221 protein-coding genes, 2 tRNA genes and 4 pseudogenes are annotated in these 223,918 nt (G+C 62.2%); 108 read left to right on the top strand and 119 right to left on the bottom strand.

The genetic code is table 11. The features are described from left to right. Positions 1–39 precede the first annotated feature (39 nt). A complete protein-coding gene (locus NKJ11_RS12245) occupies positions 40–867 on the bottom strand; it encodes a ferredoxin--NADP reductase (protein ID WP_127294708.1) in 828 nt (275 codons plus the stop codon). A 220-nt stretch (positions 868–1,087) separates the two neighbouring features. Between NKJ11_RS12245 and NKJ11_RS12240 the strand changes: the two genes are divergently transcribed. From NKJ11_RS12240 to NKJ11_RS12225, 4 genes are all read left to right on the top strand, one after another. Next, positions 1,088–3,172, top strand: coding sequence for a hydantoinase/oxoprolinase family protein (locus tag NKJ11_RS12240; protein ID WP_352793416.1), 2,085 nt, complete (start codon positions 1,088–1,090; stop codon positions 3,170–3,172). A 16-nt stretch (positions 3,173–3,188) separates the two neighbouring features. Beyond that, entirely contained in the window at positions 3,189–4,931 is a 1,743-nt protein-coding gene (locus NKJ11_RS12235; protein WP_352793442.1) for a hydantoinase B/oxoprolinase family protein, read from the top strand. Positions 4,932–5,055: 124 nt separating this feature from the next. Beyond that, positions 5,056–5,832, top strand: coding sequence for an ABC transporter substrate-binding protein (locus NKJ11_RS12230; RefSeq protein ID WP_352793415.1), 777 nt, complete (start codon positions 5,056–5,058; stop codon positions 5,830–5,832). A gap of 52 nt (positions 5,833–5,884) precedes the next feature. Further along, positions 5,885–7,015 carry an aminomethyl transferase family protein gene (locus tag NKJ11_RS12225; protein ID WP_352793413.1) on the top strand — a complete coding sequence of 377 codons (1,131 nt, stop codon included), beginning with the start codon at positions 5,885–5,887 and terminating at the stop codon, positions 7,013–7,015. Positions 7,016–7,103: 88 nt separating this feature from the next. On the opposite strand, the gene hpaR is transcribed toward NKJ11_RS12225, so the two are convergent. Continuing rightward, positions 7,104–7,499 carry a homoprotocatechuate degradation operon regulator HpaR gene (gene hpaR, locus NKJ11_RS12220; protein ID WP_127276380.1) on the bottom strand — a complete coding sequence of 132 codons (396 nt, stop codon included), beginning with the start codon at positions 7,497–7,499 and terminating at the stop codon, positions 7,104–7,106. Between the two features lie 215 nt (positions 7,500–7,714). Here hpaR and NKJ11_RS12215 point away from each other — a divergent pair, with 215 nt between their 5' ends. Genes NKJ11_RS12215 through hpaH form a run of 5 tightly spaced genes read left to right on the top strand, consistent with a single transcriptional unit; the run spans position 7,715 to position 12,324 of the window. Beyond that, complete coding sequence (locus NKJ11_RS12215; protein ID WP_023810846.1) at positions 7,715–8,101, top strand: 5-carboxymethyl-2-hydroxymuconate Delta-isomerase; 387 nt, start codon at positions 7,715–7,717, stop codon at positions 8,099–8,101. A gap of 11 nt (positions 8,102–8,112) precedes the next feature. After that, positions 8,113–9,630, top strand: coding sequence for a 5-carboxymethyl-2-hydroxymuconate semialdehyde dehydrogenase (hpaE, locus tag NKJ11_RS12210; RefSeq protein WP_352751996.1), 1,518 nt, complete (start codon positions 8,113–8,115; stop codon positions 9,628–9,630). Positions 9,631–9,644: 14 nt separating this feature from the next. Continuing rightward, positions 9,645–10,625, top strand: a complete 981-nt coding sequence (gene hpaD, locus NKJ11_RS12205) for a 3,4-dihydroxyphenylacetate 2,3-dioxygenase (RefSeq protein ID WP_352751994.1) — start codon at positions 9,645–9,647, stop codon at positions 10,623–10,625. A 20-nt stretch (positions 10,626–10,645) separates the two neighbouring features. Then, on the top strand, positions 10,646–11,521 hold the full coding sequence (locus NKJ11_RS12200; RefSeq protein ID WP_352793411.1) for a fumarylacetoacetate hydrolase family protein: 876 nt from the start codon (positions 10,646–10,648) through the stop codon (positions 11,519–11,521). Further along, positions 11,518–12,324 carry a 2-oxo-hept-4-ene-1,7-dioate hydratase gene (gene hpaH, locus NKJ11_RS12195; RefSeq protein ID WP_352793409.1) on the top strand — a complete coding sequence of 269 codons (807 nt, stop codon included), beginning with the start codon at positions 11,518–11,520 and terminating at the stop codon, positions 12,322–12,324. The genes NKJ11_RS12200 and hpaH overlap by 4 nt, the downstream gene beginning before the upstream one ends. Before the next feature lie 28 nt (positions 12,325–12,352). On the opposite strand, the gene NKJ11_RS12190 is transcribed toward hpaH, so the two are convergent. Genes NKJ11_RS12190 through NKJ11_RS12165 form a run of 6 tightly spaced genes read right to left on the bottom strand, consistent with a single transcriptional unit; the run spans position 12,353 to position 18,784 of the window. After that, positions 12,353–13,375, bottom strand: a complete 1,023-nt coding sequence (locus NKJ11_RS12190; RefSeq protein ID WP_352793407.1) for a phosphotransferase enzyme family protein — start codon at positions 13,373–13,375, stop codon at positions 12,353–12,355. Continuing rightward, a complete protein-coding gene (locus NKJ11_RS12185) occupies positions 13,372–14,664 on the bottom strand; it encodes an aminotransferase class III-fold pyridoxal phosphate-dependent enzyme (protein WP_352793405.1) in 1,293 nt (430 codons plus the stop codon). The genes NKJ11_RS12190 and NKJ11_RS12185 overlap by 4 nt, the downstream gene beginning before the upstream one ends. 34 nt (positions 14,665–14,698) lie before the next feature. Next, positions 14,699–16,048: an aminotransferase class III-fold pyridoxal phosphate-dependent enzyme gene (locus NKJ11_RS12180; RefSeq protein ID WP_352793403.1), complete on the bottom strand. Its 1,350-nt coding sequence runs from the start codon at positions 16,046–16,048 to the stop codon at positions 14,699–14,701. Positions 16,049–16,068: 20 nt separating this feature from the next. After that, positions 16,069–16,737, bottom strand: coding sequence for an HAD family hydrolase (locus NKJ11_RS12175; RefSeq protein ID WP_352793401.1), 669 nt, complete (start codon positions 16,735–16,737; stop codon positions 16,069–16,071). Further along, positions 16,734–18,014 carry a Tm-1-like ATP-binding domain-containing protein gene (locus tag NKJ11_RS12170; RefSeq protein WP_352793399.1) on the bottom strand — a complete coding sequence of 427 codons (1,281 nt, stop codon included), beginning with the start codon at positions 18,012–18,014 and terminating at the stop codon, positions 16,734–16,736. Before NKJ11_RS12170 ends, NKJ11_RS12175 begins: the two co-directional genes overlap by 4 nt. Further along, positions 18,014–18,784: an IclR family transcriptional regulator gene (locus tag NKJ11_RS12165; RefSeq protein ID WP_352628951.1), complete on the bottom strand. Its 771-nt coding sequence runs from the start codon at positions 18,782–18,784 to the stop codon at positions 18,014–18,016. Before NKJ11_RS12165 ends, NKJ11_RS12170 begins: the two co-directional genes overlap by 1 nt. A 173-nt stretch (positions 18,785–18,957) precedes the next feature. On the opposite strand from NKJ11_RS12165, the gene NKJ11_RS12160 reads away from it, so the two are divergent. The 6 genes from NKJ11_RS12160 to NKJ11_RS12135 all read left to right on the top strand — a co-directional run bounded on the left by NKJ11_RS12160 (position 18,958) and on the right by NKJ11_RS12135 (position 26,075). After that, complete coding sequence (locus NKJ11_RS12160; protein ID WP_352628953.1) at positions 18,958–20,406, top strand: APC family permease; 1,449 nt, start codon at positions 18,958–18,960, stop codon at positions 20,404–20,406. 58 nt (positions 20,407–20,464) lie between these two features. Beyond that, entirely contained in the window at positions 20,465–21,658 is a 1,194-nt protein-coding gene (locus NKJ11_RS12155; RefSeq protein ID WP_352793397.1) for a cytochrome P450, read from the top strand. Next, positions 21,655–23,142, top strand: coding sequence for an aldehyde dehydrogenase (locus tag NKJ11_RS12150; protein ID WP_352793395.1), 1,488 nt, complete (start codon positions 21,655–21,657; stop codon positions 23,140–23,142). The genes NKJ11_RS12155 and NKJ11_RS12150 overlap by 4 nt, the downstream gene beginning before the upstream one ends. Positions 23,143–23,393: 251 nt before the next feature. After that, positions 23,394–24,248: a MetQ/NlpA family lipoprotein gene (locus NKJ11_RS12145; RefSeq protein ID WP_352553230.1), complete on the top strand. Its 855-nt coding sequence runs from the start codon at positions 23,394–23,396 to the stop codon at positions 24,246–24,248. A 92-nt stretch (positions 24,249–24,340) separates the two neighbouring features. Further along, positions 24,341–25,438, top strand: a complete 1,098-nt coding sequence (locus NKJ11_RS12140; RefSeq protein WP_352793393.1) for a methionine ABC transporter ATP-binding protein — start codon at positions 24,341–24,343, stop codon at positions 25,436–25,438. After that, positions 25,419–26,075: a methionine ABC transporter permease gene (locus tag NKJ11_RS12135; protein WP_352793391.1), complete on the top strand. Its 657-nt coding sequence runs from the start codon at positions 25,419–25,421 to the stop codon at positions 26,073–26,075. Before NKJ11_RS12140 ends, NKJ11_RS12135 begins: the two co-directional genes overlap by 20 nt. Positions 26,076–26,150: 75 nt before the next feature. Here the strand turns inward: NKJ11_RS12135 and NKJ11_RS12130 are convergent, their stop codons facing one another. After that, positions 26,151–26,660 (bottom strand): flavin reductase, encoded by a 510-nt coding sequence (locus NKJ11_RS12130; protein WP_352673099.1) that lies wholly within the window; start codon positions 26,658–26,660, stop codon positions 26,151–26,153. Positions 26,661–26,666: 6 nt separating this feature from the next. Beyond that, positions 26,667–28,211 carry a 4-hydroxyphenylacetate 3-hydroxylase N-terminal domain-containing protein gene (locus NKJ11_RS12125; RefSeq protein WP_023810827.1) on the bottom strand — a complete coding sequence of 515 codons (1,545 nt, stop codon included), beginning with the start codon at positions 28,209–28,211 and terminating at the stop codon, positions 26,667–26,669. 92 nt (positions 28,212–28,303) lie between these two features. Here NKJ11_RS12125 and NKJ11_RS12120 point away from each other — a divergent pair, with 92 nt between their 5' ends. The 15 genes from NKJ11_RS12120 to NKJ11_RS12050 all read left to right on the top strand — a co-directional run bounded on the left by NKJ11_RS12120 (position 28,304) and on the right by NKJ11_RS12050 (position 44,078). Next, positions 28,304–29,173 (top strand): helix-turn-helix domain-containing protein, encoded by an 870-nt coding sequence (locus NKJ11_RS12120; RefSeq protein ID WP_023810826.1) that lies wholly within the window; start codon positions 28,304–28,306, stop codon positions 29,171–29,173. 252 nt (positions 29,174–29,425) lie between these two features. Then, entirely contained in the window at positions 29,426–29,833 is a 408-nt protein-coding gene (locus NKJ11_RS12115) for a hypothetical protein (protein WP_245273201.1), read from the top strand. 152 nt (positions 29,834–29,985) lie between these two features. Continuing rightward, positions 29,986–31,080 carry a transporter substrate-binding protein gene (locus NKJ11_RS12110; RefSeq protein WP_023810824.1) on the top strand — a complete coding sequence of 365 codons (1,095 nt, stop codon included), beginning with the start codon at positions 29,986–29,988 and terminating at the stop codon, positions 31,078–31,080. Further along, positions 31,077–31,694, top strand: coding sequence for an ANTAR domain-containing response regulator (locus NKJ11_RS12105; RefSeq protein WP_023810823.1), 618 nt, complete (start codon positions 31,077–31,079; stop codon positions 31,692–31,694). Before NKJ11_RS12110 ends, NKJ11_RS12105 begins: the two co-directional genes overlap by 4 nt. 19 nt (positions 31,695–31,713) lie before the next feature. After that, a complete protein-coding gene (locus tag NKJ11_RS12100) occupies positions 31,714–32,580 on the top strand; it encodes an ABC transporter permease (RefSeq protein WP_196815320.1) in 867 nt (288 codons plus the stop codon). After that, on the top strand, positions 32,577–33,497 hold the full coding sequence (locus tag NKJ11_RS12095; RefSeq protein ID WP_023810821.1) for an ABC transporter permease: 921 nt from the start codon (positions 32,577–32,579) through the stop codon (positions 33,495–33,497). Before NKJ11_RS12100 ends, NKJ11_RS12095 begins: the two co-directional genes overlap by 4 nt. Before the next feature lie 82 nt (positions 33,498–33,579). Then, positions 33,580–35,175 carry an ABC transporter substrate-binding protein gene (locus NKJ11_RS12090; RefSeq protein ID WP_502905793.1) on the top strand — a complete coding sequence of 532 codons (1,596 nt, stop codon included), beginning with the start codon at positions 33,580–33,582 and terminating at the stop codon, positions 35,173–35,175. Further along, positions 35,165–36,109 (top strand): acetamidase/formamidase family protein, encoded by a 945-nt coding sequence (locus NKJ11_RS12085; RefSeq protein WP_352611507.1) that lies wholly within the window; start codon positions 35,165–35,167, stop codon positions 36,107–36,109. Before NKJ11_RS12090 ends, NKJ11_RS12085 begins: the two co-directional genes overlap by 11 nt. 208 nt (positions 36,110–36,317) lie before the next feature. Next, complete coding sequence (locus NKJ11_RS12080; RefSeq protein WP_352793388.1) at positions 36,318–38,081, top strand: ABC transporter ATP-binding protein; 1,764 nt, start codon at positions 36,318–36,320, stop codon at positions 38,079–38,081. A gap of 209 nt (positions 38,082–38,290) precedes the next feature. Beyond that, positions 38,291–39,499 (top strand): ABC transporter substrate-binding protein, encoded by a 1,209-nt coding sequence (locus tag NKJ11_RS12075; RefSeq protein ID WP_352793387.1) that lies wholly within the window; start codon positions 38,291–38,293, stop codon positions 39,497–39,499. A 12-nt stretch (positions 39,500–39,511) separates the two neighbouring features. Further along, positions 39,512–40,291 carry an ABC transporter ATP-binding protein gene (locus NKJ11_RS12070; protein ID WP_023810815.1) on the top strand — a complete coding sequence of 260 codons (780 nt, stop codon included), beginning with the start codon at positions 39,512–39,514 and terminating at the stop codon, positions 40,289–40,291. Beyond that, complete coding sequence (locus NKJ11_RS12065) at positions 40,284–40,994, top strand: ABC transporter ATP-binding protein (protein WP_023810814.1); 711 nt, start codon at positions 40,284–40,286, stop codon at positions 40,992–40,994. The genes NKJ11_RS12070 and NKJ11_RS12065 overlap by 8 nt, the downstream gene beginning before the upstream one ends. Before the next feature lie 7 nt (positions 40,995–41,001). Next, a complete protein-coding gene (locus NKJ11_RS12060; RefSeq protein WP_023810813.1) occupies positions 41,002–41,889 on the top strand; it encodes a branched-chain amino acid ABC transporter permease in 888 nt (295 codons plus the stop codon). A 1-nt stretch (position 41,890) separates the two neighbouring features. After that, positions 41,891–42,862: a branched-chain amino acid ABC transporter permease gene (locus NKJ11_RS12055; protein WP_023810812.1), complete on the top strand. Its 972-nt coding sequence runs from the start codon at positions 41,891–41,893 to the stop codon at positions 42,860–42,862. A gap of 154 nt (positions 42,863–43,016) precedes the next feature. Then, complete coding sequence (locus tag NKJ11_RS12050) at positions 43,017–44,078, top strand: aminopeptidase (RefSeq protein WP_352793386.1); 1,062 nt, start codon at positions 43,017–43,019, stop codon at positions 44,076–44,078. 1 nt (position 44,079) lies between these two features. On the opposite strand, the gene NKJ11_RS12045 is transcribed toward NKJ11_RS12050, so the two are convergent. From NKJ11_RS12045 to NKJ11_RS12000, 10 genes are all read right to left on the bottom strand, one after another. Then, the gene (locus tag NKJ11_RS12045) at positions 44,080–45,066 is read right to left on the bottom strand and encodes a methyltransferase (RefSeq protein ID WP_352793385.1); all 987 of its coding nucleotides are present in this window, start codon (positions 45,064–45,066) and stop codon (positions 44,080–44,082) included. A gap of 131 nt (positions 45,067–45,197) precedes the next feature. Then, positions 45,198–45,431, bottom strand: a complete 234-nt coding sequence (locus tag NKJ11_RS12040; RefSeq protein ID WP_352793384.1) for a hypothetical protein — start codon at positions 45,429–45,431, stop codon at positions 45,198–45,200. Positions 45,432–45,535: 104 nt separating this feature from the next. Further along, entirely contained in the window at positions 45,536–45,919 is a 384-nt protein-coding gene (gene gloA2, locus NKJ11_RS12035) for an SMU1112c/YaeR family gloxylase I-like metalloprotein (protein ID WP_352553201.1), read from the bottom strand. Positions 45,920–46,014: 95 nt separating this feature from the next. Further along, positions 46,015–46,995 (bottom strand): 2-dehydropantoate 2-reductase, encoded by a 981-nt coding sequence (locus NKJ11_RS12030; protein ID WP_352793382.1) that lies wholly within the window; start codon positions 46,993–46,995, stop codon positions 46,015–46,017. Between the two features lie 2 nt (positions 46,996–46,997). Then, positions 46,998–48,524 carry an acyl--CoA ligase gene (locus NKJ11_RS12025; RefSeq protein WP_352793381.1) on the bottom strand — a complete coding sequence of 509 codons (1,527 nt, stop codon included), beginning with the start codon at positions 48,522–48,524 and terminating at the stop codon, positions 46,998–47,000. Between the two features lie 90 nt (positions 48,525–48,614). Then, a complete protein-coding gene (gene ggt, locus NKJ11_RS12020; protein WP_352793380.1) occupies positions 48,615–50,201 on the bottom strand; it encodes a gamma-glutamyltransferase in 1,587 nt (528 codons plus the stop codon). Between the two features lie 64 nt (positions 50,202–50,265). Further along, positions 50,266–51,066: an ABC transporter permease gene (locus NKJ11_RS12015; RefSeq protein WP_128304157.1), complete on the bottom strand. Its 801-nt coding sequence runs from the start codon at positions 51,064–51,066 to the stop codon at positions 50,266–50,268. Continuing rightward, the gene (locus NKJ11_RS12010; RefSeq protein WP_128304158.1) at positions 51,063–51,989 is read right to left on the bottom strand and encodes an ABC transporter permease; all 927 of its coding nucleotides are present in this window, start codon (positions 51,987–51,989) and stop codon (positions 51,063–51,065) included. Before NKJ11_RS12010 ends, NKJ11_RS12015 begins: the two co-directional genes overlap by 4 nt. Further along, positions 51,989–53,071: an ABC transporter ATP-binding protein gene (locus NKJ11_RS12005; protein WP_352628983.1), complete on the bottom strand. Its 1,083-nt coding sequence runs from the start codon at positions 53,069–53,071 to the stop codon at positions 51,989–51,991. The genes NKJ11_RS12010 and NKJ11_RS12005 overlap by 1 nt, the downstream gene beginning before the upstream one ends. Before the next feature lie 79 nt (positions 53,072–53,150). Next, positions 53,151–54,191, bottom strand: coding sequence for an ABC transporter substrate-binding protein (locus NKJ11_RS12000; protein WP_352440619.1), 1,041 nt, complete (start codon positions 54,189–54,191; stop codon positions 53,151–53,153). Positions 54,192–54,430: 239 nt separating this feature from the next. On the opposite strand from NKJ11_RS12000, the gene NKJ11_RS11995 reads away from it, so the two are divergent. Beyond that, a complete protein-coding gene (locus tag NKJ11_RS11995) occupies positions 54,431–55,132 on the top strand; it encodes a GntR family transcriptional regulator (RefSeq protein ID WP_352440618.1) in 702 nt (233 codons plus the stop codon). A gap of 62 nt (positions 55,133–55,194) precedes the next feature. On the opposite strand, the gene NKJ11_RS11990 is transcribed toward NKJ11_RS11995, so the two are convergent. Then, positions 55,195–55,959: an SDR family NAD(P)-dependent oxidoreductase gene (locus NKJ11_RS11990; RefSeq protein WP_352440617.1), complete on the bottom strand. Its 765-nt coding sequence runs from the start codon at positions 55,957–55,959 to the stop codon at positions 55,195–55,197. A 168-nt stretch (positions 55,960–56,127) separates the two neighbouring features. Here NKJ11_RS11990 and NKJ11_RS11985 point away from each other — a divergent pair, with 168 nt between their 5' ends. After that, positions 56,128–56,982 (top strand): alpha/beta fold hydrolase, encoded by an 855-nt coding sequence (locus NKJ11_RS11985; protein ID WP_352611492.1) that lies wholly within the window; start codon positions 56,128–56,130, stop codon positions 56,980–56,982. Positions 56,983–57,121: 139 nt separating this feature from the next. On the opposite strand, the gene NKJ11_RS11980 is transcribed toward NKJ11_RS11985, so the two are convergent. Then, the gene (locus NKJ11_RS11980; RefSeq protein WP_352440615.1) at positions 57,122–58,312 is read right to left on the bottom strand and encodes a glycerate kinase family protein; all 1,191 of its coding nucleotides are present in this window, start codon (positions 58,310–58,312) and stop codon (positions 57,122–57,124) included. 1 nt (position 58,313) lies between these two features. Further along, entirely contained in the window at positions 58,314–59,840 is a 1,527-nt protein-coding gene (locus NKJ11_RS11975) for an SLC13 family permease (RefSeq protein WP_352628986.1), read from the bottom strand. Positions 59,841–59,953: 113 nt separating this feature from the next. On the opposite strand from NKJ11_RS11975, the gene NKJ11_RS11970 reads away from it, so the two are divergent. Next, the gene (locus NKJ11_RS11970; protein WP_352793378.1) at positions 59,954–61,558 is read left to right on the top strand and encodes a sensor histidine kinase; all 1,605 of its coding nucleotides are present in this window, start codon (positions 59,954–59,956) and stop codon (positions 61,556–61,558) included. Beyond that, the gene (locus tag NKJ11_RS11965) at positions 61,536–62,216 is read left to right on the top strand and encodes a response regulator transcription factor (RefSeq protein ID WP_352440593.1); all 681 of its coding nucleotides are present in this window, start codon (positions 61,536–61,538) and stop codon (positions 62,214–62,216) included. Before NKJ11_RS11970 ends, NKJ11_RS11965 begins: the two co-directional genes overlap by 23 nt. A 147-nt stretch (positions 62,217–62,363) precedes the next feature. On the opposite strand, the gene NKJ11_RS11960 is transcribed toward NKJ11_RS11965, so the two are convergent. Next, positions 62,364–62,440: transfer RNA gene (locus NKJ11_RS11960), tRNA-Arg, on the bottom strand. A gap of 277 nt (positions 62,441–62,717) precedes the next feature. After that, entirely contained in the window at positions 62,718–64,220 is a 1,503-nt protein-coding gene (locus tag NKJ11_RS11955) for an ATP-binding protein (protein WP_352440594.1), read from the bottom strand. A gap of 278 nt (positions 64,221–64,498) precedes the next feature. Here NKJ11_RS11955 and rpmH point away from each other — a divergent pair, with 278 nt between their 5' ends. From rpmH to NKJ11_RS11935, 4 genes are all read left to right on the top strand, one after another. Then, positions 64,499–64,633: a 50S ribosomal protein L34 gene (rpmH, locus tag NKJ11_RS11950; RefSeq protein ID WP_008833937.1), complete on the top strand. Its 135-nt coding sequence runs from the start codon at positions 64,499–64,501 to the stop codon at positions 64,631–64,633. Between the two features lie 16 nt (positions 64,634–64,649). After that, on the top strand, positions 64,650–65,003 hold the full coding sequence (rnpA, locus tag NKJ11_RS11945; protein ID WP_013528505.1) for a ribonuclease P protein component: 354 nt from the start codon (positions 64,650–64,652) through the stop codon (positions 65,001–65,003). Between the two features lie 14 nt (positions 65,004–65,017). Beyond that, on the top strand, positions 65,018–66,829 hold the full coding sequence (gene yidC, locus NKJ11_RS11940) for a membrane protein insertase YidC (protein ID WP_352440595.1): 1,812 nt from the start codon (positions 65,018–65,020) through the stop codon (positions 66,827–66,829). Positions 66,830–67,005: 176 nt separating this feature from the next. Then, positions 67,006–67,566: a fasciclin domain-containing protein gene (locus tag NKJ11_RS11935; RefSeq protein WP_023810789.1), complete on the top strand. Its 561-nt coding sequence runs from the start codon at positions 67,006–67,008 to the stop codon at positions 67,564–67,566. A gap of 185 nt (positions 67,567–67,751) precedes the next feature. Here the strand turns inward: NKJ11_RS11935 and NKJ11_RS11930 are convergent. The 3 genes and pseudogenes from NKJ11_RS11930 to NKJ11_RS11920 all read right to left on the bottom strand — a co-directional run. Further along, positions 67,752–69,292, bottom strand: a pseudogene (locus tag NKJ11_RS11930) (DHA2 family efflux MFS transporter permease subunit). Continuing rightward, on the bottom strand, positions 69,289–70,581 hold the full coding sequence (locus NKJ11_RS11925; protein ID WP_352793441.1) for an HlyD family secretion protein: 1,293 nt from the start codon (positions 70,579–70,581) through the stop codon (positions 69,289–69,291). The pseudogene NKJ11_RS11930 and the gene NKJ11_RS11925 overlap by 4 nt, the downstream one beginning before the upstream one ends. Before the next feature lie 258 nt (positions 70,582–70,839). Further along, positions 70,840–71,037 (bottom strand): annotated as a pseudogene (locus tag NKJ11_RS11920) (MarR family winged helix-turn-helix transcriptional regulator); the annotation flags it as partial. A 179-nt stretch (positions 71,038–71,216) separates the two neighbouring features. Between NKJ11_RS11920 and NKJ11_RS11915 the strand changes: the two are divergent. From NKJ11_RS11915 to yihA, 3 genes are all read left to right on the top strand, one after another. Beyond that, positions 71,217–71,531, top strand: coding sequence for a hypothetical protein (locus tag NKJ11_RS11915; protein ID WP_023810786.1), 315 nt, complete (start codon positions 71,217–71,219; stop codon positions 71,529–71,531). Between the two features lie 124 nt (positions 71,532–71,655). After that, on the top strand, positions 71,656–72,294 hold the full coding sequence (locus tag NKJ11_RS11910) for a CatB-related O-acetyltransferase (protein ID WP_023810785.1): 639 nt from the start codon (positions 71,656–71,658) through the stop codon (positions 72,292–72,294). Continuing rightward, complete coding sequence (yihA, locus tag NKJ11_RS11905; RefSeq protein WP_032909086.1) at positions 72,291–72,950, top strand: ribosome biogenesis GTP-binding protein YihA/YsxC; 660 nt, start codon at positions 72,291–72,293, stop codon at positions 72,948–72,950. The genes NKJ11_RS11910 and yihA overlap by 4 nt, the downstream gene beginning before the upstream one ends. Positions 72,951–73,102: 152 nt before the next feature. Here the strand turns inward: yihA and NKJ11_RS11900 are convergent, their stop codons facing one another. Next, positions 73,103–73,837, bottom strand: coding sequence for a TetR/AcrR family transcriptional regulator (locus NKJ11_RS11900; protein WP_023810783.1), 735 nt, complete (start codon positions 73,835–73,837; stop codon positions 73,103–73,105). Between the two features lie 132 nt (positions 73,838–73,969). Between NKJ11_RS11900 and NKJ11_RS11895 the strand changes: the two genes are divergently transcribed. Both NKJ11_RS11895 and NKJ11_RS11890 read left to right on the top strand, forming a co-directional pair. Then, positions 73,970–75,169 carry an HlyD family secretion protein gene (locus tag NKJ11_RS11895; protein WP_352553168.1) on the top strand — a complete coding sequence of 400 codons (1,200 nt, stop codon included), beginning with the start codon at positions 73,970–73,972 and terminating at the stop codon, positions 75,167–75,169. A gap of 22 nt (positions 75,170–75,191) precedes the next feature. Beyond that, positions 75,192–76,787, top strand: a complete 1,596-nt coding sequence (locus tag NKJ11_RS11890; RefSeq protein ID WP_023810781.1) for a DHA2 family efflux MFS transporter permease subunit — start codon at positions 75,192–75,194, stop codon at positions 76,785–76,787. Between the two features lie 113 nt (positions 76,788–76,900). On the opposite strand, the gene msrB is transcribed toward NKJ11_RS11890, so the two are convergent. From msrB to NKJ11_RS11870, 4 genes are all read right to left on the bottom strand, one after another. Continuing rightward, positions 76,901–77,404 carry a peptide-methionine (R)-S-oxide reductase MsrB gene (msrB, locus tag NKJ11_RS11885; RefSeq protein WP_352553164.1) on the bottom strand — a complete coding sequence of 168 codons (504 nt, stop codon included), beginning with the start codon at positions 77,402–77,404 and terminating at the stop codon, positions 76,901–76,903. A gap of 211 nt (positions 77,405–77,615) precedes the next feature. Then, positions 77,616–78,173 carry a fasciclin domain-containing protein gene (locus NKJ11_RS11880; RefSeq protein WP_352793377.1) on the bottom strand — a complete coding sequence of 186 codons (558 nt, stop codon included), beginning with the start codon at positions 78,171–78,173 and terminating at the stop codon, positions 77,616–77,618. Positions 78,174–78,395: 222 nt separating this feature from the next. Then, a complete protein-coding gene (locus NKJ11_RS11875) occupies positions 78,396–79,124 on the bottom strand; it encodes an anti-sigma factor (RefSeq protein WP_352793440.1) in 729 nt (242 codons plus the stop codon). Further along, on the bottom strand, positions 79,121–79,660 hold the full coding sequence (locus NKJ11_RS11870; protein WP_352793438.1) for a sigma-70 family RNA polymerase sigma factor: 540 nt from the start codon (positions 79,658–79,660) through the stop codon (positions 79,121–79,123). The genes NKJ11_RS11875 and NKJ11_RS11870 overlap by 4 nt, the downstream gene beginning before the upstream one ends. Before the next feature lie 151 nt (positions 79,661–79,811). Between NKJ11_RS11870 and NKJ11_RS11865 the strand changes: the two genes are divergently transcribed. Both NKJ11_RS11865 and argB read left to right on the top strand, forming a co-directional pair. Further along, complete coding sequence (locus tag NKJ11_RS11865; protein ID WP_352793376.1) at positions 79,812–81,311, top strand: amidase; 1,500 nt, start codon at positions 79,812–79,814, stop codon at positions 81,309–81,311. 159 nt (positions 81,312–81,470) lie between these two features. Further along, entirely contained in the window at positions 81,471–82,364 is an 894-nt protein-coding gene (gene argB, locus NKJ11_RS11860; protein WP_128304177.1) for an acetylglutamate kinase, read from the top strand. Positions 82,365–82,372: 8 nt separating this feature from the next. On the opposite strand, the gene bchE is transcribed toward argB, so the two are convergent. Continuing rightward, positions 82,373–83,941, bottom strand: coding sequence for a magnesium-protoporphyrin IX monomethyl ester anaerobic oxidative cyclase (bchE, locus tag NKJ11_RS11855; RefSeq protein WP_352751942.1), 1,569 nt, complete (start codon positions 83,939–83,941; stop codon positions 82,373–82,375). A 116-nt stretch (positions 83,942–84,057) separates the two neighbouring features. After that, positions 84,058–84,534, bottom strand: a complete 477-nt coding sequence (locus NKJ11_RS11850) for an Lrp/AsnC family transcriptional regulator (RefSeq protein ID WP_023810775.1) — start codon at positions 84,532–84,534, stop codon at positions 84,058–84,060. 138 nt (positions 84,535–84,672) lie between these two features. Between NKJ11_RS11850 and phhA the strand changes: the two genes are divergently transcribed. Continuing rightward, positions 84,673–85,509, top strand: coding sequence for a phenylalanine 4-monooxygenase (gene phhA, locus NKJ11_RS11845; protein WP_352793375.1), 837 nt, complete (start codon positions 84,673–84,675; stop codon positions 85,507–85,509). Positions 85,510–85,531: 22 nt separating this feature from the next. Here phhA and NKJ11_RS11840 read toward each other — a convergent pair whose 3' ends face one another. From NKJ11_RS11840 to NKJ11_RS11830, 3 genes are all read right to left on the bottom strand, one after another. Beyond that, entirely contained in the window at positions 85,532–86,971 is a 1,440-nt protein-coding gene (locus tag NKJ11_RS11840; RefSeq protein WP_352793374.1) for a GMC oxidoreductase, read from the bottom strand. Beyond that, positions 86,968–87,144 (bottom strand): hypothetical protein, encoded by a 177-nt coding sequence (locus NKJ11_RS11835; RefSeq protein WP_023810772.1) that lies wholly within the window; start codon positions 87,142–87,144, stop codon positions 86,968–86,970. Before NKJ11_RS11835 ends, NKJ11_RS11840 begins: the two co-directional genes overlap by 4 nt. 195 nt (positions 87,145–87,339) lie before the next feature. After that, positions 87,340–88,101: a GGDEF domain-containing protein gene (locus NKJ11_RS11830; protein ID WP_127296470.1), complete on the bottom strand. Its 762-nt coding sequence runs from the start codon at positions 88,099–88,101 to the stop codon at positions 87,340–87,342. Between the two features lie 160 nt (positions 88,102–88,261). On the opposite strand from NKJ11_RS11830, the gene NKJ11_RS11825 reads away from it, so the two are divergent. Beyond that, the gene (locus NKJ11_RS11825; RefSeq protein WP_127272323.1) at positions 88,262–88,987 is read left to right on the top strand and encodes a pyrimidine 5'-nucleotidase; all 726 of its coding nucleotides are present in this window, start codon (positions 88,262–88,264) and stop codon (positions 88,985–88,987) included. A gap of 97 nt (positions 88,988–89,084) precedes the next feature. On the opposite strand, the gene NKJ11_RS11820 is transcribed toward NKJ11_RS11825, so the two are convergent. Beyond that, the gene (locus tag NKJ11_RS11820) at positions 89,085–89,930 is read right to left on the bottom strand and encodes an LOG family protein (RefSeq protein ID WP_013528481.1); all 846 of its coding nucleotides are present in this window, start codon (positions 89,928–89,930) and stop codon (positions 89,085–89,087) included. 226 nt (positions 89,931–90,156) lie between these two features. On the opposite strand from NKJ11_RS11820, the gene dapD reads away from it, so the two are divergent. The 4 genes from dapD (at position 90,157) to NKJ11_RS11800 (ending at position 92,603) form a co-directional block, all read left to right on the top strand. Further along, a complete protein-coding gene (gene dapD, locus NKJ11_RS11815; protein ID WP_352793373.1) occupies positions 90,157–91,011 on the top strand; it encodes a 2,3,4,5-tetrahydropyridine-2,6-dicarboxylate N-succinyltransferase in 855 nt (284 codons plus the stop codon). A gap of 72 nt (positions 91,012–91,083) precedes the next feature. Further along, positions 91,084–91,446, top strand: coding sequence for a DUF805 domain-containing protein (locus NKJ11_RS11810; RefSeq protein WP_128304182.1), 363 nt, complete (start codon positions 91,084–91,086; stop codon positions 91,444–91,446). Continuing rightward, entirely contained in the window at positions 91,439–91,816 is a 378-nt protein-coding gene (locus NKJ11_RS11805) for a DUF805 domain-containing protein (RefSeq protein WP_164892941.1), read from the top strand. The genes NKJ11_RS11810 and NKJ11_RS11805 overlap by 8 nt, the downstream gene beginning before the upstream one ends. A gap of 13 nt (positions 91,817–91,829) precedes the next feature. Beyond that, positions 91,830–92,603 carry a hypothetical protein gene (locus tag NKJ11_RS11800; RefSeq protein ID WP_128304184.1) on the top strand — a complete coding sequence of 258 codons (774 nt, stop codon included), beginning with the start codon at positions 91,830–91,832 and terminating at the stop codon, positions 92,601–92,603. Here the strand turns inward: NKJ11_RS11800 and NKJ11_RS11795 are convergent. After that, a complete protein-coding gene (locus NKJ11_RS11795) occupies positions 92,506–93,546 on the bottom strand; it encodes a 2-dehydropantoate 2-reductase (protein WP_352793371.1) in 1,041 nt (346 codons plus the stop codon). The two genes, NKJ11_RS11800 and NKJ11_RS11795, sit on opposite strands and share 98 nt — an antisense overlap. 127 nt (positions 93,547–93,673) lie before the next feature. Here NKJ11_RS11795 and dapE point away from each other — a divergent pair, with 127 nt between their 5' ends. Further along, positions 93,674–94,867 carry a succinyl-diaminopimelate desuccinylase gene (dapE, locus tag NKJ11_RS11790; protein WP_352440610.1) on the top strand — a complete coding sequence of 398 codons (1,194 nt, stop codon included), beginning with the start codon at positions 93,674–93,676 and terminating at the stop codon, positions 94,865–94,867. 5 nt (positions 94,868–94,872) lie between these two features. Continuing rightward, entirely contained in the window at positions 94,873–95,508 is a 636-nt protein-coding gene (locus NKJ11_RS11785) for a hypothetical protein (protein ID WP_023810762.1), read from the top strand. Here NKJ11_RS11785 and truA read toward each other — a convergent pair. From truA to def, 6 genes are all read right to left on the bottom strand, one after another. Then, positions 95,475–96,245 (bottom strand): tRNA pseudouridine(38-40) synthase TruA, encoded by a 771-nt coding sequence (gene truA / locus NKJ11_RS11780; protein ID WP_023810761.1) that lies wholly within the window; start codon positions 96,243–96,245, stop codon positions 95,475–95,477. The two genes, NKJ11_RS11785 and truA, sit on opposite strands and share 34 nt — an antisense overlap. 121 nt (positions 96,246–96,366) lie before the next feature. Next, a complete protein-coding gene (locus NKJ11_RS11775) occupies positions 96,367–96,873 on the bottom strand; it encodes a GNAT family N-acetyltransferase (RefSeq protein ID WP_023810760.1) in 507 nt (168 codons plus the stop codon). Next, positions 96,870–97,823 carry a methionyl-tRNA formyltransferase gene (gene fmt / locus NKJ11_RS11770; protein WP_023810759.1) on the bottom strand — a complete coding sequence of 318 codons (954 nt, stop codon included), beginning with the start codon at positions 97,821–97,823 and terminating at the stop codon, positions 96,870–96,872. The genes NKJ11_RS11775 and fmt overlap by 4 nt, the downstream gene beginning before the upstream one ends. Before the next feature lie 43 nt (positions 97,824–97,866). Further along, complete coding sequence (locus tag NKJ11_RS11765) at positions 97,867–98,283, bottom strand: type II toxin-antitoxin system VapC family toxin (RefSeq protein ID WP_023810758.1); 417 nt, start codon at positions 98,281–98,283, stop codon at positions 97,867–97,869. A 5-nt stretch (positions 98,284–98,288) separates the two neighbouring features. Continuing rightward, on the bottom strand, positions 98,289–98,549 hold the full coding sequence (locus NKJ11_RS11760; protein ID WP_023810757.1) for a hypothetical protein: 261 nt from the start codon (positions 98,547–98,549) through the stop codon (positions 98,289–98,291). Positions 98,550–98,665: 116 nt separating this feature from the next. After that, positions 98,666–99,196 (bottom strand): peptide deformylase, encoded by a 531-nt coding sequence (gene def / locus NKJ11_RS11755; RefSeq protein ID WP_023810756.1) that lies wholly within the window; start codon positions 99,194–99,196, stop codon positions 98,666–98,668. A 103-nt stretch (positions 99,197–99,299) separates the two neighbouring features. Here def and NKJ11_RS11750 point away from each other — a divergent pair, with 103 nt between their 5' ends. Beyond that, positions 99,300–100,571 carry a DNA recombination protein RmuC gene (locus NKJ11_RS11750; RefSeq protein ID WP_128304190.1) on the top strand — a complete coding sequence of 424 codons (1,272 nt, stop codon included), beginning with the start codon at positions 99,300–99,302 and terminating at the stop codon, positions 100,569–100,571. A 20-nt stretch (positions 100,572–100,591) separates the two neighbouring features. Here the strand turns inward: NKJ11_RS11750 and NKJ11_RS11745 are convergent, their stop codons facing one another. The 3 genes from NKJ11_RS11745 to NKJ11_RS11735 all read right to left on the bottom strand — a co-directional run bounded on the left by NKJ11_RS11745 (position 100,592) and on the right by NKJ11_RS11735 (position 102,977). After that, the gene (locus NKJ11_RS11745) at positions 100,592–100,996 is read right to left on the bottom strand and encodes a GFA family protein (protein WP_023810754.1); all 405 of its coding nucleotides are present in this window, start codon (positions 100,994–100,996) and stop codon (positions 100,592–100,594) included. A 62-nt stretch (positions 100,997–101,058) separates the two neighbouring features. Then, a complete protein-coding gene (locus tag NKJ11_RS11740) occupies positions 101,059–102,024 on the bottom strand; it encodes a cation diffusion facilitator family transporter (protein WP_352793370.1) in 966 nt (321 codons plus the stop codon). A 143-nt stretch (positions 102,025–102,167) separates the two neighbouring features. Then, positions 102,168–102,977 carry a transglutaminase-like domain-containing protein gene (locus NKJ11_RS11735; RefSeq protein WP_352793368.1) on the bottom strand — a complete coding sequence of 270 codons (810 nt, stop codon included), beginning with the start codon at positions 102,975–102,977 and terminating at the stop codon, positions 102,168–102,170. A gap of 211 nt (positions 102,978–103,188) precedes the next feature. On the opposite strand from NKJ11_RS11735, the gene NKJ11_RS11730 reads away from it, so the two are divergent. Together NKJ11_RS11730 and sugE are read left to right on the top strand one after the other, a co-directional pair. Next, a complete protein-coding gene (locus tag NKJ11_RS11730; protein ID WP_013528464.1) occupies positions 103,189–103,314 on the top strand; it encodes a hypothetical protein in 126 nt (41 codons plus the stop codon). Positions 103,315–103,521: 207 nt separating this feature from the next. After that, positions 103,522–103,836 carry a quaternary ammonium compound efflux SMR transporter SugE gene (gene sugE / locus NKJ11_RS11725; protein WP_013528463.1) on the top strand — a complete coding sequence of 105 codons (315 nt, stop codon included), beginning with the start codon at positions 103,522–103,524 and terminating at the stop codon, positions 103,834–103,836. Positions 103,837–103,975: 139 nt separating this feature from the next. On the opposite strand, the gene NKJ11_RS11720 is transcribed toward sugE, so the two are convergent. Continuing rightward, entirely contained in the window at positions 103,976–104,404 is a 429-nt protein-coding gene (locus NKJ11_RS11720) for a DUF6481 family protein (protein WP_023761392.1), read from the bottom strand. A 301-nt stretch (positions 104,405–104,705) separates the two neighbouring features. Here NKJ11_RS11720 and NKJ11_RS11715 point away from each other — a divergent pair, with 301 nt between their 5' ends. The 3 genes from NKJ11_RS11715 (at position 104,706) to NKJ11_RS11705 (ending at position 108,118) form a co-directional block, all read left to right on the top strand. Continuing rightward, the gene (locus NKJ11_RS11715; protein ID WP_352793367.1) at positions 104,706–105,761 is read left to right on the top strand and encodes an LLM class flavin-dependent oxidoreductase; all 1,056 of its coding nucleotides are present in this window, start codon (positions 104,706–104,708) and stop codon (positions 105,759–105,761) included. Between the two features lie 117 nt (positions 105,762–105,878). Beyond that, entirely contained in the window at positions 105,879–107,048 is a 1,170-nt protein-coding gene (locus NKJ11_RS11710) for an AI-2E family transporter (protein WP_352610961.1), read from the top strand. Between the two features lie 68 nt (positions 107,049–107,116). Next, the gene (locus NKJ11_RS11705) at positions 107,117–108,118 is read left to right on the top strand and encodes an LLM class flavin-dependent oxidoreductase (protein ID WP_023810748.1); all 1,002 of its coding nucleotides are present in this window, start codon (positions 107,117–107,119) and stop codon (positions 108,116–108,118) included. Positions 108,119–108,150: 32 nt separating this feature from the next. On the opposite strand, the gene NKJ11_RS11700 is transcribed toward NKJ11_RS11705, so the two are convergent. Then, positions 108,151–109,170, bottom strand: a complete 1,020-nt coding sequence (locus NKJ11_RS11700; protein ID WP_023810747.1) for a LacI family DNA-binding transcriptional regulator — start codon at positions 109,168–109,170, stop codon at positions 108,151–108,153. A 221-nt stretch (positions 109,171–109,391) separates the two neighbouring features. Here NKJ11_RS11700 and NKJ11_RS11695 point away from each other — a divergent pair, with 221 nt between their 5' ends. The 4 genes from NKJ11_RS11695 to NKJ11_RS11680 all read left to right on the top strand — a co-directional run bounded on the left by NKJ11_RS11695 (position 109,392) and on the right by NKJ11_RS11680 (position 114,162). Then, positions 109,392–110,975 (top strand): sugar ABC transporter ATP-binding protein, encoded by a 1,584-nt coding sequence (locus NKJ11_RS11695; protein ID WP_352610962.1) that lies wholly within the window; start codon positions 109,392–109,394, stop codon positions 110,973–110,975. Next, positions 110,972–112,288 (top strand): ABC transporter permease, encoded by a 1,317-nt coding sequence (locus tag NKJ11_RS11690; RefSeq protein WP_352610963.1) that lies wholly within the window; start codon positions 110,972–110,974, stop codon positions 112,286–112,288. The genes NKJ11_RS11695 and NKJ11_RS11690 overlap by 4 nt, the downstream gene beginning before the upstream one ends. Further along, on the top strand, positions 112,285–113,253 hold the full coding sequence (locus NKJ11_RS11685) for a substrate-binding domain-containing protein (RefSeq protein WP_023810744.1): 969 nt from the start codon (positions 112,285–112,287) through the stop codon (positions 113,251–113,253). Before NKJ11_RS11690 ends, NKJ11_RS11685 begins: the two co-directional genes overlap by 4 nt. Before the next feature lie 156 nt (positions 113,254–113,409). Beyond that, positions 113,410–114,162 (top strand): DUF5131 family protein, encoded by a 753-nt coding sequence (locus NKJ11_RS11680; RefSeq protein ID WP_023810743.1) that lies wholly within the window; start codon positions 113,410–113,412, stop codon positions 114,160–114,162. On the opposite strand, the gene NKJ11_RS11675 is transcribed toward NKJ11_RS11680, so the two are convergent. The 7 genes from NKJ11_RS11675 to NKJ11_RS11645 form a co-directional block, all read right to left on the bottom strand. Continuing rightward, positions 114,159–115,010, bottom strand: a complete 852-nt coding sequence (locus NKJ11_RS11675; RefSeq protein WP_031213061.1) for a three-Cys-motif partner protein TcmP — start codon at positions 115,008–115,010, stop codon at positions 114,159–114,161. The two genes, NKJ11_RS11680 and NKJ11_RS11675, sit on opposite strands and share 4 nt — an antisense overlap. Before the next feature lie 116 nt (positions 115,011–115,126). Then, the gene (locus NKJ11_RS11670; protein WP_023810741.1) at positions 115,127–115,588 is read right to left on the bottom strand and encodes a MarR family winged helix-turn-helix transcriptional regulator; all 462 of its coding nucleotides are present in this window, start codon (positions 115,586–115,588) and stop codon (positions 115,127–115,129) included. After that, a complete protein-coding gene (locus NKJ11_RS11665) occupies positions 115,585–116,169 on the bottom strand; it encodes an amino acid synthesis family protein (RefSeq protein ID WP_128304197.1) in 585 nt (194 codons plus the stop codon). The genes NKJ11_RS11670 and NKJ11_RS11665 overlap by 4 nt, the downstream gene beginning before the upstream one ends. Continuing rightward, positions 116,162–117,046, bottom strand: coding sequence for a UPF0280 family protein (locus tag NKJ11_RS11660; RefSeq protein ID WP_352793365.1), 885 nt, complete (start codon positions 117,044–117,046; stop codon positions 116,162–116,164). Before NKJ11_RS11660 ends, NKJ11_RS11665 begins: the two co-directional genes overlap by 8 nt. Then, positions 117,046–118,587 (bottom strand): 6-hydroxynicotinate reductase, encoded by a 1,542-nt coding sequence (locus NKJ11_RS11655; protein WP_352440582.1) that lies wholly within the window; start codon positions 118,585–118,587, stop codon positions 117,046–117,048. Before NKJ11_RS11655 ends, NKJ11_RS11660 begins: the two co-directional genes overlap by 1 nt. After that, on the bottom strand, positions 118,584–121,418 hold the full coding sequence (locus NKJ11_RS11650) for a molybdopterin-dependent oxidoreductase (RefSeq protein ID WP_352610969.1): 2,835 nt from the start codon (positions 121,416–121,418) through the stop codon (positions 118,584–118,586). Before NKJ11_RS11650 ends, NKJ11_RS11655 begins: the two co-directional genes overlap by 4 nt. Continuing rightward, positions 121,415–122,275 carry an FAD binding domain-containing protein gene (locus tag NKJ11_RS11645; RefSeq protein ID WP_128304201.1) on the bottom strand — a complete coding sequence of 287 codons (861 nt, stop codon included), beginning with the start codon at positions 122,273–122,275 and terminating at the stop codon, positions 121,415–121,417. Before NKJ11_RS11645 ends, NKJ11_RS11650 begins: the two co-directional genes overlap by 4 nt. 246 nt (positions 122,276–122,521) lie before the next feature. Between NKJ11_RS11645 and pncA the strand changes: the two genes are divergently transcribed. Beyond that, positions 122,522–123,136: a bifunctional nicotinamidase/pyrazinamidase gene (gene pncA / locus NKJ11_RS11640; protein ID WP_352793364.1), complete on the top strand. Its 615-nt coding sequence runs from the start codon at positions 122,522–122,524 to the stop codon at positions 123,134–123,136. 205 nt (positions 123,137–123,341) lie between these two features. Beyond that, positions 123,342–124,787 (top strand): sodium:proton antiporter, encoded by a 1,446-nt coding sequence (locus NKJ11_RS11635; RefSeq protein WP_352793363.1) that lies wholly within the window; start codon positions 123,342–123,344, stop codon positions 124,785–124,787. Here the strand turns inward: NKJ11_RS11635 and NKJ11_RS11630 are convergent, their stop codons facing one another. The 8 genes from NKJ11_RS11630 to gcvA (NKJ11_RS11595) all read right to left on the bottom strand — a co-directional run bounded on the left by NKJ11_RS11630 (position 124,788) and on the right by gcvA (NKJ11_RS11595) (position 133,818). After that, positions 124,788–125,522, bottom strand: a complete 735-nt coding sequence (locus tag NKJ11_RS11630) for an ABC transporter ATP-binding protein (protein WP_352793362.1) — start codon at positions 125,520–125,522, stop codon at positions 124,788–124,790. It lies immediately after the preceding gene. Further along, positions 125,519–126,247, bottom strand: a complete 729-nt coding sequence (locus tag NKJ11_RS11625; RefSeq protein ID WP_352440577.1) for an ABC transporter ATP-binding protein — start codon at positions 126,245–126,247, stop codon at positions 125,519–125,521. Before NKJ11_RS11625 ends, NKJ11_RS11630 begins: the two co-directional genes overlap by 4 nt. After that, positions 126,244–127,206: a branched-chain amino acid ABC transporter permease gene (locus NKJ11_RS11620; RefSeq protein WP_352793361.1), complete on the bottom strand. Its 963-nt coding sequence runs from the start codon at positions 127,204–127,206 to the stop codon at positions 126,244–126,246. Before NKJ11_RS11620 ends, NKJ11_RS11625 begins: the two co-directional genes overlap by 4 nt. Continuing rightward, the gene (locus tag NKJ11_RS11615) at positions 127,203–128,084 is read right to left on the bottom strand and encodes a branched-chain amino acid ABC transporter permease (protein ID WP_128304206.1); all 882 of its coding nucleotides are present in this window, start codon (positions 128,082–128,084) and stop codon (positions 127,203–127,205) included. Before NKJ11_RS11615 ends, NKJ11_RS11620 begins: the two co-directional genes overlap by 4 nt. A 215-nt stretch (positions 128,085–128,299) precedes the next feature. Continuing rightward, complete coding sequence (locus NKJ11_RS11610) at positions 128,300–129,604, bottom strand: ABC transporter substrate-binding protein (RefSeq protein ID WP_352610972.1); 1,305 nt, start codon at positions 129,602–129,604, stop codon at positions 128,300–128,302. Between the two features lie 152 nt (positions 129,605–129,756). Further along, the gene (locus NKJ11_RS11605) at positions 129,757–131,205 is read right to left on the bottom strand and encodes a hypothetical protein (RefSeq protein WP_352793360.1); all 1,449 of its coding nucleotides are present in this window, start codon (positions 131,203–131,205) and stop codon (positions 129,757–129,759) included. Positions 131,206–131,402: 197 nt separating this feature from the next. Then, positions 131,403–132,707, bottom strand: coding sequence for a nicotinate phosphoribosyltransferase (pncB, locus tag NKJ11_RS11600; protein WP_352610974.1), 1,305 nt, complete (start codon positions 132,705–132,707; stop codon positions 131,403–131,405). Between the two features lie 136 nt (positions 132,708–132,843). Further along, positions 132,844–133,818, bottom strand: a complete 975-nt coding sequence (gcvA, locus tag NKJ11_RS11595) for a transcriptional regulator GcvA (protein ID WP_352629025.1) — start codon at positions 133,816–133,818, stop codon at positions 132,844–132,846. A 206-nt stretch (positions 133,819–134,024) separates the two neighbouring features. On the opposite strand from gcvA (NKJ11_RS11595), the gene speB reads away from it, so the two are divergent. The 4 genes from speB (at position 134,025) to NKJ11_RS11575 (ending at position 137,282) form a co-directional block, all read left to right on the top strand. Continuing rightward, positions 134,025–135,086: an agmatinase gene (gene speB / locus NKJ11_RS11590; RefSeq protein ID WP_127260884.1), complete on the top strand. Its 1,062-nt coding sequence runs from the start codon at positions 134,025–134,027 to the stop codon at positions 135,084–135,086. 82 nt (positions 135,087–135,168) lie between these two features. Next, positions 135,169–135,975 carry a transporter substrate-binding domain-containing protein gene (locus tag NKJ11_RS11585; RefSeq protein WP_128304211.1) on the top strand — a complete coding sequence of 269 codons (807 nt, stop codon included), beginning with the start codon at positions 135,169–135,171 and terminating at the stop codon, positions 135,973–135,975. A 6-nt stretch (positions 135,976–135,981) separates the two neighbouring features. Further along, positions 135,982–136,638, top strand: coding sequence for an amino acid ABC transporter permease (locus NKJ11_RS11580; RefSeq protein WP_128304212.1), 657 nt, complete (start codon positions 135,982–135,984; stop codon positions 136,636–136,638). After that, positions 136,635–137,282 (top strand): amino acid ABC transporter permease, encoded by a 648-nt coding sequence (locus NKJ11_RS11575; protein ID WP_128304213.1) that lies wholly within the window; start codon positions 136,635–136,637, stop codon positions 137,280–137,282. The genes NKJ11_RS11580 and NKJ11_RS11575 overlap by 4 nt, the downstream gene beginning before the upstream one ends. Before the next feature lie 38 nt (positions 137,283–137,320). On the opposite strand, the gene NKJ11_RS11570 is transcribed toward NKJ11_RS11575, so the two are convergent. From NKJ11_RS11570 to NKJ11_RS11560, 3 genes are all read right to left on the bottom strand, one after another. Further along, complete coding sequence (locus tag NKJ11_RS11570) at positions 137,321–138,136, bottom strand: oxidoreductase (protein WP_128304236.1); 816 nt, start codon at positions 138,134–138,136, stop codon at positions 137,321–137,323. A 106-nt stretch (positions 138,137–138,242) separates the two neighbouring features. Next, positions 138,243–139,508 carry a beta-ketoacyl-ACP synthase II gene (gene fabF, locus NKJ11_RS11565; protein ID WP_128304214.1) on the bottom strand — a complete coding sequence of 422 codons (1,266 nt, stop codon included), beginning with the start codon at positions 139,506–139,508 and terminating at the stop codon, positions 138,243–138,245. A 44-nt stretch (positions 139,509–139,552) separates the two neighbouring features. Then, positions 139,553–140,131 carry a TetR/AcrR family transcriptional regulator gene (locus NKJ11_RS11560; RefSeq protein ID WP_127297537.1) on the bottom strand — a complete coding sequence of 193 codons (579 nt, stop codon included), beginning with the start codon at positions 140,129–140,131 and terminating at the stop codon, positions 139,553–139,555. 80 nt (positions 140,132–140,211) lie between these two features. On the opposite strand from NKJ11_RS11560, the gene NKJ11_RS11555 reads away from it, so the two are divergent. The 10 genes from NKJ11_RS11555 to NKJ11_RS11510 all read left to right on the top strand — a co-directional run bounded on the left by NKJ11_RS11555 (position 140,212) and on the right by NKJ11_RS11510 (position 148,717). Beyond that, the gene (locus NKJ11_RS11555) at positions 140,212–140,571 is read left to right on the top strand and encodes a hypothetical protein (RefSeq protein WP_023810720.1); all 360 of its coding nucleotides are present in this window, start codon (positions 140,212–140,214) and stop codon (positions 140,569–140,571) included. Positions 140,572–140,655: 84 nt separating this feature from the next. Continuing rightward, positions 140,656–141,114, top strand: a complete 459-nt coding sequence (locus NKJ11_RS11550) for a nuclear transport factor 2 family protein (protein WP_128304215.1) — start codon at positions 140,656–140,658, stop codon at positions 141,112–141,114. A 334-nt stretch (positions 141,115–141,448) separates the two neighbouring features. Continuing rightward, positions 141,449–142,207: an ABC transporter ATP-binding protein gene (locus tag NKJ11_RS11545; protein WP_245486190.1), complete on the top strand. Its 759-nt coding sequence runs from the start codon at positions 141,449–141,451 to the stop codon at positions 142,205–142,207. Then, complete coding sequence (locus tag NKJ11_RS11540; protein WP_352610978.1) at positions 142,194–142,925, top strand: ABC transporter ATP-binding protein; 732 nt, start codon at positions 142,194–142,196, stop codon at positions 142,923–142,925. Before NKJ11_RS11545 ends, NKJ11_RS11540 begins: the two co-directional genes overlap by 14 nt. Continuing rightward, a complete protein-coding gene (locus tag NKJ11_RS11535; protein WP_352610979.1) occupies positions 142,922–143,824 on the top strand; it encodes a branched-chain amino acid ABC transporter permease in 903 nt (300 codons plus the stop codon). The genes NKJ11_RS11540 and NKJ11_RS11535 overlap by 4 nt, the downstream gene beginning before the upstream one ends. Next, on the top strand, positions 143,821–144,870 hold the full coding sequence (locus tag NKJ11_RS11530) for a branched-chain amino acid ABC transporter permease (protein ID WP_023810716.1): 1,050 nt from the start codon (positions 143,821–143,823) through the stop codon (positions 144,868–144,870). Before NKJ11_RS11535 ends, NKJ11_RS11530 begins: the two co-directional genes overlap by 4 nt. Next, positions 144,867–146,045: an ABC transporter substrate-binding protein gene (locus tag NKJ11_RS11525; RefSeq protein ID WP_023810715.1), complete on the top strand. Its 1,179-nt coding sequence runs from the start codon at positions 144,867–144,869 to the stop codon at positions 146,043–146,045. The genes NKJ11_RS11530 and NKJ11_RS11525 overlap by 4 nt, the downstream gene beginning before the upstream one ends. Positions 146,046–146,047: 2 nt before the next feature. Beyond that, a complete protein-coding gene (locus NKJ11_RS11520) occupies positions 146,048–146,806 on the top strand; it encodes a cyclase family protein (protein ID WP_023810714.1) in 759 nt (252 codons plus the stop codon). Between the two features lie 71 nt (positions 146,807–146,877). Next, positions 146,878–148,134 (top strand): cysteine desulfurase-like protein, encoded by a 1,257-nt coding sequence (locus tag NKJ11_RS11515; RefSeq protein ID WP_128304220.1) that lies wholly within the window; start codon positions 146,878–146,880, stop codon positions 148,132–148,134. Between the two features lies 1 nt (position 148,135). Then, positions 148,136–148,717 (top strand): cupin domain-containing protein, encoded by a 582-nt coding sequence (locus NKJ11_RS11510; protein ID WP_352610981.1) that lies wholly within the window; start codon positions 148,136–148,138, stop codon positions 148,715–148,717. A gap of 86 nt (positions 148,718–148,803) precedes the next feature. Here the strand turns inward: NKJ11_RS11510 and NKJ11_RS11505 are convergent, their stop codons facing one another. From NKJ11_RS11505 to gcvA (NKJ11_RS11460), 10 genes are all read right to left on the bottom strand, one after another. Beyond that, the gene (locus NKJ11_RS11505; RefSeq protein WP_023810711.1) at positions 148,804–150,207 is read right to left on the bottom strand and encodes an MATE family efflux transporter; all 1,404 of its coding nucleotides are present in this window, start codon (positions 150,205–150,207) and stop codon (positions 148,804–148,806) included. 166 nt (positions 150,208–150,373) lie between these two features. Further along, a complete protein-coding gene (locus NKJ11_RS11500; RefSeq protein WP_023810709.1) occupies positions 150,374–151,960 on the bottom strand; it encodes an FGGY-family carbohydrate kinase in 1,587 nt (528 codons plus the stop codon). Beyond that, positions 151,957–152,640: an HAD family hydrolase gene (locus tag NKJ11_RS11495; protein ID WP_023810708.1), complete on the bottom strand. Its 684-nt coding sequence runs from the start codon at positions 152,638–152,640 to the stop codon at positions 151,957–151,959. Before NKJ11_RS11495 ends, NKJ11_RS11500 begins: the two co-directional genes overlap by 4 nt. A gap of 15 nt (positions 152,641–152,655) precedes the next feature. Further along, on the bottom strand, positions 152,656–154,134 hold the full coding sequence (locus NKJ11_RS11490; RefSeq protein WP_352793359.1) for a mannitol dehydrogenase family protein: 1,479 nt from the start codon (positions 154,132–154,134) through the stop codon (positions 152,656–152,658). Between the two features lie 146 nt (positions 154,135–154,280). Continuing rightward, positions 154,281–155,051, bottom strand: a complete 771-nt coding sequence (locus NKJ11_RS11485; RefSeq protein WP_128304237.1) for an L-iditol 2-dehydrogenase — start codon at positions 155,049–155,051, stop codon at positions 154,281–154,283. 2 nt (positions 155,052–155,053) lie between these two features. Beyond that, positions 155,054–156,052 carry an ABC transporter ATP-binding protein gene (locus NKJ11_RS11480; protein ID WP_023810706.1) on the bottom strand — a complete coding sequence of 333 codons (999 nt, stop codon included), beginning with the start codon at positions 156,050–156,052 and terminating at the stop codon, positions 155,054–155,056. 69 nt (positions 156,053–156,121) lie between these two features. After that, positions 156,122–156,946 (bottom strand): carbohydrate ABC transporter permease, encoded by an 825-nt coding sequence (locus NKJ11_RS11475; RefSeq protein WP_352553102.1) that lies wholly within the window; start codon positions 156,944–156,946, stop codon positions 156,122–156,124. 11 nt (positions 156,947–156,957) lie between these two features. Further along, positions 156,958–157,830: a carbohydrate ABC transporter permease gene (locus NKJ11_RS11470; RefSeq protein ID WP_013528414.1), complete on the bottom strand. Its 873-nt coding sequence runs from the start codon at positions 157,828–157,830 to the stop codon at positions 156,958–156,960. 123 nt (positions 157,831–157,953) lie between these two features. Next, complete coding sequence (locus NKJ11_RS11465) at positions 157,954–159,264, bottom strand: ABC transporter substrate-binding protein (RefSeq protein ID WP_128304222.1); 1,311 nt, start codon at positions 159,262–159,264, stop codon at positions 157,954–157,956. A gap of 223 nt (positions 159,265–159,487) precedes the next feature. Further along, the gene (gene gcvA, locus NKJ11_RS11460; RefSeq protein WP_023810703.1) at positions 159,488–160,393 is read right to left on the bottom strand and encodes a transcriptional regulator GcvA; all 906 of its coding nucleotides are present in this window, start codon (positions 160,391–160,393) and stop codon (positions 159,488–159,490) included. Between the two features lie 110 nt (positions 160,394–160,503). Here gcvA (NKJ11_RS11460) and NKJ11_RS11455 point away from each other — a divergent pair, with 110 nt between their 5' ends. Then, entirely contained in the window at positions 160,504–160,689 is a 186-nt protein-coding gene (locus NKJ11_RS11455; protein WP_023810702.1) for a hypothetical protein, read from the top strand. Between the two features lie 38 nt (positions 160,690–160,727). On the opposite strand, the gene NKJ11_RS11450 is transcribed toward NKJ11_RS11455, so the two are convergent. Continuing rightward, the gene (locus NKJ11_RS11450) at positions 160,728–161,687 is read right to left on the bottom strand and encodes a sugar-binding transcriptional regulator (protein WP_352793357.1); all 960 of its coding nucleotides are present in this window, start codon (positions 161,685–161,687) and stop codon (positions 160,728–160,730) included. Between the two features lie 259 nt (positions 161,688–161,946). Here NKJ11_RS11450 and NKJ11_RS11445 point away from each other — a divergent pair, with 259 nt between their 5' ends. Continuing rightward, positions 161,947–162,579, top strand: coding sequence for an HAD family hydrolase (locus NKJ11_RS11445; protein ID WP_352440557.1), 633 nt, complete (start codon positions 161,947–161,949; stop codon positions 162,577–162,579). A gap of 5 nt (positions 162,580–162,584) precedes the next feature. Here NKJ11_RS11445 and NKJ11_RS11440 read toward each other — a convergent pair whose 3' ends face one another. From NKJ11_RS11440 to ureC, 8 genes and pseudogenes are all read right to left on the bottom strand, one after another. Further along, positions 162,585–163,352, bottom strand: a complete 768-nt coding sequence (locus NKJ11_RS11440; RefSeq protein ID WP_292338211.1) for a class II aldolase and adducin N-terminal domain-containing protein — start codon at positions 163,350–163,352, stop codon at positions 162,585–162,587. A gap of 82 nt (positions 163,353–163,434) precedes the next feature. Beyond that, the gene (gene ureG / locus NKJ11_RS11435; RefSeq protein WP_013528407.1) at positions 163,435–164,079 is read right to left on the bottom strand and encodes an urease accessory protein UreG; all 645 of its coding nucleotides are present in this window, start codon (positions 164,077–164,079) and stop codon (positions 163,435–163,437) included. Continuing rightward, positions 164,076–164,515: pseudogene (locus tag NKJ11_RS11430) on the bottom strand (DUF3995 domain-containing protein). Before NKJ11_RS11430 ends, ureG begins: the two are co-directional and overlap by 4 nt. Further along, positions 164,512–165,183, bottom strand: a complete 672-nt coding sequence (locus NKJ11_RS11425) for an urease accessory protein UreF (RefSeq protein WP_023810697.1) — start codon at positions 165,181–165,183, stop codon at positions 164,512–164,514. The pseudogene NKJ11_RS11430 and the gene NKJ11_RS11425 overlap by 4 nt, the downstream one beginning before the upstream one ends. Beyond that, entirely contained in the window at positions 165,176–165,769 is a 594-nt protein-coding gene (gene ureE / locus NKJ11_RS11420; RefSeq protein WP_023810696.1) for an urease accessory protein UreE, read from the bottom strand. Before ureE ends, NKJ11_RS11425 begins: the two co-directional genes overlap by 8 nt. After that, a complete protein-coding gene (locus NKJ11_RS11415; RefSeq protein ID WP_023810695.1) occupies positions 165,766–166,371 on the bottom strand; it encodes a glutathione S-transferase family protein in 606 nt (201 codons plus the stop codon). The genes ureE and NKJ11_RS11415 overlap by 4 nt, the downstream gene beginning before the upstream one ends. Positions 166,372–166,415: 44 nt before the next feature. Further along, positions 166,416–167,009, bottom strand: coding sequence for a hypothetical protein (locus NKJ11_RS11410; RefSeq protein ID WP_352610983.1), 594 nt, complete (start codon positions 167,007–167,009; stop codon positions 166,416–166,418). A 92-nt stretch (positions 167,010–167,101) separates the two neighbouring features. After that, positions 167,102–168,814, bottom strand: coding sequence for an urease subunit alpha (gene ureC / locus NKJ11_RS11405; RefSeq protein ID WP_502905792.1), 1,713 nt, complete (start codon positions 168,812–168,814; stop codon positions 167,102–167,104). Positions 168,815–168,996: 182 nt separating this feature from the next. Here ureC and NKJ11_RS11400 point away from each other — a divergent pair, with 182 nt between their 5' ends. After that, positions 168,997–169,380: a hypothetical protein gene (locus NKJ11_RS11400; protein ID WP_127289442.1), complete on the top strand. Its 384-nt coding sequence runs from the start codon at positions 168,997–168,999 to the stop codon at positions 169,378–169,380. 129 nt (positions 169,381–169,509) lie between these two features. Beyond that, positions 169,510–169,998 carry a hypothetical protein gene (locus NKJ11_RS11395; protein WP_352610984.1) on the top strand — a complete coding sequence of 163 codons (489 nt, stop codon included), beginning with the start codon at positions 169,510–169,512 and terminating at the stop codon, positions 169,996–169,998. A gap of 20 nt (positions 169,999–170,018) precedes the next feature. On the opposite strand, the gene NKJ11_RS11390 is transcribed toward NKJ11_RS11395, so the two are convergent. The 5 genes from NKJ11_RS11390 to NKJ11_RS11370 are packed head-to-tail and all read right to left on the bottom strand — an operon-like array spanning position 170,019 to position 172,382. Then, positions 170,019–170,324, bottom strand: coding sequence for an urease subunit beta (locus NKJ11_RS11390; protein WP_352440554.1), 306 nt, complete (start codon positions 170,322–170,324; stop codon positions 170,019–170,021). An 8-nt stretch (positions 170,325–170,332) separates the two neighbouring features. Continuing rightward, a complete protein-coding gene (locus NKJ11_RS11385; RefSeq protein WP_128304229.1) occupies positions 170,333–170,920 on the bottom strand; it encodes a HupE/UreJ family protein in 588 nt (195 codons plus the stop codon). A 32-nt stretch (positions 170,921–170,952) separates the two neighbouring features. Beyond that, on the bottom strand, positions 170,953–171,207 hold the full coding sequence (locus NKJ11_RS11380; RefSeq protein ID WP_027161066.1) for a DUF1272 domain-containing protein: 255 nt from the start codon (positions 171,205–171,207) through the stop codon (positions 170,953–170,955). 10 nt (positions 171,208–171,217) lie between these two features. Then, a complete protein-coding gene (locus NKJ11_RS11375; protein WP_015314510.1) occupies positions 171,218–171,520 on the bottom strand; it encodes an urease subunit gamma in 303 nt (100 codons plus the stop codon). Positions 171,521–171,548: 28 nt separating this feature from the next. Next, positions 171,549–172,382 carry an urease accessory protein UreD gene (locus tag NKJ11_RS11370; RefSeq protein WP_502897880.1) on the bottom strand — a complete coding sequence of 278 codons (834 nt, stop codon included), beginning with the start codon at positions 172,380–172,382 and terminating at the stop codon, positions 171,549–171,551. 216 nt (positions 172,383–172,598) lie between these two features. Between NKJ11_RS11370 and NKJ11_RS11365 the strand changes: the two genes are divergently transcribed. The 3 genes from NKJ11_RS11365 (at position 172,599) to NKJ11_RS11355 (ending at position 174,937) form a co-directional block, all read left to right on the top strand. Further along, a complete protein-coding gene (locus NKJ11_RS11365) occupies positions 172,599–172,853 on the top strand; it encodes an acyl carrier protein (protein ID WP_013528393.1) in 255 nt (84 codons plus the stop codon). Between the two features lie 5 nt (positions 172,854–172,858). Further along, on the top strand, positions 172,859–174,067 hold the full coding sequence (locus NKJ11_RS11360; RefSeq protein WP_128304230.1) for a beta-ketoacyl-[acyl-carrier-protein] synthase family protein: 1,209 nt from the start codon (positions 172,859–172,861) through the stop codon (positions 174,065–174,067). Positions 174,068–174,232: 165 nt separating this feature from the next. Next, positions 174,233–174,937, top strand: coding sequence for a glutathione S-transferase family protein (locus tag NKJ11_RS11355; protein ID WP_352793356.1), 705 nt, complete (start codon positions 174,233–174,235; stop codon positions 174,935–174,937). Positions 174,938–174,960: 23 nt separating this feature from the next. Here the strand turns inward: NKJ11_RS11355 and NKJ11_RS11350 are convergent, their stop codons facing one another. The 4 genes from NKJ11_RS11350 to NKJ11_RS11335 all read right to left on the bottom strand — a co-directional run bounded on the left by NKJ11_RS11350 (position 174,961) and on the right by NKJ11_RS11335 (position 179,385). Then, the gene (locus NKJ11_RS11350) at positions 174,961–175,308 is read right to left on the bottom strand and encodes a hypothetical protein (protein WP_352553299.1); all 348 of its coding nucleotides are present in this window, start codon (positions 175,306–175,308) and stop codon (positions 174,961–174,963) included. An 85-nt stretch (positions 175,309–175,393) separates the two neighbouring features. After that, positions 175,394–176,014: a nucleoside triphosphate hydrolase gene (locus NKJ11_RS11345; RefSeq protein ID WP_352720804.1), complete on the bottom strand. Its 621-nt coding sequence runs from the start codon at positions 176,012–176,014 to the stop codon at positions 175,394–175,396. Positions 176,015–176,124: 110 nt separating this feature from the next. Then, positions 176,125–177,225 carry a hypothetical protein gene (locus tag NKJ11_RS11340; protein ID WP_352793355.1) on the bottom strand — a complete coding sequence of 367 codons (1,101 nt, stop codon included), beginning with the start codon at positions 177,223–177,225 and terminating at the stop codon, positions 176,125–176,127. A gap of 345 nt (positions 177,226–177,570) precedes the next feature. After that, positions 177,571–179,385, bottom strand: coding sequence for a methyl-accepting chemotaxis protein (locus NKJ11_RS11335; protein WP_352793353.1), 1,815 nt, complete (start codon positions 179,383–179,385; stop codon positions 177,571–177,573). A 406-nt stretch (positions 179,386–179,791) separates the two neighbouring features. Here NKJ11_RS11335 and NKJ11_RS11330 point away from each other — a divergent pair, with 406 nt between their 5' ends. The 9 genes from NKJ11_RS11330 to NKJ11_RS11290 all read left to right on the top strand — a co-directional run bounded on the left by NKJ11_RS11330 (position 179,792) and on the right by NKJ11_RS11290 (position 188,453). Then, a complete protein-coding gene (locus NKJ11_RS11330; RefSeq protein ID WP_352793351.1) occupies positions 179,792–180,673 on the top strand; it encodes a D-alanyl-D-alanine carboxypeptidase family protein in 882 nt (293 codons plus the stop codon). Between the two features lie 627 nt (positions 180,674–181,300). After that, a complete protein-coding gene (locus NKJ11_RS11325) occupies positions 181,301–182,221 on the top strand; it encodes a DUF1003 domain-containing protein (RefSeq protein ID WP_128306092.1) in 921 nt (306 codons plus the stop codon). Positions 182,222–182,449: 228 nt separating this feature from the next. Beyond that, positions 182,450–182,526, top strand: a tRNA-Arg gene (locus NKJ11_RS11320). 557 nt (positions 182,527–183,083) lie between these two features. Further along, positions 183,084–183,644: a hypothetical protein gene (locus NKJ11_RS11315; RefSeq protein WP_352793349.1), complete on the top strand. Its 561-nt coding sequence runs from the start codon at positions 183,084–183,086 to the stop codon at positions 183,642–183,644. Next, entirely contained in the window at positions 183,641–185,755 is a 2,115-nt protein-coding gene (locus NKJ11_RS11310) for a phage/plasmid primase, P4 family (RefSeq protein WP_352793348.1), read from the top strand. Before NKJ11_RS11315 ends, NKJ11_RS11310 begins: the two co-directional genes overlap by 4 nt. Before the next feature lie 438 nt (positions 185,756–186,193). Next, positions 186,194–186,673 (top strand): hypothetical protein, encoded by a 480-nt coding sequence (locus NKJ11_RS11305; protein ID WP_352793347.1) that lies wholly within the window; start codon positions 186,194–186,196, stop codon positions 186,671–186,673. Positions 186,674–187,111: 438 nt separating this feature from the next. Further along, positions 187,112–187,717, top strand: coding sequence for a hypothetical protein (locus NKJ11_RS11300; RefSeq protein WP_352793346.1), 606 nt, complete (start codon positions 187,112–187,114; stop codon positions 187,715–187,717). A 56-nt stretch (positions 187,718–187,773) separates the two neighbouring features. Next, positions 187,774–188,103 (top strand): DUF3768 domain-containing protein, encoded by a 330-nt coding sequence (locus NKJ11_RS11295; protein WP_352793345.1) that lies wholly within the window; start codon positions 187,774–187,776, stop codon positions 188,101–188,103. A 122-nt stretch (positions 188,104–188,225) separates the two neighbouring features. After that, complete coding sequence (locus NKJ11_RS11290) at positions 188,226–188,453, top strand: hypothetical protein (protein ID WP_352793344.1); 228 nt, start codon at positions 188,226–188,228, stop codon at positions 188,451–188,453. 67 nt (positions 188,454–188,520) lie between these two features. Here NKJ11_RS11290 and NKJ11_RS11285 read toward each other — a convergent pair whose 3' ends face one another. After that, complete coding sequence (locus NKJ11_RS11285) at positions 188,521–188,799, bottom strand: helix-turn-helix domain-containing protein (protein ID WP_352793343.1); 279 nt, start codon at positions 188,797–188,799, stop codon at positions 188,521–188,523. 105 nt (positions 188,800–188,904) lie between these two features. On the opposite strand from NKJ11_RS11285, the gene NKJ11_RS11280 reads away from it, so the two are divergent. The 3 genes from NKJ11_RS11280 (at position 188,905) to NKJ11_RS11270 (ending at position 190,163) form a co-directional block, all read left to right on the top strand. After that, positions 188,905–189,051 (top strand): DUF4339 domain-containing protein, encoded by a 147-nt coding sequence (locus tag NKJ11_RS11280; RefSeq protein ID WP_352793342.1) that lies wholly within the window; start codon positions 188,905–188,907, stop codon positions 189,049–189,051. A gap of 174 nt (positions 189,052–189,225) precedes the next feature. Beyond that, complete coding sequence (locus tag NKJ11_RS11275) at positions 189,226–189,561, top strand: hypothetical protein (RefSeq protein WP_352793340.1); 336 nt, start codon at positions 189,226–189,228, stop codon at positions 189,559–189,561. A gap of 35 nt (positions 189,562–189,596) precedes the next feature. Next, on the top strand, positions 189,597–190,163 hold the full coding sequence (locus NKJ11_RS11270) for a superinfection immunity protein (RefSeq protein WP_352793339.1): 567 nt from the start codon (positions 189,597–189,599) through the stop codon (positions 190,161–190,163). 139 nt (positions 190,164–190,302) lie between these two features. On the opposite strand, the gene NKJ11_RS11265 is transcribed toward NKJ11_RS11270, so the two are convergent. Next, positions 190,303–193,191, bottom strand: a complete 2,889-nt coding sequence (locus tag NKJ11_RS11265) for a hypothetical protein (RefSeq protein WP_352793338.1) — start codon at positions 193,189–193,191, stop codon at positions 190,303–190,305. Positions 193,192–193,437: 246 nt separating this feature from the next. Here NKJ11_RS11265 and NKJ11_RS11260 point away from each other — a divergent pair, with 246 nt between their 5' ends. After that, on the top strand, positions 193,438–193,893 hold the full coding sequence (locus NKJ11_RS11260; RefSeq protein WP_352793337.1) for a Ros/MucR family transcriptional regulator: 456 nt from the start codon (positions 193,438–193,440) through the stop codon (positions 193,891–193,893). A gap of 317 nt (positions 193,894–194,210) precedes the next feature. Next, positions 194,211–195,911: a recombinase family protein gene (locus tag NKJ11_RS11255; protein WP_352793336.1), complete on the top strand. Its 1,701-nt coding sequence runs from the start codon at positions 194,211–194,213 to the stop codon at positions 195,909–195,911. Between the two features lie 547 nt (positions 195,912–196,458). Here NKJ11_RS11255 and NKJ11_RS11250 read toward each other — a convergent pair. Continuing rightward, positions 196,459–197,113: pseudogene (locus tag NKJ11_RS11250) on the bottom strand (SOS response-associated peptidase). 73 nt (positions 197,114–197,186) lie between these two features. Here NKJ11_RS11250 and NKJ11_RS11245 point away from each other — a divergent pair. Further along, complete coding sequence (locus tag NKJ11_RS11245) at positions 197,187–197,495, top strand: hypothetical protein (protein WP_352793335.1); 309 nt, start codon at positions 197,187–197,189, stop codon at positions 197,493–197,495. Positions 197,496–197,941: 446 nt separating this feature from the next. On the opposite strand, the gene NKJ11_RS11240 is transcribed toward NKJ11_RS11245, so the two are convergent. Together NKJ11_RS11240 and NKJ11_RS11235 are read right to left on the bottom strand one after the other, a co-directional pair. Further along, positions 197,942–198,697: a glycosyltransferase family protein gene (locus NKJ11_RS11240; RefSeq protein WP_352793334.1), complete on the bottom strand. Its 756-nt coding sequence runs from the start codon at positions 198,695–198,697 to the stop codon at positions 197,942–197,944. Further along, positions 198,694–200,109, bottom strand: coding sequence for a glycosyltransferase family 2 protein (locus NKJ11_RS11235; RefSeq protein WP_352793333.1), 1,416 nt, complete (start codon positions 200,107–200,109; stop codon positions 198,694–198,696). Before NKJ11_RS11235 ends, NKJ11_RS11240 begins: the two co-directional genes overlap by 4 nt. Here NKJ11_RS11235 and NKJ11_RS11230 point away from each other — a divergent pair. Beyond that, positions 200,102–201,301: a fructosamine kinase family protein gene (locus tag NKJ11_RS11230; RefSeq protein ID WP_352793331.1), complete on the top strand. Its 1,200-nt coding sequence runs from the start codon at positions 200,102–200,104 to the stop codon at positions 201,299–201,301. The two genes, NKJ11_RS11235 and NKJ11_RS11230, sit on opposite strands and share 8 nt — an antisense overlap. Before the next feature lie 92 nt (positions 201,302–201,393). Here the strand turns inward: NKJ11_RS11230 and NKJ11_RS11225 are convergent, their stop codons facing one another. Then, entirely contained in the window at positions 201,394–201,783 is a 390-nt protein-coding gene (locus tag NKJ11_RS11225) for a hypothetical protein (RefSeq protein ID WP_352793329.1), read from the bottom strand. Between the two features lie 662 nt (positions 201,784–202,445). On the opposite strand from NKJ11_RS11225, the gene NKJ11_RS11220 reads away from it, so the two are divergent. Then, on the top strand, positions 202,446–203,333 hold the full coding sequence (locus tag NKJ11_RS11220; protein WP_352793328.1) for a phosphotransferase family protein: 888 nt from the start codon (positions 202,446–202,448) through the stop codon (positions 203,331–203,333). Between the two features lie 185 nt (positions 203,334–203,518). Then, positions 203,519–203,890 (top strand): hypothetical protein, encoded by a 372-nt coding sequence (locus NKJ11_RS11215; protein ID WP_352793327.1) that lies wholly within the window; start codon positions 203,519–203,521, stop codon positions 203,888–203,890. A 136-nt stretch (positions 203,891–204,026) separates the two neighbouring features. Here the strand turns inward: NKJ11_RS11215 and NKJ11_RS11210 are convergent, their stop codons facing one another. The 8 genes from NKJ11_RS11210 to NKJ11_RS11175 form a co-directional block, all read right to left on the bottom strand. Beyond that, on the bottom strand, positions 204,027–204,977 hold the full coding sequence (locus NKJ11_RS11210) for a nucleotidyltransferase domain-containing protein (RefSeq protein ID WP_352793326.1): 951 nt from the start codon (positions 204,975–204,977) through the stop codon (positions 204,027–204,029). A gap of 15 nt (positions 204,978–204,992) precedes the next feature. Further along, the gene (locus tag NKJ11_RS11205) at positions 204,993–205,295 is read right to left on the bottom strand and encodes a hypothetical protein (RefSeq protein WP_352793325.1); all 303 of its coding nucleotides are present in this window, start codon (positions 205,293–205,295) and stop codon (positions 204,993–204,995) included. 140 nt (positions 205,296–205,435) lie between these two features. After that, positions 205,436–206,005, bottom strand: coding sequence for a recombinase family protein (locus NKJ11_RS11200; protein ID WP_352793324.1), 570 nt, complete (start codon positions 206,003–206,005; stop codon positions 205,436–205,438). A 152-nt stretch (positions 206,006–206,157) separates the two neighbouring features. After that, positions 206,158–207,720, bottom strand: coding sequence for an ATP-binding protein (locus tag NKJ11_RS11195; RefSeq protein WP_352793323.1), 1,563 nt, complete (start codon positions 207,718–207,720; stop codon positions 206,158–206,160). Beyond that, complete coding sequence (locus NKJ11_RS11190; protein WP_352793322.1) at positions 207,720–209,549, bottom strand: PIN-like domain-containing protein; 1,830 nt, start codon at positions 209,547–209,549, stop codon at positions 207,720–207,722. Before NKJ11_RS11190 ends, NKJ11_RS11195 begins: the two co-directional genes overlap by 1 nt. A 512-nt stretch (positions 209,550–210,061) precedes the next feature. Beyond that, complete coding sequence (locus tag NKJ11_RS11185) at positions 210,062–211,639, bottom strand: molecular chaperone Hsp90 (protein WP_352793321.1); 1,578 nt, start codon at positions 211,637–211,639, stop codon at positions 210,062–210,064. After that, the gene (locus NKJ11_RS11180; RefSeq protein WP_352793320.1) at positions 211,636–213,264 is read right to left on the bottom strand and encodes a radical SAM protein; all 1,629 of its coding nucleotides are present in this window, start codon (positions 213,262–213,264) and stop codon (positions 211,636–211,638) included. The genes NKJ11_RS11185 and NKJ11_RS11180 overlap by 4 nt, the downstream gene beginning before the upstream one ends. Beyond that, positions 213,257–214,480, bottom strand: coding sequence for a DGQHR domain-containing protein (locus NKJ11_RS11175; protein ID WP_352793318.1), 1,224 nt, complete (start codon positions 214,478–214,480; stop codon positions 213,257–213,259). Before NKJ11_RS11175 ends, NKJ11_RS11180 begins: the two co-directional genes overlap by 8 nt. 44 nt (positions 214,481–214,524) lie before the next feature. Here NKJ11_RS11175 and NKJ11_RS11170 point away from each other — a divergent pair, with 44 nt between their 5' ends. Further along, a complete protein-coding gene (locus tag NKJ11_RS11170) occupies positions 214,525–215,565 on the top strand; it encodes a hypothetical protein (RefSeq protein WP_352793316.1) in 1,041 nt (346 codons plus the stop codon). On the opposite strand, the gene NKJ11_RS11165 is transcribed toward NKJ11_RS11170, so the two are convergent. From NKJ11_RS11165 to NKJ11_RS11130, 8 genes are all read right to left on the bottom strand, one after another. Then, positions 215,467–215,877: a nucleoside 2-deoxyribosyltransferase gene (locus tag NKJ11_RS11165; RefSeq protein ID WP_352793436.1), complete on the bottom strand. Its 411-nt coding sequence runs from the start codon at positions 215,875–215,877 to the stop codon at positions 215,467–215,469. The two genes, NKJ11_RS11170 and NKJ11_RS11165, sit on opposite strands and share 99 nt — an antisense overlap. 133 nt (positions 215,878–216,010) lie before the next feature. Further along, positions 216,011–217,021, bottom strand: coding sequence for a ParB/RepB/Spo0J family partition protein (locus tag NKJ11_RS11160; protein WP_352793315.1), 1,011 nt, complete (start codon positions 217,019–217,021; stop codon positions 216,011–216,013). Further along, complete coding sequence (locus NKJ11_RS11155; RefSeq protein WP_352793314.1) at positions 217,018–218,499, bottom strand: DEAD/DEAH box helicase; 1,482 nt, start codon at positions 218,497–218,499, stop codon at positions 217,018–217,020. The genes NKJ11_RS11160 and NKJ11_RS11155 overlap by 4 nt, the downstream gene beginning before the upstream one ends. 10 nt (positions 218,500–218,509) lie before the next feature. Beyond that, entirely contained in the window at positions 218,510–218,929 is a 420-nt protein-coding gene (locus NKJ11_RS11150; RefSeq protein ID WP_352793313.1) for a hypothetical protein, read from the bottom strand. 1 nt (position 218,930) lies between these two features. Beyond that, positions 218,931–219,950, bottom strand: a complete 1,020-nt coding sequence (locus NKJ11_RS11145) for a hypothetical protein (protein WP_352793312.1) — start codon at positions 219,948–219,950, stop codon at positions 218,931–218,933. 362 nt (positions 219,951–220,312) lie between these two features. Then, positions 220,313–221,587, bottom strand: a complete 1,275-nt coding sequence (locus NKJ11_RS11140) for a tyrosine-type recombinase/integrase (protein WP_352793311.1) — start codon at positions 221,585–221,587, stop codon at positions 220,313–220,315. 280 nt (positions 221,588–221,867) lie between these two features. Then, the gene (locus tag NKJ11_RS11135; RefSeq protein ID WP_352793310.1) at positions 221,868–222,251 is read right to left on the bottom strand and encodes a hypothetical protein; all 384 of its coding nucleotides are present in this window, start codon (positions 222,249–222,251) and stop codon (positions 221,868–221,870) included. Further along, positions 222,233–222,334 carry an excalibur calcium-binding domain-containing protein gene (locus tag NKJ11_RS11130; protein WP_352793435.1) on the bottom strand — a complete coding sequence of 34 codons (102 nt, stop codon included), beginning with the start codon at positions 222,332–222,334 and terminating at the stop codon, positions 222,233–222,235. The genes NKJ11_RS11135 and NKJ11_RS11130 overlap by 19 nt, the downstream gene beginning before the upstream one ends. 101 nt (positions 222,335–222,435) lie before the next feature. Here NKJ11_RS11130 and NKJ11_RS11125 point away from each other — a divergent pair, with 101 nt between their 5' ends. The 3 genes from NKJ11_RS11125 (at position 222,436) to NKJ11_RS11115 (ending at position 223,753) form a co-directional block, all read left to right on the top strand. Continuing rightward, positions 222,436–222,630, top strand: a complete 195-nt coding sequence (locus NKJ11_RS11125; protein WP_352793309.1) for a KTSC domain-containing protein — start codon at positions 222,436–222,438, stop codon at positions 222,628–222,630. Between the two features lie 20 nt (positions 222,631–222,650). Beyond that, positions 222,651–222,800 (top strand): hypothetical protein, encoded by a 150-nt coding sequence (locus tag NKJ11_RS11120; protein WP_164893101.1) that lies wholly within the window; start codon positions 222,651–222,653, stop codon positions 222,798–222,800. Positions 222,801–222,892: 92 nt separating this feature from the next. Then, positions 222,893–223,753 carry an ATP-dependent DNA ligase gene (locus NKJ11_RS11115; RefSeq protein ID WP_352793306.1) on the top strand — a complete coding sequence of 287 codons (861 nt, stop codon included), beginning with the start codon at positions 222,893–222,895 and terminating at the stop codon, positions 223,751–223,753. The last annotated feature ends 165 nt before the right edge of the window (positions 223,754–223,918 follow it).

Raw genomic sequence — 223,918 nt, 5'->3', positions numbered from 1 at the left:
CGCGGTCAAAAACGCAGACTTCGAGATGTTAGGTGCGGCTCAGCCGACGAAAGCGCGCTCGACCACGAAGGTCGCCGGGTGGCTCAGCGAACCTTCCTCGAAGCCGAGGCTTTCGGCCAGTTCCTTGACGTCCTTCAGCATATGCATCGAGCCGCAGATCATGATGCGGTCGGTTTCCGGGCTGAGCTTGTCGATGCCGAGATCGCTGTAGAACTTGCCGGAGCCGATCAGCGCGGTGATGCGGCCCATGCGTGCCGACTCTTCGCGGGTCGTCGAATTGTAGAGCGTGACGCGCCCAGTGGTCAGTTCACCGATCAGCGGGTCGCTTTCCAACGCCGCGACCAGCTCCTGGCCGTAGGTGAGTTCCGCATTGTCGCGGCAGGTATGGGTCAGGACCAGCTGATCGAATTTGTCGTAGGTGTCAGGGTCGCGCAGCAGGCTGGCGAAAGGCGCGATGCCGGTGCCGGTCGAGATCATGAACAGCCGCTTGGCCGGGGTCAGCGCGTCGACCACCAGCGTGCCGGTCGACTTCTGGCGCATGATGACGGTGTCGCCGACCTGGATCTTCTGCAGCTCCGAGGTCAGCGGGCCGTCCGGCACCTTGATCGAGAAGAATTCCAGCTCTTCGTCCCAGGCCGGACTTGCCACCGAATAGGCGCGGTACACCGGCTTCTCGGCATTGGGCAGGCCGATCATGACGAACTCGCCGGAGCGGAAGCGCAGCGACTGCGGACGGGTGATGCGGAACGAGAACAGCCGATCGGTATAGTGCTTCACCGAGACGACGGTTTCGGCATAGACGTTGGCCGGAATCGGGAACTGCAGCGGTCGGGCGCCGACGGTGTTGAGAGCGGATGTGGTGTTCATCAAATCCAACCTTCTGGCCCAACCGTGGAGGCGGGCGCCAAACTTTCACCTGCACGCCCGGACCATTCAGATCCCGGCGGGCTGTTCGCACACTGCAAAGCGGCAAGCTCTTGTGTCCGGAATTTATTAGTATACAAACGATATTTGCGTCAAGATGCTCCCTTAAAACAGCTTTCCAAACTGGCGCATATCCGTAGTCCGCGCATTTCGGGTTTCGACGATGGAAGAGAATATTTCGGCGCAAGCGAGCAATTCCCGGGGAAATGTCGTCGCCGGTATCGATGTCGGTGGCACCTTCACCGACCTGCTCCTGATCGACGGAAGCGACGGCGGCCGGGTGTATCTGGCCAAGACGCCGACCACGGTGGACAACCAGGCTTTCGGTGTCGTTTCGGCACTCGGCGCCACCGGATTTGCCATCGATAGCATCGACCTCATCGTGCATGGCACGACCACCACCACCAATGCGGTGCTGGAACGCCGGCTGGCGAAAACCGGCATGATCACCACGCGCGGTTTTCGCGACGTGATCGAACTGGGTCGGCGCACGCGGCCGCAGGCCTATGGCATGACCGGCAGCTTCGTGCCGATCATTCCGCGCAATCTCAGGCTCGAAGTCTCGGAGCGCGTCGAAGCATCGGGCGCGGTGCGCACGCCGCTCGACGAGACCGAGATGCGCGACGCCGTGCAGACGCTGATCGCGGCCGGTTGCGAATCCCTCGTCATCCATTTCCTGCATTCCTACGCCAACCCGGCACATGAGCGGCGCGCCGCCGAAATCGCCGCCGAGCTCTGGCCGAACGGCTACATCACGGCAGGCCACGCGCTGCTGTCGGAGGCGCGCGAGTTCGAGCGCGGCGTCACCGCGTCGGTCAACGCCTCCGTGCAGCCGATCCTCGAGCGCTATGTCGAGCGGCTGCGCAAGGAATTGGGCGCAAAAGGCTATGCCCGCGACTTCCTGATCATGAACGGCAATGGCGGCATGATCTCGGCCCGCTTCGTCACACGTGAATCGGCCAAGACGGTCATGTCCGGCCCGGCCTCCGGCGTCATCGCCGCCGCCTATACCGGAAAACGCGCCGGCTTCGAAAACCTCGTCACCTATGACATGGGCGGCACCTCGACCGACGTGGCGCTGATCCGCAATGCCGAGCCGGCAGTCTCGAACGAGATCGAGATCGAATATGCGATGCCGATCCATGTGCCGATGGTGGCGGTGCACACGGTCGGCGCCGGCGGCGGCTCGATCGCCCGCGTCGATGCGGCCGGCCTGATCCAGATCGGTCCGGAAAGTGCCGGCGCCAATCCCGGCCCGATCTGCTACGGACGTGGCGGCCTCGAGCCAACCATTACCGACGCCAATCTGGTGCTCGGCCGGCTGGCGCCGAAGAAGCTGCTGGCGGTCCAAAATCCCGTCACATCAGAGCGCGTCACCAGCATTTTCGAGGACAAGATCGGCAAGGCGACCGGCCTGTCCGGCGTCGAGGCGGCGGGCGCGGTGCTGCGGCTCGGCAACATGAAGATGGCCGGCGCCATCCGCATGGTCTCGGTGTCGCGCGGCCATGACCCTCGTGATTTCGCGCTGTTCGCCTTTGGCGGCGCCGGCCCGCTGCATGCGACCGCCCTGGCGCGCGAACTCGGCCTGCCCAAGGTGCTGGTGCCGGCGCGTCCGGGCATCACCAACGCACTCGGCTGCGTCGTCGCCGACCTGCGCCATGACTTCGTCAACACCATCAACCAGCCGGTGGCGGTGCTCGACGAAAAACAGCTTCATACTGTATTGGAACGCCACCGAAACGAAGGTGAAGAGCTGATCGGCAAGGAAGCGGTGAAGCCGGAGACGATCCGCGTTACCCACTCCGCCGACATGCAGTTCGTCGGCCAGACCCACATCATCAACGTGCCGCTGCCGTCCTCATCGGTGACGCGGGCAACACTGCAGCAGCTTTTCGAAAAGGCGTATTTCGCCCGCTTCAAGGTCGAACTGCCGGAAATCCGCGCCAACCTCGTCAATCTCAACACGTCGGTGACCGGCGTGCGTCCGGCGATCGATCTGTCGCGGCTGATCGATCCGGCGGGGCGCGCAACAACGCTGGATGAGGCAAGGCGCGAAATCCGGCCGGTCTGGTATGGCGGGCGTTGGCACGATACGCCGGTATATGCACGCGAAAAACTGCCGCTTGACGCTGAAATCGAAGGGCCGGCGATCCTCGAACAGATGGACGCCACCACCGTGCTCGAGCCCGGCGACCGCGCACGCTGCGACGCCGACGGCAACATCATCATCGACATCGGCGAGGCCTGAGATGCCTGACATTGATATGGCAAAACTCGACGCCATCACCCTTTCGGTCCTCCAGGCGGCCCTGCAACAGGTCTGCGACGAGATGGACCTTACGTTCTCTCGCGCCGCTTTCTCGCCTGTCATCGCCGAAGCCAACGACCGCTCCGACGGCATCTATTCGGCTGTCGATGGTTCGCTGATCGCGCAGGGAAGCCAAGGCCTGCCGGTGTTCGTCGGCGTCATGCAATATTCGACCAGGACGGTGATCGAGATGATCGCCGACGGCCGTTGCCTGCCGCCGGAACCAGGCGACATCTACATCGTTAACGACCCCTATCTCGGCGGCACCCATCTGATGGATGTGCGCTTCGCCATGCCGGTCTACCGGGCGGGAAAAATCTTCTGCTGGCTGTCCAACACCGGCCACTGGCCAGACATTGGCGGCTCGGTGCCGGGCGGGTTTTCGGCCTCCGCGACCGCAGTCGAGCAGGAAGGTCTGCGGCTGCCGCCGGTAAAACTGTTCAAGAAGGGCGTGCTCGATCCGGAGATCTACGCCATCATCTGCTCCAACATCCGTGTCGCCGACCAGCGCATCGGCGACATCAGGGCCCAGGCCGCCGCACTGCTGATCGGCCAGGACCGGCTTAACGGAATCCTGGATCGTTACGGTGACGAAACCGTTGTCGAGGCGATCGCCGAACTGTGCCGCCGCGCGGCCGAGCAGATGCGCGCCAACATCTCAGCCATTCCCGACGGCACTTACCATTCCAAGGCGTTTGTCGATTCCGACGGGGTGGTCAACGAGCCGCTGACCATTGCGCTCGCCGTCGAGAAAAAAGGCAATACGCTGACCTTCGATTTCACCGGCTCGTCCAAGCCGTGCGCCGGGCCGATGAACAGCGTGCTGGCGACGACTTTGTCCTCGGTCTATCTCGCCATGCGCCACATTTTCCCTGATGTGCCGATCAGCGCCGGTGCCTTCGAACCGCTTGAAGTTAAGCGGCCGGAAGGCACTTTCCTCGACGCCAAATATCCACGCCCGGTCTCGGGTTGCGCGGCCGAAGTGTCGCAGCGCATCGCCGAGGCGGTGTTCGCGGCGATGGTGCAGGCGCTGCCCGACAAGGTGACGGCGGCGCCCGCCGGCTCCAGCGGCAATTTCGCGCTCGGCGGCAATGACCCGGCGCGCGGCCGCGATTACGTCATGTACCAGATCTCCGGCGGCGGTTACGGCGGAAATTCAGGCCATGACGGGCTGACCAATGGCTGCTCGACCATCGGCATTTCCAAATCGCCGCCGGTCGAGATCATGGAACAGGCATTCCCGGTGCTTTACCGCCACTACGCCTTGCGTGAAGGCTCCGGCGGCGCAGGCAAGCATCGCGGCGGTTTCGGCCTCGCCTATGAGGTTGAAATCCTGCGCGGCGACGCCCGTGCTTCTTTCGTCATGGATCACGGCCGTTTCGGCCCCCAAGGCGCACTCGGCGGCAAGGACGGCGCGGTCAACATGGTGACCGTCTTCCGCAATGGCGAGGAACATGTGCCGCTGCACCTTTCGAAGGAGCAGGACATTGCGCTCAAGGCCGGCGACCGCGTGCGCGTCGGCACGCCGGGCGGCGGCGGCTACGGCGATCCGCTGCAGCGCGATCCGGATCTGGTGCTGCGCGACGTGGCGCTGGGGTACTACACATCAGAGGAAGCCACCGAAAAGTTTGGCGTTGTCCTCTCGGCCGGGGAGTTGGCCATCGACCGGGCGGCGACCAACAAGCAGCGCGCCGGGTAACGCACCACCGATCGCCTGGCCTGGATCGCCCGCCGCGCCGCGATCGCCGCAGCGCATGTCGTTTCCGTCTCCGTCACACGCCTGGAAGACCGTAGACTTCCCGCTTTCAACGGGGAACTCGAACATGCGTCTTTCCGGTCGTTTCGTGCTTGCCGCTTCCGTCGCTCTCACCCTTGCCACGGGCGCCGCCTCCGCCCAGGACAAAAAACTCAGGATCGGTACCGAGGGCGCCTATCCGCCCTTCAATTACGCCAGTGCCGACGGCACGCTGGGTGGCTTCGACATCGACTTGGGGAAGGCGCTGTGCGCCGAGATGAAGGCCGAGTGTGAGTTCAGCGTGCAGGATTTCGATGGTTCCATACCGGCGCTGCAGGCCGGCAAGTTCGACGCCATCATCAACATCACCATCACGCCCGAGCGGGCCGAGAAGGTCGAGTTCACCCACAAATACTACCAGACACCGCCGGCCATCGCCGTACCGAAGGACTCAACCGTCGCGGGCACCTCGCCGGACGACCTGAAAGGCAAGGCGCTCGGCGTGCAGACCGCGACCATCCACCAGAAATTCGCCGAGCAGAAATATTCAGGCTCCACCGTCAAGGCCTATCCGACCGGCGACGACGCCCGCACCGACATGGCCAATGGCCGCCTCGACGCGATGATGGACGGCTCGATCATCTTGACCGAATGGCTGAAGAAGCCCGACGGCGCCTGCTGCAAGCTGCTCGGCACTCTGACGGCCGATCCGGCCATTCACGGCCCCGGCGTCGGCATCGCGCTGCAGAAGGGCAAAAAGGAACTGGCCGACAAGCTCAATACGGCCATCGACGCGCTGCGCGCCAACGGAAAATACAAGGAAATCAACGACAAATATTTCTCGTTCGACGTCTACGGCGGCTGATCCTGACGCAATCACCTTCGGCAGCGCCGCCTGGCGCTGCCGTTTTTCTTGGATGATGGAGACTTCCTTGGCTGAGCGGCGTTCCCCTTTCTACAGCAGCATCGTCGGGCTGGGCGCGACCATGGGTCGTGTCGGGGGCGATTTCATCTCGGCCAAAACTTATTCCGACATTGCCGACGAGCACCTGAACACCCGCAAAAATGTCGGCGTGCAGGATCTCAGCACGATGGGCAAGATGGACGTCAAGGGGCCGGACGCCGAGGCGCTGGTCAACCATGTCATCGTCAATGACGCCGCCGCGATGAAGCCGGGGCAGGTGCGCTATTCCACCGTCTGTCGCGACGATGGCGGCATCATGGACGACCTCACCGTGTTTCGGTTGGGCCCGGAGCACTTCATGCTGGTGACCGGCTCGGTCAACCGCCTGAAGATGCTGCCCTGGCTGCATCATCACGCCCAGGGCCGCAAGGCCTATGTCACCGACATCACGGCGGCCATCGCCTTCCCGACCATCCAGGGTCCGCGCTCGCGCGAACTGCTGAAAGCGTTGATTGCGGATGCCGATCTGGATGAACTGAAGCGCTGGTCGTTCACGTCGGGCCATATCAACGGCACGCGGGTGCTGATCTCGCGCACCGGCGTGACCGGCGAACTCGGCTTCGAATTGTTCGTGCCGGCCGACGAGGCGGCCTCGCTCTGGGACGCGCTGATGCGCACCGGCCGTGACTTTGGCCTGAAACCCTATGGCGTGCTGGCGATGTTCACGCTGGGCCTGGAAAAGGCCTACCCGGCGCACGGCATCGACATGGACGAGAGCCGCACCCCGTTCCATGTCGGCCTCGACCGCTGGATCAAGTTCGACAAGGGCGATTTCGTCGGCCGCGAGGCGCTTCTCAAGGTCCGCGACACCGGCCTCGACGAGCAATGGGTCGGACTGATCCTCGACGGCGACAAGCCGGCCGCGACCGATGCCAAGGTTCTGGCCGATGGCGAGGACGCCGGCATCGTCACCTACAGCGACCACGGCTATTCCCTCGGCAAGGTGCTGGCCACCGCGCATCTGCGGCTGCCCTTCACGGCTGTCGGCACCGAATTGAACATTGATATCGGTGGTCAGCCGACGCGTGCGGTCGTGGCGCCGATACCGTTCTTCGATCCGGAAGGGATGAGGTTGCGAGGTTAGCTGACCCCCATCGGGCGTTTCGGCCTTTCCAAGGTATGCGGTCCGTCAACCCGAGCGACCGTCGAAACTTCTGCGGTAGCCGGAACGATCAGCTTTCGCCATCGATCAGCGTCTCCAGCAAATCGAGCAACTGCTCGAGCTTTTCGTGGCCGAAGCGCTGTTCGATGTCGTCATAAATGACGCGACGCTCGGGCGACAGGGCGTCGATCAAGGCGGAACCCGCGGGCGCAATGGTTAGAACGACGCGGCGGCCGTCGCCTTCGGCCTTGTTGCGGGTGATGAATTTGCGTCCCTCGAGCGCCTTGATGATGCGCGTCAGGCTGGGCGGCAAAACCGAGGCGCGGTCGGCGAGTTCCGTCGCCTCGACCGGGCCGGCTTCGCTCAGCACGCGCAGCACGCGCCATTGCTGTTCGGTCACGTCATGCGCGGCAAGCATCGGCCGAAACCGCGCCATCACCGCTTCGCGGGCATGAAGCAGCGCCATCGGCAGAGAACGACGGGTATTTTCCGGCAGCAAGAAAAGAGCCTCCCACGCTTGCGATCGAAACAGGCCCTCCCTCGGCCGAATCCGCCTGCCAGGGCCCGTTCCCGCCTTCCCGTATCGTTGCGCCAAGGCCGATGCAAGGCTTGACTTCGCGCATGCTGCATGTAATTAACGCGTTAACTACAACAAGGCAATAACCCAGGGAACGAAACGCCGTGCCTCACTTCTCCATCGAGTATTCGGCCAATCTCGATGCCAAGGTCGATATGGGCGAATTGTGCGCTCTGGTGTTGCGCACAGTGCTGGACACCGGGCTGTTCGAAACCGGCGCCGTGCGGGTGCGGGCGTTTCGCGCCGAGGCCTACGCGATGGCCGACAGGCTGCCGGAAAACGCCTTTCTCGACATGTCGTTTCGCATCGGCACCGGCCGCAGCGCCGACGACAAGAAGCGGACTGGCGAGGCTGTCTTCGCGGCGGTGAGCGAATACCTTGGCACGCTGTTCGAGACCCCGCATTTCGCCCTGTCGCTCGAAATCCGGGAAATCGACCCGGTGCTCAGCTGGAAGAGAAACGCAATCCACCCGCGACTGCGCGGCAAGTGACGGAACCCGACATGTCCGACCTGCAAGGCAATCTGAATAAGGCCGAGGCCTATCTGGCCCGCTTCAAGCACGATGGCGTGTTGAACCAGATCGGCGGCGAGGCGGTGCCGGCGCTCGACGGCACGACGTTCGAAACGCTGTCGCCGGTCAACCTGAAGCCGCTGGCAAGCGTCGCGCGCGGCGGGGCTGCCGACATCGACCGCGCCGCCAGGGCGGCGAAGGCGGCTTTCCCGGCCTGGGCCGCCATGCCTGGCGAGGCACGCAAGAAGCTGCTGCACAGAATCGCCGACGCGATCGAGGCGCGTGCCGAGGAGATCGCCTTCGTCGAATGCATGGATACCGGCCAGGCGCTGAAATTTATGGCCAAGGCGGCGTTGCGGGGTGCCGAGAATTTCCGCTTCTTCGCCGACCGTGCGCCCGAAGCGCGCGACGGCGAAACGCTGCGGACCACGGGCCAGGTCAACCTCACCACGCGGGTGCCAATCGGCCCGGTAGGCATCATCACGCCGTGGAACACGCCGTTCATGCTGTCGACCTGGAAGATCGCGCCAGCGCTGGCGGCCGGTTGCACCGTGGTTCATAAGCCGGCTGAATTTTCGCCGCTGACCGCCCGCCTGCTCGTCGAGATCGCCGAGGAGGCTGGCCTGCCGAAGGGTGTCTGGAACCTGGTCAACGGCCTGGGTGAAGATGCCGGCAAGGCGTTGACCGAGCATCCCGACATCAAGGCGATCGGCTTTGTCGGCGAAAGCCGTACCGGCTCGATGATCATGAAACAAGGCGCCGACACGCTGAAGCGCGTGCATTTCGAGCTTGGCGGCAAGAACCCGGTGATCGTCTTTGCCGACGCCGATCTCGAACGCGCCGCCGACGCCGTCGTATTCATGATCTATTCGCTGAATGGCGAACGCTGCACCTCGTCGTCGCGGCTGCTGGTTGAAGCCTCGGTCTATGAGAGCTTCACCGCCAAAGTCGCGGAGAGGGCGAAGCGCATCGTCGTCGGCCACCCGCTCGATCCGAAAACGGTGGTCGGGCCGCTGATCCATCCGGTGCATGAAAAGAAGGTGCTGTCCTATATCGAGATCGGCAGGTCGGAGGGGGCCACGCTCGCCGTCGGCGGCGGCAAGGTCGATGGGCCGGGCGGCGGCTGTTATGTCGGCCCGACCCTGTTCACCAACGTCTCCAACGGCATGCGCATCGCGCAGGAGGAGATTTTCGGGCCGGTGCTGAGCGCTATTCCCTTCAAGGACGAGGCTGAAGCGCTCGCGCTGGCCAACGACACCCAATACGGTCTGACCGGTTATCTCTGGACGTCCGACGTCACCCGCGCCTTCCGCTTCACCGATGCGTTGGATGCCGGCATGATCTGGGTCAATTCCGAGAATGTGCGCCATTTGCCGACACCGTTCGGCGGCGTCAAGAGTTCCGGCATCGGCCGCGACGGCGGGGACCATTCCTTCGACTTCTACATGGAGACGAAGAACGTAGCCTTCGCGACGACCGCGCACGCGATCCAGAAACTCGGCGGCTGACCGGAGGAAATCAGATGTCCTTGCCCAAGCCCAATCTCTATCCCGCCTTCAACATTCTGCGCCTCAGCCATGTCGAGCTGGCCGTCACCGACCTCGCCAAATCCCGTGCGTTCTATGTCGATACGCTCGGCCTCCAAGTCACCGACGAGACTTCGGACACCATCTATCTCAGGGCGCTGGAGGAGCGCGGGCACCATTGTATCGTGCTGAAGAAGGGGGCCACGGCCGAAGCCCGCGACCTCGGCTTCAAGGTCTTCTCGGACGAGGATCTCGACAAAGCGGTGCATTTCTTCAAGGGAAAAGGCCTGCCGGTGGAATGGGTCGAGCGACCTTACCAGTCGCGAACCTTCCGCACCCGCGATCCGCACGGCATTCCGCTCGAATTCTACGCTGAGATGGAGCGGCTGCCGCCGATCCACCAGAAATACGTGCTCTATCACGGCGTGAAGCCGCTGCGCATCGACCACTTCAACTGCTTCTCGCCCAATGTCGACGAATCCGTCGCCTTCTACAACGAGCTCGGCTTCCGCGTCACCGAATACACCGAGGACGCCAGCAGCGGAAGACTGTGGGCGGCGTGGACGCACCGCAAGGGCGGCGTGCACGACATCGCCTTCACCAACGGCATCGGCCCGCGCCTGCACCACGTCGCCTTCTGGGTGCCGACGCCGCTCAACATCATCGACCTGCTCGACCTGATGGCGACGACGGGCTATCTGCCGAACATCGAACGCGGCCCTGGCCGGCACGGCATCTCCAACGCCTTCTTTCTCTATGTCCGCGATCCCGACAACCACCGCATCGAGATCTACTGTTCGGACTACCAGACGGTCGATCCGGACCTCGAGCCGATAAAATGGGACCTCAAGGACCCGCAGCGCCAGACGCTGTGGGGCGCGCCGGCGCCGAAAAGCTGGTTTGAGGAGGGTAGTGTGTTTGCCGGGGCGAAGGCACGCCAGCCGGATCTGACGGCGTCGCCGATCATTGCGCCGTGACGATGGACGAGGAGACCCGGATGACTGGACATGGGCGGCTCGCCACCTTCACCGTCGGCGGCAAGGCGCGCTATGGCGCGATCACGGGCAAGGGCGTCGTCGACCTGTCGGCGCGCCACAGAGAATGGCCGACGCTGCGCGAAGTGATCGAGGCCGGCGCCTTGCGCCGGCTGGCGGAAGGGGCTGAGGCCTTCGCCGCCGATTTCCCGCTCGGCGCCATCGCCTACGAAATCCCGATCCCGTCGCCGGAAAAGATCATCTGCGTTGGCGTCAACTATTCGGACCGCAACGAGGAGTACAAGGACGGCCAGGCTGCGCCCTCCAACCCGTCGCTGTTCATCCGCTTTCCCCGTTCATTCGTCGGCCATGGCGCGCCGCTGGTGCGGCCGCCGGAATCACCCCAGCTCGACTATGAGGGCGAAATCGTCATCGTCATCGGCAAGGCAGGCCGGCGCATCGCGGAAGCCGACGCGCTCGGCCATATTGCGGCGCTGTCGCTGTGCAACGAGGGCACCATCCGCGACTGGGTGCGCCATGCCAAGTTCAACGTGACGCAAGGTAAGAATTTCGACCGCACGGGTTCGATCGGCCCCTGGCTGGTGCCGTTCACCGACGAGGCGCAGATTGCCGACATTGCGCTGACCACCCGCGTCAATGGCGAGCTGCGCCAGCAGGACCGCACCAGCCGGATGATCTTCTCGTTTCGCAAGATCATCAACTACGTCTCGACCTTCACCACGCTGGTGCCGGGCGATATCATCGTCACCGGCACGCCGACGGGCGCCGGCGCCCGCTCCGAGCCGCCGATCTGGCTGAAGCCCGGCGACGTGATCGAGGTGGAGGCCGAAGGCATCGGCGTGCTCAGAAACGGTGTCGTTGACGAGGCAGCGCAATGACCCCGGAGCAAGTGGAAGACGCCGCGGCACGGCTGTTCGAGGCCGAGCGGTCGCGCCGTCAGATCCGTCTGCTCAGCCTCGATTTTCCCGAGGCAACGATGGAGGACGCCTATCGCGTGCAGGCGGCGCTGGTGACGCGCAAGATCGATGCCGGGCTGAAGCCGAAGGGCTGGAAGATCGGGCTGACCTCGAAGGCGATGCAATATGCGCTCGCCATCGACACGCCGGATTCGGGCATGCTGTTCGACGACATGTTCTTCCATGACGGCGCGACGGTGCCGGCCGACCGCTTCATCCAGCCGCGCGTCGAGGCCGAGATCGCCTTCGTCATGAAGGCGCCGCTGAAAGGTCCCGGCGTGACCATCTCCGACGTGCTCAACGCCACCGACTACATCACGCCGGCGCTGGAAATCCTCGACACCCGCATCGAGCGCGTCAATGCCGAGACGAAGAAGGCGCGCACCTTCTTCGACACGATTTCCGACAACGCCGCCAATGCCGGCATCGTCATCGGCGGCCGGCCGCAACGTCCTGATGAGGCCGACATGCGCTGGATCGGCGCCATCGTTTCGCGCAACGCCGAGGTCGAGGAAACCGGGCTCGGTGCCGGCGTGCTCAACCATCCGGCGATGGGCATCGCCTGGCTGGCGGACAGGCTCGCCCGCTACGGCATGTCGATCGCGGCAGGTGAGGTGGTGCTCTCGGGATCGTTCGTGCGCCCGGTCGAGGCGCGGCCCGGCGACATGATCGTTGCCGATTTCGGCAGCTCGGGCACGGTCAGCATCCATTTCGCGAAGGGCTGATGACCCGCCAGTTCTTATCGATCGGGCCCTATTCCCCACGCAGATAGGCAATCACCACATCGGCCGCGATGGCCGACATGCGCAGGCCGACCTCCCTGGTGATGTCGCCTTCGACGCGGCTCTGCACCCAGCCAAGAAAGGCGAAGGCGCGCAAGGCGGAAAAAAGCGGCAACGCGGCGATGTCCTGCGCCGTCAGCTCGCGCTCCTGCCGGTAGCCGTCGAGCAGAGCGGCCTCGATCAACGGATAGATCGCCTCCTCGCGGTTCTGGTATAGCGCGACGGCAAGGTCGTACATGTGCCAGCCATGGCCGCAATCGTCGAAGTCGATGATGCGGATCGCGCCGTCATGGACGAGCACATTCTCGCGCACCAGGTCGGCGTGGATGATGCCGAAATTGCGGGCGCTGCGTTCATGCTCCGACAGCGCCTCCACGGCCTTTTCCCGCGCCTGGAAAACCAGCTCGCGACGAGGGCCGTCGAGGAAGGGCGAGGTCTCGAAACGGCCCCAAATCGGGTTCGCACCGAAGAAGCCGTCGAAATCCCAGGCATGGCGGGCAAAGCCGGCGGGCGGCGTCCAGGCAGACGTGACATTGTGCATGTGGGCGATGGTTCGGCCCATCGCGGTAAAGACCTGTCTTGCCTGCTCGGGCGTAAAATCCAGCGGCACGCCTCGCGCGCCGACGGCGCGGCCTTCCAGCCAGCTCAAGCAATCGACTTGACGGGGTTGCACTGAGGCGTTGGCGCTGACAAGCACGAACAGATCGCCGGCCGGCGTGGCGACCGGCGAGGGTGTGGCGATGCCGGCCGATTGCAGAAAGCCCATCCATTGCAGTTCCGAGCGCAGGGCGGCGTCCGTGTGATAGCCAAGCCGATGAATGCGCATGGCGGCCGGCTGGCCTGTTGGCAAGATGACGCGAAACACCGCGTTCTCGCGGAATTTCAGCAGCTCCGGCTCACCCTCACGAATGCCCCAATGTTCGAGCGCGCGCCTGGCGAGCGCCGTGACGTCCGCTGCCGTCTCGGGCTCGGATTGCGTGGAAACAGCGTTCACGCCTTCACTCCGCCGACTTCACCAAGCACCTCGTCGAGCACGCCGATCAGGACGTCGGCATTGTCGCGCGAAAAAGGCATCGGCGGGCGGATTTTCAGCACATTGCCATGGATGCCGGTCTTGCCCATCAGCACGCCACGGTGGCGCATGCGGTTGGCGACCTGCTCGGCAATGTCGGGCGCCGGCTCGCGGCTCTCGCGGTCATGAACCAACTCGGCGCCGAAGAACAGCCCGGCGCCCCTGACCTCGCCGATGCATTCATGGCGCTCGGCCAGCGGGCGCAGCAGGCCGAGCGCATAGGCGCCGACATCGCGCGCGTTGGCGACAAGATTTTCCTGCTCGATGACGTCGAGGACGGCATTCGCCACCGCGCAGGAGACCGGGTTGCCGCCAAAGGTGTTGAAGTAGCGGAAAGCGTTGCGGAAGGTCGCCAGGATCTCCCTCGAGGTGACCACGGCGGCGACCGGATGGCCGTTGCCCATCGGCTTGCCCATGGTGACGATGTCGGGAACGAAGCCGGCGCGCTGATGACCCCAGAAATGGCTGCCGGTGCGCCCGAAACCCGGCTGCACCTCATCGGCGATGACCAGCCCTCCCGCTTCGCGCACCGCCGCCAAGGCGTCGTCGAAGAAGCCGGCAGGAAGCGCCGGAAAGCCTTCATTGGCAAGCAGCGGACACAGGATCATGCCGGACAGGCCGATGCCGTCCTTTGCCAGCGAGGCGATGGCTTCACGCACCGCATCGCCAAAAGCCTTGCCGTTCTCCATCGCATCCGGGTGGCGAAAACTGTCGGGCGCCGGCACCAGCCTGACATTGCGAGCGCGGCCGCCGACCGGCGGCATGCGGGTGCTGAGCTGCGAAACCGCCGTGGTGTTGCCGTGATAGGTGGCGTCGGTGGCGATGATGCCCATCTGCCCCGATGCCGCCTGCGCCATGCGCAGCGCAATGTCGTTGGCCTCGCTGCCGGTGCAGGTCAGGATGGCTGTGGAGAGGCTCGCATCGAACGTCGCCGTCAGCCGTTCGACATAATCGAGGATGGCGGTGTGCAGATAGCGCGTGTGGGTGTTGAGCAGGCTCGCCTGCCGGCACAGCGCCTCGACCACATGCGGATGGCAGTGACCGACATGGGCGACATTGTTGTAGGCATCGAGATATTTGCGGCCATCGGCATCGTAGAGCCAGACGCCTTCGCCGCGCACCAGATGTACGGGCTCGTCATAGAACAATTGCGATTTCGCGCCGAGCAGGCGGGAGCGCCGGCTAACCAGCGCCTCTTGCGATTGACTCATTGTGTCTCGAAACTCCGTTCCATTCACTAAACCGTCAGACCTTCGACAGGCCGGCATCCAGCGCCTCACCGATCTTCGTCACGTCGGCGGCGGTGATGATGAGCGGCGGCGACAGGATGATGGCGTTGCCGGAGACACGCAGCATGACGCCAGCCTCATAGGCCGCCTCCGAAACCACCGCCATGGTCTTCTTGTCGGTAGGCTTCTTGGTGGTCCGATCCGAGACCAGTTCTAGCGCCGCCATCAGGCCCTTGTACCTGACATCACCGACGATCGCATGCCTGGCTTTCAGCTCTTCCAGCACGGCTGCGAGTTCGATACCACGCGCGGCGGCGTTCTCGTTCAGACGAAGGCGCCTGGTTTCGGCAAGCGCCGCCAGCCCCGCCGCGCAGCCGACCGGGTGGCCGGAATAGGTATAGCCGTGACCGATCGCGCCGAAGCTGGTTTTATCCGCCTCGAAGATCTCGGCCACCTTGGCGCCGATCAAGGTCGCGCCGAGCGGGAAATAGCCTGAGGTGATCGCCTTGGCGATGGTCATGAAATCCGGCTTCACGCCGGACAGCCGCGAGCCCGACCAGGCGCCGGTGCGGCCAAAGCCCGTCACCACCTCGTCGGCGATCAGCAGGATTTCGTGGCGGTCGCAGATCTCGCGCACCAGCGGCATGAAACTCTCATGCGGAACGATGACGCCGCCGGCGCCGAGGACCGGCTCCATGATGAAAGCGGCGATGGTGTCGCCACCCTGGAAGGCGATCTCATCCTCCAGCGCCTTGGCGCAGAGTTTTGCCAGCCGCACCGGGTCGGTCTCGTCGAACGGGTTGCGGAAGGTCCAGGGTGCCGGAATGTGGAAGACGCCGGGCAGCAGTGGCTCGTAGTTACGGCGGAAATTGGCGTTACCGTTGACCGACGCGCCGCCGAAATGTGTGCCGTGATAGCCCTTCTTCAGGGCGAGGAATTTGGTGCGGTCGGCCTGGCCGCGGATCTTCCAGTATTGCCGGGCCAGCCGAAGCGCTGTTTCGACCGAATCCGAACCGCCCGAGGTGAAGAAGGTCCGCACCATGCCTTCCGGCTCGAACCATTCGCAGAGTTCGTAGGCGAGCTCGATCGACGGTCCGGTCGAGGTGCCGCGAAAACCGGAATAATAGGGCAGCGCACCGAGCTGGTCGGCGATCGCCTTCTTGATCGGGTCGCAGCTGTAGCCGAGATTGACGTTCCACAGGCCGCCGACGGCATCGAGCACGGTGTTGCCGGCGATGTCGGTGACCATCACCCCCTCGCCCTTCATGATGACTTTCGGCGGGTTGGCCCGCATCTCGGCCGGATGCGCCATCGGGTGCCAGATCGGCTTGGCGTTTGTCTCGGTGAGGAAATTGATGTCGCGCATGGCAGGCTCCGCAAATGGTCTCAGGCAACAGGAACGAGGTCGAAATGGCCGAGTGCTTCGGCATAGGATTGGGCCGGGCGGGCGACGTCGAAATGAACCGTGCGCATGCCGGCGGCGATGCCGCCATCGACATTGCGCTGCTGGTCATCGACGAAGACGCAAGCCCCGGCAGGCAGGCCGAGCGCCTCGGTGACGAAGGCATAGGCGCGCGGATCGGGCTTGAGGATGCCGGTATATGTCGCGTCGACGATCACGTCGAACAGGCCGAGCAACGGCAGCCGCCGGCGAAAGTCGGCGCCGTAGAAAAGGTCGAGTTCGTTGGACAGGATCGCCAATCGAAATCCGGCCGCATAAACGGCACGGATGGCGCTGTCGGCTTCGGGCCGCACCACCTTTTCCGGCTCGGCGCCACGCGCACGCTGGACGAAGGTTTCCATCGCCTGCCAGTCTTCGCCGACCAGACGGCCAACCTCGCTTGTGCGGGTGCGCCAATAGTCGCGCTCGCTGATCTCATCGGCCTGCATCGCGCGCCACAGCGGATCGCTGTCCGGATCGAACGGCCCGCGCCATTGCAGCGTTCCAGGCGCAAGGCCGAGCGCCTGTTCGGTCAAAGCATGCGTTTCGAACAGGGTCCGGGTGACGACGCCGCCGAAATCAAGGACAAGCGCCTGGGCGGGAACAGCACTCACGCGGCCACTCCCTTGGCCGGCTTGCCGCGCGGGACGATGCCTTCCTCGACCCAGCGGTCGAAGATCTCGAGCGCCTTGCCGACGAAGTCGTCGCTGTTGATGTGGGCGTCGATCTCATGGAACTCCACGCTGGCGGGCATGGCCTTGCGCATTTCATCGGCGAAGGCGGCCAGGGCTTCGGGCTCATAGAGTGGCTCACCCTGCGTATCCCACTCCTGGATGCCGCTGGTAGGCAGGATGAAGGCGGAGCGGCCTTTCGCGGCGCCGAGCTTGGCGGCGATGGCCCTGGCAACCTGGCGGCGGTCGTCGGCATCGACGGTGACCGAACCGATCAACCGGTTGTGGGCGTGAAACGGCCGCCCCAAGAATTTAGCCGGCAAATCCTGCCAGGTCGGCAGATCGACCATGTCGACGGCGCCGGGCGCTGCGATCTGGGGAATGCCGCGGGCGCCGGCATTCTCCAGCCGGTCGGCGCCGGAGCTGACGACGGAGCCGGCCAGATGATTGGTGATTTCCTGCAGGCTGAAATCGAACACCGCGCAGAAATGCCCCTGTCCGGCGATCGATTCGAAGGCGCGACCGCCCATTCCGGTGGTGTGGAAGACGGCAACGTCATAGCCGCGCTGTTCCAGCGCCGGCTTCAGCGTCTTCATGTAGCGCAGGCAGCTGCTGCCGAGCGAGGTCATGCCGATGGTCGGCCCCGGTGCCTGCGCCGACGCGCGAGACGCCAGTACGATTTTAGCCGCGCCGACGACCGCACCGCAGGCCTGCGACAGCACCAGCCTGCAGATGTTGTTGAGGCCGTACAGTCCGCCCGCCCACAGGATCATCATCAGGTCGGGGGCGACGCGCTCGGGCGGGATGAGATGCGAATAGGCGATGGTCGAGACGACGAATTTCGGCACGCCGAGCGGCAGGCAAAGCGCCACGTCGAGCGCCAGATCGGTTCCCATGGAGCCGCCTATGGCAATGAAGGCGTCGATCTCGCCACTTTGATGGAGCTTGCGCACCAGCTGCACGGCGCCGCCGGCCATCAGCGTCATGGCGGTGTTCTCATCACCGCTCGAAACGATCTCGGCGATCGTCACATCTACAGCCCGGGCCACGGCGTGCTTGTCGTGGTCCGGGCTGTAGGGCGGGTCGCCCAGCACGCTGACATCCATCATCACGGCGCTGCCGCCCGACGCATCGATGCACTGTTTCATGAACAGCAGCTCTTCGGCCTTTGTGTCGCCGGTGCCGATGACCAGGATGCGGGGCGCTGTCTCCAAGGGCATCAGGCCTGCCTCCTCAAGATTTGCAGGTTTTCGCCGTTGAGGCGCATGGAAATCTCCCGTGCCGCCTCCCTCACGGCAAGTCCCCGTTCGGCGATCGCGGCTGCCGTCGTTCTGGCCTTTGGCGCCGCCACCGCGATGGTGCCGAGCGCAAAGCCATCCGGCCCGCGGATTGCCGCCGCGACGCTGATCACACCTTCCTCATAGCCCTGGTCGCAGATCGAATAGCCGCGCTCGCGCGCCTCGCTCATGGATCTTGAGATTGCGGCCGGCTCGATCAGCGTATGGGCCGTGAAAGCGTCGAGCGAACCCGTCAGGCACGCCTTGACGGTCTCGTCGCGTGCAAAGGCCAGATAGGCGATGCCCGACGCGGTCGAATGCAGGGGCAGCAACTGACCGATGTCGATGTTGACCCGGTTCGCCCATGCCGGATGCTCGACATGGACGGTGACCAGCCTGTCGACGCCGAATTCCGACAAATGCACGGTCTCGGCCGTCGATGCCGCCAGATCCCGCACCAGCGGAACAGCTGTCTGCAGGAAGGGAAAGCGCGCCTCGCGGATGCGAGCCAGCCGCGACAGGCCGGCGCCGAGGCGATAGTGCCGCGTGCCCGCATCCTGCTCGACAAAACCATGGCCGGCCAGCGCAACCAGCAGCCGCCTTGTCGTCGCCTTGTCGAAGCCCGAGCGGCGCGCCAGATCGGACAGGCCGAGCTCGGGCTCGTCGACGCTGAACAGCTCCAGAAGCGAGATCGCTTTTCCGACCGTACTCAAATTTGCCTCCCGGTTCGGGACAATCATTTAACGTGTGAATTAACTTGACAGGCATCGGCATTGTTTGCAAGTCTATATTCAAAATAACGGTTCGAATAATGAACCGACCACCAGAGTGCATGGGACAGGCCATTCGGCCGGCGAGCCTGAGGGTTTGCAAACAGGAGGGATCAATGACGGCAGTTGCAGAACAGGCGCCGGCCAACAGGCTGCGCAAGAACAGTCTTGGCGTCGGCGCCATCACCTTCATGGTGATTTCGGCGGCCGCCCCGCTCACGGCCGTCGCCGGCGGCACGCCGCTCGGCATGCTGATGGGCAATGGCGCCGGCTTTGCCGGCACCTATCTGATCGTGACGGTGCTGCTGCTTTTGTTCGCGGTTGGCTATGTCGCCATGTCACGCCATGTCGGCAATGCCGGCGCCTTCTATGCCTATGCCGCGCGCGGCCTCGGCAGCATGGCCGGCGGCGCCACGGCGCTGATCGCCATCCTGTCCTACAATGCCATGCAGATCGGGGTCATGGGCCTGCTCGGTGCCGCGACATCAGGCCTGTTCGCCGGCTGGGGCATCAATTTGCCCTGGTGGGTGTGGAGCTTCATCGCCATCGCGCTGGTGGCCGTGCTCGGCTACCGACAGGTCGACCTCTCCGCCAAGATCCTGACGGTGCTGGTGCTGTGCGAATATCTTGTGGTGCTGGTCCTCGACATCGCCATCCTCAAGACCGGCGGCGACAGCGGCCTGTCGGCGGCGCCATTCAGCTGGAGCCAGATCGTCAGCGGCTCGCCGGCCATCGCCATCCTGTTCTGCTTTGCCGCCTTCATCGGTTTCGAGGCGACGACGATCTATGCCGAGGAGGCACGCGATCCAAAGATCACCATTCCGCGCGCCACCTATTTTTCGGTCGTGCTGATCGGTGTCTTCTACATGCTCACGGCATGGCTGATGGCGGTCGGCGCCGGTGTCGACAAGCTGCTGCCGACGCTGCAGGGGCTGCAGGATCCGACGACCTTCCTGTTCGGCCTGTCGGATCGTTACGCCGGCACGATGCTGTCGCAGGCGATGAGCATCCTGTTCGTGTCGAGCCTGTTTGCCGGCGTGCTGGCGTTCCACAATGCGGTTGCGCGCTATATCTATGTCTCGGGCCGCGAAAAACTGTTGCCGCAGACGATCGGCGTGACGCATGCGGTGCACCAGAGCCCGCATGTCGCCTCGGTCATCCAGAGCGTGCTCGCCGCGGTCGTCGTCGGCCTCTTCGCCGTGCTCGGCCTCGATCCGGTGCTGGCGCTGTTTTCGTGGCTGACCAATGTCGCGACGCTCGGCGTCATCGTCATGATGGCGGTGGCCTCGCTTGCCGTGGTGATGTTCTTCCGCGCCAATCCATCGACGCAGGAGAACGCGATGAAGACCACCATCCTGCCCGGGCTGACCTTCATCGCCTTCGTCATCATCATCTACCTGATCGTCATCAATTTCGGCAGCCTGTCCGGGGCCGGCGGTTTCCTTGGCGTGTTCCTGCCGGGGCTGGTGCTGATCGCCGCGATCGTCGGCCTGCTGCTGGCCAGCGCGCTGAAGAGCCGCGATCCGGTCGCGTTCAAAAACCTCGGCCAGCCGCTGAAAGATTGAGGAAAGCAAAGGGGCGGCGTGCCACGCCGCCCCTTACACCACAAAGGGAGTGGCGGATTTGAGCTTTGCCGAAAATATCACCGTCGAGGCATTGGAAGCAGATCCCTACCCGATCTATGCAGAGCTCAGGCGCAGTGCGCCGGTCACCTTCGTGCCGGCGGTCAATCTGTGGTTCGTCACCCGCTGGAAGGATGTCGAGAGCGTCGCCAAGTCTCCCGACATCTTCTCCGCCGTCGTCGGCTCATCGCCGGTCGAGCGCTCCTTCGGCAAGCCGACCATCCTGACCACCGATGGCGAGACGCACAAGCAACTGCGCCAGGGCGTAGACCCGAAATACCGGCCGCGCACCGTCGCTTCCTATGCCGGCGACCTCGTGCGGTCGATCGCCGAACCTTTTCTCGACCAAATTGCGGAGCGCGGCTCGGCCGAGCTGATGGCCGACTATTTCGAGCCGGTGTCGACGCTCAGCCTGGCGCGCTCGCTCGGCCTTGCCGACATCGACATGCCGACGCTGCGCCGCTGGTTCTACGGCCTTGCCCAGGGCGCCATCAATTTCGAGAACGACGCGAAGCGGCAGCAAATAGCCGACGCGATCAGCGCCGAGGTCGGCGACGCCATCCTGCCGACGCTGGAGAGGCTTGCGCGTGCGCCTGACGACTCCGCGCTGTCGCATATGCTGCATGACGGCATGCCGGACGGCACGACACGGCCGATCGACTTCCTGATGCCGAGCATCAAGGTCATCCTGCTCGGCGGCATGCAGGAGCCCGGACATGGCGCCGGCTCGATCGTCGCCGGCCTGCTGGCCCATCCCGAACAGATGCGGCAGGTGCTCGCCGATCCCGAGACCTTCGTGCCCAAAGCGGTTGACGAGGGCTTGCGCTGGGTCGCGCCGATCGGCACCCAGACACGGCAGACGACGCGGGCGGTCGAGCTTGGCGGCGTGACGATCCCGGCCGGTGCAGCGGTGGCCGCCCTCGTCTCTTCGGCAAGCCGCGACGAGAGCCGCTTTGCCGATCCCGACCGCTTCGACATCAACCGCAACGAAGGCAACCATGCCGCCTTCGGCTTCGGCCATCATTTCTGCTCGGGCCGGTTTTTCGCACGCGAGCAGATGTGCCTTGCGGTAAGGCTGTTGCTCCAACGCTTCCCCGATCTCAGCCTTGTGCAGGGCAAGGAACCGGTGTTTCGCGGCTGGGAATTCCGCGCGCCAACCACATTGCATGTTTCCCTTGGAGTCCGTCACCCATGATCAGTCAGAGTGCCATCGACACGCTGCGCAGGACGGAGATCGGCGCGCGGGGCCTGTTCATCGATGGCGTGCAGATCGAGGCAACAAGCGGCGCAAGCCTGCCGGTGACGTCGCCGATCGACGGCCGACCTTTCGCCAGCATCGCCGACGGCAACGCCGCCGATATCGACCGCGCCGTGAAGTCGGCGCGCAAGGCGTTCGAGAAGGGCTCGTGGTCGCGATCAGCGCCGGCCTTTCGCAAGAAGGTGCTGACGAAATTCGCCGAGCTGGTCGAAAAGCATGCCGACGAGCTCGCCGTGCTCGGCGTGCGCGACAATGGCACCGAGATCGGCATGGCCTACAAGGCCGAACCGCTCTCGGCGGCAGGCACCCTCCGCTACTATGCCGAGGCGATCGACAAGGTCTATGGCGAGATCGCGCCGACCGCCGACAATGTGCTGGGACTGATCCACAAGGAGCCGCTCGGCGTCGTCGGCGTTATCGTGCCGTGGAACTTTCCGCTGATGATCGGCGCCTGGAAAATCGCGCCGGCGCTGGCCGCCGGCAATTGCGTGGTGGTCAAGCCGCCGGAAATCGCTTCGCTCACGCTGCTGCGGCTGGCCGAACTGGCAAGCGAGGCCGGACTTCCCGCCGGTGTGCTCAATGTCGTCACCGGCCGTGGTTCGGTTACCGGCGAGGCGCTCGGCCTGCATATGGATGTCGACGCCATCGCCTTCACCGGTTCCGGCCCGGTCGGCCGGCGGCTGCTCGAATATTCCGCTCGCTCCAACCTGAAACGCGTCTTCCTCGAACTCGGCGGCAAGTCGCCCAACATCGTCTTTGCCGATGCTCCCGACCTAAAACAGGCGGCGGGCGTCTCGGCCAACGGCATTTTTCGCAATTCCGGCCAGGTCTGCGTCGCCGGCTCGCGCCTGCTCGTCCAGGCGTCGGTCTATGACCGTTTCATGGACGAGCTTCTCTTGGCAACGACCCGGCTGAAAGTCGGCGACCCGCTCGATCTCTCCAGCGACATCGGTGCGGTGTCGAGCGCCGAACAGCTGGACAAGAACCTCGGTTTCGTCGCCAGGGCCACGGAAGAAGGTGCCCGTCTCGTCACCGGCGGCGAACGGATCCTGACCGAGACCGGCGGCAGCTACATGGCGCCGACGATCTTCGAGAACGTCACGCAAGACATGCAGCTTGCGCGTGAGGAGGTGTTCGGGCCCGTACTCGGCGTCATGCGCTTCGAAACCGAGGAGGAGGCGGTTCGGCTTGCCAATTCGACCGTCTACGGGCTTGCCTCCGCGGTGTGGACCGCCAACCTCTCCACCGCGCATCGCATGGTGCGCGCCATCAATGCCGGCGTCGTCCACGTCAACACCTATGGCGGCGCCGACATCACCGTGCCGCTCGGCGGCGTCAAGCAGTCGGGCTTCGGCCGCGACAAGTCGCTGCACGCGCTGGAGAAATATCTGGAACTCAAGACCGCGTGGATCGCGCTTTGAGACCAACCGTGGCGCTGGCCTGCCTCCGAATCTGACCTTCCCACGGAGATGCCCAGGATCGCCTTAGATCCGGCGGCGGTCGGCCGAGCGCCATCTTGTTCTCTCTTCGTTGGAATTTTTGAGAGAATATTCCTGGCTTTGGCGAGAACGGCGAAACGCGTTCTTTGATTAAATCAATAGAATTCCTGACGATGTGATCAAGGCTAGGCAGTCCGCTTGGCCGCATGACTTCACAACCGCAGAGATCAATCATGTCCGACTTTAAAAACACTTTGCCATCTTCCTCAGGGTCAACCATCAACCGGCGCAGCGGCCTGGCTCTGCTGTTCGCATCGGCCGTCGCGGTCGGCAGCCTGATGGCACCGCATGCATCGTTCGCCGAGGACAAGAAGGCGATCAAGGTCGGCATCATCAGCGGCGAGGACGAGGATGTCTGGCGCGTCGTCGTCGCCCAGGCGGCCGAAAAGGGCCTCGCCATCGAGACCGTGGTGTTCAACGACTACACCCAGCCCAACGAGGCGCTGGAGCGCGGCGAGATCGACGCCAACGCCTTCCAGCACCAGCCCTATCTCGACAACCAGATCAAGACACAGGGCTACCACATCGTGCGTGTCGGCTATACCGGCGTCTGGCCGATCGGCCTCTACTCGAAGAAGTACAAAGCAGTCGCCGACCTGCCCGAGGGCGCGGTCGTCGGCGTGCCGAACGACCCATCCAACGAAGGCCGGGCGCTGCGCGTGCTGCAGAACGAGGGCGTGATCAAGCTGAAAGACGGCACCGGCATTCTGGCCACCACCGCCGACATCGCCGAGAATGCGAAGAAGGTGGTGATCAAGGAACTCGACGCCGGCATCGTCGGCCGCTCGGTCGAGGATCTCGACGCGGCCGTGGTCAACACCGACTGGGCGCTGAAAAGCGGCCTGACGCCGGAAAACCGCATCGCGCAGGAGCCCATCGCCGACAATCCCTACCGCAACTTCATCGCGGTGAAGGCCGGCAACGAGAACGAGGCCTGGGTGAAGACGCTGGTGGCCTCCTATCAGAACGAGGCGGTGAAGGCCGAGTTCGACAAGGTCTACAAGGGCACCGGCCTCAGCGCCTATTGATCCGATCGTCGACCGGAAACCCGGTTCGAGAGCAACAGCGGTCCGCGCTCAGGCGCGGGCCGCGATTGCGTTTTCGGAGAACAGGAACATTCATGAACCAGCATATCACGGCATCCGGAGAAACCGCCGATCCGACGCATGCCCGGCCCGACGCGTCTCAGGACGTCGTGCGCCTCGTCGACCTGAAGCGCCGCTTCGGTGTGACAGCGGCGCTCGACGGCATCTCGCTGACCGTGCGCAAGGGCGAGATCCTCGGCATCATCGGTCGCAGCGGCGCCGGCAAATCGACGTTGATCCGCTGCCTGAACGGGTTGGAACGGCCTGACTCCGGCGAGGTGTTCATCGAGGGCCGCGAGATCAGCCGGCTAGGCGAGCGCGACCTGCAGCCGTTGCGGCGACGCATCGGCATGATCTTCCAGCATTTCAACCTGCTGTGGGCCAAGACCGTCGAGGACAATGTGGCGCTACCGCTCAAGATCGAGGGGCGCCCGAAGGCCGAGAGGCTGAAGCGCGCCGCCGAACTGCTCGATCTCGTCGGCCTGTCGGAGAAAGCAAAAGCCTATCCGGCGTCGCTGTCGGGTGGCCAGAAGCAGCGCGTCGGCATCGCCAGGGCGCTGGCAGCACGGCCGGCGCTGCTTTTGTCGGATGAAGCCACTTCGGCGCTCGATCCGGAGACGACGCGCTCGATCCTTGCGCTGCTCAGGGATATCAACCGGCAGCTCGGCCTGACCATCCTGCTGATCACCCATGAGATGGAGGTGATCCGCTCGATCGCCGACCGCGTGACGGTGATCGATGCCGGGCGCATCGTCGAGCAAGGCCCGGTCTGGTCGGTATTCGCCGACCCGCGCTCGGACATCACCAGGAGCCTGCTCGGCGCCATCCGGCCGCAGCTGCCAGCCGAACTGGCGGCCCGGCTGCTGCCGGGGGCCAGCGCGGAGACGATCCTGCGCGTGGATGTGGCCGGCGAAGCGGCAAGCGGGCCATTGCTGTCCGACCTTGCCACGGCTGTTCCAGGCACCTTCCGCCTCGTCCATGGCGGCATCGACCATATCCAGCAGCAGCCGGTCGGCACGCTGTTCCTTTCGGTTCCCGGCAGCGATGCAAATCATCTCGCTGACATCATCACATTCCTGAAGGCCCGCCAGGCGCGGGTGGAGGTGCTTGGCCATGTCGCCGATCCTGTTTGAACTTCTGCTGCGTTCGATCTGGGAGACGGTGCTGATGACGGCCGCCTCCGGCCTCATCTCGCTGGTCTTCGGCCTGCCGCTCGGCCTGGCCTTGATCGCCACCGAACGCGGCGGGATTGCCGAAAGCCTGTGGGTGAACCGGTCGCTTGGCGCCGTCATCAACGGCTTCCGTTCGGTGCCCTTCATCATTCTTCTGGTCGCGCTCATCCCGGTGACGCGGCTGATCGTCGGCACCTCGATCGGCACATGGGCGGCCATCGTGCCGCTGTCGATCGCCGCCACGCCCTACTATGCGCGCATCGCCGAAGTGTCGCTGCGCGAAGTCGATCGCGGGCTGATCGAGGCGGCGCGCGCCATGGGCGGCAACCGCTGGACGATCATCCGCGAGGTGCTGGTGCCGGAAGCCCTGCCCGGCATTGTCGCCGGCTTCACGGTGACGCTGGTGACGCTGATCGGTGCCTCGGCCATGGCCGGCGCCATCGGTGCCGGCGGCCTCGGCGACCTCGCCATCCGCTACGGCTATCAACGATTTGAGACGTCCATCATGATCGCGGTGGTCCTCGTGCTGATCGTCCTGGTCTGCGGCATCCAGTGGGCGGGGGACCGGCTGGTGGCGAGGCTGGATCGGCGGGGGTGAAAGACTGGCTGGTGGCACGGCCGCGTACGGGATAGGCGGAGGCATCCCCGCCACCAAACCGTCTGACACCCGGCTTCACCCGCCAAAGCTGCCAAGCCGCGTCGGCTGCGTGTAGTTGCGGTCGACATAGAGCAGGGCCGAACCGCCGCTGCCGTGCCGGACATCGATGACGCGGCCGATCATGACATTGTGCGTGCCGACGATATGCACAGTCTCGATCTCGCAATCGAAATTGACGATCGCATCCGACAGCGCCGGCGTACCGGAGGTCAGCGTCTGCCAGCGTGCGGCGGAGTAGCGCGCTTCCATGTCCCTGGTCGCGCCGGCGAACTTTCCCGCCAGATGCATGTGGTCATGCGTCAGCACGTTGACGCAGAAGCGCTGGTTGGACAGGAACATGGCGGCCTGCGTCGAGCGCCCGTTCATGCACACCAGCAGCGTCGGCGGCTCGTCGGAGACGCTGCACATGGCGGTGGCGGTGAAGCCGCCGCGCCCTGCCGGGCCATCGGTGGTGACGATGTTGACCGGCGCGCAGACCCTCGCCATGGCGTCGCGGAAATCGGTTTTCGAAATCTGCGTGGCCATCTGGTTTCACTCGGCCGTTGAGACAAGCGGATTGAACCAGGTATCGCCCGTCCAGCCATTCTCGTCATAGTCGGCCATGCAGGTGTCGACGAGCTCTTCCATCGCCTTCAGCCGCCCGCCGCGTTCAGCTCCTTTCAGCACCTGCAGCCGCACCTCTTCCGGCGCGCCGGCATAGTTGAGCTCGTAGAGCGCGTGACGGCCGCCGAACTCGGTGCCGGTCGCGTCCCACAAAAGCTTCATGATCTTGATGCGCTCGATGTGGCCCATGTCGTTGGAGCCGCGCACATATTGCGCCAGATACTTGTCGATCTCGGGGTTGTTGAAGTCGCGCACCGACGACGGCAGGTAGATCAGCCCGGACGCGATCACCCGGCGCACGGTGTCGATGACGCGCGGATAGGCTTCCGACATGAAGGTGCGGTAGGCGAGCGCGGCTTCCAGATTGGGCAGCACCGCACCATTCGCCCACGGGATCGGGTTGTAGGCCATGGCGTTGGAAAAGCTCCAGAACATGTGCCGCAGTGCAATGACCTCGCCCAGTGCCGCCTGGTTGCCGCGGAAAGCATCGCCGCCCGTGGCGCGCAGCGCCTTGGCCAGCAGGCCGGCGAGGAAATCGAGCTTGACGGCGAAACGCGTGCAGCCCTGGAAGCAGTAGCCATGCATGAAGCCGGACGCCGGGTGGAAGGACAGGATCTTCTGCGCATCGCGCAGCACCAGCACGTCCTCCCAGGGGATGAAGACATTGTCGAGCACCAGGATCGCGTCGTTCTCGTCGAAGCGTGACGACAGCGGATAGTCGAACGGCGCCGCCACCGTGTTGGCCGTCTGCTCGTAGGAGACGCGGCAGAACATCTTTATCCCCGGCGCATTCATCGGCACGATGAACATCACCGACAGCGACGGATCCTCGGTGACCGTCGCCGATCCCTGCGCCAGGAAGTTATAGTGCGTCAGCGCCGAGGACGTCGCCACCACCTTGGCGCCGGAGACGTAGATGCCGGCATCCGTCTCCTTGGTGATGTGGACGAAGACGTCCTTCACCTGTTCGGCCGGCTTGTGGCGGTCAATCGGCGGGTTGACGATGGCATGGTTCATGAACAGCACGGCTTCCTGGGCACGCCTGTGCCAGGACAGGGCATTGTCCCTGAACGGCCCGTACCAGTCTGCGTTGGCGCCGAGCGTATTCATCAGCGCCGCCTTGTAGTCGGGCGTGCGCCCCATCCAGCCATAGGACATGCGTGACCACTCGGCGATCGCCGTCTGCTGGGCGGCGAGTTCGCCAGAGGATTTGGCGACGCGGAAATATTTGTGGGTGTAGCCGCCCGAGCCGGTGTCGGTCGGCGAAGTCAGCGTGTCCCGTCGCAGGGGATCATGCAGCGCATCGTAGAGGCGCGCCAGCGACCGCGCCGAATTGCGCATCGACGGGTGCGTGGTGACATCGGCAATGCGTTCGCCATTGATATAGACCTCGCGGCCGTCGCGCAGGCTCTCCAGATACTCGGCCCCGGTGAACGGCCGTGCCTTGTCGGCGCGGAAGTCTTCTGATCGCATGATGGTCCTCCTCTTGAGTCGCAACACTAGCGCCTTGGGCATGCATCGGTTATGGACGGAACGGCAAAACCGATTGGACTTTTTCAGGCGCCATGAGCCAGAATTCCATCCCCGACTTCTTCGTCTATGGCGAGCCTGTGCGGCCGCTCGATGTCGGGTTCCTGCATGTCGAGACGGTGCTTGCGCGCAGCAATATCCATCTTGGTCAGGTTGCGGCGCACAAGCATCCGCAGATGGGCCAGATCACCTACTGGACCAGCGGCTCCGGCACCTACCGTATCGAAGACCGATCCTGGGACTTTTCGGCGCCTGCCGTCAGCTTCGTGCCGAGCGCTGTCGTGCATGGCTTCTCGATCGGACCCGGCACCGATGCCATCGTCGTCTCGGTCGCCGACGGCGCGCTCGCGGCCATCGCCGCTCACAGCCTGCTGCCGCTGGACAGGCCGGTCTTTGCCGACGGTCTGCCACGACACGCAGCGTGGGCGAGACTGGCGGCGGTGCTGGAGATGATCGCCGCCGAATATGCCGAGGCGCAAGCCGGCAATGACAGGGTCCTGCCGGCGCTGATCGCCGTCGCACTCTCCCACATTGCGCGCCTCAGCCCCGGCGTGACCGCCTCCGCCGCCTCTTCCGATGCTTCGCTGGCGCGGGGCCTGCGTCGGCTCGCCGACACGCATTTCCGCGACAACTGGCCGGTCGATCGCTACGTCGAGGCGCTGGCCACCACGCCGCATCTTCTCGACAAGGCTGCCCATGCGGTTCTGGGCGCCGGCGTCAAGCGGGTCGTCAGCGAAAGGCGGCTGCTGGAGGCCAAGCGCCTGCTGCTGTTCACCGTACGCACGGTGGAGGACATCGCCTACGAGATCGGCTTCGACGACCCGGCGTATTTTTCACGGTTCTTTCGCGCGCGAGTCGGCGAAGCGCCCGCCGCCTGGCGCCGGAAGCACTTGCAGGGCCATTGATCCTGCGTGAAATGCAGACCCCGTGACGCGCAATCCTCGATGTTGCAGCCACAGCCACTTTTTCGTGAAGCTGAACGGGTTGATCCCTTCGCCTGCCTGCCTAGGTAGAAAGGAGCGGCGGGTGCCACGCAAATCTGACATCGGACCAATCTGACGGTCGGCATGATATTTTCCTGCATTCAAAAGCTTGCCCTTCCTATTCTCTTCGTTGGCATCCAGTCTTCCTGCGTCGTTCCCGACGATACGTCGCGCGTGGCCAAGGTTGACCCCACCGCGGCGGCGGCTCGCAAGGAGATGGTCGGCCTCAGCGAAGCCGACGTCCGCATGTGCGCGGGGTTTCCGACCGCCACCGCGGACGCCGGCCGATCGGGCCAGATCTGGTCCTATAAGCGCGTCGTTCAGCGCGGCAATCTCAGCATCGTCGTCCCAACCATGGCATTGGGCGCGATCCCGGCGGTCGGTGGCTCCGTCAATGTCGCTCCCGGCGGTTATTGCGATACGCAAATTCGCATGGTCGACGGTCGCGTCGCCGAAGTTGCCTACGCCGGCGACAACAATATGCCGAACAGGCGCGACGCGCTTTGTGTCAGCACGGTGGACGCCTGCGTGACCTATGCGCGTCAACACGGTCAGAGGCCAGTGGCAGCGAAACGGCGATGACGGTCACGCAAATATCGTTGAGGGCTTGACTGACCCGCCGGACAGAATACGCTAGCGCAAAATACCGGCTCTGATCGCCGGGCGGCAAGAATGCCTCGTATGCCTCGCCCTCCCGGCGCTGGCTGCGAGGCATTGTCATTTTGGGGATCTGTTTGAAACGGCGTATCGAGATCGGCATCCTATATTCCCGCTCGGGGAGCTATCAGCTCGTCTCCGATGCGTGCCGCATCGGCGCCATGCGCGCCATCGCCGACATCAACGCCGATCGCAGCTCAGGTATCGAACTGGTGCCGGTCGAGCGCGATCCGCAAAGCAATGCCGACCGCTACGCAACGCTGTGCGAGGATATTTTCAGGACCAGCAGCGCGCGCCATGTCGTCGGGTGCGTCACCTCGTGGAGCCGCAAGGAAACCATTCCGGTGCTCGAGAAGGCGGGCGGCATGCTGTGGTACGCCTGCCCCTATGAGGGCTTCGAGGCCAACGAGCACGTCGTCTACATGCACGCCTGCCCCAACCAGCATCTGGTGCCGTTGATGGCGCATGTCGTGCCGCGTTTCGGCGCCAACGGTTTCCTGCTTGGCTCGAACTATATCTGGGGCTGGGAGATGAACCGCGTCGCCCGCGACCTGATCGCCGATGCCGGCGGCAAGGTTCTGGGCGAACGCTATCTGCGCATCGGCGAGACCGACGTGTCGCGTCTGATCGCGGAAATCCGCGCCACGCGGCCGAACTTCATCCTCAACAACCTGATCGGCACCTCGTCCTACGCCTTCCTCGCGGCCTATCGCGACCTAGGTCACGAGGATGCCGCCTTCAGTCCCGAGACTTGTCCCGTCATCTCCTGCAACCTCACCGAAGGTGAGCTGCCGGCGATCGGTGAATCCGGCAAGGGACATCTATCGGTCGGGCCGTACTTCGCGCCGCGGCCGGCCGCCTTCGCCTCGTCTTTCGAGGCCTCCGCCTATGCCTCCGTGCAGGTGATGGCCGACGTGCTCTCCAGCAATCCCGAAGCCGGTCCGGCGGAATTTTCCAGAGCCTTCGCAGAACGCCGCTTCTCCACCCGGCTCGGGCCGATCGCCATCGACGCGCACTCGCAGCACGCCACATTGCCGGTGATCATCGGGCGGATCGCGGACGGCTTCTTCGAGGTCGTCAGCCGCGAAGACGAAGTCGCGCCGGATCCCTATCTGTCGCGCTACGACCCGGCAAAAACATTCGGCCGCCCACGCCTGAGGGTGGTGTCGTGACGAGAGCCCCACGCATCCCCAATCTCGGCGGCGCCAAGGCGTTTATCCTGCATCGCCCGCATCCGACGGTGCAGGCGATCACCAGGCAATTGTCGGCCATCGGCCTGATCACGCTGGACTGCTGGCCGGAACTGCCGCCCGAGGCGCTGGCGGCCGATTTCGTGTTCTTCGACGCCGATCTCGGTTTCGACGAGCAGTTCCCCTGGAAGCCGGGCGAGGCGCCGATGCCGCTGGTGGCGCTGATCGGCTCCGAGGCGCCGGGCCGCATCGAATGGGCGCTGTCGCACAAGGCCGATGCCCAGCTCCTGAAGCCGGTCGGCAATGCCGGCGTCTACAGCGCGCTGCTGATCGCGCGCCAGAGTTTCGAGGCGCGAAAACACCTGGCCAGTGAGATTGCCTCGCTTCGCCAGCGCGTCGCCGAGCGCCAGACCATCGTGCGCGCGGTCACCGCACTGGCGAAAGGCACCGATGACGGCCGCGCCTATGCGCAGCTTCGCTCGCTGGCTATGAGCTGGCAGATCAGCGTCGAGGATGCCGCGCGGCGGATCGTGGCAATGACAAGTGAAGAAGCAACAGGGGAAGAAGGCGGCGATGACCAGTCCCATCGCGCCTGATCTCACCGCGCCAGGGCGCATGCCGGTCAAACCACGCGCCGGCGTCTGGCGCCGGCTGGTCAGGCGCCGTCTCGCACTGCTTGGGCTGATGATCGTCGCCATTGTCGTTGCCGGCGCCGTGCTGGCGCCATGGCTGACTGGCTATGATCCCAACGAGCAGATGTTCGACGGCCTGACCATCGAGGGCTCGCCCTTGCCGCCGGATGCAAAATTCTGGCTGGGCACCGACCTGCTCGGCCGTGACCTGTTGACCCGCATCCTCTACGGCGCCCGCACCTCGCTGATCATCGGCATCGTCGCCAATGGCGTGGCGCTGTTCATCGGCACGCTGGTCGGTGTTGTCGCCGGCTATTTCCGTGGCTGGATCGGCAGCGCGCTGATGCGCTTCACGGATTTGATGATGGCGTTTCCGGCACTGCTGCTCGCCATTTGCCTGGCGGCGGTGTTCGAGCCCAGCCTGTGGATCGTCGCCATGGTCATCGCGCTGGTCAACTGGGTGCAGACCGCCCGCGTCATCTACACCGAAACCTCTTCGCTGGCCGAGCGCGAATTCATCGACGCCGAACGCACCATAGGGGCGAGTGCACCGCGCATCCTGTTTCGCCATATCCTGCCGCATCTGCTGCCGACCATCATCGTCTGGGGCACGCTCGGCATCTCGACCACGGTGCTGCTCGAGGCGACACTCTCCTTCCTCGGCATCGGCGTGCAGCCGCCGACGGCGTCGTGGGGCAACATCATCTTCGAGAACCAGACCTATTTCCAGGCCGCACCCTGGCTGGTGTTCTTCCCCGGTGCCGCGATCCTGGCGCTGGCGCTGGCCTTCAACCTGATCGGCGACGCACTGCGCGACATCCTCGATCCGACACAGAGGGGCCGGGCATGATCGCCTATCTCGGCCGCCGCCTGATCCAGTCGCTGCTGATCCTGCTCGGCGTCTCGCTGATCACTTTCGCGCTGCTCTATCTCCTGCCCGCCGATCCGGTGCGCCAGATCGCCGGTCGCAGCGCCACGCCGCAGACGGTCGAGAACATCCGCCAGCAGCTCGGCCTCGACCAGCCCTTCATCGTCCAGTACTGGCGCTATCTCACGAAGCTCATCAGCGGCGATCTCGGCCGCTCCTACATCCAGCGCTCCGAAGTCACCGAGCTGATCGTCTCACGGCTGCCGGCCAGCTTGTTGCTGATGGTCGGCGCCATCCTGTGCGAGCTGCTGCTCGGCCTGAGCATGGGCCTGATCGCTGCCGTCAAGCGCGGTACCGCCACCGACCAGACGCTGATGGTCGCCTCCTTCGTCGGCGTTTCGGCGCCGCAATTCGTCGTCGGCCTGCTGCTGCTCTACGTCTTTGCCGTGCGGCTCAGCTGGTTCCCGATCGGCGGCTATGGCACCTGGCGTCATCTCGTGCTGCCGTCGCTGACCATGGGCATACTCGGCGCCGGCTGGTACGCCCGCATGATGCGCTCGTCGATGATCGATGTTCTGCGCCAGGATTATGTCCGCACCGCCCGCGCCAAGGGCCTGGCGCGGCGAGCCATCCTGTTCCGCCATGCACTGCCCAACGCCATCCTGCCGGTCATCGCCATGATCGGCATCGACATCGGCATCTTCATGGGTGGCATTGTCGTCGTCGAAAGCGTGTTCGGCTGGCCTGGCATTGGCCAGCTGGCGTGGCAGGCCATCCAGCGCGTGGACATCCCGATCATTATGGGCGTCACCCTGATCTCGGCCTTCGCCATCGTGCTCGGTAATCTGCTGGCCGACGTCATCGCGCCCTTCATCGACCCCCGCATCAAGCTCAGATGAAAATGAAAACCAGACAGAGAAAGGGAACATAAAAATGAAAAAGTTTCTCGCATCCACGGTAGCGGTATCGGCGCTGGCGCTGATGCTCGGCATGACAAGTGTTCGCGCCGAAGACGCCGTCGACCCGAACGCCAAGCAGGGCGGCGCCATCACCATCACCTACAAGGACGATGTCGCCACGCTCGATCCGGCGATCGGTTATGACTGGCAGAACTGGTCGATGATCAAGAGCCTGTTCGACGGGCTGATGGACTACGAGCCGGGCACCACCAATTTGAAACCCGACCTCGCCGAAAGCTACGAGATCTCGCCCGACGGCAAGACCTTCACCTTCAAGCTGCGCCATGGCGTGAAATTTCACAATGGCTGCGAAATGACCGCCGACGACGTGAAATATTCGCTCGACCGCGTCACCAATCCAAAGACCCAGAGCCCCGGCGCCGGCTTTTTCGGCTCGATCAAGGGCTATGACGATGTCGCCGCCGGCAAGGCCGAGAGCCTCTCCGGCGTCACCGTCGTCGACCCCTACACGGTCAAGTTCGAACTGACCCGCCCCGACGCAACCTTCCTGCATGTCATGGCCATCAACTTCTCGCATGTCGTGCCGAAGGAAGAGGTCGAGAAATACGGCGCCGATTTCGGCAAGCATCCGGTCGGCACCGGCGCCTTCAAGCTCGCCGAGTGGACACTCGGCCAGCGCATCGTCTTCGAGCGCAATGCGGACTATTGGCACAAGGGCCTGCCGCATCTGGACAAGATCACCTTCGAGATCGGCCAGGAGCCGATCGTTGCGCTGCTGCGCCTGCAGAAGGGCGAGATCGACGTGCCCGGCGACGGCATTCCGCCGGCAAAATTCCAGGAGGTGATGGCTGATCCCGAGCAGAAGGCGCGCGTCGTCGAAGGCGGCCAGCTGCACACCGGCTATGTCACCATGAACACCACCATGGCGCCGTTCGATAATGTGAAGGTGCGCCAGGCGGTCAACATGGCGATCAACAAGGCGCGCGTGATCCAGATCATCAACGGCCGCGCCGTGCCGGCCAATCAGCCGCTGCCGCCGTCGATGCCGGGCTACGACAAGGAATACAAGGGCTATCCCTATGACGTCGCCAAGGCCAAGGCCCTGCTTGCCGAGGCCGGCCATCCCGATGGTTTCGAGACGCAATTGTTCGCCATGAACACCGATCCCAACCCGCGCATCGCCCAGGCGATCCAGCAGGACCTGGCGGCCATTGGCATCAAGGCCAGCATCCAGTCGCTGGCGCAGGCCAATGTCATTGCCGCCGGCGGCGACAAGGCCGGCGCACCGATGATCTGGTCCGGCGGCATGGCCTGGATCGCCGACTTCCCCGATCCGTCGAACTTCTACGGCCCGATCCTCGGCTGCGCCGGTGCGGTGCCGGGCGGCTGGAACTGGTCGTGGTACTGCAACAAGGATCTCGACGCCAAGGCGGCCGAGGCCGACTCGGTGGTCGATCCCGCCAAGGCTGGCGAACGCGACAAGATGTGGAGCGCCATCTACGACAAGGTGATGGAGGACGCGCCTTGGGCGCCGGTCTTCAACGAGCAGCGCTTCACCATGAAATCGGCGCGCATGGGCGGCGCCGACAACCTCTATGTCGACCCGGTCCATATCCCGATCAACTACGACAATGTGTACGTAAAAGATGTGCAATAACTGCGACTACACCATCCACGGGCGCCAACATCATTTCGGCTGGGACAATTCGTTTGCCCCGGCCGAGCGGGTGGCGCCCGGCTCGACCATCGAGTTCCAGTGCCTGGATTCCTCTGGTGGCCAGTTGAAGGCCGACAGCACGGTCGCCGACGTCGCCAAGCTCGACTTCGCCACCGTCAATCCGGTGACCGGGCCGATCTTCGTCGAGGGCGCCGAGCCGGGTGACGCACTGAAGGTGACGATCGAGATGTTCAAACCGTCCGGCTTCGGCTGGACGGCCAACATTCCGGGCTTCGGGCTGCTCGCCGACGACTTCAAGGAGCCGGCGCTGAACATCTGGAAGTACGACGCTGCCTCGCTCGAGCCGGCGCTGTTCGGCAAAAATGCGAGGGTGCCGCTGAAACCCTTCGCCGGCACCATCGGCAACGCCCTGGCGGAAAAGGGTCACCACTCGGTGGTCCCGCCAAGACGCGTCGGCGGCAATCTCGACATTCGCGATCTCGCCGCCGGCACCACGCTGTACCTGCCGGTGGAAGTGGCGGGCGCGCTGTTTTCGGTCGGCGACACCCATGCCGCGCAAGGCGACGGCGAGGTCTGCGGCACGGCAATAGAGAGCCCGATGGACGTCGTGCTCAAGCTCGACCTGGTCAAGGATGCCAGGCTGAAGACGCCGCGCTTCACCACGCCAGGCCCGGTGACGCGCCATCTCGACGCCAAGGGCTATGAGGTGACGACGGGAGTTGGGCCGGACCTGATGACGGGTGCAAAGGAGGCGGTTGCCCAGATGGTCGACCTGCTTTCCACCCGCTACAGAATAGACCCCGTCGAGGCCTACATGCTGGCCTCGGTCTGCGGCGATCTCCGCATCAGCGAGATCGTCGACATGCCGAACTGGGTGGTGTCGTTCTACTTCCCGCGCTGCGTGTTTGAATGAGGTTGGGCCGGCGCTGCACCCCCCTCTGTCCTGCCGGACATCTCCCCCGCAAGGGGGGAGATCGGATGTCACGACGGGCTTCGCCACTTTTCAACGGTGACGAATGGACGCCGCGGCAAAGCCGCCAATCTCCCCCCTTGCGGGGGAGATGTCCGGCAGGACAGAGGGGGGTGTGCCGGAGTAAATCCCCCTCCGGGTCACACGCGCAATGATCGCCGCCAGCAAACCCATCCTCCACATCGCCAACCTCTGCGTCAGCGTGCGCGGCGAAGATGGCGAGCGCGAGGTCGTCTCCGACCTGTCGCTGACTTTGGCGCGTGGCGAGACGCTCTGCATTGCCGGTGAATCCGGCTCCGGCAAATCGATGACCGCACTGGCCATCATGCAATTGCTGCCGCAGCCCGCAGCCCGCATATCGTCTGGGAAAATCCATCTCGGCGATACAGATCTGACAACTCTGGACGAGCGCCGGATGCGGCGCATCCGCGGCGACCGCATCGCCATGATCTTCCAGGAGCCGATGACCTCGCTCAACCCCGTGCTGTCGATAGGCCGGCAGCTCACCGAATCCATCGAGGCACACACCAGCCTGTCGCAGGGCGAAGTCCGCCGGCGCGCCATCGAGGCTCTGAAAGCGGTGCGCATTTCGGAAGCCGAAAGCCGGCTAAAGCAGTTTCCGCACGAACTGTCCGGCGGCATGCGCCAGCGGGTGATGATCGCCATGGCGCTGGCGCTCGAGCCGGACGTGCTGATCGCCGACGAGCCGACGACGGCACTTGACGTCACCGTGCAAGGCGAGGTGCTGGAGCTGCTGCGCGACCTGCAGCGCCAGCACGGCACCAGTGTCATCCTGATCACCCACGACATGGGCGTCGTCGCCGAAATGGCCGACCGCGTCATCATCATGCGGCATGGCCGCATGGTCGAAGAGGGAAAAACCGCTGACATTTTTGCCAGGCCCCAAGCCGACTATACGCGCGAGCTGCTGGCCGCCGTGCCGCGCATTGGCAGCGGTGTCGGGCGCCAGAAATCCAGGAATGCCGAGACGGCAAGGCCGGCCAATATCGCCGAGGTCAACGACCTGCATGTCCGCTTCGACCAGCATGGCGGCTTCTTCGGCCGGGTCACCCGTCGCGTCCACGCCGTCGAAGGCGTTAGCTTTTCGATCGCGCCCAACGAGACGCTGGCGCTGGTCGGCGAATCCGGTTGCGGCAAGTCGACCACCGCCAAGGCGCTGGCCGGACTGGTGCCCTACAGCGGAGGCGTCGTCATCGGCGGCCGCAATTTGTCTGGCCTTGGCCGCGACGAGCGTAAGGCGGTGCGCCGCGACGTGCAGATGATTTTTCAGGATCCCTACGCCTCGCTCGACCCGCGCATGCGCGTCGGCGAACTCGTCGCCGAGCCGCTGCTGATCCATGGCATCGCCTCGAAGCAAGAGCGCAGCGACCGTGTGGCCGCGCTGTTCGAGCGCGTCGGCCTGTCGGCCGATCAGATGGAACTCTATCCGCATGAATTCTCCGGCGGCCAGCGCCAGCGCGTCTGTATTGCGCGTGCCCTTGCGCTGCGGCCGAAGCTGATCATCGCCGACGAAAGCGTCTCGGCGCTCGACGTCTCGGTGCAGGCGCGCGTGCTCGATCTGTTGAAGGAATTGCAGCGCGAATTCGGCGTCGCCTATCTCTTCATCTCGCATGACATGGCTGTGGTCGAGAACATCTCCGACCGCGTCGCCGTCATGTATCTCGGCCAGATCGTCGAGATGGGCACGCGCGACCAGGTCTTTTCCAACCCGCGTCATCCCTACACCAGGCGGCTGATCGAAGCCGTGCCCGTGCCCGATCCGGCTAAGCGGCGAAGCCGCTTCGCCCGCCTCGACCAGGAGATCCCGAGCGCCACCCGCAGGATCGGCGAGGCGCCGTTGAAACTGGCGCTGAGGGATGTCGGCAACGGCCACCTCGTCGCCGCCGAGGGCTGAGGCAAGTACCGCCGCGGGTCGCGGTTCACGTGTTTGTGTTTCTATCCCGGGCTCAACGCCGGCATTCTGTCCCCAAAGCGCATCGCTTCGAACACGAAATCCGGGACGGCCTCTTGCCCTCTGTCCCTATCTTCCTCATGTTCAATACCATTGCGATGATCGATCGTAGGAGGGTCGGTCGGATTCATCGCTTTGGGAGGAAGTCAACCATGAAGGTAAGCCTTTTCGTTTCCGCAGCACTTCTCGCCGCATCCGCGATCCCCGCCTCGGCCGCCGAAATTTCGGACGGCAAGGTCAAGATCGGCATCCTCAACGACCAGTCGGGCGTCTATGCCGATTTCGGCGGCAAGTGGTCGGTCGAGGCGGCCAAGATGGCGGTCGAGGATTTCGGCGGCAAGGTGCAGGGAGCGCCGATAGAAATCATCAGCGCCGACCACCAGAACAAGCCGGACATCGCCTCCAACATCGCCCGGAAGTGGTATGACACCGAACAGGTCGATGCCATCATGGAACTGACGACCTCTTCGGTGGCGCTCGCCGTCCAGGGGATTTCCAAGGAAAAGAAGAAGATCGACATCGTCACCGGCGCGGCAACCACCGAGCTGACCGGCAAACAATGCTCGCCCTATGGCTTCCACTGGGCCTATGACACTCATTCGCAAGCGGTGGGCACCGGCGGCTCTCTCGTGCAGCAGGGCGGCGACAGCTGGTTCTTCGTCACCGTCGACTATGCATTCGGCTATTCGCTGAAGGATCAGACCACCAAGTTCGTCGAGAGCCATGGCGGCAAGGTGCTGGGCGAGGTGCGTTATCCCCTGGGATCGACCGATTATTCGTCCTTCCTGCTGCAGGCGCAATCGTCGGGCGCCAAGGTCATCGGCTTGGCCAATGCCGGCCTCGATACCTCCAACTCGATCAAGCAGGCGGCCGAATTCGGCATCGTGCAGGGCGGTCAGCGTCTTGCCGCACTCCTGTTCACGCTGGCCGAGGTGCATGGGCTTGGCCTTCAAGCGGCGCAGGGCGTTGTGCTGACCGAAGGCTATTATTGGGATCGCGACGACAAGAGCCGCGAATTCGGGCAGCGCTTTTTCAAGCGCACCAACCGCATGCCGAACATGATCCAGGCCTCGACCTATTCGGCGGTGACGCAGTACCTGAAAGCGATCGACAAGGCCGGCACGGACGAGACCGAAGCGGTCGCCAAGCAACTGCATTCGATGCCCGTGGACGACGCCGCGATAACCAACGGCAAAGTGCAGGCGGACGGCAACATGGTCCATGACATGTACCTCTATCAGGTCAAGTCGCCAGCCGAGAGCACCCAGGAGTGGGACTACTACAAATATCTCGCCACCATTCCTGGCAACGAGGCCTTCCTTAGCGAAAAGGAAAGCGGCTGTCCGACGGCCGGCCAGTGATCGGCGCGGCCGATGGCGCCGACTGACCTGAGCGCGAACGAGCCGCCTGTGGTGCTTTCCGCCCGCGGGTTGCGGCGCGACTTTGCCGGCTTCATCGCCGTCAAAAACGTCGATCTCGATGTCCGCCATGGCAACATCCATGCCCTGATCGGACCCAACGGCGCCGGCAAGACGACCGTCTTCAACCTGCTCACCAAGTTCCTGGCGCCGACCAGCGGCAGGATCGAGCTGCTCGGCCACGACATCACCCGCACCTCGCCGGCCAGGGTCGCGCGGATGGGCCTGGTGCGCTCGTTCCAGATATCGGCGATTTTTCCGCACCTCAGCGTGCTCGACAATGTGCGCGTCGCGCTGCAGCGGCCGGGCGGGCTCAGCGTTCAGTTCTGGCGCTCGCTGGCGGCGCTCGACCGGCTGACGCCGCGCGCCGAGGAATTGCTGCGCTCGGTCGGTCTCGACGACGCCAGGAACAGGCTCGCCGGCGACCTTTCCTATGGCAGGAAACGCGTGCTCGAGATCGCTACGACCCTGGCGCTCGATCCGAAAGTGCTGCTGCTGGACGAGCCGATGGCCGGCATGGGGCATGAGGACGTGGCCACGGTTTCCAGCCTCATCCGTTCGGTGGCCAGGGATCGCGCCGTGCTGATGGTCGAGCACAATCTGACCGTCGTGGCCGACCTTTGCGACTGGATAACGGTCATGCAGCGCGGCGAGGTGCTGGCCGCCGGCGACTACGCCACCGTCAGCCGCGACGAGCGCGTCAAGATCGCCTATATGGGCACCGCCGATGACTAGTGCCGCACCTCTGCTTGCAGTCAGCGGCCTCAACGCCTGGTATGGCGAGGGCCATGCGTTGCACGGCGTCGATCTGGAGGTGTTTGCCGGCGAGACGGTCACGCTGCTCGGCCGCAACGGCGTCGGCAAGACGACGACGCTGCGCGCCATCATGGGGCTGATCCGCAAGCGAACCGGCCGGATCGCTTTCGACGGCCAGGATCTGATGCGGCTGCCGCTGCACCGGACCGCGCATCAAGGCATCGGCTTCGTGCCGGAGGAGCGCGGTATCTTCGCGACGCTGACCGTCGACGAGAACCTGGTTCTGCCGCCGGTCGTCGCGCAGGGCGGCATGAGCGTCGAGGAGATTTTCGACCTGTTCCCCAATCTGAAGGAGCGGCGCAACAGTCCAGGCACGAGGCTGTCGGGCGGCGAACAGCAGATGCTGGCGATCGCGCGCATGTTGAGAACCGGTGTGAAAATGCTGCTTCTCGACGAGCCGACGGAGGGTTTGGCCCCCGTCATCGTGCAGCGCATTGGCGCGTTGCTGGCGACGTTGAAAAAGCGCGGCATGACGATCCTACTGGTGGAGCAGAACTTCCGCTTCGCCAGCCGTGTCGCCGATCGTTTCTATCTGATGGAGCACGGCAAGGTGGTGGCGGGGTTTCCGGTCGGCGAGCTGCCGGACCGCATGACGCAGCTCCACGAAGTCCTGGGTGTATGATGGCGCCATGACGATGATCTTCGGCATCCCCGTTCAGGCTTTCCTCGGCCAGTTGCTGGTCGGCCTGATCAACGGCTCGTTCTACGCCATGCTGAGCCTGGGCCTGGCTGTCATATTCGGCCTGCTGCGGGTCATCAATTTCGCCCATGGCGCCCAATATATGCTCGGCGCCTTCGTCGGTTATCTGCTTCTCACCTATCTCGGCATCGGCTACTGGCCCGCCTTGATCCTTGCGCCGCTGATCGTCGGTGCCTTCGGCATCGTGGTCGAGCGCCTTGCGCTGTCGAGACTGTACGATCTCGATCCGCTCTACGGCCTGCTCTTCACCTTCGGCCTCGCGCTCGTGCTCGAAGGCATCTTCCGCTACTATTACGGCGTCTCGGGAAACCCCTACGCCGTGCCGCCGCTGCTTTCGGGAGGCACCAATCTCGGCTTCATGTTCCTGCCCAACTATCGCGGCTGGGTCGTCGTCGCCTCGCTGATCGTCTGCTTCGGAACCTGGGCGCTGATCGAGAAGACCAGGCTCGGTTCCTACCTGCGCGCCGCGACGGAGAATCCCCGCCTCGTCCAGGCTTTCGGCGTCAACGTGCCCTTGCTGCTGACCCTGACCTACGGCCTCGGCTCCGCGCTGGCCGGGCTTGCCGGGATTCTGGCAGCGCCGATCTATCAGGTGAGCCCGCTTATGGGGTCGGATCTCATCATCGTCGTCTTCGCCGTCGTCGTGGTCGGCGGCATGGGATCGATCCTTGGCGCCATCGTCACCGGCTACATGCTTGGCCTTGCCGAAGGCCTGACCAAGGTCTTCTACCCCGAGGCCTCCAACCTCGTGGTCTTCGTCATCATGGCGATTGTGCTTCTGGTCCGGCCGGCCGGCCTGTTCGGAAGGGACGCCTGACATGTCGGAACTGACGCTTCGCGAGACATCGGCCAAAACCTCGGCACGGCTTGAATGGACGCTGGTCGGGCTCGGCATCCTGGCGCTGCTGGTGGCGCCTTTCCTGGTCTATCCGATCTTCCTGATGAAGATGCTGTGCTTCGCGCTGTTTGCCTGCGGGTTCAATCTTCTGCTTGGTTACACCGGGCTGCTGTCATTCGGCCACGCAACCTTCTTTGGCGGCGCCGCCTACTTCACCGCGCATGCCGTCAAGGTCTGGGGCTGGCCGCCGGAAGCCGGCATTCTGCTCGGCATGGCGGGTGCGGCCTTGCTCGGCCTCGTCATGGGCTTCTTCGCCATTCGCCGGCAAGGCATCTATTTCGCCATGATCACGCTGGCACTGTCGCAGATGTTCTTCTTCTTCTGCGTGCAAGCGCCGTTCACGCAAGGCGAGGACGGCATTCAGGGCATACCGCGCGGCATGCTGCTAGGCGTCCTCGACCTGAACGTCTCGCTGAACATGTATTATTTCGTGCTGGCGGTGTTCCTGATCGGCGTCTTCGCCATCTGGCGCATCGTCAATTCGCCATTCGGCATGATCCTGCGCTCGATCCGGGAAAACGAGAATCGCGCCATTTCGCTGGGCTATTCCGTCGCCAACTACAAGCTCGGCGCCTTCGTCATGTCGGCGGCACTGGCCGGGCTGGCAGGCTCGCTCAAGGCCATCGTCTTCCAGTTCGCCACGCTCACCGACGTCACTTGGCAGATGTCGGGCGAGGTGATCCTGATGACGCTTCTGGGCGGCATCGGCACCATGGTCGGGCCGATCATCGGCGCCAGCCTTGTCATCGGCCTGGAAAACACGCTTGCCACTTCCGGCTTTCCGGTGACCATCGCCACCGGCCTGATCTTCATGGTGTGCGTGCTGATCTTCCGGCGCGGCATCGTCGGCGAATTTTACGCGCGGATTTTCGGGCGGGCGGGAAAGGACTGATCAGCTGCAGGTTGGTGGGACGCAGTTTGCGCGTGGTGACATGCGTCACCACAATGAGCACCTGTCCGGATTCTTCAGAAAACTATAGACCTCGATCACCTGGGGCAATCGCGACCCCATCGGAACGGGTGAGCACTGCTGTGGACAAATCGTGATGCGCGCATTCTTTCGATTGGTTGTGGTTATGACCGTGGTGGTGTCCGGCGTGACCGGTTGCACCAGCATTTCCTACTACGCGCAATCCATGAAGGGTCATCTGCAGATCATGACCGCACGCCAGGATGTCGGAAAACTGATCGAGGATCCTTCGACGCCGAAGGCGTTGCGCGCCCGAATGGCATCGGCGAGCGCCATACGACAGTTTGCGACAGATGAACTGGCGTTGCCCGACAACAACAGCTACCGCAGCTATGTCGACATTGGTCGGGACTCGGTGACATGGGCTGTCTTCGCCGCGCCGGCATTTTCGCTGACGCCGCGAACATGGTGTTTTCCTGTTTTCGGCTGTGTTCCCTACCGGGGGTATTTCTCCAGGAAGTCCGCGACTGAAACCGCTGTCGAACTTCAAGAACAGGGCATGGACGTCTATGTGACGGGCATCACTGCATATTCCACGCTCGGCTGGTCAAGTGACCCGCTGCTAAGCACGATGTTCGGCGAGGATAAAACCTATCTTGCAGGGCTGATTTTCCATGAGCTGGCCCACCAGCGCGTCTATGTGCACGACGATTCCGCTTTCAACGAGGCGTTCGCTGTCGCCGTCGAAACAACCGGCGTGAAAAAATGGCTGCGCGCGACTGGCGATACCGCCGCATTGCGCCGTTACGAAGCCGCCCGGGGACGCAAGGCTGAATTTCTTTCGCTGGTGTCGCGGACCCGGGACGAGTTGGCGCAAGTCTATTCCAACTCCGGCACCTCGGAGCAAAAGCTGGCCGCAAAGACGGCCGCGATTGAACGGCTGCGGATGCGCTACCGACACATGCGCGACAGGCGCTGGGACCGATACCGGGGATACGATGCCTGGTTCGCTTCCCCGATCAACAATGCAAAGCTCGCCGCGACTTCCGTCTATAGCGATCGGGTGACCGCGTTTCTCCGCCTGTTCGACTTGTGTTCGGGCGACTATGTCAGGTTCTATGCATCGGTCCGGCGGATTGGCGCACTGGACGAAGCTCACCGCGTCGAAGCACTTGCGGCGGCAGATCGCTGTTATTGAGTCAGCCCGAGAGTCGCGCACGAAACAACGTGCAGCCGTCCGTCAGGCGCGACCTGGAGATATCGCGGAATCCAGCCTCGGTCATCCACGCGCGATACTGACCCTCAGTGTACGATTGGCCGTTGCGATAGAGGTTCAGGAAGGTGAGATTGAGAAAGACACCCTCAGGCGGGCCGAGGCGGTCGTCATCGACGACACCCCACCCCGCAATTGCGATCTCGCCGCCACGTGTAAGGCAACGCGCGGCGTTCAGGATCGAACTGCGCGCCTTGTCCGGCGGAAGCACCTGGACGACGGCCTTCAGGATCGCCAGATCGTGCCGACCTATCGATGGCGCGGCGGTTATATCTCCCTCTTCGACAACCACGTCGTCGGCACCGTATTCCGACAGGATAGCTGGCGCGACCGCTGCGACCGTTGGCAGTTCCATCAGCGTCGCCGCAATGTGCGGCCACCGCTCGCGAAGCCCGACCAGTATGGTCCCGGCGCCTCCGCCGATGTCGATCACCGAACCGACCGCCGAGAGGTCCATCTCCTGCGCCAGATGTCGGCCGAAAATCACCCCGCCCGGCGCGAGCATGCGGCTGAAGGCGGCCGCGGCCTCAGGTCCCGCTTCGGAAAAGTCGTGCAGCGCAGCCGGCCGGTTCTGCCGCAGCGACTCGGCGGTTAGTAGGTCGGCTCCCCAGAGCTCGCGCAGGAGCGCATGATCGCCGCCGCGATAGGTTGGCTTGGACGCATCGAGGAAGGCCGACGCTTCGGCTCCGTTGCGAAATTGACCATCCTCGACTTCAAGGAGGCCGATGCTGGCGAGCGCGTAGAGGAGCCGGGACAGACGATCGGGTTCGACTTTGAGCGTGGCCCCGAGGCTGTCAGCAGTCACCGCGCTTTCACTGAGCCGGGTGAAGATGCCAAGGTCCAATCCGGCGCGAAGCGCCAAGGCGGGGGGCACCGCTGCGATCAACTTGTCGATCCGATCAAAATCCACCATGTCACATCCTCTCCGCGATCCAGGATCGGCCTTGAAACAACTCCCATGGATTAGAACTTACAGTCCCGACGTCCGGATGGCGACGGACCGGCCGAGAACTCCCAGTGGCGCGGTTGGGAGAGCGCGCGGTTCTACTGGTCCGAGAACCGCACGCTCACGCCGCGCTGCCGAAAATAAGCCTGCATCAACTTGCGGCCCGAGCGGTTGTTCTGCGCCAGCTTGGTCGGATCGAACACCGCCTGTTTGATCCCCTCTCGCGTCAGCGCCGCCTTAAGCGCCGCGATATGTGCGTCGATGTCGGCATTGTCCGCCCGGAGCGAGGCATAGATGCTCTCGGTCGCCTCGGCCACGGTCAGTTCGCTCATTGGTGTCGTCCTTTGGTTGGTTGGGCGGCGCTTAGCACAGATTCGCGGTCCGCCGATACCGAGACCGTCAGTACACAGCGCCCGTCGCGAAAGCGAACCGTTCCCTATGGGGCTTCGTAGAGTTCCAGCGGCAATCCATCCGGGTCCCTGAAAAAGGTAAACCGTTGGTCTGTGTATGGGTCGATCCGGATTGGCTCAACGGCAACGCCTGCAGCTTCCAGGCGGATAATTACGGGCTCAAGGTTAGCCACAGCAAATGCCAGATGTCTCAGGCCTGTAGCCTCTGGGTGGGGCGGCCGCATCGCCGGTGCAGGGAAGGAGAACAATTCCAGTTGGGCCGACCCGATCCGCAGATCCGCCTTCCATGACTGCCGCTCCTCCCGATAAACCTCCCGGATCAGATCGAGGCCGAGGAGTTCGACGTAGAACCGTCGCGACCGGTCATAGTCGGTGCAGATGAGCGCGACGTGGTGAATGGCGTTCAGCATGCTGCTAACTCCAGTCAAGCTGGGATGTGAGGCCAAGGTGCTTCAAGGCCTGGATCGTCGCGCGCCATGGCTCCGATTTGCCCTGTCCTTCCACCTCACCCATAACACCCGCGTTCCACCGCCAGCCGCCGCACCAGCGCCAGCACGGCATCGATGGTCGGGGTCGGCTTGTCCGTTAGCCGGCCAAGTTCCTGCACCGCGCTCACCAGCGCGCCGATCTCCATCGGCCGGCCGCGCTCCAGGTCCTGCAGCATCGAGGTCTTGTGTTCGCCGACATCGCCGGCGCCCTTGATGCGCCGGTCGACCGCTATGGGAAAACGCACGCCGAGGCTTTCGCCGATCGCCTGCGCTTCCAGCATCATGGTGCGGGCGAGCGCGCGGGTGCCATCGTCGGCGACAATCGCGGCCAGCGTGCTGCCGGTCAGCGCCGAGATCGGGTTGAAGGAGAGATTGCCCCACAGTTTTACCCAGATTTCGCTGCGGATGTCCTCGCGCACCGGCGCTTGCAAGCCGGCTTTGACCATCTCCTCGGCCAGAAGCGTGACCCGTTCGCTGCGCTCGCCGGAGGGTTCGCCGAGCGAGAAACGTTTGCCCTCGACATGGCGGATGAGGCCCGGCGCATCGACTTCGACGGCGGGATAGACGACCGAGCCGATGACGCGGTCCGGTCCGATCTGCTGCCAGATCGCGCCGCCGGGGTCGACCGCGTTCAGCCTGGTGCCTTCGCGCGGCCCGCCAACGCCGTGGAAGTACCACCACGGCACGCCGTTCTGCATGGTGACGACGGCGGTGTCTTGCCCGAGTAGTGGTGCGATCTGGTCAAGGGCCGAGGTGAGGGAATGGGCTTTTAGCGCCAGAACCACATAATCCTGGACGCCAAGTTCCTCGGCTTTCGCGGCGGCCCGGACGGGGACGGACGTCTCCTGGCCGTCCTCGATCAGGCGCAGGCCATCTGCCTTGATCGCTTCCAGATGGGCGCCGCGCGCCACGATCGAGAGACCGGTACGGCCGGCGGCGGCAAGCTTGGCAGCGAGATAGCCGCCGATCGCACCGGCGCCGAAGATGGTGATCTTCATCGTCAAAGTCCGAGTTTGGCGGCAAGGCCGATGCGCTGCAATTTGCCGGTCGCGCCCTTGGGGATCTCATCCAGGATCAGGATCTTGCGCGGCACCTTGAAGTCGGCAAGCCGCGTTGCGGCATAGGTGCGAATGTCGCCCTCGGTGGCGCTGATGCCTTCACGCAGCACAACCGCCGCCGCCACCTCCTCGCCAAGCTTGTCATGCCGCATGGCGAAGGTGACGACCTGCGCCACCGCCGGATGGTCCATCAGCACGTCGTCGACCTCGAGCGGCGAGATCTTTTCGCCGCCGCGGTTGATGATCTCCTTGAGCCGACCGGTAACCCTGAGATAGCCGTCCTCGTCGAGCACGCCCTGGTCGCCGGTGTGGAACCAGCCATGCGCGAAAGCCGTGGCATTGGCATCCGGGTTCTTTTCGTATCCCGCCGTGACATTGGGTCCGCGAATGACGATCTCGCCTGTCTCGCCGGCTGTGAGCAGCCGCCCGTCGGGTGCCATCACAGCCACGTCCGGACCGCCGGAGGCACCGACGCTGCCGGGCTTGCGCTGGCCCGGCGGCAGCCGGTTCGACGCCATCTGGTGCGCGGCCTCGGTCATCCCGTAGGATTCGATCACCGGGCAGCCGAAGGTCGCCTCGAGCTCAGCCATCACTTGTGCCGGCAGCGACGCCGAGGACGAGCGGATGAAGCGCAGACGCGCCGCCGCCAGCGCCTCGGTGTTGCGTGCCGCGCGGGGCAGGATCGCCTGATGCATGGTCGGCACCGCCGTGTACCAGCTCGGCTGCGCCTCGCTCAGCCACTGGAAGAAGCGCAGCGCGTTGAAGCCGGGCGTGCAATAGATGCTGCCACCGGCAGCCAGCGACGACAGCACGGCCGCGATCAGGCCGTGAATGTGGAACAGCGGCATGATGTTGAGGCAACGATCATTGGCTGTCAGGCCAAGCGTGCCGCCGATATGGGCAGCCGAGGCTGCGATGTTGGCATGGCTGAGCGGCACCAGTTTTGGCCGCGACGTCGTGCCGGAGGTGTGCAGCAAAAGCGCGATGTCGCCGTCTTGCGCCATGTCGGGTGATGCCGGGGGTCCGATCGCCGCGCCCTCGATCGCAAAACTGCCGGCGGGTGTGGCGGGCTGCACGACAAGCCGCAGCACGCCGATGCCGAGGCGTTCGGCCACCGTCACCGCCGGTCCGGTCTCGCCCTCCGCGACAAGGATCGCCTTGGCGCCGATGTCGGTCAGGTAGAAATCGAGCTCGTCGGCCCGGTAGGCGGGGTTGAGCGGAGCCGTCGAGGCGACGGCCGCCACGGCGACGAAGGCGGTGGCCATCTCAGGCCCGTTCGGCAGCACGATCGCCACCCTGTCGCCCCGGCCGATGCCGCGCGCATGCAGCTGTTTTGCCGTGTCGGCGATCAGGCTGCGCAATCCGCCATGGCTGAGCGTGGTTCTTTCAGGTGCCGAAATCGCCGGCGCGTTGTCGGCGCCGGCGGCGAGACGGCGGGAGAGATCTGCGTGGGTTTCGGCTTGGGTCATGATCACCGGCTGGATTTCGAACGACTATTGGCGGGAGCCCCGCTGACGGGCTTGCCTCGATACGGATACGCCATTGGACAACGGATCACCTCAATATCCAAGCGCCAAACCATCCTTGCGCGGATCGGAGGCACCAGTCAGCGTGCCCTTCTCCCAGTCGATCAGCACCACCTGTCCGCCGCCAAGCGGGTGATGCGGTTCGGCGATGCGGTGGCCGCGCCGGCGCAGGCCCTTGATCGCCTCGGCGGGAACGCCACGCTCGGCCTCCACGGTGTCGTCATTGTAAAACACCCTCGGCGCATCCAGCGCCTGCTGCGGGTCCATGCCGAAGTCGATCATGTTGGTCAGCAGATGGACATGGCCGAACGGCTGGTAGCCGCCGCCCATGACGCCGAACGGCATCACGACGCGGCCGTTCTTCGTCGCCATGCCCGGCATGATCGTGTGCATCGGCCGCTTGCCCGGCGCGATCGCGTTCGGATGTGCCGGGTCGAGGCGGAAGCTCGAACCGCGGTTCTGCAGCACGACACCGGTCTTCGGGCCGACGACGCCGCTGCCGAACGAATAATAGGTCGAGTTGATGAAGGAAACCGCGTTGCGGTCGCGGTCGACGATGGAGATGTAGACCGTGTCGCTGCCGGGCAGCTCCACGCGCGGCAGATGCGTCATGGCGCGGTCGCGGTCGATCTCGGCGCGCAGCCGGTCGGCATAGGCGCCGGACAGGAGCTGTTTGACCGGCACCGGGACATGGTCCTGGTCGCCGACATAGCGGTCGCGGTCGCGATAGGCCAGGCGCCCGGCCTCGATCTCCAGATGCAGGCGCTCGGCGCCATTGGGGTCAAGTCCGCCGTGCTTGAAGCCCGACAGCAAATTCAGCATCAAAAGCGCCGTCAGCCCCTGATTGTTGGGCGGCATCTGGTGGATGTCGTGGCCGCCATAAGAGGTGCTGACCGGCGTCACATAATCGCCTCGGGTCGCGGCGAAATCCTCGGCCGAATGAAGTCCGCCCAATTCGTTGAGCCGGCTAACCATATCGTCGGCGACAGCGCCTTCATAGAAACCGGCGCGGCCGTGTTTGGCGATGATGCGCAACGTCGCCGCCAGTTCCGGCTGCCTGTGGATGTCACCCGCCTTCGGTGCCTTGCCGCCCGGCAGGAAGATGCGCGCGGCATGCTCGTCCGCCGAAAGGTCGGTTTCCGGTTCGGCCCAGTCGAAGGCGACGCGGTCGTGCACGACATAGCCGTTCTCGGCATAATGGATGGCTGGCGCCAGCGCCTCGGCAAGGCCCTTGCGGCCATGGTCTTCGAGCAGGCGGCTCCAGGCATCGACGGCGCCCGGCACGGTGACCGCGTGCGGTCCCTGCAGCGGGATGCGGTCGAAGCCTTTTTCGCGATACCAGTCGACCGTCGCCTTGGCTGGCGCTCGGCCTGAACCATTGAAGGCCAGCACATTGCCTTGCCCTGCCGGGCTATAGAGCACGAAGCAGTCGCCGCCGATGCCCGTCGATTGCGGCTCGACGACGCCCTGCACGGCGGCGGCGCAGACGGCGGCATCCATGGCATTGCCGCCGGAGCGCAGCATGTCGATGGCCGCAAGGGTTGCAAGCGGATGCGAGGTCGCGGCAACCGCCTCGGTGGCACGAACCGGCGAGCGGCCGGGAAACTGGAAATCACGCATTCTGTCTGGATATCCCCTGGTCACGTCTGCAAGTTGGTCACTTCTGCGAATTGGTCTGGTGAAATCAATGCCGCCGGCCGAAGATCTGCGCAACCGACAACAGCACGACCGAGAGCACGATCAGGCAGGTCGAGATGGCAGCGATCGTCGGGTCGATTTGGTCGCGCAGCGCATTGAACATGCGGCGCGTCAATGTCGTGGTCTCGCCGCCCGATATGAACAGCGAAACCACCACTTCGTCGAAGGAGGTGATGAAGGCAAACAGCGCGCCCGAGACGATCGAGAAGCGGATCTGCGGCATCGTCACCTGCCAGAACGCGGCGACACGTCCGGCGCCGAGGCTGCGCGCCACGCGCTCCTGGTTCATGTCGTAGGAGCGCAAGCCCGACAGCACCGTCAGCACCACCAGCGGCAAGGCCTGCACCGTATGCGCGATGACCAGCCCGGTCAGCGTGTTGTTGAGCCCGATGCGGGCATAGAGGAAGAAGGTGCCGATGCCGATCAGGATCACCGGAACGATCAGCGACGCCGTCAGCAGCGCGTTGATGGTGCCGTTGAGGCGCAGCGTGCCCCTGTTGATGGCATAGGCTGCAGCGGTGCCGAGCGGTGTCGCGACGAGCACGGTCATAACAGCCACCTTGACCGAGACGATCGTGGCGTCGCGCCATTCCAGTGAGCCAAAATAGGTCTGGTACCAGCGCAGCGACCATTGCTGCGGCGGGAATTGCAGCAGCGTCGAATCCGAAAACGACATGATGACGATGATGATCGACGGCGCGATCAGGAACAACAGCACGAGGCCGCCGAGGCCGTAGAGCCACAGACGTTGCCGGTGCGAGATCGGCAGGCCGACGTCTTCGCTCATCGTGAACTCCACACACCTGTGGCGCGCGCGCCGAGCAGCCACTGGAACAGTCCGAGAAGCGCCAGCGTGACCACCAGCAGCACCACGCCAAGCGCCGCCCCCGCACCCCAGTTGGAATAGAGGCTGGTGGTCTGTTCCATGCGCATCGCCCACATGATCACCTTGCCGCCGCCCATCAGCGCAGGCGTGACGAAGAAGCCCAGGCACAGCACGAAGACGATGACCACGCCCGAGGCGAGGCCGGGCAGCGACAGCGGAAAGAAGATCTGCCGGAAGGTAGCGGCCGGGCCGGCACCGAGATTCATGCCGGCGCGCAGGCAGTCGGTGTCGATTGTCTTCATCGAGGCGTAAAGCGGCAGCACCAGGAACGGCAGCAGGATATGCGTCATGCCGATGACGACGCCCGAAAAATTGTTGGCGAGCGACAGCGGCTGGCTGATCACGCCGAGGTCGATCAGCCAGCTGTTGATCAGGCCCTTGCGCTGCAGGATCACCAGCCAGGCATAGGTGCGCACCAGAACCGATGTCCAGAACGGCAGGATGACGAAGATCAGGCAGATCGACGCCGCCCGGCGCGGCAGTTGCGACAGCATGTAGGCCAAGGGATAGCCGAGCAGCACGCAGGCGCCGGTGACGATGAAGGCGACCTTGAAGGTGGTGATAAAGGTCTTGATGTAGGAGGCCTGTTCGAAGAAGCGCGCATAATTGGCGGGACTGAAGGCGCCGGCTTCGTCGAACAGCGACAGCCAGAACAGCCAGCCGATGGGCACGATGATGATGGCGAAGACCAGCAACAGGCTCGGCGACAGCAGCGCCAGCAGCCGCAACGACTCGCGCCGAGCGTCCATATGCAGCGCCTGCGTGTTCAGATCCGGGCCCGAGCGGCCGGCTTTCTCCTGCATGAGGGCGGTCTGCGCGCTCATCAGTCTGCCGCCACCAGGATCGTGTCCTGCGCATCGAGACCGAACGAGACTGGCTGGCCGGGTGCGGGCATTTTCGCCAGCACATCGCTGCGGCAATAGTCGCGCAAAGTCAGCTGCCGGCCGTCGCGCAGCACGGCATAGCAGACGAAGCTGTCGCCCTGATAGATGATGTCGCTGAGCGTCGCGTTGAGCACGTTGACGCCGCTCGTCGGTTCGGCGTTTGCCAAGAGCCGCAGCTTTTCCGGCCGCACCACCATCAGGTACTGGCCTGCCGCCGGCGTCGCCGCCGCCGTATGGATTCTTCGCTCCTCGTACCAGACGGAGCCGTTGCGGCACTCGACCGGAATGAAATTCGATTCGCCGATGAAGCCGGCTACAAATTGCGTTTGCGGCCTGGCGTAGAGACTTTCGGGCTTGTCGAGCTGTTCGATGCGCCCGGCGTTCATCACCGCGATGCGGTCCGACATGGTGATGGCTTCACGCTGGTCGTGCGTGACATAGACCGTGGTCATGCCAAGCCGCCGGTGCAGGCTGCGCAGTTCGATCTGCATATGCTCGCGCAGGCCCTTGTCGAGCGCCGACAGGGGCTCGTCCATCAAAACGATGCGCGGCTCGAAGACGATGGCGCGCGCTAGCGCCACGCGCTGGCGCTGGCCGCCGGAGAGCTGGTCGACCCGGCGCTCGCCCAGCCCCTGCAATTTCACCAGATCGAGCGCCTTCTCGACACGCTCGGCCGTCTCGGCGGCGGCGACGCCGCGCTGCTTCAGCGGAAAGGCGATGTTGTGAAAGACGTCCATATGCGGAAACAGCGCGTAGTTCTGGAACACCATGCCGATGTTGCGCTTGTGCGGCGGCGTGGTGATGATCTCGTCGCCGCCGACCCTGATCGAGCCGGCATTGGCCCGCACGAAACCGGCCAGGATCATCAGCAGCGTCGTCTTGCCGGAACCGGAAGGCCCCAGCAGCGTCAGGAATTCACCAGCCTCGACGTCGAGGTTGAGGTCGCGCAGCACAGGCACGCTGCCAAATCGTTTCTCGATCCCGCGCATGCCGATCGGCAACGCGGATGGCGCAATGGACAAGATTTTTCTCTCCCAGGGGCTGAGGCGGCGAAAGCAGGGCGAGGCGTCGCCCTGCCGTGGTTTGGATTGCGGCCGCAGCCTATTGCTGGATCAGATTGTTGAACTTTTCCGTCGCCTCGACCAAATTGTCGCGCCAGAATTCTGCATCCTGCAACACCTGCTTCTTGACGTTTTCGGGCGCCGAATTGATATCCTTGATCCTGTCCTGCGGGATCTTGCCGGTCTCGAAAGCCTTCTCATTGACCGGGCCATTGTCGACATAGAGCGGCAGATTGGCCTGCAATTGCGGGCTGACGAACATCGCCAGCGCCTTCATCGCGGCTTCCTTGTTCTTGGAGCCCTTGGGGATGACCATGCAGTCGGCGGTCAGCACGCCCTGGTCGAAGGAGAAGCTGACCGGCGCGCCTTCCTTCTTCAAGGTGCCGGCACGGCCGTTCCAGATGCTCGCCATGTCGACTTCACCGTCCTTCACCAGCTGCATGGCCTGCGCGCCGGAGGTCCACCAGGCGTCGATATGGCCACGGATCTTGTCGACGGATTTCAACGCGCCGTCGATATTGACCGGATAGACCTTGTCGATCGGAATGCCTTCGGCCAGTGCCGCGACGCTCAGCGTTTCGGTCGCCTGGCTGCCGCTCAGCGCGCGCCGTCCCGGAAACTTTTCCGCGTTCCAGAAGTCGGCCCAGGTCTTCGGGCCTTTGTCGCCGAACACGTCGGTCCGGTAGATCAGCACGACGGATGTGTAGGAAATGCCGACCCAGTCGTCGTGGACCAGCTTCGGGTTGATGCCGCTCTTGTCGATGATGCCGTAGTCGAGCTTCTCGAACAGCCCTTCCTTCGAGCCGCGCGCACATTCGTCGGCGCCAAGTTCGGTGATGTCCCACTTCACCGCATTGCCGGTCACCTGCAGCCGGACGTCGTCGAGGCCGTTGGTGGTGTCTTCCTTGATGGTGATGCCGAGCGCGTCGGCGGTAGGCTTGAAAAACGCCTTGGTCTGCGCCTCCTGGTAGGTGCCGCCCCATGAGGCGACGGTGATGGTGTCGCCCGCTATGGCGGGGGCCGCGAGCGAAGCCATGAGGCCCGCCATCGCAACGATACTAACGCTTCTGGTCCTGTTCATTTTTTCGGCTCTCCAACCGGTGTTCCCATTGTTTTTGACTTGGCATGCTGTTTTGTATACAATTTTGAGTGTAGCCTAGCGATCGATGTTGTCAACACCGCCGGCTCGATCGAATTCACGGGTTTCGAGCCGGACAAGGTGGCGAGGAGCGGCGTCGCCGGGGGCGTGGCAAATTATGCCGACTGCGGCTACAGCTATGCGTGTTCCGGCTGAAAGGCCGGAGAAGTGGGAAGGGAAGCTTGGCCAAGAAAACCAAAAATACGTTGCGCGACTCGGTCTACTCCGCGCTCAAGGCGATGATCGTGACCGGCCAGATTCCGCCGGGCTCGCGCGTCACCGAAAACGACATCGCGGCGAAGCTGACTGTCAGCCGCACCCCGGTGCGCGAGGCCTTCAACCGTCTCGAGCGCGACGGGCTGGTCACCGGCCGGCCGCGCCAGGGCTATGTCGTCACCGAGTTCGACATCAACATGTTCCGCGAGGCCTTCGAGATCCGCGAGCTGCTCGACGGCCACGCGACGGAACTGGCGGCAGCGGCGGCGACGGACCAGGACAAGGCACGGCTGCGCGCCATGCTGGCCGAATGCGAGCGGCTGGCCGCCATTCCGGAGCGCACCAACAGGGAAAAATTCCAGGAGCTTGAGGTCGGCATTGACCTGCACCGCGTCATCGCCGAAATCAGCGGCAATGTGATGCTGCACGGCATGCTGTGCGGCATCCTCGACAAGTGCCAGCACTATGTCTGGACCGAACTTTTGTGGCTGGACGAATGGAAGATCGCCCGCGACGAGCATGCCGAAATCGTCGATGCCATCTGCGCTGGCGACGCCGCCAGAGCCGGCACGCTGGCGCGCGCCCATGTGCGGGGCTCGCGCGACAATGTGCTGCGCCTGCTGCAGGCCAAGTCGGATTATCGGAACTTTCTGGCCAAGGCGTCTTGAGGGGTGAGGAACTTGGGCGAGGCCTGCCCGCCGACCGACCCTGACGACAAGCGCCTTTGAGCTTAGCCCTTGCGCTCCTGAAGGCGGTTGCCGCCGTCGACCACCAGCAGGGCGCCATTGACATAGCTGGCACCTTCCGAGGCCAGGAACACCACCGCTGCGGCCACCTCATCCGGCCGCCCGGCCCGCGCCGGCGGCGTATGCAGGGCGGCTTGCCGCTCCATCTCGCTCGACGAACCCGTTTCGATCCAGCCGGGCGCCACGGCATTGACTGTTACGCCGCTTTTCGCCACTTCCAGCGCCAGCGTGCGCGTCAGGCCGACCATGCCGGCCTTGGCGGCGGAATAGGCTGATGTGCCTTCGAAGGATACCAGCGGTCCGGTGACGGACGCCACATTGACGATGCGCCCGTAGCCCGCTTCGACCATCGCCGGCAGAAAGGCCTTCGTGACGAGGAATGCGGTCTTCAGGCTGACGTCGATCCCCTGGTCCCAGTCGGCCTCGGTCATGGCGAGAAACGCCTTGTCGACCGAGGGCGATGCCAGCGAGCCCATGCCGGCATTGTTGACCAGGATACCGACCGCCCCGACATCGGCCCGCAGCCGCGCGACATCGGCAGCGATGGTGAGATCGGCGACCACGGCTTTGGCATCGATGCCTTCGCGGCAAAGCTCGGCGGCGCGATCGAGCACGCGCGTACTGGCTCCCGTGAGGAAGACCGCATGGCCGGCACGGCCGAGCTGCCGGGCAATGGCAAAGCCGATCCCGTCGGCCGCACCGGCCCCGGTGATAAGTGCGCGCTTGGTGTTGGTAGAGGAGATGGTCAAATCAGGCTCCGCTGGTTTCCGCTCCCGGTCTTACCACGCGCTTTGGGCAACAGCCCGCGAGGATTTGGCTTTGCAACATTCCACGCCGCTTTGAGTTCTCTGAAAATCCGAAAGTCGAACCGAACGAAGCGTGCAGCTTGGCGATCGCGTGGGCGTGGAGGAAAGGACGTGCCGGAGATCCAGAAAATATCCTTGTCCTCTGGCGGCGAGGTGGCCGTCCGGACGGCCGGCGATGTTTCCAAGCCCGCGCTAGTCCTGTTGCACGGCTTCCCCAATTCCTCTCGGATGTTCAGCGACGTGACCGCCAGGCTCTCCGGCACCGTCTATGTCGTTGCGCCTGACCTTCCGGGCTTCGGCGCATCCGATCTCCCATCCGAGCCATCGTTCGACATGCTGGCCAACGCGATTGAAGAGCTGCTTGCGAGTCTCAACGTGGGCCGCAGGTTACTCTATTTGCATGATTTCGGCGCTCCGGTGGCTTTTCAGCTCGCCATGCGCGCTCCGGAACTTGTCGAAGGCCTCATCATTCAGAATGCCAATGCCCACCGCTCCGGCTTTGGTCCGCAGTGGGCAGCCACATTGGACTTCTGGGCTGCGCCGAATGCCGGCAACGAGGAGGCCGCCACCGCCCATTTGACCCTTGAGGGAACCCGCGACCAGTACGTCGCCGGCCTGCCACCCGAGATCGCGGCGCGGATCGATGCAGAGCGTTGGATTGAGGACTGGCGGGTCATGTGTCTACCGGGACGGCTTGATCTGCAGAAGGCGCTGCTGGCCGACTACGGCCGATATGTCGACCGGTTTGGGGAGGTGGCTGACTATCTGGCGAAGCATCAACCTCGAGCCATGCTTCTTTGGGGTCGCCACGATGTCTTTTTCGACATTGCGGAGGTTCAGTCCTGGCTCATCGACCTTCCTCGGATGGAGGCTCACATCTTCGACGCAGGCCATCTCCTTCTGGAGACGCAGGGGCCCAGGGCTGCAGAGCTGATACGGGAGTTCGTCGATGCGGGCTCGCCCTGAGCCGTATACTTGCGTAGGTCCGGGCAAGTCGCGAAAGCAATGCGACGACGTAAACCGCTGTTGATGTGAGCCTTCACATGGCCCAGGAAATTTCGGGCCGAAGCCGCACGCCTCGCGGCCTTGGGCGAGACAAGACCCATTATCTGAACTTAAAAGCGCGCGCGGCCCACATCAGCCGCATCGCCTGTTCGGCGGCGTTCGCCAGCAGCATGTCGGCGTCACGGATCGCATCTTCGAGGGAACATGGCCGGCGAAGAATGCTAAAGAACGCATCAATGCCAATTTCGTGGGTCGCCTCGGCGCCCAGTCCGACCGTGCCGGCCAAGGCAATCACAGGCAGATTGTAACGTTTCGCGCGCCGTGCAATCTCCGCCGGCACCTTGCCAAAGCCAGTCTGTCCGTCCAGACCGCCCTCGGCCGTCATGACCATGTCGGCATCTGCCAGTCGGCGATCAAGATCAATATACCGCCGGATAAGATCAAAGCGTGGCTGCAGCCGCGCTCCAACAAAGGCGTGAAGCCCGGCGCCAAGTCCACCGGAAGCTCCTCCGCCGACAAGCGGCGCTACGTCGATGCCGAGGTCGCGGCGGACGATATGAGCGAGATTTTCCATGCCCTGATCGAGCAACGCCACCTGGTCAGGGGTTGCACCCTTTTGCGGACCAAATACCCGAGCGACGCCTCTCTCGCCGAGCAGCATATTGTAGGGGTTCACGGCGACGTCGATACGAACATTCGAAAGGCGGCGGTCACGATCGGAAAGATCGACGCGAGCGAGTGACGAAAGCGCCGAGCCGCTCCCCGAAATAGAGTGGCCGTCCCCGTCGAGCAAGCGCACGCCTAGAGCTTGGGCCATCCCCATTCCCGCATCGTTGACGCCCGAGTCACCGCAGCCGATCAGAATCCTTTCGGCGCCAAGATCGAGTGCCACATGAATCAACTCCCCCACCCCATAACTTGTAGTACGGGTCGGGTCGCGCATGTCCGTGGGAACGAGCCGCAGCCCGGCAGCCGCCGCAATCTCCAGAACAGCCGTCCGCTTCTTTCCTCGGCCGAGAAAACCGACGGTCGCCTCCACAGGTTGCCCGACTGGCCCCGTGACGGTGACGGAATGCAACTCACCATGGGACAGCTCAACAAGCGTACGCGTAAAATCCTCGCCTCCATCCACCATCGGAAGGCTAAACACTTTTGCTGTCGGAACCGCATTGCGGACGCCGCGCGCCAATGCATCGATAACATCACGAACGCCGAGGCTCTCCTTAAAACCAGACGGTGCGACCAGCACTCGAAGCCGTTTTCTCTTCTTCGGCTCTTTCTTTTTCGACATGCTATGACCCTCCGGAAACTTGCAGACCGAGCGTGATGAGCAGACCTTGGATCATTGGCCACGCGCCCACCGCGAACACGACGATCAAAAGGAATTGCACCGGCAGCAGGACGGCGCTCAGGAGGGCCAAGTCCCTCGGGCCGTAGCCTTCGTCGTCGAGTCCCCCGAAAAGCGCGACCGGCTTCGCGCAGATCATGAGCGTTTGGCAAAAGCCGGTCGCTGAGACGAGCACAAGCATCGCAAGGAGGGGGTCGAGCCGCGCTGTCGACGCAATCATCAGAACCGGAGGCAGCAGCACCGATACGCGCGCCGTGCGACTGTGAATAAGGAGATGGCTGAAAAGGCCCAGCAAAGCGAGCAACGAGAGGAGGGCCAGCGGCCCCAAGCCGACGACCCGCAGTGGGTTCACCGTCGTCTCGATCAACCATTGATGAAGACCCGACGCCACCAGGCCGTCTGCCAGGCAGATGGTCGCCGCAAGGAACAGGAGCAGCTTCCACTCGGTACTCCTAATGGCATCGTCAAACCTCACCGCGCCGAGCCCCGGAAGCGATGCGGCGAGAGCGCCGCTGAGTGCGATGACGGTGGCATTGAGCCCGTGCAAAGATTCGGTCAGCCACGCGATGACAACGCCCGCGGCGATCCAGAGTATCGGCTGCCGTGCCAACCCGACCCCATCATTGCTTACCGTCGGCAGCAAAAGCGCTGCCCGCCGTTCTGCGGGTGACAGGAAAAGCCGGAGAAGACACTCAACTGAAACAAAGGTGCTCACGGCCGCAAACGGCAGACCGAGGGCGATCCATTCCAGGTAGCTCACCTTCACCCCTGAGAGGCGGTCGACCATTTCGATCGCCAGGAGATGGGCACCGGCCCCCACGGGCGACGCAAAGGCCGAGAGGAGAATAGCAGTGGGAAACAACAGCGCGAATGCCCTTCGCAACCGAGCATTTCCACAGCGCCCCGCAACCGCTTGATAAGCCGGGATCATTAAGGCTGCCCGACCCGACGTTGACGGAATAATGAAGGCTGTGGCGACCATGACCGCCGCCAAAGCATACGCGACCGCGCGAACCGACCGCATGCGCCCTGTCACGAGGCCGAGGATGCGATCCGCGATCCCACTTGCCTTGACGGCGGCCGCAAGGATGAAAGAGGCGAGCAACAGCCAGATCAACTCATCCCCAAGCGCGTGAAACAGCGCCCCGGGATCACGATTGACGAGCAGCGCCATTGCCAGTCCGGCGACGATAGCAACGAAGGTGTCGTCGAACGGCGTCAAGGTCCAGCCTATGATCGCGACAAGCAGGATCTCGAGCGCTCGCCGAGCGTCCGATGGGAGAGCGGGGAGGCCGAATTCGATACTGACAACGACGAGACATGCACCGATTCCGATCAGCGCGGCGCGCCACACCGGCCAGACCGCCGTCATCTTTTTCCCGACAAGGGAGCCGATCTCAGCCTGGAACTCTACTTGTACCAACCGAACCTCTTCGAGCTTGTCGCCGCTCCGGCGATCGGACAGGCGCACGGTCGTCGCACGTCCCAGCGTTCGAATTTAGGGGCTTCTGGTTAGACGGGCGGGAGAGCTCCGGTTAGAATTTGGTGAGAGACGCTAGTCGATCGCCAGCAGGGATCACCCGCATGACTGTTCGAGGTCGCATCCTCCTTTTTCAAATTCTCATCCTCGCCCTCGTCGGGCTGATTTCCGGATTGGCACTCGCCACACTGCACCTGACGGAAGAATTCGTCCGCCGCGTAGACAGCGTCGACGGACGGTTTGAGGCTCTTGCGGAACTCAATGGCCAGGCCAACAACTACACCGAGCAAGTGGCCGAGGTCCTGCTGCTCGGGCCTGAGCAGATGCCGGATTTCGAGGCGGCACGAAGAGAATTGTATTTTGGATTCCATAAGTTGGAAGGCGCAACGCGCGAGGAACTTGGTGCGCTCGGCTTTTGGAGCGACAGAAGCCAGGAGGAGGGCGAACTCGAGTTCGTCGGCCGCATCAAGGCGCTGTTTGAAGCTATCGATCGAGCTGCCCAACGGCTGTTCAGCCAGCGATCAAGAGGCGAGCCGGCAGGCATCGTGGAAAGCTTCCGAAATGATGTAGAGCATCGACTGGAGAGCGATTTCGAAGGAATGATCGAGGCTGCCTTGCACGAGGAGCGCAGCGAAGTTGGAGCGGAACTCGAACGGGTTCGTGGTGCGCAATGGCATCTGCTGCTCATGACCGGCGGCTCCTCCACCTTGCTCATGCTGGGCAGCCTGGGCTTCGGCCTCGTTCTGCGGCGGTCGATCGCCGCACCTGTGCGTGAGCTGAATGAAAGTGCCAAAGCCATCGCCGCGGGTAAGCTTCACCATCGCATCCCCGCAGCCGGGCGCGACGAGTTCGCTTCCTTGTCGCGAAGTTTCAACAGCATGGCCGAGGCACTTGAGATCGAACGTGCCGCTCTGATTTCGGTCCAGGGTCGGCTGGAGGCTGAAGTTCAGCTGCGCACGCGCGAGCTTCGTGAAGCGAATAAACAACTCAGGGCTCTCAACAGCCGGCGAATCCAATTTTTTGCGGAGGCAAGCCATGAGCTACGCACGCCGCTGACGATTCTCCGTGGAGAGGCGGATGTTGCCCTTCGCGGCCAACCGCGTGTTCGACCTTACGGGGAGGCCTTGAACCGAATCCGCAACTACGCCGAGGATATGGCTCGCAACCTGGAGGACCTTCTCGCCGTCGCCCGCTCTGAAGCGGAAGATATGAGCTTCTCGTCGCAAATCATCGATGTCGGCGAGGTTGTGAAGGCGGCCGTTCAGGAAGCGTCCGTACTCGCTACCCCCAAGCAAATATCCGTTGATCTCTCACTTAACGCAGACCATAGCCTCATTCGAGGGGACGCCCAGCGCCTCAAGCAGGCGCTGCTGATCGGCTTCGACAACGCCATAAAGTATTCAAAACCACACCAGACGATCTCGGTTGAGATGACCGGGCGCGACGGCGCGCTTGAGATTGTCGTCCGCGATAGCGGTTCAGGCATCGGTGCCAGTGATCTTCCGTTCGTGTTTGACCGCTATTATCGCGGACATGCTGGCGAGAGATCTGTTGCCGATGGGCTCGGTGTTGGCCTTGCGATCGCCAAGAAGATCATAGACAGGCATGACGGCACGATCGGCCTTGAACGGATTGAGCCTTCGGGAACCCTCCTCAGAATTAAACTCCCGCTGGTACAACACACCGATGATTCGAATCCTGATCGTTGAAGACGACCGGCGTGTTTCCGATTTCCTCCGCCGAGGGCTGGAGGCAGAAGGCTTTCACGTGAGTGTCGCGGAGGACGGTCGAGAGGGATTGGCCGCCATTCGCACGGATCCGTTCGATCTGGTGATCCTGGACCGCCTGCTCCCCTACCTGGATGGTCTTGAACTGTGCCGGATCGTTCGATCAGAGCAGTGGCCGGTTCTCATCCTGATGCTGACGGCCAAAGAGACAATCCAGGATCGCGTGGATGGGCTCAAGGGGGGTGCCGACGATTACCTGACCAAACCGTTTGCCTTTGATGAACTGGTGGCCAGGATTGATGCCCTGCGCCGACGCCGTCCGGGAACAGGGGAGGAGCAGTCGCTTCGAATCGGCGGCCTCAACCTCGACACGAGCGCTCGCCGTCTAACGGATGGCGACCGGGAAATCCGCCTCACCCGACGTGAATTCGACCTTCTGCACTTCCTGATGCTTAATGCGGGAAAAGTGGTTAGCCGCCAGCGCATCCTCAACAATGTCTGGTCATACAGCTCCGAACCCGGGACTAAGATCGTGGAGGTGTACATTCGCTATCTCCGGGCCAAGCTGGGACCAAGTGCGTCAGCCGGCATTCAGACTGTCCGCGGGGTCGGCTACATGCTGGTTGAGCGGAAGGCATAGAAGCGGAGCCAAATTCCTGGCGACCAACTTGTCTGCTGGCTGCGACATGTTTCAAAGGAATCGTTCATCCAAATCGGCTGAATTTCGGAATTAAGCCAGTGCCGCAGCCGGCTGAGGCAAAATGCCAAAGATTTCAATTGGATGGAATGGCGCGCCCGAAGAGATTCGAACTCCTGACCCCCAGATTCGTAGTCTGGTGCTCTATCCAGCTGAGCTACGGGCGCGCAACAGGCCATGCTTTCCATGACCCCGCAATCCGATCGTAAACGACCGGTCGCGACGAGACGTGTTCCCTAGCGACTGAATTTCCGAAAAGCAAGTCGATCCGGCAAAAGTTTTGTCACAAGTGCCTTTGTTGACGATGACGGCCCGGATCCCGGCGCTTGAAATGGCTCCGGAGTTGAGCCCGAACTCAATCCTTGAAGGGAAGAGCGCCGATCCCTGAGAAAAGGAGCGCCGGACCCGGAGGCACGAGCATCGGAGCAAAACGCGCCCGAAACATCATGCCGGGCGGCGCAGGCCGTTGCGGGCCTGGTCGAGCCGGACCGGCTGGTCGGGAATGGTGACCGCGAATGTGGTGCGTCCGCCGATGCTCTCGACCAGCTCCACCGTGCCGCCATGGGCGCGGATCAATTCATGCGCGATCGCCAGGCCAAGGCCGGTGCCGCCGCTGCGGGCCGAGCCGCGGAACGCCGCGAACAGGTTTTCCCGCGCCTTCGGCGGCAGGCCGGGGCCGGTGTCGCTGACGGCAATGCGGCTGACGCTGCCCAGGCGCACGGCCGACACCGCCAGGCGGCGCACCAGGGCGTTTTCGCTGTCGGCCGCCATCGCCTGCACGGAATTCCGGCACAGATTGGTCAGCACCCTGAACAACTGGTCGGAATCGGCATCGACCTCGAAGGTCGGCTCGACCGAATTGACGAACTCGATGCCTTGCTCGATGTCGAGCAAGCCTTGCACGTCCTCGACCAGCTGCCGGAGCCGGAGCCGGCGCCGCGCGGGCGGCGGCTCCTGCGTGCGGCCGTAGTGAAGCACGCCTTCGGAATAAGACACGGCGCGGTCGAGTGCGCGCAGCAGTTTCGGCGCGAAGGCCTGCACGGTCGGATCCTTGACCTGGCGCAGGCGGTCCGACATCAGCTGCGCCGAGGCCAGGATGTTGCGCATGTCATGGTTGATCTTGGAGACCGCGAGGCCGAGGTCGGCAAGATGCTTCTGCTCGGAGAGCATTTTTTGCAGCCGCTCCTGCATCTGCGACAGCTCGCGCTCGGCAACGCCGATCTCGTCGGCGCGGGCAGCCGGATGGATGATCCGTCCGGGATCGTCGGGCGCTTCGGAGAAGGACAGCATCGAGCGCGTCATGGTCCGGATCGGCCCGATCATGATCAGGTCGATGGCGGCGTAGACCAGCATGGCGGTGAACAGCGAGATCAGCAGCGAGACGAAGGCGACGTTGCGCGAATAGCGCAGCATCGCATTGCGCAGGCTGTTGTCCGGCATGATCAGCTCGAACTCCTTGTCGGACTCGCCGACCGGGCCGAAGACGCGCAGCATCCGGTCGCCGCCGAAAAACAGCGTGTCGAGCGCGCCGGTCATGCCCTTGATCATGCCGATCGAAGCGATATCGATGTGTTCGTCGACCTTCGGCGGCATTTCGGCCACCACCAGCAGCCGCGAGACGCCGCCGTCGCGCACCGCGATCGCCTTGGCGCCGATCGCCATCAGCACGTCGTTCTGGGCCGTGCGCGACAGCGAGGTGGATTCGCCTTGCACCAGCACGATCGACACCGCCGCCGCCGTGCTCAGCCGCTCCTTCAGCCAGTTCAGCCGGTAGCTGGCGATCCAGGGCAGGAAGATCAGCACTTCGGCCAACAGCACGAAGACGATGGTCAGCAGCAGCAGCTTGGTCGACAGGCCGCGCGACAGCGGAACCGTGCGCACGGTGGCTGGCGCCTCGGTGGACCCCGCCGTGCCGATCCCTTCCTGTGCCTGTATGGTTTCGCTCATGCGGCTAATGTCTTCACGATCACTTGATCAACGCAGATTAGGCGATTACGGCTTTCTTGCCAATTTCATCCTTGGTCGCAAACATAAACCGGCCTGAACGGAGCCGGATTGCGCCCGACGACTCCGGATTGACTTCCAAAAGCCTTCTTTCTATAAGCCCGCACACGCTCGGGCCATTCGTCCCGGCGCGGTTTCGATCGCGCCAAAGCCGGCCCGGCAAAGCTCCTGTTACACAGTGACAGAATCAAGAAGGGCCGCACCCCGCGGTATTAAAACAAATGAAGCGTACCTACCAACCGTCTAAACTCGTCCGCAAACGTCGGCACGGCTTCCGTGCCCGCATGGCCACCAAGGGTGGTCGCGGCGTCGTCGCAGCTCGCCGCAACCGCGGTCGCAAGCGGCTCAGCGCCTGAACGGAAGACGAGATCGTTGCCCGCATCCGGCAAGCCAGTGGGACCAAATCCCAAGCGGCTTCTGAAGCGCGCGGAATTCCTGGCCGTCCGTCGTGGTGAAAAGCGACGCGGGCGGCTTTTTCTCGTTGAGGTTCTCGACCGCGGCGACGGCCTGTCGCCGCGCGTCGGCTACACCGTCACCAAGAAGGTCGGCAATGCGGTTGTCCGCAACCGTGTCCGGCGGCGGCTGCGAGAAGCCGTCCGCACGCATGCTGCAAGTGACATGGCGCCTGGCAATGACTATGTCATCGTCGGGCGCGAAGACGTGCTTACCACTCCGTTCGGCCAGTTGAAGGCCGAACTCTCCCGCCGACTGCGCGGAACACGATAGGCCAAGGGCTTTCGATGGAAAACAACCGGAACTTCTTCATCACCATCGCGCTGTCGGTGCTGATCCTGGCGGTATGGCAATATTTTTACGTGTTGCCGCGCAGCGAAGCGCAGCGCGAGGCAGCCCGCGTCGAACAGCAGCGCGTCGAGGAGCAGAAGAAGGCCGCCGGCACAAATCCCGGTACCGACACCGGAACGCCCGTCGCCCCTGGCGCCATTCCCAACGCACCGGGAACAGACGCCGTCACGCCGGCCGGCCGCGAACAGGCACTCGCCACGACCACCCGCGCCAGGATCGACACGCCGAGCCTCGAGGGTTCAATCAACCTGACCGGCGCCCGTCTCGACGACCTCAAGCTCAAGCACTACACTGAGACGGTCGACAAGAACTCGCCCGAGATCAGCCTGCTCAACCCGGCGGCACTGCCCAATGGCTACTATGCCGAGATCGGCTTCGTCGGCAACGACAAGACCGGCGCGGTGCCTGGTCCCGAGACTGTGTGGGCCGTCGACGGCAATGCGACGCTGACGCCGACGACCCCGGTCACGCTGACCTATTCGAACGACAAGGGCCTGACCTTCAAGCGCACCTTTTCCGTCGACACCAACTACATGTTCACGGTGTCCGATACGGTGCAGAATGCGGGCACGGCCGCTGTCTCGCTGTCCAATTACGGCCGCGTCACCCGCTTCGACAAGCCGCTCGTTGCCAGCACCTATGTGCTGCATGAGGGCCTGATCGGCTTCACCGGCACCGAAGGCCTGCAGGAGCACAAATACGCGTCCATCGAGAAGGACAAGCAGTTCACGCCGGGCAAGTCGACCGACGGGTGGCTCGGCATCACCGACAAATACTGGGCGGTGACGCTGGTGCCGACGGAGAAGCAGCCGTTCCAGCCGCGCTACGCCTATTTCGAGGACGGCCGCCATCGCTACCAGTCCGACTTCCTCACCGACCCGATCACCGTCGATGCCGGCCAGTCGGCGACGGTGGAGAGCGAAATCTTCGCCGGCGCCAAGGAAGTCGGCAAGATCAACGCCTATGCGGAAGACCGTCATATCAAGCGGTTCGATCTCCTGATCGACTGGGGCTGGTTCCACTTCATCACCAAGCCGATGTTCTGGCTGATCGACACGCTCTACAAATTCTTCGGCAATTTCGGCCTGGCCATCCTCGCCACCACCGTCATCGTCAAGGCCATCTTCTATCCGCTCGCCAACAAGTCCTACGCGTCGATGGCGAACATGAAGAAGGTGCAGCCGAAAATGCTCGAGATCCGCGAGAAATACGCGGACGATAAGATGAAGCAGCAGCAGGCGATGATGGAGCTGTACAAGACCGAGAAGATCAACCCGCTTGCCGGCTGCTGGCCGGTGGCGCTGCAGATCCCGGTCTTCTTCTCGCTCTACAAGGTGCTCTACATCACCATCGAGATGCGGCACGCGCCGTTCTTCGGCTGGATCCAGGATCTGGCCGCACCCGACCCGACGTCGCTGTTCAACCTGTTCGGCCTGATCCCGGTCACCCTGCCGCACATGCTGATGATCGGCGTCTGGCCGCTGATCATGGGCGTCACCATGTTCCTGCAGATGCGCATGAACCCGACGCCGCCGGACCCGACGCAGGCGGCGATCTTCACCTGGATGCCTGTCATCTTCACCTTCATGATGGCGGGTTTCCCGGCCGGCCTGGTCATCTACTGGGCCTGGAACAACACGCTGTCGATCCTCCAGCAGGGCATCATCATGAAGCGCCAGGGCGCCAAGATCGAGCTGTGGGACAATCTGGTCGCGCTGTTCCGAAAGAAACCATCGCCGGCCGAATAGAAGCGCAGCGCTTTCTCCAGCCTCAAAGCCCCGCTCGCGCGGGGCTTTTTCCGTTTAAGCAACTCCGGGATCACGTTCCCGTGATCGGCGAAACTTGCGCCTCGCCGGGGGCGTGACTGCCTGTGCGTTTCCAAAGGCTATCAATTCCGATCAGCCCTCACCCGGAGGAAGACCACATGCGCTTGCCGTCATTCAGGACCATCGCCTTTTCCGCGCTCATCGCCGGCGTGGCGATTGCCGCGCCCGCCTATGCCAAAAACCCGAATGTCGGCGGCGCGCCGATGTACACCACCAAGAACATCGTCGAGAACGCCGTCAATTCGAAGGATCACACGACGCTGGTCGCCGCGGTCAAGGCCGCCGGCCTGGTCGACACGCTGCAGGGCGCTGGCCCGTTCACAGTCTTTGCCCCGACCAATGCAGCGTTTGCGAAATTGCCCAAGGGCACCGTCGACACGCTGCTGAAGCCGGAGAACAAGGACAAGCTCACCAAGGTGCTGACCGCGCATGTCGTGGCCGGCAAGATTTCGGGCGCCGAGATGATGAAGAAGGCCAGGGCGATGGGCGGCAAGTACGAGATGAAGACCGTCTCCGGTGACACGCTGACCGCCGAAGTCAAGAAGGGCAAGCTCTACATCATGGATGAGTCAGGCGGCGAGGCGCGGGTGACGATCGCCGACGTCAACCAGTCGAACGGCGTCATCCATGTCGTCAACAAGGTGCTGTTGCCGAAGTAACGGCTTTCGACAAAGGGGATCAAGGCAGGTTCGTTGGGGCTTTCTCGGCCTGCCGTCCCGCCTCATGACGAGGTGCCATGTTTCCTGGAAGTCGTATCGGCATCGGCCGGGGTCCTGTAGTCCCTCACAGGACCCCGGTTTCTTTTTGACTGTTACTTGTCCAGCCGGATGAGCCTCGACCGTCATCACTCCATCACGGCGCTGTGGTCGATCTTGGCCGGAGTCGCCGGCTTGCGCAGCAACAGAACCAGCGGAATGGCGGCAAGCGACAGGATCATCATCAGCTTGAAGTCGTTCATGTAGCTGATGATGGTCGCCTGCAGCGTCACCACGCCGTCGAGCGCGGCACGGCCGGCGGCGCTGTAAGGGTTCATCGCCTGGAAGATCGCGGATTGCCGAACGCCTGGTTGTAGGGCGTCACATAGGTGGCGATGTTGGCGTGGTTGATCTGCACGTTCTGCGTCAACAGCGCGGTGACCACCGAGATGCCGACGCTGGAGCCGATGTTGCGCGACAGATTGTAAAGACCTGTGCCTTCCGCGCGCCGCTCCGGCGCCAGTGTGGCGAAGGTGATGGTGGTCAGCGGCACGAACAGGAAGCCGAGCCCCGCTCCCTGGATGAAGCCGGTGCTGATGATCGTCCACTGCGAAACATCAGGCGTCCAGCCGGTCATGTCGTACATCGCCCAGGCGGTGACCAGCAGGCCGGTCAGCAGCAGCCAGCGCGTGTCCACCTTGCCGATCAGCCTGCCGACCAGGAACATGCAAGCCATGGTCCCAAGCCCGCGCGGCCCCATGACGATGCCGGCCGTCACCACCGGATAGCCCATCAGCGTCTGCAGATAGGGCGTCATCAGGGCCAGCGAGGCCAGATAGGTAATGCCGATGATGAAGATGAAGACCATGCCGACGGCGAAATTCCTGTCGAGGAACAGCCGGGGGTTCACGAAGGTGTTTTTCGCGGTGAAGGTGTGGACGAGGAAGATGTAGAAGGCCGACGCGCAGATCAGTGCCTCGACGATGATTTCGGACGACGAGAACCAGTTGAGCTGCTCGCCGCGATCGAGAAACATCTGCAGCGATGCGATGGTGACGCTGAGCATGCCGAAGCCCAGCCAGTCCAGCCTCGCCTTGAGGTCCGTCTTGGTTTCCTGGACGAACATCGACACGCCGGCGAAGGCCAGGGCGCCGATCGGGACGTTGATGTAGAACACCCAGCGCCAGCTGACATTCTCGGTCAGCCAGCCGCCGATGACCGGCCCGAGCACCGGCCCGACCATCACCGAAACGCCGAACAGCGCCATCGCCGAGCCGCGCTCCTCGACGCTGTAGATGTCGAGCAGGATGCTCTGCGCCAGCGGCACCAGGGCGGCACCGAACAGGCCTTGCAGCAGGCGGAAGCCGACGATCTGCGGCAGCGACTGCGCGAAGCCGCACAGCACCGACGCGACGACGAAGCCGGTGATGGATATCAGCAGGATGCGCTTGCGGCCGAAACGATTGGCAAGGTAGCCTGAAGGCGGAGTCATGACGGCGGCCGCCACGATGTAGGACGTCAGCACCCAGTTTATCTGGTCGGCGCTCGCCGAAACGCTGCCCTGGATATAGGGCAGCGCCACATTGGCGATGGTCGTGTCCAGCGCCTGCATGATCACGGCCAGGATCACGCAGGCGGTGATGGCGCCGCGATTGGCGACCACGCCACCTGTCGCGGACGCGCCGGTCATGACTTTTGTCCGAACCGGCCGAGGAGGTCCGTCACGAAGTCCGGCAGGCCGCGCGCATGGCCGGTATCGATGCCGACCACGACGCTCATCCCGCCACGCAACGGCGGCTTGCCCTGGAGATCGTCCAACGTCACGCGCATCGGAATGCGTTGTACGACCTTGACCCAGTTGCCCGTGGTGTTCTGCGCCGGAAGCAAGGAGAAGCTCGACGACGACGCCGGGCTGATCGAGGCGACCGTACCGTGCCAGACGGCTCCCGGATAGCTGTCGACGCTGATCGTCGCCGTCTGTCCCGGCCGCACATAGGTCAGTTCGGTTTCCTTCGGCTCCGCCGCGATCCACAAATCGGTTGCCGAAATCAGGCTGAACGCCGGCTGCGAAGCCGGCAGGTACTTGCCGACCTGAAGCGCGTCAACATTGGTGACGATGCCGTCGAACGGCGCCTTGACGACGGAATCGGCGAGATTGCGCTGGGCGTCGTCCACGGCGGACTGGGCCTGAAGATAGAACGGGTTCTTCTCGACAGGCTGGCTGGCGTCGCCGCCAAGCTGGGCAAGCGTCGCCTGTGCCTGCGCCTCGGCGACGGACACTTTCTGGCGAGCGGCAACGAGGTCGTGCTGGGCGCTGTCGAAGGTCGCCTTGGAGGAGGTGGAGGTCTTGAGCAGATCCTGCTGGCGCTGGAAAGCCGCCTCGTAATAAGGGATGTCGGCCTGCGCCTGCTCGATCAGCGCCTGCGATTGCTGGTAGCTCGCCTGCAAGGTCAGCACCTGGTTGCGCACAGTCCCGAGCTGCGCCTCGGCCGCGGCAAGGGCGGTTTCGAAAGAGGCCGGCCGCAACCGGAAAAGCACCTGGTCCTTCTTCACCGCCTCGTTCTCGTGCACGTCGATCTCGAGCACGGTGCCGGAGACATCGGTGGACACGCCGAGCGATTGCGCCTGGATGTAGGCATTGTCCGTTGTCATGACCTGGCCGCCGATGACGTAGTAGTAGCCGCCGACGACCAGGGCGACCGGAAGCAGGGCAAACAGGATCGGCCGCGTCAGGCTGCGCCTGGGCTTGACCGTCGCCGGAGGCGCCACCGCAACCCCGGCCTGGCGTGGCTCCTTGGACGGAGCCTCGAGCGCCGCCGGCTCCAGGGCGACCGGTGCTTCGAGCTCGTCATTGCCGATGAGGGTGCCGGCTCGCCTTTGCTCGCGTTCGCTGTCCAGTCGGATGACCTGATCGCGCGCCCGGTCGGCGGCGGATCCATCTTCTTCGACAGGCTTCTTTGGTGAGGTTGATTCAGCCATGTGTTTTCTCCCGGTCGGCGGCAGGCTGGGCGCAAGCCGCGAGCAGATTGGATTTGATGAGGATAGGGTTTGCAGCAGATGCAGTTGCGCATCCGCGGAAAGGCCGACGAAGGCCTCGTCACGCGTCTCCTGCCCATTGCTGCGCATGATTTCGATAAGCGGATGGGCTTGCGGCTTCAGGTAAAGCAGCCATGCCAGGCGGTCGGCGGGATTGGGCCGGCGCTCGATGAAGCTGCGTGCCTCCATCCTGTCGAGCAGCCGGGCGAGCGTGATCGGCGTGATCTCGATAAGATCGGCCAGTTTGCTCTGGTGGATGCCTTCATGCAGGCAGAGATAGGCCAGCACCTGCCACTGGGCGCTGGTCAGCCCCGATGCCCGCGACCTCTGCTCGAACCGCTTTCGAAGCAGGCGCGCGACATCGTGCAGCACGAAGCTGATGTTGGGTGACGATGGCATGGGAGGCACTGGAGTTTTTCGGCGCGACTTTTAGTGAGCATGCTTATTATCATCATGCACATAATCCCGCTGGACGCGGTGCGCAAGACGGACTAAGCCCGCCTGGAAAAAATGACGCATGGGCTGCGACGCCACAAAAAGGCTCCGGTAGCAGGCTGTTGCCGCGCAGGGATGAGACGATGAAGTGGCTGAAGATATTGACCGTATCGGCCATCGCGGGATGGCCGGGCATTGCGTTCGCAAAGGACGCCGTCAGCTGCGGTGGCGCCGCCATGCTGGGTGGCGCGCAATTGAACTGCAGCCACGTCGAACCCCAGGCGCCGCCTCAGTTTTGCACCTATAGCTGGGCTCTCCACATGCCGACCGGAGACCAGAAAATCGTCGAAGGCAGCTTCATGCTGCCGCCCGGCGCGGCGAACGTCACCGTCTATCAGGGCAGCGGTTTCGACAGCGCGCTGTCCGATCCGATCGTGATCTGCCGCGGCAGCAAATGAGCAAGACCGTCAAGGAAAGCTCGCTCGTCGCCCGATTGGTGCTATAGGGCGGATCACGCTATTTTGAACGGGCGCATTCGAGTTTCGGATGCGCCTGGCGGCCATTTCTCTGACGGATTTCGACATGGACGGACCCAACCCAGACATCAAGCACCCGATCCCGATGCATACCCGCGTCGGCTTCCTCAAGGGGCTGGTGAACGCGCCGAACATCGAGGTCGGCGACTTCACCTATTATGACGACCCCGACGGTCCGGACAAATTCGCCGAAAAATGCGTCCTGCACCATTATCCGTTCATTGGCGACAAGCTGATCATCGGCAGGTTCTGCGCCATCGCCGAGGGCGCGCGCTTCATCATGAACGGCGCCAACCACGCTATGTCCGGCTTTTCGACCTATCCGTTCAATATTTTCGGCCATGGCTGGGAAAAGGGTTTTGACCCGGCGACCTGGTCTAGGGAAGTGCGCGGCGACACCATTGTCGGCAGCGACGTCTGGATCGGCATGGAGGCGGTGATCTTGCCCGGGGTGGAAATCGGCCACGGCGCCATCGTTGCCGCGAAATCGGTGGTGACACATGACGTGCCGCCCTATGCGATCGTCGCCGGCAACGCGGCCAAGGTGGTAAAGATGCGTTTCGACGACCGGACAATCAGGCGGCTGCTGGCGGTGGCGTGGTGGGACTGGCCGGTGGACAAGGTCAGCCGCAACCTCGATGCTATCCGGGGTGCCAATATTTCTCTTCTGGAGGCAGCAGCTTGAACGCTCTGAACAGCAGCACAATCGGCACCGAACTGTTTACGCGAGGATGGATCTTCATTCGCGGCGTTCCGGCCATGAAGTTCCTGCCGCCGGAAGGGCCGCCGGAAATCGCCTTTGCCGGCCGCTCGAATGTCGGCAAGTCGTCGCTGATCAACGCACTTGTCAACCAGAAGGGGCTGGCGCGCACTTCCAACACGCCGGGGCGCACGCAGGAACTCAACTATTTCGTGCCGGACGGATTTTCGGGTGAGGGCGCCGACCTGCCGCCCTTGGCGCTGGTCGACATGCCCGGCTATGGCTATGCCACCGCGCCGAAGGAAAAGGTCGACGAGTGGACCAAGCTGGTCTTCGACTATCTCAAGGGCCGCGTCACGCTGAAGCGTGTCTATGTGCTGATCGACGCCCGCCACGGCATCAAGGCCAAGGACGATGAAGTGCTGTCGCTGCTCGACAAGGCGGCGGTGTCCTACCAGATCGTCCTGACCAAGACCGACAAGATCAAGACTGCCGGCGTGCCGAGGCTGATCGAGGAGACGCTGGCAAAGATCAAGAAGCGGCCGGCGGCGTTCCCGTTCGTGCTGGCGACGTCTTCGGAAAAAGCCGAGGGCCTTCAGGAATTGCAGGCGGCCATCGTGCTTGCCGCCAATGGCGGCTAAGCTATGTCGATATTCAGGTGATGCCGGCCTGCAAACGACGGCTTTCTGCGCTTCCGGTGCTCACGGACCCGAATGTCCGCTCCGCTCCGGTTCTCGAAAGCCACCGTTTTCGGCTCGGCCTGACCTGAATCTCAACACACCTTAGAACTGGGTTAAGGCTTGGCCTCGATAGCAATCGTCTGATGGCCTTCTTCCGCCACAAGCCTTTCGGTGCCGTATGCCCTGAGGAACATGCTGACGCCTGACCTGACGATGTGATCGATCTCGTCCTGGGTCGGGGCTTTCGTGCGGTAGGCGAAGATGCACTGGCGGAACAGACCGGCCAGGCACAGTTCGGTGAACTGATAGGCGGCAAGATCGACATCGTCGATGCGCAGCAGGTCGCGCTCGATGGCGGCATTGAGAAAGGCCGCGACCTTGTCGTGGCCACGCTTGGGACCGCGCTCGTAAAAACGCGCGCCCATGTCGGGTATCCGGTCGGATGCCCCGATCACCGTGCGCTGTGCCTGGATGACCTTGGCCGACGTGATCTTGAGGGCCAGCACCTTGCCGAACTTCACCAGCGTCTCGCGCAGGTTGTCGGCGTTGTCCAGCACGTCATACATGTTCTTGAAGATGGTGCCGCGCTCTTCCTCGATCAGCGCCTCGAACAGCTCCTCCTTGTTGGCGAAGTAAACGTAGATCGTACCCTTGGAGACACCGGCCTCGCGGGTGATGTCGTTCATCGAGGCGGCTTCGAAGCCCTTGTCGATGAAGACACGACGGGCGCCATCGATGATCTGGCTGCGCTTGACCGGATCCTGCCCCGCGGCCGGGCGGCCACGGCGCAAGCTTTCCAACAGGTCGTCGCACGACTCGTTTTCGACATTGGGCGGGGTCTCGGCCATGAAAGTCACACCTCGAAAATAATTCGAACCAAGCGGTTCGATTGCCCTTGATATGGTCCTCTTTACGCGCTATGTCAACGGCCGGATCGAACCGAACGGTTCAGTATCATATTATAACTTTAGAGAGATGTCATGTCCTCGAACGCGCCGACCACAGCCGAAGTCCGTCCCTTCCCCAACGCCAAGGTTGCGCCGGCGACGGAAGCACCGGATATGCCTGTCCAGCCCGTCTCGTCGCCGCCGGCAGAGGCCCCGGCCAAGAAGAAGCGCTCGGTGCGTTCCTTTCTGCTGCCGATCATCGGCGTTGCCTTGCTCGGCGCCGGCGCCTGGTACGGTTACGATTACTGGACAACGGGCCGCTTCATGATCTCGACGGACGACGCCTATGTCCAGGCGGACATGGCGTTCATCTCGCCCAAGATTTCCGGCTATGTCGATCAGGTCAAGGTCAGCGAGAACCAGTCGGTCAAGGCCGGCGATCCGCTGCTGGTCGTCGATGACGGCGATTACAAGATTGCCGTCGCCCAGGCCGAGGCGCAGATCGCCACCTTGAGCAAGACGCTCGACCGTATCGACGCCCAGACCGACGCGGCCCGCGCCTCGCTGCAGCAGGCGCAGGCGCAGAAGGTCGCCGACCAGGCCGCGGCCGACAATGCAGCCAAGGTCGCGGCGCGCGCCTTGCAGCTGCTCAAGACGCATGTCGGCACGCAGGCGCAGCTGGACGACGCCCAAACGGCGGTCCAGCAGGCCGATGCCGCCCTTGTCGGCGCCGACGCACAGATCGCCGCCGCGCAGGCCAATATCGGCGTGCTGCAGGCGCAACGCGCGGAATCGGCGAGCACGCTGGCGTCCCTGCAGCTCAGCCATGACAAGGCGCTGCGCGATCTTTCCTTCACCGTGCTCAAGGCGCCTTATGACGGCATCGTCGGCAACCGCTCGGTCGAACAGGGCGACCTTGTCAGCCCCGGCCAGAAGCTCGCCGTCATCGTGCCGATGGACAAGCTCTACATCGTCGCCAACTTCAAGGAGACGCAGCTTGCCCGGCTGGTGCCCGGCGAGAAGGTCAAGATCTCGGTCGATGCGACCGACGGCCAGGACTTCGAGGGAACCGTCTCGTCGCTGGCGCCGGCTTCGGGTGCCGTGTTCTCGCTGCTGCCGCCCGAAAACGCCACCGGCAACTTCACCAAGGTCGTGCAGCGCGTTCCGGTCCGCATCGATGTGCCCGCCGATGCGCTGAAGAGCGGCAAGCTGCGCGCCGGCCTGAGCGTCGTCGTCGCCGTCGACAGCCGTACCGCCCCATCTGGTTCGGCATCAGCGGCAGCGTCGAACTGAGCGGCCGCCGGGGAGCAATGCCATGGCAACCGCAACCCTGACAGCAGGAGCGCCGCCGGCGAGGCCGGCTGTGCCTGACACCATTTCGACGCGGCGCGTCATCGCCTTCCTGGCGATGGTGTTCGGCATGTTCATGGCCATCCTCGACATCCAGATTGTCTCCGCCTCTCTGTCGGAAATCCAGGCCGGCCTGAGCGCCAGCTCCGACGAAATCCCGTGGGTGCAGACCGCCTATCTGATCGCCGAAGTGGTGATGATCCCGCTGTCGGGCTTCCTCAGCCGGATGCTGTCGACGCGCGTGCTGTTCACGATCTCGGCGGCGGGCTTCACCGCGGCCAGTGCGCTGGCGGCGACCGCCACCAACATCGACCAGATGATTGTCTACCGCGCCGTCCAGGGCTTCATCGGCGGCGGCATGATCCCGAGCGTCTTCGCCGCTGCCTTCACCATCTTCCCGCCCTCGCGCCGCGCCTTCGTCTCGCCGATGATCGGCCTGGTGGCGACGTTGGCGCCGACCATCGGCCCGACTGTCGGCGGCTACATCAGCCATGCCATGTCCTGGCACTGGCTGTTCCTGGTCAATGTCGTGCCCGGCATCCTGGTCACAGCGGCGGCCTGGACGCTGATCGACTTCGACAAACCCAACCTCAAGCTGTTCAGCAAGTTCGACTGGTGGGGCCTCGCCGGCATGGCGGCTCTCCTGGGCTGCATGGAATATGTGCTCGAGGAGGGTCCCAACAATGACTGGATGCAGGATCAGGGCGTCTTCATCTGCGCCATTGTCATGACCATCGGCGCGGTGCTGTTCTTCTGGCGGGCGTTCACCGCCGAGGAGCCGATCGTCGACCTGAAGGCCTTCACCAACATCAACTTCGCCTTCGGCTCGCTGTTCTCCTTCGTCATAGGCATCGGCCTTTACGGCCTGACCTATCTCTACCCGGTGTATCTCGGGCGCATCCGTGGCTACGATTCGATGATGATCGGCGAGGCACTGTTCGTCAGCGGCCTGGCCATGTTCTTCACCGCGCCGATCTCGGGCATCCTGTCGAACAAGATGGACCCGCGGCTGATGATGATGATCGGCTTCTTCGGCTTCGCCACCGGCACCTGGTGGATGACGCATCTGACCGCCGACTGGGATTTCTATGAGCTGCTCATCCCGCAAATCCTGCGCGGCTGTTCGATGATGCTGTGCATGGTGCCGATCAACAACATCGCGCTCGGCACCTTGCCGCCCGAGCGGCTGAAGAACGCTTCAGGCCTGTTCAACCTCACCCGCAACCTTGGCGGTGCGGTTGGCCTCGCCCTGATCAATACCGTGCTGATCGACCGCAATGCCTTCCACTACGCAAGGCTCTCCGAACATGTGCAATGGGGCAGTGAAGCCGCGCAGACCAAGCTGCAGAACATGACGCTCAATTTCGAGCAAACCCCCGGCCTCGACGCGACAAGTGCCGCGATCTCCAAGCTGTCTGGCATGGTCCAGCAGCAGGCGGCGCTGCTGTCCTTCATGGATGTGTTCTTCATGCTGACGGTGCTGTTTGCGACGCTTGGCATGTTCACCATGCTGATCCGCAAGCCGGCCGCGGCGGGCGGAGGTGGCGGCGGCGGCCACTGATACGTGGGCAGCTGTTTCGGGAAGCTCCTCCAGTCCACGCCTGAAAAAGCTCTGACCGCGCAAAAAACTCCGGGCCCGCAAGCCCGGAGTTTTTCATATCCAGTTGGAATTTGTCAGGCTGTGGCGGGCTTGAAGGTCAGCGCGACGCCGTTGATGCAGTGGCGCAGGCCGGTCGGCGCCGGACCGTCGTCGAAGACGTGGCCGAGATGGCCGCCGCAGCGGCGGCAATGCGCCTCGGTGCGCGTCATGCCGAGCGAGCGGTCCACGGTCGTGCCGATAGCCTTGGGGATCTCTTGCCAGAAGCTCGGCCAGCCGGTGCCGGAATCGAATTTCGTCTCCGACGAATAGAGCGGCAGGTCGCAGCCGGCACAGGCGAAGATGCCCTTGCGGTGTTCGTTGAGCAGCGGGCTGGTGCCGGGATACTCCGTGCCTTCCTTGCGCAGCACGTTGAAGGCGGCAGGCGACAGGATGGCTTTCCACTCGGCGTCGGTCTTGGTGACTTCGAATTTTTCGGCGGCCTGTGCTGCCTGCGGATCGCCCATGCGCAGCATCGTTGCCGCGATCCCGACGACGCCGATGGCGGCGGCACCGCTCAAAAGAAAGTCGCGACGGTTCATGACCAGTTCCTCCTGATGTCCTTTTGCCAAACTATACCGCCGCGCGGAAATCAAAAGCCGGTGACGGTAGCCCCCTCGAACGAACACTCCGCACCCGCCCACATCCGAATGTGGGAGGCGCGGAATGCGCGGGTCAATTGCGGATCACGGAGCGGGATCGTGCAATCGACGGAGGGCCCTTGCTGCCAGTTCGCCGGCAGCAAGCCCCTTGTTACATCTTCGGCAAGAGAACCTTGTCGATGACGTGGATGACGCCATTGGACTGTTCGACATCGGCGATCGTCACATTGGCGACATTGCCGTTCTCGTCTGTGACGGTGACCTTGCCGCCGTCAGCCTTGAGCGACAGCTCGCAGCCGCCGGCCGTCTTGACCTTGTGGGTGCCGCCGTCAGCCTTGGCCATCGCGGCCACGTCCGCCCCCATCGCCTTGGCACCGATGACATGGCAGGTCAGGATCTTGGTGAGCTTGTCCTTGTTTTCAGGCTTGAGCAGCGTCTCGACCGTCCCGGCCGGAAGGGCTGCGAAGGCCTCGTTGGTCGGAGCGAACACGGTGAACGGACCGGCGCCCTGCAGCGTCTCGACAAGGCCGGCGGCCTTCACGGCGGCGACCAGCGTGGTGTGATCCTTCGAGTTCACGGCGTTCTCGACGATGTTCTTGTCGGCAAACATCGCGGCGCCGCCAACCATCGGGTTTTCGGCATAGGCGGCGGTGGCAAGGGCCGTAACGGCGATCGTACCGGCGAGCAAAAGGGTGGCGTATCTACGCATGATGTCGAACTCCTCGGGTTTTCTCTTCCCATCTTTGGGGACGCGAGGAGATACGGAACAAAATCGTCCGAGTTTCAGAAATATCGTGATTTTTTATTTTATCTGACGCGCCCGGCGGATTTCCCAAGCAACCGGTCGCGGCCGACATGCTGTCTATGGGCATGTTCAGTGAGGGATAGACTTATGATAGTCTTTTGTGATTTTTCAGGCGCGCGGAGCCGGTTAGATGCTCTTCAGGTCGCCGGCGGCGACCACCGGTCCGGTCGGCTGGCCGGTCGGCGAACCGCCTGCCGGCTCGAGGCTGACGGCAAGCACCGCGCCCTGGGCAAGCTTCTGCTGGGCCGCCGGCGAGACGACAATGTGCGCCGTAGCACCGGCCGGAATGACGCCCATCGAGACCGGCGGGTTCTTGCCCTCGATCATCCACAGCTCGAAGTCCTTGCCGGAAGCGCGCTCACCGGAGACATGCGACAGCCCGACTTCGTGATGCGCGGCGTCGTAGACGGCAAGATATCTGACGTCGCTGCCTTCGGCGGCCAGCGAAGCGACGAGGCGCGCCTGCGGCTGCTCGACCGGGGGGTTGAGGACTGGCACGGCGATGTAAATCGCCAGTGCCGCAGCCGCGGCCGCGGCAAGGCCGCGCCAGAAGGCCAGGCTGGACCACAGGCCGCCGCGCGATTCGGCGGGCGTGGTCACGGCGGCAGCGTTGGCGAACAGGCGGCGGTCGACAGCGGTCTTCACCGAAACCGGCGGCTCGACTTCCGGATAGGCGGCGGCAAGCGGTGAGAGACTGACCTCCCAACTCTCGACAAGACGAGCAAAAACGGTATCCGCATCGATACGGCGGGAGACGATCTGGCGTTCGTCGGCATCGAGCACGCCGAGAACGTATTCGGCGGCGAGCAGGTCGTCGCCTCCACGTTCCGGTCCTGTGTCTTCTGCCAGCGTCATCTTTCCAGACATTCTCTGAGTTTCAACAGGCTGCGGCGCAGCCATGTCCGCATCGTGTTCAGCGGCACGCCATGACGCTCCGCCAGTTCGGCATAGCTCTCGCCCTTGAGATAGGCGCCCCGGACGGCGGCTGCCCGGTCCTTCTCCAACTCATGGAGACAATGGTGGATACGTTCGGATTCGTCGCCCGCCACCGCCATCGCTTCAGGCCCCGGCGCCGGATCGGCCACGTCGAGCGCGGCATCGATGTCGGCGGCGGGCTTGCGTCGCGCTCGTATGCGATCGATCGCATGGTTGCGCGCGATTGCCACCAGCCAGGAGATCGGGCTTAGATCGGAGACCGCAAAACGATCCGCCTTCGTCCATATCTTGACGAAGACTTCCTGTAGCGCTTCTTCCGCATCTCCCCGGTCGTTCAATACACGAAGGCAGACGCCAAAAAGTTTCGCGCTGGTCTGCCGGTAAAGCAGATCGAACGCGGCCCGATCCTTCATCGAAGTCCGAACGATCAGCTTGGTGATGTCCTGCGGCGTCATTGCAGGCAAGTTAGGCGATTGCGATGTATTTGCAACGGCGGAAATAATCTTGTGCACGCCTAAGCTTTTGTGTGTCGCCAGCCCGGATCCGTCCACCGATTGCCAATGGAATCGCCACTGGCTAGCTTGCCCTCAGTGATGGGGAGCGCGCATGTCGGTCGAACGGATTCTTTGGGAAGAAGATGCCACGGGCCTCGCCAATCTGGTCCGCAAGGGCGACGTTTCGGCCGTCGAGCTGACGGACACCGCGATTGCCCGCGCCGAGGCCACCCGTCCCGACATCAATGCCACGGCCGAACCGCTCTACGATGCCGCCCGGGCCCGCGCCAAGACCATCGACCGCTCGCTGCCGCTGGCCGGTGTTCCCTTCGCCATCAAGGATCTCGGCATCGCCATCAAGGGCGTGCCGACGCATGGCGGCAGCCGCATTCCGGCATGGCTGGCCGATGTCAATTCGGTGCTGACCGACCGCTATCTCGCCGCCGGGCTTATTCCGATCGTCACCTCGACATCGCCGGAGCACGGGCTTCGATTGATGACCGAATCCAGGGCCTTTGGCATCACCCGCAATCCGTGGAACACCGGCCATACCAGCGGCGGCTCTTCGGGCGGTTCGGCAGCCTTGGTCGCAGCCGGCGTCGTGCCGGTGGCGCATGCCTCCGATGGCGGCGGCTCGATCCGCGTGCCCGCCGCCTGCACCGGGCTTGTCGGTCTGAAGACGTCGCGCGGCCGCACCCCGCTGACGCCCCTGGTGAGCGAAAGCTGGTACGGCATGGTCGTCGACCATGCGCTCACCCGTTCGGTGCGCGATTGCGCGCTGCTGCTCGACCTCACCCACGGGCCCGATCCTCTGTCGCCCTATGCCGCGCCGCCGCCGAAGGGCACGTTCGCGGCCGCTGCCGCGCGCGATCCCGGCAAGCTCAGCCTAGCCGTGTACCGCAAATCCCCGCTTGGCCTGCCGATCTCGGACGAGACGCTCAAGGCGCTCGACACGGCGGTAGCGCTTGCCCGCGAGGGCGGCCACACGGTCGAGGAGATCGACCTGCCTTTTATCGGCCGCGATTTCTTCGCCGATTTCTGCAGGACGGTTGCCTCCGCCGTTGCCGGCACAATGCGCGCCGAAGCGCTGCGTGTCGGGCGCTCCGTTACCGGCGACATCGAGCGGGCGACGCGCGTGCTCGCCCGCTTCGGCGAACTGGTGTCGGCCGGCGAGACCTATGCCGACCTGCAGCGTCTGCATGCCGCCTCGCGACGCCTGATTTCGGAGACCGTGCAGTACGACGCCGTGCTGATGCCGGTCATTGCCCACCCGCCGCTCGCCTGCGGCGCCATGGATCCGAAAGGCGCCGACGAACTCATCGAGAACCTGCTCGACAAGCTTCATCTGACGCCTTTGCTGAAGCTGAAGCCGTTCTTCGGACAACTGATGGACAAGAGCCTCTGGTTCACCCATTGGCCGGCGATCCAGAATGTCAGCGGCCAGCCGTCGATCGCGCTGCCGGTCCATGTCACCGACGCCGGCCTGCCGCTCGGCGTCCAGGCGGTCGGCCGTCCGGGCGACGAGGAGACGCTTTTGTCGCTCGCCGCGCAGATGGAGAAGATCTCGGGTTGGCTGGACCGCAGGGCGCCGCTGATGGTGCCGACACGATGACGAGGTCGTGAAGCGCTCGAATATGACAGCAAAGCCATTTGCGGGCGACGCCAATTCCCGCTAAGACGCCGCCGTCCTTACCTGATGCATGTCGCCCAGAAGTGTCCAGCGGTTTTGGGACAGCGACATGCTTAAAATAAAAAGCCGGGAGCCAAGCCGATGACGGAAGTAACCGCCACCGCCGAAATGCAGGCAGCCCTGTTGTCACGGGCGCTGCCCTACATGCAGCGCTACGAGCACAAGACGGTCGTGGTGAAATATGGCGGCCATGCCATGGGCGACATCGAGCTCGGCAAGGCCTTCGCGCGCGACATCGCGCTGCTCAAGCAGTCCGGCGTCAACCCGATCGTCGTCCACGGCGGCGGCCCGCAGATCGGCGCCATGCTGGCCAAGATGGGCATCGAATCGAAGTTCGAGGGCGGCCTGCGCGTCACCGACCAGAAGACGGTCGAGATCGTCGAAATGGTGCTGGCCGGTTCGATCAACAAGGAGATCGTCGCGCTGATCAACGCCGAGGGCGAATGGGCGATCGGCCTGTGCGGCAAGGACGGCAACATGGTGTTCGCCGAAAAGGCCCGCAAGACCATGATCGACCCGGACTCCAACATCGAGCGCGTGCTCGATCTCGGCTTCGTCGGCGAGCCGGTCGAGGTCGACCGCACCTTGCTCGATCTTCTGGCACGCTCCGAGATGATTCCGGTGCTGGCGCCGGTGGCGCCAGGACGCGACGGCCACACCTACAACATCAATGCCGACACCTTCGCCGGCGCCATTGCCGGCGCCTGCCAGGCGACGCGCCTGCTGTTCCTCACCGACGTGCCGGGTGTGCTCGACAAGAACAAGAAGCTGATCGACGAACTGACCGTGGCCGAGGCCAAGGCGCTGATCAAGGACGGCACGGTCTCGGGCGGCATGATCCCCAAGGTCGAGACCTGCATCGAAGCGATCGAACGCGGCGTCGAAGGCGTCGTCATCCTCAACGGCAAGACGCCGCATGCGGTGCTGCTGGAACTGTTCACCGAGCATGGTGCCGGCACGCTGATCGTGCCCTGAGGGGCTCGTCAGCCGGCTAACTTTTTCGCCTCGGAATCTTCAATATTGCCGATGATGGGAATGGCAGGCTTTCTGGCCGGGCGTCGAACGGACATCGATTCCTCTTCGGCGTCCTGCGGCGCGCCCCAGAATTCGGCCAGCGTCGGGCCGTCTTTCACCCTGATGTCGCGGACCAGAAAGCCCCAGACCTCGCGGAACCAGACGCGGCGGCCCATTTGCGTGTACCAGCGCATCGAATGGCGCTGCTCGGGATCCTTGTGGAACAGGATGCGCGCCAGCGCCTTCGGCCGCGACTGCACAGCCAGCTCGATCAGCTTGACGCTGAAGAACAGCATCCACGGTTTCAGCCGCGTCATCTGCAGCACCTGGTGCTTGTAGTCCCACAGGCGCGCGTCCTGCTGGATCACCTTGCGATCCCGCGCGATGCGGAAGAACGGCGTCCAGCGATGCGGCGTCACATACAGTGCCTGGATCTGGTCCGGGTCGTAGGCGATGAGCTGCCGGAAGCCGCGCCACAGGTCGCGAAACCCTTCGTCCTCGAAGCCGGCCACCCAGGTCGCCATAGACAGGATGCCGTTGAGGCGCAGCAGCCTTATCGCCTCGCGGTCGGATGAGATGCTGCCGCCCTTGCGGATCAATTGCAGCGTCTGCTCGTCGGTGTTTTCCATGCCGAGCAGCCAGCGGATGACACCGGCCTTGCGGTAGAGATGCAGGATGTCGGCATCGCGCACGATGTCGTCGGCGCGGGTCGAACCGACGATCAGCACCGGCACGTTCTCGGCGATCAGGGCGTCGAGGAAGGCGCGCCAGGCCTTCTTCGAGACCGTCGGATTCTCGTCGGCGAGATTGATCAGCTCGACGCCGTGCTCGCGGTGCAGCCAGGCGATCTCCCTGGCGAACTTCACTGGGTCGCGATGCCGCCATCGGGTCCAGAAGCCGCGCTGGCCGCAATAGTTGCACAGATGCGGACAGCCGCGCGAAAACTGCATGACCACGGCCCGCTTGCCGCCCCAGTAACTGTACCGCGAGTGCTCAATCAGCTCCCAGCCGACGCGGTAGGCGTCGAGGTCGGCAATGGTCATGGCCGGTTGCGTGGCGACGGGACGGCTGAGATCGTCGCGATAGGCGATGCCGGCCACGCTCGCCGGTGGCTGGCGCATTTCCAGCGCCTCGACCAGCGCCACGACGGTCGCTTCGCCCTCGCCGCGCACGATGAAGTCGAATGTATCCGTTGCGGACAGGATGTCGCGCCAATGATAGGTGGGGAAAACGCCGCCATAGATGATGATGGTCGCCGGCTCCCGCTGCTTGATCTGCTCAGCGATCAGCAAGGCGGTCGGATGCGCCGAGGTCGAGCCGGAATGGCCGATCAGGACGAAGTCGGGGTGGTCCTCCAGTGCGTTGCGCACGACGTCATCGAGCGGCATCGGCCCGAACTCGGCGTCGACGAGCCGTACTTCGTGCCCGGCATCGATCAGCGGCCCGCCGATCGCCAGCAGGCCGAGCGGCGGCAAATGATCGTCGGGCACGCGGCTGCCGATGGCGGTGTGCGGCGGATTGATCAGGACGATTTTCATGGCGGACCTCTTGGGCATTTGGTCCGCGCAAGCTGGCCGGCGATGTGGACACGCGCTTGGCCCGTTTCAGCAGTTTGCGTGCAGTTTTTCCCCAAGGAGTGCGAAGGCAGGCATTGTCACCGCCGGAGGTGGGCGAGCGGCACGTGGCCGGGTCCCTTGATGTTCTGCAGCACGAGCTGGGTGTGGACGTCGCGCACGCCGTCGAGCCGCATCAGCCGATGCATGACGAAGGCGTTGAGCTCGTCGACCGACGGCACCATGACATGCAGCAGGAAATCATGGTCGCCGGTCATCGTCCAGCACGACGACACCTCGTCCATGCGCTGCACGGCGGCGATGAAGCTTTCGGGCGAGCCGTCGCTGTGGCTCACCAGGCGCACCTGGATGAACACCTCGACCATCAGGCCGACCGCGCGGCGGCTGATCACCGCGGCAAAACCCTTGATGATGCCGGCATCCTGCAGCGCCTCGAAACGCCGCGCGCACGGCGTCGTCGACAGGCCGATCTCTTGCGCCAGTTCGGAAACCGGCTTGCGCCCGTCGCGCTGCAGGACATCGAGCATCTTGATCTCGAAATCGTCGAACTGAGGCATTTTCACTCCGAGAAAGGGTTTTGTGAGTGGATATTATCTCGAATATTCCGTTCGAGCTATCATCAAAACCGATTTCCCTCGGCAAATCCGGGTAGCCTTTCGGCACGTCTGCCATTCATGATTTGCGAGGAGAAAACCATGACGACGATGAGCGTTGCCGAATACGCCCGCGACTGCGCGGCGCAAGGATTGCGCGGTGACTATTCGGTCTGCCGTGCCGATTTCACCGTGTCGCAGGGTTACGATTACAGCGAAGAAGAGCAGGCGGTGTGGCGCACGCTGTGCGACCGCCAGACCAAGTTGACGCGCAAGCTCGCCCACCATTCCTATCTCGACGGCGTCGAAAAACTCGGCCTGCTCGACCGTATTCCCGATTTCGACGAGGTCAGCGCCAAGCTGCGCAAACTGACCGGTTGGCAGATCGTCGCGGTGCCGGGGCTCATTCCCGCGGCCCCGTTTTTCGATCATCTCGCCGATCGCCGCTTCCCGGTCACCAACTGGCTGCGGACCAGGCAGGAGCTCGACTACATTGTCGAGCCCGACATGTTCCATGATTTCTTCGGCCACGTGCCGGCGCTGTCGCAACCGGTGTTCGCCGATTTCATGCAGATGTATGGCGAGAAGGCCGGCGACATCATCGCGCTGGGTGGCGACGAGATGATTTCCCGGCTCTACTGGTACACGGCCGAATATGGCCTGATGCAGGAGGCCGGCCAGCTGCTAAAGGCCTTTGGCGCCGGCCTGATGTCGTCGTTTACCGAGCTGCAGTTCGCGGTCGAAGGCAAGGACGCCCACCACGTGCCCTTCGACCTGGAAACGGTGATGCGCACCGGCTACGAGATCGACAAGTTCCAGCGCGCCTATTTCGTGCTGCCGTCCTTCGACGCCTTGCGCGATGCCTTCCAGACCGCCGATTTCGAGGCGATCGTCGCCCGGCGCAAGGACCAGCCGGCGCTTGACCCGGCGATGCTCTAGGCAGCACGTTGCCCTGCAGCCGTCAGGCGGTGACCACCTTGCTCAGATGGTCGCCGAGCCGGCAGGCCAGCGCGGTGATTGTCGTCGTCGGGTTGCATTGACCTGACGTGCAGAACACCGAGGAGCCGCCGACATAGAGATTGTCCATGCCGTGCATCTTGCAGTTGGCGTCGACAACACTTTTGGTGACGTCGGTGCCCATGCGCGTGCCGCCCATGTGATGATGGCCCGCCGTCTCGTCGTTGGTGGGATAGTCCTGGCCGTTGCTGATCCAATCGGCAATGCGCACGCGGCCGAGATTCTTCTCGATCAGTGTCTTGCCGAACAATCTGAGCCCTTCGAGCAGTGTGCGGCGCTCCATTTCCGATTTCTTCCAGTGTAGCTCGATGCGCGGCACGCCGGCGTGGTCGACATCGGTCTTCGACAACTCGATCTGGTTGGATGCCAGCGGCGCCTGTTCCCAGGCGACGTAGAGCTGGGCGGCGCAACGCAGCCTCTGGCTGAGCTTGGAGGACATCCACTCGGCCATGTCGGGCGCCGTGCAGGCGAGGTCGGCGATAAGGCTCTTGACGCCGGGATACGGCGTCTCGATCAGCCGGATGCCAAAATTCATGATCTGCAGCCGCTCCATGGCGGCAAGTGTTGGCGAGAAGAAGGCCTCGTTGACGGCATCGACCTCGAACGCGTTGTAGTCGGTCAGGATGGCATTGCCGCCCTCGAAGGTCGGATGCTCCATCCAGTAGCGGCCAAGCGCCGTCGCATTCGGCACGACGCCGCCGTTCGAGCGCTGGTTGGACCACAGAAGCAGCCGCGAATTCTCCAGCCCACCGGTGCAGACGATGAAATAGTCGGCGCTGAAGGAGCCGGCATCCTGCCCGTTCGACCACAGTCTGGCGCCAGTCACGCGTCTGCCGTCGCCGGCAAGTTCGGTGGCACAAGTGTTGAGCACCACCGCGATGTTCGTGGCCTTGTCGAGTTCATCGCCGAATTTCTCGGCGAAGCGCACGGCCGGGCTCTTGATCAGCTGCACCCAGCGAATGTCGTTCGAGATCGGCATATCGGGCCGGAGGGCCGGAAGGTCGAGAATGTCGCGCACTTCCGGCAGATAGGGTTCGATGTCGGTGCGGCGGATCGGCCAGCCCGTGTCGGGTACCCAGGCCTTCGGCTCGAAATCCTGCTTGTCGAGGACGCGGCACCAGCCTGCCCAGTGGTTGGAACTGCCCCCCATGAACCGCAGCCGGGTTATGTCGAGATCGAAATAGAAATCCCCGACCGTGCTGCCCCGGTAGAAGTCCTGCGACTCGTCGCTGAATTCGCGCGGACCGGCCTCGATCACCACCACCGGAATGCCGGCCGCACCAAGCTTGCGCGCAATCGTCGTGCCGGCCGGGCCGGAGCCGAGGATGCAGACTTTTGGAGTGAAGTTCGCGGCGCGATACGCCTCGTAGCTGTCAAAGATCATGCCAAGTCGCTCCGCTTCAGGATCCAGCCATTGACCTCGACGATCTCGTTCGGGTCGGGCTCTGGATCGGCGGCATCGGCATCAGGCAGCTTGCGGAACAAAGACAGGGCAGGCAATGCGATCAACGCCTGCACGAGCGCGCGGCGTGACATTCTTTTGATGATGAAACTCATGGCTGGTTTCTCGTCTGGGCTTCGGCACTGCATGGGCGTTCCCAGAACGGCAATTCCCGGAACGACACATGCATCACCGTGGAAGCCAGTATCGTGCCAAGTCTGGCCGCAAAGCAGTGAAAACCCGGCTAAGCGGTACAACCGAGTGCAAACAGGGTTAGAGCTTTCTTAACAGGCCGGTTGCGGCAGATCGGATCACGCCGCCTCGGAAATGCCGGTGTCGATGATCGTCAGGTTACGGCCCTGGTGCTTGGCCTGGTAGAGGCGCCGGTCGGCGGCGCGCATCAGCTCCGACACACTGGCTTCCTCGCTGCAGACAGTGCCGCCGATGCTGACCGTGAGCGGGATGGTCCGCTCGTCGACGGGCCGGAAGCGGATCAGCTCGACTTCGCGGCGAATGCGCTCGGCGACGCGCTTGGCCTCCTGCTCGGTGGCGCCGATCAGGAAGGCGCCGAACTCCTCGCCGCCGATGCGGCCGAGCACATCGCCGCTGCGCACGCCGCGCTGGATCGCGCTGGCGATCAAAAGCAGCGCGTCATCGCCTGTCAGGTGGCCAAAATTGTCATTGATGGTCTTGAAGTGGTCGGCGTCGATGATCAGCAGCGCGCCGCGATCGGACTTGCGGCGCGAACCGTCAAGCGCGGCAAAGAAACTTTCCCGGTTGAGCATGCCGGTCATGTCGTCGCGGCTCGCCTTTTCCGCCAGTCGGCGATGCGCGGCGGCGAGTTGGGCATGAGCGCGGGCGAGATCGCGATGCGCGTTTTTCAGCCTGTCGCTTTGCCAGAAAGTGCTTGCGCTGGCGGCCCACGCCAGCACCAGCGGACAGAGGGTGGAGGTCAGCCAGATCGTACGATTGACCGGAAATCCCATGGCCGGAACGATGATCAGGGTCAGCAGGAGAGAGGCCGCGACTGAGGCGAAAGCAACGGCGGCGGATCTCAGAATTATGCTGTTCATCGCTTGCTCCCACAAGACTGCCTCTCTGCCAGCAAGCCCTGAAGGCCACCTTTCCCAGATGCCTAAAATTTGAATCGTGAGGCGATTTACGCAACCTCAACGAGCAGAAGTTGTGGATAAAGTCGCTTTCGGAATGCGCGTTTCATGCCATAAGGAGCCTATGACCACGCTCCCTGACCCCGCCCGCTTCGCCCATGTCACCGACTGGGTCTTCGATCTCGACAACACGCTCTATCCGCATCATTCGAATCTGTTCTCGCAGATCGACGTCAAGATGACCGCCTATGTCGGCGAACTGTTGGCATTGCCGCGCGACGATGCGCGCAAGTTGCAGAAGGAACTCTACCGCGAATATGGCACGACGCTGAACGGCCTGATGACACGTCATGGCATCGACCCCGACGATTTCCTCGAGAAGGTCCACGACATCGACTATTCATGGCTGGTGCCCGATCCCGTTCTCGGCACCGCCATCCGCCAGCTTCCGGGCCGCAAGTTCATCTTCACCAATGGCGACCGCAGGCACGCCGAGCGCACCGCGCGCCAACTCGGCATCCTCGACCATTTCGACGACATCTTCGACATCGTCGCCGCCGGGCTCAATCCCAAGCCGGCGCGCCAGACCTACGAGAAGTTCGCCGAACTGCACGCCGTCACCGGCCACAATGCGGTGATGTTCGAAGACCTTGCCCGTAACCTGTCGGTGCCGAAGTCGCTCGGCATGACCACGGTGCTTATCGTGCCGCGCAATTTCGAGCCGACCTTTGCCGAGATCTGGGAGCGCGACCCGACCAACGAGGACGACGTCGATTTCGTCACCGACGATCTGGCGGGGTTTCTGACGGCGATTGTGGAGGGGGAAGGAAGAGGGGAATTGAAGAATTGAAGAATTGAAGAATTGAAGAATTGAAGAATGAAGGACGGTCTCTACGGATCAATTCCCCCAGTTCTTCAATTCGTCAGTTCTTCAATTCCCCACTCCCCTACTCCCCTAATTTGTAGAACCGGCTGATGATCCCCCAGGCTTCATCGGCGGTGTCGACGAAGTCGATGATGTCCTGGTCACCGGGACTGATCGTGCCTTGCTCGGCGAGGAAATCGAGATCGATCGCCCGCTTCCAGAACGATTTGCCGAACAGGATCACCGGCACGCGTTCCATGCGCCCTGTCTGGATCAGGGTCAGCGTCTCGAAGAATTCGTCCATCGTGCCGAAGCCGCCCGGAAACACCGCGACCGCCTTGGCGCGCATGACGAAATGCATCTTGCGGATAGCGAAATAATGGAAGTTGAAGCAGAGCTCCGGCGTCACATAGATGTTCGGCGCCTGCTCGTGCGGCAGGACGATGTTGAGGCCGATCGACGGCGCGCCGACATCGTCGGCGCCGCGGTTTCCCGCTTCCATCACGCCGGGCCCGCCACCGGTCACCACGACATATTCGCGGTAATAAGAGGTAGCCGACTGCTGCGAGCAGAGGCGGGCGAATTTGCGCGCTTCCTCGTAGTATTTGCTGTTTTCCTCGAGGTTCTTCTTCTGCGTCTCGTTCTTGGCCGCCCAGGCCTCGCCGCCGGGTTCCGGCAGGCGCGCGCCGCCGAACAGGATCACCGTCGAACGGATGCCGCGTTCGGCCAGGATCATCTCCGGTTTCAGGAGTTCGAGTTGCAGCCGGACCGCGCGCAACTCGCGCCGCGTCATGAAGTCGGGATCGTTCCAGGCGAGCCGGTAGGTTTCGGCACGCGTCTGCGGCGTGTCCGGCACACTCTTCGACCGCTCCAGATCCTCGTCCGAATGCGGCAGTGGCGTCCAGCCCGCCTTTTCCATAGGTGTCATATGCTCTACCCGTCCAAATTCTTAACTTGCGCCGCCCCATGACGCAGCCGCGATTGACCCTCACCAAGGCTTCACATAAGCAGGTTCCGCAAAAGTGTCCCGCGGTTTTGTGACAAGAACCTGCTACATGCAAAGACGCAAGCATGCGAAGCATGCATGGGGTCCGCGCGACTTTCAAAACAGGTTAAGGCGCAGCCCCTTAACAGCTTGGTAATGGAGCGAATTCATGTCGAAGCCCGATCTGGCGAGCCTCGAAAAGACCATCGAGAAGGCCTTCGAGGAACGCGACGCGATTTCGACTGCGACGCGCGGCGAAACGCGCGATGCCATCCAGTCGGCGCTCGACCTGCTCGACCGCGGCGCCGTCCGCGTCGCCGGACGGCAGGCCGACGGCAAGTGGCATGTCAACCAGTGGCTGAAGAAGGCCGTGCTGTTGTCCTTCCGGCTCAATCCGATGGAGATCATCAAGGGTGGTCCCGGCGAAGCGATGTGGTGGGACAAGGTGCCGTCGAAGTTCGATGGCTGGGGCGCTGTCGATTTCGAAAAGTCGGGCTTTCGGGCCGTGCCGGGGTCGATCGTGCGTCGCTCGGCCTATATCGCACCGGGCGCCGTGCTGATGCCGTCTTTCGTCAATGTCGGCGCCTATGTCGATACAGGCACCATGATCGACACCTGGGTCGGGGTAGGCTCCTGTGCCCAGATCGGCAAGAACGTGCACCTTTCCGGCGGCGTCGGCATCGGCGGCGTGCTGGAGCCGATGCAGGCCGGCCCGACCATCATCGAGGACAATTGTTTTATCGGCGCGCGTTCGGAAGTGGTCGAAGGTTGCATCGTGCGCGAAGGCTCGGTGCTCGGCATGGGCGTCTTCATCGGCCAGTCGACCAAGATCGTCGACCGCGCCACCGGCGAGATCTTCTATGGCGAAGTGCCGCCGAATTCCGTCGTCGTCGCCGGAACGATGCCGGGCAAGTCCTTTCCTAACGGCGAGCCAGGTCCGAGCCTCTACTGCGCCGTCATCGTCAAGCGTGTCGACGCCAAGACCCGCTCCAAGACCTCGATCAACGAATTGCTGCGCGATTGATCTTTGCGCAAAGCGAGCGCACCTTCCGTCGGCGCGACAATCGGTCGCGCTGGTTCAACATGGAGGGGTGACATGGACTGGAAGGATCTGCTCACAAGTTTTGATGGTCGCATAAACCGTGGCAAGTTCTGGGCCGCGATTGGCGTTTTCATCGTCATTGGCATCGTTGCCTTTATTCTCGATGCGATTCTCGGTACACGCATCACCACCGCCAGTGGCGCCCAGATCGGCATCATCGGCATTCTCATCGCTCTGGCCTCGATCTATTTCGCACTCGCAGTCTACGCCAAGCGCTGGCATGATCGCGGCAAGTCGGGCTGGTGGAGCCTGATCATGCTGGTGCCGCTCATCGGCCCGATCTGGTTTCTGGTGGAATGCGGCATTCTCGAAGGCGCCAGGGGCGCCAATCAATATGGACCGGACCCGCTTGCCTGACAGATCAGATCTCACCTGGCTTTTTTTCAAAACCTCGGGCCGCGTCAGTCGCGCGGCCTATTTTCTTGGCGGGTTGCTCGTCGCCATCATCCAGGCCTTCCCGCTTTACCGCTTCACGCTGGTGCCGGAAGGTTCGGCCGAGAGCAACATGTGGTCGTTCATCTTCTTCGTCGCCTTCGTCGCCTCGCTGTGGTCGAACATCGCCCTGGCGGTGAAGCGGCTGCACGATTTGGACAAGCCGGGCATTGCCGCGCTGATCCTGTTCGTGCCGGTGGTCTCGATCGTCGCCTTCCTTGTGTTGTGCCTGTTTCCGGGGCAGCCTGGACCCAACCGCTATGGCCGGCGCACCAACGAGCCGGAACAATCCTGAGGGCCGATCGGACATGCGCTACCGCACGCTTGATCCGAAGCTGATCATCGAGACCGCGGAACGGCTGGAGACGCGTGTTGCGGAGCGTTTCCCCAAGGCCGGCCTGCGCGGCGTTGCCGCCGAACTGGTCTCGCTGTCGCGCGATCTGGCACAGGGCGCCAAGGCCCTGGAAGCGCCGATCTGGTGGCTGCGCGGCCTCATCGTCGCCGCTGTCGTTGCCGGCGCATTGATGTTCATCTTCGTCGGCACCGTCCTGCCATTCGACCGCATTTCCAAACCCGGTGATGCCGTCCAGTCGGTGCAAGGCATCGAAGCTTCGCTCAACATGTTCATCCTCGCCATTGTCGGCTTTCTCGCCTTGATCCGCTCCGAGGAGCGCATCAAGCGCAAGCAGGTGTTTCGCCAACTGCATGGCCTGCGCTCGCTGATCCACGTCATCGACATGCATCAGCTCACTAAGGATCCGGCGGTACTGTCGGCCGATTTCAAGCCGACGTCGCATTCGCCCGCCCGCATCACCAATGCCGCCGACCTGGCCCGTTACCTCGATTATTGCTCCGAAATGCTGTCGATCACGGGCAAGATCGCCGCATTGTTCGCACAGTCGGTCAATGACGACGTGGTCATCGACGGCGTCAACGACATCGAGAACCTGGCGTCAAACCTGTCGCGGAAAATCTGGCAGAAGATCACGTTGATCGACGGCCGGCCGGTGCAACAACCTGCTCCGGCGGCAGGCCCGGCGAGCCAAGCCGCTCCGCTTCCGCCGCGCGCACCAAGGCGGTGATCCGCTGAACCGTCGGCACGGGCGTGCCGACCTTCCCCGCCAGCTGCAAGATGGCGCCTTGCAAGTCGTCGATCTCCGTCGGCCGGCCGCGCTGAAGATCGTCCCACATCGACGAGCGCGCCTGCGCGTCGATCGCCAGCATGCGCCGCGCCAGAAGCTTGAACAGCCAGTCAGGCAGCCTGAGCACCTTCGGCAGCAGCGCCGGCCGCAGGCCGGCGATCCGCGCCGGCTCGATGCCGGTCGCTTTCATCGCCGTGAGCGCCTCGTCGATCTGGCTGGCCAGGATCAGCCGCCAGCGCCGATCGGCCAGTTCGGCCGTCAGCGGCAGGCCGGAAAGCGCCACCAGCGCGTTGTTCAAATTCATCAGCAGCTTGCCCCACAGCACAGCCTTCATGTCGCGATGGGTTTCGACGGCAAATCCTTCGACGCCAAGCAAGTCGGCCAGGCCGGCGGCGCCATCCTCGACCATTACCGTGCCGTCGCTGGCGCGGTGAACGCGTAGCGGCAGTTCGCTGTCCGGCGACTGCACCACATTGAACGGCACCATGCCGGCCAGCACCGTACGTCCGGCAAGTTCAGCGCGCAGCCTGTCGGCATTGCCGACACCGTTCTGCAGGCTGATCACCACGGCATCGGGGCGGGCATGGGCCTTGATGAGGTCCGCCATATCCTGGGTGGCGCCGCTCTTGACCGTGACCAGGATCACGTCCGCCGGCGGCAGGGCGACGGCCGGATCGGCGGTGACGACAAGCGCCTCGGGCTTGATCGAGCGATCGCGGCCCTGGAGGTCGCGGACCCGCAATCCGTCCTGCCGCAACGCTGCCTCGATGCGGGGCCGCGCCAGCAGAATGACCTCTCGGCTGGCCAGCGCCAGGCAGCCGCCGGCATAGCAGCCGATGCTGCCGGCACCGGCCATGACGATCCGTTTGTCCTTGTCTGCCATCCTGTCGCCCGCGCCGGGTCGCAACTATACGACATGAAAACCATAATATCGGCGGTATCGCCAGCCATGAGGCTGGCCCCTATGTCTGGCCGTGACAGGCCCTGCGCTTTCGACTATCGCTTTTGCCATGACGCTGCCGACCGATCCCGCCGAAAACCTCGCCGCCCTTATCCGTTGCGCTTCGGTGACGCCCGCTGAGGGCGGTGCGCTGACCGCGCTGGAGACGATGCTCAAACCGCTCGGCTTCCTGGTCGATCGGCCGGTGTTTTCCGAAGACGGCACGCCCGATATCGAAAACCTCTATGCAAGGCGTTCCGGCAACGGCCCTCATCTGATGTTCGCCGGCCACACCGACGTGGTGCCTGTCGGCGACGAAGCCGCCTGGACGCATCCGCCTTTCGCCGCCGAGATCGCCAATGGCGAGATGTATGGCCGCGGCGCCGTCGACATGAAGGGCGGCATTGCCTGTTTCATCGCCGCCGTGGCGCGCCATGTCGAGGCCAATGGCGGTCCGAAAGGGTCGGTCTCGCTGCTGATCACCGGCGACGAGGAAGGCCCCGCGATCAACGGCACGGTGAAGCTGCTCGAATGGGCGGCTTCGCGGGGCGAGAAATGGGATGCCTCTGTCGTCGGCGAGCCGACCAATCCGGACGCTCTCGGCGACATGATCAAGATCGGCCGCCGCGGCTCGATGTCCGGCGCCGTCACCGTCAATGGCCGCCAGGGCCATGTCGCCTATCCCCTGCTTGCCGACAATCCGGTGCGCGGGCTGATGAGCCTGGTCGACGCCTTGCTGCATCCGGTTTTCGACAAGGGAACCAGGGATTTCCAGCCGACCAATCTGGAGATCACCTCCATCGATGTAGGCAACCCCGCCACCAATGTCATTGCGGCCAAAGCGACCGCGACCTTCAACATCCGCTTCAACGACACCTGGACGGACGAGACCCTGCAGGCCGAGATCCACAACCGGCTCGACCAGGCGGCCAGGCGCAAGAAGTACCGGCAGGGCAAGAAGACGCCGGTCGACTACGAGCTCGTCTGGCGCGACCGGCCTAGCCATGTCTTTCTGACGCGCGACGACAGGCTTATCGAAACGCTGCGCGGCTCGATCAAGTCGGCGGTCGGCAAGGAGCCGACGCTGTCCACCTCCGGTGGAACGTCCGACGCGCGTTTCATCAAGGACTATTGTCCGGTGGTCGAGTTCGGGCTGGTCGGCAAGACAATGCACATGGTCGACGAGCGCGTCGCCATTGCCGATCTCGAAACGCTGACGCAAATCTACCAGCGCTTCATAGAAGACTGGTTCGGACAGGGCTGAACAGCATGCTTTCGGCGGACGAAACCCAAGCTTCGCTGACGGGCGCCTGGCGACTGATGCTCGGCAAGGCCGACGGCCTGCGCCTGCTCGACCTGTCGGCCGACGGCTTCTGGAATTCCTTCTTCGCCATTGTCGTTGCAGCACCGGCGCTGATCGTCGGCTGGGTCGGCATCGCCAACGAAATCGGCGATCCCGACGCCTTCGCGGGGCGCTTCAGCATGCTGGTGCGCCTGGCGACGGTCGACATCGGCTCCTGGGTGCTGCCGCTGGTTGCGCTCGCTTTGATCGCGCCGCGCGCCGGCATCGGCGGCCGCTTCGTCCACTACGTCGTCGCCAGCAACTGGGCTTCGGCCATCACCGCCTGGCTGATGCTGCCCTCGGCGCTGATCCGGCTTTTCCTGTCGTCCGCAAGCCAGGCTGCGAGCCTTGTGTCGCTGTTCCTGTTTGCCCTATCGATGGTGCTGACCTGGCGCATGACCAACGCCACGATCGGCAGGGGCGCATCGGTCGGCACCGCCGTTTTCGTCGGCATGTTCATCGCCTCGCTGCTGGTGCTGTTCGGCCTGCAGACGCTGCTCGGCATCACCGTGCCGGACGATGTCGGAGTTCAGAGCCTGTCCGGGCTCGTCTCGACTGGATAATCGACACCGGTGAGAAACAGCCCGTCGGGCGGCGCCACCTGGCCGCAGGCGGCGCGGTCGTGCGCCTCGAGCGCCGTTTTCAGGTCGGCCGCGCTCCAGCCGCCGTCGCCGACGCGCTTCAGTGAGCCGACCATCGAACGCACCTGGTTGTGCAGGAACGAGCGCGCCGAAGCCCTGACCTCGACTATGTCGCCCTGTCGGCTCACATCGAGCCGTTCCAGCGTCCTGATCGGGCTGTTGGCCTGGCACTGGGTCGAGCGGAAGGTGGTGAAGTCATGCCGTCCGAGCAGGACTTTCGCCGCTTCGTGCATGGCGCCGGCGTCGAGCCGCTTCGGCACCCACCACACCTTGCCCTTGTCGAGCGCGGCCGGGGCACGGCGGTTTAGGATGCGGTAGAGATAGTGGCGGCCGATGGCCGAGAAGCGGGCGTCGAAGCTGTCGGAAACGACCGTCGCTTTCAAGATGGCGATGCGCGCCCCGGCCGCCTGCAGATGGGCGTTGACGGCATCGCGCACCTTGTCGCCCGGCCACGCCTTGACGAGATCGACATGCGCCACCTGCGCTGTCGCATGCACGCCGGCATCGGTGCGGCCGGCGGCGCGCAGCCTGATCGCTTCGCCGCAGAATTTTTCGATCGCCCGCTCGATCGCCTGTTGCACCGAAGGCTGATCCGCCTGGTGCTGCCAGCCGGCAAACAGGCTGCCATCATATTCGATGTCGAGGCGAAAACGCGGCATTTGCGACTAGAGCTCTCGCCTCGGGCAATTCCAGGAAAAGTGTGAAACGGTTTTCCGTTCGGAATTGCGTTCAAACAAAGAGGTAGAGCAGTTCGCCGTTTCCATGAAACGGTGGACTGTTCTAGGCGGCGAGAGCGGTGAAGGCGGAGGCGTATACCAGCCTGCCGGCGTCAGGCGCGTCGCCCCAAGCCAGCGCCTGCAGCGCTTCGCCCTGGTATTCGCTCTCGAAGTTCTCGGCACGCGTGTGGCTATATCCGAAACGCCCGTAATAGGTGGGGTCGCCGAGCACCACGGCCAGCGTTTCGCCGGCATCCCTGAGGCGGATATGCGCCTCGCGGATCAGCGCGCCGCCGATGCCGCTGCCATGGAACGAGGGCTCCACCGCCAGCGGCGCGAGCGCCACGGCGGCGAAGGTCTTGCCGCCATTCTGGACGAACAGCCGCGAAAACAGGATGTGGCCGACCACCTGGCCGTCCTCTTCCGCCACCAGTTCGGCAACAGCGTTGCCGCCAGTCACCAGCGCGTCGACCAGACCGGCCTCCGCCTGCTGGCCGAAAGCGTGTTCCTCGACGAGGCGGATGGCCTCGCGATCCCGCGGCGTTGCCGCGCGTATCGACATCATGCTCATGAGAATTTCAGTCCTTTTTCGATCTTGGCCCCGCGCAGGAATTCCGACGCGGCAGCGGGCTTTCCGCCCGCCCGTTGAACTTCGACCAGCCTGATCGCGCCTGCCCCGCAGGCGACCGTCAGCCGGTCATCGAGAATTCCTCCCGACTCGCCCAACTCTTCCCAAAGCGACAGGCCTTGCGACAGCGTCGAGCGAAGCAGTTTCAGCCGCTCCCGGCGGCCGCCAATTCCTATCTCCGACCAGGCGCCGGGAAAGGGCGACAGGCCGCGAATATGATTGTGGACCTCACTTGCTGAGCGAGTCCAGTCCACGCGAGTCTCGGATTTATCGATTTTCTTGGCGTAGGTCACCCCCTCCACAGCTTGTGTGGTGAATGTCAGGGTGTTCCCTTCCAACCGCGCCAGCGCTTCCACCATCAAGGCAGCACCGACGCTCATCAACCGATCATGCAAATCGCCGGCTGTCATATCGGGTTCGATGGCGCATTTTTCAATCAGCCCGACCGGGCCGGTGTCCAGCCCCTCTTCCATGCGCATCACCATCATGCCGCTTTCCAGGTCGCCGGCCATGATGGCGCGCTGGATAGGCGCGGCACCGCGCCAGCGCGGCAGAAGCGAGGCATGGCCGTTGATGCAGCCGAGCCGGGTCGCCTCCAAAACCGCCTTCGGCAGCAGCAAGCCATAGGCGACGACCACAGCGACGTCGGCCCGCAAGGCACGGAAGGCGGTCTGCTCGGCCTCGCCTTTGAGCGAAACCGGCGCTCGCACCTCGATGCCCAGTCGCTCCGCCTCGCGCTGCACCGGCGACGGTGTCAGCTCCAGCCCGCGCCGTCCGGCAGCGCGCGGCGGCTGGGTATAGACGACTGATATCTCATGGCCAGCCTCGGCGATCGCGCGCAAAGTCGGCACCGAAAACTCCGGCGTGCCCATGAAGATGACGCGAAGGGGCATTTTTCTTCCGAGACCTTCTCTCTACCTGCGCCGGGAAGTCAGCTCAGGCTTCAAACGGGTTTACCAGCTTCAGGTCAAGTCCGTCGAAGTCTCGAACGTTGCGGGTGGCAAGCGTGGCGTCGTGCACCTGGCAGATCGCAGCTATCATCGCGTCCTTGGTTTCGACAGGTCTGCCAGCGAGTCGTCTTGCCGCGGCAATGCGGCCATAGTGTTCTGCGGGCAGATCCCCAAAAACCAGGATCCGACCCGAAAATTCGCCCCGGATCCTCGAAATGCTTTGGAGAAGACCATCCCGCCGGATGGCCTCCTGAACGAGGTAGGCTCCGAAATAGAGCTCTGCAAAAACAATGGTGGAGAGGAAAAGGGTCGCAGGCTCTTGGCCATTCAACCAGTTGAGAACGTTTTTGCTCCGTTGCCGCGATAGCACGTCCGATATGACGTTGGTGTCCAGTATAATCATTTCGGTCAACGGAAATCAGGCGGCCCACGATCGGCCTCACTTCGCGACCTCGCTATTTCCTGAATCTCGTCGCTTGTGAAACGATCATCGCCGACGAGCGAATAGAGGCGATCGCCGACTTTTTCGGCGCCAGCAAATTGTGTTGCAAAACCCTTCTGTATCAAGACGACCGCTTCCTCCGAAAGGCTGCGCCTGTTCAGCCGCGCACTTTCCTCGAGACGCCGTTTCAATTCCGGATTGATCCCACGGATCAGCATGTCACCCATAGACACCTCCTACGTGATATCACTGATATCACAGCAAGTCGGTATTTTCAATCGAAGGTTCGTGAAGCTGAACCGCCGAGGCTGATCGGAGGGGCCGTGCTCCGACAGAGCATGCCCTATCCCACCAGCTTGCCCGGCGCTTTGTCCTTGGCGAGCTTCTTGAATTTCTTCACCACCATGTCGCGCTTCAGCTTCGAGATGTGGTCGATGAACAGGACGCCATTGAGGTGGTCGATCTCATGCTGCAGGCAGGTGGCCATCAGGCCCTCGGCCTCCATCTCCTGCAGCTTGCCGTCGCGGTCGAGATACTTGACCCGTACGGCGGCCGGGCGTTCGACCTCGGCGTAATAATCCGGGATCGACAGGCAGCCTTCCTCGTAGACGGAGCGCGCATCGGCGCTCTCCAGGATTTCCGGATTGATGAAGACATGCGGCGCCGGCGTCTCGTCTTCCTTGGCGAGATCGATCACCAGCAAGCGCAGCGGCTCGCCGATCTGGATTGCCGCCAGACCGATGCCCGGTGCGTCATACATGGTCGCCAGCATGTCGTCGGCTAATTTGCGCAGGGGCGCGTCGACACGCTCCACCGGTTGGGAAACCTGGCGCAGGATGGGGTCGGGAAGGATGATGAGCGGCTTGATCGGCATGGCGTTCCACGTAAGACCTCCAGCGAAAAGCGTCAACCGGTTGGCATGAGGCTCGTTCACGTTTTGATCTGTGCTATCGCGGCGAATCGTCTATGCTGTCCACATGAATGATTTGAGCACCATCCTTTCGGAGCCTGTCGCCCGGCTTGGCGCCACAACCATCACGCTCGGCCATGCGCTGGCCTTCGGCGCTTTGCTGTTTCTGGCCCTGTTCGTGGCGCTGGTCGTTGCGCTGTGGCGGTCGGCGAAGGCGCGCGCCGTGGCGGCTGCGGAAGCCGCCGATCATGCCCGCGATGCCGAGGCGCGGATGGCCGGAATTCTGCAAAGCCAGGCCGAAATGCAGGGTCGCATGGGCGCCATTGCGGAAGTGTTCGGCGCACGGCAGGCGGAGCTGACGCAATCGATCGGCCAGCGCCTGGACGCCATGACCGGCCGGCTCGGCCAGACCATGACCGAGCAGACGAAATCCACGCATGAGAGCCTGGCCAAGTTGCAGGAGCGGCTGGCTATCATCGATGTCGCGCAGGGCAACATCCAATCGCTCGCCGGCCAGGTCGTGCAGCTGCAGGCGATCCTCTCCAACAAGCAGACGCGCGGTGCTTTCGGCCAGTCGCGCATGGAGGCGATCGTTGCCGACGGCCTGCCGCATGGCGCCTATGAATTCCAGGCGACGCTGTCGAACGGCAGCCGTCCCGACTGCCTGGTGAAGATGCCGAACGGCGCGCCGTCGCTGGCCATCGACGCCAAGTTTCCGCTCGAGGCCTGGAATGCCATCCGCGCCGCCGACGGCGCCGACCTGCAGAAGGCCGCCTCGCAGGCCTTCCGCCGCGACATCGAGATCCATGTCCGCGATATCTCGGAAAAATACCTGATCCAGGGCGAGACGCAGGACACGGCCTTCATGTTCGTGCCGTCGGAATCGGTGTTCGCCGAGATCCACGAGAATTTCGAGGCGATCGTCCATAAGGCGCACCGTGCCCGAATCGTCATCGTCTCGCCGTCGCTGCTGATGCTGTCGATCCAGGTCATCCAGGCGATCCTCAAGGATGCCCGCATGCGCGAACAGGCGCATCTGATCCAGGGCGAGGTCATTCGGCTGATGGAGGATGTCGCGCGTGTCGATGAGCGGGTGCGCAAGCTGCAGGTCCATTTCGGCCAGTCGGCCAAGGACATCGACGACATCCTGGTTTCGACGTCGAAGGTCACCAAGCGCGGCCAGAAGATCGAAGCGCTGGAGTTCGGCGCGCAGCCCGACGGCGATGCCGCCGCGGACGCAGCGTCACGGGCTCCCGCCGCGAAAGTCGATACTGGCGCGCGCGTTGCCGATTCGAAAACCGGGCAGCTCAGGCTGAGGGTCGTCGAAGGCGACGACTGAGCAGCAGCGCCGGATCCGCCCTACTGCTCTTCCTTGGTCGTCATACCCGGGAATTCCGGCAACCAGGGCAGCGCCGAGCGGTGCCAGCTTTGCCGTCTCGGGACCAGCTGTTCACGTTGCCGCGCCGTGCCGACCCGGATGCCATAAACCTTCGGCCCGTCGCCAACCGATGTCGCGTAGAGATGCGAGCCGCACTCGCCGCAAAAGCCCTGCGCGCGCTTGTCGCCGCTCGATCCTGTCTTGATATAGACCTTTGGCGCACCCTTGGTGATCCGGTAGTGGCCTTCCGGCGCGCCCACGGTCACGCGAAAAGCCGTTCCGGTCAGTTGTTGGCAATCGGTGCAGTGGCAGATTCCGGTGTTCTCCGGGTCGACCTCCGCCTCGTAGGTGATGGCGCCACAATGGCAGCCGCCGTCGATTTTCATCTTCGCTCCTCCAAAGTCCCTTTAATCCTAGCGGGGGAAGACCGTGAGGCAATGGCGCAGCGCTAGTCCAGAGCCGGATCGGATGCGTTCTCGATCAGCCTGCGCCGCTGCTCCCAGGTGCCTGACGTCTGCGGCTTGACGAACAGCCGTGTGATCTCCGGCATCTCCTTCTTCAGCTGCGCCTCCAGGCGCTCGACGCAAGCTTCGATCTCGGGCGCCGTCAAATGGTCCTCGAACTCGATGCTCAGGCCGGCGACGATCTCTGCCGGCCCCATATGGACGGTCAGGACGCCGTTCGCCCGCTGCACCGCCGGATCCTGCTGGGCGATCGCCAGCACCTTCATCTGCACCTCGAGAGAGGCCGGCTCGCCGATCAGCAGGCCCTTGCTTTCGCGGGCCAGGAAGATTGCCGTCGCGCCCAGGATCAGCCCAATGCCGATGGAGGCGGCGCCGTCGAGTTCCGGCATCCCCAGAACTTCCGCCGCCAGGATGCCGGCGAACGCGACGATCAGGCCGAGAAGTGCTGCGCTGTCCTCGAACAGCACGGTGTAGACGCTCGGGTCCTTGCTCGACTGCACCGCCCGCAGCCAGCCCTGCTTGCCCTTCTGCTGGCGGAACTCTTTCAGCGCCACCCACCACGAACTGCCTTCGAACAGGAAGGAAAGGCCGAGCACGATGTAGGTCACCTCGGCGTTGGCGACCGGCTCCGGCGCCATCATATGGATCACGCCTTCGTAGAACGACACGCCGGCGCCCAGCGCGAAGACGAGGAGCGCGACGATGAAGCTCCAGAAGTAGAGTTCCCGGCCGTGACCGAGGGGATGCGTCCGGTCGGCCGGGCGGGCGGCACGGTGCATGCCGTAGAGCAGCAGGCCGCCATTGCCGGTATCGACCAGCGAATGCACGCCCTCCGACAGCATCGCCGAACTGCCGGTAAAGGCGGCGGCGGCGAACTTGGTCAGCGCGATGGCGAAATTGCCGGCGAGCGCCGCGTAGATCACCTTTTTTGAGCCGCCGTGCCCGGCCATGGTGCTGTCCCCATTCGATGCACACCCAGTCTAATGGTCAGATGGAAGAAGCTCCACAGCCACCACAACGTGTGAACCGCTGGCTCGTTCAAAAACGGCGGTCGTTAAAGAGGTCTGTCGTTAGAGACTGGTAGGCAGAACGACTACTCGATGATCTCGCTGGTCCACACCTTGAAGCCGGCAAGCGTTCCCGGCCCGAATATATGGGTCAACGGAACGTCGGCGGCGTCGCGGCCGGAGGCGATCAGGATGCGGCCGATGCGCGGTGCATTGTTGCGCGGGTCGAAGACATGCCAGCGGCCGCCGAGATAGACTTCCATCCAGGCGCAGAAATCCATGCTCGCCCATGGTTTCGGCATACCGATGTCGCTGATGTAGCCGGTGCAATAGCGCGTCGGGATGTTGAGTGCCCGGCAGAAGGTGACCGCGAGATGCGCATAGTCGCGGCACACGCCGCTCTGTTCGCGATAGGATTCCGCGGCGGTGCGTGTCGGCCGAGCATTGCCGTAGTTGAAGACGATGTGATTGTGGACGAAGTCGCAGACCGCCTGCACGCGCGGAATGCCCAGCGGCGTGTTGCCGAACAGCCGCCACGCTTCATCAGCCAGAAGGTCGCTTTCGCAAAAACGGCTGGGCAGCAGAAACAGCAGCGTGTCCGCCGGCAGATCGCGCACCTCGTGCTGCCAGGCCATCAGGTCGCCCATCTCGAAAGTGCCGGGATCGCGGATCACCGCGTCGGTGCCGAAGGTGAAACGCCCGGGTGGCGCGACGAACCGGTTGCACCAGTTGCCGAAACTGTCGCGATAGCTTTCGATCGGCACCGGCGGGTTGGAGATCAGGAAATCCGGCCGCTCGAGATCGGAGGCACGCGAATAGTGGACATTCAGCATTGCGATGAGCGGCGTTTCCTGCGGAAAGTCGAAGCTCATCTCGCAGCCGATGTGAATTCGCATTGTCGTCCTGACGGCCTGCCTGACGATCACCGGGCGGAGGCACGGGTTGATGCTGCAGTGCGAAGACAACCATGGCATGGACCGCCATGGTTTACGAGCAAATTAGAAACCGGTTGAAAGCGAGCCGCTGACGGCGGCAGCAGTCGCTAACCCCTTGCAGTCCGGCGGTTCTCTTGTTTCACTTCGCTTCCCACATCAGGAGGAACGAATCATGGCTAAAGGTGCGATGAAGGCAGGCAAGGAAGCCCGCAAGCCGAAGAAGGACGCCAAGAAGCCCGCCCCGGCTCCGGCCCTGAAGGCGCCGCCGGTGAAGGCGATGAAGCTCAAGGACAAGTAAGTCCGGCCGATTTGCTTCGAAATGGGATTGCGACCGGCAGCGCTGTTGCCGGTCGTTGTTGATCGAGCGCTCGAAATTCCTATCTTGGCGTGGCGGGGACGACCTCGCGCTTCCCCAAAATCCGGACGGGACGACCCGCCATTGTTTGACTGATCGTCGGACGCCGAAAATCGCTTTTCGGCCCGATGCTCTGATGGAGCGTTGTCGATGTCGTGGATTCTTCTCTTTTTCGCCGGCCTGTTCGAGATCGGCTGGGCAATCGGCCTCAAATACACCGATGGCTTCTCGAAGCTGGTGCCGACCGTGCTGACCGTTGCCTCGATGGTCGTCAGCCTCACTCTGCTCGGCCTGGCGCTGAAGGCGCTGCCCGTCGGCACCGCCTATGCGGTGTGGACCGGCATCGGCACCGTCGGTACGGCACTGCTCGGCATCTGGCTGCTCGGCGAACCAGCCACCGCGATCAGGCTGGCCTGCATTGCGCTCATTGTCTGCGGCATCATGGGATTGAAGTTCGCCGCCTGACCGATAGCGCTTCTTGTTTTATGCATGTCGTCCTCCCAAAACCGGGACCACTTATGGGCGACATGCATGGGACAAACACAATCAGGGCCGCTGCGAGGCGACCCTGATTCTCGAAGCCGATTGCTTCGTAGCCTGGAGGCTAGCGGGCCGAGAAGCCCGGCGGCGTCCTGCCGGTGCGCTGCTTGCGTGCCGCATAACGCGCGTCACGCTTGGCCTTGCGCTCGGCTTCATCGGCCAGAAAACGGGCGATGCGCTCGTTCTCTTCGGATTCCCGAATCTTGGCCTCAGCCTGTGCAGCTTCCTCGGCGGCGATACGTGCCGCTTCGGCTGCTGCCTCGCGCTCGGCCTTCTCAACCGCTTCGCGTGCCAGCTTCTCCTGCTTCAGCCGGGCCTTTTCGGCCTCGCGGATTTCGCGAGCCGCAAGGATAGCCTTGCGTTCAGCCTGCCGCGCCAGCACTGCGGGATCATCCGCCGCCGGCTTTGCCTTGAAGCGCTCGAGGAGCGCCTTCTTTGCCTCGTTTGCGGCGTTGCGCCGCTCGAAAACGTCTTTTTCCCTGTAGATAGCCAAGTCCACTTCCCTGAAGTCAATTCGCGACGCTTACATACGCGCGAAAACCGAGAGTTCAAGCGCCAAAACGGCATGGCAGCCATGAAATTGTCGGCTGTTGCAGCCGGGAGACGCCTTTGGAGCAATTCCAGGAGAAGTGTGAAGCGGTTTTCCCGGGAAAAGCGCGCAGCGCTTTCCCTTGGGAATTGCGACGAAGAGATAGAGTCGAAAACGACATGCACTGTTCACCGTCGCCCCTCTGGCAGCGAGGTTGGCGGATGGCTACGTCTAGCGGCAAATTCCAACATCAGGATGACATTAGATGGAACTCGGTCTCTACACCTTCGCCGACGTCAGCCCGCAGCCGGGCCCCGGCGCAATCGGCCCGCATGAGCGGCTGCGCAACCTGATCGAGGAGGTCGAGCTGGCCAATCAGGTCGGTCTCGACGTCTTCGGCCTCGGCGAGCATCACCGGCCCGACTATGCCGCCTCCGCACCGGTCGTGGCCTTGGCCGCGGCGGCCGAGCGTTCGACGCGCATCAAGCTGACCAGCGCGGTCACCGTTCTGTCCTCCGACGACCCGGTACGCGTTTTCCAGCAATTCGCCACGCTCGATCTTCTGTCGGGCGGCCGCGCCGAGATCATGGCCGGGCGTGGCTCGTTCATCGAATCCTTCCCGCTGTTCGGTTACAACCTCGAGGACTATGACGAGCTGTTCGCCGAAAAGCTCGATCTGCTGCTTGCCATCCGCGACAGCGTGAAGGTCACCTGGTCGGGCAATCTGCGCGCGCCGATCAACGATCGCGGCGTTTATCCCCGGCCCTTCCAGGACAGGCTGCCGGTCTGGATCGCCATTGGCGGCACGCCGCAGTCTGCCGCCCGCGCTGGCGCGCTCGGCCTGCCGCTGGCGCTCGCCATCATTGGCGGCGAGCCGGCGCGTTTCGCGCCGCTGTTCGATCTCTACCGCGAAGCCGCCAAGCGCGCCGGCAGTGATCCCGCGGGCCTCGCCACCAGCATCAACGTGCACGGCTTCATCGCCGAGACGACCGAGCAGGCGGCCGACGATTTTTACGGCCCGCAGGCGGAAGTCATGAACCGCATCGGCCGCGAGCGCGGCTGGGGTCCGACATCCCAAGCGCATTTCGACCAGTCGCGTGGCCCGAACGGTGCCTTGTTCGTCGGCAGTCCCGAGCAGGTCGCCGAAAAGATCGTCGCCCAGCACAGGATCTTCAAAAACGACCGCTTCCTGCTGCAAATGGCGATCGGCACCATGCCGCATGCCAAGATCATGAAGGCGATCGAACTCTACGGCACCAGGGTGGCGCCAATCGTACGCAAGGAAACAGCTGAGCCGGCACCGGCAGCGCCGGTCGCCTGACCCGGAGTCCGGTGCGAGCGGCCTCATTCCGGAAGCCGGCTCATGGAACCTGCGCCCATAACTCTGCGTTCATGCAGGCAATAGCCGATCGCCGAGGGCGCCGGCTCGAGGGTGAGCATGAAAACCGAACCCGCTGCCTTGGCTCACGCCGTCGCCGACGAATCGGATTCGCGCGTTGCGGCCCGCGCCGACACGCATCTGATGCGTTCGCTGCTCGTCGGCATTTTCCTGTTCATGGCCATCTATGCGCTCTACTTCGCTCGCGCTTTCTTCATGCCGGTCATTCTGGCTTTCCTGCTGGCGCTGACGCTGACGCCGATCGTTAGGCTCCTGCGCAGGCACGGCATCTCCGAAGTGATTTCGGCGACCCTTCTGGTGCTGGTGTCGATCTGCATCTTTGCCAGCGTAGGCTACCTGCTCAGCGGACCGATCATCGACCTCATCAACAACACCTCTTCGATAGGCCAGCAACTTGCCGAACGGCTGGCACAATTGCGCCGCCCGCTCGAGAAGATCATGCAGATTTCGCATCAGATCGAACAGCTGACCCAGACTTCGCAGGAGCCGGGCATTCAGAGGGTGGCGGTGGCGCAGTCCGGCATCCTGTCGGCGGCCGCCAGCAACATCCTGTCGGCGGGAACAGGCCTGACCATCATCTTCGTGCTGTCGCTGTTCCTGCTCGCCTCCGGCACGATGTTTTATGAAAAGATCATCCAGTCCTTCGCCCGCCTCAGCGAAAAGAAACGGGCGCTGCGCGTCGTCTATGACGTCGAGCGCGAAATCTCGCACTATCTGCTCACCGTCACCATCATCAATGCCGGCCTTGGCACAGTCATCGCTCTCGGTCTGTGGGCGCTTGGCATGCCCAATCCGCTGGTCTGGGGAGCCGCCGCGGCGTTGCTCAACTTCTTGCCCTATGTCGGAGCGCTGATCACCATTGCGCTTGTCACGGTCATGGCGTTGATCAGCTTCGATACCATCTTCTACGCGCTTCTGGCGCCGGCCTTCGTGATCTTGTGCGACATCGTCGAAGGCCAGTTCGTGACGCCGATGGTGGTCGGCCGGCGCCTGGAGATCAACGCCGTGGCGATCTTGATCGCCATCGCCTTCTGGTCATGGCTGTGGGGCTTCGTCGGCGCCCTGATGGCGGTGCCGCTGCTGGTCGTCATCAAGGTATTCTGCGATCATTTCGACGGGCTCAGCCATGTCGGCAATTTTCTCTCCGCGCAGCACGCGATTGTCGTCGAGGAGGACGACATCGCCGACCCCGAAGCTGTCAAAGGCTGATCAATATTTTTGAATTTGCGGCGCCGCCGGATGCTTCCTACATGCGGTCCTGACACAGGATCCCACCCATGACCGCTCTTTCCGTTCTCGACCTGTCGCCGATCGTCGAAGGCAGCGATGCCTCGCAGTCGCTGGCCAACTCGCTCGATCTTGCCCGCCATGCCGAGCGCCTGGGCTACAAGCGTTTCTGGCTGGCCGAGCATCACAACATGCCGGGTATCGCCAGCGCGGCCACAGCCGTCGTCATTGCCCATGTCGCCGGCGGCACCAAGACCATTCGCGTCGGCGCCGGCGGTATCATGCTGCCCAACCATTCGCCGCTTGTGATTGCCGAGCAGTTCGGCACGCTGGCCGCCTTGCATCCGGGCCGCATCGATCTCGGCATCGGCCGGGCGCCCGGCACCGACATGGGCACCGCCCGTGCCTTGCGCCGCAATCTCGAGGCCGGGGTCGACAATTTCCCTCAGGATGTCGTCGAGCTGATGGGCTATTTCCAGCCGGCTGAGGAAGGCCAGCGTATCCGCGCCGTGCCCGGCGAAGGCCAGGACGTGCCGGTCTGGATTCTTGGCTCCAGCCTCTACGGCGCGCAGCTCGCCGCCATGCTCGGCCTGCCCTACGCCTTCGCTTCGCATTTCGCGCCGGCGGAGCTGGATCACGCGCTGGATGTCTACCGCTCGCGCTTCCAGCCGTCCGAGCAGCTCGACAAGCCGCATGTCATGCTCGGCCTCAATGTCTTCGCCGCGCCCACCGATGCGGAGGCCCGTTTGTTGTTCACCTCGCTGCAACAGGCTTTCGTCAATCTGCGCACCGGTCGGGCCGGCCGGCTGCCGCCACCTGTCGAGAACTATGACCGCGATCTCGATCCGATGGCAAAGACAATGCTCGGCCAGGCATTGTCCTGCGCCGTCGTAGGCTCCCCGGAAACGGTGCGGCAAGGCATCGATGCCTTCGTGCGCCGCACCGGCGCCGACGAACTGATGGTCACCGCGCAGATTTTTGATCATGCGGCGCGGGTGCGATCGTTCGAGATCCTGGCCGAGGCGCACAAATCCTTGTCGCAGGCGGCCTGACAAATCCTGGTACGACTTACGCCGGGGGAAGGCTACGCGCTCACGCTCTGCGCAATCGCGCCGAGCGGACGGCATGAATTGCGGATCATCAGCCGGCCCTTGAGCAAAAGCTTGCGCGGCGGCGCGTCCCTGTTGCCGGCGAGACGGTCGAGAAGCAGATTGGCCGCCTGTTCTCCGATCGCCTGCACCGGCTGGGCCACCGTGGTCAACTGCGGCTGGAACACGTCGGACCATGGAAAGTCGTCGAAGCAGGCGACCGAAATGTCTTCCGGGCAGGACAGGCCGATGTCGCGGATCGCCTTCATGGTGCCGATCACCATCGGGTTGTTGGCCGAGAAGATAGCACTTGGCCGATCATGCGAGGAAAGCATCTGCATGGTTTCGTTATAGCCGTCGATCTCATGGAAATTGCCGAAGCGGATCAGTTCTTCGGCGATCGGCAGGCCGGCGGCGTGAAGCGCCTCGCGATATCCCGCCATGCGGTCATGCATCGGCGAGATGTCCGAGGTGCCGGTGATGTAACCGATGCGCCGGTGGCCGAGATTGATCAGATAGGTGATGGCGTCGAACACCGCGCGCTGGTTGTCCAGCACCACGGCATCGGTGTCGACGCCTTTGCAGATACGATCGAGCAGCACGACCGGCACGTTGGCGTCGTCGACGATCCGCTTGAGGATCGCGCCGTCGCCGACGCGCGCCACGATCAGCCCGTCGACCATGCGGTCGAGCAGCAGCCTGATCTGGTCGTCCTGGGTGTTCAAATCCTCGTCCGTGCAGCACAGCATGACGGCATAGCCGGCCCGGTCGAAGGCCTGCTGGATGACCGAGACGACATCGGTGAAGAACGGGTTGGTGATGTGCGGCACGGTCAGTCCGATGGTGCGGGTCGTGCCCATCTTCAGGCTGCGGGCGATCGCGTTGCGCTTGTAGCCGATATCGCGGATCGCCTGCTCGATGCGCTGGCTAAGCTCCGGGCTGACCGTCGCCGTGCCATTGATCAGCGCCGAAACGGTGGCGACAGAAACACGCGCCGCTTCAGCCACATGAAGCATGGTGGGCGCGGTGGATTTGCGGTGTCTTTTTTGCCCTGACGCTGTCATTTTCGAAACGTTTCGCCACCCCTTGCTGGCCAATACGTACGGAATCCTGTCCTTTTAAGCAAGAATCGAATTGCATCAAACGCCCGGCACCTTATATCGGCTTGACATGATCGAAACGTTTAGATTAGCGTTTGCGGGAAATTGACGACGACGGAAGGGAGGCCGCCATTGTCATGCAAGAGAGCAATTCCCTTTCCCCGCAGCACGGTGCGGCTGATCGGTCGGACACCGTTCTGAGTGCCGAGCGCATTTCCAAGAGCTTCGGCGGCATCGCCGCGCTTGTCGATGTAGGCTTTGAGCTGCGTCGCGGCGAGGTTCATGCCTTGATGGGCGAGAACGGCGCCGGCAAGTCGACGCTGATGAAAATCCTCTCCGGCGTCTATACCGGCTATGAAGGCACGGTCAGCGTCGATGGCCGCCCCGTCAGCTTCGCCGGAGTGCGCGATGCCGAGGATGCCGGCATCGCCATCATTCATCAGGAACTCAACCTGGTGCCCGAACTCAGCGTCGCCGACAACATCTTCCTCGGCCGCGAGAAGCTGATCGCAGGGCTGATCGTCGACCGCAAGGCAAGCAGCCGCGCGGCGGGTGCTTTGTTGCAGCGGCTCGGCATCGAACTCGATCCGCAAGCCCGCGTCGGCGCCTTGCGTGTCGGCGAGCAGCAACTGGTCGAGATCGCCAAGGCGCTGTCGATGTCGGCGCGCATCCTGATCATGGACGAGCCGACCTCGGCGCTGTCGCCGGCCGAATGCCAGCGGCTGTTCCGCATCATCCGCCAGCTTGCCGACAGCGGAGTCGCCATCGTCTACATCTCGCACCGCATCGACGAGGTCGTGCATCTGGCCGGTCGCGTCACCGTGTTTCGCGACGGACGCCATGTGCTGACCGAGCCGATGGCCAGGCTCGACGAAGATGCGATCATTTCGGCGATGGTCGGCCGCAACCTGCTTGCTTCCTCCCAGGAAGAGCGCAACACCACTGGCATGACCGTGCTTTCGGTCGAAAACCTGTCGCTGTCGAAGCCCGATGCGCATGGCTGGCGCACGGTGATCGACGGCGTCGGCTTCGATCTTGCCGCTGGAGAAATCCTTGGCATTGGCGGGCTGCTGGGTTCGGGCCGCACCGAGATCCTGGAAGCGATCTTCGGTTCGAGCGATGGCCGCACCGGCGGCGAAATCCGTATCGACGGCCAGCGCATGGATATCCGTTCGCCGCGCGATGCAAGGCGGCTGGGCATCGCGCTGGTGACCGAGGATCGCAAGACGCAAGGGTTGCATCTGCAGGCTTCGATCGCGGACAATGTCGCGCTGCCGCTGGTCGGCTCGCTGGCCCGCTTCGGCATCCGCTCGCTGGCCGGCGAGCAGGGGCTGGCGCGGCAGGCGGTCGAGGCCCTCGGCATCCGCTGCCGGGACATCGATCAGCCCGCCGGTACGTTGTCGGGCGGCAACCAGCAGAAGGTCGTCATCGGCAAGTGGCTGGCAACCAGGCCAAGGGTGCTGCTGCTCGACGAGCCGACGCGCGGCATCGATGTCGGCGCCAAGCGCGAGATCTACGACCTGATCTTCAGGCTGGCGCGCGACGGCCTCGCCATCGCCGTCATCAGCTCCGAACTGCCGGAGCTGCTGCACCTCTCCGACCGCATCCTGGTGATGGCCGATGGCCGCCAGACAGGCATTCTTTCCCGCGACGCGGCCAGTGAGGAGGCCATCATGCGCCTCGCCGCCCCGCGCCGGACCATATCGAGACCAGCCGCATGACTGCCCTGAAACTCCTGTCCCGAACCAAGCTCTATTGGGGCCTGATCGCCATCTTCCTGATCGGCGTGCTCGGCTCGCCGATGAGCTCGAAGGGCAACAACATCTTCCTCTCCTACGGCAATCTGCTCGATGTGCTGCGCCAGGTGTCGACCACCGGCCTGATCGCCACCGGCATGACGGCTGTGATCATCACCGGCGGCATCGATCTCTCCGTCGGCTCGCTGATGGCTATCTGCTCGGTGGTCTGCGCCATGCTGCTGACGGTTCCAGGCGTGACACCAGGCGTCGTGCTGGGCGTGCCGACCGTCGCTTTGGTGGCGCTTTGCCTCGGTTTCGTCGTCACCCGTTTCATCTTCCAGAACCTGGCAAAATCCCGCGCCGGCGCCGATCTCCTCCGCGAGATCAGGCTGGACGGGATTCGTGGGGTGGTCACGCCCGCCGTCGTCGGCGTGGTCCTGTGCTGCCTGTCGCTGTGGTTTCTGCTGCCGCAGATCGAGCCGAAATTCGGCGTGCTCGGCGTGCTGCTGGTGGCGCCATGCGTCGGCTTGCTGTTCGGCGCGCTCAACGGCTTCATCATCGTTGCCGGGCGGCTGCAACCCTTCATCGTCACCTTGGCGATGATGGTGACGGCGCTCGGCATCGCACGGCTGACCGCCGGCCAGAACAATGCGGTGCTGCCGGTCTATACCGGCTCCAACGCGACCGCCGATTTCGAGATCCTGCGCTCGCTGGTGTTCGGCATCATCCCGATGCCGGGCCTGTTCTTCCTCGGCGCCATCCTGATCTATGGCGCGGTGCTGCGCTTCACGCCGTTCGGCCGCTATGTCTACGCCATCGGCGGCAACGAGGAGGCGGCGCGCCTCTCCGGCATCGCCGCCGGCCGCGTCAAGATCGCTACCTATGCTGTCTCCGGGCTGCTCGCCGGCATCGCCGCCGTGCTCTATGTCGCGCAGTACCGGCAAGGCAAGCCGGATGCCGGCGCCGGGCTGGAGCTCGATGCCATCGCCGCCGTGGTCATCGGCGGCACCAGCCTGATGGGCGGCCGCGGCAGTCTCACCGGCACGTTCTGCGGCGTGCTGATCTTCGGCCTGCTCTCCAACATCCTGCAGCTCCACAACATCAATTCGAACCTTCAGCTGGTGCTGAAGGGGATGATCATCATCGGCACCGTGCTCGTGCAGGAGCGCAATGCCGGTGATCTCCTGGCCTATCTGCGCCTGCCCGGCGGGCAATCGGCGCACAAGGAAACGGCCGCGGCAAAGCGGCCGTCGCAAGAGACACCGTCTCTCAATCTCGGAGGAAACAAAAAATGAAACGACGTGACATGCTGAAGCTTGCCGCCCTGACCGCGGCGCTGCTGACCACCACCGCGCTTCTGACCACCGGCAATGCCTTCGCCCAGGACAAGAAGTGGAAGATCGGCTTCTCGCAGGTGACGACCATCGAGCCCTGGCGCGCGCAGTTCAACAAGGACATCCTGGCCGAAGCCGCCAAGCATCCCGAGGTCGAACTGATCATCACCGACGGCGAGGACAAGACCGAAAAGCAGGTCGCCGATGTCGAGAACCTGATCCGCCAGGAGGTCGATGCGCTGTTGGTGTCACCGAAGGAATCTGCCGGCTTGACCGGCGTCGTGCAGCAGGCGATCGACGCCAAGATCCCGGTCTTCGTGCTCGACCGCAATGTCGACACCAAGGACTACACGCAGTTCGTCGGCGGCGACAACGCGCTGATCGGTCGCGCGGCCGGCGAATATGCCGTCGAACTGCTTGGCGGCAAGGGCAAGGCTGCAGGCAACGTCGTCGAGATCTGGGGCGGCATGGGCACCCAGCCGGCGCATGACCGCCATGACGGTTTCCATGAATTCACCGACAAGGAACCGGGCATCAAATATCTGCTCGACCAGCAATCGGGCGACTGGAAGCAGGACCAGGCCTACAATCTGATGGCCAACGCGCTGAAGAGCAACGAGAAGATCGATCTCGTTTACGGCCACAACGACCCGATGGCCTATGGCGCCTATCTCGCCGCCAAGGATGTCGGCCGCGAGAAGGACATCAAGTTCATCGGCATCGACGGCCTGCCCAATGAAGGCGTGCAGATGGTGAACAAGGGCGAGCTGACGGCGACCTTCACCTATGTCACTCCCGGCGCCGAAGGCCTGCGCCAGGCGATCAAGTTCCTCAACGGCGAGAAGGTCGAAAAGACCATCACTCTGCCGACCGAGAAGATCACCAAGGAAAACGCTGCCCAGGTGCTGAAGGACAACGGCCTCTGAATGCTATTGCCGGAGAAGGTAGCTCCGGTGTTTAGAATTCGGCCATAGCTCTCCCGCTCTTTGGTGGGCTATGGCCGGAACCTCTTCAGCCGTCGAACTCGATAACGGAAGCTTCATCACCTTGAATTAACCATCAACGTGAAGGAGAATCTTCCTATGGCTGAGACTTCGATCGAATGGACCGACGCGACGTGGAACCCGGTGGCCGGCTGCACGATCCTGACCGCCGGTTGTACGAACTGCTACGCGATGCGCATGGCGGCACGACTAGATGCCATGGGCATGAACAAGTACCAGGGCTTAACACGGAAGACGGGTGGCCGGGCGAAGTGGACCGGCAAAGTCATCACCGATCCGAAATCGCTGTCGATCCCCGCAACTTGGTCAAAACCACGCCGCGTCTTCGTGAACTCGATGTCCGATCTCTTTCATGTCGATGTGCCAGCCGATTTCATTCGGCAGGTATGGGCTGTGATGGAAGAGACGCCACGGCATACTTATCAGATTCTAACGAAGCGCCCGGAAGTCATGGCCAAGGTTCTGACGCGTGGCGACTTTCCCGTTCTGCCGAATGTCTGGCTCGGGACCAGCGTTGAAGACCATCGAGTGCTGGGCAGACTCGATGACCTTCGCCGAGTGCCAGCAGCAATCCGGTTCGTTTCTCTAGAGCCGTTGATTGGATCTGTGGCCGGTGCCAATCTCACCGGTATTCAATGGGCAATCGTTGGCGGTGAAAGCGGGCCAGGGGCACGGGATATGAATCCTCACTGGGTCGACGAGATCGAAACGATGTGCCGACGCGCGGGCACGGCATTCTTCTTCAAGCAGTGGGGAGGCAATAATAAGAAAGCCGCCGGTCGTATGCTCAATGGTCGTATCTACGATGAGATGCCGTCAGCTACCGCCTAGAAAAGGTTGCCCTGTCTTTGGTTGTTGGCAGCGACCTTCCAAAACGCCAGAGCGAGTTCATGCTTGGCGGCTAGCAGAAGCCAATATAGCGGCTGGTTGCCGGGTCCGGTTACTAGCTTGGGTTCGGGGGAGGGCCATACGCCGAGTCGTCCAACAAGTTCCGACCAATAACGCAAAATTGCCTGGCGTGTTGCCTTGGCGTTTCCCGCTTTGATGGCGTCACGCCAGCCAGGAATGAAGGCATCGAACACCGTCGAGTCGCCCGACGAGTATTTGTCGAGGTTCCGCTGCAGGTCCATTTGGCTGACATGTACAAGCATGTCGACGTACCGAAGGTCTGACAGCGTGCTGATCATCTCGAAGTTGAGCGTCTCCAGGTTGTAAGGATCCAGGTATGCGAAATTCAAGCTATGAGGGTTCACAACGCCGACGACCGTCTTGATGGTGGCAACAGCATTACCCGTGAAAGCCACGACCGGAGCGTTCAGCGCTTGTAGCCGTTTCTTGCAAGCCTCAACCCGCCCGGGTTCGATATCTCCGATATATACCGCAGAGAATGGCGTTCTGCTGTCCGCACTCTTCTTCCAGGCAGCAACCACACCGCCATCAATGAACTCATTGGTGCCGCGAATCCTGCATCTGCCCGGTCCACAGAACGGATCAATCAGAGTTGCTCCAGCCTTTCCGTGATCGAGCCATTTTGATCGGACGCCACGGCTGATGTCGACATAACGACATAGATACTCGTGCTTAGTTTTGGCCCAGGCGCCGACCTCCTCTACGGGCGATCCGTCGTCGCCTTGAACAAGCTGCCCCACAAACGCCCCCGTTTTGATCGATCCAATCATCTTTGGTGTCAATCGACAAGCGACGAGCTAACCGCATTCGCCTGAGGCGAACTCTTCTCCGACAGCTATATTACATAAGGCCTTGCTAGTCGGCCCATTCTCGCGGCAGCGCCGCTCTAAGCCAGCTTCACCAGCAGCTTCATGAAGGTGGCGATCTCCTTGGCCGAGAGCGGCGCCAGCGTCTCCTGGGTGATCTCGCGCGCCAGCGGGATCAGGCGCTCGATGGCATCACGGCCTGCCGCGGTCAGATTGACCAGCAGCCGTCTCTTGTCGACCTCGTGCCTGGAAAGCTCGACCAGGCCGCGCGCCTTCAGCCGGTCGATGACGCCCTTGACCGTCGCCGCATCCATGGCGATCAGCGTGCCGAGCTGGTTCTGCGAGGTCTCGCCGACGTCACGCAGCTTGGCCAACGCCGCGAATTGCGGCGGCGTCAGGTCGCCGATATGCGCGGCAAAGATCGCGACATGGCGCTGATGCGCCTTGCGCAGGATGAAGCCGACCTGCTCCTGCAGGAGGTAATCCTGGTCGTCCGGCGCCTCGACCTCGACCAGCTTGAGCAGATTGTCCTCGCCGCTCACCGCAAGCCATCCCAGGCTTTGATGTCATCGGCCGCGAGACCACCCATGCGATCGTGGATGCGCGGGCCGCAGGTCATGGCGAGGCAGAACAGGATCTCGTCGGGGCGCGGACCATCGGACATGCCGACTTCCATGGCGTCGAAATGGCTGCGCACATAGGCGGCGTTGATGTGGCCGAGCGGCACGTCGAGCTTCGAACCGAAAGCGCCGACCTTCTTGGCCGAGGGCACGATCGCCTTGGCGTCGCCGAGCCGCTCGCGCATGGCGTAGCCGCCGGGCACATGCCAGAGCGCGCCGTGCTCGAGTTCGCCTGCTGTGCCGACAATGGCGCCCTTGCCATAGCCGTCGATCTGTTTCACATCGCCGCCGAGGGCCGCGATCAGCCGGTCGGCGAGCAGCAGGCCGAGCGGCTTTAGATCATCCATGGCGCTCTGCAGCTCCTCGACATAGCGCCCGGCGAACGGATTCTTCACCACGGCAAGAGCGGCGGCGCGGCGGCGCGGCACCCTGGCCACCGGCCCGCCCTCGTGAAAAATCTCTTCGGTCAGCACCGCGATCTTGCGGATCGGAAACTCAGGCATGGGCAACCTCCTCCCTCGAACTTTTGTTGGGCGCGGCAAGCGCAACCGAGCCACTGATGCGGGCCTCACCGCCAAGAAACAACGCCGATCCGGCAATGAGGCCGCGCCGGCGAAAATCTTCGGCGACGGCAAGGCCATTGTCCAGCGCCTGCGCCACTTCGCCAGGTGCAAGCGTGCCGACGCCTTGGGTCACCAGCCGCGAGCCAAGATCGCTGTCGGGCGACAGTTCATGTGCGGAAATGCGTCTGATGGCGGGATTGCTGGGCAGGTCCACTGCGTTGGCAATGAGGGTCGCCGCCGCATCGGCCTCGGCGCCAGTCCGCGCGAGCACGGTGACGGCGTCGGCAATGCCAAGCGAGAAGGAGCGGCCGCGCCAGCCGCTGGTGGCAACGCCACGAACGCCATCTTCCGCGCGGATCGTGATCCGGTCGGCCATGCCGTTGCCGGTGCCGGCGACCGCCAATCCCATCGACTGTTCCCTGCCGATATGGATTGCGCAGTCGCCGCCATTGTTGACATAGGCGCGATCGAGCTTGCGACCCTCAAGCAATGCGGCGAGCATTTCGTCGGCTACCGATCCCGCGACGGCGGCCATCGGTGTTATGAAGCATTCCGCCAGGGGCATGACGGCTGCCTCCATGCGGCGCGCCGTCGGGCCGGCGAATGTGCGCGGCGCCAGGAAAAACGCCGGCAGCCGCAATTCGGGGAGTTCCTCGACCAGCTCCATCAGGATCGTCTGGAACCGCGCTACGGCTTGTTCATAGGCTCGGCGGCATTCATCCGCCTCACCAAAAACCTCGACGATCAGGTCGATCGGCCCGTGGTTGAGATGCAGCCGCCTGCCGTCCTGCAGCCAATGGGCTTGCGGACCTTGCATCACCCGGCCCCGTTCGGGCCGGCACGACGTAGCTGCGCGAGTGGCGGCCATGGATTGTTGGCTTCGGCGCCGGTGCCGCGGCGCGGATTCAGGTACTCACCGCCTTTTGCGACAATGTCCTCGACGCTGCGTATCTCGGCCTCGTAGCCGCCGAGCCTGACATAGTCGTCGCGGCGCAGCGTGAACTCGATCGGGGCCACCAGCGCCGGCGTCGGCACATAGCCGAAGGCGCCTTCCGGCACTCGTGTGACATCGACCATCAGCGTGATGCCGCCGCCCGGCCAGACATAGACCGGCGCGCCGCCGACCGTCACATAGGTCTTCAGGCCCTGAACCGAGCGGGTGAGATTGACCGGGTTTTCGGTGACGCCGGCCCGCAGCGAACCGCCGGCACCGCCGATGAACAGCACCGTGCACAAAGCCGGCTCGCAATTGTCCTCGATCAGGCCGACCGACTTTTGCAGCCGTTCGGGGAAAGGTTTTTGCACCGGTTTCAGCTCGTCATCGAGCTCGTAATAGGCGAACTGCTCGCCGGTGGTCGACACCATCAGCAGCGACAGACCCGGCCGCGCGCCTTTCTTGGCGTTCCACTCGCCGAGGATCGACAGTGGGTCGGAAATGCTGGTGCCGCCCCAGCCGAGACCGGGTTCGGAGACCTTGAAATAGCGGCCCGGCGTCGAACGGCGACCAATGATCTTGATGCCCGTATCCTGCCAGCCCAGAACCTTGCCAGCCTGGTGCTCGGAAACGACGCCGGTGATGTGGTCGTCGACCACCACCACCTCGTCGACCAGGCCGCGCCATTGCGTGGCGAACATGCCGATGGTCGCCGAGCCGCAGCCGACGCGCATGCGGTGTTCCTGCTTGCCGTCGATGACAGGCGCCTTGCCGGCTTCGACTGTTATGGTGGCGCCGCCGTCGATGGCCAGTTCCACCGGCTTGCGGTTGCACAGATTGAGCAGAGCGTCGCAGGTGGCGCGGCCCTCGGCCTTGGAGCCGCCGGTCAGGTGATGCACACCGCCCAGCGACAGCATCTGCGAGCCATATTCTCCCGTCGTGACATGGCCGATCGCTTCGCCTTGCGATCGCACGACAGCCGTTTCGGGTCCGATATGACGGTCGGTGTCGATCTTCACCTTGACGCCGCAATACGAAAAAATGCCTTCGGTGACCACGGTCACGAGATCGACGCCTTCGACTTCCTGGCTGACGATGAACGGCGCCGGCTTGTAGTCGGGATAGGTGGTGCCGGCGCCGATTGCCGTGACGAAGCGGCGGCCGGTGTTGACCAGTTCGCCGTCCCAGGCCTCGCCTTCGGCAATGAACGGCACGATTGCCGCGCCGGTCTCGGCCGCATGGTCGAGGATCGTCAGCGGGTCCATCCGCACGATCCTGCCGCCGACATTGCCGTAGCGGTCGCAGGCGCCCGTGCGCCCATCCGCGATGTAGCACATCACCGGACAGGCATCGCAGCGGATCTTCTCCGCCACCAGCTTCTCGCCGGGATCATGGGTTTCGAAGCGTTCGGCAAGCTCGCTCATCGGCGTGCCTCCTTTTCGCGGATGCCATCTTTTTCGCGGATGCCAGCGCGGATACGCGTCGGCGTCGCCGGTATCTTGGTGACCAGGACGCCGGTGGCGTGGCGGATGGCATTGAGGATTGCCGGTGCCGTCGGGATCAGCACATGCTCGCCCAAACCCTTGGCACCGAAGGGTCCTTCCGGGTCCGGAACTTCAATGAGAATGGTCTCGATCGGCGGCACGTCGCCAATGGTCGGGATGAGATAGTCGTGCAGATTCTCGGTGCGGCCGGGGATGTACTCTTCCATCAGCGCCATGCCGATGCCTTGCGCGATACCGCCTTCGATCTGGCCCTCGGCCAGCAGCGGGTTGATCGCCTTGCCGACATCGTGCGCGGCGGTGATTTTCAGCAGCTTCACCGTGCCGAGCTTGAGGTCGACCTCCAGTTCGGCGATCTGCGCGCCATAGCCGTAAACGGCATAGGGCTTGCCCTGTCCTTTGGCATCGAGCGGCAGTGTCGGCGGATCGTAGGTCTCCTCAGCACGGAAGACGAAGCCTTCGGTATCCACATCCAATGTCGCGAGATCGATGCGGCGCGTGGCTTCGCCTTCGCGGATGACGATCGCGGGGCCGTCGAGTTGCAGGGCTGCGTTTTCGGAAACATTGGCAAATCGCAGGATCTTTTCGCGCAAGGCGCGGCCGGCCTTTTCGGCTGCCTTGCCGGTGACGAAAGTCTGGCGCGAGGCCGAGGTCTTGCCGGCGTCGGGAGTGATGGCTGTGTCGGCGCTCTTCAGTTGGAATTTCTCCAACGGCAGGCCGAGAGCGTCGGCGCAGATCTGGGTGATGACGGTGTTGGAACCCTGGCCGATATCGACGGCGCCCTGGTGCAGGATGACCGCGCCGTCGGCCGCGATGCCGACCCGGATTGTCGACGGGTTGGGCAGCGAGGTGTTGCCGCAGCCATACCAGCAGGACGCGACGCCAACGCCGCGCTTTCTATCCCTGTTGGCACTGTTGAATGCATCCGCATCAGCCGTCGCGCGCACCCAATGCGGCTGCAGCGATTCGAGGCATTCGGCAATGCCGACGCCGGACTCCAGAAGCTGCCCGGTAACCGTTTCGGAACCGTTCCGAAGGCAGTTCCTTAAGCGGAAGTCGAGCCGGTCCATGCCGAGTTTGCCGGCCAGCTCGTCATAGAGCGTCTCCTGCATGATCGTCGCCTGCGGCACGCCGAAGCCGCGGAAGGCACCGGAAATTGGCCCATGCGTGTGAATGGCGCGGCCTTCGGCGCGGTAATTCGGCGTCGCGTAGGGTCCGGAGGCGTGCACCGGCACGCGGTTGGCCACGGTAGGGCCCCAGCTTGCATAGGCGCCGGTGTTGAAGTCACCTTCGAAGATCATGCCGGTGACAAGGCCGTCGGCATCGGCGCCGATGGTCGCTTTCATCCCGGCCGGATGGCGCTTGGTGGTCGACATCATCGATTCGTTGCGGGTGTAGGCGAGTGCCGCCGGCCGCCCCGTCTTCAGCGCCACCAGGCCGATCAGCGGCTGCAACGAAACGTCGAGTTTGGAACCGAAACCGCCGCCGGTCGCGGTCGGCACGATGCGCACCTTGTCGACGGCAAGGCCGAGCACCTTCGCCGTCTCGTCGCGGTCCATATAGGGCGCCTGGGTGCAGGCGACGACGACCAGCGTGTCGCCGTCCAGATAGGCATAGCCGGCTTCCGGTTCGATATAGGCGTGCTCGACATAGGAGGTGTCGATGGCGCCGGACACGGTGAACGCAGCGCCGGCAAGCGCCGTCTCGGGGTCGCCGCGTTCGACCAGGCCGGAGGTGAGCAGGTTCGCCGGCCGACTTTCATGGATCAGCGCCGCACCTTCGGCCTGCGCTTCGGCGGGTTGCAGAAAATGCGGCAGTTCGCTCCAGCGGATAGGAAAATCCGACAGGTCGAGATCGAGGATCGCCTCGCGCTCGCCGGCGACCAGCGCCACCGCCTCGCCGCGAAGACGAGTAAAACCTTCGGCCAGCGCCGGCTGGTCGGCGAATGGGCCGATAGCGCCGAAACAGTTCTTTCCCGGAATGTCGGCGGCGGTGAAGACCCCGGCGATGCCAGGATGCTGTTTCGCCCAGCCGTCGAGGTCGCCGAAGGCGAAAGCGGCGTGATAATGCGGCGAGCGGACCACCAGCACGGCCAGCGCATCGGCGGGGAAGGAATCGCCGCCGAATTTCTCAGCCCCGGTGACCTTCGGCACGCCGTCGAGTCGGATCGGCGAGGAGCCGATCGCGTGGCCGGATGGAGGCAAGCGGAAATCCAGGCTTACTGCCTGCACGGAGGCATCCATCACTGCGGCAATGATCTTCCGGTAGCCGGTGCAGCGGCACAGAATTCCGCCGAGCGCGTCCTGTACCTCGACCTCGGTGGGGCTCGCCTTCTTCTCCAGCAACGCCGTCGCCGCAACCAACAGGGCGGGCGTGCAGATCCCGCACTGCGCGGCGCCGTAGGCGAGGAAAGAGGCCTGCAACGCCGACAGCCGGCCGTTGGAAAGCCCTTCGACTGTCGTCACCGATGCGCCGGCAGCGGAAGCCGCCGGCATCAGGCAGGCGCAGACGGGATCGCCGTCGACCAGCACCGTACAGGCGCCGCAATCGCCGGCATCGCAGCCGACCTTGGTGCCGGTCAGCCCCAGTTCGTCGCGCAGCACCAGAGACAGCCGGCGCAGCGGCGGCACATTGACCGAGACGGCGGCGCCGTTGACCTCGAAGACGATATCGGCGCGCGCAGCGCCGAAGCCTGGCTGGGCACTGCTCGGATCGGGCAAGGCTTCACGCGCGTCAGGCTGAATTTGGCTCATGCCGCCACCTCTTCGCCAGTCGTCCGGCCCACAGCCGCGAGCACGGCGCGGGCAACAATCTCGCGCACCGCATCGAGCCGGTATTCGGCGCTGCCGCGCACATCGGCGATCGGCGACAGTTCGCTCATCGGCGCGGACAGGACCGCAAAGGCAAGTCCGCCATCCGCCGGCAGCCCGCACAACGCGGCTTCGACGCCGGCCAGCCGCCTGGCCACCACCGAGCAGGAGCCGGCGGCGACCGCCGCTTGCCGGACAAGGCCGTTTTCGACGACCAGACGTGCCGCCACCATGGCAATGGAAATGACGAGATAACGGCGCGCGCCGAGCTTGACGAAAGCCGACATGCCCGTAGCAGCGGGTCTCGGCACGCGGATGGCCGTGACCATCTCACCGGGCAGCAGAGCCGTTCGGCGGTTGCCGAGAATGAAGTCCTGCAGCGGCAGGTGCCGCGTGGCTGCCACCGAGCGCAGCTCGACCTCGGCATCGAGGACGAGCAGGGCAGGCACACCGTCGGCGGCCGGCGACGCGTTGCAGACATTGCCGGCGACCGAGGCGACGTTCTGGATCTGCACCGAGCCGACCTCGCGCGCCGCCTGTTTCAAGGCATCGAAGGCCGGCGGCAAGGGGTGGCGGACGATGTCGGTCCAGGTCGTGCGCGCGCCGATGACGAAATGGTCGCTCGTCTCGGCAATGCCGCGCAGCGAACCCAGGCCGTTAATGTCGAGAACATTGTCGCGGAAGGGTTTGCTGCCCTGTGCCGGATAGAAATCGGTGCCGCCGGCAAGGATGCGCCAGGCGCCCTCGCCAAGCAAAGCGAGCGCTTCGTCGACCGAGGTGGGTTTCGCGTAACGGATCACGCTTTGCCTTCCAGAAAAGGAACTTTCCGAATCCGGTATTTCCGGCGTTCAAGCCGAGAAATTCATTCGTATGCAAATGATATCAAGCCCGCAGGATTTGTCAAAGCCGGAGTTTGCAGCGACCCGGCCGGCACGCATTTGTTATGTCGCGAGAGGTTGACGCCGCCGGCCATCTGGTCAAGTTTCTGCGTCCGGTCGCGTCAGCGGCATTTTCCACTGGAGCCTGCATACGGAAGAGGAAAGCCCATGGCCGACGAAGCGCTTGTCGTCATCGACCTGCAGAACGACTTTTGTCCCGGCGGCGCGCTGGCGGTTGCCGGCGGCGACGAGATCGTGCCGCTGGTCAACGACCTGATCCGACGAACCGACCATGTCGTGCTGACGCAGGACTGGCATCCCGCCGGTCACTCCAGCTTCGCTTCCAGCCATCCGGGCGCGCAGCCCTTCACCATGACCGAGATGCCGTACGGCCAGCAGACGCTGTGGCCGGATCATTGCATTCAGGGCAGCCTGGGCTCCGATTTCCATTCCGGCCTCGCCTGGACCAAGGCCGAGCTCGTCATCCGCAAGGGATTTCGGCCTGATATCGACAGCTACTCGGCCTTCTTCGAAAACGATCGCACGACACAGACCGGCCTTGCCGGCTATCTCCGGGAGCGCGGCATCGACACGCTGACCCTGGTCGGGCTGGCGACCGATTTCTGCGTCGGCTTTTCGGCGCTGGACGCCGTTAGCCAGGGCTTCAAAACCACAGTGCGGCTCGATGCCTGCCGCGGCATCGATCTCAACGGTTCGCTCAATGCCATGCTGCAGCGCATGCGCGACGCCGGCGTGACGCTCGAAAACCCTTTGTCGGATTGAACGGATCGTGGGGCGACAGGTAAAGATCCGATGTCTAAAGGCAGGATTGTTGTCTTCGGGGAAGGTCCCCCTCACCCGGATTGCCAACCGAATTGCGAAGGGCAATTCGGGGCGATCCGACCTCTCCCCCAGGGGAGAGGAGGCTGCCGGCACCGAAGCTCGTCTCTTCTCCCCAACGGGAAGAAGGTGGCCGCGTAGCGGCCGGATGAGGGGGCTTTTTTCATATCCGATCCCCCTGTTGGCTGCATGCGCTGCGATAATTGTCGCCGTGCTGTTCCCGGCACAGGCTTTCGCGGCGGAGGAACACGGCCTGCCCGGCGCTTCGATGTCGCTGTGGTGGGCGCTGCCCTTTGCCGGGCTGTTGTTGTCGATCGCCACCGGTCCGCTGCTGTTTCCTCATGCCTGGGAACATCACTACGGCAAGATCGCGGCCCTTTGGGGCGCTCTGGTGGTCCTGCCGCTGGCGGCTGCCTTCGGTGTCTCCACAGCGACCGAGGCGGTGCTGCATGCGTTGCTCACCGAATACATGTCGTTCATCATCCTGCTGTTTGCGCTGTTCACCATTTCGGGCGGCATTCTCATTGCCGGCAACATTCACGGCACGCCGCTGGTGAATGCCGGCCTGCTGCTGGTCGGCGCGCTGCTGGCATCGGTGATCGGCACGACCGGTGCCTCGATGATCCTGATCCGGCCGATCATCCGCGCCAACGACAACCGTCCGTTCAACGCCCATGTCGTGATCTTCTTCATCTTCTTGGTGTCCAACATCGGCGGCTCGCTGACGCCTTTGGGTGACCCGCCTTTGTTCGTCGGTTTCCTCAGAGGCGTCGACTTCTTCTGGACGACCGCCAACCTCTGGCGCGAAACGCTGTTCGTCGGCGGTGCCGTGCTGGCTGTCTTCCTGGGCATCGAAATCATCCTGCACCGGCGCGAGGCCGGCGCGCCGAAGATCAAGGATCCGACGCCGGATACCAAGGTGCGTCTGCGCGGCCTGGCCAACCTTCCGCTGCTGGCGGGCGTGATCGGCGCCATCCTGCTGTCGGCAACCTGGAAGCCGGGCGTCAGCTTCTCCGTGTGCGGGGTCAGCCTGGAACTGCAGAACCTGGTGCGCGACGTCATGATCCTGGCGCTTGCCCTCGTTTCACTTGCCATTTCGCGCAAGGAATACCGCGAAGCCAACGGCTTCAACTGGGGTCCGATATCAGAGGTGGCCAAATTGTTTGCCGGCATCTTCATCTGCATCGTGCCGGTCGTCGCTATCCTGAGGGCCGGCCATGAGGGCGCGCTGGCGCCGCTGGTCGCCCTCGTCACTTCGCCCTCGGGAGGGCCCAATGACCTCGCCTATTTCTGGCTGACCGGGGCGCTGTCATCCTTCCTCGACAATGCGCCGACCTATCTGGTGTTTTTCGAGCTTGCCGGCGGCGACCCCCGGCACCTGATGACGGAATTCGCCTCGACTTTGGCGGCGATCTCCGCAGGCGCGGTGTTCATGGGCGCCAACACCTATATCGGCAATGCGCCGAACTTCATGGTCTACGCCATCGCCAGGCATCGCGGCGTCAAGATGCCGGGCTTTTTCGGCTATATGGCATGGTCGGGCCTGGTACTGATCCCGACATTTTTGGGTGCGGGTTTTCTGTTCTTCGGCTGATCAGCCCACGCCGACATAACGGCGCACCGCCGACGGGTCGGCACGCAATTCCTCGACATCGACCGTCTCGCGGTTGCGGCCGTTTTCGATGAAGGCAACATGGTCGGCGACAGAAAGCACCGCATCGACACGCTGTTCGACTAGGATGGTCGAAACGCCCCTGTCGCGCAGCTTCGACACCGTCTCGCGGATCTTGGCGATCATCGACGGCATCAGCCCTTCGGTCGGCTCGTCGAGCAGCAGCACCTGCGGCTCGAGGCAGAGCGCGCGCGCCATCGCCAGCATCTGCTGCTCGCCGCCGGACAGTGTGCCTGAACGTTGCCGCAGCCGCTGGCGCAGCAACGGAAAGAGGTCGAGCACGTTTTCACGCGCCGCCTTGCCCTTGCCGCGCGCCATCAGCCCGATCTCGATGTTCTCCGCCACCGTCATCTCGGCGAACAGCCGCCTGCCTTGGGGCACATAGGCGACGCCGGCCTTGGGCACCTCATGCGCCGGCAGCCCGGTCAACTCTTGGCCAGCCAGTTTGATCGAGCCGGCGCTCGAGGGAACCAGCCCCATGATGGCTTTGAGCGTCGTCGTCTTGCCGGCGCCGTTGCGGCCGAACAGGCACAGCACCTCGCCCTTGTTCAGCACCAGGTCGAGGCCATAGAGCACCTGGACCTCGCCATAGAAGCAGTCGAGCCCCGAGATGGTGAGTGCTTGAGACGTCGCCTCGGCCTTGTTTGTCTCGGTCATGGGGCGGTCCCCAGATAGGCTTCCTGCACCGCCACGTTCCCGCGGATTGCTTCGGGCGTGCCTTCGGCGAGGATCTTGCCGGCGTTGAAGACGGTGATGCGGTCGGCCAGTTGCATGACCACGGGCATGTTGTGCTCGATCAGAAGCACGGTGGCGTTTTTGGCGATCTCGCGCGCCAACGTGATGAAATTGTCGATCTCAGAGTCGGCCAGGCCTTGCGTCGGTTCGTCGAGGATCAGCAGGCGCGGCTTCAGCGCCAGGCCCATCGCCACTTCCAGCAGGCGCTGATGGCCGTAGGACAATTGGCCGGCCGGCATGTGGGCACGATCGGCTAGGCCGGTGCGTTCGAGTGCTGACATGACAGCGGCCTGTATCGCGCTCTTGGAATGGCTGCCATGCCGCAGCGTCAGTTGCGCGGGCAGCGCGACGTTGGCGTAAACGGACAGGTTGGCATAGACGCTGGTGAGCTGGAAGGTGTAGGCGATGCCTCTGCGCACCCTGACATAGGCAGGCAGATTGGTGATGTCGGCGCCGTCGAAGACGATCATGCCGGCAGACGGCTGGATGCGGCCGCTGACCAGGCTGACGAAGGTGGTTTTCCCCGCCCCGTTGGGGCCGATGACGGCGCGGATCTCGCCCGGCATCAGCGCGAAATCGACATTGTCGACGGCGCGCAAGCCGCCAAAGTTGCGCGACAGGCCCTTGGTGGTCAAAAGCGGCATCATGGCAGCCACCCGAGCCAGCGCTGGCGGATGCTGCCCAGAATGCCTTTGGGGAAAAACAGCACCAAAAGGATGAGCGCGATGCCGACGATCAGCAGATAGGCGGAGGTGTAGCCGCTGGTGATGTCGATGACATAGTACATGAACAACGTGCCGATCAGCGGCCCAAGCGTCGTGGCAGCACCCCCCAGCAGCACCCACAGCAGCGGCAGGATCGAATACTGCACCGAAGCGAAACTCGATCCGACATAGCCGAACAGCAGCGCGTAGGCGGCGCCCGAGGCAGCGCAGATGGTGCCGGAGATGACGACGGCGGTGAGCTTGTTGGAGAAAGTGTCGTATCCCAGCATCTTCGTCCGCTCCTCGTTCTCGCGGATGGCGACCAGCACGCGGCCATAGCGGGAGCGGACCATGGCCAACTTGACGAGAAGCACGATCGAAAACAGCCCGAGCGCTGTCAAGTAGCGCACCGTTGGATTGGTGAGTTCGAGCGATGTCGTGCCGAAGCTAAGCACCCGCGCCGGCTGCGGGACGACCATGCCCTGGTCGCCGCCAGTCCACGTCGCGAAATAAAGAATGAGGAGATAAAAAACCTGGGCGAACATCATGGTGACGATCATGAAGGCGACGCCCGAGGTGCGGAGCGCCAGCAGGCCGATCACCAGCGCCAGCACAGCGCCGCAGGCAATTCCGCTGAGGAAAGCCGCTGGTACGCCCCAGCCAAGCTGGATGACAGCAAGGCCGGCGCCATAGAGACCGGCGGCAAAGAACATGGCGTGGCCGAGGCTGAGCAGGCCGACATAGCCGAACAGCATGTTGTAGCCCATGGCAAAGACCGCCAGCACCATGATGCGGGCAAGCAGTCCGTGATAGTACTCCGGCAGCAGGAAGCTCAGCACGAAGAGCAGCGCGATGACGCCGAGATGCAGGGCATAGGCTTTTGCCGGCGAAGCTTCGCTCATCGCGATGCCGTCCCGAACAGGCCTTGCGGGCGGAACACCAGCACCATGGCGACCAGCAGCGTTGCGATGATCTTGGCCAAAGTCGGCGAGAAGAACATCGAGATGATGCCGTCGGAGAGGCCGATCAGCACGGCGGCGACGACCGTGCCGCGCAGCGAGCCGAGGCCGCCGATGATGACGACGATAAAGGAGAGCAGCAGCGGATCCTGTCCCATCAGATAATGCGCCTGGCTGATCGGCACGATCAGCACCGCGGCAATGGCCGCCAGCATGGCCCCAAGCGCGAAGACGCCGCCATAGACACGGCCGACAGGGATGCCGAAGGCTTGCGCCGTTTCGCTGTCATACTGCGTGGCGCGCATGACGAGGCCGATCCTGGTGCGCGTCAGCACCAGCCATGTCGCGGTGAGCAGCAGCGCGGAAGCGGCGATAACAGACAGTTTGTAGCCGGAGTAACCGAACCAAGGCAAAAGGATGCGGTAGCTGAACGGCGGCTCCACCGGCCGCGCCTCCGGGCCGTAAAAAGTCAGCGCCAATTGCTGGATGATGTAGAGCATGCCGATGGTGGCGACGATGGTGGCTTCCGGATTGTAATTGAGCCGGCGCAGCACCAGCCGTTCGGCGACCAACGCAATGGCGCCGACGATCAGCGGCGCAATCACCAGCGCCGCCAGGAAGCCGAGCACAGGGTGACCGCCGATGGCCGTGGTGATCGCCCAGGCGAGCACCGCGCCCAGCATGAAGAACTCGCCATGCGCGACATTGACCACCCGCATGACGCCGAACACCAGGGACAGCCCGAGCGCGGTCAGCGCCAGCACCGCGGATGTGACGAGGCCTTCGAGGGCGGCGAGGAGAAGGTGGGGACCGAAGTGCATCGGCTACGCACCGGCGGATGCGCGAGGCACCCCCCTCTGTCCTGCCGGACATCTCCCCCGCAAGGGGGGAGATTGGATGTCCTCACTGGTTTCGCCAACCATCAACGCTCGCAGATGGGCGCCGCCGCACGAACTGCCGATCTCCCCCCATGCGGGGGAGATGTCCGGCAGGACAGAGGGGGGTGCCTTGGCGCTCACGCTGCTGAAGCTAAGCCTCACAGCGCCTGCGTCGTGTAATCCCCCTCGGCCTCGTAAAGCCCGTCTTCGATCTTGGTCTTGTGCACGACCTTGAGCTTGCCGCCTTCGACCTTGGAGATGTTCTGGATGCCGAAGCACTGGTGGATCTTGCCGTTGAAGGTTTTCGGCCCCTGCGGATGCTCGGCACCTTCGGCGAATTCGGTCAGGGCTTCGGTCGCCTCGACCAGCTTGGCGCGGTCTTCCGGTCCCTTGTAGCCGGCATCTTCCATCGCCTTCTTGACGACGTAGAGCGTCTCCCAGCAGCCGAACATGTGGGCTGCGGTGGAGACGTCCTTGGGGTCGCCGACGGCCGCACCATCGTCGTCGATGCCGACGGCGGTGCGATAGGCCTTTTGCGCCTCGGAATCATCGGCCTGCGCATAGCGCGGCGAGCCTTCCCAGAAATGGCTGCCGTCGAGGAATTCGAGGCCGGGGCTGTTGATGTCGGTGGCCTCGAGCGAATCGATGAAGCCGAACAGTTGCGGCCGGTTGGAGCCGTAGAACTCCCCGAGCTCCTTGACGAAGGTGAGCACGGCCGGGCCGACCATGACGTGGTAGATCACCTCGGTCTCGGCCGGGATCTGCGGGAAGTATTTGGTGAAGGACGATTCCGTCGGCGGAATGGCGATCTGCGCGATGACCTCGGCGCCTTGCGCCTTCAGTGCCGGCGGCAGGTAGTCGCGATGGTCGTAGCCGAAGGCGAAATCGGGGAAGATCTGCGTCACCTTCTTGCCGACATTGGCCGCGATCCACGGCGCCATCGACTGGATCTGGCTCTTCACGTCGGTGATGCCGGGCTGGAAGACATAGCGGTTCAGCTTTGTCGAGGCGACGTGATGGCCTTCGCTGACGACGAAATAGGGCATCTTGTTTTCGCCGGCGGCGGGCGCCGAGCCGATGACGACATGCGAGAACAGCGTGCCGAAGACGATGTCGGTCTTGTGCTGGGTGGCGAACTTGCCGACCACCTCGGCGCCACGGCCGGGGTCGGTGCCGTCATCCTCGATGATCACCTCGACCTGGCGGCCATTGATGCCGCCGGCGGCGTTGATCGCCTTCACCGCGGCAGCCGTCGTCTTCTCATACCAGCGGCCGTAGGCGGCGCCGATGCCGGTGCGGTGCGACTGGAAGCCGATCTTGACCGGCGCGGAACTCTGCGCCTGGGAATAGCGGACGAAGCCCGGCGCGACGGCGAGGCCGGCGCCCGCGGCCAGGCCCTTCAGCGCCGTGCGGCGGGTGAGGCCAGTCTTGGAGAGGTCGAAAAATCCGTTCTTGTCAGCCATGTTCGTTCCCCTGTTTTCAGTTTTGACCAACGATAAGGCGGCTTCGGCATCCTCGCTTAGAGGACGCAAAAAATTGCATGTGTACAAACTAAATCATCAAAGCCTCGATGTGGCAAGCGAGCTTCCCCAACGATATCGAGGCCGCTCTTTTCTCATCCAACCGTCGGCGTGGCAAGCAACCAGAGGCCGAACACCGTATAGGCGATCATCAGCAAGGTAAGCGGGAACTGGCTGAGTGCCGCGCGGGAGGGCTGCGGATGCAGGCGCCAGGCGAAGCCGTGGGCGACGAGGACGGCGAGCACATGGCCAAGGATGATGGCGCAGGCCTGGACATTCCACAGCCACCACGCCGAGTCCGCCCCGGCAACGATGCCGGCCTCGATCTGCATGTCGGCGGTGCCGAACAAGTTCCAGCCCATCGCGAACGGGTCGGAAAGTGCCGCAAGCGTATATTGGCCGTCGACAAGCAGCGCCGTCAGATAATGCGCGACATGATAGGCGAGCGCGATCGGCACGATCGACCACACCAGCAGGCCAGCCGCCTTGCCGAGAGTGTGGACGCTGCCGGCGAGACGCTGGCCAAGCCAGACGGCGAGCAGGAACACCGCCGCCAGCAGCACGAATGTCAGGACGAGCCCGAAAGTGCCGCTGCCGATGACCGCGGTGCGGCCGGGAAATTCGAGCGGATTGATAACGAACAGGCCGAGCCAGAAGAAGGTCTTCGACAGGCCGTCGAAGGACACCGACGACAGGGCCAGCAGCAGGAAGGCGATGCCGTTGATCGGCAACGGCTCGGCGGTAAGCAGCTTGGCGCCCGGCCAGCAGAGTGCCAACCGGCCGTGTTCGCTGCGCTCGACGATGGCGAAGCGCGCCAGCATCGAAAAGAAAACCGCCAGGAATTCGCCGCTGCGGCTCCAGGCGCGATAGCCGAATGCCAGCATGGCCAGGAACGAGAGCAGCCAGTAGAGGCCGGCGGCAAAAGCCAGCCGTGCCGGATCGTCGGGCGCCGGATCGATGAGTTCGAACCAGGCAAAGGCGAAGAACAAGATTACAGCTGGCCAGCAGCCGGTCCATCGCGGGAGGGGCCATCTCCCTTCATCGTTTCCACCCGACAGGCGCGAGGCAAGGCGCCACGGTCCATGCCAGGGATTGAGCCATGACCAGAGATCGCCGAAGATGCCCTGCAGCAGGGTGACGCCGGCCCATAGCAGCGTCCAGATTACCAGTGGCAGAGGATTGGAAAGCGGGTCGCGGCTGCCGAAAAGGCCGGCGGCGATGAGGATTGCAAAGCCGGCAAAGGATATCAGGCCGATGACGGCGCGGGCGCCGTCGCCGAAGGTGAACAGCGGCAGGCGCCGGCGCCAGAAACGGTCAAGTGAATCCGCAGGTAGCAGCGCCAGGACGGGGAAGCTGACGGCCACGGCGAAAGCCCCGCCGACCAGATAGTAGCCGGTCGGCAGGAGCAGGACGTGGCCACGGTCGGAGGCGTGGGCGAAGGCGGGGGTGGGGAGGGATGCAAATAAGCAGATGAAGCTTGTCTTTAAGAGGCGACAACCTTCGCCGCCGCGATCCTTCACACCCCCCTCTGCCCTGCCGGGCATCTCCCCCGCAAGGGGGGAGATCGGATGTCGCCCAGGCTTTCGCCAATTTTCAACATCGGAGAAAAAGGCGGACCGGTTGAAGCGGCCAATCTCCCCCCTTGCGGGGGAGATGTCCGGCAGGACAGAGGGGGGTGGGCGGGAACTCAAGCTATCCGAGATTCCATCTTTGCCGGCGATGCAAGGTCGTCCATCACCGCTCACACCTTGACCAGTTGCTCCACGCGGTCCTTCTCGCCAAAGATCCTGAGATACCGCTCGATCTCTTTCACATCACCCGTCGCCTTGGCCGGATTGTCGGAAAGCTTGACCGCCGGCTTGCCATTGGCCTCTGTGACCTTGCAGACCAACGATATCGCGTCCAGCCTGTTGGTTTCCGTTGGCGCGCAGCCTTCGAAATCATTGGTCAGATTGGTGCCCCAGCCGAAGGACATGCGCACCTTGCCCTTGAAATGGCGGTAGGTCTCCTCGATGGTTTCGACCTCGAGCCCGTCGGAGAAGATCAGCAGTTTCTGGCGGGGATCCTTGCCCTTGTCGCGCCACCAGGACAGGATTTTTTCGCCGCCTTCGATCGGTGGCGCGCTGTCGGGGCGAAAGCCCGTCCAGTCGGCCACCCAGTCCGGCGCGTCGCGCAGGAACGACGCGGTGCCGAAAGCGTCGGGCAGCACGATCAGCAGATTGCCGCCATAGTAACGCTGCCAGTCCTGCAGCACCTTGTAGGGCGACTGCCTCAGCTCTTTTTCCGAGTCGGCAAGCGCGGCGAACACCATCGGCAGCTCATGTGCGTTGGTGCCGAGCGCTTCGAGGTCGTTGTCCATGGCCAGAAGCACGTTGGAGGTGCCGGTGAACGCTTCGCCGATGCCTTCCTTCAGCGCCTCGACGCACCAGCGCTGCCACAGGAAGGAATGGCGCCGGCGCGTGCCGAAGTCCGAGATGCGGATGCCGGGCAGCGCCTTCAGCCGCTCGGTCTTGGCCCACATCTTGGACTTGGCGCGGGCATAGAGCACGTCGAGCGCGAAAGGCCCGAACGCCCGCATCGCCGCGCGCGATCGAAGTTCATTGATGATGGCGAGCGCCGGGATTTCCCACAGCGTGGTGTACATCCACGGCCCGCTGAAGGTCAGCTCATACTGCCCGTCGCGCTTCGACAGCTCATATTCGGGCAGCCGGAAGCCTTCCAGCCAGGCGAGGAATTCCGGCTCGAAGATCTGCTTGCGGCCGTAGAAATTGTTACCGCCGAGCCAGATCATCTCCTTCTTGGAGAAGCGCAAGGTGCGGGCATGGTCGAGCTGTTCGCGCAGTTCGCCCTCGTCGATCTCATCGGCAAGGCGCACCGAGGTCGAGCGGTTGATCAGCGAGAAGGTGGTGTCGACCTTGGGGTACATGCCCCAGATCATCTGCAGCATCAGAAGCTTGTAGAAATCCGTGTCGAGCAGGCTGCGCACGATCGGATCGAGCTTCCAGGTGTGGTTGTAGACCCGCCGCGCAATATCGGTCTTAGCCATGTCTCAACACCGCCTTCGCTGCCTGCCATCCACAATCGCGACAGGCCTCATAGCATCGAATCGGCCAGAACGCTGCCCGCTTTCAGGCTGGCCCGACAAAAAGAGCTGCCTGCACGCGGCGGCGCGCAGCCTGGCATCAGCTTGCGGATTTGCCGCCCATCACCCTGAGCGCCGGACGCTTGCGGCGGCTGACGATGCGGCCGGCCACCGGGGCGTCGGCGCGCCCGTCATCCCCGGCCTTCTCGGCGAACAGCCAGTCGATGAACACCTGCACGATCGGCGTCGTCCGCATCTCGTTGCGGCAGACGACATAGAAATCGTCGACCGCCGGCACCGACAGGCTGAACGGCGCGACCAGCATGCCCCTGGCCAGCAGCGCGCTTGCCGTCACGGAGTCGCCCAACGCCACGCCATGGCCGTGCACCGCCGCCTCGGTCGCCATACGCGCATCGCCGAGGTGATGGCGGCGACCCCGCTCCAGGTCCAGCGCATCGGCCGCCGCCAGCCAGGTGTGCCATTCGCGACCGTCGTCGCCATGCAGGAAGACATGGTCGGCAAGGTCCCTGACGCTGCGGATCGGGCGGTTGTTGATCAAGGTCGGGCTGACCACGGGAAACAGTTCGAGGCCCGACCATTTGCGCATCCAGCAATCGGTCCAGCTGCCGTCGCCATAATGCACGCAGACATCGATGGTGGGCGCCCGCAAATCCTTGGGATCGTTGGAAGGAATAAGCGTCAGCCTTATGTCGGGATATTGCGCCATGAAACTGCCGAGCCGCGGTGTCATCCACAACAACAGAAGCGCCGGCACGCAGGAGACCGAAAGTGTGCCGCTGCTCGCCGGCCTTGTCATGCGCTGGGTGGCGGCTGCGATGCCGTCGAAGGCGGTCGACACTGCCGGCAGAAGCTCCGCGCCATGCGGTGTCAGTTTGACCCGCTGGCCGGCCCGCTCGAACAGCTTGACACTGAGCGACTGCTCAAGCGCCTTGATCTGATGGCTGACGGCGCCATGCGTGACATTCAGCTCATTGGCCGCCTTGGTCAGCGAGCCATGCCGGGCCGTTGCCTCGAAGGCGCGCAGCGGATTAAGCGGTGGCAGGCGTTTGGTCATGGGTATCAACTTTATTGTGAGATTTTCTCACAGAAAGCACCCTAACAATATCAATTGATTTTTCAATGCCGCTGCCAGACACTGGCCTGGAACAGCATCAAGACGTGAAATCTGCAGGCAGCCAGCGGGACAGCGGCCCGGCCGGATGACGGTCGGTTCGCAGGCGTCACCCGCGTCGGCACTGTATCAGCCCAGGAGGAGCGGACATGGGATACGATCGCGGCAAGCTCGACGCGTTGCGTCGCAAATATGGTGAAAGCCATGGCGGCGAGATGTTCGACCCGAAATTCCGCAAGGTCGCCGACAAGATCTTTTCCAAGAGCGGCACGCGGCTGGCGCCCTATTCCGGCATCCCGACCTTCCTCGCCGCGCCCTACCGCGAAATATCGGCCGACAATCCGGATTTCGGCGATTTGCAGGTGGCCATGATCGGCGTGCCGATGGATCTCGGCGTCACCAACCGGCCAGGCTCCCGCTTCGGGCCAAGGGCGCTGCGCGCCATCGAGCGCATCGGTCCCTACAATCACGTGCTGGAATGCGCGCCGACGCATGAACTTCGGGTGGCCGATATCGGCGACACGCCGTTCCGCAGCCGCTACCGGCTGGAGATCAGCCATGAGGATATCGAGCGCCGCACCAACCAGATCGTCGATGCCGGCGTCATCCCGCTTTCGATCGGCGGCGACCATTCGATCAGCCATCCGATCCTGAAGGCCGTCGGCAAGAAAGCTCCGGTCGGGTTGATCCATATCGACGCCCACTGCGACACCAGTGGCCTGTTCGACATGACCAAGTTCCACCATGGCGGCCCGTTCCGCAACGCGGTGCTTGACGGCGTGCTCGACCCGACGCGCACGATCCAGATCGGCATCCGCGGCTCGGCCGAATATCTGTGGGAGTTCACCTACGAGTCCGGCATGACCGTGGTGCATGCCGAGGAGGTGACCGGTCTCGGCATTCCGGCCATCATCGAGAAGGCGCGCAGAATAGTCGGCGACGGGCCGACCTATGTCTCCTTCGACATCGACAGCGTCGATCCGGCCTTCGCGCCCGGCACCGGCACGCCGGAAGTCGGCGGCCTGACGACGCGCGAAGTGCTCGAACTGCTGCGCGGCCTGAAGGGGCTCAACATCGTCGGCGGCGACGTTGTCGAAGTGGCGCCGCAATACGACGCCACCACCAACACGGCGCATGCCGCCGCACAGGTGCTGTTCGAGATATTGAGCCTTATGGTGTTCAGCCCGGCAATCACGGGCAAGGGAGCCTGACGTTCAGAAAGCAAAGGCGGCCGCCGCGCTGGAGCCGGCGGTCGACTCCCAACAAACAAAGCTTCCAGACAGGGGAATGACAATGACAATCCGAAAGACATTTGCCTCCATCGCCGCCGTGCTGATGCTCGGCACGGCCGGCTTCGGCCTCGCCACACAAGCCGCAAGCGCCGATGCGCTGGCGGACATCACCAAGGCCGGCACCATCAATGTAGGCGTCTTCGCCGACTTTCCGCCCTTCTCCTCGGCCAGCGCCGATATGAGCCTCAAGGGCTATGACATGGATGTCGCGCAATACATTGCCGATACGCTCAAGGTGAAGCTCAACCCCATCGCCGTCACCGGCCAGAACCGCATCCCGTATCTGAACGACAAGCGCGTAGACATCCTGATGAGCGTCGGCTACTCGAAGGAACGCGAACAGGTCATCGATTTCGCCGCTGCCTATGCGCCCTACTACATCGCCGTGATCGGTCCGGCGGCACTTGCGGTCAAGGGCAAGGAAGACCTCGCCGACAAGTCGATCGCCGTCAATCGTGGCACGCTCGAGGACACCTCGCTCACCGAGGCAGCACCGGCGTCGGCCGACATCAAGCGCTTCGACAACTACAATTCCGTGATCCAGGCCTTCATCTCCGGCCAGACGCAGTTGATGGTCGTCGGCAACGATGTCGGCGCGCAGGTGCTGGCCAAGCAGGACGCGCTGAAGCCCGAGCAGAAGTTCCAGCTTCTGACCTCGCCTTCGCATATCGGCCTCAACAAGAATGAGGACGGCCTGAAGAAGGCCGTCAACGATGCCATCGCCAAGATGCTGGCCGACGGCAAGCTGGACGAAAGCTCGAAAACCTGGCTGAAGACGCCGCTCAATCCCGAAAACCTCAAGGATTGAGTTTCCGTGGCCTTTGCCTGGCTTCCAGGTGCTGTCGGCGACATCGCGCACGGTGCGCTCACGACGATTCTGTTGATCGCCGTGACCACGCTGGTGGGAACGGCCCTCAGCATCCTGGGTGCCGCGGGGCGACGAAACGGCCCGGTTCTGCTCAAGCGGGCAATCGCCTGTTATGTCGAGGTGATGCGCAACACGCCGTTCCTGGTGCAGCTGTTCTTCATCTTCTTCGGCCTGCCCAGCCTGGGCATCCGGCTCGATCCGATCCTGGCCGCCATGCTGGCGATGACGCTCAACATGGCGGCCTACACGATCGAGATCGTCGGCGCCGGGCTTGACGCCGTGCCCGGCGGACAGACGGAAGCAGCGCTCGCACTTGGGCTGCGGCCACGCCAGGTGTTCGTCAAGATCGTGCTGCCGCAGGCACTCAAGATCATCTATCCCGCGCTCACCAGCCAGATCGTCATCATGATGCTGGAGTCGGCCGTGGTGTCGCAGATCGCCGTGCGTGAACTGACCTACGAGGCCGATATGCTGCAGGCGCGCACCTTCCGCTCTTTCGAGACCTATTTCGTCGTGACGCTGGTCTATCTCGCTCTGTCGATGGCCTTGCGCCGGCTGCTGGTGTCAGGCGGACGCCGTGCGCTCGGAGCCGGCGTGTCATGATCGAGTTCACCTTCTGGGACATCGTACGCAACCTGCTGCTCGCCGCCCGCTGGACGGTGCTGCTATCGCTGGCCGCCTTCATCGGCGGCGGCATCGTCGGCCTGGTCGTGCTGTTCTTCAGGATCGCCAAGAACAAGTGGAGCAGGCGTGTTGCTTCCGGCTACATCGCCCTGTTCCAGGGAACGCCGCTCTTGATGCAGCTGTTCCTGATGTTCTTCGGCCTGCCGATGCTCGGCCTGCGCATCGAACCGTGGACGGCGGCGGCGCTCGGCCTCACCTTCTTCGCCAGCGCCTATCTCGCCGAGATCTGGCGCTCGGGCGTCGCGGCGCTACCCCTCGGCCAATGGGACGCCGGCGCCAGCCTTGGCCTGCACTATCTGCAGGAGCTGAGGCTGATCATCCTGCCGCAGGCCTTTTCGATCACCCGCGCACCCACCGTCGGCTTCCTGGTTCAGCTGATCAAATCGACCGCGCTGACCTCGATCATCGGCTTCGAGGAACTGGTGCGGACCTCCAATGCCATCAACAATGCGACCTTCGAACCGTTCAAGGTCTACGGGCTGGTGGCTCTGATCTTCTTCGTCATGTGCTTTCCGCTGACGCAATACGCCCGCAGGCTCGAGAAACAGGCGGCTGCCCGCTGACGCGCCAAGGCAGATGTCCTTGCGGTTAGCGCTCGATTTCAGGCCGGCAGCCCAAGCTGCTTGCGCAGGCTCTTGTCGAATGCGGACGCGGGGACGAAACGGCGCAGGAAACTGACCTGGCGCGCCATTTTTCCCGCCGCATAGCGCTTCTTCGGCGCGGGATCTGTCGCCGCGGCCAAAACGGTGTTGGCGACCACTTCGGGCGCATCGCCTTTCTCCATCGATTTCCGCACGGATACAGTCATCCCGGCGCGCGCGGAGTCGTAGATTTCGAGCGACCGGTCGGGGGCGGCAAGATTGTCCTCGAATGCCGTTCGGGTATAGGCGGGCTCCACCAGCGAAACGCGGATGCCGAACGGGCGCAATTCGTGATCGAGCGACTCGGAATACCCCTCGATGGCATGTTTGGTCGCTGAGTAAAGCGCGAAATAGGGAGCGGGGATGAACCCCTGCACCGAACTCAAATTCACGATTCTGCCCTTCCCTTGGCTTCGCATTGCCGGCAGCACCGCGTTGGTCACGCGCAAGACGCCGAAGACGTTCACGTCGAACAGCGCCTTGGCCTGGGCGGTCGAGGACTCCTCCGCGCCGCCAAACAGGCCCATACCGGCATTGTTGACAAGCAGGTCGATGCGTCCGGCCTTGGCCAGAACGTCATCGACCATTGTCGCAACGGACGCGTCGTCGGTCACGTCGCAGGTCAGCATGGTCACGCCGGCGGATTGCTGGGAGGCCGTGCGACGGCTGGTTCCGAAGACGCGAAAGCCGGCGCCCAGCAAGGCGTCGGCGGTAGCGCGCCCGATGCCGGAAGATGCCCCTGTCACCAGGGCGACGCCAGGATTGGTCTTGTTCATGGAAATCATATCCTTCTTTGCGTTGGATTGGATTGGGAAAAGCATGAGGGGCCGGGGCAAAGGGCGTTGGTCATGACTGCGTCTGGCGCTCGCGTCTGGCCACAGGTTAGTTCCAGCGTCTGAACAGGGCGCTGGCATTCACGCCGCCAAAGCCGAAGCCATTGGAGATCGCGTACTCCATCTCCATCGGCCGGGGCGCGTTTGCGACGAAGTCGATTCCGTCGCCGGCCGGATCGGCCTCGCCCAGGTTGAGGGTTGGCGGAGCGACCTGATCCCTGAGCGCCAGGATTGCGAAGATCGCACCAAGCCCGCCGGCCGCTCCGAGCAAATGTCCGGTCGCCGATTTCGTCGCACTGACAGCTATCGCGAAATCGCGCCCGAACACGCTCTTGATCGCTTCGATCTCACCCAGGTCGCCGACTGACGTGGAGGTCGCATGCGCATTGAGATGACGAACCTCGCGTGGCGAAATCCCTGCCTGGGCAATCGCGATCTGCATGGCCCGGCGCGCGCCGTCGCCGTCCTCCGGCCCGGAGGTGACGTGGTGGGCATCCGCGGTCGTGCCGTAGCCGACGAACTCAGCCAGCGGCTTTGCGCCGCGCGCCAACGCGTGGTCCAACGCCTCGATGACCAGCACGCCGGCCCCTTCGCCCATGACGAAGCCGTCCCGCGATGTGTCGAAAGGGCGCGAGGCTTGAGCCGGCGCCCAATTAAAGCCGGTTGAAAGAGAGCGAGCCGCGGCGAACCCGCCGAGACTGACGGTGTTGATGCACGCTTCCGTTCCGCCGCACACGGCGATGTCGGCTTCGTTGGCGCGGATCAGGCGGGCGGCGTCGCCGATCGCCTGGATGCCCGCCGCGCATGCCGTCACCGGTGCGCCGAGTGGACCTTTGAAACCATGACGGATCGAGATGTGGCCCGCCGCGAGGTTCACCAGGAAGGACGGCACCGTAAAGGGAGACAGGCGGCGGGCGCCACGCAGGTCCACCGTGCGCACCGCCTCGGTGATGGCGGGGAACCCGCCGACTCCTGAAGCGATGATCGTGGCCGTGCGCAGGCGCTCCGTTTCCAGGGCAGGCTTCCATTGCGCCTGCGCAAGCGCCTCTTCCGCCGCCGCCAACGCAAACAGAATGAACCGGTCCACCTTGCGCTGATCCTTCGCGGACAGGACGGCATCGGCATCGAAACCAGCCTCCGGATCTTCGCCCAGGGAGGGAACCACGCCGCCAATCTTAACCGGCAGCTCTCCCACCACATCGTCCGGAAGCCTGCGAACGCCGGACCGGCCGGCAAGCAGGCGTGACCAGGACGCTTCGACATTGGCGGCCAGGGGCGTGACCGCTCCCATGCCCGTGACGACAATCCGTTGCATCTGCTCTCCTGTCCTTGGTGTGCCGGCGGCGCTGCTCGCGCCGTTCAAGTGGCGACTGCTTCGCGAACCTGATCGGCCGCCGCATCCAGAAAAGCCCGCGCAAGGTCGGGATCGTTGACGACCCGCGAGAGCACGACCGCGCCGACCATCGTCGAGAGAACGGCCATTGCCTTTTTTCCGCTCTTTTCGCTGTCGCCCTCGCCAACCCAACCGCCGAGCATCTCAAGGTACGCCTTGATGCCGTCTTCGAATGACGCCTTCACCTCGGCACCCTGCCTGGCTGCATCCGAACCGAGCGCAACGACCGGGCAGCCGTCCATCTTTTCCCTGCGATGGTCCATGCTGAGGTAGAATGAGATCACCCCGTCGAGCGGGTTCCCAGGATGTGCTGCGGTCGCGGCCGACCATTTGTGGGTGGCGCTTTCCATCGCCCGCCTGGACGCCAGCGCCGCCAGATCGTCCTTCGACTCGAATTGCTTGTAAAAGGCACCCTGGGTCAGCCCGGCACCCTTCATCAGATCCTTGAGGCCGATGCCGTCAAAGCCGCGCTCCCGAAAAAGCCGGCTTGCCACATTGATCACGGTCTCGCGGTTTTCCGCGGCCTGAGTGCGACTCACACGCATCGTCATCTCCTTTTTTAGATTGCATTCGTAATCTATACCCTATATAGAGGGTGAACGCAATCTAAAAAAGGACAAATGAGATGATCCGCAAAACCCTGAGCGCCTCGCTCCTGGCGGCGCTGTTTCTTGCAACCCCGGCTCTCGCCGAGGAAGCCACCATCGGACGCCCGATCGAAGGTGGCAGCCTGCACCAGGGACACCTGGACATGGTGGCCTACTACGTTCCGCGCGGCGACCTGCTTGAGGTCACCGCCACTTTCGCACCGAAGACCGGGGGTGATCCGCTGCGGTTCGTCATGGGCCTCGCCAACAGTGACGCCGTGGCGTTTTCCATACCGGGCCACCCGGGCTCGCTCTACGCGTTCTCAAGGTCCGGTAAGGAAGTGACGGTCTCGACCGGGACCGGCACATCCCTGCGAGCCGATGCGACAACGCCCTGACCTGGCGCGCAGGCCGCGGCCGCGCGATGCTGGCCGGGGCTCTCGCGTCCGATCACGCCATCCCAATGAGCCTGGAGAGGTCACATGCTTTACAGCTATTTTGTCGAGAAATCGATCCGGCAGAGCTTCGACGACGTCAACAACCATCGCTGGGACGCGGCGGTGAAGGCCATCGCGCCGCATGTCCATCACCGGGTTGGTGGCGCCCACGCGCTTGGTGGGGAGCGCCACGACAAGCAAGCCCTGCGCCGGTGGTTCGAGCGCCTCGGCCGTGTTCTGCCCACTCTCCATCTCACGGTCAACCACGTCTGGGTGAAGGGCTGGCCGTGGCATACCACCGTGTTTGCCCAGTGGGATGGCACCGCAACCCTGCTCAACGGCGATACGTCCTACGTCAACCATGGTCTCCACGTGTTCACGCTACGGTGGGGCAGGGTTCATGCGCTCGAGGAGTTTTACGATTCACAGGCGGCGGCGCGCGGTCTCGCCGCCCAGGCCGCAGCCGGCCTCGAAGAAGCTGTCGCCGAACAGATAACAAGCTAGCTGAAGCGCGGTCCGAGGACGGCCAAGGTTTAAGGGCCGGTCGCGCTGATCTTTTTCGTCGCGTGCCTTCCGCCTGCGCAGTATGCGCGGAGGGTCGGGAAGCGAGCGCCGGCGCTGGACTGCAAGCCAGGAAACCCAGTGCGGGAGCGCAGCGCTGCATCGATGCCGGTGCTGTCGCGGCAACGGTCGAGCCGAGGCAGGCATATAGCTTTCCTGCTAGGAATAGGCCTTGACATCTTGCCGTTCGAATTGTCCATTTGATGCTTGACCGGGCCGAACGGGGCGGCGAGGGCGGACAGGGGCAAACCGGCGCGTGGATAGACAGTCGAGTCGAGTGCTGTTGAAGACGGTTGGGCTGACAAAAGCCTTTCGAGGGCTGGTTGCCCTGCGGGATCATTCCATCGAGCTGCACGAAGGTGAAATCGTTGGGGTAATCGGGCCGAATGGCTCGGGCAAGAGCACGCTTTTCAACCTGATCACCGGCTTCTCCCAGCCGAATTCCGGTAGCATCGAGATGGAGGGCCGTTCGATCGTCGGCCTGCGCACATCGCAGATCGTCGCGATGGGCATCGCCCGCACCTTCCAGGGTTCTCGCCTATTCGGCAGCCTCAGTGTCGCACAGAACGTGCTGACGGCGGCGCAGCTGCGCCATCCTGTCGGGCCCGCCGATACCGTGCTGCGCGGTCGGCGCTATCGCGAGCGGGTGGCCGCGACGCGGCAGCAGGCCGACGAACTCCTCGACCTCATGGGCCTGACAGATCAGGCCGGCAGGGTCGCCGCGGATCTTCCCTACGGCGATCAGCGGCGGCTGGAGATTGCGCGTGCGTTGGCGACCAGCCCGCAGCTGCTGCTGCTCGATGAGCCCGCAGCCGGGCTTGATTCCAACGAGACCAAGGTGCTGGCGGCGCTGATTCGGACGATCCGTGACCGCTACGGCGTAACGGTGGTCGTTGTCGAGCACGACATGGACCTGATCATGGCGCTGTGCGAACGCATCCAGGTGCTGGCGACCGGCGAGGTGATCTGCGTCGGAACACCGGAGCAGGTACGCGAACACCCGAAAGTGCGGGAGGCGTATCTTGGCCACGCCTAGCCCCGTTCTGCTCAGCGTCGAGAACCTCGAGGTCAATTTCGGCGCGGTGCGTGCGTTGAAGGGCATTTCGCTCGACGTCCATACCGGCGAGGTGGTGGCGTTGGTGGGGGCCAACGGCGCCGGCAAGAGCACGACCTTGCGCACCATTTCCGGCCTGTCGCGGCCGCGCGGCGGCAAGATCATCTTCGATGGCAAGCCGATCGGAGGTATCGCTCCGTCGCGTATCGTAACTCTGGGCATCGCGCAGAGCCCGGAGGGCAGGCGCCTGTTCGGCGGCCTGACGGTGGCCGACAATCTGCGGCTCGGCGCCTGCACCCGCACCGACAAGGAGGCCGTCGTCAGAGATAGCGAGCGCATGTTCATGCTGTTCCCGATTCTCAAGCAGCGGCTGAAGCAACTGGCCGGCACGCTGTCGGGCGGCGAACAGCAGCAGCTTGCTCTGGCGCGCGCGCTGATGGCGGCGCCGCGCCTGCTGCTGCTCGACGAGCCTTCGCTCGGCGTTGCGCCGCTGCTGGTGCGCCACATCTTCAGCGCGCTTGCCGAACTGAAGCGCCAGGGCATGACGATGCTGCTGGTGGAACAGAACATCACGCTCGCGCTGGACCTCGCCGACCGCGCCTATGTGCTGCGCACGGGTCAGGTGGCGCTGTCGGGCCGGTCCGCGGAACTGCGCGACAGCGAACGCGTGGCCCAGGCATATCTCGGGGCGGCAATATGACCCAGCTGGACTATATCCTGCAGCAGATCGTCAACGCGGTGAGCCTCGGCAGCCTCTACGCGCTGGTGGCGGTCGGCCTGTCGATCGTCTTCGGCGTCCTCAAGCTCACCAATTTCGCGCATGGCGACGTCATGATGGTAGGCGCATTCGGGGTAGCTCTGCTGGCGGGGATCGGCGTTCCGTTCCCTGTCGCCGTGATCTGCGGCATCGCCGCGGCGGCCGTCGCGGGCCTCCTCATCGAACGCATCGCCTATCGTCCGATCCGCGACGCGCCCGACGTTGCGCGACTGCTCACCAGCCTCGCCGTCACCTACATCATCGAGAACGTCGGCATCCTGGTGTTCACCTCCTCGCCGCGCAATTTTCCACTCCCCGATATTCTCAACACCTCCTGGGAAATGTCGAACGGCGCCATCACCTTCACCAGCATCAATCTCCTGACCATCGCGCTGACCTTCGTGTCGCTGCTGCTCCTCGGCTGGTTCATCACGCGCACCACGACCGGGCTCGGCATGCGCGCCGCAGCCGAGGACATGTCGGCGGCACACCTTGTCGGTCTGAACGTCAACCGGCTGATCATCGTCGCCTTCATCGTCGCATCCGCCTATGCCGGCCTTGCCGGCATTTTGTGGGCGGCACAGGCCGGCGTGGTGCAGCCGCAGATGGGCTTCACGCCGCTCCTGAAGGCTTTCGTGGCGGCGATCATCGGCGGCTTCGGGTCGATCGCGGGCGCCCTGGTGGGCGGCTACATATTGGGCGCGCTGGAGATATTCATCGTCGCATTCCTGCCGAGCAGCGTCTCGTCCTATCGCGACGCAATCGTCTTCGCCGTGCTGATCGCCTTTCTCCTGGTGCGCCCGGGCGGGCTGCTCCAGCCAAACCGGGAGATAAAGCTGTGAGCCGGGAAGCGCGGATCACACTCCTCGTCCTCGTCGCCCTGGTGGCGGGAGCAGCTGTCGCTTTCGGTGCACCGCACGTGCTGAGCGACTATTTCGTCCGGATTATCCTGCTGATCGCGCTGAATGCAATCCTGGTGCTGGCGCTGTCGCTGAGCAACGGTTTTACGGGCGTGTTTTCGCTCGGTCATGTCGGCTTCATCGGCGCCGGCGCGTATATATCGGGGATACTGTCGATTCCCGTACAGCAGAAGATGGCACTGCTGCCGCATCTGCCGGCGTTTCTGCATGCTTTCAGCCTCCCCTTCCTGCCGGCGACGCTGGTGGCAGGTCTTCTGACGGCGCTGCTTGCCGTGGTCGTCGGTTATCCCTTGATGCGCCTGTCGGGCTATTTCGTTTCGGTGGCGACGATGGGATTCTTGATTATCGTCAACGTGGTGCTGATCAATGCGTCGGATTTCACCCGAGGCGCCCGCACTTTCACCGGTGTGCCGCTGGAGACGACGTTGCCCTGGGTGATGGGTTGGCTCGCCATCACGGTGTTCGTTCTGGCGCGCCTGGTCTATTCGCCTTTCGGGCGCGCCATGAAGGCGGTGCGCGACGACACAATCGCGGCCAGCGCTGTCGGCATCGGCGTGTTGCGGACCAGACTGATCGCCTTCGTCATCGGCGCGTTCTTCTCAGGCGTCGGCGGGTCGCTCTACGCACATTATCTCGGCTCGTTTTCGCCGAACACCTTCTACTTCGCGCTGACCATGAGCCTGATCACAATGCTGGTGCTAGGCGGCATGGGCTCCCTGACCGGCGCGGTGGTTGGCGTCATCTGCGTTTCGCTGTTGTCGGAGGTCCTGCGCTCGGTCGAACGCGGCTTCACGATCGGCGATTTCGCGGTGCCGGCCCTGTTTGGCGCCAGCCAGATCGTGCTTGGCTTCATCTTCATTCTAGTCATGATCTTCCGGCCGAAGGGGATCATGGGGGACCGGGAACTTACGTTCGGATTAACCCAAAGATCGGCAACGGTGAACCAGACAGAGGAACGAAAACGATGATCAAACTCACTCGACGCGACACCATCGGCCTAGGACTGGGCGCATTCTTCGCGCTTGCCTCGGCCAGCACGGCACTTGCTGCCGACACGATCAAGATCGGCTATCCGGCAAACCTGACCGGCATTCAGGCCTCGCTCGACGGTCCGATGCTGAATGGCGCCAAGCTGGCGGCAAGCGAAATCAACGCCGCCGGCGGCGTGCTCGGCCAACAGATAGAACTGGTGATCTACGACTCCAAGAGCGATTCGACGACGATCTCGACCGTCGCCAGCCAGTTGATCGACAGCGACAAGGTCGTCGGCATCATCGGCTTCGCCGATTCCGATTCGGTGCTGGCCATCGGACCGCAGGTCCAGAAGGCGCAGATCCCGTTCATCACGCCCGGCGCGACCTCGCCGAAATTGCCGAGCCAGCTCGGCAACGAGATCTTCCTCGCCGCCTTCGGCGACAACGTTCAGGCTGCGGTTGGCGCGGAATTTGCGCTGAACAAGCTGAACGGCAAGACCGCCTACCTGCTGACCGACATCGGCACCGAATACACAACGCTGCTGTCGGACTACTTCGTCACCGCCTACGAGCATGGCGGGGGCAAGATCTTGGAGCGCGACACCTACAAGATCGGCGACAAGACCTTTACCGCGCAGATCGCCAAACTGAAGGCGCTGTCACCGCAGCCCGACTTCGTCTATGCCTCGTCGAATGCCGAGGAAATCGGCCTGATCTTGAAGCAGATGCGCCAGGCCGGCATCAACCTGCCGGTGGTCGGCGGCGACGGTTACGACACGCCCTTGCTGATCCAGGTCGGCGGCGACGCGGCCAAGGACACCTACTTCACCACCCATGCCTATATCGGTGAGGGCGCCACCCCGAAGGTGCAGGCCTTCATCGACGCCTACACCAAGTCGGCCGGCAATGCCCCGGAGAACGCGTTCGCTGCGCTCGGCTACGATTCGGTCAAGCTGATGACCGACGCGATCAAGCGTGCCGGTGCGCCGGATCCGGCCAAGATCCGTGACGCGCTGGCCGCTACGTCCGGGCTCGACGGCGTGACCGGAACGATCACCTACCGCCCGGGCATTTCGGTGCCGGACAAATCGGTCTCGGTCATCGGTGTCAAGGACGGCAAGCTTGTCCTTGCAAGTGAAGCGGCACCGACCTTCGTCGCGGAGCCGTGATCTTGTCCACTCCGGGTTCCCTTTGGGACATCTACAGGTCGCGGCTCTCCGCCGCGACCTTCACCGACCTGACGCATGCGTTTCATCCGGGCCAGCCGCACTTCCCGGCCTTCCCGGACGAGGAGCGCCGTGCGTTGCTCGATTTTTCGAAGGGCGACGCCTTCCAGGTCCACCACTACGCCTTCGTCGGACAGTGGGGCACCCATGTCGATCCGCCGGTGCACTTCATCGACGGCGGCCGCTCGATCGACCAACTGTCGGTGGCGGAGATGCTTCTGCCGTTGGTCATCCTCGACATCAGCGACAGGGTCGCCGCCGATCCCGACGCGACGCCGACGCTCGACGACATTTCCGCCTGGGAGACACGGAACGGCCGTATCCCGGAAAAGTGTTTTGTCGCGCTTCGCACCGGGTGGTGGCCGCGCTGGCCAGACCCCGTGGCGTTTCAGAACAAGTCGGCCGACGGTATCTCGCATGCGCCGGGCTGGTCGAAGCCGGTGCTGGAGGAACTTTTGGAACGCCGCGGTGTCGCTGCCATCGGGCACGAGGGCATGGACACCGATCCCGGCCGCGCCACTTCCGCGGGTGACGCAAGCCTGGAATACTATGTGCTGTCCCGCGACTGCTGGCAGATCGAGCTCCTGGCCAATCTCGACAAGGTGCCTGACGCCGGCGCGTTGATAATGGCAAGCTGGCCAAAGCCAAAGGCCGGATCCGGCTTCCCGGCTCGCGCTGTCGCCATCCATGAAGCGGCCGGCTGAACGCGTGAAACCGCAGCTGGCGGCGTCTAGGGGCCGCCACACAACGATCACCAGACACACGGAATTCAGACATGGATATAGACACAGTCCGCGATGCTTTTCCGGCGATGGCGAGAGGTGCCGAGCCGAAGAAGCGGATTTTCTTCGACAATCCCGCGGGAACCCAGATGGCGAGCCGTTCGATCGAGCGCATGACGCGTGCCATGATCGAGACCAACGCCAATCTTGGTGGCTATTTCGAAACCTCACTCGCGGCCCAGGCGATGGTCGACGACGCGCATCAGGCGATGGCCGATTTCTTCAATGCCGCGGACCGGCGTGAGGTGGTGTTCGGCCAGAACATGACGACGCTGACTTTCGCCGTCTCGCGCGCCATCGGCCGCGATCTGAACGCCGGCGACGCCATCGTGTTGACGCGCATGGATCATGACGCCAACGTCGCACCCTGGCTGATGCTGGCGGAGGATCGCGGGCTTGAGGTACGCTGGATCGACCTCGATCCAAAAACGTTCGAACTCGACCTGTCGACGCTGGAGGCCACTATCGACGAGGAGGTCAAGCTGGTCGCCGTCGGCTATGCCAGCAACGTTACCGGCACGATCAACGACGTGAAGCGGATCGCGCAGCGCGCACGCGCGGTCGGGGCGCTGAGCTATATCGACGCGGTGCAGTTCGCGCCGCATGGAGTGATCGACGTCCAGGAGATTGGCTGTGATTTCCTGGTTTGCTCGGCCTACAAATTTTTCGGACCGCATCACGGGGTGTTGTGGGGCCGGTTCGATCTGCTGCAGGCGCTGACCGCCTACAAGGTGCGCGCGGCTTCGAACACGCCACCTGGAAAATTCGAGACGGGGACGACAAGCCGCGAGTCGCTTGCCGGGGTGCTTGGCGCCGTCGAGCACTATGCCTGGCTCGGACAGTCCTTCGGCAACGTCCACCCGCAGGCGACGCGGCGCGAGCGCATCGTCGCCGGCATTGAAGTCGCCGACCGTTATGAGCGTGTCCTGACAGCACGGCTGATTGCCGGATTGTCCAGAATTGATGGCGTCTTGGTCCAGGGTATAACCGATGTGGCGGCGCTGGCGCGCCGGGTGCCTACCGTGTCGATCACCGTTGACGGAACCGATCCCGCCGATATCGCCAAGGCGATGGCAAAGGAAGGCATCTATCTCTGGCATGGCCACAATTACGGTTTGGAGCCAATCAAGCGGCTGGGGCTTGCGGACCGCAACGGCGTCGTCCGCATCGGGCTGGCCCATTATAACACCGAGGCGGAAGTCGATTTTCTGTTGGCGAAGCTGGCGGACTGGATGAAGACGCGGACCTGACATGGGCGACAGAAACGGAACCCCGAGGATCGGCGTCAAGCTGCGCCATGCCAGACAGGTGCTTGGCCTCAGCCTGGAAGAGCTCGGCGCCCGCATCGGGCTGACAGAGGGTTATCTCTCGAAGATCGAAAACGACCGCGCGACGCCCTCGATGGCGGCTCTGCACCGGCTGGTGCAGGCGCTGGGCATCAACATGAACGCTATGTTCGGCACGCTGCAGCACAATGCCTCGGAAGTGTTCGTGTTGCGGCAAAACGAGCGTCCGCACATGGAGACGGGACATCGGCGCTCGGGCAACCATGTCGTGCTCGAGCAATTGGTGCCATCCGGTCCGGAATATCTGCTGCAGATCAATGTCCACGTGATCGAGGCCGGCGGCGGCAGCCTCGAGTTGATCAGCCACAAGGGACAGGAATTCGGCTACGTGCTCGAAGGTTCCGTCGAGTTGCTGGTCGAGACGAACGTGGTGGCGCTCGAGGCAGGCGACGCGTTTTATTTCAACTCCGAACTCGGCCACGGCTACCGCAATATCGGTTCGACCACGGTCCGTATCCTCTGGGTCAACACGCCGCCGACATTCTGACCGCCTCTATCGCGGAGTTGTGAAGGCGTTGTTCAATGAGCCAACGCCCACAGGACAACAGCCGCCGGGCCATCGGCCGTTCTGTTTCAATGCCCGAACGCGAGCGGCGGCGCCAACCGGTCGCGCCGCAGCCAGCGCGCCAGCAGCAGCGCGGCCACCACGGCCAGCCCCGTCGACAGGCCGATCCAGATGCCGACGCCATGCAGGCCGAAATGGAAGGCGAGCAGCACGCCGAGCGGCAGGCCGACGCCCCAATAGCCGATCGCGGCATAGATCATCGGCACCTTGGTGTCATGCAGGCCGCGCAGCATGCCGGCGGCCACCGCCTGGGCGCCGTCGAAGACCTGGAACAGCGCCGCGAAGACCAGGAACGACACGGCAAGTTCGATCACCCTGGCATTGGCCGGATTGCCCAGATCGATGAAGGCGCTGATCAGCGGATGCGGCCACAGGATCATCACCAGCCCCATCAGCGCCATGAACGAGACGCCGATGACAAAGGCGGTCCAGCCGGCGCGCGAGACGCCTTCCGGATTGCCGGCGCCGTGCGCAAGGCCGACGCGCACCGTCACCGCCTGGTTGAGGCCGAGCGGCACCATGAAGGAGATCGAGGCGATCTGGATGGCGATCGCGTGCGCGGCCAGGGAATCCGCGTCGATCAGGCCCATCAGCAGGGCCGCCGCATTGAAGATCGTCACCTCGAAGGCGAGGATGCCGGCAATCGGCAGGCCGAGCCGCAACAGGCCCTTGAAGCGCGGCCAGTCGGCGCGCCAGAAACGGCCGAACAGACGGTAGCGGCGGAACTTCTTCTCCAGCATCACCACGGCAGCCATGCCGATGAACATCAGCGCTGAGGACAGCGAGGTGGCAAGGCCCGACCCGGCAATGCCCATTGCCGGCACGCCGAGATTGCCGAACATGAACACCCAGTTGAAGAAGACGTTGCAGGCGACGGCGACGAAGACGATGACCAGCGCCCAGCCCGGCCGTTCCAGCGCCGAGATGAACGAGCGCAGCACGATATAGAAGTAGAAGGGCAGCACCGCCCATTCGAGCCAGCGCAGATAGATGCCGGCCTGATGGGCCAGAACCGGGTCCTGGCCCATGGCCAATAGAATGCCCTCGCCGTGCCAAAGCACGAGCCAGATCGGGATCGAGATCAGGATCGCCAGCCACAGGCCCTGGCGCACGGTGCGGCGCAGGTCGCGCACCGAATAGCGGCGGCGGCCGAGCTCGGTAGCGATCATCGGCGAGGTCGCCAGCATCAGGCCGAGGCCGAAGATCAGCGGCATGAAATAAAGGTTGGCGCCAAGCGCGCCGCTGGCCAGCGTATCCGGGCCCAGACGACCCATCATCATGACGTCGGTGGCCGTCATCGCGGTCTGGCCGAGATTGGTCAGCACCATCGGCCAGGCGAGCGCCAGCGTCGCCCTGATTTCCTGACGCCAAAGATTTTCCGGCGCGCGAGCGCCGGCTTCGATCGCAGACATTGTTCCGCTCTTTCCACCTACGGCACGTCGGCCAGAGCCGGAAGCCGCATGTCAAACGGCAAAACCTTCGGTTTCGCCGCGTTTGCGTCAGCTTCTGGACGAAACGCGACATGAAGGCAAGAGAGGAGGGACGGGAACGGATTGAGCCAGCGACCGGCCCGATGCTCTAGCGGATCGCGTCCAGCATCCGGCGCTGGCGGTGCATCTCGAGGAAAACCTTGTAGTCGCGCTCGAAACGCCCTGATGATTTCGGGTTCGACGGGCGCGTCCTGCCGCCTTGCTGCATGGCAAGACAGGCGGCGTTGAGGTCGGGAAACAGCCCGGCAGCGGTGGCGGCGATCATGCCGGTACCGAGCAGCACCGCCTCGTCGGCCAGCGGCTCGATCACCGTGCAGCCGGTGGCGTCGGCGTAGAGTTCCATCAGCAGCGGGTTCTTGGTGTGGCCGCCGGTGACGTGCAGCGTGTCGATCAGATAGCCGTTCTCGTTCAGTGCCTCCAGCACGTGGCGCACGCCGAGCGCGATGCCGACGGCGGTGCGCCAATAGAGCTTGCACAGGCTGTCGAAGGAGGAATCCAGCGTCAGCCCGCTGACGACGCCGACGGCATGCGGATCGGCGAGCGGTGAGCGGTTGCCATGAAAGTCGGGCAGCACATGCAGCCTTGCGGCGAGGCTGTCGCCCTCGATGGCGCGCAGCTCGGCGACACGCCTGGCGATCTTCGCATGCATGGCGGCATCCGGCTCGCCGCCGGCGCCGTGCCAGCGGATGATGTGGTCGAGCAGGGCGCCGGTCGCCGACTGGCCGCCTTCCGACAGCCACAGCCTGGGCAGCGCCGCGCCGTAATACGGCCCCCAGACGCCGGCGAAAGGCTGCGGATCCGGTGACATCGCCATGACGCAGCTCGACGTGCCGGCGATCAGCGCCAAATGCCGGCCGATGTCCTGTTCGTCGCCGGCAAAGCCGCCGAGCACGCCAAGCGCGCCGGCATAGGCATCGATGACGCCGGAGCCCACCCGGCATTTCTCGCTCAGCCCAAGCTCGGCCGCCGCTTGCGCCGTCAATCGACCGATATCGGCGCCGACGGGACTGGCCTTTTCCGGCAGGCTGCCGTGCTCGAAAAGATCGCCGAGGCCGACGAGCTCGAAGAAGTCGCGCCGCCAGCCTGTCTCCTCATGCGCCAGATAGGTCCATTTGGCGGTCAGCGTGCATTGCGAGCGGGCCAGCGAACCCGTCGCTTGCCAGGTCAGGAAATCGGTCAGGTCGAATAAATAGCCGGCTTCATTCCACGTGTCCGGCAAATTGCGCTTCAGCCACATCAGTTTCGGCGTCGCCATTTCCGGCGACATGACGCCGCCGATGTAATTCAGCACGGCGTGGCCGCTTGCCGTGCATTCGTCGGCCTCGGCGATGGCGCGGTGGTCGAGCCAGACGACGGTGTCCCAGCGCTTGTCGCCCGTGACCGAGACACTGAGCTGGCTGCCTTGCCGGTCGCGCACCACCAGCGAACAGGTGGCATCGAAGGAGATGCCGACAATGTCCTCAGGCTCGACACCGGCTTTTTCGCGGGCAGCGCGCACGGCGGTGCAGACGGCCGACCAGATATCGCGCGAATCATGCTCGGCGTGATCGGGCTTCGGCTGGTTCATGGCGATCGGCCGCTCGGCGCGGCCGAGCAAGGTGCCACTGGTGTCGAGAATGCCCGCGCGAGCGCTCCCGGTGCCGACATCGACCGCGCAAACGAACTGTTTCGTCAAGATGCTCTGTCTCTCGCTCCCAAGCCTGCAATCAGATCGGGCAATTGCAGCATGTCAGCGAATATAAAGTCCGGTTCACTCGACGCAAGCCGCGCTTTCAAGGCGGGATTGCCGGCATGCGATCCGCCGGTGAAGGCGAGCACGCGCATCCCTGCCGCCCGCGCAGCAGCGATGCCGGCCGGGCTGTCCTCGATGACGAGGCATTTGCGCGGATGGGCCCGCATGCTGGCGGCGGCATGCAGGAACAGATCCGGCGCCGGCTTTCCCTTGGCCACCATGGTGGCACTGAACAGATGCGGCTCCATCAGCCCAAGCAATCCGGTGACGTCGAGCGCGTAGCGGATGCGGTCGAGCGTGCCTGAGGACGCGACACAGTACGGCAGCCCAAGCTTGGGCAGCATCTTCCTGACGCCGGCGATCGGCTTCAGCTCCTCGCGGAATTTGCGCATCAATTCGACGCGCATCTCGGTCAGGTGCAGGTCGGTGATATCGAGCCCGAAGTCGCGGCCGAGGATCTCGCGCACGCTTTTCATGCTCTTGCCGAGGAAATGCTCGTAGGCGGCGTCCTCACTGACGCTGCCGCCGGCAAGTTTGACCATGCCAAGCAGCGCCGAGACGGAGAGCGCCTCGCTGTCGACCAGCACGCCATCACAGTCGAAGATGACCAGCTCAGGCGTCATGATGGAGAATGGCTCTCAGAGCTTGCCGGCGAGGTAGCGCGTCAGCGTCGCGCGCGCGCCATTCGCCCACAGCACGTTGAGCGCATGGGCAAAGGCCTCGACAAACGCCGTCGCGCGGCCGACATCGCCATAGATGTCCTCCATGGCGAGCCAGGCGGCGGGAGCATCCTTTGCCGCCTTTGCCGTCGCTTGCAGCCGGTCCCAGCTCGGATCGTTGGGCTCGATGACGGCACCGCTGTCGGTCGTACCGAAGCAATAGCGGCACCAGAGCGCTGATTCCAGCGCCAGGCCGACGACGCTTTTCCCGGCCTTCAGCCGGTCGGCGATGGTCGGGATGATGAATTTCGGCTGGCGGTTGGAGCCGTCGAGGCAGAGCCGGCGCACCGTGTCGCCGATCTTGGGATTGGAGAAGCGGCTCTCGATGAGCTGGTAGTAGTCTTCCAGGACCGTGTCCGGCACCGGCGGCACGGTCGGGATGATTTCGTCCCGTTCGAGCTTGGCCAGAAACCCGCTCACCAGCGGCTCCTGCATCGCCTCATGGACGAAATGGATGTCCATCAGCCCGGCCGGATAAGCGATGGTGGCGTGGCCGCCATTGAGGATGCGGATCTTCATCAATTCGTAGGGCGCAACGTCTTTGACGAACTGCACGCCGACCTTTTCCAGTGGCGGCCGGCCGCCGGTGAAATGGTCCTCCAGCACCCACTGCCGGAACGGCTCGCAGAACACCGGCCAGTTGTCCTCAAGGCCAAAATCCTTGGCGAGAATGCCGCGTTCGCGATCGGTGGTCGCCGGCGTGATGCGATCGACCATGCCGTTCGGAAAGGCGACATGCTCGCTGAGCCAGTTCGCCAGGTCCTCGTCTATCAGGCGGGCCAGGCCGATGACGCCGTCGGAGGTGACATGGCCATTGTGAGGAATGTTGTCGCACGACATCACCGTGAACGGCACGGTGCCCTCGTCGCGCCGCCGCACCAGCCCGGCAAGGATGATGCCGAACACCGTCTTCGGCGTCGCGCCGGGCTGCGCATCGGCGACGATGTCGGGGTGGGTCGGGTTGAACACGCCGGAGGCCGGATCGATGAAATAACCGCCTTCGGTGATGGTCAGCGAAACGATCTTGATCGCCGGGTCGGCAAGCCGTTCGACGATGCCGGCCGCATCGCCGGGCATCAGGAAGTCGATCATGGCGCCGGTGACGCGGGCGCTCATATGGCCGCTGTCCTGCTCGACCACCGTGGTCAGCCAATCCTGCTCTTCCAGTTTGCCGCGACCGATCTTTTCACCGTCGAACACGCCGGCGCCGATCAGCGCCCAGTCATGGCCGATGCCCGCATTGAACAAATCGTCGAGATAGACGGCCTGATGCGAGCGGTGAAAATTGCCAACGCCGAAATGCACGATGCCGGCCTTCAATGTTGCGCGGTCATACTTCGGACCGGCGACCTCAGTGGGCAGCTTGGAGAGGTTTGAGGACGAGAGTTTCACGGTCATCTGTTTTACCCTTTGGCCGGATTTCGGCCTTCGTTACGCTCCTCTCCCGGTCGGGGAGAGGATAAGGGGTGGCACTTGCTACGCGCCCGCTGATGTCGGCCTCTGCTCCTCGCGGAGGTACGAGGAGCAGAGGCCGTCCCCCGCCCTCAACTCATCCACTGGCCGCCGTCGACATTGTAGGTCTGGGCGACGACGTATTCGGCGTCGGCGCTGGCGAGAAAAACCGCCATGCCGGTAAGGTCCTGCGCCGTGCCCATGCGGCCATAGGGCACCGCCTCGCCGACCAGTTTCTTCTTCTCGCCCCTCGGCCGGTTTTCATATTTGGCGAACAGCGAATCGACGTGATCCCAGTGCTCGCCGTCGACCACGCCAGGGGCAATCGCGTTGACGTTGATGCGGTGCTTGATGAGGTCGAGCCCCGCCGACTGGGTCAGCGAGATGACGGCGGCCTTGGTGGCGCAGTAGACGCCGACCAGCGCCTCGCCGCGGCGTCCGGCCTGGCTCGCCATGTTGATGATCCTGCCGCCCCGGCCAGCGGCGATCATCGAGCGGGCGGCAGCCTGCAGCATGAACAGCGTGCCGGCGACATTGACGGAAAACAATTTGTCGTAGCTTGCCTTGGTGATCTCGACGATCGGCGCCAGGTCGAACAGGGCGGCGTTGTTGATCAGGATATCCAGGCCACCGGTCTTCGTCTCGACGGCTTTCACCGCCGCTTCGATCGAGGCGAGGTCGGTGACGTCGAGCTTGACCGCATAGGCCTTGCCGCCGATCTCGGCGGCTGTCTTCTGCGCCGCCTCGAGATTGATGTCGGCGATGGCGACGGTTGCGCCTTCGCCGGCATAGGCTTCGGCGAAGGCTCTGCCGATGCCGCGGGCCGAACCCGTGATCAGCGCGGATTTGCCGGCCAGTCTCATGCTCACATCGCCTTTCCGTCGGCGCCGAAGCGGTGCAGCTTGGCCTTGTCCGCTGTCAGATAGATGGTGTCGCCGTGACGGACGGCGAGTTCGCCGTCGGCGCGCACTGTCAGCGGACCGACGCCATCGGACTGGACGTGCAGGAAGGTGTCGGAGCCGAGATGTTCGGCGACGCCGACAGTGGCTTTCCATTCGCCCGCCGTGGTCGAGATCTCCAGATGCTCGGGACGGATGCCGATGGTCTTGGCGCCGTTTTTGGCAGCCGGCGCGCCTTCTATCAGGTTCATCTTCGGCGAGCCGATGAAGCCGGCGACGAACAGGTTCTTCGGCGTCTTGTAGAGCTCCATCGGCGAGCCGACCTGCTCGATGTTGCCGGCGTTCAGCACGACGATCTTGTCGGCCATGGTCATGGCTTCGACCTGATCGTGGGTGACGTAGATCATGGTGGTCTTGAGCTGATGGTGCAACTCGCTGATCTCCAGCCGCATGGTGCCGCGCAGTGCCGCATCGAGGTTGGACAGCGGTTCGTCGAACAGGAATGCGGTCGGCTGACGCACGATGGCGCGGCCGATGGCGACGCGTTGGCGCTGGCCGCCGGAAAGCTGGCCGGGCCGGCGTTCGAGATAGTTGGTCAAGTTGAGCACGCGCGCCGCGTCTCCCACCTTCTTGTCGATGGTCGCCTTGTCCTCACCGGCCATCTTCAGCGGAAAGCCGATGTTCTTGGCCACCGTCATGTGCGGATAGAGCGCGTAGGACTGGAACACCATGGCCAGCTTGCGCTTGGCCGGTGCCTCGCCGGTGACGTCGCGGCCGTCGATGTTGATGGAGCCGCCGCTGGTGTCCTCGAGCCCGGCGATCAGGCGCAGCAGCGTTGACTTGCCGCAACCCGACGGGCCGACGAAGACGACGAACTCGCCATTCTCGATCACCAGGTCGAGACCGGGGATGATGGACGTCGCTCCGAAGGATTTGGAGACGTTCTTGAGCGTGATGTTTCCCATGATTTCCTCCCCGAGGGGTTATTTCTGCCGATTGCTTCGAACAATTCCGTTATTTCACCGCACCACCAATTATTTGACCGCACCAAATGTCAGGCCGCGCACCAACTGCTTCTGGCTGAACCAGCCCATGATCAGGATCGGCGCGATGGCCAGCGTCGAGGCGGCCGAAAGCTTGGCCCAGAACAGGCCTTGCGGGCTGGAGAACGAGCTGATGAAGGCGGTCAGCGGTGCGGCTTCCGTCGTCGTCAGCCGGATTGTCCAGAACGCCTCGTTCCAGGCCAGGATGATGTTGAGCAGCATCGTCGAGGCGATGCCCGGCACCGCCATCGGCGTCAGCACATAGACGATCTCGTTCCACAGCGAGGCGCCGTCCATGCGCGCCGCTTCCAGGATCTCGCCCGGTATTTCGCGGAAGTAAGTGTAGAGCATCCACACCACGATCGGCAGGTTGATCAGCATCAGCATGATCATCAGGCCGATGCGGCTGTCGAGCAGTCCGGTATCGCGGAAGATCAAGTAGATCGGGAACAGCACCGCGACCGCGGGCATCATCTTGGTGGACAGCATCCACATCAAGATGTCCTTGGTCCGCTTGGTCGGCGAGAAGGCCATCGACCATGCCGCCGGTATGGCGACCAGCAGGGCCAGGATGGTCGAGCCGACCGAGAGCAGAACCGAGTTGAAGAAGAACTTGAAGTAGCCGCTTTGCGCCTGAACCTCGGCATAGCTCTCGAACGTTCCCGACGGGATGATGCTGAAGCCCTGGATGGCTTCCTGCTCCGACTTGAACGAGGTGATGATCGTGTAGAGGATCGGGAAGAAGATCAGCAGGGCGACGATCCAGGCGGCAATTGTCGCAATCGTCTTGTGCTGGGTGGTGACTGAGCGTGCCATCGTAGCCTCCCTTACTTGTCCAGGTTCTTGCCGACCGCGCGCATGGCGAAGAAGGCAACGATGTTGGCGAGAATGACGGCGATCACGCCGCCGGCGGATGCCTGGCCGATTTTGAACTCCAGCAACGCCTTCTGGTAGACGAGGAAGGGCAGGTTGGTGGAGGCGTATCCCGGGCCGCCATTGGTGGTGACGAGGATCTCGGCATAGACGGAGAGGAGGAAGATCGTCTGGATCAGGATGACGACCGTGATGGCGCGCGACATGTGCGGCAGCGTCAGATAGATGAAGCGGCTGATGAAGCCGGCGCCGTCCATCTCGGCGGCTTCCTTCTGCTCACCGTCGAGCGACTGCAACGCGGTCAAGAGAATGAGCGTGGCGAAAGGCAGCCATTGCCAGGCGACGATGATGATGATCGCCAGCATCGGATGCTGCCCGAACCAGTCGATCGGCTGGGCCCCGAAGAAGCGGGCTATATCGGCGAACACCCCGTATTGCGGGTGCATGATCATGTTCTTCCAGACCAGTGCGGCCACCGGCGGCATGACGAAGAACGGCGAAATGACGAGGATGCGCACGATGCCCTGGCCCCACATCGGCTGGTCGATCAGCAGCGCCAGAAGGATGCCGCCGATCACCGTGATCAGGAGCACGCTGACCACCAAGGTGAGCGTGTTGAGGATCGATTGCAGGAAGGCCGGGTTGGAATAGAACAGCGCGTAGTTCGAGAAGCCGACGAAGCCGTCGCGGATCGGATTGAGCGGGTTGTATTGCTGGAAAGAGAACCAGATGGTGATGACCAGCGGCACAATCATCCAGACGAACAGCAGCACCACGGATGGCGCCATCATGAAACGGGCAAGCGAACGGGTCTGCTGAGTAGCCATGACGGTCACCCTTCACTGGTCAGACGGAATTTTCAAAAGGCGTTAAAGGCGGCCGCCCGAACTGGGAACTCGGGCGGCCGTTGCCGGTCAGGAGGCGACCGGCAGTCGGCACCGGGAGGAGCCTTACTTGATGTACCCGCCTTCGGTCATAGCCGCGGTGGCGGCGTCCTGGGCCTGCTTCAGGGCGTCGTCGACGCTCGACTGGCCGGCAAGAGCCGCCGAGAAGAGCTGGCCGACAGTGGTGCCAAGACCCTGGAACTCAGGGATGGCGACGAACTGCACGCCGACATAGGGCACCGGCTTGACGGTCGGATGCGTCGGGTCGGCGGCGTTGATGGAGTCCAGCGTCATCTTGGCGAACGGAGCCGCCTTCTGGTATTCGGCATTGGCGTAGAGCGAGGAGCGCGTGCCCGGAGGAACGTTGGCCCAGCCTTCCTTCGAAGCGACGAGTTCCGCATAATGCTTGCTGGTCGCCCAGGAGACGAATTTCTGGGCGGCATCGGCCTTCTGCGTGCCGGCGGGGATCGCCAGCGACCATGCCCACAGCCAATTGCCGCGCTTGCCCAGGCCATTGTCGGGTGCCAGCGCATATCCAACCTTGTCGGCGACCTGCGATGCCTTGGGATCGGAGACGAAGGACGCAGCGACGGTGGCGTCGATCCACATGCCGCATTTGCCCTGCTGGAACAGCGCCAGGTTTTCGTTGAAGCCGTTGGAGGACGCACCCTCAGGGCCGTCGGCCTTCATCAGGTCGACATAGAACTGCAGCGTGTTCTTCCATTCCGGCTGATCGAACTGCGGCTTCCAGTTCTCGTCGAACCAGCGCGCCCCGAAGGAGTTCGACATGGCGGTCAGGAAAGCCATGTTCTCGCCCCAGCCGGCCTTGCCGCGCAGGCACACGCCGTTCACGCCATTGGCGCGATCGGTCATCTTGTCGGCGGCCTGCCTGATGAAGTCCCAGGTGGGCGCGTCGGGCATCTTCAGTCCGGCCTTCTCGATCAGGTCCTTGCGGTACATGACGAAGGAGCTTTCGCCGTAGAAGGGCGCGGCATAGAGCTTGCCGTCGACCGAAAGGCCGCCGGCGATGGCCGGGATGATATCCTTGGCGTCGTAGTCGTCGCCGAGCTTGTCGAGCGGCAGCAGCCAGCTCTGCTTGGCCCAGATCGGAACCTCATAGGTGCCGATGGTCATCACGTCGTACTGGCCGCCCTTGGTGGCGATGTCGGTGGTGACGCGCTCGCGCAGCACGTTTTCTTCGAGCGTAACCCAGTTGAGCTGGATGTCGGGGTTCGCCTTGGTGAAGTCCTCGGTCAGCTTTTGCATGCGGACCATATCGCCATTGTTGACGGTGGCGATGGTGATGGATTCGGCATGTGCGGCGAACGCAAGCGTGCTGGCCGTCAACAAGCCCAGGGTGAGCGTGCGAAGTTTCATCAAATTCCTCCCTTGAACCAAGATGAGCATTTGCCTTGGCTTTGGGCAATTACTCACTTGGCGTGAATTATGTCAAGCCGGATTCGATGCTGCAGCGCAGCACTTGGGCGACACCGCAGGCCGGGACGAGCGAAATGCCAGGGCGCGGATCGTCCCGGCCGCATACAGTGAGGCAACGGCGGATACATCTGCGAGAACCAGGTGCAGCCCGGAAGCTTGCCGGTCAGCAGGCGATCTCGGCCAGCAGCCAGTCGCGGAAGGCACGGATCTTCGGCACGTTGCGGCGCGCCTCGGGATAGACCAGCCAATAGGCATGGCCGTCGTCGCCAACCAGATCGAAAGGTTGGATCAGGCGCCCGTCCGCGAGTTCCGCCTTGAACAGCGCCCTGGTCAGGATCGCGACGCCATGACCGGCGATCGCCGCATTGGCCTCATAGGCCTGCGCGCCCATGCTGCTGCCGGGCCGCTTGGCAAGATCGTGCGAGTGCACGCCAGCAGCCGAGAACCATTCCGTCCACCAGATGTCGCCGGGATCGAGGATAGGCAGCCGCAAGAGGTCGGCCGGTTCCCTGACGCCGCCGATGGTCGCCGCGAGTTTCGGGCTCAGCATCGGCGTGAAGTCGGCATCGAGCAGCTTGTGCGCTTCCAGGCCCGGCCATTTGCCGCCGCCCGAGCGGATGGCAATATCGGTATCCTCGCGGGCAAAGTCGGTCAGGCGGCTCGACGTTTCGAGCCGCACCGCCAGCGACGGATGGGCGATCTGGAACGACCCCAGCCGGTGCGCGAGCCAGTTCGAGGCGAATGTCAGCACCGTCGTGACGCACAGCAAGCCGTCGGCCCCGCCACGCACCGCGGCATAGGCCTGGCCAAGGATGGCGAAGGCCTCGCTGACCGCAGGTGCCAGGCGCTGCCCGGCCTCGGTTAACACGATCTGCCGCGGCCGGCGTAGGAACAGCGGCGCGCCGACACGCTCCTCCAGCACCTTGATCTGATAGCTGACCGCCGCTTGCGTCATGGCGAGTTCGCCGGCGGCCTTGGTGAAGGAAAGATGCCGCGCCACCGCGTCGAACACCCGGATCGCCTGCAGCGGCGGGAGTGGCGAAACCTGTCGCGAGCCGAGGTCCGGCATAAGGCCTCCTTATGGATCATGATCGATGTTCGATTGGCAAAGACCGCCGGCAAGACCGACATTCCCAGTCAACCCGTCATTCGGGTCCAGGATAGCGAAGGTTGACGATCATGACCATGGCGCAGCAAAAATGCACTCCCGCACCGGATCACCGCTGGTTTTCGTGGCTGACGGATGGATTCGGCTGGTTCGCGACCAAAAAACGGGCGCATCTCGATATCAGGGACCTGTCGCCGCATCTGCAGCGCGATCTCGGGTTTCTCGATGGCAACGACCCTTTCGGGCGGCACGGCTAGTGCGGTTGGCCTTATCGCAAACCGGGTTGTGGGTCCGGTCAGATGCCAGCCAGCAGGGCGGCGGCGGCCCGTTCATCGGTGATGAGGCCGTTGATCAGCCGCCGGTTCGCGGCCGCTAGGATGCCTGGCAGCTTTCGTTCGCCCATGGCCAGTGCGATGACCAGCGATTTCTCGCGTGACGGTAGCGAAGCCGACGACACCCGGTCGTTGGTGATGCCCTCGATCATGCGGCCCTCCCTATCGAACACCCAGCCGACGATCTCCGCGATGCCGCCGGCCTTCTGCAGCGCCTTCAATTCGCTCTCCGAAATGAAGCCGTCTTCGTAGAGCGGCGCCTTGGGGCCGAGATCGCCGATGCCGATGAAGGTGACGTCGGCTTCCGCCGCCAGCGCCAGCGTCGGCTGGATCATCGGCTGGTTGAGCAGCATCTCGCGCTCCTCCGGCGACGAGGCGATGACCGGCAGCGGCATCGGGAAGGAGCGCGCCTTGACCCTGTCGGCCATGGTGAAGATGACGTTGTAGAAGGCGGCCGAGCCGTCCGGCGAGATGTTGCCGGTCAACGACACCACCTTGTGTTGCGGGCATTCCATTGGCGGCAGCTGCTCGATCGCCGCCTTTAGCGTGCGACCGGTGCCGATCGCCATGACGATCGGGGTCGGAGACCGCAACCGCCGCTCGATCTCGGCGGCAGCCGCCTCGGCGATGCCGATCGTGGTCGAGGACGAATTGGGGTCGCTCGGCACCACCTCGACCAGATCGAGCGCAAAGCGCGATCTCAGCCGTGCCGCCAGATCGAGGCAGTTGGCGATCGGATGGTCGACGCGAACCTTGATCAAGCCCTCCGACACCGCCAGCGATACCAGCCGCTGCGCCGTCTGCCGCGAAATGCCGAGCGTCGAAGCGATCTGGTCCTGTGTGTTGCCGGCAACATAATAAAGCCAGCCGGCGCGCGCCGCATCGTCCAGCCTGTTGCTGCCACCATCCTGCCGGCTATTCAAAGTCCTGCCTCCCGAGACCGCCGGTTGTGAGAGCGGCCCATGCCCCACTTTCGCAGGGAACGGCCAACTGCGCAATTGTCAATCTCGGGAGCAATTGCTTGCTGTTCCTCGACGTAAGCACGGCCCAGTTTTTCTTCTCCCACGAAGTCTCTGTCGCCAAAGAGACTTGGCCGCGGTCTCGGCAGGCGGCAGGTTCTTGCGCTCCGAAGGTTTATCTCCCGGCTCAAACCCTTTAAGGGATGGCAAAAAGGAGCCTCACATGATGCCGAAAGCGGTTTTCTGGGACATGGACGGCACGCTTGTCGACAGCGAACCGCTGCATGAAGCAGCCCTGATGGCGGCGATGCGCAATGTCGGCCTTGTCCCGCCGGACGATCTGCATGAGCGCGTGCTCGGCGTTGCCGCCTGGCCGGTCTACGAGATGATGCGCGACGAGTTCGGCCTGGACCTGCCTTTCGACGACTGGATCGTGCGCAAATACGAACACTACCTGCCACTGGTGGAGAGCCTGAAGCCGCGCCCCGGCGCGATCGAGATCTTCAACGAGCTGCGTGCAAGAGGCATCCAGCAGGCCGTGGTCTCGAATTCGGACCGGATGATCGTCGACGCCAATCTGAGCATGGTCGGCCTGATCTACCCCGGCATGAAGACGATCAGCCGCAACGATGTGCGCGAAGGCAAGCCGCATGCCGAGCCGTTCCTGCGCGCCGCGTATCTGGCCGGCGTCGACCCCGCGCACGCCGTGGCGATCGACGACAGCTGGCCGGGCGCCATGGCAGGGCTGGCGGCGGGCATGAAGACGATCTTCTGGCCGGAAACGCCGATGGGCGGACCGCCCGGCGCCGTCGTCATCAACAGCGCCGAGGAATTGCGGGCTGAACTGGGCCTGTAAGGCAATCAGTTCCGGTAGGCCGGTTCCTGCTCGTCGAGGATCGCCTTCAATTCGCTGAGATGGCGTTCGGCCTGGCCGGGATAGTCGTCCATCTCGCTCGCGGCCTTTTCGGCGATCGCATCTGACAGCGTGCGCAGCGGGCGGCCGGTCCAAAGCGCCTTGATGTAGGTCTCGGCGGCGCGTTCGAAATAGAACATGCGGTTGAAGGCATCGGCGACCGTATCGCCGATGACCAGCACGCCGTGATTGCCCATCACCATCACCTTGACCTTGGGATCGACGAGAAGCTGCGAGCAGCGCTCGCCCTCCTCCTCGAAGGCCAGCCCGCCATAATGCGCGTCCACGACATGGCGATTGAAGAACATCGCCGAATTCTGGTCGATCGGCGGCAATGTCGAGTCAGCGAGCGATGCCAGCACCGTGGCGTGGATCGAGTGCACATGCATGACACAGCGCGCGTGACGCACATTGCGATGGATGGCGCCATGCAGCCCCCACGCCGTCGGGTCGGGCGCATTGGGGCCGGAGAGCGTTTCTGGATCGTTGGCATCGATCATCAGAAGGTCGCTCGCCTTGATGCGCGAGAAATGCACCTGGTTGGGGTTCATCAGGAATTGTGTGCCGCCATCATTGACGGCCAGCGAGAAATGATTGGCCACAGCCTCGTGCATGTTGAGCCGCGCCGTCCAGCGGAAGGCGCAGGCGAGATCGACGCGCTCCTCATAGTAGGGCAGGTTGGTCAGCGTTTCCTTTTGCAGACGGGCAAGGCTCATCGAAAAATCCTCCGGTTTCGGCAAGAATGCCGTGGCCAGTCGATCCCCGCAACCGGTTTTGGTTGGTGCAGGGATAGCTGTCTCACGCCGCCGTGCTGGCAGCGGCAGCGCCGGCTCGCAGGCCGCCATGCTCGATGATGAAATCGATCACCTCCTGCAGCCCCTTGCCGCGCGACAGGTCGGTGAAGCCGAACGGCCGCTTGCCGCGCATGCGGCCGGCGTCGCTCTCCATGACATCGAGGTTGACGTTCACGTAAGGAGCAAGGTCGCTCTTGTTGATCACCAGGAAATCGGAGCGGGTGATTGCCGGCCCGCCCTTGCGCGGGATCTCCTCGCCCTGGCAAACCGAGATGACATAGAGCGTCAGGTCGGCGAGATCGGGCGAGAAGGTGGCGGCGAGGTTGTCGCCGCCGGATTCGATGAAGACGATGTCGAGATCCGGGAATTTCCTGTTCATCTGCGCGATCGCCTGCAGATTGATCGACGCGTCCTCGCGGATGGCGGTGTGCGGGCAGCCGCCGGTCTCGACACCCATGATGCGGTCCTCGGGCAGCGCCTGCAGCCGCGCCAGCATCATGGCGTCTTCCTTGGTGTAGATGTCGTTGGTGACGACGGCGATGGAAAACTCGTCGCGCAGCGCCTTGCACAGTTTTTCGGTCAGCGTCGTCTTGCCCGAACCGACCGGGCCGCCAATGCCGACGCGCAGCGGACCATTTGTCTGTGTCATGTCGGAAACTCCGTGATGGCGAGGATGGCAAAGCCGAGCCGATCAACAGGCACAGCGGCGAATAATAGCGGACATCGAGCCGCGCGAAAGGCTGTTCCGGCGTCAGCCGCCGCCACCACGGCGTGAAGCCGGCTATGCCGCGTCCCAGGAACACCAGACCGATGAGCAGCGAGGTGGCGGCGAGCCCCTCCTGGGGGAAGGGCGAGGCAAAGACGCCTATGAGCGCAAGCGGCCACAGCGTCGCCAGGCACAGGCACGCGGCGACGGCGAAACTGGCGAACGGCGTCGGCATCTCATCGACGCCGCGAAAGCCGACGACGGCGTGAGCGCAGGAGGCCGCATCCTGGCCCGGCCAGATGCCGCCAAGGCCCCAATAGGCGTGCAGCGCGGTAATCAGGAGTAGAACGGTCGAAAGCGAGAAGGCGAGAAGGATCATGAACGGAACAATCGCGAATACTGGGTTTCGTGCTTCATCGCCATGACATCGGAAACGAAGGCGCAGCCACCGAGATCGTCGAGTGTCGAGCGCGCGGCGCGGGTCGCGGTCGCCAGGGCCAGTGGCTCGAAGCCGGCCAACAGAGCTGTGGCTTTGCTCTGGCCGACGATGCCAAGCCGGATCGCTGCCTGCACGAGGTTGGAGAAGAAGGTTTGCAGGAAGGCCGACAGCGCGTCCTGAAGCCCGATGCCGTTGCCGCCGGCAATGGCGCCGACGGCGACGCAATAGGCGCATTCAGCCGGCAAGCGCTCCAGCACTGGATTTGGCCAGGCCGCCGCCGCTTTGAGGAAGGCCGCACCCTGCAGCATGGTTTCGGTGTGGCGTTCGCGCGAGCCGGCCAGCGCCTCCGCGAGTGCCGCTACTTCATCGAGATCGCCTGCGTTGCGCGCGCGGCGCCAACTCTCGGCGAACAGCACGGCATCGTTCCAGCCGGAGCCCATCTCGACCAGCGTTTCCAGCCAGCAGGCGAGGCTGTCGGCATCGGCAATCAGCCCGTCATGCACCGCGCGCTCGAGACCATGGCTGTAGGAAAAGCCGCCGACCGGAAAGGCAGGCGACAGCCACGCCATCAGCCGCAGCAGGGCGATGTTCGAAGGCTGGTCAGTCATGATCGTGGCGATGGCCGGCATGACTGTGCGAATGGGAATGCGCTTCGCCATGAGAATGGCTGTGCGCTTCCGCGTGGCTGTGCGCATGCGCATGGCCGTGATCATGGCTTTGCCCATCATGGCCGGAATAGGCACCGCGCACCGGTTTGAACGGTTCGGACACGTCGGTCACGGTGGCGCCCAGCCCCTCCAGCATCGCCTTGATGACATGGTCGCGCAGGATGAGGATGCGCCCGGCCTCGATGCTCGCCGCGAGATGGCGATTGCCGATGTGCCAGGCGAGCTCGGCCAGATGCACGCCGTCGCGGGCGCGGATGTCGTAGACCTCTTCCGGCGCCGCGATGATCTCGATATGGCCGCCATCCTCCAGCACCAGACGGTCGCCATCGTTCAAGGCGACGGGCTCGGGCAGGTCGACCAGCACCTTGCTGCCGTCGGCAAGCTCGATGGCGCGGCGGCGCAGATGGCGTTCGTCATGGGCGAGAATGGCCCGGCCGGACGGTAGGGTGGTTCCGGCATTGCCGGCGGACAGCACGGAGACGGCGCGCGGGAATTTGGTGAAGTCGGTGTTGAGGTTGAGCTTCATTTCATGGATCCTCCATTTGCTTGTGCCCGCACACGCGCAGGCCGCGCCAGCACGCGGTCGAAATAGGCGTTGACGCGTTCGGACTCGATCTCAAACCGGCCGGCACGCGCCCAGCCGCCCATGTCGCCGAGCAGCACGTCGACGGCGGAAAACCGAGCGCCCAGCGCAAACGGTTTGTCGCCCAGCCGCCGCTCCAGCGCCTTCAGCTCCGAGGCAAAATCGTAAGCCGCCGCAGGACCGACATCGACGCGTACGTCCTTCGGCAGCAGGAAGCGATGGCGCAATTTGTTCCACAGCGGCGCTTCAAGCTCGCTCTGCGCAAAATGCATCCAGGAATCCATTTCGGCGCGACCGGCTAGGCCTGGGTTGGCGCTCATGCCCATGTCCGCGTGCTTGTCGGCGAGATAGACGCAAATCGCCGCCGAATCCGTCACCGTCAGTTCGCCATCGATGAGGATCGGCACCTTGCCCGATGGGTTGAGCGCATAGGCTTCCGGTGAGCGCAGCCTGACCTCGACGAATTCATAAGGCTGCCCGAGCTCCTCGAGCATCCAGAGAACGCGGCTGACCCGGGATCCGCGCGATCCAACGGCCTTGTACATGTCGAACCCTGCCTTTCCCCAACAAGCTAGACCATCGCGTTCGTTCAGACGATGGTGTCGAAGAGCCGCAGGATGAACGATATCTGATAGATGAGCGCCGCCGTCACGAAGGCGATATGGAAGCGGCGGTCGCGCACCAGGATCGCAATGATGCAAAGCGCGACGAAGACCGGCGTGCGGAACAGGTACTCGCTGCCGAAGCGGGCGAAATGCTCCGGCCCCTTCAGCAGCGTGTCGACCACGTCGAGCATATAGGTCGCCGCCAGCAGGCCGAAGAACCACGCCCGGCGCGAATAGAAGAAATCCTCGTAGCTGGTGTATTCCAGCATCGAATCGGGAAACAAAAGCGCGCACAGCAGGAACAGCGTGATCGCGTAGAAGATGATGAACAGATACTTGCCGAAGGTCCAGGTTTCGATGGCGTAGAGGCCGAACTCCCACCACCAGAAATGCACCAGCATCAGGAGCACCGAGACGACCCAGGCCAGATGCACGGGATAGAGCTTGTATTGGCCGGGATGCTGGACGATCCGCGCCACCCCCGACAGCAGGCGGGCGACGCCAAGCCCGATCACCATGCCCATGACGATGCGGATATGCGGGAAGATGTCGTGGGCGGAAGCGATTTCGGTGGCCATGCTCGATCACAATGCAACTGGTGGTCGGCCGCATATTGCTGCCTCCCACCAAGGGCTGCAACGGATAAGGCTCGCCCGGTCGAATCGCCGCTTCAAAACAGAAAATACCTCTGCGCCATCGGCAGCACCGTCGCCGGTTCGCAGGTGAGCAATTCACCGTCGGCACGGACCTCGTAGGTTTCCGGGTCGACTTCGACATGCGGCGTGGCGTCGTTGAGCACCATCGAATGCTTGCCGATGCCGCCGCGGGTGTTTTCAACGGCGACGAACTGCTTGTCGACGCCAAGCCTGCCGTGCAGGCCTGATTCGAGCGCGGCTTTCGAAACAAAGGTCACCGACGAGTTGGTCCTTGCCTTGCCATAGGCGCCGAACATGGGCCGGTAGTGCATCGGCTGCGGCGTCGGGATCGAGGCGTTGGGGTCGCCCATCGGGGCGGCGGCGATCATGCCGCCGATCAGCACCATGTCCGGCTTGACGCCGAAGAAGGCCGGGTTCCACAGCACCAGGTCGGCGCGTTTGCCCGCCGCGATCGAGCCGATGTCTTTCGACAGTCCATGCGCGATGGCCGGGTTGATCGTGTATTTGGCGATGTAGCGGCGGACGCGGAAATTGTCGTTGTTGCCGGTCTCCTGCGGCAGCGAGCCGCGCTGGCGCTTCATCTTGTCGGCGGTCTGCCAGGTACGGATCGCCACTTCGCCGACGCGGCCCATGGCTTGGCTGTCCGATGAGATGATCGAGAAGGCACCGATGTCGTGCAAAATGTCTTCCGCCGCGATGGTTTCCTTGCGGATGCGGCTTTCGGCAAAGGCGATGTCTTCGGGGATCGACGGCGACAAATGATGGCAGACCATCAGCATGTCGAGATGCTCGGCCAGCGTGTTGACCGTGTAGGGCCGCGTCGGGTTGGTCGAGGACGGGATGACGTTGGGCAGGCCGCAGACCTTGATGATGTCGGGCGCGTGGCCGCCGCCGGCGCCCTCGGTGTGGAAGGCGTGGATGGTGCGGCCCTTGATAGCCGCGACGGTGTTCTCGACAAAGCCGGATTCGTTCAGCGTGTCGGTGTGGATCATCACCTGCACGTCATAGTCGTCGGCGACCGACAGGCAGCAGTCTATCGCCGCCGGCGTCGTGCCCCAGTCCTCGTGCAGCTTCAGCGAGCAGGCGCCGCCCAGCACCATTTCCTCGAGGGCTGCGGGCAGCGAGGCATTGCCCTTGCCCGACAGGCCGATGTTCATCGGGAAGGCATCGAAGGACTGGATCATGCGGGCCATGTGCCATGGCCCCGGCGTACAGGTGGTGGCCAGCGTGCCGTGCGCCGGACCGGTGCCGCCGCCGAGCATAGTGGTGATGCCTGACATCAGCGCCTCTTCGATCTGCTGCGGGCAGATGAAGTGGATATGCGCATCGAAGCCGCCCGCGGTCAGGATCTTGCCCTCGCCGGCGATGATCTCGGTGCCGGGACCAATGATGATGGTGACGCCATGCTGCGTGTCCGGATTGCCGGCCTTGCCGATGGCCGTGATGCGCCCGTCCCTGAGGCCGACGTCGGCCTTGAAGATGCCTGCGCTAGCATCGATCACCAGCGCGTTGGTGATGACGGTATCGACGGCGCCTTGCGCCCTGGAAACCTGGCTCTGGCCCATGCCGTCGCGGATCACCTTGCCGCCGCCGAATTTCACCTCTTCGCCATGGATGGTGAGATCCTTCTCGACCTCGATGAACAGTTCGGTGTCGGCAAGGCGCACTCTGTCGCCGACCGTCGGGCCATACATCTGCGCATAGGCGGCGCGGGTAATTCTGGCCATCAGCGATTGCTCCTGAAATGCGGTTTGCCGAAATGCGGTGGGATTGAAGCGCCGCTGCACACTGCTGCCATCCTATGGTCACGCAATGACCCGCTGGGCGACACCTTCTGATCCCATTTGGCGGTTGAGGTTAGGGGGTCACCCCAGACCGGCCGTTTGCCAATCGATGGAAAGGAAAATCCATGCGCAAAACAATAATTCTTGCCGCCGCTGCCAGCCTGATGCTGGCGGGCGCCGCCAGTGCCCAGCAGCAACCCGCGCCACAGCCCGCTCCGGCGCCGGCAACGCCTGCTCCAGCCACGCCCCAGGCTCAGCCGGCGGTGCCGACGATCCAGAGCGTCAACATCGTCGACATCACCGAGTTGCCGAAGGACACCCAGACGCAGGTCAACCAGGTGATCGCCCAGCGTGGCGATGACGGCCTGAAGAAACTGCGCAGCTCGATCGACGCCACGCCCAAGGTGAAGTCGGCGCTGGAAGCCAAGGGGCTCAGTTCGGCGCAAGTCGTCGCCGCCAGCATGGAACCCAATGGCGCACTGACCCTGATCACCAAGAAGGCGAGCTGACGAGACGGCACGGCGGGCCGGCATCCGGCCTGCCGGCCGCATCGGGAAAGGAACCTTCGCCGGGCGGGATTCGTTTTGTTCTTTTCGCGCTAACCCGCGCCCCGAAACGACTTCTCTCAGGAGCGAGCGATGGCGATCACTTCTTTCTTGACCAGAATGCAGGCAGTCGCCGCCACGGCGTTCTTGGCGGCGGCAGGGTCTGTTGCCGGATTGAAAGCGCAAGGGCTGGAAAGCACGGAGACCGTCAACCGCATCGTCGGCTCGCAGGTCAAGCAGGAAGAGGCCAAGGCCACCGCCGAAGCCCGCAGCGTCAACACGGCGATCGACCGCACGCGTGAAAACATCGGTACGGTGCGCAAGACGTCCAAGCTCGACAAGGTCGACATCGTGTTCCTCACCGACGCCGCGCGCAGCGAAGGCGGCCCGCCGCCGGAGATCGAAAGCAAGGTCAAGCAGCATCAAGACGACATCACGGAGCTGCGCAAGGAGATCGAGGCCAACGCGCTGCTGTTCAACGCCATCGAATCGCGGCGCGTGCAGGCGCAGGATGTCCTCGCCGTCGAATTCGACAATCCCGGAAAGATCGTCATCTACGCCGCGGCCAAGCCATCGAACTGAGCTGAGCGCGCCGGGAGATCTCACAGCTTGCCCATCACCTTCTGCTGAAATCCGTAGACCTCGCGCTTGCCGCCGAGCGGCACCAGCGTGACGTCGCGCTCCTGGCCCGGCTCGAAACGCATGGCCGTGCCCGCGGCAATGTCGAGACGCATGCCCCTGGCACGCTCGCGGTCGAATTTCAGCCCCTCATTGGTCTCGAAGAAATGGTAGTGGCTGCCGACCTGGATCGGCCGGTCGCCGCTGTTGGCGACTTTCAGGGTGACGGTCGGCAGGCCCTTGTTGAGCTCGATGTCGCCGTCCACCGTGATGATCTCACCGGGGATCATGGTCACCCTCACACGATGCCGAAGGCGAGGCCGATGCCGATCGCCGCGCAGGCGGCACCGGCAGTACGGGCCAAGCCGCGGAACCGGATGCCGAGACCGAGACCGGCGGCGATGCCGGTGGCATGCAGCAACAGCGTGGCGATGGCAAAGCCGGCCATGTATTCAAGCCCGCCGGCATTCTCCGGCACCTCGGTGCCATGCGCGTGGCCGTGGAACAGCGCGAACAGGCCGATGATGGCGACGCCGGCCGAGACCGGCAGATCGACCGCCAGCGCCACCAGCAGCCCGAGCGCCACGATTGAGGCCAGTATGCCGGGTTCGACGAAGGGCAGCGGCATATGCAAAATGCCCAGCGCGCCGCCGACCAGCATGACACCGACAAAGGCCGCCGGCCAGGCAAGAACCGCCTTGCCGCCCTTGATCGCTGCCCACAGTCCGACCGCGATCATCACCGTCATGTGATCGAGCCCGGAAAGCGGGTGCATGAAGCCGGCCGTGAAGGAGGAGGCCGTGCCGATGCCGACATGGGCATAGGCCGGCATGGCAGCGGCCAGCAGCAGGATCGCCGACAGGGAGAGGCGTTTGGCAGGGATCATTCTATTGCCTTTCGTTTTGCTCGGTCTGGTGTTTACGCCGCCTTGCGGGGGCCGCAGCCTTCGGCCTTGAGAACGCGTTTACTCGACGCCGGGTATTTCTTCAGCATCGCTGCCGGGCGGATCGGCCGCGCCGAAAAACCACCGCCGCAATTGGGGCAGATGCCGCCCAACACCTGTTCCACGCATCCGGCGCAAAAGGTGCACTCGAAGGTGCAGATCAGCGCATCCGTCGCCTCGGGCGGCAGGTCCTTGTCGCAGCATTCGCAGTTGGGACGCAGCTCCAGCATCCTGTCCTCCTCAACGGATCGGTTCGTGCACGGTCACCAGCTTGGTGCCGTCGGGAAAAGTCGCCTCGACCTGCACGTCATGGATCATCTCGGCGATGCCTTCCATGACTTGCGCGCGGCTGACGACATGAGCGCCGGCTTCCATCAGTTCGGCGACCGGACGGCCGTCGCGGGCGCCTTCGACGACGAAGTCGGTGATCAGCGCGATCGCTTCCGGATGGTTGAGCTTGACGCCGCGTTCGAGCCGCTTGCGCGCCACGATCGCCGCCATGGCGATCAGCAGCTTGTCCTTTTCCCTCGGCGTCAGGTTCATGCGTTTCCCTGGATTGGTAGAGACAGGCCTATAGTGACCATAATTTGGGCAGCCCCGCCCTTCCGTTGAGCAATTCGACGAGTGGAACCAGCCGCTGGCGCAGCCGGTAGCCGTCCCCGGCGTAGAGCCTCGCAAGAAGCTTGCCAGATTTCTTCACGCACCAGGCGCTGGCGCTGCCTTGGTCGCCGACGATCTCCAGAACCTGGTCGAGCAGGGCCTCGGCGCGCGGCGACACCAGAAGCAGCGTCGCCACCGCGATCGCGCCGCCGGCAACGGCCGGGCGGTCGAGCCTGGCGGCGATATCGGGTCCGATGCGGAAATCCTCGGCATGAATGAGGGCGCCATCCTGGCGCACGCGCCAGCGGTCATGGAAGTTGCCCTGCGTGGCGCGCTCGCCCATAGCCAGGCGACCGAAGACGGCGGCTTCCAGCACCAGCGCCTCGGCGCCGACGGCAAGCTCGACGTCGAGCGTGCGGGCAAAGGCCGCCCGGTCGAAGACGATGGTTTCCTGCGGCAGCCAGGCGATGCGGCCGTTTTCCCCGACCGACAAATTGACCCGCACTTCGGCACGGTCGGATGCCGCCCGGTAGATCTTCTCGCAGGCCTGCGTGGTGATCGATGCCGAAGCGGCCGCGCCGACATCCACGTCCCAGGCGATACGGTCGCCGCCGGTCATCCCGCCGGCGGTGTTGATCAGCACCGCTTCGAGCGGATCGGCCGAGACGGCCGGCATTCTTATCTTGGCGGCGCCGTCCTGATAGAGGCGCCGCAGGCGCGTGCGGCCCTCACGGAGCGCGCAGGAAAGCCGCGCGACGCCCGCAACGCGCTGCGTCGAAATCCCGCCATGTTCGCCCATATCCATGCCTGCACGTTAAGCACTCCGGCGGCTTTGTCGATATGGAGTTCGATATAGCTTGTTGCTTGACAACGTTTCGGTTTCTATAGAGGGAACCACCTTGGTACGGTCATGCTGCGCTTGGCGGGGGTATTAAACGACGACGGCGGCTTGATACCAGGAGAAAAAGGGGCGCTGCTCAGTTGGCGTCGGGAAACGTCGAGATAGTGGGGAAGGAACCGAATGGCCGACCAGCTGGCAACGGATATCATCGCGAAGATCAAGGCTCATGCCGAGCCGGGCGGCGAAGAAATCACCACCACCACCGAATTGACCTCGCTTGGCATCCATTCGCTCGAGCTGACGGAGATTATCTTCGATCTTGAGGAAGAGTATGGCATCGAGATCGAGATGAACACGGTCGACGCCTGGAGCAATCTGAAGAATGTCGGCGACATGGTCGAAGCTGTGCGCGCGCTGATCGCGAAAAAAGCCTGAACTGAATGCGGCAGCGCGTTGTCATCACCGGCATGGGCGGCATTTGCGGGCTCGGCACCAGCGCGCCCGCGATCTGGAACGAGATGCGCGCCGGCCGCTCGGCCATCGGCCAGATCACAAGTCCCCAACTGCATGATTTGAAGGTCAAGGTCGGCTGCGAAATCAAGGCGCTTCCCGATCACGGCATCGACCGCAAGCAGACCGTGTCGATGGACCGCTTCAGCCTGCTGGCGACGATCGCAGCCAGGGAAGCCATGCAGCAGGCCGGCCTGACTTCGAATGAAGCCACCACCTATCGGATGGGCACCGTCGTCGGCGTCGGCGTCTGCGGCTGGGAGGCGATCGAAGAGAGCTATCGTGCCATCCTGGTCGAGGGCAAGAACCGCGCCGGTATCTTCACCGTGCCAAAGGTTATGCCAAGCGCGGCCTCCGGCCACGTCAGCATGAGTCTGGGCCTGCGCGGCCCGGTCTTCGGTGTCACCTCGGCCTGCTCCTCATCCAACCACGCCATCGCCTCGGCCGTCGACCAGATCAGGCTTGGCCGCGCCGACGTGATGGTCGCCGGCGGCACCGATGCGCCGCTGGTCTGGGGCATCCTGAAGGGCTGGGAAGCATTGCGCGTGCTGGCGCCCGACACCTGCCGGCCATTCTCGGCCGACCGCCAGGGACTGTCGCTCGGCGAGGGCGCCGGCATGGCGGTCCTGGAGACGTATGAGCATGCCATGGCGCGCGGCGCCACCATCCTTGCCGAGGTCGCCGGCGCCGGCCTCTCCGCCGACGCCTCCGACATTGTCGCTCCGACCGTCGAAGGGCCGACGGCGGCCATGCGCGCCTGCCTGGCCGATGCCGGCTTCAATCCCGAGGATGTCGACTACCTCAATGCCCATGGCACCGGCACCAAGGCCAACGACCAGATCGAGACGGCAGCGATCAAGCGCGTCTTTGGCGACCATGCCTACAAGCTTTCGGTGTCGTCGACCAAGTCGATGCACGCCCATTGCCTGGGCGCATCGGGTGCGCTGGAGATGATCGCCTGCGTGATGGCGATCCGCGAAGGCATCGTGCCGCCGACGGCCAATTTTCGTGAGGCCGATCCCGATTGCGACCTCGACGTCACGCCGAATGTGCCGCGCGAGCGCAAGGTGCGCGCCGCGATCAGCAACGGCTTCGCGTTCGGCGGCACCAATGCCGTGCTGGCCTTCAAGGCCGTCTGAACGCAAAGGCCGGGCGCGCGATCTGCCCCAAGCAGGCCGTTCCGTTGACTGTTCGCGCGCAACGAAACCCTTGCACGCCATTGATCGTGCCGTGCGCCGCGTCTAATCCTTGGCCGACCCGCCAAAACCGCGCCGCTCGGCGCGAATCCTCATTCAGGAGTTTCCATGGCCGACCTGTCCGCCTTTCCGATCGCAACGCGTTGGCCGGCCAAGCGTCCGGATCAGCTCCAGCTCTATTCGGCGACAACGCCGAACGGCGTGAAGATTTCGATCGCCCTGGAGGAACTCGGCCTGCCTTACGAGCCGCATTGGGTCAACATCGGCCAGAACGAAAGCTGGACACCGGAATTCCTGTCGCTCAACCCCAACGGCAAGATACCGGCGATCATCGATCCGAACGGTCCGGACGGCAAGCCGATCGGCCTGTTCGAATCCGGCGCCATCCTGCTCTACCTCGCTGAAAAGACCGGCCTGCTCATGCCCATCGATGCTGCGCGCCGCTACGAGACCATCCAGTGGGTGTTCTTCCAGATGGCCTCGGTCGGGCCGATGTTCGGCCAGGTTGGCTTCTTCCACAAATTCGCCGGTCGCGAGATCGCCGACAAACGCCCTCTGGAGCGCTATCGTGACGAGTCAAAGCGACTGCTCGGCGTGCTCGACGGCCGGCTGAAGGGGCGCAAGTGGATCATGGGCAATGACTACACCATCGCCGACATCTCGCTGCTCGGCTGGGTGCGCAACCTGATCGGCTTCTACGAAGCCCGCGAACTCGTCGGCTTTGACGATTTCGTCAATGTCTCGGCATGGCTGGAGCGCGGCCTGGCGCGGCCGGCGGTGCAGAAAGGCCTGACCATCCCCGCCAAGGGATAGCCGAACCAGCCTCCGAAGCGCGGCTATTTTGCCTTCGCTTTGGCTTTCGAACCGCCTTTGCCCATGACGGAAGCAGCGAGCGACGCAGCACCTCGGGCGGCGACCATGACCGCGCCGGCAGCGACGTTGGCCGTCGCCTTGGCCGTGCGCATCGCGCTGCCGCTCACGGAGTCGCTGGAGCTCGCGGGCTTCTTCGGCTTTGCGGCTTTCGGCGCGGCTTTCGCTGCGGTCGGCACCACTTTCTTCGGCGCTGCCTTGCCGAAGGCCGGCTTGGCGTCCTTCGAACGGGCTGTCATCGCCGGGCCGGCGCCGGCCTTGGATTGGGTCGCCTTGCCCTTGGCGGGCGCGGGCTTTCTTGCCTTGATTGCCATTGGACCGAATCCCTCTTTTGGCATAATTGCCGTGTCGGGATAACGGCCTGAAAGTCTTAAGGTTCCCCTTGCGCAATCCGTCGAATCAAGCGGAAAGGCCGATCACCAGATCGGCAGCCCGGCGCCGCGCGAGCACGCGTTCGATGTTGGGCAGGTCGTTGGACGCGATCCAGGCGCGCGCATCTTCGTCGGAGCGGCCATGTCCGTGCCAGCGCTCCATCAGGCGGCGCTCGAGTTCGTTGCGCGGCACGTCGACGAAGATCGAGAAATCGAACAGCGGCGCCAGCCGCGACCACGGCTCTTCGTCGAGCAGCAGGTAATTGCCCTCGACCAGGATGAACTTGGTTTCCGTGGCGACGATCGAGGCGGCGGCGCGCGACAGCTCCATGCTGCGGTCGAAGACCGGGATGGCGATATCGGCTTCGCCGGCCCGGATACGCTTCAGCAAGGTTTCGAAACCGGCAAAGTCAAAGGTTTCCGGCGCACCCTTTCGGGTGCGCAAGCCGCGCCGCTCGAGCACGGCGTCGTCATAGTGGAAGCCATCCATCGGCACGACTTCCGAAGCACCTTCGGGCAGCAGTTCATGCAGCCGCGCCGACAGCGTCGACTTGCCGGAGCCTGGTGGCCCGGCAATGGCCACGATGAAGCGGTTTGCCTTGCCGGCACGCTTGAAGATGGTGGCGGCGAGATGGGCGATTTCGGACATGAGAGCCTCTCTGGCAGGAGCTTCAAATCCACCATGTTCCGCATGATGATTTCGGCCACATCTTGGCGGCAGTTCACGGAAATTTCAAACCCTGCGGCCGCGCAATCCCATCAAGCGGGCGCAGGCTGGCCAATGCGCAGGAAATCGCTGTCGAAGGGAACCTCCCGCGTCGCGCCACCCGTCACCAGTCGTATGCGGCCATCCGCCGTCGTGATCGCCTGTGGCGGCTCGCCGCCGGCCAGCGGAATGGCGCCGATGACATGGCGAAAGGACACGCTTTGGCCTTCGCCCAGTGCAAAGGCGGTCGCGACCCCTTCGCGCTTCAGCCAGTTGTCGCCGATCGAGGCGGCATGGCCGACGGCGGCGCGGCCATCCTCGATGCCGAGCACGCCCAGGTGGCGACCGCTCCAGGGCGCGTAGTCGCGCCCGCCATTACTGAGCCACAGCATGGTGATCGGCAGTTCGGCCGGGTTCTTCAGCACCAGCACCAGATCGTCTTCGGCCTCTCGTGCAAGCGCGGTCCAGCCCGGCCCGCCATGATCCGCCTCGACCAGCGTGAGGAAATCCTCGCGGCGGTCGTCCATGCGGTATTCCGTCAGGTCGAGCGTACCGCCGCCGGCGGCGGGGAATTGGCTGAGATCGGCGGATCGTGCCGGATAGGCCAGCAGGAAGCGGCCGCGTGCGGGATCCGGCTCCAGCGGATCCTCCAGCGTCGCGGCAAACCGCTTCGGCGAAAAGGCCAGCCTGCCGCCGCCCGTCATCGCCGTCATCGGGTGATGCGCGACCGAGATCGCACCATGGCCACCGGAAAACTCATGCTCCTGGTAGAGGAAGGGATGGCCGTCGCGCAGCGTCAGGATCTTGTCGACCGTTGCGCCCATCACCTTGTGGCGCAAGCGGAAGACCGCGCGCCAGCCATCATCCGTTGCGGCACTTTCGGCGATGTCCCAGGCGCTGTTGGCCGGCCAGCCATGCAGCGGCGCCTCCTCGACATCGCTGCGCGAAAACGGCGCGCAGAGAAAATCGCCGGACAGCCGAACCGTACCTTCCGGCAAATTGTCCGGCAGCGTCTCATTCGCATCGACCCAGGGCGCGCGGTGCAGCGGCTTCAGCTGCCGCCCACCACCCTCGACGACCATGTCGGCGATGTGGCCGACCGTGAGGTCGAGCAAAACCGAAATGCCTCGGGCCTTGATGGTCTGGATGGTCATCGCGCTCTCACCGATTCTGCAGGCGCAAACTGGCCTGTTCGGCGGCACTTGCGCAAGCACCGCGACAGGCATTTTGCATCAGTTCTCACCCTCCCACATCGCATATGGATTCTTTCGAAGAGGACCCCCACCCTAACCCTCCCCACAAGGGGGAGGGAACGCTGTCGCGTGCCTTAATTGTTCTTTCTTTGGCGCCGAAAAGACAGGCGACTAGCCTGGGTCGGCGCCAACGGAAGTCTCCCTCCCCCTTGTGGGGAGGGGTTAGGGGTGGGGGTCCGTGCCGGGCAGACATCTCAAGAATTCCACGTGCGATAGCCCTCCCCACAAGGGGGAGGGTGAGCGCAGCTACTGCCGCTTGTATTCCCGCACCGGCGACTTGGTGCCGTCGGTGTAGGTGACCTGCACCGACATCGATTTCACGCTGTCGGCGACCTTGAAATAGGGCTGGTAGTCGTAGGGGATGGCGTAAGGGTCCTTCTTGTCGCAACGCGGCATCTTGATCTCCTTGTCGAGCGCCGCGCCGTTCAGGCTGTAGTGCACCTGTTTGATGGCGCAGCGGTAGGACAGCATCTGGGTGAAATAGACCAGCCCGTGATTGCCGCTGGCATCGAAGGCGATCCACGAGGTCCAGAACTGGTCGAGGATCTGCTTGTTGCCCTGCTGGAGTGCCGCCTCCGGGTCGAAGCGGATGTCGAAAGGGCCGGTCTCGCGGCCCCTGATGTCGAGATATTTGATCGCGATGATGCCGGCCACGGTGCTGTCGGGCATCTCGAAGCTCGGATTGGCCATCGGCTTGCCGGTGGTCTGGTCGTTCATGGCCAGGAAACCGGTGTCGGTGAACGGACCGCTGTCGCCCATGCGCCACGAGATGGCGGTCGCCGGCTCCGGCAGCGAGATGGTCATCGACCAGCCCTGGTTCGAGCGCATCGGCGTCAGCGAAGGCACGAAGCGGGCGGGATCGAGCACGTCGCCGAGTGCGGCCAGCCGGCTGCGGCTGCGGTCCAGCCAGTCGGCCAGCTGCGTCTGGTCGACGAAATATGTGAGCAGCCCGCCATCCTTCTCGTAGGACGTGAACTTGGTCAGCGCCTTGGCCTCGTTGCGCTTGTCGGCCAGCGTCTGGGCGCCGAGCCGGTCTTCCGAAAACTCGTGCGCCAAAAGGAAATAGGCCGGCGCGAAATCCGCGTTGGCGGCGATGAAGGCGTTGAGCTTGTCGAGACGCTGGGCGTCGTCGAACTGCTGGATATGCACCAGCTTGATCGACAGCGCCTTGCCCTTGTCGGCAAGCGCGCCGAACACTTCGCGGGCGCCGGCCTTGCCGTCCTGCACCCGAAGCAGCGTGGCAAAGCGCGTGTAGGGATCGATGGCGTCGACATCGAAGCCGGCAAAGGCGAGGTAGGAGCGCCGTGCATTGAGCATGTCGCCGGACAGCTCGTAGACACGGGCATTGTGGTAGAACTCGTCCGGCCGCTTCGGCTCGGCGATCGCCCCACCCTGCGCGGCAAGGGCGGCAAAGCCCTTGGCAATGGTGTCGATCGAGGCGGCGATCTGCTGCGTCGTCGCTTGCAGCTTCTCGGTCTGGGCCTGCTGCTGCGCCTGGCCGGCGGCCAGCGTCTCGGTCTGCTTCTTCACCTCTTCGGTGGTCTTTTGCACTTCCGCCGTCTGCTGCGTCTGCTGCTGCTGGGCGTTAGCGATCTCATCGGCCTTCTTCGCCACCGTGTCGGTCGACTGCTTGACCTGTTCGACCGTCTTCTGCGTCTGCGTGACGGTCTGCTCGATCCTGGCCACTTTTTCGGACACGATTCCCATCGACTGCTGCAGCCCGGCAATGGCCGGCACCAGGCTGGCGATCACCCCGTTCTGGGCGTTGGTCTGCTGCTGCAGGCCGTAGACGCCGCCGGCGACGGCCGCTGCTGTTGTGGCGAAGATCAAGGCCGGCAGCGCTCTGGCCGCCAGCACCAGCCTGAGCACGATGGCAATGGCGATGATGATTGCGGCCACCGCGGCGATCAGCGCGATATAGGCGGCGAACGGCGCCAGCGGATTGAGGATGTCTGATACGGCACCCCCGATAAAGGCGACGCTGCCGGCCCATTTGCCAGTGCGGCTGAGCGATGCCCTGATAAGCGATGGCGCAGCGCCCCCGGCCCCGATATTCGTCATGCCAAGCCCCCAAGCCCTGAGATACCACGCCCCTTCCCACGGGAAACGCTGCCCTGGCAAGGAAAGACACGGGAAAACCGGCGTTTTCGGGGCGGCTTCGCAGGCTTGGGTTCCTCGCCCCCACGAATGTGGGGGAGAGGTGGCTCGGCGGAGCCGAGACGGAGCGGGGGAACGGCGCCGGCCGTGCCAGGTAAGGTTGCGATACATTTCGTTTGGAGATGGCGCCCGACGAAATCCCCTCTCCGTCCGCTGCGCGGCCATCTCTCCCCACTTCGTGGGGCGAGGAACCAGATCGATGCCCTCGACAATCCTGGGACTGTCGGCCATTAACCAAATGGACGCATCACTTGCGTTACGTTAGCTTCGTCTCATCTCCGCAACAGCCGACCCCAGAACAGTCCAGCCCTTGTCCAATACCCTTCCGCTCATCCAGAGAGTTTTTGCGGCACTCGCCCTGCTGGTGCTGCTTGCCGGCTGCGCCACCACGCCGCCCGACAGCGTGCTGGCCGTGCCGGCGCCGGCGCAGAAATATGCCGCTATCGTCGTCGACGCCAGGACCGGCAAGCAGCTGTTCGAAGTCAGTTCCACGGCGCAGCGCTATCCGGCCTCGCTGACCAAGATGATGACGCTGTATCTTTTGTTCGAGGCACTGGAGTCCGGCCGCGTCACCAAGCAGACGCAGATCCCGGTGTCGGACCATGCCGCCTCGCAGCCGCCGACCAAGATGCGCTTCCGGCGCGGCGAAAGCATCGACGTCGATTCGGCCATCCGCGCCATCGTCGTCAAATCGGCCAACGACGTGGCGGTGGCGGTCGGCGAATATCTCGGCGGCAGTGAAGATCAGTTCGCCGCCATGATGACATCCAAAGCCCGCCAGCTCGGCATGACCAGCACCATTTTCCGCAACGCGTCGGGCCTGCCCGACGATGGCCAGATGACGACCGCGCGCGACATGGCGGTGCTCGGCATGGCGCTGCGTCAGCGCTTTCCCCAGCAGTTCCACTATTTCTCCGAAAGCGACTTCATGTTCCGCGGCCGGCTGGTGCGCGGCCACAACGACATGCTCGGCCGCGTGCGCGGCGTCGACGGCATCAAGACCGGCTACATCAGGGCCTCGGGCTTCAACATCGTCACCTCCTATAATGCCGACGGCCGCAATCTGATCGTCGTGGTGATGGGCGCCGACTCAGCCCGCCAGCGCAACGACCATGTCGAAGCGTTGATCCAGCGGAGCCTGTCGCCGACCATGGACGGCGCCAAGACCAGGCTGATGTTCGCCGAGCAGTAGTGGCCGCGGCGCGACTTGCGCTTGGCTGCGCGGTGACGAATGTTGATAGGAATTTTTTCTTGACCCGGTGAGGGCAGCTAAGCTATAGTTTTGGGTATGGTGCTGAGTCGCGCCAATTGATCCACTGGAACCGTGACCCGCCCGCAAGGCGGGTTTTTTATTGCCCGCCGCCGTGCAGAACCTTGCGCACGTTGGCGGGACGGCACCCCCCTCTGTCCTGCCGGATGTTCGTCGCTCGGAAAGCCAAGCAATTGGCTTTCCGCCCGCTGCGCGGACCGCTCCTCAACCCCCGCAAGGGGGGAGATCAGCGGCTTCGGCGCTACGCTCACTCATGTGACGGTGGAAATTGGCAAAATCCGGGATGACAGTCAATCTCCCTCCTTGCGGGGGAGATGTCCGGCAGGACAGAGGGGGGTGATTGGCGCAAACATCGGGCAAGTTCTTCACCGCAAGCGACACTCGCAGGTCGCGGCATGGATCCTCGGGTCTGCGCGTCCGCTTCGCTCCCGCTCCGCCCGTGGATGACGAAGTCGGGAAGCGATCAAAACACTTGTAGTCCCACGAAATCCGTCGCGATGCTGGCGATGTTGCGGCATACGTCGCCCAGCACCCTCAGGAGCCCGCATCATGAGCACCGTCCCCAAAACGCCCGAGCAGGCGGAAGACAACCAGCACGACAGCGGCGGCGAATATTTCGAGGCGCCGACCCTCAGTGAGCTGGAGGCCGATCCGGTGTCGGACGAGCACTTCGAGACGCCCGAAGTGCCGGACTCCGAACCTGCGGGCCCAGGCGCCCACCGCGGCAAGCCGAAGAAAAAACCGTCGGCCATATCGGGCCGCAAATTCCGCAAGCGCGATCTGGTGCGCATCGACACGCTGCGCCCGAGCCTCGCCGACCGCATCCGGTCGGACCATCCCGACCTGCCGGCCGGCGCCCGCATCAGCCGCGCCGAGCTCGGCCGCTACCGCATGCGCTACATGGAGGAGCTTCTCCAGCAGGAGCACGGCGAATTCTCCGAGCTCGACCGCCAGGTGGTCGAATCGATCGCCAGGCAGGACACCATTTCCGAAAACTCGGAAGAGGAATTCGAGGAGCACCGGACGTTCGCCGACCGCGTCTCCGACAACATGGCTTCCTTCGGCGGCAGCTGGTGGTTCCTGATCTCGTTCGGCAGCGTGCTGCTGGTGTGGATCGGCATCAACCTGATCGCCGGCATGAGCGCCGCCTTCGACCCCTACCCCTTCATCCTGCTCAACCTGCTGCTCTCCTGCATCGCCGCCATCCAGGCGCCGATCATCATGATGAGCCAGCGGCGGCAGGAGTCCAAGGACCGCCTGCGCTCCTTCAACGACTACCGCGTCAACCTCAAGGCCGAGCTCGAAGTGCGCCATCTGCACGAAAAACTCGACTACCTCATCTCGCGCCAATGGACCCGCCTGGCCGAAATGCAGCAGATGCAGCTGGATGCGATGCACGAACTGGCGGGCGCGAAGAAGCCCAAGCGCGCTGTGCGCAGAAGGCGGGCGGTGAAGAGTGAGGCGGGGTGAGGAGTGGTCCGCGCAGCGGACGAAAAGCCAATTGCTTGGTTTTTCGAACGACGAACGCCCTGAGCCTGGGAAGGGCGGGCGGGCGCGAACCTCATAGGCCGTAGCCAGGGCGCACCGAGCCAAGTCGCGGAGCCAATCTCCAATTGCCCGTTGAAGCCCGCGCCTGCTTCCGCTAAGAAGCCGTGACTTGCCGGTTCATCGGCTGGTTCGTTTTCCGGATTCCGGAAAGCACCCGTAGCTCAGCTGGATAGAGCGCTGCCCTCCGAAGGCAGAGGTCACAGGTTCGAATCCTGTCGGGTGCGCCAATAAAATCAAATAGTTATGGCTTTAGATGGCGCCCTCAACGAGGGTCAGCAAGCGCATAGCAATCACCCCTTCGGTGCTTGACTGGGCTGTCGGTTCTGGTGCAAGGTTCGGTCGGCGCTGCAACATGCAGAGGGCGCGACTACCGAAAATTCCCGAAAAAGCTATTGGCGACGCATTACTGGCGTCTGCTCGAGTAGCGGTTTCGGCAATCGAAAATTTCACCGATCTGGTGAGGTTAGGTAGTTGCGCGATGTCCTTGCTCACAGACTTCAAGCCAGCTTCCTGACCTTGCGGATAGCGAGGAGTCCAGGATGTCTAAGTTTAATCTAGAAGAACCGCATAATTGGGAGAGGAGCGACGTTTGCCTTCTTCTCACGCCCAAAATCGCTGCAAATATTTTGACTTTAAGCACCAAGACGCTCGCGAACTGGCGTGTGAGAGGGTTTGGCCCTAAGTTCGTGAAATTGGGGTCGAGGGTCGCATACCCTGTTCCTGAATTCGCTTATTTCATCAAGTCACGAACATGCTCGTCGACCTCCCAAAAGCTGGGAGACTCATGATGCCCGTGTTTTTGGCCGAGAACGACAATTGCCCCCTCAAATTGATCGATCAAAAAACGGAGCTCATCGATTTTCTGGTGAACCGACTCCGGGAATCTCTGCCGGAGGTGTTCACCTTTCAGCAGACCTTCGAAGACGTAAGCGCGATGGCGACGGAACTTGGTATCGGTGATAGCTACAGGCCCCCTTACGATTCGGCAGACGTTCTGCTTCAAACTATTTCCTCCGAGGATCCCGAAGTCGTTCGCTGCGGCGAAGGTCTACTTCGGTTCTATCGGCTGTTGCATTTCGTGGCGGATCATCACGGGCGGGCTCTTTCAACTGCAGAAATTGCTAGGACGGCCCTCATAGCTCTGAAGGCAGACAAGACGGTGAGCTTTGTGCACATCATAGATCCGCCGGGCGTTCCCAGTAATGTGCTCCTGATCGCGAGCGAGCCTGCCTTCGAAGAAAAATTCGGTGCACGAATCCGGGTCATTACTAAGATCAAGGTTTCTGGTTGTGAGCCAAGTAAAGGTAACCCTGTCTCGCGGGTAATCGACGGGGGCGCCAAATGAGGCCCGGCTCACAAGGAAGGCGTCACCCGCTGCTCCCCCAAAGGACAGTACCGAGAATCGCCTCACGCCTCGCCACTGCACTGGACTGGCTTCTCTATGATGTCCCTATCCTTCTTGTGCGGCCAAAAGACAAAAGCCCGCTCCCTCCCTTTAGCTCAAAAAGAACACTGATTGACGCGCCAGCGCTACGGGAGGCCTTTAGGAAAAATCCGAATGCAAATTTCGGCATCGTGACTGGGCTTGTCAGTGAACTCATCGTGTTGGATGTTGACGGTCCGAAAGGACAAGCCAGCCTTCAGGATCTCGTCGCTAAGCATGGACCACTTCCTCCCACCGTCACGGTAAATACAGCGCGAGGGCATCACTATTATTTCTTCCATGACGGCCAGCCGGTGCGAAACAGCGCATCGGGTCTAGGAGAGGGTCTCGATGTTCGTGGTGAGGGCGGTTACGTTGTCGGTCCAAGTAGTGTTCACCCAAGTGGCGCTGTTTACGGATACGTACAGGATCGCGCACTTGGCGACGTCAATTTTGCCGACCTTCCAGCGTGGCTCTTAAACCTCTTGATTCGCGCGCCATCGGATAGCGCGATGTTGTCGCCAGACAACCAGAAGGTCGCCCAAGGAACCCGCAATAGCCACCTCATGAGTTTGGCAGGAAGGCTCCGAAATTCAGGGTTGTCAGAAGAGGCCCTCCTAGCCGCACTGGAGGCCGAAAACCAGATCAAATGTGAGCCACCGTTAGGGGCGGCGGAAATTTCCAATATCGCTAGAAGCATAGGCCGCTACGCGGTTTCTGCTGGGGCAGGCGCTGACCCTGCCGAGGCGATAGCGACCGCAGTGTTGGACAGAGAATTTGCGGGGGGAGACCACCTACTTTCAGGACCGGACGGCCAATTTTGGCACTTCAACGGCAGATTTTGGGTTCCAATTTCACCGAAAAGTCTTAGAAAGCGCGCCCTTACGTTGATAACAGCATTGGCTGGCCCAAAACCGAATACGGCGTCGTTGCTTAACCAGTTTGAGACAGTTCTCCATGCCAAAGTGGCGGCCGACGGGGACCCTCTTGGTTTCATGACAGACCCACGCCCCGTGATCAATTGCCGGAATGGGGAGGTCTGGTTGGCGCACGACGGCGCACCGCAATTAAAGCCCCATTCCTTCAATTCGTACCTTCGCTACTGTTTGGACGTCGATTATGATCCCCGTGCGAAGGCTCCCCTTTTCGATCAAGCCCTCGCTGATATCTTTGCCAAATCACTAGACCCAAGCGGGATGGCGTCGTTCTGGAACGAGATCGTCGGTTACGTCATACAGCCGGACCGACGGATCGCCTCCATCTTCATCTTCAGCGGTGATGGTAACAACGGCAAAACCACCTTGGTCAACACACTGGTCAAACTTCTCGGTAAGGAGCTTGTCGCCTCGATGAGGGTTCAAGACCTTGATCGAAGCCAATTCTCGACTGGCAATCTTCTCGGCAAGCTGCTGTTTCTTGACGACGACGTAAAAAAGGGTACGCGGCTGCCTGACGGCGATCTCAAGCGCATCAGCGAGGCCAAACCTATAACCGGCGAGCGCAAGTTCGGACCAACTTTCACTTTCACGGTCCGCGCTGTCCCTATGCTCCTCTGCAACGCTCCACCATCATTAGCAGACCTCACTTTTGGTATGCTTAGGCGGCTTGTGGTAGTTCCATTTGCCCGGACTTTCACCGAGGACGAGGTTAAGCGGACGCCATTTCCTGCGATTCTGGCTAGCGAGATGTCCGGCGTACTGAATCGGGCGCTCGAAGGATATCAACGCGTGGTCCAACGAGGTCACCAATTTGCTCCACCGAAGGCCGTTGCGGATGCCAAAAGTGACTGGTTGATCTCAGCCAATCCTGTGCCAGCCTTTCTTGCAGAGAAATGCGACAAGACTGGCCAATGTCAGGTTCGTGTTCTTTATTCGGCATTTCAGTCTTGGTCGACCGACATGGGCTATACGCTTTCGCAACAGCAGGCCAACTTTCGTCGAAGCGTTGAGAATCTAGGTTTCAAGGCAAAGCACGGGCGGGATGGAGACATCTTTCTAGGCTTGAACCTGAAGGGCGCGAGCGTTCGGCGCTAGCCAGACCAATGGGGTGATAGCGGTGGTCGGTGACGAAGGTGACGGAAAACCAACACAATACTTTTTCAATGAAAACTACTAAAAAACAATAGCCGCCCAAAGCAGTCACCTTCGTCACCGACCACCGCCAAAAGGATAGCAGGGACCATTTACAGCCATCTTCGAAGGCCAAAAAATAGCAGCGGGTTAACAGATGCCTGAGGGCTGTTAATGCCATAATCGGTTAAACAACATTGTGGGCGACGGAAATGGAAATGTCACCACAGCAGCGTGACGCTTGGCTCAGAAACACCGCCAGTAGTCCCTTCAACGTTTGGCTTGAACCGCAGTTAAAGGGCCGGACTGTCAACTGGACCTAGCTCACCTGTACGAGGTCGCTAAGCGTTTTGGGATCGACCGGCAAACCCGATATTCGCACTTAACCCCGGTCAACAGCGGATGATCATCGGCAACATGTTGCGGCGGGTGGTCCCGGTCATCGAGTACGATAAGGCGATGGCTGTTGCTCCGATGGCGGTCCCACTGGGCGCTGTAACTCAGATTGTTGAGCAGGCAACTTTGCCAAGCCGACCGGAGATTATCCTAACGGCGGGCGTCACTGAACTGCTGATCCTGCACAGCCAAATCATGGATGAGCTGCGAGACCGGCAGATCGTGCGCACCGGCAATGCGCCTCTTGGTGACTATGCCGAGCTTCTTTTCGCAACGGCGTTTGGATGGTCGCTGGAGAGCAATTCTTCTAGCGGCCACGATGCGACAGATGCCGCGGGTATTCGATATCAGATTAAGAGCCGTCGCATCACGCCAAGGAATGCCTCGCGTCAGCTCAGTGCTTTCCGGCGCCTACCCGACAACACCTTCGACTTTCCCGCTGCCGCCCTTTCAACGAAAGCTACCGTGTCACAAAGGCTATCTTGATCCCCTACGAGGTGGTGGTGCGCAGTGCAAAGCGCGTCGAACATACCAACAGCTGGCGGTTCATGTTGGAAGACAGGGTTTGGGCCGAGGAAGGTGCGCGAGACGTCACCGCCGCTATTATTTCGGCGTCTGCGACAATCTGATTGCTCGGCGACAGTTATCCAGCAAAGCCAATTGGCGACGCCGCGAAAGTCGTCCAACATATTGATTTCATTTGGTAAATCTTGACAAATCGGTCAAGATCGCTATAATACCCCCTTGTTCAGACGGCCGATTTTGGCCCCGAACTGCCTAAAAAGGTGGGTATGTGACGAACTTCGCGACGGGGCTTCGAGCCCGCATTTTGCCGCCTTCGGCTTCGCACCGACACCATCGACATCATCTGAAAACTTAACCTTTAGGGGCCTTCGGGCCTCCTTTTCGTTTTGGAGCCAATGAATGACCAACGCAGCCGTTTCTGCCGGTACCGCCACCGCCTTGCCAGCCGTCATCGTCTTGGGCCTCGACGACGGTGGCAAAGCCCATGCCTCATGGTTCGCTGAAGCTGAAACGGACGTCGCCGAGAAGGCCGCTGACATGATGGGAATGGCTGCACTTCGAGCGTCGACCGACGAGCTTCGCGACCTTGCGGGCAAGCTGCCGCACGGCCGTGTGTTTGCCAGCGGCAAGGCCTTCGTCCCCTTCGTCAAGGCGACGATGTTCGACAAGATCGCTACCCACTTGCCGAGTTCCTTTAAGTGGCCAGCCCGGGCCGCCAAGCCTGCTGCGGAAAAGCCGAAGCCCGGCAAGAAGGCATCGGCGGCTGCTGCCCAAGCGGGTGATCCAAACGAAGGCCTGACCGTCCCGGAAGGATGGGACAAGATCGTGTTCGGCTCGCTCGTGCTCGCCTGCGAAGACCCGAACGACGGCTGGTTTCACGCGCACGTCATCCAGGTCAGCGCCGACGAGATGTTCACCCTCAAGTGGCGCGATTTTCCCGACTGGCCGGTGATTGTTCGGCGCACCCACCACCTTGCCCTGTTGCATCCCAGGCATGCCGAATGAGCGCGAGCCCTTCAGTTCGCGCCTGTTCGCCTGATCACCAACAGCCGGGATGAACCATGACTGACAAAGCACCGGAAATCCGACGCCTTAACGATGCCTTCCGTAGCAGCTTCATTGGCGGCCATGTCGTGCTGACCAGCGGTGTCGTCGCCCTTGCCGACACAGAACGCCGCGCGCTTTTGCGCTCGGTGCGAGCGTTCGAAGCTTTCGACAGCGACAACGATCCTTACGCCGAACATGACTTCGGCGCCATCGACATGGAGGGCGCGAAGTTCTTCTGGAAGATAGACTATTATGGGGCCGACATGCAGTCGGGCTCGCCTGACGCGGCAAACCCTCACGTGACGCGCCGGGCAATGACCATCATGCGGGCCGAGGAATACTGATGCTGGCGCGGGCTCTATCACGGCGAGCGCTGCTTCAATCACTGCCAGCCGCAGTACTAGCAGCGGCTCTTCCATGGGCTGGCAGCACAAGTTCCCACGACACCCAAGAAGTGTCATCCGCCTTGGTACAAACCATCTGCGCTCACTGTGTTGCCTATTCGCAGCTCAGGCAGCTGGCTCTTGAAGCGAAATCGAGTGCCGCAGCAAATTGCGTGAATTCGGCTTCGCTCGAAGCGTTCTGCTCGGCAGTCAAAACAGAGCTAAGCCTTTGGGGACGTCTGATTGATTTCCCTATCAGCAATGAAGCCGAGCGGCATGATAAAGCCGCCTATATGCTGGGCCTTCGCTGAACGTGACCCAACAGCATAGCCCAAGCCGGTGCCAAGAGATCGACGCGACCTTCACCAGTGTGCAGCCTCATTCAGCGCTTCGCTGGCCGCGCCGCTTTCTTCCAGAGCTGAGCGGCTGCGGGCGAGGAGACCCGCTTTCGGGTTCTTCTAGCAACGCGGCGACGGTGACCTGGAGGACGGCGGCGATCAATTCGAGAGTGCTAATCGTAACGTTCTCGGAGCCCCGCTCGACGCGGCCGACATATGACCTGTCGATGCCCGCCTCCAGGGCGAGCTTCTCTTGAGACAGACCCTTCGCAACACGAAACTTGCGGAGATTCCAGCCAATGATTTTACGGGCATCCATGCCAGCTATTGACGATGAATGCGGCTTGACAATCGACGGACTGTCAGTCCCTGATTTAATATTAACTGCGTGTCGACAAACACAACTTGCCGTTTAGGGGGAACAATGCCTGACTGGTACTTCGAGGAAGACGGTGCGCAGCGCGGGCCGCTTTCAGAGAGCGACCTCAATGCAATGCTCGTCAACCATTTGCTGCCGCGTGACACATTGGTTTGGACAGCGAGCTTGGGTTCGAGTTGGAAGCCTGCATAGCAGACACACCTTGAAACCGCGCCGCAGTGGGTGACGCCGCCACCCCTGCCGAAGGCAGCGGCTGCCCCACCGCCCTTGCCTGTGGCGACAGTTGCCGCCCCTGCGATGGGCAGACAAGTCACAACTGGCTCAACCGGTGCCGAGCAGCAAGGTCACCTGACTGAGAAGTGGGCGATGTGGCTTGCCTGCTCGCCGCTGATCATCTTAGCAGCAGATATCATCATGGCTTCGGCTGGTGTTGATCCGTTTGGGCCGAACGCTCAAGCACGTGGCGTGGTGATCTGGTCTGGCATCGCTACATTCTGGCTTGGTTACAAAGATGCGCAGGCGATCAACAAGGCTGGCCGCAATCCGCAACGCAGAACACTCGTGCCCTTCCTATTTCTTTTTCCAATCGGCTATTTCATCCGCCGTAGGATTGTCTCAGCCGCGCCGTTAACTCCGCTGTGGATGTGGCTGGTAAGCGCTGTCGTTTACGTGATGGGCGCTTCGGCGCTGGCGCCGCAATGAGGCAACGTCGACCTGTTACAGGGTGGTGCGGTTGGGTGCTGGCGACGCCACTCGTTCTGGTGTCGACTTTCGCTTACGCGGCGAGTGAAGATCCCGATGCAGCCTACGCGATCATAGGAATTTTCCTGCTTGTTGTCCCAATCGTCTGTGAACTGCCTGCGATTATCGCATTTGCGCGGGGGCACCCAAATAGATGGTTGATCCTGGTCCTATGCACCGCGCTCGCCGGTACCGGCATCGCCTGGCTAGGCTGCCTAATCCGGGCGTTCAAGGCGTTGCACATCACCGATGATCCGATTGGCTCTAACGGCGGCGAATCCGGTTTGAATCTTCTGGCAAACGACGTTCAGCGGGTGAGATTGGAAACTCCATCGGTGACGCAGCGGTCGATCATCCAGCCCGCGCATCACGAAGCAGTCGACAAACTGGAGCGCCTTAAAAAGCTTCTCGACGACGGCGTCATCGATGATGCGCAGTTTCGACGCATGCGTGACCTAATTGCCGGTTGTTTGAGCGGCCTAGGTTGTGCCAACGTGAAAATACACGCATGTGTTGCAATGGCCGAATTTCCCAAAAGGCGCCCCAGCTCAGCGCCTCGATAGGTGTTTTTCGGGCCGCACAGGGGCCGCCAGCGCGCGAAGCCGCCCGGCGGGCCCGGCTGCTTAGGCCTAGCCGCGACTGCCGGGCCACGGCGCGTCGCAGCCAATCGAAAAATAAGTCAAATTTCAGCGCTGGGTAGCCCTAGTTGACCACCCATAAGCTCTTCAGCTCGTGGCCAACCGCCCAATCAGATGAAGTGTCTTTTTCACATCTCGCCTCATATGGATCGCGCACCATCTTAAATTCGTTGTCAATCACGGCTCCAAAAACGAAACATTCGTCTTTGTATTCTCCACGTTCGGCACTGGCCGTCTTAACGACCGTCTTGATGATGATCGCTTCTAAGTTGCGACTCTTCCAGTTAACGGTTCCGTAATTGTCGACTGACGAGACAACGTCGGTTGCCGTCCATGCGTCCTGGCCGAGTTGTCGGTTCCAACTTGTGAACTCGGGGAACAGAGCCGCGATGTTTACCTCGGATGGCGATTGCGTTTTGGCCGCCTCATTTAGGACCGCTGTTTTTAGGCCGTCGGAGAACATGTTCAGAAGCGCGGCGGCTAATGCGCCGTTCTTCTGACGAAGAGCTGCTTCTTGCGCTGACTTCGATTTTTGCTCGTCCTGGAGCCGTTGGGCGGCAACGCGTTTCGCCTCTTCAGCCGCCACGCGCGCTGTTTGTTCAGACTTGACTTGGTCCTGCCGGGCAAGCTCGAATTTCGCTTGAGCCGCCGCGACGTCATTTTGGTCGAACCAAATCGGAGCATAGGCAAAATTGACGCTGTCCCGGGTCAAGGCGTCGGTTACGGCTTTAAGGGTCGCGCTTGATCCGTAAAGGATTCTGCACTTATCGCGGCGTATCTCCTGATAGGCAGCTTCGACGTTCGATATTTGAGGTCCAGCCTTAGGGATAGATGCCAATTCGGCCAGCTTGTCGGTGGTCGCCATATGGATCTTCGGCTCACCTTCAATCACGCCGCAGATCTTAGTGGACTTGGTGTCAAACAGAATTCCGCCATAACCCAGCCTAGACCCCTTATCGACATCAGCCGCAATTTGGATGGCAAGGGCCTTATCCTGGTCCATGCGCCTCTTCAGGTCTGCATAGTTTATCGCATCGAAGGGGCGCAGGGCCTTTGCCTCGACCGCTTCTAGGTAAGCAACCGCGAAGCTCGGTTTTGCTTCGACGAACTTCTTCCGCTGAATAAAGAAAACATCGGCTTGGTTGATATCCGCTTGGCCGCACTCCCGGTTAATGTGGAGGATGTTCCCGCCGAGCGGGTCAAAGGCGACTGAAACAACCTTTTCGAATGCCGGAGTGCTTTCCACACCAAAGAGACAAATCCACGCCTCGTTCTTGGTGAATGAAAATTCGCCAGAAAGGGTTTTCAACAGCGACGGGGCTCCCGGACCTGCGTTGTAGAGGACAACGACATCATCAAGCGCGCCTCGGAGCAGAACTTTATTCAGGTCGGTAACGGTGAAGGCGGGGCTATTGGCTACCTGAGGCTCACCCTTGTCTTCCGCTTGCGATGGGGCTTTCAAGGCCGCCAGTTCACTCGTGAGACCTTGGCTCGAGATGAGCGCCCGAACGCTGTCTCTCGCTTCAGTAAGAGCTTCCAAATCCGACGAGGAGGCAACGCCGTCAAGCGCTTTAACTTCGCTTACAACCAGCGGCAACTTGCTGGAAGTGAGATGAGCAGCCATCCAGCTCCTGAGCGCTTGCTGGTCGCCTTGAAGCTCGGCCAAGATGAGCGCTTTTTGTTTTTCGATGTCCTGCGACCGTTCCTTGTCCCTAGACGCGGAAAATTCGGCAAAGCCGGGAACTGCCATCAACAGATTAGTCAGGCGAAGGGTGGAATCGTTTAGCGCGTCGGCGGAATTTGTCTGCACTTGCGCGTTTAGAGCAGCAGCTTTGTCAGCGATCTCGACCAAATTTGACGTCTGCGGATTCAGTTTTAGAAACGTTTCCGCGTCTGACAGCAGGATATTCGCGGCAGCCTTTGAAGCTTTCAGGCGCCGAGCCTCCGACTTATCGAACGAGGCCTTATCCGCAAAGCCCTTTTGACCAGCGCTCCTAAATTCGACGGGATCTGTGAAACCGGAAGCGCGAAACGCTACGAGTTCAGTTTTGGATTGGATTCCGAATTGCTGCGCTGCACGGAAATCGTCAGCGGATGTGAAGCCAGCAGCCTGAGCCCTTTGGTATTCGTCTCGACTTCGGAACCCTCCGGATACGGCAGCATCAAACTCACGTTGTGTGCTGAACCCCAAGCTCTTTGCTTGCGCAAATATGCTTGCTGAAGGAAACCCGCCCGCCATTGCGTCTCGGTACGAGGTGGCATCGGTAAAGCCAAGTGACTGTGCGAGGTTCCGCTCCTGGTCGTTCCTGAAGCCATCACCTGCGCCTCGTTCGATCTCAGCGAGGTTGTATTCTGTGAGCTGGTCGCCCGCCGGAAGTCCGAAATTGGCCGTGTAGGTCTTGAAAGCCGCGACGGTCGACGGGCCAATCAAACCGTCAATTGGTCCGTTGTAGAACGAAAGCCGGGTCATCGCAGCCTGGAGGCGTTGGACAACTTTGAGATATGCCGGTTGAGCCATGAAATCGAAAGGTTCGCCCCTCTGAAATGACAGCCAAGCAACCCGATCTAGGCTCTCTCCACGGGACAAAAATGCGTCCTGCGGGATTATGTGCAACTCCTTGAGTGTCTTCAGATTCGGCTTCGCCTTATCGACGTTCAACGTGCCCGCAATGACGGCAAAGAACCCGTTCCGGCCTTCCACCACTAATGTGGCGCCAAGTGTAGGAGCATATGATTGAGCTAAGGCAATCGCCTCGTCCTCGGTAGGTCGACTCGATACAACCAGCCAAAGGACGTCTGATTGCGGCGTACGCAGCGAGGCAGGTAGAACATCTAAATGGGAGTGATAGCCCGTAAAAGTCCACGGTGGAAAAGTATTGGAGGGATTTGCCGCCGCCTCTAAACTAGAAGCTGACAAAAGGGCTACGACGAAGCCCGTCGAAAACAAACGCATTTTATTTTCCGCCTACCCAGACCCAAATTCTATCATGGGCTGATAGGCCTGCTCGCGCAAGCATGTCGGTGACGGTGTTTAAAGTTATGTCTAGGGAGGGTAAATGCAAGAATGCCATGCTGCTTTTTTCCTCCGATGGAACAGGCGCAGAAGTTGTAGCGCGGAGGAATGCTCAGCCCAATGCGAGCAATTGCGCTTCGTGGCCTTCCCGAATAGGAACGTCAGAGGTCAATTGGAAAAATCGCAATGCACAATGACGAAGAACTGATGACTGCCGATCTACTGGGGCTCACCACAGAGATTGTCGCTGCCTATGTGCAGAACAACCCAGTGCCAGTAGCGGGTCTTCCGGATTTGATCGCCAGCGTTCATTCGGCGCTGTCGGGCTCAGTCGAGCTGGTTGCCTCGCCGCCAGCAGTGCTCACTCCCGCGGTCAATCCGAAGAAGTCGGTGTTTCCCGACTACATCCTGAGCCTCGAAGACGGGCGCAAATTCAAGTCTATGAAGCGCCACCTCGGCTTGCTGGGCATGACACCCGATGATTACAGAGCCAAGTGGGGTCTGGCGAAGGACTATCCCATGGTGGCGCCGAGCTACGCGGCCCGCCGATCAGCGCTCGCAAAGGCTTCTGGCCTAGGTCGCAAGACGGTCGAGGAAACGCCGTCGAGGAAAGCTCCAGCAAAGCGGAAAGCCAAGGCTTAAGGCTGCGTTTAGAGCCAGCAGCCTGTCAGCGAAAATTCGCCTCTGACTTCGGGGAATAGCCGCAATGGCTCACTGGTTCAACCCCCGGCTACCTCAGGACCGTTGGTCCTGGGTCAACCTGCGGGCTGACCATGTCAAGCGAGCGCTTAGCGACTGCGCAACAGTTTGGTCCGAATGAAAATGAATATCGCCCAGGAGGGGTGCGGGTTGCCCACTCCAGTTACACAGGCCGGGCAGAAGTCTGTACCTTGACTGTTGCCGCGCTTGGGATACGCCGTGTGGCAGATTCTGCGCCACCCCTCCCGAGGAAATAGACTTTGAAACTGCCTGTCGTACGCACCGGGTTAATCCCGGCGGCGCAATACCTACGCATGTCTACCGAACACCAACGCTATTCGCTCGACAATCAGAGCGCAGGCATCGCGGCTTACGCGAAATCGCGTGGCTACGAGATTGTCGAAACCTACAAGGACGCTGGACGGAGCGGCCTGACACTGCGCGGACGAGCAGCCCTCAAACAGTTGCTCAGCGATGTGATGGGCGGGAAGTCTCCCTATGATGTTGTGCTTGTTCTCGATATCAGCCGGTGGGGGCGATTCCAGGACGTGGATCAGTCAGCCCACTACGAGTTCCTGTGCCGAGAGGCTGGCGTTTCGGTCGCGTATTGTGCGGAAGCGTTCGAGAACGATGGCAGCGCGGCCTCCGCAATCGTCAAGCAGATCAAGCGCGTCATGGCGGCGGAATACAGCCGCGAGCTATCAAGAAAGGTATCGCGCGCGCAACGCCAACAAGCGCGGCTTGGCTTCAAGCAAGGCGGCGACGCTCCTTACGGCACTAGGCGGCAGTTAATTGACGAAGGCGGTATTCGCCGCATGATACTGGAGCCCGGCGAACGCAAAGCCCTCATCACCGATAGGGTCATCCTGACCCATGGGCCGAAAGAGGAGACGGATCTTGTGCGTCGAATCTTCCAAATGTTCGTTGATCAAAAGATGCGCCTTGCCGAGATCGAAAAAGCGCTGGCGTCAGAGGGGCGTACATCCACCCGTGGTGGCGATTGGTCACTGGGCACCATCCGTAACCTCCTGAGTAACGAAATCTACATCGGCCGTTACGTCTTCGGTCGGCAGCTCAACAATTTGGGCCGACCTTTCAAGACTCTACCCGAGACGTGGTCGCGTTCGGAAATGATGGAGCCCATCATTTCCTTGAAACTATTTAAAGCAGCGGCGCGTCGGCTGAAAGAGATCACTAGGGTGCGCCTGAGTGACCAAGACCTCCATGACGGTCTTACTCGGCTTTATGCCGAGCACGGACGCCTAACGTATTCACTCGTGCATGATTGTCCGTATCTGCCTCTGCCTCAGGCGGTTCGGAAACGATACGGTAGCCTGTACGCGGCCTATCTGTCAGTCGGATATGAAATGCCGACGCGATGGAAACTAAACGCTGACGGCAAACCATATACCGACGAAGATCTTCTCAACGTACTCCGTCGCATCTACGCCAAGCATGGGCACCCAACGGCGGCGATCATCAACGAAGACCTCCAATCGCCCACGGCTAGGTATTTTATTCGCAGGTTCGGAGGGCTGACTAACGCATTTCATATGGCAGGCTTTGGGGAAGCGAATACGACAACCCGCCGTGCAGCATCATTGCGGAACCAGCGCGAGCGGCATGAGAGAGGCGAGAGGCGATCCGCGATTCGCCACAACGAAGATGGTAGCCGCATCACCGATGAACAGCTTCTGGATCACCTTCGACGGTTGATGGATCAGCACGGCCACCTGTCGGGCGCAGTAATCGATGCAGACCCTACATTACCGAGCAGCAAATTCTTCCGACGGCGGCTTGGTGGCCTGAAGGCAGCCTACGCCCGAGTTGGCTATCTCTCCGATCAGAGCGCTATCGTAAAGGCGGCGCTGAAGCGTCTATCGACTCAAGCTGCAAATGATGAAGCGAGAGAAAGTGACCGACGCGACGTCGCGTTATATGGAGAGATGATGCTTAAGTAGCCCTACACGGCCGGAAGCGCCAATCGCGGGAAGGCACTAGCGATTTCCTCAAAGGTCACGACAACGTCAAACTTGGCAGCATGCTGCGCATAGTCGGCGAGCCGTGAGGCGCTACAGACTAGAACAGTTCCTGCAGCGTCATGCGGGACAATCGCCTTTGGAGGCGTTCTCACCCAACAATTGGCCCGAATTGAATAGTTAGCGGCTTGATCGCTTTTAGCGGAGAAACTGTCCGTCGGCTGTTTTACCTCAAAGTGCAGTGCAAACCGCGGTCCAGAAGGGGCCTCAAATATTGCGAGGAGATCGGTCTCCTGGCCACCGCAGCCAATGCACCGGCATTTCTCGGTGAAGTGTGATCGCCACCAGTTTGCAGAGGTCTTGCTCCGCGCCGCCCGCATCTGATCGCGCAACAGCTGAGCATGTTCGGAAAAAGCGGAAAACTTTGTTCGCCCAATTATCCATGAGCGAAAGGTCGCATCGGCCGCCAGCGCTTCCGCTATCGGTTGAGCATAGGCGTACTCAAGTGACCCATAGAGCATTGCCTCTCCTAAAACAGCGAGCCTTGCGCGGGCGCCGGAGGTGCCTGTTGTGGGAATTTGATCTTCGCTTCCAACGATGGCGCGTCAGCCACGTCTCAGTCTCTTCTTGTGTCCTCAGGATTACCGGCATGGCCTTCTCGTGGATGGGCTTGATGAGCGCGTTGGGCGGAGCAGTCAGGAAAGCGAAAAGCTCGTGGTCGCCCGGTCCGTCTTTGACCTTGCGGACCCCCTGCCAAGGCGTCCACAGGCCAGCAAAGAAGAAAAGCGGACGGTCCTCGTTGAGCGCGAACCAGAAGTTCCGCTGAATGCCACCTGTCTCAGGGTCTTTGTCATTAGGCGTAGGGCTGGGTTCCGCGAAGCTCGTGACCGGCACAACGCACCGGTGCTTCACCCCGACATATTGCTGCCAGTGGGCGTATTGCGGATTGCGAATGTTGGTAGTGCCGGAGTCAGCGTTGCCTCTGACTCGCTCTATTGGCGTAGGCATCCCCCACCGCAGATTGGCTAGTTCGCGCTCACCGGCGGCTGCGTTACGGACCACGGTCCGAACTGATTGGGATAGATATCAATTGACGGCTCAAGGTTGCCCAAGATGTCTCGGAGAGTTCGAGTCCATTGGCGGATAGCTTCTTGGCTGGTGGTAATGTTGTAAAGGTTACACATGATTCCCAGTGTGCCCTATACCCGGGGATTCCACCAGTTGTCCCGCATCGCTCTCCGTTGGAACAAGACGAACATGTCTACCAAGCTCGCCCTCTTTTCCTCGATCATTCGCTCAAGTGACGAAGCCGCTCTGCGTTCCGACGTAACGCTAAACGGGAAGCTTTTGCTGGAGCAAGCGGGAGAACTTGCAATCAGCTATGCGTATCTGCTGGCGAGCGCAGTCGGGGTCTCGCCCACCACGGACATTACCGAAGAGTACGTAACTGCGGCTACCACCGTGAGAGCATTTACTACGCTCTTGCAGACGGCAACGGTGTTCAAGCCGCCAAATATGTCATTCCAGAAAAGCGCAATCGCGGGCCGCTCTCTGCAGCGGCTATGACCGCATTCTATCGTAATCTCGAGAAGCCGTTGCAGCTTGTTAGCCTTGAACCACAAACCCGAGGCCGCTTTCTTGCTCGCTATACGTTCGAGCGCAAATCCGAAACTTGCATAGGGCGGTCAGTCGTCGAGACAGTCCGAAGAAAAGGCAAGAACCTCATATCTTCAATTCGAGCGCTAGATGGCTGCTAATTTGGCTTTCAGACTTGAACGATTTGGTGTGCGGCGACGCGCTTGACCCCGCGCTAGAACCAGAAGTGGTGACGCCGACCTATGCGACTCGGCGGTCGGCGCTCGCAAAATCTTCAGGCCTTGGTCAAAAGGCAGTGGCCGAAGCCGGTAAGCGAGCTAACGCCAAGAAGCCTGGCGCTCGATGTCCAACGCTAAGTCGTATCCGAGTTGGAGGGCGATTGCGCCTAGAAGTGCGAAGCAACGCGGCTTCGGACACTACATCTCTCCGAGGAAGTGTCTATTCAACTCACGCCAATCCGGGTCAAACTGTTCGACTTCTTCCGGTGTTCCTAGAGGGATCACGTCATTTTTCGCCAGAAAACTCGCTTCTACCCTGCAATCGCGATCGATCATTAGATTATACATCGGCGCAATATACCGTTCGCCAGAAATTCTACCTGAGTATTCGACATATAGGGAACGAAACATCGAACAACTTCCAAAATAATACAGACCCACAGTTGCCCAGGGGGAGATGGGGACCTTCTCAGCTACTTCCGCAACTCGATTGAAGTCGGTTAATCGGGCAAAACTCCAGGCACCAGGGCCAGCCGGAAAACAGGGGATCCACCCGTCGCAGTCCTCGGGCGGGCTGCCTAAGCAAGGCGGCTTTAGATGGGTGTCGATGTTGAAAATAATGATCGGTTTCTCAGTATCGACAGCTAGATCACTTGCCAAGAAAGCGGATGTGGCTTGTCCGTCAGTTGGGGCAGACAATTCCATTAGCGCTACATCAGAAATACCTAACGCCGAGCACTGTTCCTGAACGAGTTCGGAGGCATCATCATCCCGTCGTGCGACAAACACAAACCGACAGCCACACTTTGCATACATCGTCAGGCCGCTTAGCGCCCACCAGATCATTGGACGGCCACGTACGAGAAGGCGGTACTTTGGAACGAGACAGCCCTGTCTTGCGAAACGGCGGCTCTCGCCCGCCATCGTAATCACGACGGTTGCTGCATTTCTCATTCAGGACCGTCGTTGCGCCGATTTGTTGCGTTGAAAGGCTGGCCAGCCGCTGCAAAAAGTCGGGGCGTCTTACCTATGCCTGTACGAATGTCCTCGCGAGCCCAAAGCCGACCTCCAATATAGGAAATTGGGAAAATCATCTGAAGAGCGCCGCGAACAAAAGGTCCGAGCAGCCATTCACAAGGCGAAAGCCTGAGCTGAACTGGATGGTTTAGGCGAATTGAGAACTTCCGAGCTTGAGTAACTACCAAGTAGAATGCAAAAGCTTGTGTTCCCCAAGCAAAAAATGAGAGAGCAGTAGCGATTGAAATGGGCTGACCCGCATATGCGGTGGCTACCAGCAGCCCAAACAAGCACGTTCTCCCCCCTATGGCGGCGTCCTGTACGTGCCTCCTCACTGCGCGCGCAAATGGGGTGCTCGCTCGAAGATGAGGGTTCGCGGTTAAGAAGAGGCGAACTTCAGTGAACGAGGAGTACACGCCGCCGTAAATTCGGCGTAGCTGCTTGAAGAGGGCGAAGATGTTCGGCGGCGGCTGAACCCAATTTGGCGAGGCCAGCGTCTCTCGCTTGATACCGAGCAAATCAAGCCGATACCCGAGCCGTATGTCATCCGAATCTGGCGGAAAATTGCCAGCCATCATAAGCGTATCGGCGCGGATGAAGAGACCGGCTCCCATGCAGCCCCGCAGGGCTCGATGAGTGTGGACAGAGGCTGCGTCCACTTCGCGGTAGTGATGCGTTTCGAGCCCGAGAGAGCGCTCAAGATGCCCGATTGCAAACAGCCGCGACAACGACGGCGATCGCAGTGCGTCGATCTCCATACCAATCGGGTGGGGAACCTGTTGGACCACCGGCGCAGGGATCTCGCTATTGAATCTAGCCAGATATTCCGTGAATGTGTTGGCTGAGGGACGGGAATCGAAGTCATAAACTGCGAAGACGATCCGTGAGCTGTCTGACTTGCTCTCTGTGTTTAACAACACAGAGGTGGCAAAGGCTAGCTTCGTAGCCTTGCTGCCGCCGAAATCCGGGTCGTGAAGCCGCCTGACCCGCGCAGCGGGATTCTGCGCTGCCCAAGCGTCCACAAGGTTCGCTGTCGTAGGGCCGGAAATTTGGGTCGCAAATTGTTCCCTTCGAACATTTTCCAGATTGGAGGTGACGACAACAATCTCTATACAAAGGAATGGTGAGGTTAACCGGCTAAAGTGATCAAGGGTGGCGGGGACGATCGCCTGTTCTTCTAGAGCGGGCAACAAAACAAATAGTCGTGGATAGCTCCCGAGGTCTGGTAGGTGTTGCAATTGTGTGTGTGAATATCTGGATACCCAATCGACAGCACTTCGCGTCCGTTTCAGCGCCTGAATCGTCAGTAATAACAGGAGTGCGAGGCAACTTAGGGTGACAATGGTCAAGGCGATCGCCCCTAATTCAACGGCAAACGGGCTTGCAATCCACAGGCTATATGGCATTTTAGTTCTTGCAAATGTCTCACGCGTCGCTTGCAACAATGTGCTAGATTTCGGCGGTGAGGCTAGCAGATCAGCGGAGCGACCGAAAGTGCTTGGCTCCTTGAGTGCACCGTTGCGATGGCATCCCGAAGCCTCCGGCGCGTGGGTCGACTACCGCGGGGACGCCGTCATCAAGACGGCCTTAGGGTTTGCTTCGAGACGTGTGCTCGAGCAAACTGCCTGGGTACAGAGGCAAACTCCAGAAGTTCAATCACGCTTCCCAAAAATTAGGTGCTTGGAGTGGGGTCCACAAAGCGCTTCGGCTGTTTTACAAAATGTCTATATGGAGCCACTTTCAGATCAGATCGTGCAAGAGGCATGTTCAGCAGAAGTTGCGGCTAAAATCCAAAGCGAAATAATGGAATGGGTTGCGTGCGTGATGCACAGAACAGCTAGCCCACCGTGGGTGTCGTCACTTGAACACCTTCTGAAACAAACCGAAGCACGACTCATCAATATTCCGCCTTTTTATTGCTCTCTTCTTCACCATCTTATCTGGTCTAGGGAGGTTCGGATTAACGGTACAAAATGTTTCGGCCTGTTGCGATGCTTAGAGCTATTCAGCGACGGGAGAGAGGCGATCGACCAACACGCACCGACTCATTTTTGCCTAGTTCATGGAGATCTTCATACAGGGAATATGTTAGCGGGACACGAAGCCTTTTATCTAATTGACCCACGAGGAAGCTTTGGGGACGCGCATGATCACTTCGATATTTGCTATGACTATGGTAAGATACTGCATGACATATATTGCGGTTATTCACTCATCAAGGCGGGGTTCTGCCGTATGCATTGGGAAGGGTTAGATTGCGAATACGATCTCGGATCAAGCGCAGCAGTGCATGCCTATCGTTATCTATATTTTAATCTACTTGATATGGGACGAGAAAACAACGAGATCTTCGACCCAAGGCTTTGGCCGAGAGCGCATGTCTTTGCGGGCCTGCTCATGGCAGGCGCGATCCCCTATCATCTCCGGTTCTATGACAGGGTCGTGGGTATGGCGGCCTCGGCCGTCGTGTGCCTGAATCGGAGCATGGACATGAGTGAGGTACGATCCACTTCGTACACTGAGCTTTCGACATGCTACTGAGTTCTCGGTTGCGCCGAGCGGTAACGCTGTTCGAAACATACCTGCACAAACCAGCTTCGGAATGGGAATGGGGGTATCGTTGGGCGAACCCGTCATGCTCCGCGTGTATTTGCAGTAACGAAAACGGAGCAATTGACGAAGCACGTGAATACCTCCGGCCTGCTACCTTCGGCAACAGACGGGAAATCTTTGTAGGTTTCCTTGTTGACCATCAGCTTTATGAAGAGGTGCTGCCACTGACGCAGTGTGGCGGCTACCTGAGTGCGAAGCACGATGTCGTATACGCGAAGACAGAGTACGGCGATATGCAATTGTTCGCGCTCGCGCAACCAAGCAAACCTGCGCACGTAATAATACGCAGCGCCGATCGTTTTCTGGTCGTTGCCGCCGAACCAACACTGGAATCGTACCGGGTACCCGTGAGGATCATTCGCGAGATCCTCCTCCGCCAGGCCCAGAAGGATGGAGGGCTGTTCTTGCATGCTGCTGCCGTTTGTCGGGACGGTCGGGCCGCCGTTATCTTAGGCGACTCCGGCGCAGGAAAGACCACGACGACTTGGGCGCTGTCCCGATATGCAGGTTTTTCTTACATCGCTAACGACCGGTGTGTAGTAAACGGAACACAACAGAACGCTCGAGTTATGACCTGGCCGCTCAGTATCCGGCTCGGCCGTGGGCTTGTCCAAGCGGAATCCTCTGCATTTAGTGATTGGCAGTTTCGTCGCGCGCCCGCCGAATCACTTCTGCGCCGAACCACAACCCCTGAGTGGGGAGAGCGAGAAAAATACGAAGTGACGCCGAGAGAATTGGAAGTCCTGACCGACTCAAACTCTACATTCGAAGCGGACATAGGTTGGGTGATACTGGCACAGCTCACCGCAGATGGTGCTCCACTAGAAATGACGCCCTTATCCAATCGGGACGCCGCACTCTCGATTCGTCGAGCCATAACCGAGCCTAGCGACCCAGACTACCTTCGCGGTTGGCTTGACCAACGCACCGAGAGCGATGAAGAGGTCTTTGAAAGGATTGAAGCAGTTACCGGATCGCTAGCGTGTCTCTCTGCCTTCACTCTGCGAGGTGATGCAAACGAGCTACTGGCCCGTACGGCAGAAGTCGCCAAACAACTAGTGAGTTCGTCAGCATGACGATTGAGATCGGAGATGTCATATCTGTAACCGGCAACACCAGAGTTTATCGTGGCTATGTGAACGATAAACTTGCCGCTATAAAACAGTTTGACGACATCCGTGGCTTCGATCGAGAAGCCGAGCTTGCGTGGCGCTTAAGCCAAACAAAAGCGCCAGTTCCACAGTATCTTTGGCACGGGCCGTACAACGGCAATTTGACATTGGCGACCCAGTGGATAGATGGCGAAACTGGAACGGCGGCTCACCGCAACCGCACGAGCTCGTATCCCAGGCTTGTTGAGTCAGCCGCACAAGCGCTCGGTACATTGCACTGCGAAGGGGCCACTGTTTCAGTGCAAGATCTGGCATTCTTAAAGGAGATAAAAGGGGCGCGGGGCGACTGGACCGACTGGAGAGCCCAGCTTTCCGGCCAGATCCAGAAGTGGACGTCGCGCCTGAGCCGCGAGAGCAAGAATCTGTTGGGAGGGGATTTCGCTCTTGGTGCACTTCGCGAAAAATTCGGAGCAATTGACGGCGGGCTCAGCACTATTATCCACTGCGACTTTACCTTGCGTAACGTAATCGTTGGTGCCGCCGACCGCAGAATAGTGATTTTTGACTTTGGAGCTGCCTTGGTCGGCGATGCGCGTTATGATCTGGCGAAGATAGTCTGGACCGATTTTGATGGCATCGTCTCGCCCGATGCCAATAGATTCGTCAGCGCATGGCGGGACATAGTTGGACTTGAGGTGCCCATTGAACTGTTGGCGATATACGTAGCCTCCCATTGTGTGGCAGCATTAGCTTGGGTAGACAAAAGGCCGACGCGGAATACCATCGATGATCGTTTTGTGGCCAAAGCAGCCCTCGGCTTTCGTGAAAGCTCTCGATGGTGGTCCTAAGCAAATCCATTGTCGCAGTAGACGGATTAATGTGCGTCGGTAAGTCGACGTTAATAGCGCGCTTGGCATGCGCAAGTAAAGCTCCTCTGCTACCGGAGATACTTCCAGGTGCTTCACCATACAAAAGCGAAGACAGCCGATATTACATTCTGAATGACCAGAGAAAGATTGATATGGCGCAACGATTGAGCGATAGAGTCGTCTTCTTCGATCGCTCCTATCTCTCGACATTCGCATATTTATTATCGATGTCTACCAGGCCTTGGGGCGATTTCACTGCGCTTTATGAGATGATGCGCATTCCGCGGATTCGTTTCACCTTTGTTTATCTGTCCGAAGACCCTCGCCAATCCTACGAAAGAGCTATGGCAGAGGGCCGAAGTCTCGTGGGTCAGTGGGCGCATTTGGACGCACTTCAGCGTATGGCCGAAGCCTATGAATGTCTTTTAGAGGATGCACAACGCCGCTTCAAACACGCACGAGTGATGAAGTTCAGTGCATCCGAGTATTTCTACGAGAGCGGGTCAGTCGAAGCTCGTATTGCCTCTATGGTCTGAAGAGGAGAATCAATTTAGGTCGTCAGCGTCCTATAGCTAGAATTACAACCCGCGAAAGCGATATTAGGACACCATACGGCCGGAGTTTCCCGTACAATACCTTGCCGTAAGCGACCAGGATGTCGCCACTGAATTCTCATCGCGCCAAGAGCTCTGGATTGTCATCATTCATTGCGACTTCTACCCGACGGACCGCCATTCGCGTGATCTCAGCCAGAAGTTTATCTATGGCTGGCCAATCGATGTCCGCCGCCAGCTGGTCAAAATGCCCGCTCGTTCGGCAGAGCTCCGAAACGAGGCAGAGTTGCAGGTGATCAGTGGTTGTCAACGGCAGTGACTTAGCCCGCCCCACTGCAGCAAGCTGCCTACAAATGTGTCGGATTGCTCGGCTGTCGTCTTGAAACGCCTGATCGACTAGGGCAGCCTTCTGCTTACGATACGCAGTACTGCAATTGAGCGCGGCAAACAACAGCTCGCAAGCGCGAGCCGCTTCCGGCGCAAAACTCTCGATTGTTCTCATAGTCCACTTGAGCTTAAGGAGTCGCAAGGGAGAGAGTGCGCAGAGTAATAGTAGGGCGGCTTGCAGGCCTTCATTCAGCCAACTGAGTCGCTCCGTCCCCTTTATATCAAGTAAACAAGTGGAACGACTCTGCGCTATACGAAGGTAGAAGTCGCAGATCTCTGGCTTCAACGCAGCACGTGTATTTGCTTGTGCGGCCGCAGCAACGATGTAGTCATTGCCCGCAACGGTTATCCCAGCGGACATATTGGATAAAAGGCGAAGACCCTCCAGGTCCGTATACCTAGACGAGCACAACGCTTCAATCTTTGAGCGAGCTACGTATGTAACTGACACTTGTGAGCGGGAGTACCTGTCTTCAAGTTCGGCCCTGTTCGGAAAAGGCGAAACGATGGCGACATCAACATCCGACGTGTCGTCAAACCAGCCACGAGCAGATGATCCAACAACAGCAGCGCATTCATCTGTTGCATGAATGTCCCACTGGGCGACGACGAGGCGCGCAACTTCGATACGTTGCTCGCGTTCGAGTTGTCTTGCGAAGTCTATGTCACCTATAGGCTCCACGAGGAATTGCCTCTGTCACGACAAATCGTCGGGCTTTCCAGCAAGGTGCTTTTCCAATTGCTGAGCTGCAGTCGTTGACTCAACTCCCAGACTCAGAAAATTGTTTTCATCATCAGCAGCCTTGCCAAGGAGTGCCCTTCGCGTTTGCGACCATGTCTGTTGATCAAAATCGGGCAATCCTGCTGCTTTGAGGTAAGCTCTGACTGCCATAGCAGCGTGTATTCTCATCATCCCCATAATATCCTCCTTGTGATCAAAGCGTCCTAGAGTGTTGGAGAATGGTTCGGAAGTGGCCGTAGAGTCAAGGTTTGCAACCATAACAGCACTCGCGCAAAGCGATGCGTAAGAAAGGATAGTGTTTCACAGCGGCTCCATTTTTGTTCGTTGACGTCCCCCATACGCACCGCTGCTGGTGTAGCCAAGCGGTCCTTTCACGACATAACGTAACCAGGTCAGTGCTAGGTGGGATCACGTTGGAGCTTAGAGTTGCTATCCAAGATGCGGTAGACCTGCATTCGAGAACAGCCGATAGCCTTCGCGATTTCTGTGGGTTTGAGCCCATCATTGTGCAGTTGAACGACACGTTGGCGGTCTAGCCGCTGCTGGCCGCCCTTATAGACACCACTGCGCTTCGCCTGTTCGATGCCATCACGCTGCCGTTCCCGGATAAACCGGCGCTCCATTTGAGCGACCATGCCGAGAACTGTCAGCACAATGTGACCCATCTCACCCCTTGTCGAAACGTGTGGGTCAAGGATGGTGACAAATGCTTCTCTCTGCTCACACTCGTAAATCAAGTTGAGGACGTCGCGCGTATCGCGGCCGAGCCGGTCCAGCCTTGTTACCACCACCTCATCACCTGGTCGCAAGAAATCCAAAACAGTTGCTAATTCCGTGCGCCCGTCGCGACTTCCACCGGACACTTTCTCGGAGCGAACTATGCCGCAGCCTTCGGCCTTTAGCTTCGCAATTTGTGTATCGAGATCTTGGTCGATCGTGCTAACGCGGGCGTAGCCTATCCGGCTCATGATGTGTCACCTCAGGGCTTAGGCCCCGAGCCTACCTTGTCACAAATAGTCGGTGTCAACTCCGATGTTACATCGACCGGCGAGAGTGGTGTTACGTCACCTCAGGGCATACCCTGAGGTGCGCTTATACACGCTGTGGGCCCCCTATCTGGTCATGAGCGCGGCCAACCAAACTCCCTTTTCACTACGGTCCTTACGCTAGAAAGGCAGGGAAGTTCCAGATGCTGCTCGAACTGGGCCATCAGCTCTCCCAGGAGAACGTCCCGGGCCTCGTTCTCGATTCGATCGGAGTCGATTTTCGGTGTCGCAGGGGCGAGCTTGCCCATCGCCTCGGCCTTCATGTCAAGGAGTTTTGACCCTAGCGCTTGAAGTGAACTAAGCGTGGCCGCGTTCGCGTTACGCGCCGCTCGACCAACCTCCGTCTGAAGTTTTGTCATCGCGGCAGATACACCGATCGTTCGATCCCCGTCTTTGAATTCGCTGCGACGAAGGGTTTCAAATTCGTCGGCTATTCGCTCTGTCTTTTGGGTTAGTTTCTCAAGAGTGAGCTGCCCCTGATTGGAAACTTCTTGGGCCCAGGTACCGGCGTCCTTACAAACAGTGCCTCCGATTTCGTTTCTAATAGCCCTCCAAGCCTTATTGTCCTCAAAACCATCGCGCCGAGCATTAGGCACAACGCGCTTGGGGTCGACGAATATCTCGCCAATGAACCAATCCTGGTAACGACCATTCGACTTATTTTGACGCTGAAATATATCGCGTACAAGAGCAGTTCCATCGATCTGTATATTCTTGGTTCTTACGCGAATTCCTCGCACCTCCTCTTCGGTATAGGAACCTGGCACGTCCTTCTTTCCGACCCATGCCCACCATTGAGCAGTTGGGGAAGCGTAAAATTTGATATCGGACAACGTGACCTTTGCCTCCGCATCCTGAATTTCATACTTCGCGCCGTATGGTTTAAGGATTGGCTTTGGCTCTTCGTTTGCTTCTTCGATTACGATTTTAACTGTGTCGATTGGCACTGGCGCGGTTTGTGCGTATTTTTGAATAGCGCTGGCGAACGCGAAATCTTCCCTATAACCGACCGGAGATATCTGCGCGATAAATAACTCCATCTGCTCGGGCGAAGTCAGCTCGGTTGGTGGCTCAACGAACGAGCGCATGCTTACTTCGAAGAAAGGCGGCTCATCAGGGGATATGTCGCTTTGCCGCCCCACAACACAATCCTTGAGGAGTTGCAGCGCAGAATATTTACTTCCATGTTGAGGCGACATCATTTCGCGCATCTTTTTCGCGTCGAAAATTACCTCAGTCAGAATAGGTTCGCTGATGGCCTTTGTGGTGAAGGTCAATGTATCGCAGAACGCAACACCGGCTAAGCGTCCGATGCCACGGAAACCGGCGTCGGTTGAGAAGTCTTTCGCCGAGGCGCCAATCGACGTCAGCGTCCTTACCGCTATCTGCGCGGAAAGACCCGCGCCGTTGTCGCGGATTCGAACCCCGTCACCGTCAACGTCAAAAATGATCCTGATTAGTCCCTCGTTCGGGTCAAGCTGGTGAAGCTTGGTAACCGCGCGTTGAATAGAGTCGAACCCATTTTGAACGTATTCTCGAATTGCATTCCGAGTTTCCTCATACATACCAATGGTGAGTGTCTCGAGGACAAATCCACCGAAGTAGGGATCAACCTGGACGTCGCGGAAACCTGTCATCAGTTTTTCTCCTTGGGACGTTGACGCCATACCTCAGTCGGTGCGCGCAATCCCATGTGCTCATCGAAGCTGTATCCATCAATTGCGGTACCGGAGGACCCGAGCTGACGACGCGGCAGGACGTAAAGCTCGGCGATGTGGTCTAGCAATAGTTCAGGTGTGACTTGAATCCTCCCGAACCGCGTTGCAAGCTGGAGCTCACGGTCCGACTGCACATCTATGAGAAGATTGTGGTCGTTGATCCAGATGGCCCGAAGCGCTCTGTTGCGATCTAGCTCCGTATCGATCTTAAACTCTGCGAAAATAGGCAAGGGGTCTGAGGGCAGGTAAAGGGGCTGTCGCTCGGCCACAATTGATTTTTTGTAAATTTGCTCAATCGGCCTGCGGGCAAATTGTCTATCGAGCATCAAGAACAGTTTTTGTGCGACGAGACCATTTGCTGCCGTTAAGAGACTATTTCTGCCGTCGAGATACGTCCCTGCGAGCAGCCCCATATAGAGGAAAGATGCTGTCTCTTCTGGAAAGGTATGGATCGCCGACGCTAAATCGGTCACGCCTGCGGCCCTCTGCGCATCGTCGGCCACTGAAGCAAGCAGCCGTCTACCGAATGCAACCAGCCCCGCTCCCCCAAGCTTGCAAACTACGTCACTTGTGATCAAGTCGATCGCATCTCGCGAGTTCGGGGCGTTTTGAAATGCCGTCTCAAATTCGGTGAGTCCCGAGATTCGGGTGGAGTCGTCACGTGTGTCGTACAGAGCCCGCTGGATTACTGCATCACTCGCCTTCAGACCTCTAGGATCTAAGAACCGAAAACTACTCGCGCGGGCCGCGTGTTCCGCAATCCTTCTTTCCTCGTGCTGCTGGCGCTCTCGTGCTTCGTTTCTCAATTCCGTTTCCGTCTTAGGAGGGGGTAGTGAAGGCGGCTGTGCCGCGGAGACAAACCCTGCAACGTTGTCAGTCGTTCGCTTCATCAATTCAGCCACGCGAACTTGATCCAACAGCACAACTTCATTGGCATGTCCGGTTCGGGCCGCTTCGAAGCTCAGCATAGGGTGGGGAGGCTGGGCCCCAACGGCACTACCTTCAAGATCGCCACGGACTGGCAGTTTTCCAGCCATTCGCCAATCGTTCTTCAGATCCTTTGTTAGAACCGCCACAATTCGAACCCGATGCACGCGGGCATGCTCCAAAATCTCCTGCCAGAAGACAAGATCGCCCCAGCGGTTACTTCCGACTAGTACATCGTCGCCGCTGTCATTCTCGGTATCAATTTCTCTTTTACGCTTGTCCTGAAAGCCAGGTGGAATTCGCCCCGTAAAGCGCGCATCGGCAAGCGTCTCAATAGATGAGAATCGGTCAAAGATTTCGCCACCCTTTAACGCCCGCTCGTTCGCAAATTCGATCACCTCACGGGCGTTGCGTTCGTAGCCACCCTTCCAAGCCGCCGCCCTGTCCGTTACCGTTCTCACTTCGCGATATGCGTCGCGGGCCTGTTCGCGTTGTTGGGCCGGACTCGATGCGCCGCTCAGCGGTTCGTCGAATAGCGTCCATACCGTTGAGAAGCTTTCTCCAATCAACTTGTTCAGTTTTTTGATTTGCTCGTCGACATCGGCAACGAGCCTGTTCTCAACGTGATGACGGTAAAGTTCGTGAAGTGACCATGTTGGTACGGCAACTCGGCCCGGGCATGCACCGTCAAGCCACTTGAAGAATTCGGCGCGAGATGTGGGACCAATCTTGGTAAGCCACATCAAGAACGACGTATCTATGTAGACAAAACTAGCTGGAGAGCGAAGCGCCGCGTCCACCCGCTCGATGAAAGTGGCCATGTCCTCGCAGTCGATCGGAAGCCTTAGCGACGCGTCTCGATTGCCCTGCCGCTGGCGGTCGGAGGGACGTCGCAGGTTTGCGCTGGAACGACGAAGCATGCTTCCGAAAGCACGTACTTTCTTGTTATCTTTCAGACCGGCCCCCCCAGAGCGTAGCAACGCCCTTACCTCTGCGCTAGTCTATGGCGCGTTTCCCCCGGCAAGAGCTAAACCAGTATCGTGCGGCACACAACAGTAATGTCTAAGTGCGAATTTTGGTGCGGCCACCTGACCGATTTTGAGCCAGTATCAGGCCGTGGCGAGATGGAACATGTCGAAGAAGCTGTCGGCGCCTTGATCCTAGCGGGTACCATGGCGCGGCCGATCTGGAGACGGGCAAGCATGCGCTCGATGGTGTTGTGCTGCTTGCAAAAGAACTGCCGTGTACGTTGTTGATCTCCACGGTGCGATTTCCTGATAGCGAGCAATCGGAAATTCACGCCAATCCGTGCTGACGTCTAGTGGCCAGCAACTCACTCGATCCGCAATAGTATGCGGTCTATGAGAGCTTTTGCTGCGACCCGGTTGATTGAGCACTCGTATACCAGCTCGAAAAAGTGCTCGTAGGTCTGCCGCTGTGCGTCGGGCAGTCGCATCAGAGGGGAGGACACCGGCACATCGTCATTCATCGCGTCCCCCAGCTGTGCTCGTAACGAATCGATCTTGTTGATGCGTTCTCCTACAGAGTCAGCAAGCAATTCCTTACCGGCGACTTTGCTCATTTGAAGCAACGTCTGTTCTGCCGACAAAGCCAACCGCTCTCTTTCCGGTCGACTTACGCTACCCTGAGTTATGACGCCCAGACACTGCGCGACTGACTGCGCGTGCAGTTCAAACTCTCGTTGCCACCTGCGACGAACCGAACTTGTACGGCACCGGCGCGCGATGTCGCGCGCGGTTGGCGCAAGGTGATTGACCAGGTTGTTGAAGTGGGCGTTTTGCTCAAAGTGGTCGCGTCGCCCATTGGGAACGATCCGCCGGTCGATCACGTGCACTTCCCCAACGGACCAAGCGTTGAAACGCGCCTCGGGGAAGAGGTCCTCTAACAAGGCATTGTCGCCTACCTGAACGTTACCTGTGCGAAGCCGGAGGCCACGGACCAAGGTCCCAGTCGACAGGGCGCCCTCATACTCGTGGTGCAGAATCCACGCCACAGCCGCGACGTTACCGTCGATCCCCGGAACCTCAACGACGCTCATGCCTTCGAAGTTGACCGCTTGTTTATCACCGAGACTGAAGTTGTCGCGATGCGGCCTCATGACGGGCTCTTCAGCATCGTTAATCCGTATGTCGAGCGACCCCAAATCGACGTGACGAGAGAGCAACTCAGTTAACTCGGCACCCAGGGCGAATGTCGGCGAGAACGGGACCGGCGCGACTTGGCTGAGATATTCAGATATAGACGAAAAGCTCATCAGTCGGTCATTCTGCAGCCGCACGATACCGCGCATTTCCACTTCGAAAAAGCGGTCGGGAGCATTGTCGATCTCCACGCGCTCCAGCGTCGTCGCGCTACGGATGAGTTCTGCCACTCCTCGGTCGTTCCCTGCTTCACGCAGCGCCGACTTCAGAAGACGGCAATCCCAGCGGAGCTGCGAAACCTTAGTTTCTCCCGCAACCCGGGCACGGAAGATCAGCTCCTGAGCGTATCCAAGACCGGCCAGCCGACCCACACCACGAAAGCCCCGCGCAACCGTTCCGCGTTTTGCACTTCCGCCAAGCGCCGTAAGCTTTTGCGCGAATTGTGGGAAAGGAATGCCGCACCCGTTGTCGCGAATCTTCACGGTGCGCGATTCTGAGTCGACGGAGATGTTAACCCGTCCGGGTTCGTCTTCAGCAAGAACGCCCGAGTTGCGCGCAGCGTCGACCGCGTCGGCGGCATTCTGGATGTATTCGCGATATATCGTCATCGGGTCGACATACATACCGCTCGACACCAACTCGAGCACATCTTTCCCGATTACGACTTCGGGTAGCTCATGCCTTTCAGTCGACCGTTCGCGAGGATCGGATGGCGCGCGAGCAAGCTTAGCGGTCCCTATCGAGTTCATGCCGCGATCCTTTCACGAGGCTTGTTCTTGCGGCCTGGTGGATTCGGCTCATCCTCATGGTCGAGCCCAGCATCCTCGACCCGCTCGTCCTCGGCCATGTCGATTTCGGTCGCAATCTCGCCCCGAGGCAGTTCCCTTTGCCTCCCCCAAATCTCGGATAGCTCCTCCTTTGGCAAGGGAATGTAGAAGCGGAGTACTCGCTTCAGCGCCGACGTGGTCGCCCTCTCCGACAAACCGGGGATCTCTCGAGGATCGCAGGATGACAGTAGTTCTATGAGTTCAGCACGCTCATAGCCGTCAAGCTTGTCGAACTCCGCCCGGTAGGAGGCAAGCCGTTCCTCAGGATCGACCCTCTCGAACCAATCTCGATTAAAAATGAAGTCGTGCGGGAGCAGCAGGATACGCTGGTAGTCCTCATACGTGTCGCCAAACGCGCGCCTGAAGAAAGTCGGCGCACCGCTAACGATGCCGTGCGTCGCCTGCAAGATGATCTGCATTGAACGAAGCTGATAGCGCGACCACTTCTCACCAACGTGCCCGCGATCGGGCCGGTCGGTCGGCTGGTAGCGCATGGGGAACGACCAGATGCGTACATTCAGTTCTTCATTCAGCGCCACATTCAAACGCATGCGCTCGAACAGATCTGCAGGTCCGTCGTGGAAGTTATAGAGCATGTAATTCGACAACTCAGTCAGGCCATACTCGGCGGCATATCGAACTGCCTGTTCGTACGGTTTCTTCACGCCGAGATGATCGAAAGCGATCCGAAGCGGCTTGAGGCAGATCGTTGCCAACTCCCGAAGGTACATTGGATCTTTGCATAGGATCCGAGCGTCCACGCCTTGGTTGAAGTCGACCCGACGCTGGACGGGCACGCGACCTGGCCGATGCAGCTTAGCGCCTGGGGTGAAACCGAGATCCCGGATCTCGGCGATGATGTCCTTGAAACGCGGTGAAGCCACCACGTTGTTGTCCATCAAAGTGAGGTCTTTCTTCGGTCCATAAAGGTCATCGATGGCGCGAACGAGCGCGGTCAGCGACTCGGTGTCCCGCTGAGCACCTTCAAGTTTCGGCACGCCACAGAAGTGGCATTTTCGGATACAGCCCCGGGAGGTGTAGGCAAAGTAGGCGTCTCGAACAGGGTACTTGTAGTCGATCTGATCGAGAATGCCGTAGTCTGGCACCAGATCTTCAATTGGCTGCCCAAGAATGTCGTCGCTATAAAGCTCTTCAGAAAACTCGTCGAGTTGGAGTGCTACTGCGGGCGGGCTTGCGAGCAGGCCCTTGATAAACCGGACCCCCTGCCAGCGACGTTCTTGTTGGAACCGCCCGTGCATCAGCGAGGCAGCGATGCCGCCCACAAACACTTTGTCTGCCTGTCCGTTGGCGACCTCAAGGGCGAAGTCGATGGTCTCTGCGATCTTGGGGTATTCAAATGAGAACAGCGTGGTGACGTAAATGCGATCCCACCCCTGAGAAAGGACCGAGCGGTCCTGCCCCTTGATAAACCGTACGCGATCCTTTTTGCCGCGCGGCCCGTGATATTGCGCGATTTTCATCAGGCCGAGCGGTGGATATTTGTTCTTGTACCCCGGTTCGATCAGAAGAATATTCTTATCAGCCATTGACCACCTTGTAGCGTGTGCGCTTGCGTGCATCGCGAATGTATTCGATGGCGGCTTTAACCCCGCCCTGACCGCCAAAGCCCTTGAGCGGGCCAGAGGTTGACCAATCGACAGAGCCCGCGAAGTCAGCCAACGCCGTCGTGAAGGCACGTTTGTCGCAGGCCCGGCCCATGTCCCTGCACTCGATGAAGATGTCGGCGGCTATACGCATCAGCGCATAGACCCCTATACCTTTGGTCAGCATGTGACGTCGCGGATCCGCCCATTCCTTGGGCATGACCACGACTACAGCGCTCCAGAAGTCGAGAACATTCCTGGCGGCGTCGTCAACCGAGTGACTTGACAGGATCTTGCTGGCCTTCAGGAAGTCATTCACTGCCTGCTGCATCATTCGCAGCGAAGCAATCCGCTTCAGACCAGATGTCGTCTTGCCACCGAGATTCAGGCGGCGGAGCCAAGGAGACTCCTCGATGTTGTTGAGCTGCAGCGCAATGAACAGCTCGGGTCGGTCATCCGCCAGAGACTCGGCGAGCTGCGCCTCGTGATAGTCGAGGAGGCTCGTGCTCAGACCCTTGGCCTTGCTGTTGATGATGCTGAATACTTCCATTTCCTCTCGCTCTGAGAGGCCGATGAAGCACATGAACGGCAGAGGGACCGGAAGGTCGCTCAAATGGCCCAGTCGATGCTGGCAATCGACCTGGGCCATGATCTTCCCTGCAGTGGTCGAAATTTCCAATTGCACTCTGCCATCCGGCAATTGGACGACGCGCCAATCGCCTTTAGCGGACGGTCGCAAGTTCAGCGTTAAAGGTATCGTCGAGCTGTTTGGCTCCTTGATGTAGCGTCGGAAGTCCTGACTGTGTCGCTCATTGAAAGGGCGCTGATAGCCGCGACCGGCGTCCTCATCAAGGATGTCGGGGAAGCTTAGTTTGCAAAGCAGGTCCGCAGGCGCGAACCCCAGCAGAACCTGCCGATGCGAGGAGCGGCCTTTAAGGCAGTCGATCACTATGGGAGGGGACATGCGCGAATCGGTTCTCAAAAGTGCAGCCTCACACTGCACTTTGTGCAGCCTAAACATGCAGGTCAAGGCGCATTGTTTAGCCGTCCCGACAAAAACGCCATCGGGCATCCTGGAGCGCTGCAAGTCAAGCCGCGCGGAGGGCTGCGTCGCAGCTCTCTCCGCGCGGAGTTGCGGTAAATGCGCCTTGAAAATCAATCCGACCGCATCAACGCGAAATCCAGCGCATCGAGAAAAATCACATGTCCAGGCTCGGTGGAAAGCTGCTAAGGGTCTCGCAAAACCGGGTGTGGGGCAACATGTCAATAACCGCTACGACTGTATCGATGGTGACTGTGGGCGCAACGTCAGACGAAGACAAACTTCAAATTCGCCAGCAGGAACGCACAATCGACAACCTCAATCGTTTGTTCGCGATGTTGTTTTCGATTGTATTCTCGGTCGCGGCCGCATCGATCCTGCACAAGGTAACGACATTCGTCATCACTGCTGGCCCAAAGGTCGTCGATTGGGAAGTCGTTGCGTTCAATGGCGCCGCACTAATCATTCTGGGAACCACGGCAGCTATTTTTTTCCATCAAGCGTCACGCGGCCTTGACCTGCGGTATGCCCAAAATGCGAACGTTGTTCCCCATCGTTTAGGATTCCTTTTTGACTATCTTGTCATCGTGCTGACGATGGGACCTTTTGCACTGATGGGCAAAGCGCTAGAGCAAGGAGTCACAGACGTCGCGGGCTTCTTCTGGTTCTTCGTTGCACATGAGATCTTGATCCTGTTCGGCCTCGCCATGCTCATTATTGGGCAACTGCGGCATACTATATTCGGCGACCACAACATCAGCCCAGAGTTTGTCGCTGTCGGCCATGGCGTTCAGCGCTATTGGTTCATGATGAACAGCATTTATTTGTTCATCATGGCGTCGAGCTTTTTTTTGGCCTCCGGCAGCTACACCACAGTCCGTAGCTGCCCGCTGATGCCACATCAGAGCGGGGCTCTCTTTTTCATGATGGTATTTTTCGCTCTCGCGGTGGCGCGTAACGCTTTCGACTTTTTGCCGATGTGGAATGTGTTTTTCCCCGTAAAGCCACAGGGCGCTAAGGGACAGCAGTTGTACTGGAAACCACTGCAGAAACTGGTTGACTACGCGCCGCCGCGCATTCTCGGATTAAGCGTCAGCCTTCCGCTAGTGGTCGGCTATCTTTTTCTGGCGGCGGCTGTGTCCGTCATGTTCCTTTTGACGGAGCTTTACGATCTTCCGCTCTGGATTCGGGTCTGCTCCTAACGCTGCAGGTCCATTCTCCTCCCAGTAATGAACCATATTCTGGAAAGATTTTCCGCTCGTCCCAGGCGGCAAATCCAAAGCTACGACCTTCTTCCCGAGAGCAAACGCGACACCAAGGTCGAATAGGGCTCCCTGACTTAAACCATCCCATATGACGTGCACTACATCGGCAGCAGCGATAGCTTCTGCATTCTGCGCACAAATAGCGAAACCAATTGGATCTGTCTGGTCGGTGTCTCGCTGCGGCCAGTAGACGGCGAATCCGTCAGCCGTTAGCCCCTCCACGACCGAGCTCCATCGATCTTCTGCCACGCCGCGAACAGGGCTGATCAGAAAGGATTTCACGTGACGTCAGCGCCTCCAACTCAAAATCATTCTCAGGGTACATGAATGGCTGCGCGGCCGGAAGGGATCCAAATCAGCGCCTCGACGGCGCTGAAAACCATCATCCCTTGGACTTTAGCTTACCCCGCACGACATCGATCCGGCCCGCGAGCTTGTCGAGCTCGAACTGAATTTTCTTGCGCGTCTCACCCTGAGCATTGCCAAGGGCGGCTTCCACGTCGGGTTTGACTAGCCACAGGCGAAATTTCGCTAACCTCTTATAGGGCGCGCTATCAGCGCCTGCTTCGACAGCCTGTTCGTGCGACTCCTCGAAGTCATAAGTCTTGGTGGCAAACTTCTGTAGCGCCTTTGGCGCGGAGCAGATGACAGGCAGCCTGTCGCGGACGTCGACAGCACGCGGGATCTCACCCGATTTTATCTTATTGACTACAAGGTCGTCGAACCCGGGTTGGCTCAGGCGAGCCTTCCGAATCTGGGACGACTTCAAATACTCGTCATAGTAACTCCAGCGTGCGGTGTCGGCCTCTCCGTGGTCGTGCATGAACTGGTAGGTGTCTATGAGATGCTCCACTTTGCGCTTCGACAGGCCGATTTCCTGCGCGAGCTGGGCCACGTCAACGTCATGGACCTTGAAACGTCGGAAGAGGAAGCCTGCCTGCTCGAAGGGCGCCCAGTCCTTCTTGCCCTTGATGTGGTACTGACCGAGAAGAGCGAAGACCAGCCCTTCGTCAATACCCTCTGGCAGCAATCGGCATTTCATCTGACCCCACTTAATGGGGTCAATCTTGGCTAGCGCGCGGTAAGCCGCGAGCCGACTGTTACCTTCTAGAACCTCTAGTTTTCCGGCACGGACTATAACCGGATCGGTTAAACCGCCGTTTCGTTTGATATCTTGGATAAGCGCCTTGACGTGGTCCATCTCGAGCAACTTGCGTTCGATGGTGGCCTGACTCGGCTCCTCGCCATCGGCTCTTAGAATCGAATAAACTCTAGGGTTATCTACGAAAAAGCGCAGCTCAATCTGCGGCAGGGTCGTGCTTTGGACCGGAACCTCAATTCCACGGATTAGCAGCGTTTCTTTAGCTTTGGCTTGGGCTGTCTTGGCAGTCATTGTTCGTCTCCTCCACTTAGCCGAAGCACGTCACGCACCATTTCCCCGAATGCGTAATCGGCGCGGGCGTCGTAGTCCCCACGGCTAATATCGCCTTGGCCGAGTTGGGCAGCTAGGTGCTTAGCTGCAAGGAGAGCGTCTACCCAGGTGTCTACAGTGTCGGTAGCAACAAGGTTCGTCACAAAGCAGGGCTTCTCCTGTGAGATTCGGTGGATGCGATCCTGCGCCTGCAAATAATCGTCTAGGCTGAAAGTGCGGTCGAAGAAGACAGCATGGTTTGCCACCGTCAGCGTCAGACCCTCTTTTGCGGCGCCGGGTGTCGCGATGAGTACTCGGCATTCTGGATCGGTCTTAAAGGCGTGCAGCGCGTCCTCGCGCTTTGCCATGCTGAGGCCGCCATGCACCACACCAACCCCAAACTCATCCAGGTGGCGGCCAAGAAAGTCTGCATTCTCCGTGAACGACGTCCAGACCAATATCTTCTCACCAGCATCGATGGCTGAATGAACGAGTGTATCGAGTGCCGGTAGCTTGCCAGGAGCAGCCCGATAAGACTGATCGACCATCATTGGGTTCGAGGCGACCTGCACGAGGCGGAGCAGGCGTTTCAACATACCTTCAGCATCGTCGAGGACAGGCCGACCTTCTCGGACTACTACCGCCGCCAGCTCGTCGCGAAATTGGGCATATATCTCGGCCTGACGCGGCTCGAGCACACATTCCAAGTTGCGGATCGTTTTATCGGGCAGGTTCAAATCCGCTGTCTTCTTAGTCTCTCGGACCGAAAACGGCCTTATCTTTTGGAACAGTTGCTCCAATTCGTCGGCAAATGCCGATGCCCGACCCTTGTCCTGGCCAAGATCGTTTGTAAGGTCGAGCGCGCGCTTGAAAGCAGCGAATTCGTGGCCGAGCGCTTCACCTCCGTCAAGAAATCGAACTTGTGACCAGAGATCGTATGGGCGGTTGGCGACCGGGGTGCCGGTCATGATTACGCGCCTAATGAATCCGTCGGATAGCGAGTGGAGAGCCTCACTGACCTCGGCCTCCGGGTTCTTGATTTTGTGTGCCTCGTCCAAGAGCACACCCACTCGGCGGGTGCGAAGGAATAGCTCCAGGCGTTTGTGCTCCGACAACACCACCTCATAGTGCGTAAGGTAAAGTCGCGCAGGGCTATTGAAAGCGTAGAAATTCCGATTGCGGTCTTGACCGAGCACTCGCGGGGCTAGGTGGCTGTGGCTCGCCACCTCCGTACGCCAATTCTCTATCAATCCCTTCTTGGTAATTATTAGAACCGAGTCGACTATGTCACGGGCTAGCCATGACAGGGCCAAATCAAGACCAATCTTCGTCTTTCCTAGCCCCTGCTCGTGAAAAACAGCTGCGAAAGGCAGATCTTTGATAGCCTCCAAGGCTTCCACTTGATGCGGGAATGCCGACCGCTTGGCGTCAAGGTTGGCCGCCTTTTGAACCTTTAGCATTGCGGTCCTCTCACGGCTTGCTCGCGCTCGTCCCGTCGAGGACAATGGTCCGGGTGGCGGTGCCCTTGAAAGGGAGGTTAATTTCAGCCACCAGCCGCCGGGCTATCGCGCCCGCCGTCCAAGGCACACTTAGAACAAACACGCCCTGCGGTGTTTTCGACAAGTAGCTCAGAAAGGCGGAAATTTGCTTGCGCGAGTGTTCAGTCTCAAGATCCCGCTTGGTCTTGGCCTCGCCGATTATTGTCGTCGTTGTAGGGACGTCCATAGCGTAGACGTCAGGAACGTAACCTTCAACCCGAGGAGGTCGTTCACCCCGCAGAGGGCGCACAGCGTCCTCTCGAACGGCGATGTTGGCGAGATCACCGAACTCGCGCTCGACGTAAGCAATTACTGCCTGGACTAAGATCGCGTGAGTCGCAGACTCAGGCATGTCAGGACGAAAGCCTCAGCCATTCGAGCAGCTTGACCAGCTCGGACTGAGCGTCAACGAGGGCCTGCGCTGTATCGCCTCCAGGATCCGCTCGTATCCGCTGCTGCTCTTCATAAGGAAGCGACGCGATGCGGTTCACGAGCGCGCGCCCCAGTTGCCCGATCTCGGCTTCCTGGAGCGTGCGATTTAGGTCTGGCTTCTCAAGCACCGCTTCAGCCTTCCGCGCGCCGTGTTTGAGGAATATCTCACGGGCCTTGTCATTCCGAAGGATGCGCGGAAGCACCCGAACCTTTTGCAGCGGGTAAAGCTTGTTCTCATGAATCCACCGGGCGAAGTCGGTCAGGTCAAAGCCAGCGGCTGTAATTGCCTGTTTGATTCCCGACTTCTGCAACTCCACGAAGCCGCTGAAGCGAGTCGTGTCGAAATCACCATCTTCGCCAAGGACCGGTCGGTAAAACTCTTCCATGTCAGAATAGGCGTTAATGGTTTCGACTACCTCGGTCTGCCGACCTCCGCAATAGTCGACAATGGTAGCGAACGGCAGGTGCTCCTGAGTGCGGAGCTCAAACAGATACTTTGCCTTGGAATACGGGTCCCAAGGGCGTGGTCCGACTAAGTGCACCTGCAGACGGATCGCGTGCACCGAAGCCTCGTCAATCTCGTCGTGGACGAGAGATGGAATGTGCGTCCAGTTCCCTTTCACATTCGTTCTTGTGAAATGCTTATACAAGGCGACGCGGGTGTTGCCCTCGACGCAGACCAATGAGCCATCCTTCCTCTTATTGAGGATAATAGGTTGGATGATGCCGCCATTGGAGATAATTGACTGCTTAAGCTTCTCGAAAGTTGTGCTGGTAGAACTCCCCATATCTTCGTCATTGCCAGCGCCAAGTGCCAGAAATATTTGCTCCGGCGTGGGATCCTGAGGGTACATTTCGAGGAACTTTCGAATCCTCGGGTTGGATCGGTCAAGTTCAATTTCTTCGACAAGTACCGATGTATGAGTTCCAGCACTGACCAACTAAAATCCCCCCGAGTCGCAGCCGCGACCGGATTCAGCACCCTCATTCTACAAAGTAAAGCGACAATTCCGTTCTAATCGCCCCTTACCGCTCTAAGGTGCGTGTAGGGTCCTTTGGTCAAATAGCGGGGCGAAGCTCTGCAGTTCGAGAATTTGCAAACAATCAGTTGGTAGGGAGTTGGGCCAAATGCTCGGTTGCTAGAGCAAGCAACGTCATGGCCGTCGCCTCCGGCGACCAGCCTTGGGAGATAGACGAAGCGGCGACGGCCGCGAAAGCCGTCTCAAGCGCGACCTCGCATTTCTATCTGGGCTTGCCTCTGAAAGATGGGCGAGGCGAAAGGCCCCCGTCTGGAGGCTGCATGTTACGAGCCCGGCGACAGATTTGGTGTCGGCTCGCAATCAGCACCTACGGCCGGACTCAATGCCTTTTCAAGCAAAGCACCTATGTCTTCGGCTGCCGCGCTCACGGGATCAGCCGCCAGATGAGCATACCGCAGGGTCGTGGCGTGGTCGCTGTGGCCAAGAAGCGCTCCTATGATTATAAGCGGGGTACCACTTGTCACGCCTATGCTTGCGAAGGAGTGCCTCAGATCGTGTAGCCGCACCCCGGAGAGGGCAATACGTTTCCGCAGCGATGACCATATCCGAGGGGCGCCGACATAGTGGCCGTCACCCTTAGCCGCAGCGAACACAAACCCCTTGCCTGACGTGGCTTCTCTGAGCGCTGTCAGAATCGCTAAGGCAGAATGGTTCAGCGGGATGATTTTCTGGCCGGTTTTGGAATCATCCAGCCGCAACCTGCTGCCCACCAGATCGACCTCTGGCCACCGCAAACGCTCGATCTCGCCACGCCGCGCGCCGGTGAACACGAGGAGTCTGATAATGGCAATAGCCTTTGGATTGACCCCGTGCCGTTCGGCGCGGCGGAGTTCCGCACCAAGCTTGCCAAGCTCGGCGGTGCTCAGGAAGCGTTCGTTGCTTTTATCCGGATAGCGCTTAACGCCTTTCACTGGGTTGTTGGCCAGCAGACCAAGTTCTACGGCGTATGTAAGAATGCCGCCGAGCAGGCCGACCGTTCGCGTTGCGGTGCCTTTCCCGCCGCGAACGATAGCGCGACCGCGCTTCTTCGTCTTAACGTCGATAGCTGTGGCTCCCTCAGCCACATTTTTGATGAACTTCTTGATGTCTGCCTGAGTGACGCTACTGAGTTTGAGCTTCCCAATGAGCGGCTTGATGTGGCGTTCAATGCGCCCCTTGTCGGTCGAGAGAGTGCTCTCCTTCTTGGTCCCAGTCCCATTTTGAAGGTACGTGTCGCAAAGCTCCGAGATAGTGAGCATCTGGCGATCCAACTGCTTAGCTTTCGCAGGATCAGACCCTTGCGTGACGCGAGCTAGAACCGCTTTAGCCTCGGCGCGCGCCATATCCGGTGTCCAAGGGGAGCCGTGCTTACCAATTGTCACACGCTTGGTGACGCCTGATCGGCCGCCGCCCGTACGATACTGAACGAGATAAACCTTTGACCCTGCCGGGGTCACTTTCAACCCAAACCCCTTCAACGCGGCGTCCCAGAATATTTGGTCGCAGTCGGTAGGCGCGATGGCTTCCACCGTCGTTTTGGTGATTTTGATTTTGGCCATTCGCCCGCCTGTCGACCCCGCCTAGCAATCACCCAGTAAGCACCGTGACGGGATTTGGCAAGGCCTCGCGCGCGCGTGAGGGATATTGGTCGGCCGATTTATACAGCTTAATCAGATGGTTGAGTGATTTGGCGGGAACGTCCGGGTAATGGCGGGCAATAGTATGTGGAGCCCTCCGAAGGCAGAGGTCACAGGTTCGAATCCTGTCGGGTGCGCCAACAAAACCAAATGCAAACGGCTGGATTTTGGGCGGTCGTCCCACACTGAAAAGTTGACAGCGTCAGAGCCGCTGGCCGTACTGTTTCAACACCGCGACGCAATCCATGTAGTTCAACAGGCCCTCGCCCTCTTCGGTGAAAACTTGGGCCCTACCGGTTCTATGCCCGACGGTCCCCTCGGCGATCAGCCGAATGGCTTCGCCAAGCGGCCGCTCCGACACTGAAACCGGCGTCCCGTCGACCTTGTATACTCCGACGATCTTGGCCATCCGCCACCGTGAAGCGAAGGCCTCTTCCCTCGAAAGCTTCACGGCCTTCTGCCGTGCGGCAGCTAGATCGTCGAGAAGATCAACCAGATGCGGGGGGAGGAACCTAGTGTCGTCCCTCTTACGAGCCAGAAACAGCAGCGCACCCTCGGCCGCCCGACTCAGCAAAGCGTCTCGCATGCCACGCCGTCGCCATCGCGGTCCAGCTTGCCTCCCCAGGAGCAGTTGCTGAGATACCATTGGGCCTCGGCGCAAGAACTAATTTGCGAGCATTCCGCCGCGGCTGGCAGGAATAGCTTTGCGCTACCTGTTGACGGCTGATGATGCCTAGCGGCCGACTCACCGCCGGCCGGGCATTGTTTCCATGCCCAGCGCGCGCAAGTTCGACTATGACCCGAACAACAGGGTTCTCTCAGTCTGGTTTGTAGCCAGCGGGAAGCACTATGAGTTTTTGGACGTACCGGTTGAGACCTTCACCGCGTTCAAGGCAGCCTTTGCCAAGGGGCGCTATTTCAACGACCACGTTCGGAACCGCTACGCGTTCCGGCTGGTGACATAAACTTCCAACTCCAGCGGCCTATGTTCGGGCTGATCGTGCCAAGCGACCTGGCGGAAGTCACGCATGTCGAGCCGCTGGCCGCATACCGGGCAAATCATAAAATTCTCCCGTTCGTCGGCAGGCTCGCCGTCGTGCTGCTTGCCTGGAATCGGCGGGCCAAGGTCGGATAGTTTCGTCATAGCTATCAAACATTCAAATCGTCTAAAATGTTCCGGAACCATTTTAGCGCGCGCTAATTGAATCGCACTATGCGAGTCAGCGCATGCCTCTGAAGTTCATCAAGCCCATGGAGCCCGAGCTGGTCGACAGGCCGCCGCAGGGCGACGAATGGCTTCATGAGATCAAATTCGACGGGTATCGGACCCAGATTATTAAGGATGAAAACGGGATCCGGCTGTTCACCAAGAACGGATACGATTGGACCGGCCGCTATATCGAACTTGCCGGAGAAGCGGAGGCGATCGAGGCGGAAAGTTTCATCATCGATGGCGAGACAATCACGGTCAACGAGGCCGGCCTGTCCGACTTCCACGCCCTGCAATCAGCCGTCACCCGCCGTAAGCCATCGCGCGACCTGTATTTGGTGGCGTTCGATCTCCTGCACCTGAACGGGCATGATTTGCGCAACATGCCGGTGGAAGACCGCCGCGAAATCCTGCAGGCACTGATTCCAGCCGTCGGCCGCATTCAGGTCAGCAAAGCCATGCCCGGCACCGGCGACGCGGTTTATCACCTGGTCGACAAGGCGGGGCTCGAGGGCATGGTCTCGAAGCGCAAAGACAGCATCTACCGCAGCGGGTCGACGATGAACTGGCGCAAGATCAAGTGCTATGCCGAAAAGGAAATGGACATCATTGGCGTGCAGCGCGAGGCCGGAAAGCCCGCAATGGTGCTCATGGCCGACAAGGGCCAATATGCCGGCGGCGCTTTCGTTGCCTTTAAAGCCGACAAGCGTCGGCGGCTATGGGATCGTGTGCAAGGGAAGGTCGGGGGACCAGTTCCGATCGGTCTAAAGAAGGAAAAGGCCGAATGGCTGAAGCCTGGTCTCGTCGGCCGCGTCAGGTTCCTCAAGGGCGAGGAAAGGCTACGCCATGCGAAGCTGCTCGATTACCGAGAGGAATGACTAACGCTGGCGACGGGGGCTCCCCCCTGCGGAACAGAACCGTGTACCTGGCGTTGTGCGGAACATCGGCACGTCTAGGAGAAACGGCATGGTGGCGCCACGCGCGGTCTGGAAGGGCTTTCTGAGGGTCGGTTCCGTGTCATGCGGGGTAAAGATAGTGGGTGC

The sequence above is a fragment of the Mesorhizobium sp. M0243 genome (assembly GCF_040321775.1).
Taxonomy (GTDB): domain Bacteria; phylum Pseudomonadota; class Alphaproteobacteria; order Rhizobiales; family Rhizobiaceae; genus Mesorhizobium.
The sequence above is the reverse complement of the archived record's forward strand: the minus strand, read 5'-3'. Positions and strand labels throughout refer to the sequence as shown.

Bases quoted from the DNA above. Each gene is read 5' to 3' on its own strand.
- NKJ11_RS12245 (WP_127294708.1), bottom strand. From the start codon at position 867: ATGAACACCACATCCGCTCTCAACACCGTCGGCGCCCGACCGCTGCAG.
- NKJ11_RS12240 (WP_352793416.1), top strand. From the start codon at position 1,088: ATGGAAGAGAATATTTCGGCGCAAGCGAGCAATTCCCGGGGAAATGTC.
- NKJ11_RS12235 (WP_352793442.1), top strand. From the start codon at position 3,189: ATGGCAAAACTCGACGCCATCACCCTTTCGGTCCTCCAGGCGGCCCTG.
- NKJ11_RS12230 (WP_352793415.1), top strand. From the start codon at position 5,056: ATGCGTCTTTCCGGTCGTTTCGTGCTTGCCGCTTCCGTCGCTCTCACC.
- NKJ11_RS12225 (WP_352793413.1), top strand. From the start codon at position 5,885: ATGATGGAGACTTCCTTGGCTGAGCGGCGTTCCCCTTTCTACAGCAGC.
- hpaR (WP_127276380.1), bottom strand. From the start codon at position 7,499: ATGGCGCTGCTTCATGCCCGCGAAGCGGTGATGGCGCGGTTTCGGCCG.
- hpaE (WP_352751996.1), top strand. From the start codon at position 8,113: ATGTCCGACCTGCAAGGCAATCTGAATAAGGCCGAGGCCTATCTGGCC.
- hpaD (WP_352751994.1), top strand. From the start codon at position 9,645: ATGTCCTTGCCCAAGCCCAATCTCTATCCCGCCTTCAACATTCTGCGC.
- NKJ11_RS12200 (WP_352793411.1), top strand. From the start codon at position 10,646: ATGACTGGACATGGGCGGCTCGCCACCTTCACCGTCGGCGGCAAGGCG.
- hpaH (WP_352793409.1), top strand. From the start codon at position 11,518: ATGACCCCGGAGCAAGTGGAAGACGCCGCGGCACGGCTGTTCGAGGCC.
- NKJ11_RS12185 (WP_352793405.1), bottom strand. From the start codon at position 14,664: ATGAGTCAATCGCAAGAGGCGCTGGTTAGCCGGCGCTCCCGCCTGCTC.
- NKJ11_RS12180 (WP_352793403.1), bottom strand. From the start codon at position 16,048: ATGCGCGACATCAATTTCCTCACCGAGACAAACGCCAAGCCGATCTGG.
- NKJ11_RS12170 (WP_352793399.1), bottom strand. From the start codon at position 18,014: ATGCCCTTGGAGACAGCGCCCCGCATCCTGGTCATCGGCACCGGCGAC.
- NKJ11_RS12160 (WP_352628953.1), top strand. From the start codon at position 18,958: ATGACGGCAGTTGCAGAACAGGCGCCGGCCAACAGGCTGCGCAAGAAC.
- NKJ11_RS12150 (WP_352793395.1), top strand. From the start codon at position 21,655: ATGATCAGTCAGAGTGCCATCGACACGCTGCGCAGGACGGAGATCGGC.
- NKJ11_RS12145 (WP_352553230.1), top strand. From the start codon at position 23,394: ATGTCCGACTTTAAAAACACTTTGCCATCTTCCTCAGGGTCAACCATC.
- NKJ11_RS12140 (WP_352793393.1), top strand. From the start codon at position 24,341: ATGAACCAGCATATCACGGCATCCGGAGAAACCGCCGATCCGACGCAT.
- NKJ11_RS12135 (WP_352793391.1), top strand. From the start codon at position 25,419: ATGTCGCCGATCCTGTTTGAACTTCTGCTGCGTTCGATCTGGGAGACG.
- NKJ11_RS12130 (WP_352673099.1), bottom strand. From the start codon at position 26,660: ATGGCCACGCAGATTTCGAAAACCGATTTCCGCGACGCCATGGCGAGG.
- NKJ11_RS12125 (WP_023810827.1), bottom strand. From the start codon at position 28,211: ATGCGATCAGAAGACTTCCGCGCCGACAAGGCACGGCCGTTCACCGGG.
- NKJ11_RS12120 (WP_023810826.1), top strand. From the start codon at position 28,304: ATGAGCCAGAATTCCATCCCCGACTTCTTCGTCTATGGCGAGCCTGTG.
- NKJ11_RS12100 (WP_196815320.1), top strand. From the start codon at position 31,714: ATGCCGGTCAAACCACGCGCCGGCGTCTGGCGCCGGCTGGTCAGGCGC.
- NKJ11_RS12095 (WP_023810821.1), top strand. From the start codon at position 32,577: ATGATCGCCTATCTCGGCCGCCGCCTGATCCAGTCGCTGCTGATCCTG.
- NKJ11_RS12090 (WP_502905793.1), top strand. From the start codon at position 33,580: ATGCTCGGCATGACAAGTGTTCGCGCCGAAGACGCCGTCGACCCGAAC.
- NKJ11_RS12085 (WP_352611507.1), top strand. From the start codon at position 35,165: ATGTGCAATAACTGCGACTACACCATCCACGGGCGCCAACATCATTTC.
- NKJ11_RS12080 (WP_352793388.1), top strand. From the start codon at position 36,318: ATGATCGCCGCCAGCAAACCCATCCTCCACATCGCCAACCTCTGCGTC.
- NKJ11_RS12075 (WP_352793387.1), top strand. From the start codon at position 38,291: ATGAAGGTAAGCCTTTTCGTTTCCGCAGCACTTCTCGCCGCATCCGCG.
- NKJ11_RS12070 (WP_023810815.1), top strand. From the start codon at position 39,512: ATGGCGCCGACTGACCTGAGCGCGAACGAGCCGCCTGTGGTGCTTTCC.
- NKJ11_RS12065 (WP_023810814.1), top strand. From the start codon at position 40,284: ATGACTAGTGCCGCACCTCTGCTTGCAGTCAGCGGCCTCAACGCCTGG.
- NKJ11_RS12060 (WP_023810813.1), top strand. From the start codon at position 41,002: ATGACGATGATCTTCGGCATCCCCGTTCAGGCTTTCCTCGGCCAGTTG.
- NKJ11_RS12055 (WP_023810812.1), top strand. From the start codon at position 41,891: ATGTCGGAACTGACGCTTCGCGAGACATCGGCCAAAACCTCGGCACGG.
- NKJ11_RS12050 (WP_352793386.1), top strand. From the start codon at position 43,017: ATGCGCGCATTCTTTCGATTGGTTGTGGTTATGACCGTGGTGGTGTCC.
- NKJ11_RS12045 (WP_352793385.1), bottom strand. From the start codon at position 45,066: ATGGTGGATTTTGATCGGATCGACAAGTTGATCGCAGCGGTGCCCCCC.
- NKJ11_RS12040 (WP_352793384.1), bottom strand. From the start codon at position 45,431: ATGAGCGAACTGACCGTGGCCGAGGCGACCGAGAGCATCTATGCCTCG.
- gloA2 (WP_352553201.1), bottom strand. From the start codon at position 45,919: ATGCTGAACGCCATTCACCACGTCGCGCTCATCTGCACCGACTATGAC.
- NKJ11_RS12030 (WP_352793382.1), bottom strand. From the start codon at position 46,995: ATGAAGATCACCATCTTCGGCGCCGGTGCGATCGGCGGCTATCTCGCT.
- NKJ11_RS12025 (WP_352793381.1), bottom strand. From the start codon at position 48,524: ATGACCCAAGCCGAAACCCACGCAGATCTCTCCCGCCGTCTCGCCGCC.
- ggt (WP_352793380.1), bottom strand. From the start codon at position 50,201: ATGCGTGATTTCCAGTTTCCCGGCCGCTCGCCGGTTCGTGCCACCGAG.
- NKJ11_RS12015 (WP_128304157.1), bottom strand. From the start codon at position 51,066: ATGAGCGAAGACGTCGGCCTGCCGATCTCGCACCGGCAACGTCTGTGG.
- NKJ11_RS12010 (WP_128304158.1), bottom strand. From the start codon at position 51,989: ATGAGCGCGCAGACCGCCCTCATGCAGGAGAAAGCCGGCCGCTCGGGC.
- NKJ11_RS12000 (WP_352440619.1), bottom strand. From the start codon at position 54,191: ATGAACAGGACCAGAAGCGTTAGTATCGTTGCGATGGCGGGCCTCATG.
- NKJ11_RS11980 (WP_352440615.1), bottom strand. From the start codon at position 58,312: ATGTCGAAAAAGAAAGAGCCGAAGAAGAGAAAACGGCTTCGAGTGCTG.
- NKJ11_RS11970 (WP_352793378.1), top strand. From the start codon at position 59,954: ATGACTGTTCGAGGTCGCATCCTCCTTTTTCAAATTCTCATCCTCGCC.
- NKJ11_RS11965 (WP_352440593.1), top strand. From the start codon at position 61,536: ATGATTCGAATCCTGATCGTTGAAGACGACCGGCGTGTTTCCGATTTC.
- NKJ11_RS11955 (WP_352440594.1), bottom strand. From the start codon at position 64,220: ATGAGCGAAACCATACAGGCACAGGAAGGGATCGGCACGGCGGGGTCC.
- rpmH (WP_008833937.1), top strand. From the start codon at position 64,499: ATGAAGCGTACCTACCAACCGTCTAAACTCGTCCGCAAACGTCGGCAC.
- yidC (WP_352440595.1), top strand. From the start codon at position 65,018: ATGGAAAACAACCGGAACTTCTTCATCACCATCGCGCTGTCGGTGCTG.
- NKJ11_RS11935 (WP_023810789.1), top strand. From the start codon at position 67,006: ATGCGCTTGCCGTCATTCAGGACCATCGCCTTTTCCGCGCTCATCGCC.
- NKJ11_RS11925 (WP_352793441.1), bottom strand. From the start codon at position 70,581: ATGGCTGAATCAACCTCACCAAAGAAGCCTGTCGAAGAAGATGGATCC.
- NKJ11_RS11915 (WP_023810786.1), top strand. From the start codon at position 71,217: ATGAAGTGGCTGAAGATATTGACCGTATCGGCCATCGCGGGATGGCCG.
- NKJ11_RS11910 (WP_023810785.1), top strand. From the start codon at position 71,656: ATGGACGGACCCAACCCAGACATCAAGCACCCGATCCCGATGCATACC.
- NKJ11_RS11900 (WP_023810783.1), bottom strand. From the start codon at position 73,837: ATGGCCGAGACCCCGCCCAATGTCGAAAACGAGTCGTGCGACGACCTG.
- NKJ11_RS11895 (WP_352553168.1), top strand. From the start codon at position 73,970: ATGTCCTCGAACGCGCCGACCACAGCCGAAGTCCGTCCCTTCCCCAAC.
- NKJ11_RS11890 (WP_023810781.1), top strand. From the start codon at position 75,192: ATGGCAACCGCAACCCTGACAGCAGGAGCGCCGCCGGCGAGGCCGGCT.
- msrB (WP_352553164.1), bottom strand. From the start codon at position 77,404: ATGAACCGTCGCGACTTTCTTTTGAGCGGTGCCGCCGCCATCGGCGTC.
- NKJ11_RS11880 (WP_352793377.1), bottom strand. From the start codon at position 78,173: ATGCGTAGATACGCCACCCTTTTGCTCGCCGGTACGATCGCCGTTACG.
- NKJ11_RS11875 (WP_352793440.1), bottom strand. From the start codon at position 79,124: ATGACGCTGGCAGAAGACACAGGACCGGAACGTGGAGGCGACGACCTG.
- NKJ11_RS11870 (WP_352793438.1), bottom strand. From the start codon at position 79,660: ATGACGCCGCAGGACATCACCAAGCTGATCGTTCGGACTTCGATGAAG.
- NKJ11_RS11865 (WP_352793376.1), top strand. From the start codon at position 79,812: ATGTCGGTCGAACGGATTCTTTGGGAAGAAGATGCCACGGGCCTCGCC.
- argB (WP_128304177.1), top strand. From the start codon at position 81,471: ATGACGGAAGTAACCGCCACCGCCGAAATGCAGGCAGCCCTGTTGTCA.
- bchE (WP_352751942.1), bottom strand. From the start codon at position 83,941: ATGAAAATCGTCCTGATCAATCCGCCGCACACCGCCATCGGCAGCCGC.
- NKJ11_RS11850 (WP_023810775.1), bottom strand. From the start codon at position 84,534: ATGCCTCAGTTCGACGATTTCGAGATCAAGATGCTCGATGTCCTGCAG.
- phhA (WP_352793375.1), top strand. From the start codon at position 84,673: ATGACGACGATGAGCGTTGCCGAATACGCCCGCGACTGCGCGGCGCAA.
- NKJ11_RS11840 (WP_352793374.1), bottom strand. From the start codon at position 86,971: ATGATCTTTGACAGCTACGAGGCGTATCGCGCCGCGAACTTCACTCCA.
- NKJ11_RS11835 (WP_023810772.1), bottom strand. From the start codon at position 87,144: ATGAGTTTCATCATCAAAAGAATGTCACGCCGCGCGCTCGTGCAGGCG.
- NKJ11_RS11830 (WP_127296470.1), bottom strand. From the start codon at position 88,101: ATGAACAGCATAATTCTGAGATCCGCCGCCGTTGCTTTCGCCTCAGTC.
- NKJ11_RS11825 (WP_127272323.1), top strand. From the start codon at position 88,262: ATGACCACGCTCCCTGACCCCGCCCGCTTCGCCCATGTCACCGACTGG.
- NKJ11_RS11820 (WP_013528481.1), bottom strand. From the start codon at position 89,930: ATGACACCTATGGAAAAGGCGGGCTGGACGCCACTGCCGCATTCGGAC.
- dapD (WP_352793373.1), top strand. From the start codon at position 90,157: ATGTCGAAGCCCGATCTGGCGAGCCTCGAAAAGACCATCGAGAAGGCC.
- NKJ11_RS11810 (WP_128304182.1), top strand. From the start codon at position 91,084: ATGGACTGGAAGGATCTGCTCACAAGTTTTGATGGTCGCATAAACCGT.
- NKJ11_RS11800 (WP_128304184.1), top strand. From the start codon at position 91,830: ATGCGCTACCGCACGCTTGATCCGAAGCTGATCATCGAGACCGCGGAA.
- NKJ11_RS11795 (WP_352793371.1), bottom strand. From the start codon at position 93,546: ATGGCAGACAAGGACAAACGGATCGTCATGGCCGGTGCCGGCAGCATC.
- dapE (WP_352440610.1), top strand. From the start codon at position 93,674: ATGACGCTGCCGACCGATCCCGCCGAAAACCTCGCCGCCCTTATCCGT.
- NKJ11_RS11785 (WP_023810762.1), top strand. From the start codon at position 94,873: ATGCTTTCGGCGGACGAAACCCAAGCTTCGCTGACGGGCGCCTGGCGA.
- truA (WP_023810761.1), bottom strand. From the start codon at position 96,245: ATGCCGCGTTTTCGCCTCGACATCGAATATGATGGCAGCCTGTTTGCC.
- NKJ11_RS11775 (WP_023810760.1), bottom strand. From the start codon at position 96,873: ATGAGCATGATGTCGATACGCGCGGCAACGCCGCGGGATCGCGAGGCC.
- fmt (WP_023810759.1), bottom strand. From the start codon at position 97,823: ATGCCCCTTCGCGTCATCTTCATGGGCACGCCGGAGTTTTCGGTGCCG.
- NKJ11_RS11765 (WP_023810758.1), bottom strand. From the start codon at position 98,283: ATGATTATACTGGACACCAACGTCATATCGGACGTGCTATCGCGGCAA.
- NKJ11_RS11760 (WP_023810757.1), bottom strand. From the start codon at position 98,549: ATGGGTGACATGCTGATCCGTGGGATCAATCCGGAATTGAAACGGCGT.
- def (WP_023810756.1), bottom strand. From the start codon at position 99,196: ATGCCGATCAAGCCGCTCATCATCCTTCCCGACCCCATCCTGCGCCAG.
- NKJ11_RS11750 (WP_128304190.1), top strand. From the start codon at position 99,300: ATGAATGATTTGAGCACCATCCTTTCGGAGCCTGTCGCCCGGCTTGGC.
- NKJ11_RS11745 (WP_023810754.1), bottom strand. From the start codon at position 100,996: ATGAAAATCGACGGCGGCTGCCATTGTGGCGCCATCACCTACGAGGCG.
- NKJ11_RS11740 (WP_352793370.1), bottom strand. From the start codon at position 102,024: ATGGCCGGGCACGGCGGCTCAAAAAAGGTGATCTACGCGGCGCTCGCC.
- NKJ11_RS11735 (WP_352793368.1), bottom strand. From the start codon at position 102,977: ATGCGAATTCACATCGGCTGCGAGATGAGCTTCGACTTTCCGCAGGAA.
- NKJ11_RS11730 (WP_013528464.1), top strand. From the start codon at position 103,189: ATGGCTAAAGGTGCGATGAAGGCAGGCAAGGAAGCCCGCAAGCCGAAG.
- sugE (WP_013528463.1), top strand. From the start codon at position 103,522: ATGTCGTGGATTCTTCTCTTTTTCGCCGGCCTGTTCGAGATCGGCTGG.
- NKJ11_RS11715 (WP_352793367.1), top strand. From the start codon at position 104,706: ATGGAACTCGGTCTCTACACCTTCGCCGACGTCAGCCCGCAGCCGGGC.
- NKJ11_RS11710 (WP_352610961.1), top strand. From the start codon at position 105,879: ATGAAAACCGAACCCGCTGCCTTGGCTCACGCCGTCGCCGACGAATCG.
- NKJ11_RS11705 (WP_023810748.1), top strand. From the start codon at position 107,117: ATGACCGCTCTTTCCGTTCTCGACCTGTCGCCGATCGTCGAAGGCAGC.
- NKJ11_RS11700 (WP_023810747.1), bottom strand. From the start codon at position 109,170: ATGCTTCATGTGGCTGAAGCGGCGCGTGTTTCTGTCGCCACCGTTTCG.
- NKJ11_RS11695 (WP_352610962.1), top strand. From the start codon at position 109,392: ATGCAAGAGAGCAATTCCCTTTCCCCGCAGCACGGTGCGGCTGATCGG.
- NKJ11_RS11690 (WP_352610963.1), top strand. From the start codon at position 110,972: ATGACTGCCCTGAAACTCCTGTCCCGAACCAAGCTCTATTGGGGCCTG.
- NKJ11_RS11685 (WP_023810744.1), top strand. From the start codon at position 112,285: ATGAAACGACGTGACATGCTGAAGCTTGCCGCCCTGACCGCGGCGCTG.
- NKJ11_RS11680 (WP_023810743.1), top strand. From the start codon at position 113,410: ATGGCTGAGACTTCGATCGAATGGACCGACGCGACGTGGAACCCGGTG.
- NKJ11_RS11675 (WP_031213061.1), bottom strand. From the start codon at position 115,010: ATGATTGGATCGATCAAAACGGGGGCGTTTGTGGGGCAGCTTGTTCAA.
- NKJ11_RS11665 (WP_128304197.1), bottom strand. From the start codon at position 116,169: ATGCCTGAGTTTCCGATCCGCAAGATCGCGGTGCTGACCGAAGAGATT.
- NKJ11_RS11660 (WP_352793365.1), bottom strand. From the start codon at position 117,046: ATGCAAGGTCCGCAAGCCCATTGGCTGCAGGACGGCAGGCGGCTGCAT.
- NKJ11_RS11655 (WP_352440582.1), bottom strand. From the start codon at position 118,587: ATGAGCGAGCTTGCCGAACGCTTCGAAACCCATGATCCCGGCGAGAAG.
- NKJ11_RS11650 (WP_352610969.1), bottom strand. From the start codon at position 121,418: ATGAGCCAAATTCAGCCTGACGCGCGTGAAGCCTTGCCCGATCCGAGC.
- pncA (WP_352793364.1), top strand. From the start codon at position 122,522: ATGGCCGACGAAGCGCTTGTCGTCATCGACCTGCAGAACGACTTTTGT.
- NKJ11_RS11635 (WP_352793363.1), top strand. From the start codon at position 123,342: ATGAGGGGGCTTTTTTCATATCCGATCCCCCTGTTGGCTGCATGCGCT.
- NKJ11_RS11630 (WP_352793362.1), bottom strand. From the start codon at position 125,522: ATGACCGAGACAAACAAGGCCGAGGCGACGTCTCAAGCACTCACCATC.
- NKJ11_RS11625 (WP_352440577.1), bottom strand. From the start codon at position 126,247: ATGATGCCGCTTTTGACCACCAAGGGCCTGTCGCGCAACTTTGGCGGC.
- NKJ11_RS11620 (WP_352793361.1), bottom strand. From the start codon at position 127,206: ATGAGCGAAGCTTCGCCGGCAAAAGCCTATGCCCTGCATCTCGGCGTC.
- NKJ11_RS11615 (WP_128304206.1), bottom strand. From the start codon at position 128,084: ATGCACTTCGGTCCCCACCTTCTCCTCGCCGCCCTCGAAGGCCTCGTC.
- NKJ11_RS11610 (WP_352610972.1), bottom strand. From the start codon at position 129,604: ATGGCTGACAAGAACGGATTTTTCGACCTCTCCAAGACTGGCCTCACC.
- NKJ11_RS11605 (WP_352793360.1), bottom strand. From the start codon at position 131,205: ATGCCCGGCAGGGCAGAGGGGGGTGTGAAGGATCGCGGCGGCGAAGGT.
- pncB (WP_352610974.1), bottom strand. From the start codon at position 132,707: ATGGCTAAGACCGATATTGCGCGGCGGGTCTACAACCACACCTGGAAG.
- gcvA (WP_352629025.1), bottom strand. From the start codon at position 133,818: ATGACCAAACGCCTGCCACCGCTTAATCCGCTGCGCGCCTTCGAGGCA.
- speB (WP_127260884.1), top strand. From the start codon at position 134,025: ATGGGATACGATCGCGGCAAGCTCGACGCGTTGCGTCGCAAATATGGT.
- NKJ11_RS11585 (WP_128304211.1), top strand. From the start codon at position 135,169: ATGACAATCCGAAAGACATTTGCCTCCATCGCCGCCGTGCTGATGCTC.
- NKJ11_RS11575 (WP_128304213.1), top strand. From the start codon at position 136,635: ATGATCGAGTTCACCTTCTGGGACATCGTACGCAACCTGCTGCTCGCC.
- NKJ11_RS11570 (WP_128304236.1), bottom strand. From the start codon at position 138,136: ATGAACAAGACCAATCCTGGCGTCGCCCTGGTGACAGGGGCATCTTCC.
- fabF (WP_128304214.1), bottom strand. From the start codon at position 139,508: ATGCAACGGATTGTCGTCACGGGCATGGGAGCGGTCACGCCCCTGGCC.
- NKJ11_RS11560 (WP_127297537.1), bottom strand. From the start codon at position 140,131: ATGCGTGTGAGTCGCACTCAGGCCGCGGAAAACCGCGAGACCGTGATC.
- NKJ11_RS11555 (WP_023810720.1), top strand. From the start codon at position 140,212: ATGATCCGCAAAACCCTGAGCGCCTCGCTCCTGGCGGCGCTGTTTCTT.
- NKJ11_RS11550 (WP_128304215.1), top strand. From the start codon at position 140,656: ATGCTTTACAGCTATTTTGTCGAGAAATCGATCCGGCAGAGCTTCGAC.
- NKJ11_RS11535 (WP_352610979.1), top strand. From the start codon at position 142,922: ATGACCCAGCTGGACTATATCCTGCAGCAGATCGTCAACGCGGTGAGC.
- NKJ11_RS11525 (WP_023810715.1), top strand. From the start codon at position 144,867: ATGATCAAACTCACTCGACGCGACACCATCGGCCTAGGACTGGGCGCA.
- NKJ11_RS11515 (WP_128304220.1), top strand. From the start codon at position 146,878: ATGGATATAGACACAGTCCGCGATGCTTTTCCGGCGATGGCGAGAGGT.
- NKJ11_RS11510 (WP_352610981.1), top strand. From the start codon at position 148,136: ATGGGCGACAGAAACGGAACCCCGAGGATCGGCGTCAAGCTGCGCCAT.
- NKJ11_RS11505 (WP_023810711.1), bottom strand. From the start codon at position 150,207: ATGTCTGCGATCGAAGCCGGCGCTCGCGCGCCGGAAAATCTTTGGCGT.
- NKJ11_RS11495 (WP_023810708.1), bottom strand. From the start codon at position 152,640: ATGACGCCTGAGCTGGTCATCTTCGACTGTGATGGCGTGCTGGTCGAC.
- NKJ11_RS11490 (WP_352793359.1), bottom strand. From the start codon at position 154,134: ATGACCGTGAAACTCTCGTCCTCAAACCTCTCCAAGCTGCCCACTGAG.
- NKJ11_RS11485 (WP_128304237.1), bottom strand. From the start codon at position 155,051: ATGAGACTGGCCGGCAAATCCGCGCTGATCACGGGTTCGGCCCGCGGC.
- NKJ11_RS11480 (WP_023810706.1), bottom strand. From the start codon at position 156,052: ATGGGAAACATCACGCTCAAGAACGTCTCCAAATCCTTCGGAGCGACG.
- NKJ11_RS11475 (WP_352553102.1), bottom strand. From the start codon at position 156,946: ATGGCACGCTCAGTCACCACCCAGCACAAGACGATTGCGACAATTGCC.
- NKJ11_RS11470 (WP_013528414.1), bottom strand. From the start codon at position 157,830: ATGGCTACTCAGCAGACCCGTTCGCTTGCCCGTTTCATGATGGCGCCA.
- NKJ11_RS11465 (WP_128304222.1), bottom strand. From the start codon at position 159,264: ATGAAACTTCGCACGCTCACCCTGGGCTTGTTGACGGCCAGCACGCTT.
- gcvA (WP_023810703.1), bottom strand. From the start codon at position 160,393: ATGCCGGACCTCGGCTCGCGACAGGTTTCGCCACTCCCGCCGCTGCAG.
- NKJ11_RS11455 (WP_023810702.1), top strand. From the start codon at position 160,504: ATGACCATGGCGCAGCAAAAATGCACTCCCGCACCGGATCACCGCTGG.
- NKJ11_RS11445 (WP_352440557.1), top strand. From the start codon at position 161,947: ATGATGCCGAAAGCGGTTTTCTGGGACATGGACGGCACGCTTGTCGAC.
- NKJ11_RS11440 (WP_292338211.1), bottom strand. From the start codon at position 163,352: ATGAGCCTTGCCCGTCTGCAAAAGGAAACGCTGACCAACCTGCCCTAC.
- ureG (WP_013528407.1), bottom strand. From the start codon at position 164,079: ATGACACAGACAAATGGTCCGCTGCGCGTCGGCATTGGCGGCCCGGTC.
- NKJ11_RS11425 (WP_023810697.1), bottom strand. From the start codon at position 165,183: ATGACTGACCAGCCTTCGAACATCGCCCTGCTGCGGCTGATGGCGTGG.
- ureE (WP_023810696.1), bottom strand. From the start codon at position 165,769: ATGAAGCTCAACCTCAACACCGACTTCACCAAATTCCCGCGCGCCGTC.
- NKJ11_RS11415 (WP_023810695.1), bottom strand. From the start codon at position 166,371: ATGTACAAGGCCGTTGGATCGCGCGGATCCCGGGTCAGCCGCGTTCTC.
- NKJ11_RS11410 (WP_352610983.1), bottom strand. From the start codon at position 167,009: ATGGCCACCGAAATCGCTTCCGCCCACGACATCTTCCCGCATATCCGC.
- ureC (WP_502905792.1), bottom strand. From the start codon at position 168,814: ATGGCCAGAATTACCCGCGCCGCCTATGCGCAGATGTATGGCCCGACG.
- NKJ11_RS11400 (WP_127289442.1), top strand. From the start codon at position 168,997: ATGCGCAAAACAATAATTCTTGCCGCCGCTGCCAGCCTGATGCTGGCG.
- NKJ11_RS11395 (WP_352610984.1), top strand. From the start codon at position 169,510: ATGGCGATCACTTCTTTCTTGACCAGAATGCAGGCAGTCGCCGCCACG.
- NKJ11_RS11390 (WP_352440554.1), bottom strand. From the start codon at position 170,324: ATGATCCCCGGTGAGATCATCACGGTGGACGGCGACATCGAGCTCAAC.
- NKJ11_RS11385 (WP_128304229.1), bottom strand. From the start codon at position 170,920: ATGATCCCTGCCAAACGCCTCTCCCTGTCGGCGATCCTGCTGCTGGCC.
- NKJ11_RS11380 (WP_027161066.1), bottom strand. From the start codon at position 171,207: ATGCTGGAGCTGCGTCCCAACTGCGAATGCTGCGACAAGGACCTGCCG.
- NKJ11_RS11375 (WP_015314510.1), bottom strand. From the start codon at position 171,520: ATGAACCTGACGCCGAGGGAAAAGGACAAGCTGCTGATCGCCATGGCG.
- NKJ11_RS11370 (WP_502897880.1), bottom strand. From the start codon at position 172,382: ATGGATATGGGCGAACATGGCGGGATTTCGACGCAGCGCGTTGCGGGC.
- NKJ11_RS11365 (WP_013528393.1), top strand. From the start codon at position 172,599: ATGGCCGACCAGCTGGCAACGGATATCATCGCGAAGATCAAGGCTCAT.
- NKJ11_RS11360 (WP_128304230.1), top strand. From the start codon at position 172,859: ATGCGGCAGCGCGTTGTCATCACCGGCATGGGCGGCATTTGCGGGCTC.
- NKJ11_RS11355 (WP_352793356.1), top strand. From the start codon at position 174,233: ATGGCCGACCTGTCCGCCTTTCCGATCGCAACGCGTTGGCCGGCCAAG.
- NKJ11_RS11350 (WP_352553299.1), bottom strand. From the start codon at position 175,308: ATGGCAATCAAGGCAAGAAAGCCCGCGCCCGCCAAGGGCAAGGCGACC.
- NKJ11_RS11345 (WP_352720804.1), bottom strand. From the start codon at position 176,014: ATGTCCGAAATCGCCCATCTCGCCGCCACCATCTTCAAGCGTGCCGGC.
- NKJ11_RS11340 (WP_352793355.1), bottom strand. From the start codon at position 177,225: ATGACCATCCAGACCATCAAGGCCCGAGGCATTTCGGTTTTGCTCGAC.
- NKJ11_RS11335 (WP_352793353.1), bottom strand. From the start codon at position 179,385: ATGACGAATATCGGGGCCGGGGGCGCTGCGCCATCGCTTATCAGGGCA.
- NKJ11_RS11325 (WP_128306092.1), top strand. From the start codon at position 181,301: ATGAGCACCGTCCCCAAAACGCCCGAGCAGGCGGAAGACAACCAGCAC.
- NKJ11_RS11315 (WP_352793349.1), top strand. From the start codon at position 183,084: ATGATGCCCGTGTTTTTGGCCGAGAACGACAATTGCCCCCTCAAATTG.
- NKJ11_RS11310 (WP_352793348.1), top strand. From the start codon at position 183,641: ATGAGGCCCGGCTCACAAGGAAGGCGTCACCCGCTGCTCCCCCAAAGG.
- NKJ11_RS11305 (WP_352793347.1), top strand. From the start codon at position 186,194: ATGATCATCGGCAACATGTTGCGGCGGGTGGTCCCGGTCATCGAGTAC.
- NKJ11_RS11300 (WP_352793346.1), top strand. From the start codon at position 187,112: ATGACCAACGCAGCCGTTTCTGCCGGTACCGCCACCGCCTTGCCAGCC.
- NKJ11_RS11295 (WP_352793345.1), top strand. From the start codon at position 187,774: ATGACTGACAAAGCACCGGAAATCCGACGCCTTAACGATGCCTTCCGT.
- NKJ11_RS11285 (WP_352793343.1), bottom strand. From the start codon at position 188,799: ATGGATGCCCGTAAAATCATTGGCTGGAATCTCCGCAAGTTTCGTGTT.
- NKJ11_RS11280 (WP_352793342.1), top strand. From the start codon at position 188,905: ATGCCTGACTGGTACTTCGAGGAAGACGGTGCGCAGCGCGGGCCGCTT.
- NKJ11_RS11275 (WP_352793340.1), top strand. From the start codon at position 189,226: ATGTGGCTTGCCTGCTCGCCGCTGATCATCTTAGCAGCAGATATCATC.
- NKJ11_RS11265 (WP_352793338.1), bottom strand. From the start codon at position 193,191: ATGCGTTTGTTTTCGACGGGCTTCGTCGTAGCCCTTTTGTCAGCTTCT.
- NKJ11_RS11260 (WP_352793337.1), top strand. From the start codon at position 193,438: ATGCACAATGACGAAGAACTGATGACTGCCGATCTACTGGGGCTCACC.
- NKJ11_RS11245 (WP_352793335.1), top strand. From the start codon at position 197,187: ATGTCTACCAAGCTCGCCCTCTTTTCCTCGATCATTCGCTCAAGTGAC.
- NKJ11_RS11240 (WP_352793334.1), bottom strand. From the start codon at position 198,697: ATGAGAAATGCAGCAACCGTCGTGATTACGATGGCGGGCGAGAGCCGC.
- NKJ11_RS11230 (WP_352793331.1), top strand. From the start codon at position 200,102: ATGGTCAAGGCGATCGCCCCTAATTCAACGGCAAACGGGCTTGCAATC.
- NKJ11_RS11225 (WP_352793329.1), bottom strand. From the start codon at position 201,783: ATGCAAGAACAGCCCTCCATCCTTCTGGGCCTGGCGGAGGAGGATCTC.
- NKJ11_RS11220 (WP_352793328.1), top strand. From the start codon at position 202,446: ATGACGATTGAGATCGGAGATGTCATATCTGTAACCGGCAACACCAGA.
- NKJ11_RS11205 (WP_352793325.1), bottom strand. From the start codon at position 205,295: ATGGTTGCAAACCTTGACTCTACGGCCACTTCCGAACCATTCTCCAAC.
- NKJ11_RS11200 (WP_352793324.1), bottom strand. From the start codon at position 206,005: ATGAGCCGGATAGGCTACGCCCGCGTTAGCACGATCGACCAAGATCTC.
- NKJ11_RS11195 (WP_352793323.1), bottom strand. From the start codon at position 207,720: ATGACAGGTTTCCGCGACGTCCAGGTTGATCCCTACTTCGGTGGATTT.
- NKJ11_RS11190 (WP_352793322.1), bottom strand. From the start codon at position 209,549: ATGGCCACTTTCATCGAGCGGGTGGACGCGGCGCTTCGCTCTCCAGCT.
- NKJ11_RS11185 (WP_352793321.1), bottom strand. From the start codon at position 211,639: ATGAACTCGATAGGGACCGCTAAGCTTGCTCGCGCGCCATCCGATCCT.
- NKJ11_RS11180 (WP_352793320.1), bottom strand. From the start codon at position 213,264: ATGGCTGATAAGAATATTCTTCTGATCGAACCGGGGTACAAGAACAAA.
- NKJ11_RS11170 (WP_352793316.1), top strand. From the start codon at position 214,525: ATGTCCAGGCTCGGTGGAAAGCTGCTAAGGGTCTCGCAAAACCGGGTG.
- NKJ11_RS11160 (WP_352793315.1), bottom strand. From the start codon at position 217,021: ATGACTGCCAAGACAGCCCAAGCCAAAGCTAAAGAAACGCTGCTAATC.
- NKJ11_RS11155 (WP_352793314.1), bottom strand. From the start codon at position 218,499: ATGCTAAAGGTTCAAAAGGCGGCCAACCTTGACGCCAAGCGGTCGGCA.
- NKJ11_RS11150 (WP_352793313.1), bottom strand. From the start codon at position 218,929: ATGCCTGAGTCTGCGACTCACGCGATCTTAGTCCAGGCAGTAATTGCT.
- NKJ11_RS11140 (WP_352793311.1), bottom strand. From the start codon at position 221,587: ATGGCCAAAATCAAAATCACCAAAACGACGGTGGAAGCCATCGCGCCT.
- NKJ11_RS11135 (WP_352793310.1), bottom strand. From the start codon at position 222,251: ATGCGAGACGCTTTGCTGAGTCGGGCGGCCGAGGGTGCGCTGCTGTTT.
- NKJ11_RS11125 (WP_352793309.1), top strand. From the start codon at position 222,436: ATGCCCAGCGCGCGCAAGTTCGACTATGACCCGAACAACAGGGTTCTC.
- NKJ11_RS11120 (WP_164893101.1), top strand. From the start codon at position 222,651: ATGTTCGGGCTGATCGTGCCAAGCGACCTGGCGGAAGTCACGCATGTC.
- NKJ11_RS11115 (WP_352793306.1), top strand. From the start codon at position 222,893: ATGCCTCTGAAGTTCATCAAGCCCATGGAGCCCGAGCTGGTCGACAGG.